This window comes from Mesorhizobium sp. INR15 (assembly GCF_015500075.1).
Taxonomy (GTDB): domain Bacteria; phylum Pseudomonadota; class Alphaproteobacteria; order Rhizobiales; family Rhizobiaceae; genus Mesorhizobium.
Genome location: NZ_CP045496.1, coordinates 3977960 through 4208645, shown reverse-complemented (window position 1 = coordinate 4208645; position 230686 = coordinate 3977960). Strand labels below are relative to the sequence as shown.

Sequence of the window (230686 nt, the reverse complement as noted above, 5' to 3'; positions counted from 1 at the left end):
ACCCACCCGCAAGAGCGTCGACGCGTTCCATGCCGGCGCCTTGCGCGCGGGCGGTCAGGACAATGGCTCTCCGGGCCTGCGCACGGACTATGGCGAAGACTACTACGCCGCTTTCGTCGTCGACCCAGATGGCTACAGGATAGAAGCCCACTGCAGCGCGGCGGAATAGGGCGAGAGCGCGCTGCGGATCGACCCTCATCGGCCTAGCAATACCTTCACCGCGCACGGTTTCCCTCGGATCGGCTTTGCTCTACGAATGAGCTGGTTCGGGAGTGCAGCGGTTCGGGCACCGCCCGGCAGGAGGGTCCGTGATGCCGAGCTTCGATAGCCTGTTCAACGCCTTCGTCACCATCCTCGTCACCATCGATCCGCCCGGCCTGGCGCCGCTGTTCCTCGCGGTGACACGCGGCATGAACCGCGAGGAGCGCCAGCAGGTTTCCGTCCGCGCCTCCATCATCGGCTTCCTGGTCATGGCGCTGTTTGCTGTTGCCGGTGCATCGATCCTGTCGGTGTTCGGCATCACACTGCCGGCCTTCCGCGTCGCCGGCGGCTTCCTGTTGTTCTTCATCGCCTTCGAGATGGTGTTCGAGCGCCGTCAGGACCGCAAGGAGAAGATCGGCGACGTCGCCATCACCAAGGACATGATCCACAACATCGCCGCCTTCCCGCTGGCGATCCCGCTGATCGCCGGGCCCGGCGCGATTTCGGCAACAGTGCTTCTATCTGGCTCGTTTCAGGGCTTTGCTGCCCAGGCGGCACTGGTCGGCATCATATTCGTCTGCCTGGCCATCACCTACCTGGTGTTCGTGCTGTCCGAGCGCATCGACCGTATCCTCGGCCAGACCGGCCGCTCGATCCTGACACGCCTGCTCGGCGTTATCCTGGCAGCGCTCGCCGTGCAGTTTGTCGCTGACGGCATCAAGGCGTTGATGGCGAGCTGATCCGGCTTTCAGAAACAACGACCGCACGTCTTACGCCGGAGGCTGCTTTTCCGGCTGCCAAGTTGCCTACTTCGCGGTCGTGTCGATGACTTCGAAATCGTGGGTAATCGTAGCTGTCTTGGCCAGCATCGCGGAGGCCGAACAGTATTTCTCGATCGACAGGTCGATCGCCCGTTTCACCTTGTCATGCGAGAGCGCCCTGCCCTTGACGACGAAATGCATATGGATGCGCGTGAACACTTTTGGCTCGGTTTCGGCCCGGTCGGCATCGAGTTCGACCACGCAGTCCTCGATCGCCTCGCGCCCTTTTTCTAGGATATGGACGACATCATAGGCCGAGCAGCCGCCGGTGCCGATCAACACCAGTTCCATCGGGCTCGGGCCAGGCGTCTTGCCTTCCGATCCGAAAGCGGTTCCCAGGACAACCTTGTGGCCGCTGCCGGATTCACCGACGAAGGTGCGTTCCTCGACCCATTTTACACGTGCCTTCACTGAACTCTTCCTTTCAGAACAATCTCTCTGTCGCCGCGAGCGATCAATTGAGAACGCAAAACCCCGAAAGTCCATGAGGGACTCCCGGGGCTTCAAGCGTGATTTCAATCAACGTGGCGTTCGTCGTTCAGAACTGCCTACGATCAAAATGGAATTTCGTCGTCCAGCTCGCGCGACGAACCGCCGCCACCGCCGCCCCTGGGGGCGCCACCGCCACGGTTGAAGCCCTCACTCGGGCTGGACTGGCCGAAATCCGAACCGCGGCTGCTGCCGCCACCGGAATAGCCGCCGACTTGGCCGCCCTCGCCCTGGCCGCGCGCGTCGAGCATCTGCAACTCGCCGCGGAATTTCTGCAGCACAACTTCCGTCGTGTACTTGTCGGCGCCGGTCTGGTCCTGCCACTTGCGCGTCTGCAATTGGCCCTCGACATAGACCTTCATGCCCTTCTTCAAATACTGCTCGGCAACCTTGGCGAGCTGGTCGTTGAAGATGACGACGTTATGCCACTCGGTCTTTTCCTTGCGCTCGCCGGAATTCTTGTCGCGCCAGCTTTCCGACGTGGCGATGCGGATGTTGACGACCGGCTCGCCCGAGTTCAGGCGGCGGATTTCCGGATCCGCACCGAGATTGCCCACCAGAATGACCTTGTTGACGCTACCCGCCATGATTTTTCTCCGCGCTCATCCGAAACTAATTTTTTGTTGGCGCACCTTACAGGCTGCGGACCATCCCCGCCTGCTGTGGCTGCCTTTTCCCACAAGGTTTTTGTTCTCTTTTCGTTCTAGGTTTATTAGCACCCGCTGTCAAGGAATGTCAGCAATCGTCGGGAGATGCTGGTCCGATTCATATGGGCGCCAAAACACCGCTTGCCAAATCAATAAGTATCGACTTATGCTTTTGCCATGATCGAAGCCGAGATTTTCCGCGCCCTTGCCGACCCGACACGCCGCGCCGTCTTTGAACGGCTGGCCGCCGGCGAGATGACCGTGTCGGAATTGCGCAGCGGCATGACGGTGTCGCAGCCGGCCGTGTCGCAACACCTCGCGGTGTTGCGCGGCGCCGGCCTCGTCGTCGAGCGGCGCGCCGGCCGCAACGCCTATTATCGTGCCGACCCGCAAGGGCTCAGCCCCCTGCTCGGCTGGATCGAGCGCTACCGGACCTTCTGGCCCGAACGGATCGAGAAGCTGAAGACTGTTTTGAAGGACATGGACCAATGACGGAACAAGCTCATTCGACTTCTCGGGCGAAGGCGGCACCCGACGCGATCGAGTTCACCTGTGATTTGCCGGAGCCACCGGAAAAAGTTTGGCGGGCGTTGACGGTGCCGGAACTGTTAGCCGCCTGGATGATGCCGAACGACATCAAACCCGAAATCGGCAACCGCTTCGCCTTCGCCAAGGCTGATGCCCCGATTGAATGCCAGGTTCTGGATGCCGAGCCGGGACGGCTGCTGCGCTACTCCTGGCGAGAGAAAGGCTCCGGGCGGGAGAAAGACACCGACACGGCATTTGACAGCATCGTCACCTTCACGCTCGATCGCACCACATCCGGCGGCACCCATCTGCGCATCATCCACGGTGGCTTTGCGCTGGTTGCCCATTCGTCGATCACCGTGGCTGGAGCCGATTGCCGGCTTTCGCTGCGCGCCGCCAGCAGCACGACGCCGGCCCTTGCCGCGAACAGCCCTTACCTCATGTCGCTTGCGGCGTGACTTCGAAAATATTTCAAACACTTATCAAAACAGCCTGACAAAGGAGACCAAGCGATGGCTGGCATTGCCAATCTGGTGCCGATGGTGATCGAGCAGTCGAGCCGCGGCGAGCGCGCCTTCGACATATTTTCCCGATTGCTGCGCGAGCGCATCATCTTCGTCAACGGCGAGATCAACGACGACACCTCGGCGCTGGTCTGCGCGCAACTCCTGTCGCTGGAATCGGACAATCCCGAAAAGGAGATATCGCTCTACATCAACTCGCCCGGCGGCGTGGTGACCAGCGGCTTCGCCATCTACGACACCATGCAATATGTCAGTTGCCCTGTTTCCACCGTGTGCATGGGCTTTGCCGCTTCGATGGGGTCGTTCCTGCTCATGGCGGGCGCGCCCGGGCGCCGGATCTCCCTGCCGAACGCCACCATCCTGCTGCATCAGCCACTGGGCGGATTCCAGGGCCAGGCCTCCGACATCCTGCGCCACGCCGAGCGCATCGGGCGGACAAAACGGCATATGACGGAACTCTACGCCCAGCATTGCGGCCGCAGCTACGAAGAAGTCGAACGCACGCTCGACCGCGACCATTTCATGACTGCCCGCGAGGCCCAGGCCTGGGGCATCGTCGACCACGTCTTCGACACGCGCAAGCAGGCGGCATGACGGAACGTGGCATGACCGGAAGGTGACCGGCGCCGCGGCGATGACCAAGAGTTCAACGGCTGAAGTCTGGCATCGCCGGCGCCTGGGCACTATAGTTGACGCATGATCGACAGCATTTCCACTCGAATTTTCCGCTCCTGTGCCGGCGCTTTCATAGGTTTGATCACGTTGACTGGCGCTGCGATTGCCACCGATAACGCGGCGTCGAACAATGCCTTGCCGGGCGTGACTGGCGACTACCGCATCGCCAAACCAGCTCCAGTGCCCGAGCCGGATGACGCCGCGCCGGGCACTGGTGGAACTCAGTTCAAGGTCGGCGATACCGACGTCAGGATTTCCGGCAGCATAACCATCGATGTCGGTGCCGGCGGCGCCAAAGCTTCGCAGCGATAGCAGACCAAAGGGTCAGCCGGCCCTTGCAGCACGATCCTAGCCGTCCTGAACAACCCGACATACCGCACAAATGAACAGCCCCGCCGCTGCTTCCGCAAACGGACGGGGCTTTATGGATATCAAATCCACTTTCGTCGGGAATGTTTTACCGACTTTTGATTTCGGATGCTACGCGGCTTCAGCCGACGATCCGACAAACAGTCTCTGATTTTCGTGGGGATCGGCAGGTCACGGTTTGTCGGGTGGCGAAAACGCTAAACCCTGGCACTTATGCCTGCCGCGGCTCCAGTGATACCTGGAACCCTGGGGGACTATCCGGTGGCGTCATGGCTCCGCTCCTCTGTCCGTTGCGACTTTTGTCGTCCGAAGCGCTAATCGCAAAAGCCCGCGGCGTCTCGCAGGCCGCCTCTGGGCGGCGAGGCCATCGAAAGACGGCCGGCTCCGTTGACTTCTGAAGTCTGCTCCCGCGACGCCCAGACGTCAACCTTTCAATAGCCGGTTACAAAAAACGTGATCGGCAACCGGCCTCAAGCGCCCACTCGATACACAGGTTTTGTCAGGAGCGTGTTCAGCCTTTGTTCTTTCCGCTTGCTCGCCCGCGCGAAAGGCGGTTAAACGGTTTTTGTCGAGAGTTGTGGCTTCTCTCGACGTGGCGGCAAAAAGACCTACATAGGGGATGGCCGGGAAGAACCCGCCTATCCCATGAATTCCAGACCTGAGGCGGCGACCGGCGATGGCCGACCATAAATTTCTTTCCATTCGCGGGGCGCGCGAACACAATTTGAAGAATGTCGATCTCGACCTGCCGCGTGACAGCCTGATTGTCATGACCGGCCTGTCGGGTTCCGGCAAGTCATCACTCGCTTTCGACACCATCTATGCCGAAGGCCAGCGCCGCTACGTCGAAAGCCTGTCGGCTTACGCCCGGCAATTCCTCGAAATGATGCAGAAGCCGGATGTCGACCAGATCGACGGCCTGTCGCCTGCCATCTCCATCGAGCAGAAGACCACTTCGAAAAATCCGCGCTCGACGGTCGGCACCGTCACTGAAATCTATGACTATATGCGCCTGCTGTTCGCGCGCGTCGGCATTCCCTATTCGCCGGCCACCGGTCTGCCGATCGAGAGCCAGACGGTCAGCCAGATGGTCGACCGCGTGTTGGCGATCGAGGAAGGCACCCGCCTGTTCATCCTGGCGCCGATGGTGCGCGGCCGCAAAGGCGAGTACCGCAAGGAACTGCTGGAGCTGCAGAAGAAGGGCTTTCAGCGCGTCAAGGTCGATGGCGTCTTCTACGAGATCGCTGACGTTCCGGCGCTCGACAAGAAATACAAGCATGACCTCGACGTCGTCGTCGACCGCATCGTCGTGCGCGGTGATCTGGCGACGCGCCTGGCAGATTCCATCGAGACCGCGCTGAAGCTCGCCGATGGCCTTGCCGTCGCGGAATTCGCCGACAAGCCGCTCGACGCCAGCCAGACCGGCGAGGACTCGGTCAACAAGTCGAAGAACGAGACGCATGAGCGCATCCTGTTCTCGGAAAAGTTCGCCTGTCCGGTGTCCGGCTTCACCATCCCCGAAATCGAGCCGCGGCTGTTCTCCTTCAACAACCCGTTCGGCGCTTGCCCGACCTGCGACGGTCTCGGCAGCCAACGCGCCATCGACGCCAGCCTGATCGTGCCCGACGAGAATGTCTCGCTGCGCGACGGGGCCGTCAGCCCGTGGGCGAAATCGACCTCGCCTTATTATTCGCAGACGCTTGATGCGCTCGGCAAGGCCTACGGTTTCAAGCTCGGCGACAAGTTCAAGGACCTGACCACCGAGGCGCAGGAGGCGATCCTGCGCGGCACCGGCGAGCGCGAAGTCACCTTCCAGTATGATGACGGCCTGCGCTCCTACAAGACCACCAAGACCTTCGAAGGCGTCATTCCAAACCTTGAGCGCCGCTGGAAGGAAACCGAATCCGCCTGGATGCGCGAAGAGATCGAGCGCTTTATGTCGGCCACGCCCTGCCCGGTCTGCAAAGGCTACCGGCTGAAACCCGAGTCGCTGGCGGTGAAGATCGCCGGCAAACACATTGGCGAAGTAACCGAACTGTCGATCCGCAAGGCCGACCAGTGGTTTACCGACCTGCCGGCATCGCTCAACGACAAGCAGAACGAGATCGCGGTGCGCGTGCTCAAGGAGATCCGCGAGCGGCTGCGCTTTCTCAACGACGTCGGGCTCGACTACCTGACGCTGTCGCGCAATTCCGGCACGCTGTCGGGCGGCGAGAGCCAGCGCATTCGCCTGGCCTCGCAGATCGGCTCCGGCCTGACCGGCGTGCTCTATGTGCTCGACGAGCCATCGATCGGCCTGCATCAGCGCGACAATGCGCGCCTGCTCGACACGCTGAAGCACCTGCGCGACATCGGCAACACGGTCATCGTCGTCGAGCACGACGAAGATGCGATCCTTCATGCAGACTATGTGGTCGACATGGGTCCGGCCGCCGGCATCCATGGCGGCGAGATCATCGCGCAAGGCACGCCACAGCAGGTGATGGCCAATCCCAATTCGATCACCGGCAAATATCTGTCGGGCGCACTGGAGGTGGCAACGCCAGGTGCGCGGCGCGAGGCCAAGAAGAACCGGCGCCTGAAGGTGGTCGGTGCGCGCGGCAACAACCTGAAGAACGTTACCGCTGAAATTCCGCTCGGCACCTTCACCGCCGTGACCGGCGTCTCCGGTGGTGGCAAGTCGACCTTCCTGATCGAGACCTTGTTCAAGGCGGCGTCGCGCCGCATCATGGGCTCGCGCGAGCATCCGGCCGAACACGACCGCATCGAAGGCCTCGAGTTCCTCGACAAGGTCATCGACATCGACCAATCGCCGATCGGCCGGACACCGCGTTCCAACCCGGCGACCTATACCGGCGCCTTTACGCCGATCCGCGACTGGTTCGCGGGTCTTCCGGAGGCCAAGGCGCGCGGCTACCAGCCCGGCCGCTTCTCGTTCAACGTCAAGGGCGGCCGCTGCGAAGCCTGCCAAGGCGATGGCGTCATCAAGATCGAGATGCACTTCCTGCCCGACGTCTACGTCACCTGTGACGTCTGCCATGGCAAGCGTTACAACCGCGAAACGCTCGACGTGATGTTCAAGGGCAAGTCGATCGCCGACGTGCTCGACATGACGGTCGAGGAAGGCGTCGACTTCTTTGCCGCCGTACCTGGCGTGCGCGACAAGCTGGAGACGCTGAAGCAGGTCGGCCTCGGCTATATCCACATCGGCCAGCAGGCAACGACACTGTCCGGCGGTGAAGCGCAGCGCATCAAGCTGGCCAAGGAACTGTCGCGCAAGGCGACCGGCAAGACGCTCTACATTCTGGACGAGCCAACCACCGGCCTGCATTTCCATGATGTCGCGAAACTCCTGGAAGTGCTGCACGAGTTGGTCGATCAGGGCAACACGGTGGTGGTCATCGAGCACAATCTTGAAGTGATCAAGACCGCCGACTGGGTGCTCGACCTCGGCCCCGAGGGCGGCGACGGTGGCGGCGAACTGGTGGCATCCGGCACGCCGGAAGCCATCGTGCGCGAAAAGCGCAGCTACACCGGCCAGTTCCTCAAGGAGCTTCTGGAGCGGCGCCCCGGAGGCAAGCGCGAAGCGGCGGAGTGAGCGAGCAGTCATGCAGCGTCCGGAGGATCAAATGAGGATCAGAAAGGCGCTTGCCACCGATCTACCAATCGTTGTCTCACTGACCACGGCTGCTTACGCGCCATACACAGCGCTGTTCGGCGCACCGCCCATGCCGGTTACCGAGGATTACGCGCCGCGCATAACCGAAGGAGAGGTCTGGCTTCTGGAGAGCGGCGACGAGCTTGCAGGACTGATCACGCTCGAACGCCATCCCGACCACGCAATGATCTTCTCGGTCGCCGTCGCGCCTGGCTTTCAGGGCAAGGGCTTCGGCACCGCGCTGCTCAATCACGCCGATGAACAGGCCCGTCTCTGGGGTCTGCCTGAAGTGCGGCTCTATACCAACGCCAAGATGGAGCGAAACATCGCGCTTTATCTCGCTTACGGCTATCGCGAAACGGGTCGCCGGGCCAATCCCTATCGGCCAGGGTGGATACTCGTCGACATGGCCAAACCAATCGGCAAGGCCACAGAGGCCTGATCTTTCAGAACTCGGGAGGACGACAATGAGCAAATCAGGAACAATCCGCTCCGGCATGGGCGGCTGGACCTTCGAGCCCTGGGACACGTCCTTCTATCCGGACAAGCTATCGAAGGCGAAGCAGCTGCAATATGCCTCCCGCCAAGTACCAAGCATCGAGGTCAACGGCACCTACTATTCCAGCTTCAAGGAGCCGACCTTCGTCAAGTGGGCCAACGAAGCGCCTGACGGTTTTGTCTATGCCTTGAAGGGCAATCGCTTTGTCACCAATCGCCGCGTGCTTGGCGAGGCGGGCGAGTCGATGATGCGCTTCCTCGGTTCGGGCGTTGCGGCCTTGGGCGAGAAACTCGGTCCGATCCTGTGGCAGTTCGCGCCGACCAAAAAATTCGACCCGGATGATTTCGAGGCCTTCCTTAAATTGTTGCCGGAAAAACAGGATGGTGTTGCCTTGCGCCACGCGGTCGAAGTCCGCAATGACAGCTTCATCGTGCCGGAATTCGCCACTCTGGTGCGCAAATACAAGACGGCAATCGTCTACGCTGACCATGCCAAATACCCTGATATCGCCGACGTTACCGGTGATTTCGTCTATGCGCGCCTGCAGACCGGCAGTGACGACAATACCGACTGCTACACACCGAAGGGGCTCGACGAGTGGGCCGCGCGGGTCAAGACATGGGCAGAGGGCAAGCAACCGGCTGATCTACGGCGCGCCGATCCCGCGACCGATGCGCCGTTGCAGCCGCGCGACGTGTTCGTCTACTTCATCACCGAGGGTAAGGTGCGTGCGCCATTCGGCGCGATGGCACTGATGGAGCGGGTGACGGCCTGACCAACGTCTGGTGGCCCAGTCTACGCTCAGAGCGCGTCTCATATGCGTTCCAAGCGTAGCAAGGCTTTGAAACGTGGCATATTCAGCGCCATCGTAACCTTATCGACACTTCCTTGCTGCATGAATCCAGTCACGCCAAGTGGCAGAGCTGGAACCGCCACCGGCTGGGAACGAGGGGCATGTCGCTCGACTACACTTCACTTCTGCTGGCGGTCGGTTTTTCCGCCGCCTGCCTGAGCCTGACGCTGTTTGGCATGTGGCTGACCGCTCGCTCGGAGCGCTTCCTGCTGACCTGGGCGATCAGCCTGCTTTTGGTGGTCGGCGACATTTTTGTCTATGACGCCTATATCGAGATGCCTGGGCGCCTGCTTGGCGTTGCGACCCTGGCTTTCCTCTTGCTCGGCTTTTCAGCCATGCTGGGCGCCGCTTATCAATTCAGGACGGGCGGATCGCCGATGCGGCGGATGCTGATTGGCAGCGGTATTTCCCTGGGGGCCGCGCTGCCGCCGATGGCGCTCGGCTATGATGGCCTCGGCTTTCTGTTCGAAAACATGTTCGCGGCCTTGCTCCTCTTCGCCACGGCCTACGAATACTGGAAGGGCCGCGACGAGGCCCCTGCCCTGACGATTGGCATCACGGCGCTCTATTCCGCCACCGCCGCATCCTTCGCACTCTGCGCCTTGGTTCTTGCCTGGGACGGAAAACTGATCCTTGGCCACGCGCCGAGCAACTGGGCCGAGGAACTGAGCCTCATCGTCGTCATCGCCAGCATGACCGGTATCGGCGCATTGTCGCTGGCGCTCAATCAGGGGCGGCTGGCCAGGCATCATCGTCACAACGCTCTGACCGACCCGCTGACCGGCCTGCTCAATCGCCGGGCCCTGTTCGACTTGCATGGCAACGCCCCGGTCGGCGCCTTCACCGCGGTGGTGGTTTTCGATCTCGATAGTTTCAAGGCCATCAACGACAGTTTTGGGCACGCCGCCGGCGATGCGGTGCTGAAGGTCTTCGCCAGGAAGCTCTCCGACAATCTTCGTCCGGCCGATGTCGCCGCACGCATGGGTGGCGAGGAATTCGCCCTGGTGCTGAAACGGACACTGCCTGAAACGGTGGAGGAAACCGCCGAGCATATAAGGGCTGCATTCGCCGCGCACCGGATCGAAACCGAGACAGGTTCCGTGACCTGCACGGTCAGTGCTGGATTTGCTTTCGGCAGCAAGGAAGGCACCAGCTTCGACAAGGTGTTGAGCGCTGCCGACAAGGCTCTCTATGCCGCGAAGCGCAGCGGCCGCAACCGCGTCACCGCCTCGCCGTTCCGGCGCGTGGGCTAGTCGCCTATATGGCGCGGCGGGCTTGACCCGCCGGACTTTGCTGTGGAGCGATTATGAGGAAAAGCAGCCTTACGCTGCCATGACCACCTCATTGTAGGCATCGAGATCGACATAGAAAACTTTGGTGATCTCCTCGATCAGGTCCTCGCGATCGTAGCCCTGTGATCTCAGGATATTGATCGCCGTCATGATGTCGACGCGCTCGGTAAGGCGTCGCTTCTGATAGTCCTCGACGAAACGTTGCATGGCTGTCCCTTAGCCTGTGTGCTCAAACGCGTTGAACGACAAACAGATCACAGGAGGGAAGCTAGGTAGCCTTGCTTGCGTGGAACTTGCCAGCGTGCGCCCGCACTTTGCCTCGATCCGCAATAAATCAGACTGATACGCGAAGCGGCCGACTCACAGGGCCAAGCCAAGACTAGCACGCACTGGTCGACATGCCAGGGTCGTGATCCGATGGGCCGGAGAAATGTCGAGGCCCGTCATGGGCTTGCGGCCGCGTCAGGACCTCTAGACGGTCAGAAACTTGCGGACGTCCGCCCTGTCGAGATCTTCGGCCGGGCCAGTGTGCACTATCTGGCCACGATCCATGATGTTGACCTCGTCGGCGAGCTCGCGGCAGAAGTCGAGATATTGTTCGACCAGCAGCACCGCGATGCCGGCCTGGTCGCGCAGATAGCGGATGGCGCGCCCGATATCCTTGATGATCGACGGCTGGATGCCTTCGGTCGGCTCATCCAGCACCAGCAATTTCGGCCGCATCACCAGCGCCCGGCCTATGGCAAGCTGCTGCTGCTGGCCGCCGGAAAGATCACCGCCACGGCGGCCGAGCATTTGCTTCAGCACCGGGAACAGTTCGAAGACATGGGCAGGCACATTGCGGTCAGCGCGTTTTAACGGCGCGAAACCCGACTCCAGATTTTCCCGCACAGTCAGCAGTGGAAAAATCTCCCTGCCTTGCGGCACGAATGCGATGCCCGACCGGGCGCGGTCATACGCCGCGCTCCGGTCGAGCGCCTTCCCCTCGAAGGCAACGCTTCCGCTCGTCAGCCGATGGTGGCCGACGATCGATCTCATCAAACTTGTCTTGCCGACGCCGTTGCGGCCAAGCACGCAGGTGATCTTGCCCGCGCCCGCCTTCAGCGACACGCCGCGCAGCGCCTGGGCGGCGCCATAGTGGAGCGTGGCATCAGAGACTTCGAGCATCTCAGCGCCTGATCCAGCGCTTGAGGAACGAAAGGTCGAAACGATGAAACGGAACCCGCCAGACCATGCTCATCTCCCCAGGTAGACTTCGACGACACGGTCGTCGGCCGAAACGAAATCAAGCGTGCCTTCGGAGAGCACCGAGCCCTCATGCAGGCAGGTGACCTTGACACCAAGTTCGCGCACGAAATGCATGTCATGCTCGACGACAATGACCGAATGGTCCCGTGCGATATCCCTCAGCAGACGCGCGGTTTCCTCGGTCTCGGCGTCGGTCATGCCGGCCACCGGCTCGTCGACCAGAAGCAGTTTCGGGTCCTGCGCCAGAAGCATGCCGATCTCCAGCCACTGCTTTTGTCCGTGACTGAGATTGGCGGCGAGATCTTCACGTTTGTCGCCGAGACGGATGATGCCGAGGATGTCATCGATCTGCCGTGCCTCTTTGGCCGAGCCGCGATGGAACAGCGCGGGGAAGATCGAGCGTGGGCCTTTCAGCGCCAGCATCAGGTTTTCCTCGATCGTGTGGCTTTCGAAGACGGTCGGCTTCTGGAACTTGCGGCCGATGCCCATCATGGCGATCTCGGCTTCGTCATGCTTGGTCAGGTCGACCTGGCCGTCGAAGAACACCTCGCCCTCGTCCGGCCGCGTCTTGCCGGTGACGATGTCCATCATAGTCGTCTTGCCAGCGCCGTTAGGGCCGATGATGGCGCGCATCTCGCCCTTGTCGAGCACCAGCGACAGGTTGTTGATGGCGCGAAAACCGTCGAAGGAGACCGAGACGCCGTCGAGATAGAGGATGGTGTTGGACTTGCTCATCGCCCTACTCCGCCGGCTGTGGTTCGGGCGAGGACCATTCGCCGGGCGTTCTTGCCGCGGCACGCACAGCCTTTGGCGGCGTGATGTCGATGCCCGTGCCGGTGCCGGCTTCGGCCGCGACGGAGACCGCCCGCATTGCCTTGGCGTTGCCGCGCCAGCTGTCCCACATGCCGATGATGCCTTTGGGCAAAAGCAACGTCACGGCAACGAACAGCCCGCCAAGCGCGAACAGCCAGAATTCCGGCAGCACGCCGGTGAACCAGGACTTGCCGGCATTGACCAGCAGCGCACCAATGATCGGCCCGACGATGGTGCCACGCCCGCCAACAGCCGCCCAGACCACGACTTCGATCGAATTGGAGGGCTCGAACTCACCTGGATTGATGATGCCGACTTGCGGCACGTAGAGCGCGCCGGCAATGCCGGCCATGACAGCGGAGACCGTCAAGGCAAACAGTTTGACGTTCTCCGCCCGCCAGCCGAGGAAGCGCGTTCGGCTCTCGGCATCACGCACCGCCATCAGCAGCTTGCCGTATTTCGAGCCGACGATTGCCCAGGTGACGGAGACGGCAAGCGCCAGCATCACCGCGCTGGCGGCGAACAGCGCCGAACGCGTCGCGTCTGCCTGCACGTTGAAGCCGAGGATGTCCTTGAAATCGGTCAGGCCATTGTTACCGCCAAAGCCCATGTCGTTGCGAAAGAAGGCGAGTAGCAGCGCATAGGTCATCGCCTGGGTGATGATCGAGAGATAGACGCCGGTGACACGGCTGCGGAAAGCGAACCAGCCGAAGACGAAGGCGAGCAGGCCGGGCACCGCAATCACCATGATCGCCGCGAACCAGAAATGGTCGAAGCCGGTCCAGAACCAGGGCAATTCCTTGTAGTTCAGGAACACCATGAAATCAGGCAGAACCGGATTGCCATAGACGCCGCGCGAGCCGATCTGGCGCATCAGGTACATGCCCATCGCATAGCCGCCGAGCGCGAAGAAAGCGCCATGGCCGAGCGAGAGGATGCCGCAGTAACCCCAGACAAGGTCGAGCGCCAGCGCGAGCAGCGCATAGCAGAGATATTTGCCGGTCAGCGCGACGATGTAGGACGGCACATAGAAGGTATTGGTCGGCGACACCGCCAGATTGAGCAGCGGCACGACGATGGCAACCGCGAGCAGGATGAGAACCGTGATGGCGATGCGGCGGTCCGCACCAGCGGCAAAGAAGCGTCCTGACATCACGCTTCCACCGCCCTGCCCTTGAGCGCGAACAGGCCGCGCGGGCGCTTTTGGATGAACAGGATGATCAGCACCAGCACGACGATCTTGCCGAGCACGGCACCCGCATAGGGTTCGAGGAATTTGTTGAGAATGCCGAGCGAGAAGGCGCCGACCAGCGTGCCCCAGAGATTGCCGACACCACCGAAAACCACGACCATGAAACTGTCGATAATGTAGCCACGGCCGAGATTGGGAGAGACATTGTCGATCTGGCTCAGCGCCACGCCCGCGATGCCGGCTATGCCGGACCCCAGCGCGAAGGTCAGCGCATCAACCCATGGCGTCTTGATGCCCATGGAGGCGGCCATGCGCCGGTTGGCGGTGACGGCGCGCATCTGCAGCCCCCATGGGGTCCGCTTCATCACATAGAGCAGGACCGCGAAGACGCTGAGCGCGAAAACCAGGATCCAGAGGCGGTTCCAGGTAATGGCAAGCTGCCCGACGTCAAAGGAACCTGACATCCAGGAAGGATTGCCGACTTCCTGGTTGGTCGGCCCGAAGATCGAGCGCACCGCCTGCTGCAGGATCAGCGATACGCCCCATGTGGCGAGCAGCGTCTCCAGCGGGCGGCCATAGAGAAAACGGATGACGCCGCGCTCAATGGCCAGGCCGACGAGCGCGGCAACCAAGAAAGCCAGCGGCAGGGCGATGACCAGCGACCAGTCAAACAGGCCAGGAAAGGACGTGCGGATGACCTGCTGGACGACGAAGGTGGTGTAGGCGCCCAGCATCACCATCTCGCCATGCGCCATGTTGATGACGCCCATGACGCCGAAGGTGATGGCCAACCCGATCGCAGCCAGCAGCAGCACCGAGCCCAGCGAGATGCCATACCAGATGTTCTGACCGGCATCCCAGAAAGCCAGCGTCGAATTGATGTTGGCGATCGCTGCCGTCGCCGCATCCTTGACCGCACCCGAGGCACTGGCCTCGACGGAGGTCAGCAACGAGACAGCATCGCGGTCGCCGCGTGCGGCGATGAGTTCGATCGCGGCAAGCTTGTCGGCCTCCGGCCTGTCCGAGACCAGGATTGAGGCCGCGCGCGCCTGCTCAAGCAGTGCCTTGACGCTTGCAACCGTCTCACTGGCAATCGCGCTGTCCAGCGGCTCGATGTTCACGGCATCCGGCGTCTTGAACATGGTGCTGGCTGCGGCAATGCGCACGGCCGGATCCTTGGCACCCAGCGTCAGCGTGCCCAGCGCGTCGCGGATGGCGCGGCGCAGCGTGTTGTTGACCTTGATCTTGGTGATGTCGCCCTTGGCGGCGTCACCGGAGGCTTCACCGCTCAGCGGATCGAAGAGCGCAACGGTCTCGCCGGTTTCCTTGCCGACAAACACAAGTGAATCGGCCGTGCGGACATAGAGATTGCCGTCGGCAAGTGCCGCGAGCGGCCGCTCCACAGCCGGATCGCCTGTCGCCGACAATTCATGAACGACAGCACCCGTCTCCGAAAAACCCTTGGCCGTGGCGAACTTGGCGATGATGGCGCGCAGATCCGCTTCCGCCGCACCTGACGACGACAACGTCGCCAGCAGGAACAACAGCGCCAGGCCAATCGCACGAAACACGTTCATCGGTTTTTGGTAACCCTGAAGGTTGAACTGGGCGTCCGGACAGTGGAGGAAACCGTCCGGACGCACGCGGTCTTGGGCATGGGCCTGACGGTCCAGCCCTGGGAGGATCAATTGGTTCCCTTGCCGCCGCATTTGCCGGTGGCAACGTTGAAGTTGCCGCAAGACAAGGGCGCGCGCCAATCGGAGATCAGGTCCTTGGAGTCTGGCAGGTAGTCGGACCACTCGTCGCCCATCACCAGGCCGGGTGTCCGCGACACCGTCTCGAACTGGCCGTCAGCCTGGATTTCGCCAATCAGCACCGGCTTGGTGATGTGATGGTTCGGCATCATGGTCGAGTAGCCGCCGGTCAGGTTCGGCACGGAAACGCCGACCATCGCATCGATGACCTTGTCGGGATCGGTGGTGCCGGCCTTCTCGACCGCCTTCACCCACATGTTGAAGCCGATGTAGTGGGCTTCCATCGGGTCATTGGTGGTGCGCTTGTCGTTCTTGATGAATTTGTGCCAATCGGCGATGAACTTCTTGTTCTCGGGCGTATCGACGCTCTCGAAATAGTTCCAGGCGGCGAGATGGCCGACCAGCGGCGCCGTATCGAGACCGGCAAGCTCTTCCTCGCCAACCGAGAAGGCCATGACCGGGATGTCCTCGGCCTTGACGCCCTGGTTGCCAAGCTCCTTGTAGAACGGCACGTTGGCGTCACCGTTGACCGTCGAGACGACAGCGGTCTTCTTGCCGGCCGAGCCGAATTTCTTGATCGCCGAAACCTCGGTCTGCCAGTCGGAGAATCCGAACGGCGTGTAGTTGGTCATGATGTCTTCGGCCGCGACGCCCTTGGCCTTCAGATAGGCTTCGAGGATCTTGTTGGTGGTGCGCGGATAGACATAGTCGGTGCCTTCAAGCACCCAGCGCTTCACCGAGCCGCCATCGGCGCTCATCAGATAGTCGACAGCCGGAATGGCCTGCTGGTTTGGCGCCGCACCCGTGTAGAACACGTTGCGCTCGCTTTCCTCGCCCTCGTACTGGACGGGGTAGAACAGGATGTTGTCGAGCTCGGAGAAGACCGGCAACACCGACTTACGCGACACCGAGGTCCAGCAGCCGAACACCGCCGCGACCTTGTCCTTCGAGATCAGCTCACGCGCCTTTTCGGCGAACAGCGGCCAGTTGGATGCCGGATCGACAACCACCGCCTCAAGCTTCTTGCCGAGCAGGCCGCCCTTCGCATTCTGCTCGTCGATGAGCATCAGCATCGCGTCCTTCAAGGTCGTCTCCGAGATCGCCATGGTCCCCGAAAGCGAATGGAGAATACCGACCTTGATCGTATCGTCCGCCGCCCTTGCTGGAACGGACATCATCAGGCCGGCGGCGACGGCGCTGACCGAAAACATCTTTGTTATTGTCGAGAAACTGCCCCTCATATTGCACACTCCAAGCTGGTTGATTGCACCGCAGCCATACAATGCAACCCCCGTGCCAACTGCGATGACTCCATCGCAAAACCGGTAAAAGTGCAGTTTTATCATAGGCTTGTTATATTAGATGCATTTCAGATAAGAGAGCCGGTTAAAAATTCATTGAGGGAATTTTGCGCAGCGCACAAAATGTTTTGCCTAATTTTAGCCCAATTTAGTCATTTGCCTATTTTTTGACCCAGACCGAAGCCTCGCGGACAAGGAATGTTGCGGCGCGATGCAAAAATGGGGCAAGCTCTCTGCGATGAGCGACAGCCCAAAATCCCGCATTTCATGCATTCTTGGCATCCTGCTTCTGTTCGCCGCGACCGGAAGCGCGTGTGCCGATTTCAGTGACGGCAAATTGCCCGACGGCACCTATCACTGCGAGGTCTACCTGCTTGGACTGTTCCTCAACCTCGGCGACATCACCATCAAGGGAAATGTCTATACCGGCCCGGTGACCTTCGGCGCCGCCCAGCAGGGCTACAACTATCAGATGGATGCGAATGGCGTTGTCACCTGGCTAGGGCCGCTTGGCGGCTACACGGCCGGCGGCAATTCGCTGTCATTGACGCAGGCGACGCTGGACGGCGAAACGACCCCGTCCTTCGACATCATCATGAAGCAGCCCGACGGCGCCTTTACCGCCTCGACCTGTACAAAGGCCAAGTAGGCCATCCGCCAAGTGTGAGCCTGCGCCATCAGCGTGGCCCTGAAGGCCCTCGCCGCATGTCATCGGGATGTTGCCAAAGCAGACTAGGGCAGCGGTGCGCCGTCACCATCCACCCTGAGAGGCAGACAAAAATGGCCAACACCCCGTCTTCATCCTCCCCTGTCATTCGCGACGTCATCGCCGAGCGCGTATCGCGCCGGACTCTCCTGAAGGGCAGCCTTGCTTCTGGCGCCCTGATCGCCGGCGGCAGCTTCGTTGGTTCGCTGTTCGCTGGCGAGACCCATGTCGCGGCCGCTCTTTCGACGCTCGGCTTTCCCGAATTGAAGCGCGTCTACGACAAGACGCACGCCGCCGCCGAGGGCTATGAAACGACTGTTGTGGCGCGCTGGGGCGACCCGCTCGTTGCCGGCCTGCCGGATTTCAATGGCAACGCCGTCACTGCCGACGAGCAGGAAAAGCGTTTTGGCTACAACTGCGACTACATCGCCTTTCTGCCGCTGCCGAAAGGCACCGTGAATTCCGACCACGGCCTGCTCTGCGTCAACAACGAGTATATTTCGCCCAACGTCATGTTCCCCGGCATGACCGAGGACGGCGCAGGCAAGGTGATGAGTAAGGAACAGGTGGATCTCGGCATGGCCGCCATGGGCCATTCGATCGTCGAAGTGCTTTTGACGGACGGCAAGTGGTCGATGGTCGAGGACAGCCCGCTCAACCGCCGCATCACCGCCAACACCGAGATGACCGTATCCGGTCCTGTCGCGGGTCACGCCCTGATGAAAACCTCGGCTGACGCAACCGGCACGAAAGTGCTCGGCACAAGTTACAATTGCAGCGGAGGCTTTACGCCCTGGGGCACTGTGCTGACCTGCGAGGAAGGCGTGTCCGATCTTTTCGGCGGCGACCCGAAGAAAGCACCAACCGCCGATCTCCTCGGCCGCTATGGCTTCGATGGCGGCGACATCTATGGCCGTGGCCGCTTCCACGACCGCTTCAATCTCGACAAGGAACCGAACGAGGCCAACCGGTTCGACTGGGTGGTCGAGATCGACCCCTATGACCCCAGTTCCAAGCCGGTGAAGCGCACCGCGCTCGGCCGCATGTCGCACGAGGCATCCACGGTGGTCCTCAACAAGGATGGCCGGGTCGTCGTCTACATGGGCGACGACGACTATTTCGAATACATGTACCGTTTCGTCTCGGCCAAGGCCTACGATCCGGCCAATCCGGCTTCGGCCAAGGATCTGCTGGACGATGGCGTGTTGTCCGTTGCCCGCTATGACGCCAACGGTTCCATGACATGGCTGCCGCTGGTTCACGGCCAGGGCAAACTCACCGCCGAGAACGGCTTTGCCGACCAGGCGGAAGTGCTGCTGAAGACGCGTTTCGCGGCCGACGCGCTCGGTGCAACGCCGATGGATCGTCCCGAGGACATCGAGACCAATCCGGTGACCGGCCGCGTCTACGCGGTGATGACCAAGAACAAGAAGCGTGACCAGTCGAAGGTCAACCCGGCCAACACACGTCCCGAAAACCTCTGGGGCCATATTGTCGAGCTGATCCCGCCCGGCGGCCGTGGTGCCGATGCCGACCACACCGCGGAGAAATACGCGTGGGACCTGTTCGTGCTCTGCGGCAACCCCAAGGACGCGGCCGTTGGCGCCACTTTCCATCCGGACACGTCGGAAAACGGCTGGTTTGTCTGCCCCGACAACATCACCTTCGATCCGGCTGGCCGGCTCTGGGTGGCGACCGACGGCGCCAACGACTTCGGCCTGCCGGACGGCGTCTATGGCGTCGACACGGAAGGCGCGGCGCGCGGCCTGCCGAAGCTTCTGTTCACCTGCCCGCATGGTGCCGAGGCAACCGGACCCTGCTTCACGCCCGATGGCACGACGCTGTTCCTCTCGGTCCAGCATCCAGCCGAGGACGCCGAGACACTCGACAAGGCGCAGACGCTGTGGCCCGACTTCAAGGACGGTCAACTGCCACGCCCTTCGGTTGTCGCCATCCGCCGCAAGGACGGTCTACCGGTCGGGGCATAGCTCCATGTTAAGAAAAGTGCGGAGCGCCTGAGCGCTCCGCACAGCAGTCCGGGAGGACGCTAGATGGTCTTCGCCGACATCTGTTCGGCGATGTAGTCGGCCTGTCGGATCGCCAGCGACACGATCGTCAGTGTCGGATTTTCAGCAGCACCCGTGGTGAACTGGCTGCCGTCAGACACGAACAGGTTCTTGATGTCATGCGCCTGGCCATGCTTGTTGACGACGCCATCGGATGCCTTCTCGCTCATCCGGTTGGTGCCGAGATTGTGCGTCGAGGGATAAGGCGGCGTCGGGAAGGTCCGGGTTGCGCCGACGGCGGCATAGAGTGCCTGGCCTTGCTTGTAGGCATGGTTGCGCATGGCGGTGTCGTTGGGATGATCGTCGAAATGCACATCAGCGATCGGCATGCCGTGGTCATCCTTCATGTCGGCATGCAGCGTGATGCGGTTTTCCTCGCGCGGCATGTCTTCACCCACAATCCACAAGCCTGCCATATGATCGTAATGGTCGAGGGCGGTGGTGAAGGACCGGCCCCAGCCGCCCGGATCAAGGAAGGCGGCCATGAATGGCAGGCCAAGCGACAGCGTCTCGAATTCATAGCCGCCAACGAAGCCGCGTGACGGGTCGTGCCGTGCCTCATCGCGGATGATGCCGGCCATGGTGGTGCCGCGATACATGTGCACCGGCTTGTCGAAGATCGCATAGACCGAGCCGGTGGTGTGGCGCATGTAGTTCTTGCCCACCTGCCCCGACGAATTCGCCAGACCATCCGGGAACTTGGATGAGGCTGAGTTCAGCAACAGCCGCGGGCTCTCGATCGAGTTGCCGGCAACGGCGACGATGCGGGCTTTCTGCTCCTGCAGTTTGCCGTCCTTGTCGGCATAAACGACGCCGGTCACCTTGCCTGAATCATCATGGTTGATCTTGATCACCATGGCGTTCGGGCGGACTTCGAGATGTCCGGTCGCCTCGCCCTTCGGGATTTCGGTGTAGAGCGTCGACCATTTGGCGCCCCATTTGCAGCCCTGGAAGCAGAACCCGGTCTGCTGGCAGGAGTTGCGGTCGTCGCGCGGTTCGGAATTGATCGCCATCCGGCCGGTATGGCATTCCTTGTAGCCGAGCTTGTCGGCACCGGCCTTCATCACCTTGAAATTATTGTTGCCGGGCAGACCGGGAATGTTGTTGGTGCGCGTCACCCCCATCTTGTCTTCGGCCTTGGCATAGTAAGGCTCAAGGTCGGCCAGAGTGATTGGCCAGTCGAGCAGGTTGGCGCCTTCAAGCTTGCCGTAGTTGGTCAGCGTCTTGAATTCGTGCTCCTGTATGCGCAGCGAGGCGCCCGCCCAGTGTGTGGTCGAACCGCCGACCGACTTGACGATCCAGGCCGGTAGATTGGGAAAGTCCTTGGCCACCCGCCAGTCGCCCGACGTGGTGCGCTTGTCCGTCCAGGCAAGCTGGGAGAACGAATCCCACTCGTCGTTGATGAAATCCTCGAATTCGTGACGTGCGCCGGCTTCCAGGATGACGACGTCGATGCCCTTCTGGGCGAGTTCATTGCCAAGCGTGCCGCCGCCGGCGCCCGAGCCGATGATGACGACCACGCCATCGTTTTTCAGATCAAATGGTGCTGCCATGGTTTCCTCCCATGATTTCCGTTGTGTGGGTTGTCGCGACGAAGCAGCTCAAAGCCATTCGATGTCGTCGAAACCGCGCGCGATGTAGCCGCCCTTGGAATAGGCTTCGCCCTCGTAGCCGAAGATCGGCCAGACCTCTTTCTGGTTGTAGAGGCCGACGACCAGTCCGCCCCGGATCGCCTGGAAGAAGGGCGCCTGCTCGATCTGCTTGAGCACCGCGACACGCTGGTCCTCCCAGCCGAGACCCCGATACCCCGTCTCGCCCGACTTCTTGTCGAGATCGGCGATGCCCTCTTCGATCATGGTCTTGTAGGCGGCGTCCTTGCCGGCCTTATCGTCATGGCCCTTGACCGCGATCGCATAATATTTGTCGGGGACCTGATCGTGCGGGTAGATGTCGCGCGCCATCTGGATCAGCGTCGCCATTGTTTCCGGTTTGAGTGCGGAGGCTTCGAGGCCCCAGGCGTGTTCCGGGCTGATGACCGCACTGCCGGAGATGACGAGCAATGCGCCGATGCCACCGCGTCTGAGAAGTTCGCGGCGCGAGAGCCCAGGCTTCCTGTCATGGATCGGCTTCCTGTCTTGGATCGGCTTCCTGTCATAGATCGTGACCATATATTCCTCCCTGCTTGCTATTTGCGCCCTGACGAACGCCCTTGCTGGCACCGCGCCTGGCGGCGCGGTTGCGATGCCTCCTATTGAAACCGTCCTCCCCGTTGCAGGACCTCGATCTTGTAGCCGTCGGGGTCCTCGATGAAGAAGAAGCGGGCGATCAACGTTCCGTCGCGGTTGAACTCGACAATCTTCCTGGGGTTGAGGCCAAGCGCGCCGAGGCGATCATGCTCACCGTCAAGATCGATGACCGACACCGCGAGGTGGCCATAGCCGTCACCGACCGCATAGGGCTCCTGCCGGTCCTTGTTGACGGTCAGTTCGAGTTCGAACCCGGTCTCGGCATTGCTGAGATAGATGAGCGTGAATGTGTCGAAGTCCAGCCTGTCGGCGATTTCGAGCCCGAATGCAGCTTGATAGAAACGGACGGATCGGGTCTCGTCGAGAACCCGGATCATCGAATGGATCGCCTTTGCCAAATCAGTCTCCGCCGTGCTGGACGGGAGTGATTATGGGCGGCTCGGGCAAAAGGTGGTGGCAGCCGGTTACCACGTGCGCGAAGACTGAAATTCCGCTGATCCGGATAGGGACGAAAGTCCGATTGCCGTTCCGGCCTTTTTACCGGAAAGTAATTTCTGGAAGTGGGTCTCGCGGCGTCCACGGGCCTGCCGCCCAAGACCAACAAGCATAGGAGGTTTGCCGGATGTGCAGGGTGTTTGCGGGCCAGGACCCCGAAGGCTATCGCCAGATCAACCGGTCGATCCGCATTGACGGACATTCGACCAGCATCCAGCTGGAAGCGACCTTCTGGGAATTGCTGGATGAAATCGCCGACAACCAGAACCTGACGACACCAAAATTCATCTCGAAGCTTTATGATGAAGCCATCGAGATCAACGGCGCGATCCCGAACTTCGCCTCCATGCTGCGCACAACTTGCGCGCTCTATCTGCGCGGCCATCGGCCGGGCATGGAAGAACCGGCCGTGCCAAAACAGCGGGCGGCGGCCTGAACCGGCATCCAAAGCGATTCCGGGAAAGTGTGAAACTGCTTTCCGTCCGGAATTGCGTCAAAAAAAGATGAGCCGCCCTAAGACTCCAGCACATCCTTGACGATCGTTGCCAGCTGCTTGAGCGAGAACGGTTTCGGCAGGAAGCCGAAATGCGCATCCGCCGGCAGGTTTCTGGCGAATGCGTCTTCGGCATAACCGGACACGAAGACGAACTTGATATCCGGCTGCCGTTTGCGCAATTCACCTAGCAGCGTCGGGCCGTCCATTTCGGGCATCACCACGTCGGAGACGACGATGTCCACCTTGCCGCCCAAAGCCTCGAACACTTCCAGCGCCTCGACGCCCGACGACGCTTCATGCACGGTATAGCCACGCGAGGTCAGCGCCCGCATGCCGCCCATGCGCACCGCATCCTCGTCCTCGACGAGCAGGACCGTCGCCGATCCCGACAGATCCTTGGCCACATCGGCGACCTTGGCCGGCACCGCGGGCATTTCGCCGGGTTCGCCGGCCTTTTTCGCTTCCGCGATGTGGCGAGGCAGGAAGATGCGGAAAACCGTGCCTTTGCCGACTTCGGAATCGCAGAAGATGAAGCCGCCGGTCTGCTTGATAATGCCGTAGACCATGGAAAGGCCAAGGCCGGTGCCCTTGCCGACTTCCTTGGTGGTGAAGAAGGGCTCGAAGATCTTCTTCAGCACCTCGGGCGTGATGCCGCTGCCCGTATCCTCGACTTCGACCACGACATAGTCGGCCGGGGTCAATTCGCGATAGGAGAAGGTCTTGCACTCTTCCGCCGTCACGTTGCGGGTGCGCACAGTGAGATCGCCCCCCGACGGCATCGCATCGCGTGCATTGACCGCCAGATTGACCACGACCTGTTCGAACTGGCCGATATCGACCTTGACCGGCCACAGGTCGCGGCCATGGTCGACTTTCAATTTGATATCGTTGCCGACAAGGCGAGCCAGCAGCATTCTGATATCGGCGAGCACATCGGTCAGGTTGAGCACTTCGGGCCGCAGCGTCTGCTTGCGCGAGAAGGCCAGCAACTGCCGCACCAGCGAAGCCGCCCGATTGGCGTTCTGCTTGATGTTCATGATGTCCGGGAAAGACGGATCCGACGGGCGGTGATTGGTCAACAGCAGGTCCGACGCCATGATGATGGCGGTCAGCACATTGTTAAAGTCATGCGCAATGCCGCCTGCAAGCTGGCCGACTGCCTGCATCTTCTGGCTCTGCGCCATCTGCCCCTCGAGAGCCTTCTGCTCGGTTGTCTCGACGGCATAGACAATGGCCGACTCTTCAGCGCCTTCGCCGCCGGTGCCATCGGCGACCGCATTGACGTAGAAGCGTATGTGCCGCTCGTCATTGCCGGGCAGCAGCGTGTCGATCGGCTCGATATCGGCCTGCCGTTGCCGTGCCTTTTCGAAAGCAGCGGCAAAGGCCGGCCGGTCGCGGTCGTGGATGACTGTGTCGAGCCGCACGCGGCGATCGACGGCATCCCTATCCACGACGGAAGAGAACAGCGACAGGAACGGCGCATTGGTGCGCAGAATGCGGCCTTCATGGTCAACGCCGGCAATCGCCATCGGCGTCGAATTGAAGAAGCGGGTGAAGCGCACTTCCGAAGCGCGCAGATCGGCGGAAGCGTCTTCGCCCTGGGTCCGGTTCAGCACGATCGTGCGCGTCGGGCCGTTGAGCCCTTCGCGGCTGGCCGAAACGCGGTGCATGAAGCGTACCGGCAGTGCCTCGCCGGTCATCTTTGTCAGGTCGAGATCGATGACCGCGTTGCGCGTCGTGCCGGGGTCGGCCTTGACAGAACGTACCAGCGCCATGCCGTCGCCGGCAACGATGTCCGGCAGCGCGACCGCACCGGGCGTGAAACTGGCAAGGTCGATGCCCAGCCATTCCGCGAGTGTCGCATTGATATAGGTGACGCGGCCTTCCTGGTCGGCGGAGAAGAACCCGGCCGGCGCGTGGTCGAGATGGTCGATGGCCTTTTGCAGATCAAGAAAGAACCGTTCCTGCTCGGCCCGCTCCTGCGAGATGTCGGCAAGCTGCCAGGCAAGCATGGGCAGTCGCTGCCCGGGAATATTGAAGGCGCGGGCGCGCGCCCGATACCAGCGGGCGCCTGGCTCGGCGCCGGGCCGTATCGATTGCGCGAGCCGGAACTCGCCGTCGCCCGGCTGGCCGTCGCGCAAACCCGACGCCAGCCGGTAAATGGTCACCGAAGCCTCGGGAACGTCGGAAAGCAGCCCCTCGACCGTTTTCAGATCAGTCGCCGTCGCGGCCCCCGTCATCTCGGCATAAGCCCGATTGGCGTAGATGACACGGCCCTTGGTGTCCGTGACGAGAAGCCCCTGCGACATCGAATCAACGAACGCCTTTGACAATTCGTCGCCGGTAGAGCGTGGCGCGACCTGCACGAAACCGATCGCCGTGGCAAACAGGAAGCCAACGCCGATCATGGCCAGGACGCCGAGCATTCCAAGCAGGAACGGATCGCCGAGGCGCTCACGAAACAGGCCGAAAACAATGGCCGCGCCTGTCAGGACGACGATGAAGATGATGAGCCGGGCAACCGCTCCAGGTCGCGTATTCTGGTCGACGATAGGTACTGGGTAGAAATCGCCGCGCGTTTCCTTGGCCATGTGCCCCCTGCTCGTGAATTCCGGTGTTCCGACACCTGCCCCGGACCGGTTGAATCACATTCTCCTAGTCCGGAAAAGGCCTAGGCGGCAAATGACCATTAAAAATGATGTTGTTTCAGTCAGGGGGTTTCAAGCTGTTCATGAAGCGTGATGGCAACTTGCGGTAGCCCGCCGCAACGGTCTAGTGTCGCCTCTCTTCAAAGGGCGCGTCAGGGGGCACAAATGCAATGGCTGGATAGCGTGGCGGGTCCCGGATATGCTGCGGCGCTGCTGTGGACGTTTGCAGCGCTTGTCCTGCTGGTCATCGTTCTCGTCATCATCAAGCTTGTCCGCAATCTGACATTTGGAACCTTTGTCGCCGGCGGCAGGAACCGCAAGACGCGGCTGGCAGTCATGGACGCGACCGCCGTCGACAGCCATCGCCGGCTGGTGCTGGTGCGCCGCGACGACATCGAGCACCTGATTTTGATTGGCGGACCGACCGACGTGGTCGTCGAACGCGACATCAGGCTTTCAGCGTCACGCCGCCCGGCCCTGACCGGCGACAGCGGCCTGCAACCAGTTCCCGCGCCAAAGCCGCGGCCGCCTCAGGCTCCGGCTGCCGCCCCGGCGAGACAAGCACCTGCTCCACAGCCTGTGAATGCGGCGCCGCCCCCTGCTCGCCCCCGTCAGGTGACATCCGCGCCCGCGCCGGCACCAAAACCGGCAACACAGAGCTACCAGTCAACGAACGTTACCCCATTGCCCGCCTATGGATCCGCGAACGCCAACGTCGTTCGCCATGCGCCTCCGCCGCCGGCAAGGCAGGATTCCATCGATGATACGCTGATGAAGGAGCTGGAAGTCTCCTTCGAACAGCCGCGCGCGGCAAGCCCCGTGAGCAAGCCTGCGCCAAAGGCACCGCCGTCACTGGACGACGAAATGACCAAGCTGCTGGGCGAACTCTCGAGCCAGAAGAGATAGCAGCGAGCGACGTATAGGCTCGAAGGGCCGGGACCTTCCCGCAAGAAAATATGGTGTTCCAAAAGAAAATGGCCGGAAAAACCGGCCATTTCAAAATCAACAAAGATGTTCGTTTGCGTCAGTCGTCGCGATAGACTTTTTCGCGGCGTTCGTGGCGCTCTTGCGCTTCGATCGACAAGGTCGCGATCGGACGTGCGTCAAGCCGCTTCAACGCGATCGGCTCACCGGTTTCCTCGCAATAGCCGTAAGTGCCTTCGTCGATGCGCTGCAGCGCCGAATCGATCTTGGAAATGAGCTTGCGCTGACGATCACGGGCGCGCAGTTCGATGGCGCGGTCGGTTTCAGACGATGCACGATCAGCCAGATCGGGATGGTTGGCGTTTTCCTGCTGCAGGATTTCGAGCGTTTCGCGCGCTTCGCGCAATATGTCATTCTTCCAGGTGACGAGCTTCAGGCGGAAGTATGATTTCTGCCGTTCATTCATAAACGGCTCGTCTTCGGAGGGTACGTAATCGGCGGTAACGATGTCGTTCATTCGACTCACCCAAACTGCCCCAAATTTTGGGCCTATATATTCGCCGCTCAACGCCTGCACAAGCGCAATCGGCCTTCGTCTCACGCAATTGTTAATGTCCGGAGGGTCAGCACAACGCGACGCCTTTTACCGCAACGGCTTGGTCCGCTTCGCACATGATTCGGTGGATTTGGCGGGCATGAGCCATTGTGCGCACGGGCTTTCTCGTGGCTAATCCCGAAATGGCGGCTTGGCTCCAATGGAGGTTCAGTGAGCAGACTTTATCTGTTGAGGCATGCCAAGGCCGGATGGGCACTGCCCGGTATCCGTGATTTTGATCGCCCGCTGGATGCCTCGGGCCGCACCGACGCCGAGATGATGGGCGCGGCCATGCGCGACAGGGGCTATGTTCCCGACCTCACTCTTTGCTCCAATGCAAAGCGCGCGAAGGAAACCCTTGAGGGTGTGGCGGGCCAGACGGACACTGGCCGTGTGCTGTTCTTCGACACGCTCTACAGCGAGGATGCCGCCGGCTATCTGGCCACTATCCGCAACAATGGCGGAACCGGATCATTGCTGGTCATCGGCCACAACCCGATGACGGAAGATCTGGCCATGGCGATTTCAGGCGATGGTGAACAGACAGCCAAGGCGATGCTGAACCACGGCTTCCCAACCTCCGGACTTGCAGTCGTCCGCTTCGACGACGATCTGGCACATGCGGCCCAGGGCGCGGGCTATCTCGAAGCTTTCCTGACCCCAGCCGATCTTTGACGCCATTTCAAACCCAGGCGCCAAACCCTATATCGGACGGACCGCAGCCCGAGAGAAGACATTTTGGCATTATCGCTGACCACTTTCACCGACGAGGCGAGGATTGCCCTCGACACGCTGTCGGGCCGCGCCAGCGGGCTTTTTTCCCCATCGCTGCGCCTTGGCGTGACCGGATTGTCGCGTGCGGGAAAGACCGTGTTCATCTCGGCCCTTGTGCACAATCTGATCCATGGCGGGCGCCTGCCGCTGTTCGAAGCGCAGAAATCGGGACGCATCGCCCGCGCCTTTCTTGAGGAACAGCCCGACGATGCGGTGCCGCGCTTCCAGTATGAGGATCACGTCGCGGCATTGGTCAATGACCGTATCTGGCCGGATTCGACCCGCGCCATCTCGGAGTTGCGGCTGACCATCGAATACGAGTCGGCTTCCGGCTGGAACCGCATGTTCTCATCAGGCAAATTGTCGCTCGATATTGTCGACTACCCCGGCGAGTGGCTCCTCGATCTGCCCCTGCTCGGCAAGTCCTTCGCCGATTTTTCACGCGAGGCCTTCGAGATGGCCACCTTGCCGGTGCGCCAAGACCTGTCGCAGGCCTGGCGGGACGTATCAGCTGATATCGATCCGAATGCGGATGCCGATGAGATGACGGCGCGCCGCCTTGCCGAGAGCTTCGCCGCCTATCTGAAGGCCTGCAAACTCGATGAAAAAGCGCTTTCGACCTTGCCGCCCGGCCGATTCCTGATGCCAGGTGACCTTGAAGGCTCGCCGGCGCTGACCTTCGCACCTTTGCCGAACCTGGGCGACAAACGGGCTCGTCCCGGCTCGCTGCACGCCATGATGGAGCGGCGCTACGAGGCTTACAAGACACATGTCATAAAACCATTCTTCCGCGAGCACATCACGCGCCTCGACCGCCAGATCGTGCTCATCGACGCCATGCAGGCCTTGAATGCTGGCCCAGCCGCCATGGCGGATCTCGAGCGCGCGGTCACCGAAATCCTTGCCTGCTTTCGCCCCGGCCGCGGCAGCTTCCTGACCGACCTGTTCTCAAGGCGCATCGACCGCATCCTGATCGCCGCCACCAAGGCCGATCATCTGCACCATGAAAGTCATGACCGGCTGCAAGCGATCGTGCGGCGGCTGGCCGACCGCGCCGTAGCCAGGGCGAACTTCACCGGCGCCGATGTCGATGTGGTCGCCATGGCGGCGGTGCGCGCGACCCGCGAAGGCACGGTCAAGCAAGGCCGCGAGACATTGCCCGTCATCATCGGCACGCCGCTTGCCGGTGAAAGGATCAATGGCGAAACATTCGATGGAAAGACCGAAACCGCTATATTTCCCGGGGATTTGCCGGAGAAAATTGACACCGTCTTCGATGTTTCCGAACCGGATCACCGGCAGGACGGCACCGATCCGGCGATCCGCTTCGTGCGCTTTCGTCCGCCAAAGCTGGAACGCACCGCCGAAGGCGTGACGCTGTCGTTGCCGCATATCAGGCTGGACCGCGCCTTGCAGTTTCTGATCGGAGATCATCTGGCATGACCGCGCCTCGCAAACCGGCGGCATTCCGCATCGAACCGGAAGCTACATCAAAGGCCGATGCGCCGCCGCGCCACACTCAAGCCGAAACGCTGCGAAAACCCCGCGCGGTCAAGACTGATGTCGCCATGGTCATAGCGTCGGAAGTCGACGTCTTCGATGAGCCGGATGTCGTGGCAGCACAGCCGCCGCCCGCCATTGCGCCCAGAAAACGGTCGCTGCTTGCCAGCATCTTTTTCGGCGCTTTTGGCGTTCTGGTTTCGCTCGCGGTCGGACTGTGGACCGACCAGCTGATTCGCGACCTCTTCGCACGCGCCGAATGGCTGGGTTGGCTGGCAGCCGGCATGGCCGCAATCGCTGTGCTGGCGCTCGTGGTGATCCTGATCCGTGAATTCCTGGCAATTGCTCGCCTCGCTGAAGTCGAGAAGCTGCAAAAGCGGGCGCTCGACGCCATGGCGCGTGACGATCCGAAGGCGGCACGCGCCGTGGTCGACGAGCTTTCGGCCTTTGTAACGGGCAAGCCGGAAACGGCGGCAGGCCGGCGCGCGCTGGCGGAGTTGCGCGGCGAAATCATCGATGGCGGCAATCTCGTCCGGCTGGCCGAGGCCGAAATCCTCGGCCCGCTCGATGCACGTGCGAAGATCATGATTCTCGAAGCCGCCAAGCGCGTATCGCTGGTCACTGCCGTCAGTCCACGCGCGCTCGTCGATGTCGCCTATGTCGTGTTCGAAGCCGGCAGGCTGATCCGCCGCCTGTCGGAACTCTATGGCGGCCGGCCTGGAACGCTGGGCTTCTTCCGCCTGGCACGCAGCGTCCTGGCCCATCTGGCGGTCACCGGCTCGATCGCCATCGGCGACAGTTTCGTCCAGCAGATTGTCGGCCATGGCCTGGCCGCGCGCCTCTCGGCAAAGCTTGGCGAAGGCGTTGTCAACGGCATGATGACGGCACGCATCGGCATCGCGGCGATGGAGACGGCAAGGCCCCTGCCCTTCAGCGCGGCAAGGCGACCGGGTCTGGGCGACTTCCTCTCCGCGCTGACATCCTTCGCGGCAAGGAAAGACAGCGAGACCGACGCGCCTGGCCAATAGGCGGCATTGTTCGACCACTCCAGATTGTTGCCGGATTGCTGTTTGGCGGCCCGGAAGTGACGAAGCATTAACCAATCTTGTTCATGGTCAGAAGGGTTCCAAACAGCCTCTTTGTTGCCGGGTGTCGTCGATGAAAAGCGTATTTCTGTCCAGCGTCCTGCCCATGGCTGTCGCGCTCACCGCCACAGCGGGCGTCGCCGGAAAGGCCTTCGCCGCCGAACCGGACAAGCAGTTCTTTCAGTCCGCCGAGGGCAAATGGGTTGGTCCCGGCGAAATCGTTGCCGGCAAGTACAAGGGCACGAAATTCAACTGCAGCTTTACCGGCACCACGCCTGACAGCAAGATCGGCATGTCGCTGGATGGCGGCTGCAGGGTCGGCGTGTTCACGCAGCAAATGTCGGCGAAGATCGAGCACAAGGGCCGCGAAGGCTACAGGGGCAGCTTCATGGGCGGTTCCGCTGGTGCCGGCCTCGACATCATCGGCGGCAACGTCGTCGATGCCCACAAAGTGGTCTTCACCATCAACCGCAATCAGTTGCGCGGCGTCATGCAGGCCCGCATCCCCGACGACAATTCGATGACCGTGACCATCGCGGTGCGCGTCCAGGACCAACTGGTGCCGGTGATCGGCATGAGCTTGAAGCGCGTGGATGCCGTCGAAGTCGGCTCCATCACGCCCAACTGAGCAGAACCATCCCGTCAAAAGCAAAGAGGCGGCGGCCCAACAGCCACCGCCCCTTCAAAACAGCCGAATCGGATGTTAGCCCTTGATCGCGGCAGTCAGTTCGTCATAGGCCTTGCAGGCGTCGGCGGGCGTCGTGGAGCCCTGATACTTGGCCGTCACCGCCTGCACCTTGGCCGTCAGGTCAGCTGCCTTGGACGGATCCTTGGTGATTGCTTGCTGAAGTGCCGCAGCCATGTCCTGCGCCTTCTTGGTCGCGATCTCGGTCGTGCACTCAGGCGCCTTCGAACAGGCCGAGCCGGCAAGCAGAGCCAGGCCGACGGCAGCGAACATAAACTTCTTCATGTCAGTCATCTCCTCAAAAGGGCGCGACTTGATCGTCGCTCGCCCTTCAATGGCCGAAGCCAAGCGTCCTTAGCCCTCGATTGTGGCAACAAGCAACGCGCTCCCGGCGTAAACTTGTGTAACGCGGCTGCAACATAGGCTGCATCATAGTTAGAGCCCAGGATTGGTACTGTTCGGGCCCGATCGAAACTCCTATCTTTGCCCCTTGTCGCATGGCTCCGAAAAACGGAATCGATTTTCGTCTGAGATCATGCGCAAAATCAGAAACAGCAGCGTCTTTTGGAGTGTCCGCAACGGGCCTCCGACACTGAAGCCCCGACCGCACGTGCTGCGGTCCTCAAAAGAGCGGAACGGCAGGCATGGCGGTAGAGGCATCGAGCAGCGATCTGGTCCAGGTAGTGGCGCTGCTTGCGGCCGGCGTTGTCGCCGTTCCCATCTTCAAACGCATGGGCCTCGGCTCGATTCTTGGTTATCTGGCCGCCGGCGTGGTGATTGGTCCGTTCAGCCTCGGCGTCTTTTCCGAATCGGAAGCCATCCTTCACGTCGCCGAGCTCGGCGTGGTGATGTTCCTCTTCATCATCGGACTGGAAATGCAGCCTTCACGGCTGTGGGGCCTGCGCCGTGAGATCTTTGGCCTTGGCGCACTGCAGGTCGGCGTCTGCGCTGTCTTGCTGACCGGCGTTGGCGTAGCGGGTGGTTTCCCGATCGCCCAATCCTTCGTTGCCGGCGCCGGTTTCGTGCTGACATCGACAGCGATCGTCATGCAGTTGCTTGAGGAGCGCGGGGAAATGGCCTCTCCAAAAGGCCAGCGCATAGTGTCCGTCCTGCTGCTCGAAGACCTCGCCATCGTGCCGCTGCTGGCGTTGATCGCGTTCCTGGCGCCTGGCGGCGCCGACACCAGCGTGTCGGAGCGCCTGACCGAGGTCGGCATCGGCCTGGCGGCAATTGTCGGCCTGGTGCTGGCCGGGCGCTACCTGCTCAATCCGTTCTTCCGCATCCTGGCGGATGCCCGCGCCCGCGAGGTGATGACCGCAGCGGCACTCCTCGTCGTTCTGGGTTCGGCGCTCGCCATGCAGCTCAGTGGCCTGTCGATGGCGATGGGCGCATTCCTGGCCGGCGTGCTTCTGTCGGAATCGACCTTCCGCCACCAGCTGGAAGCTGACATCGAGCCGTTTCGCGGCATCCTGCTTGGCCTGTTCTTCCTCGCGGTCGGCATGTCGCTCGACCTGCATGTCGTGGTCGAAAACTGGCGGCTGATCGCCATCTACGTCGTCGCCTACATGGTGATGAAAGCGCTTGGCATCTACATCGTCGCCCGCGTCCTGAGAACCGGACACCGTGAGGCGCTTGAGCGCGCCGTCTTCATGGCGCAAGGCGGGGAATTCGCCTTCGTGCTCTATTCCGCCGCCGCAGCGGTCGGCATCATCGACGGCAAGGCCAATGCGACCCTGACCGCTATTGTCATCATCTCCATGGTGCTGACACCGCTGGCGATCATTGCGTTACGCTATCTCACGCCGCGTGACGAGCAATCGCTCGAAGGCGTCGATGTCGCCGAGGGTCTGACCGGCAGCGTGCTGATCATCGGTTTTGGCCGCTTCGGCCAGATCGCCAGCCAGCCGCTGCTGTTGCGCGGCATTGACGTCTCGATCATCGACAATGAGGTCGAAATGATTCAGGCGGCGGCCGACTTCGGCTTCAAGGTCTATTATGGCGACGGCACGCGGTTGGACATCCTGCACGCGGCAGGCGCCGGCCGCGCCCGCGCCGTGCTGATCTGCGTCGACAAGCCCGATGTGGCCGTGCGCATCGCCCAGCTGATAAAAGCCGAATTCCCTCTGCTCACGGTGCTGGCACGGGCTTTCGATCGCGGCACAGCGTTGCAGCTCATTCGCGCCGGCGTCGACTTCCAGTTGCGGGAGACCTTCGAGTCCGCCCTTGTTTTTGGCGGCTCGGCTCTGGAATCACTCGGCGTCGATCCTGAAGACGTCGCCGAGGTCATCGAGGACGTCCGGCGCCGCGACACTGCCCGCTTCGAAACGCAGCTCGCCGAGGGTATCCGCTCCGGACAACGCTTCCTCAAGGGCAATATCGGCACGCCGATCCCGACCCCGCTCACCCAGCCGCGCCGCGCCGGCCAGGCGCTCAACGAAGAGACGGCCGGCGTGCTGCATAAATCCGAACCGGCAGACTAGAGCAATTCCAGGAAAAGTGCGCAGCGGTTTTCCGTCCGGAATTGCGTGAAAACAGGGAGTTAGAGCGGGCCAGCGATTCTATCAAACGCTGAACCGCTCTAGGCAGATAAAGGAATAGGAATGAAATTGGACAAGCGAGCCCTGTCGGTCACCAAGTTCTGGCGCGACGCCGGGGAGAATGCATGGTTTGAGAAGAACGATGCCTTCGACACCGACTTCCGCACCCGCTTTCTGGACCTGCACTTTGCCGCCGCCGGGCGGGAGTGCGACAGCTGGCTGGAACATGCGGAGGGGTCACTGGCCCTGATGATCCTGCTCGACCAGTTTCCGCGAAATTGCTTTCGCGGCACCGGCCACATGTATGCCACCGATCCACTGGCCAAGCATTTCGCCGAAAAGGCGGTCGCGGCCGGCCATGATCTGCAGCTCGACGAAAATATCCGGGTATTCCTCTATCTGCCGTTCGAGCATTCAGAACTTTTCGCCGACCAGATCACATCGGTCGATCTGGTGCAGGCGAGAACCGAAGCCTATCTCAAATATGCGATTGAGCACCGCGACATCATCCAGAATTTCGGCCGCTTTCCACACCGGAACCAGATGCTTGGCCGGATGACCACGCCGCAAGAACAGGCATTTCTGGACGGTGGCGGTTTCTCCGGCTGATTGCGCAGTCACCTCGCCAGGCGTCAGACCAGCCACCAGTCCCGGCCGGACGACAGCCGTTCAATGCCCGCGGTGTCGACGGCGGTCAGTCGCTCGGCCATGCTGCGGCCACCGACGACAAGGCTCGGCGCGATCTCGGCCAGCGGCGTCAGCACGAAGGCGCGTTCCAGCATGCGCGGATGCGGCACCTCCAGCCCGGTTTCCTGGATGACCTGATCGCCGAACACCAGGATGTCGATGTCGATCAGGCGCGGCCCCCAGCGCTCTTCGCGGACCCGCTTCAACTTGCGCTCGGCGTCGAGACAGAGGTCGAGCAGCGCCCGCGGCGCGAGCGCCGTGGAAATCTCGGCGGCGGCATTCAGAAAATCCGGCTGGTCAAGCTTGCCCCATGGCGGCGTACGATAGAGCGAAGAGACGGCGGTGACACGCGTGTCATCGTCGGCATCCAGCATGCGCAATGCCGCGCCCAACGACTTCGCCGGATGGCCGAGATTGCCGCCGAGGCTGAGGTAGACCGAGCTATTCTGGCCAGACAACGGTCACCTCGACATGATCGAGCACCCCGGGCACCGGTGCATTGGGCTTGCGCACCGTGATCTCGGCCTTCTTGATCTGCGGAAAACGCGCCGTCAGAGCCCGCGCCACTTCGAGCGCCAGGGCCTCGATCAGAAATCGCCGCTGCCCGGTGATGATCTTTTCAATCACGGTGAAGGCGATACCGTAATTGACGGTGTCCTCGATGGAATCCTCGACAAGCGCTCGCCCCGGATCGACTGTCAGCGCGGCATCGACATAGAAACGCTGGCCAAGCCTTTCCTCCTCGTCCAGCACGCCGTGCCGGGCAAAGAAGGCGCAGTTCTTCATACGGATTACATACATTGCTAGCTGCCTGCTCGCTCGGTTTCTCGCACCAGCATAGCATCCGCGAGCGCCAGTGCGTCCACGTTGAATGCGACATCGTGGACGCGAAACAGGTCGGCGCCCTTGAGCCTCAGAATAACGCTGGTCGCCGCGGTTCCGACAGCTCTGTCCGCCGCTTCCCGGCCGGTAACCGAACCAATGAAGCGTTTGCGCGATGTTCCGGCCATCAGCGGAAAGCCAAGCGCATGCAGTTCGGAAAACCGTGCCATCAAGTCGAGATTTTCTTCCGTCGTTTCCTTGGCAAAGCCGAAGCCGGCATCGAGCACGATCTGGCTGTCCGCCACGCCATTCTGCCGCGCGACTTCCAGTGACTTCTCAAGGAAAAGAAACTGGTCGGCGATCACGTCGGGCAGCTTTTCGCGATCCCGCCCGGTATGCATGATAACCAATCCGGCGCCGGTCTCGGCGGCCACGCGCGCGATGTCGGGCTCACGCTGCAAGCCCCATACATCATTGACAATATGGGCGCCGGCCGAAACAGCCAGCCTTGCGGTGCTTTCACGGTAGGTGTCGATCGAGATCAGGACATTGCCAGGACCAGCGAGCGCCTCGATGACAGGCAGGACGCGCGCCTGTTCCTCGCTCGCCGAAACCGGCAAGGCCCCTGGCCGCGTCGACTCGCCGCCGACATCGATGACAGCGGCGCCCTCTTCTACCATCCGGTGCGCCTGAACCAGCGCCCGCCCCAAGGCATCGAACTGCCCGCCGTCGGAAAAACTGTCCGGCGTTATATTGAGAATGCCGACGACAACCGCTTTTTTGCCGAGATCGAGGTGGCGTCCGTGCGCCAGCTGCCATCGCTTTGTCGTCATTGCCTATCAACCATGCGTGATCCGAATAAGATGAATTCCGTTGCGCCGGGAATGGCCGTAAAGCAAGGTGGCTGAAGAGGCAAAATGATGAAACGACCCCTGCTTTGTGCACTGATGCTTGGCTTGACCGCTCTTCCGGCGGGTGCGGCCAATCTCATCAAGACCTATAGCTACTTCGCCATCGGCGGCCGGACACTCGAAGATATCGAGACCCAGCTATCGAAACACGGACCCGAGGTGAAAAGCACGGGAACGCGGCACCCTGGCGCCACCCAGATGGCGTTCACCACCCGCATCTCCTATGCGCAAACCGCAAGAACCTGCCGGATTGCCGACGCGAAAGTGACGGTCAAGGTGAAGGTGATCCTTCCCGAGTGGCGCCGCCCTCGCAAGGCCGATGCCGATGTGAAGCTGTTCTGGGATACGCTGTCCGCCGACATCAAGCGCCACGAGGAGCGCCATGTCGAGATTGCCAAGAACCACGGCCGCGAACTCGAGGATGCGCTGAAAGCCAGTTACCCGCAAAGGACCTGCGATGCGGCCAAGGCCAAGGCCGCCGAAATCACCGCCACCGTTCTTGCCAGTCACGATCGGGCCCAGGTGCAGTTCGACCGTGTCGAGAGCGTCAATTTCGAAAGCCGTATCCTGCGGCTACTGCGCTATCGCATGGAGCGCATCGAGAACGGCCAGCTGCCGCCGGCCTGAATGCGCTCGAAAGCCAATTTCGGCGAAGCGTAGTGCCAGCTTGGGAAATCTTTCGAGTACCCGTCGAAATCGGCCTATACGGGGCGACATATGTCACGTCCGCCGATAGCGGGTTTCGAACGATCAAGGCGCGGCCGCGTGGATCAACATTCCCGAATGCTGAACAGCCCGGGCTGGCCGCATGAAAGCATATGGACAAAACATGGATCAGACGGTCGACAAGCAAACGATGGTGGCGTCAGGCACGCCGCTGACGGAAAGCGAAAAGAACGCCATCATTGGCGGCGTTCTCCTGTCGATGCTGCTGGCCGCGCTTGATCAGACCATCGTGGCGCCTGCCATGCCAACGATGGGCCGGCTGCTTGGCCATGCCGAGTATCTGCCATGGATCGTCACCGGCTACCTCCTGACCGCAACCGCCATGGCGCCGCTATATGGCAAGATCTCGGACGTCTACGGCCGCCGCCCCACCATCTATGCGGCCATCCTGATCTTTCTTGCCGGATCGCTGGTCAGCGCCCTGGCGCCCAACATGTTTGTGCTCGTGCTCGGCCGCGCGATCCAGGGCGCCGGCGGCGGTGGGCTGTTTGCACTTACACAGACCGTGATCGGCGATCTTGTGCCGCCGCGCGAACGGGCGCGCTATGCCGCCTGGATTTCCGGCACCTGGGCTGTCGCCAGCATCGCCGGGCCTCTGCTTGGCGGCACATTTGCCGAGCATCTGCATTGGTCGCTGATCTTCTGGATCAACATTCCGCTCGGCCTGCTGGCCATGGCGATCATCAACAATCCGCTGAAGAAATTGCCCATTGCCGCGAAAAATCACCGCATCGACGGACTGGGGGCGGTGTTGCTTGTCGTCGCAACGGCGATGCTGCTGCTGGCGCTGAACTGGGGCGGCAGCGAATATCCGTGGCTGTCGCGCGAAATTCTCGCATTGCTCGCCGCCTCGGCGGTCTTCTGGTCGGCCTTCGCCATACGGCTCCTGCGCGCGGCCGAACCGTTGATCTCGCTCGACGTCCTCAAGAACCCGATCGTGCTTGCCGGCACGCTTTCCATGTTCCTGCTGCAAGCCGCCAATATCGGCCTTGCGGTCTACCTGCCGGTTTACCTGCAGTCGATCATTGGGCTTTCGGTCAGCGAATCCGGCATTGCCATGCTCGGCCTGCTGCTCGGCACCGTTGCCGGCGCGACCTTCAGCGGGCGCACGATACCGCGTTTTGTGCACTACAAGCGGATTGCCATGGTCGGAGTGATCTTTTCCATCCTTTGCCTCGGCCTGCTCAGCCTCGTTGCCGGACATGCTTCGCTGCTGGTTGTCGAAATACTGACAGTCTGCATTGGCCTCGGCAGCGGAACCACGTTTCCGGTCGCCACCGTCTCGGTCCAGAACGCCGTCGACCGCATGCATCTGGGCGTCGCCACTGGCGTGCTGACCTTCCTGCGCTCATTGGGCAGCGCGCTCGGCGTTGCCATGCTTGGCGCCGTCGCGCTAGGCTATGGTCTGCCACTGGCCGGCGAAGGCGTGCAGGCCGCGGGCCAAGTGGTATCAGCCGTTCCTTTCGTGATGATCTTTCTCGTGGCGGCGGCTATCCTGCTCCTGGCGCTGATCACGCTTGCGCTGATGCCGGAAAAGGCGCTTCGCGGCCACGGCGAGGACACGGCCGCCGCGCTTGTCGAATAGAGCTCAGCCGGCGACACCGAGCTTCTTCTGCAAGCTGGTCGACGAGGTCGTGTACTGGAAGACGATGCGTTCGCCTGGGCTGATGATGCGCTTCGCTGCCTGCGACATCAAAGCCACCTCGTGGAAGCCCGACAGAATCAGCTTGAGCTTGCCAGGATACCAGTTGATGTCGCCGACGGCGAAAATGCCGGGGATCGATGTCTGGAATTTCTCGGTATCGACCGGAATGAGGTTTTCATGAAGGTTGAGCCCCCATTCGGCGATCGGCCCCAGCTTCATGGTCAGGCCGAAAAACGGCAGCATGCGCGTGCAGGGCACCTCGATGTCGCCGTCCGGTCCCTTGATGACAGCCGATGCCAGCTGGCCGTCCGCGCCGGTCAGGCCGGTGACTTGCCCGACCTGGAATTCCAGCTGTTTCATCTCCTGCATGGCATACATCTTGTTGACACTGTCAGGCGCGGCGCGGAACTCGGGCCGCCGATGCACCAGCGTCACGCTCTTGGCGATCGGCTGCAGGTTCAGCGTCCAGTCGAGTGCTGAATCGCCGCCGCCGACAATGACAAGATCATGACCGCGGAAATCCTCCATGCGCCGGACGGAGTAGAAAACGCTTTTGCCTTCATAGGGCTCGATGCCTGGAATCGGTGGCCGCTTCGGCTGAAAAGAGCCACCGCCGGCGGCGATCACCACCACCTTGGCTTCAAAAACCTCATTCTCGTCCGTGGTAACGCGAAAGCTGCCATCCCCGAGCTTTTCAAGGCCGGCAACCATGCGGTTGAAGGTGAACTCCGGCTTGAACGGTGCAATCTGCTCAAGCAACTTGTCGACAAGGCCTTGCGCCGAAATCGAGGGCCAGCCGGGAATGTCGTAGATCGGCTTTTCCGGATAGAGCTCCGCGCATTGGCCGCCAGGCCGATCGAGGATGTCGAGCAGGTGGCACTTCATGTCGAAGAGACCGAGCTCGAACACGGCAAACAGGCCGACCGGCCCTGCCCCGACAATCAGCGCGTCTGTCTTGATGACGTCGGTCATGCGATGTGCCTCGCTGCACATGGCGCCGAAAACCGGGATCGATCTTCGCCAGGATCATACGCCAAGTTAAGTTCCGCAGCGCCCTTGCCTGTTCGAGACGGAACCCGGCGCAGCGGAAAACCAGATGACAGTGCATGACCATTGCTCCGCTGCCAAGCCGCAGCGGGAAAAATCAGCTGGCAAAGGCTGGAAGCTTATCCCTGGCGTTCAGGCACCCGCACGATCAGGCCGTCAAGCGCATCGCGCACCTTGATCTGGCAGGACAGGCGCGAGTTCGGCTGAACGTCATAGGCGAAGTCCAGCATATCCTCTTCCATCGCCTCCGGCTCGCCGACTTCAGCCGTCCATGCCTCGTCGACATAGACGTGGCAGGTGGCGCAGGCGCAGGCGCCGCCGCATTCCGCCTCGATCCCCGGCACGGAGTTACGGATCGCGTTCTCCATGACCGTCGAGCCGTTCTCGGCATCCATGTCGAAATGTGTGCCGTCATGGGCGATAATGGTCAGCTTGGTCATATGTCACCTGAAGGGAGTTTCCGCCGAGATAATCACTCCGCCGGACAAGTCAACTGCCGCGCGAAAGCGCCGCCCCATGACGTTTTTCCGCAAAACGTTCCTAGCGGTTGATGGCGGCGATGAAATCACGCACTTCGTTGATCAGCGTGCCAAGCCGTTTGAGGGTGTGGGTGTCATCCGGCTTGTGCTCGATGTCGGTGGCGCAATCGGCCACCGCGAAGGCGCCGACACCCCGCGCCGAGCCCTTCAGCCCGTGCGCCAGAAGCAGCCTCTCCTTGATGTCGGCATCCGCAATCCGGTCCCGCACCGACAGCGCCTGCTGGACAAAAAGCGCCAGCACCTCGCGTTCGAGATCCCGGTCCCCCATTGTCTGGCGTGCCAGATGCACCAGATCGACCGGCCGCGAACGCCTCGTTCCCGACACGTCGCCCCCGGGCATCGAGAAGGCAATGCCGCTTTCGCCACGCATGAATCCATAACTCCGCTGTTCGATAGCCTGAAAACCTAGGCTATTCCCGTACATAACGAGTTAATGAATGGCGGGGAAAAATGTTGCGAAAGCGGCGTCGGACTCACGGTTTTGTTAACCTTATATTTAAAGTTTTACGTATCTCGCGGAATGCAGGTTTTCTTTACCCCTGTGTGTCATTACGATACGAGGGTCCATTTTCAGCCTCCTGCGTGGGATAAGACAACGAGAATCATAAGTCCCTCGGCAGCTAGTACAGGGTAGCGAAGGCATGGCGAAGAAACCAACGACGACGAGAACTCTTGACAGCGACGTGGCAAGGGAACTCGAAAAGGCGCTCGATCTCGACCTGAGCGATGCCGGAAACGGCGACCTCGATATCGCGGCCTCGATGGAAGATCTGGAAGCACAGATATCCCAGGCAGCTGATGAACTGGCGCGCGAAGGCCGCGGCCAGAAGCCGGCGCCGATCTTCAATCAAGGCCCCATCAATATCAATCCAAGCAATATCAACCAGAGCCAGCCTGCAAAACCCGCGGCGAAGGCAAAGCCCGCCGAATTGCGCCCTGTTGAAACGCGCAGCGCACAGCCTGCCGGATTCACGCCAGCAAATGATGAACGCCAGAAAGACTACAAGACGCTTCTGCACGGCCTCAACCGGCGCGCCTCGAACACGATCTATTGGGTCGTCGCCTTCGTTTCGCTCGCCTGGTTCGCTGGTGCGGGCGGCTTGGCCAACCTTCTTTTCGGACCAAGCATCTGGAGAATTCGCACCCTCGACCAGTTTCTTGCCCGTCCCGAACTGATCGGCCTGGCCATCGCGGCACTTGTGCCCATCATCCTGTTCTGGGCCTTCGCGGCGATGATCCGCCGCGCCCAGGAGATGCGCATTGCCGCGCAGTCGATGACCGAAGTGGCTTTCCGCCTGACCGAGCCGGAAAACCTCGCCCAGGACCGCGTGATGATGATCGGCCAGGCCGTTCGCCGCGAAGTGGCGGCCATGGGCGAAGGCATCGAGCGCACGCTTGCGCGCGCCGTCGAGCTGGAGACGCTGGTCCACAGCGAAGTGAACCAGATCGAGCGCTCCTATTCGGAAAATGAATCCCGCATCCGCTCGCTCGTTGATGGTCTCGGTAGCGAGCGCGAGGCGGTTGTGACCCACGCCGAGCGCGTCCGCGCCTCGATCACCGGCGCACATGAGACGCTGAAGGACGAGATCGGCGCTGCCAGCGACATCATTCGCGACAGCATCCTCAACGCATCGACCAAACTGTCGATGACGATCACCAATTCTGGCGACACATTGATCGACCGGATCAACGAAAGCTCGATGTCGATCTTCGATTCGGTCGAAGGCCGCCTGGATACGATCACCGACCGGTTGTCGACCTCGGGTGAAGCCTTCGCCAGCCTGCTGGACACCCGCATCGCCAAACTTACGGATACCACCGACGGCCTGACGCGGTCGCTGACCGACCTGCTCGACGACCGCACCACCGGCATGGTCTCCTTGCTCGGCGGCGCCGCGCGCACCCTCAATTCCGAGTTCGAGGCGAGCCTCAATGGCATCGAGCGGACGCTTGCCGAACGCGGCCAGGCGCTGATCAGCGAATTCCAGACCCGCGCCGAGGCGCTGGACACCGGCACGCAGAAGCTCAACGCGGCACTCGAAGCCCGCGCCCGCCAGATCAACGAGACGCTGGTCGAGCGCGCCCGCGAAATCGCCCACACCTTTGCCGAAAGCAAGGATACGCTGTCGGCGATGATCGATCAGGGCAAGACCCAGATCGGCGCCGACATGGCCGACATCGTCACCTCTACTTCGACCATGCTGGAAGCCCGCGCCAGCGACTTTGCCGGGCGCATGGAGGCTGCGCGTCACGTCGTGTCCCGCTCCTTCGACACGGACATCCAGCGCCTTGCCGACGCTCGCGTTGGCATCGAAGAGGCCGTGGAAAACCACAGCCGCAAGCTTTCCGAGAGCCGCGAGCGTATGGCTGCCGCGATGCAGACCGACCTGGCGAAATTCGCCGAAGGCCGCGCCGGCATCGATGCCGCCGTGACCAATCAGGTGCAGAAGCTGGCCGAAGGCCGCAGCCTGATCGCGCGCGCCCTTGAAGAGGATTTGCGCAAGGTCAACGAATCGCGCGCCGCCATCGACGCATCGCTCGGCGGTCATCTCGAAAGGCTGGAAGAAGGCCGCAACAGGCTTTCCCTGGCACTTAACGAAGACTCTGGAAAGCTCGTGCAAGCTCGTACAATCATTGATGAAATGGTTGCCGGGCATGTTGGAAAGCTCGCCGAGGGCCGCAACATCCTGTCGCGCGCCCTGGAAGCAGATCTCGGCAAGCTTGCCGACAGCCGCGCCGGCATTGACGGCCTCGTCGCCGGCCAGGTCGAGAAGATCGCCGAGGGCCGCGCCGTGCTGACCAAGGCCTTGGAAAACGACATTATCGGCATCAAGAGCCTGATCGAGACGCATTCCGCCAAACTGGCGGAAGACCGCACCCAGCTCTCCCAATCGCTCGACAGCGATCTGTCCGGAATCCGCGGCCTTCTCGAAGGCCATTCCGGACGACTGGCCGAGGATCGCGGCCTGCTTTCGCAGACGCTCGAAGCCGATCTCGCCAAACTCGCCGACAGCCGCTCCAGCATCGACGGGCTAGTTGCCGGTCAGGTCGAGAAGCTGGCCGAGGGCCGTGACATTCTCAAGCGTGCGCTGGAATCCGATCTCAACACGATCAAGGGCGTCATCGCCAGCCAGTCGGAAAAGCTGGCGGAAGACCGTGGCCAGCTTTCGCGCGTCCTCGAAACCGACCTGCAGAATGTGAACAGCGTCATCGCCGACCACATGAACAAGCTAGTTCAGGACCGTGCAAGCCTGTCGAAGGCGCTCGAGGATGACCTCGCCAAACTCGCTGACAGCCGCTCCAGCATCGATGGACTGGTTGCCGGTCAGGTCGAGAAGCTGGCCGAAGGCCGCGATATCCTCAAGCGTGCGCTGGAAGCCGATCTCGGTACGATCAGGGGCACCATCGCTGATCATTCGCAGAAGCTTACGGACGATCGTTCGCAGTTCGCACAAGCCCTGCAGGCGGATCTCGCCGGCATCAGCGACCATGTCCAAAGCCACACCGATAAGCTTGCCGAACACCGCTCTGCCCTCTCCGATGCGCTGGAAGCCGATCTTCGAGGAGTCAGCGGTCTTATGCAGAGCCACACCGATAAGCTTGCCCAGGATCGCTCGGCCCTTTCCGGCGCACTGGAAGCCGATCTCCGGGGCGTCAGCGGCCTTATGCAGAGCCACACCGACAAGCTCGCCCAGGATCGTTCGTCCTTGTCGCAGGCGTTGCAGGACGATCTCGCCAAGCTGGCCGAAAGCCGGTCGAGCATCGACGGTCTGGTCGCTGGTCAGGTCGAGAAGCTGGCCGAAGGCCGCGATATCCTGAAGCGTGCATTGGAAGCCGACCTCAACACGATCAGGGGCACCGTTGCCGACCAGTCGCAAAGGCTGGTCGACGACCGCGCACAGTTCGCGCGGGCTCTGGAGGCCGATCTGGAGAGCGTCAGCGGCCTGGTCAACAGCCATGCTGAACGGCTTGTCCAGGATCGTTCCAGCCTCTCCAAGTCGCTCGAGGACGATCTCGCCAAGCTGGCCGAAAGCCGGTCGAGCATCGACGGGCTGGTTGCCGGTCAGGTCGAGAAGCTGGCCGAAGGCCGCGACATCCTCAAGCGCGCGCTGGAAGCCGACCTGCAGAAGCTTTCGGCAAGCCGCACCGATGTCGACGACATCATCGCCGGCCATGTCGGCAAGCTGGCCGAAGGCCGCAACATGCTGACCCGTGCGCTGGAAGACGATCTGGTCAAGCTCGCCGACACGCGCAAGGACGTCGATCGTTCCCTGTCCGGCCACATCGACCAGATCGCAGCCAGGAGCACCGACATCTCGGCGGCAATCGCCGCCGATGTTGACAAGATCGAGCAGGCGTTCAGCCGCCAGACTGGCATCATCGAGGAACGCGCGGGAACCATGGAGCGCGCGCTCTCGACCGGCGTCGACAATGTTCGCAGCGTGCTTGAGAAGAGCGCGGTGTTCGTCGCCGGCGCCTTGCGCGAGAAGGTCATGGAAGTCACCAGCACGCTGCATGAGCAGGCCGGTGCGGCTTTCAGCGATGCCGACCGCAAGATCGCCGAACGCGCCGAACAGACGTCCGCCGCCCTGCTGGCGCGGGCTGAGGACATCGCCCGCACCTTCGAGGAGGCCGATCGTCGCCTCCACGCCCGTGCCGAAGATACCTCGAACGCCTTGCTGGCCCGCGCCGACGACACCTCCAGCACGCTGCTGGCCCGCGCTCATGAAACCGCAGATCAGCTGGCTGCCCGTGCTGGCGAGATCGCCGGCACCTTCGACATGGCGGACCAGAAGCTGGCCGCGCGTGCCCAGGCAACCACGGATCAACTGGCCGCCCGTGCTCAGGACACCGCCGATCATCTGGCCGCCCGCGCCAGCGAAATTGCCGGCGCCTTTGATGCCGCCGACCAGAAACTGGTTGCCCGCGCCGTCGAAACGGCACAGTCGCTGGCCGCACGCGCCGGCGACATCCTGCGCAACTTCGAAGGTGCCGACCAGCGGCTTGGCATGCGCATTGGCGAATCCGCCGAGGCGCTTGCCGCCCGTGCATCGGACCTTGGCCGCATCTTCGACGCCGCCGACCAGCAATTGGTCTCGCGCATCGCCGAAGGTTCGGAAGCGCTGTCGAGCCGTGCGTCCGAGATCGGCCGCATCTTCGACGACGCCGACCAGCGTCTTGTGTCGCGCATCTCCAACAGCACATCGACTATCGGCGAACATGCCGAGACGATCGTTGGCGCCTTCGCTGATACCGAGCAAAGGGTTGCCGAGCGCGCACGGCGGACCGGCCAGGAAATGGCCGTGCATGCCCGCGAAATCGAGCAGGCGCTTGCCGGTGCCGACGAGAGGCTCGCCTCGAGCGCCGCGGCAGCCGCCGCGCGTGTCGAAGAGCAGGTCGCGAGTGTCGAGCACCGCCTCGCCTACACGGCGGAGACGATGGGTCAGAGGCTCAACGAGCAGGTCTCCACCGCGGAGGCACAACTCGTCTCGCGCGCCAATGTGATCGCCGAAACCTTCACCGCCGTCGGCCAGCATATCGGCCAGAGCACCAACGATGCCGCCAAGACTATCGGCGCCAACACCCGCGAGCTCAACACGATGCTCGCGGCACGTTCGGCGGAGATGTCAAAAATCCTCGACGAAACCGCGCGGCCGCTGGTCGAGCGTTTCGCCCAGGGCGGCTCGGAACTGCAAAGGAGCATGGAAGAGGTCACCGAACGCGCCACGGAGAAGCTGCGCAGCGAGAACGCAGCGCTCGTCAATGCGCTCGCCAGCCGCACCGCCGAGACCTTGTCGGCAGTCGAAGGCGCCCGCTCGTCGCTGTCGGAAAGTGTCGCCGACCTTATCGGCCGCATGACCAAGTCCAGCTCGCAGCTCGGTCAGTTGATCGACCAGGCCGCGGTCAACCTCGGCCAGGTCGACGAGCGTCTGAGCGGCAGCACGCAAAGCTTCGCCGCCACCACGGAGAAGGCCGCGCAGACCTTCGCCAGCTCGGCGCGTCTGGTCGACTCGAACACGACAAGACTCACCGAACTGTCGTCGTCGACCTTGCGCGAAGTCGCATCGATCGCCACCAAGTTCGATGAGCACAGCCGTCTGCTGGCCAGCGCATCGGATCTGCTGAGCTCGGCCCAGAGCAACCTCGAACACACGCTCGAAAGGCAGTCGTCGCTCGAAGACCTCGCCGTCGGCCTGGTCAAGAAGTCGGAAGATCTCGAAAGGGTCATGCGCTCGTTCGAAAATCTCGTTGGCCAGACGCTGCAGAACGCCGAGGGCAAGACGCTGGAATCGGCGGACAAGATCCGCAACGCGATCACCGAAGTCGTCGATTCGGCCACCAAGCGCTTTGCCGATGCGACCGAAGAGATGCGGCGCACAGCCGGCTCGATCAAGAGCGAGCTCGACCTGACACGTGCCGAGCTCAAGAAGGGCGTCATCGAGATGCCGGAAGAGGCAAAGGAATCGACATCGGCCATCCGCCGCGCCGTTTCCGAGCAGATCAACGCGCTGAAGGAGCTTTCCGACATCGTTGCCAAGTCCGGCCGCGGCGGCGATACCTCCGAGCCTCGCAATCTGCGTCCGGCGCCGCAAGCGCCCGCCGCTCGCGCTGCCGAGCCGCCGCGTCGTGCGCCGGCCCCGCAGCAGGAGCTGCGTCCACCTCAGGCGCCGTTGGGCGGCACCGCATTGCGCGGCACGCTCGATCTCGAGCGTCCCACCGAGGCAGCGCCGCGCCAGCGGGATCAGAATGCCCGCACGCCGCAAGGCGGCTGGGTGCGCGATCTCCTGACTGGAGCGTCGCGTGAGGAGGATGCAGCCCGGCCTGCGGCGCCTGCGGAAGCACCACGTGCGGCCCCTGCCCAGCGCACGCCGCTTCACGTCGTGGAATCGTTGAACTCGCTGTCCGTCGATATCGCTCGCGCCATCGACCATGACGCTTCGATCGAGCTGTGGAACCGCTACCGGCGCGGTGAACGCGATGTGTTCACGCGGCGTCTGTACACGCTGAAAGGCCAGCAGACATTCGACGAGATCCGCCGCAAGTATCAGGCTGAGGCTGAGTTCCGTAGCGCCGTCGACCGCTACTGCGACGACTTCGAAAAGCTGCTCAAGGATGTCTCGCGCAACGACCGCGACAACATCATGGCGCAGACCTACCTGACGTCGGATACCGGCAAGGTCTACACCATGCTGGCCCATGCCAGCGGCCGTCTGCACTGACCGATCGAAAAGGAAAGCAGCAAAAAAGGCGGGAAATTTCCCGCCTTTTTCATTTCACTCGACCTTTGTAGCCTGACTGATCAGGGCGCTGAGGAAATCAGATCACCGAATCCGTCCAGCGCACGATCTGCTTTGCCACATCGCCGAAGGCAGCGTCGAGCCCGCCGATATAGGCCTTGTTACCGCTGCCTGAGACCGGTGCTGAGGCCGTGAAGCTCTTTGATGCGCGCACTTCGCCGTTGCGGTCGTTGAGAATACGTACGAACAGGTCAACCTCGGCATGGTCGCCGCCATCGACGCGTACCTCGAAGGACCGGATCTCGACGATGACCTGATAGTCGATCGCCAACCCCTCGCCCGGCTTGCCAACGCCGGCGAAGCTGCCCGAGCGCTGGAAGGTCTCGGCCAGCCGCGCCTGCACGATCAGCGGCAGGCGGTCGGCCCATTGCGCACCCTTGAGGTACTGGATCGAGCGATCCGCCGGCTTGATGACGATGTTCTGGCTGTCCAGCGCCTTGAGCGCGGACGGTTGCGCAATCAGGATCTGCCGGCGGCTGTGGCCATGCGCCTCAACCGACGGGGCCGTCAGCTCGAACGTGTCGAGCGGAGCGGGTCCGCCGCCCGGCAGTGCGGCGCAGCTGGCAAGGGCCAAGGCAAGGAATGCCACGCCCGACTTGAGCACGATCGACTTCACGAGCGATCCCTGTTGTCCCCGGATCGTAAGACAATCCGCATTTGCACTAAATGTTTGAGGCGAGTGGCGGCCGAAGTCAACGCCGCGCCCTGCCATCGAATTGCCGAACCTCGCCTTCGCCACCCGAAAGGATGCGCTGCGGGTTGCGGCTGAGATCGGTCACGGCCTCCTCGATGCGGCTGATCGAACGGCGGCTGTCCTGCACCAGCGCCTCAACGTTCGAAAGGCCCTGGCCAGAAAAGCGCGCCAGATTGTCGGTAATGACGCCCAGACGGGAATTCAGCGTGTCGGCAACCTGCTTGAACGACTTCAGCGTATCCCTGGCGTCGGCCATCACGCCATCGGCCTGGCCCGAGCCAAGCAGCGTGTCCACCTTGGCCAGGATGCCATCGACGCGCACGGAGGCGTCGTTGAGGCGCTTCGCCAACTGCTGCGCGTCCTTGATCGTCTGGTCTATGTCATCGGCCCGGCTGGCGAACTTGTCGGTCACCTTGGCGATGTCGGCGGCGGCCTTGTCTGCGTTTTCGCTGGCCCTCTGGATGCTGGCGAGCGCCGTGCGGACCTGCGCCGGATCGATGCCGTCGAGAACACCGTCGACCTTGGCCAGCGTACCTTGCGTCTGCTTGGCGAAATCGTTGACCGAGCCAACCGCCGTATCGACGTTCTTGATCACGCCGTCGAGCTGCTTGCTGGTTTCCTTGAGGTTTCCGGTCACCGTATCGACATTGGCGACGATGCTCTTGATCTGGTCCTTGTCGACCGCGTTGAGCAATCCTTCGGCAGCCTTGAGCGTGCCGTCGAGCTTGCCCGAAACACCCTTCAGTTCGTCCGAAAGCGAACTGACGCTGGCGAGGAACTTGTCGATGCCGTCCGAATTCTTGGCCAGGGCATCGGAAAACGTCTGAACGTTCTGGACGGTCTGCGTCAGCGGCCCGCGAACATCCTTGGTGAAGCCCTCAAGCTCCGACAGCACCTTGTCGGCGCGGGTAAAGATGTTCTGCGCCGTCTGCAGCAGGTTGGTCACCGCCGATGGATTGGCTACGATCTCGGCGACGCGGCCTTCCTTTTCGGCTTGATCGAGGAGTTTTACTTCCTTGGGATCGGCGCCCTTGAGCTCGATATTGGCTTGGCCGGTCAGGCCGGCAAGGCCGATATCGGCCTGTGTCGACTTGGTGATCGGCGTCATGCGGTCGATTTCGGTGTCGGCGATCGCGACTGTCGGATTGTCGACGTCGATATAGACGCGGCGCACGTCGCCAACCTTGACGCCATTGAACAGCACGAAACTGCCGCGTCCAAGACCCGAGGCCGAACCCGGAATGCGCACGCGCAGCAACGTGGTCTCGCCCTTGTCGCCGATCGCCGCCGTCCAATAGACGAACGCAAAGGCCGCCAGGATCGCAACCAGCGTGAAGATGCCGACAATGACGTAGTTGGCTCTGGTTTCCATTGCTTCACTTATGGCTATGCGCGCACGGCAAGATCAAGTTGCCGTGCCCGTTTTCCGCGGAAATAGGACTTTACCCACGGCTCTTCGCTCTTCAGCATGTCATCGATGGTGCCTTCGACCAGGACTTTCTTGTTGCCAAGCACGGCAACGCGATCGCAGGCGGTGAAAAGTGTGTCGAGATCGTGCGTGACCATGTAGACGGTCAGATCCATCGTGTCGCGCAACTTGACGACCAGTTCGTCGAATTCCGCCGCGCTGATCGGGTCGAGGCCGGATGTCGGCTCGTCGAGAAAGACAATATCCGGGTCGAGTGCCAGCGCGCGTGCCAGCGCGGCGCGCTTGATCATGCCGCCCGACAGTTCGGACGGGAATTTCCGTGCGGCGTCCGGCGGCAGCCCAACCAGCTCGATCTTGAGCATCGCCAGCTCATCCATCAGCTTGCGCGGCAGATCGAGATATTCGCGCATCGGCACCTGCACATTCTCCAGCACTGTCAGTGCCGAGAACAAGGCGCCATGCTGGAATAGCACGCCAAGCCGCATGTCGATGCGCAATCGATCCATGTCGCTTGCCTTGGCGACGTCGACGCCAAACAGCTTGATCGTGCCAGATTGCTTTTGGGTCAGGCCGAGAATGGTGCGCAGCAGAACTGACTTGCCGGCGCCCGAGGCGCCGACAAAACCCAAGATTTCTCCCCGCCTGATGTCGAGCGACAATTTATCCAGAATGAGCTTGTCGGCGAAGGATACGGTGATGTCGTGCGCGGACAGCACGATATCGCCCTCCTTGGCATTATCCACGATCGAAATCGCCCTTTTCCTGCCGAGCAGCGCCATGTCAGAACTCGATCGCTGCGTAGAAGATGGCAAAAAGCCCGTCGAGGATGATAACAACGAAAATCGACTTCACCACCGAGGCGGTTACATGTGTTCCCAGTGATTCCGCGCTTCCGCCCACCTTCATGCCTTCGACCGAGGCGATGGTGCCGATGATCATTGCCATGAACGGCGCCTTGATCAGCCCGGCGAAAATCGTGCTGAGGTCAATGGCGACACGCAGCCTGTCGATGAAGGCGGCGGGCGCGATACCGGAATAGAGCCATGCCGCGAGAATACCCCCACCCAGGGCCGCGAAATTGGCGATGATGGTGAGGCAAGGCAAAGCAATGACCAGCGCCACCAGGCGCGGAAAAACCAGAACGCCGATCGGGTTGAGCCCGATGACCTTCAGCGCGTCGACCTCCTCGCGCATTTTCATCGAGCCGATTTCAGCGGTGATGGCGCTGCCGGAGCGGCCGGCGATCATGATTGCCGTCATCAGCACGCCAAGTTCGCGCAGGATGAGCACGCCAACGAGATCGACGACGAAGATATCGGCACCGAAATAGCTGAGCTGGTAGGCGCCTTGCTGGGCGACGATGGCGCCAACGATGGCCGACATCAGCACGACCACCGGAATGGCGCCGACACCCATGCGGTCGATCTGGTTGAAGATCGCCGCCGGATTGACGCCATGACCACGGCCGAGCTTCATCTGAGCGCCGCGGATCGTGGCGCCGAGGATGTTCATCGAAGCGAGGAAATCGTCGCGCATCTCATAGACGCGCCGTCCAATGCTCTCCAGCGCCCGAATAACGATGTTAGGCGGCCTTACGTCACTCGACTCAGGCTCGCGCCGCACTGCCTCGCTGACCGCACCAAGCAGGATCGACGCGACTTCGCTTTGGCCCTGCATCGTGACCTCGACACCCTTCTTCTCGAAGGCACTGACCAGCCGGTCGACCAGCCAGGCACCGGCGGTGTCGATTTTCTCGATGTTGGAAAGATCGAGCGCCAAGGTCTTGAAACCGTTTCGTTTCTCGATCTTGCGCATCTCGGCGTCGATCAGCGCCACGGTGCGGGTCGTCCAGATTCCGGAGAAGGCGCAGCCAAGCACCTCGCCCTCCTCGCCAACGGCCACGCGCGGCTCGTGGTCAGCCTCCTTGGCGGCCGTGCCGCTTGCGTCGCGTTTGCCGATGGTCAACATGGCGTCCTGTTTAGCCCGACAGGTTTGACCTGTCGATTTGCCGACGACGCTTGTCGCATAGCCGGAGCAGAAAAATATGGCGCGTGTCATTTCGGTTGAGGCCGAGCGTTTTCCCATCGCCGGGACCTTCACCATTTCACGCGGTTCGAAGACCGAGGCCGAGGTGATCACCTGCATGATCAACGAAGGCAGCCACAGCGGGCGTGGCGAATGCGTGCCCTACAAGCGCTACGGCGAAACCATGGAAGGCGTGCACGCGGCAATCGAGGCCATGCGCAAGCACATTGCGGGCGGCATGGGCCGGACTGAACTGCTAGAAGCAATGCCCGCAGGCGCGGCGCGCAATGCCATCGACTGCGCCCTGTGGGATCTCGAAGCCAAGATCAGTGGCAAGCGTGTCGCAGGCGCAATTGGCGCTGCTTCGCCTTCAGCGCTTGAAACCGCCTACACGCTGTCGCTGGGAGAACCCGAGGCGATGGCGGCGCAGGCTCGCGCCAACGCCACCCGACCGTTGCTCAAGGTCAAGATCGGCGGCGCCAACGATATTGCCTGCATTCGTGCCGTTCGAGGAGCCGCGCCCGACAGCCGCCTCATCCTTGATGCGAATGAGGGATGGACGGACGAGAACATCGTAGCCAACCTTGCCTTCGCCGCCGAACAAGGCATCGCCTTGATCGAACAACCCCTGCCCGCCGGCCATGACGCGATCCTGCGCCATATCGCGCATCCTGTGCCGATCTGCGCCGACGAAAGCGTGCATGAAGCCGGGAATCTCGCCGCTCTTGTCGGCCTCTACGATGCGGTCAACATCAAGCTCGACAAATCAGGCGGGCTGACAGCGGCGTTGGTGCTGCGAGACCGGGCCCGTGAACTCGGCTTCGGCATCATGGTCGGCTGCATGGTTGGCACATCTCTGGCTATGGCACCGGCCGTGCTGCTGGCCCAGGGAGCCGACTTCGTCGACCTCGACGGCCCGCTGCTGCTGGCTCGCGACCGCATTCCAGGACTTGTCTACCAGGGTTCGCTGGTGTCACCGCCTGATGAGGCGCTGTGGGGCTGAGCGCGCCGCCATCCCGACCAGCGCAAGCCCAATCAGGGCGATCGGTATCATCGCAAAGAAGCCGTCCACACCAAAGCGGTCATAGAGCGGACCGGAAGCCAGTGTCGCGATCGCCATGAAGAAGCCGTTGGAGAAATAGGCGATACCTTGGGCGGCGCCGGTGCGCTCTTCCGAGACGGTTTCGCCGATCATCTTCTGCAGGCCAATGAGCACCAGCGCCACCGAGATCGCGTGCAGCGTCTGAACCCCGAAGAACCCGGCTACGCCAAGACCAAGCGGCCAGACAAGCGGAAAGGCGATCCAGCGGATGATCGCGCCAATGCCGGCCATCACCATGATGGAGACGACAGAGAACGATCCGAAGAAGCGCGTGAACATCATGAACATGCAGACTTCGGATACCACGCCCCATGCCCACAACAGGCCGACAACCGAATCGCTGATGCCGATCGACTTCCAGTAGATCGAGACAAAGCCGTAGAGAAAGGCGTGGCTGGCGGTGATGACGCCAACGCCGATGGAGAAATAGAGGAAATAGGCGTTGAAAAGTTTTGGCGCGGCCTGCTGCATGTCGGTCGCCGACAGCGGCGAAGCGCGGCGCGGACGGCCAAGGCGCGGCGCCAGCAAGCCGGCGACAAGGGCCGCTCCCAGCGCGACGAAAATGATCACCGGGACGGCTCCGGGGCCGGTTGCCGACAGGATGAAGCCGCCGGCGACATTGGCGAACAGATAGGAGATCGATCCCCATTTGCGCATGCCGGTGTAGTTCGAACCGAAGCGGCGCACGCCGGACAGTGCCAGCGAATCGGCGATCGGCGAATGCGGCGTCCAGACGATGGTCAGGGCCAGCGACACCGCCAGCACCGTGGCGTAGGTCGGCGTCAGGAAATAGCCGGCCGACAAGAACATCGCCGATGCCACAAGCGCGACATAGACATTGGCGCGATCGCTAGCCCTGTCGGCCAGCGCGGTCAGCAGCGGCGTCGTCACCACGCGCAGGAACATCGGCGCGGCGAGAATCACGGCGATCTGCTCGGCATGAAAGCCCTGCGCCTGCAGCCAGAGCGGGAAATACGGCAGATGCGTTCCCAGCGAGACGAAAAGTGTCGCGAAGATCAGGCTCATGCGCAGCTCGAAATGACGCGGCTTGACGAGCTGTTCGGGCGAGAGTGGCGGCAGCGACATGAATCGATCCAATAACGCTACGCACAACGGGCGGCGGCAGCGCATGCCGATCCCATAACATGCGGAAAATCGGCGCGAAACCGTTTGGACTAATCGATTAATGACTGCGCGAGCGGCATTACGCCGCTTCGACGGCCCGATCCGCGATGAGCATCGGGATAAAGGGCTCGTCCGGTGCTTCCGGCAAGACATGCGCCCAGGTCAGTATCTCCATCGAGCCGTCAAAATGCTCGACCACCGCCGTGCAGCTTTCAACCCAGTCGCCGGTGTTGATGTACTGCACATCGCCAAAGCTCTCGATGGCGGCGTGATGGATATGGCCGCAGATGACGCCATCGACATGCGAGCGGCGCGCTTCTTCCGCCAGCACGGTCTGGAACGAGCCAATGAAGTTCACCGCCTTCTTCACCTTGACCTTCGCCCAAGACGAAAATGACCAGTACGGCAGGCCAAGCAGCTGGCGAAGCCGTGTCACCACCCGGTTGACCAGCATGGCCGCGTCATAGGCGTGGTCGCCGAGATAGGCCAGCCAGCGCTGATTGTGGACGACCGTGTCGAACTGATCGCCATGGATGACGAGCAGGCGCCTGCCGTCGGCGGTCTCATGAATGGCGCGGTCGGCAACGACAATGCCGCCGAAATGCACGCCCTGGAACTGGCGCGCGAACTCGTCGTGGTTGCCCGCGATGTAGGTGATGTTGGCGCCCTTGCGCGCCTTGCGCAGCAGTTTCTGGACGACGTCATTGTGGCTTTGCGGCCAATGCCAGCTGCGCCGCAGGCGCCAGCCATCGACGATATCACCGACGAGATAGATGATATCGGCGTCGTGATATCTAAGGAAATCGATCAGGAATTCGGCCTTTGCCGCCTTCGAGCCCAAATGGACGTCGGAGATGAACATGCTGCGGAAAGTGCGGGGCTGGTCGTCAGACATTGACTTGTCACCGTTGCTTTCGCGCAGGCTATGCCCCGATTCATGCAACAACCGTATGACGGTTGCGATTGGTCCAGTCTAAGGACTAGGTTGCCGCCAATTCATCAGGAGAAAATCTCATGGATCTCGGCATTCGCGGAAAGAAAGCCATCGTCTGCGCTTCGAGCAAGGGCCTGGGGCGCGGCTGCGCCATGGCGCTGGCTGAGGCCGGCTGCGATATCGTCGTCAATGGGCGCAACGCCGAGCTGGTCGCGAAAACCGCCGCCGAATTGCGCGAACGCTATGGCGTGACGGTTACGGAAGTCGTCGGTGATGTCTCGAAGCCGGAAATTCAGAAGGCATTGCTCGCCGCCTGCCCGGAGCCGGATATTCTCGTCAACAACAATGGCGGTCCGCCGCTTCGCGATTTCCGCACGCTTGATCGCGAAAAGATCCTCGAAGGCGTCACCCAGAACATGGTCACGCCTGTCGAGCTGGTTCAGGCTGTCATCGACGGCATGGCGGCGCGCGGCTTCGGCCGGATCGTCAACATCACCTCGCTGTCGGTCTATGTGCCGATCCCCGGCCTCGACCTCTCGTCCGGCGCGCGCGCCGGCCTCACCTCGTTCCTCGCCGGTGTCGCCCGCACGGTGATCGACCGTAATGTCACCATCAACAACATGCTGCCTGGCAAACTCGACACTGACAGGTTGCGTGGCCCGCATGAGGCCGGCACCACCGAGGACCCTGCGGCAGCGGTGGCGCGCAAGGCGCGCATCAGCGCCGATGTGCCAGCCAAGCGGCTCGGCACGCCGGAGGAATTCGGCCAGATCTGCGCCTTCCTGTGCTCGGTCCACGCCGGCTATCTTACAGGTCAAAACATCCCGGTCGACGGCGGCCTCTACGTCAGTGCTTTCTGATCGGCCACCTGCGAACCGGCATGAATCGGCCGACATGAAACCCGCATAAGTATTTGATATATTTTGATTTTAGCCAGACCGCTTGCGTAAAGCGGGCCGCGCGGCATTTGGCGTCGTGAAAAAGCCCGGCCACATGCTAAAAGGAATCTCTCAGCAGGTTTCGAGGGAGCGGCCGCATGGAAGGCGAGAACAAGAAAACGGCACGTTCGGATCTCGACGAAGCCGCCCTCTACTTCCACAAACACCCAAGGCCCGGAAAGCTCGAGATACAGGCCACCAAGCCGCTCGGCAACCAGCGCGATCTGGCGCTTGCCTATTCGCCCGGCGTTGCCGCCCCTTGCCTCGAAATCCGCGACGATCCGGCGACCGCCGCCGACTATACGGCGCGTGCCAATCTGGTCGGCGTGGTTTCCAACGGTTCGGCGGTGCTCGGCCTCGGCAATATCGGCCCGCTGGCCTCCAAGCCGGTGATGGAAGGCAAGGCGGTTCTGTTCAAGAAATTCGCCGGCATCGATGTCTTCGACATCGAAATCGATGCGCCTGGCATCGAGCGCATGGTCGAGACAATCTCGGCGCTGGAGCCGACTTTCGGCGGCATCAATCTCGAAGACATCAAGGCGCCGGAATGCTTTGAGGTGGAAGCACAGCTGAAAGCGCGCATGAGCATCCCGGTCTTCCACGACGACCAGCATGGCACCGCCATCATCGTCGCCGCCGCCGTGCTCAACGGCCTGGAATTCGCCGGCAAGGCCATTTCGGACATCAAGATCGTCACTTCCGGCGCCGGGGCCGCGGCGCTGGCCTGTCTCAACCTGCTGGTTTCGCTTGGCGCGCGTGTCGAGAACATTTGGGTCACCGACCGTTTCGGCGTCGCCTACAAGGGCCGCATCGACGAGATGGACCGCTGGAAAGACCCGTATGTGAAGGACACGGACGCCCGTACCCTGGCCGACGTCATCCCTGGCGCGGATGTGTTCCTCGGCCTTTCGGCCGCAGGCGTGCTGAAGCCCGAACTGCTACAGCACATGGCGCCGAAGCCGCTGATCCTGGCGCTGGCCAACCCCAATCCCGAGATCATGCCGGAAGCCGCCCGCGAAGCGCGTCCCGATGCGATGATCTGCACCGGCCGTTCGGATTTCCCCAATCAGGTCAACAACGTCCTATGCTTCCCTTACATCTTCCGTGGCGCGCTTGACTGTGGTGCCAGTGCCATCAACGAGGAGATGAAGATGGCAGCGGTGCGGGCGATCGCCGCCCTCGCCCGCGAAGAACCGTCCGATGTCGCTGCCCGTGCCTATTCCGGCGAAACGCCGATGTTCGGCCCCGACTTCCTGATCCCGTCGCCCTTCGACCCCAGGCTGATCCTGCGCATAGCGCCTGCCGTCGCCAAGGCGGCCTGCGACACCGGTGTCGCCACAAGGCCGATCACCGACTTTGCCGCCTATATCGACAAGCTGAACCGTTTCGTCTTCCGTTCCGGGCTTGTGATGAAGCCGGTGTTCTCGTCCGCCAAGGCATCGAGTGCCAAGCGCGTCATCTATGCCGATGGCGAGGATGAGCGCGTTCTGCGCGCCGCCCAGGTGGTGCTGGAGGAAGGCATTGCCGAACCGATCCTCATCGGCCGTCCGCATGTCATCGAAGTCAGGCTGAAGCGCTACGGCCTGCGCATCAAGCCCGGAGTCGACTTTGGCCTGATCAATCCCGAGGACGATCCTCGCTACCGCCACTATGTCGACCTCTTGATCGAACTCGCCGGCCGGCGCGGCGTGACGACAGAAGCCGCGCGCACCATGGTGCGCACCGACAATACGGTGATCGCCGCACTTGCGTTGAAGCGTGGCGACGCCGATGCCATGGTCTGCGGCCTCGAGGGACGCTTCGAGCGGCACCTGCGCAATGTGACGCTCATCATCGGCCCACGTGCCGGCATCAAGGACTTTGACCTGTCGACGCTTTCGATGCTGATCTCGCAGCGCGGCATTATCTTCCTCACCGACACCCATGTCTCGGTCGACCCGACGGCCGAGGAGATCGCCGAGATGACGGTGCTGGCCGCCGAGGAAATCCAGCGTTTCGGCATAGTGCCCAAAGCCGCCCTGCTCTCGCATTCGGATTTCGGCTCACGCGATTCGCCAAGCGCGCTGAAGATGCGGCAGGCAGCGGCTATCCTGGCGCGCATCGCCCCCGAGCTTGAATGCGACGGCGAAATGCACGCCGATTCCGCGCTGTCGGAACATCTTCGCCAGCGCGTCTATCCGCATTCGAGGCTGAAGGGCGAAGCCAACCTTCTGGTTTTCCCCAATCTCGATTCCGCCAACATCACCCTGACCGCGCTCAGAACCATGATGGATGCACTGCATGTCGGGCCGATCCTGCTCGGCACCGACAAGCCTGCGCATATCCTGACGCCGTCGGTGACCTCGCGCGGCGTCGTCAACATGACAGCACTTGCCGTGGTCGAAGCCGCCCACAAGGCTCAGGCGGTCGTTAATCTGGGCTGAGAGCTGTTTTGACGATAAACTGCGGTTAACCACGGACACGGTAGTTTCGCGACAGACGATCAGGCGGAGTTTGAGGCGGATGACGGGCGGAGGGTGGAAGCTGACGCATGCCGCGGCACTGCTCGGCGCGCTTGTGCTGTCTTGCCTTGCCATAACCCAGCCGCAGGCGGCTTCCCGGGCATGCCGCCAATTGGAAGCCGATCTCGCTGACGCTTCACAAGGCGGCGGCAGTCCCACCATGGTGCGCAAGTACGACGGCGCTATTGCCCGCCAACGCGAGCAGATCTCGAAGGCCCGCAGCCGGTCGAGCAGCGCCGGGTGCGGCTTTTCGCTGTTCGGCCGCAACATTAGCGAATGCGCAACGATCAACAGAACGATCGACCGCATGAACGCCAACCTCGACGGTTTGCAAGCCAAGCGCGCGCAACTCGCCAGCGGCGGTTCGCGCCGCGATCGCGGGCGCATCCTGGCGGCGTTGGACGCCAATGGCTGCCGCGACAATCCGGTGGAGCCACGGCGTCAGCCGCTGCGCGAAGCAAATCGCGACAATGGCAACGGCAATCTGTTCGAGCAGCTTTTCGGCGGCGATATCCGTCAACTCGATGAACTCGGCGAGCCCGATGATTCCGGCGGCGAGCGCGGCATCCACGGCGTCATCAATCAGCCCGACGGCATGGACCTGCCGAGGCTCAGCGGTGAGTTCCACACCATGTGCGTGCGCACCTGCGACGGCTATTTCTTCCCGATGTCGAACGCCGCTTCGCTCGGCGACTTCGAACGTGACCAGAAGAATTGCGAATCGAGCTGTCCCGGCACCGAAATGCAGGTTTTCTACTCACGTGGCATGAGTGACGATTCGGCAACCATGACATCATCGGTCACCGGCCAGCCATACAGCGAGTTGCCGACGGCCTATCTTTACAAGCAACCGAACATGTCGCGGCCGCCGGCCTGCGGCTGCAACGCCGCCCAGAATTTCCAGATCATCGGCGGCAATCCGCCGTCCCCGGAACAATCGCAGCCCGACGCACAGCCAACCCCGTTCATTCCGGTGCCTGGTGCCAAGCCCGATCCCGCCGCCGACCCGGAAACCCTGGCCAATGCGGAAGGCGGCCTTGACCGTGAAGCCATCAAGCGCCTTGCCGCCAAACCGTTGACGTCGCCGGTGTCGGCGCTGCCGCCGGACCAGCGCAAGGTCAGGGTCGTCGGGCCATCGTTCCTTCCCGACCCAAAAGCGGCAATAGATCTGCAAGCTCCGGCCCCGAAGGCAGTCCAGTAAGGGCAAGCCTCAGCGGCATGAACAGCGCCTTACCCTTGCGGCCCGTTGCTTCCCTGACTTTGGCCGTCCAGTCCTTCCAGATCGTTCCGCTCCAGGGCTCTTCCGGCAAAAGGTCAAACGCCTGACGAAGGAAGTCGCGGTCGTCATCGGAAAACTCCGGCGTCTCCTGCGGGCCTTCGCGCAGAATTCGCCACCAGCCCGCCGCATCGGCCAGCGTATCGAGATTGCCGCGCACTGCCAGCCAGAAAGGCTCTGCCTGATCACCTGACATGCCAAGCACCATCAACCGGTCGCGCGCCTCGGCAAACGGCATGTGGTGCAACAGCGTCCGGTTGAGCACGAAAAGCTCGTCCGGATCGAACTTGGATGCGGATTTCGATGTTGCAGCCGGGTGGAAGCGCTCAGCGAGTTCAGCCATGGTCGGCATCGCCACGACATTCTCAGAGGTGCCCACCAGAACGGCCAGCGAAGCGACAGCCATCGGCTCGATGCCCGTTTCGCGCAGGCTCTCGATGGACAGCGCGCCGGTGCGCTTGGACAGGCCCTCGCCCGATGCCGTGGTCAACAGATTGTGGTGGCCGAACACGGGCGGCTCGACACCCAGCGCCTGGAACAGAGCTATCTGAACGCCGGTATTGGTGACGTGATCGTCGCCACGAATGACATGGCTGACGCCCATCTCGATGTCGTCGACCACCGAAGGCAGAGTGTAGAGATAGGTGCCGTCCTCGCGCACCATAACCGGGTCGGACAAGGACGCGAGGTCAACCGTCTCTTCGCCGCGTACCAGATCGTTCCAGTGCACCTCGGTGCGTTCCGGCTGCTGCGGGTCGCTGGTGAAGTTGGGCAGCAGAAAGCGCCAGTGAGGCCGCCGTCCATCGGACTGGTATTCCGCGATCTGTTGTGGCGAAAGCGCCAGCGCCTCGCGGCCATAGACAGGCGGCAGGCCGCGCGTGCGCCGCACCTTGCGCCTGAGGTCGAGCTCTTCCGGCGTTTCGTAACAGGCGTAGAGAACGCCCGCCGCCTTCAGCCGCTCCACCGCCGAGTCATAGACCTCGAAGCGCCGCGACTGGTACTCCGTGGCATCGGGAAAAATGCCCAGCCAATGCAGGTCGTAGAGAATGGCGTCGGAGAATTCCTGCTTCGAGCGCGCAATGTCGGTGTCGTCGAAGCGCTGGATGAAGCGGCCCTTGTTGTTCATGGCGAAAAGCCAGTTGAACAGGGCGGTTCGCGCATTGCCGATATGGATGCGGCCAGTTGGGGACGGGGCGAAACGGACGGTAACTGTCATAAGCGGGGCGTACCGGATGGTTTTGTGATTGACAAGACGCGCCCCCGCGCTGCGCGGCAGACATAGAACATGATGCGGCGAATGAAAAGACCGGGGCGGCATGCGCCTCGGTCGGCGCATAGGCGACGGCCAATCCGGCGGCGCTTGCCATGACCGAGCGCAGCCAGCCGGTGAGCCGACGGCGGTCGAAGGCGATCAATGACCGAAGTCGTCGGAACTGAGGCGGGTCCAGCGGTCACCCATCACCCCACCGATAAAGATGTTTCCTGAGCGGACCGCTTCCGTGACTTCGGCGTTTCGCGAGCGCACCATCGTTCCCCCCGCATAGCGGAAGAAAAGGTTCCTGTAGCTGAAGAGATGAGGCATGAATCTGCTCTGTGTCTGCCCGGCAATGCCCACGCAGCCCATATCCCACGCATCCGCGAAAAGGCTATCCAGTGTCTCGCGCCAGTGATATCCGGACGCCTGGATCTGCAACAGGTTCGCGATGTCGCCCGCTTGACCGTAGAAGGCATAACAACCGACCATCTTGCCCGTTTCGTCGTATGTCCCACCGAAATGAAGTGGCCCGTCGGCCCGCTTCTCGGCCGCCAGCGTGAGCAGCCGCGGCAACTCGCCATCCTTCCAACTCGGCCGAAGAGCGTAATCGGACAGGAGGGTCGGCAACCGCTCGGCAAATTGCACGGCATCGATCGGCTCACGATGGACCCGTTGCGACGGTGAATGCTGGACTGGGGGCTTGAACCTTCGTTTCGCAAGCGCATCGAATGCTCTCGCGCAGGGATCGAGTGCAAAGAGAGGCACGCCGGGCCATTTACGGCGCAGCGTGGCGGCGACCATGGCGGCCGGCCGGAAAATACAGGTCCATCCCAGACAATGCGCGGACATGAGCTGATACTTCATCGGACGCGCGAAGGCCAACGACGTGCGGTTGGCCGAATCGGTCAGCTGCAGATCGTATTCGCCTTGGTGCAAGGCACGCAGCAGTTGCGGTCCGGCCGAGCCGTCATCGGCGCCGGGGTCTGCCATGAGCGGGCCGATGATGGCCGCGTTCAGTGTCGCTCCGTTGAGTTCGTAACGGGCTTTCAGGACGCCGAGGAACCCGCCCAGGCGACCCTGCCGGTTGATCTGGACAAGAGCATTGCTCGCACCGGATTGGCCAGCAGGGTCAAGATAAATCTTTCTCATATACTCGGCCGTCTCCGCGATGGCGCGATTGAGGCGGTGACGCCGCTGCTGGCGAAACTTCGTCAGGAAGAGTGTGGCGACACGCTCGAGATCTTCTGCGGCGAGCGGCCGAACCGAGCCGTGCTGAGATTCCAGCACCGACGGCGCAGCCGCCTTTTCCAGACCGGCATTTGCGGAAACAAGATGCATCGTGAAAACCATCATTGGTTGCTTGCATAAATATAAATCAACCATCGGTAGAAACAACATATCTCGGTCGGTATGCTAAACGAGCGTTTTTCAGTATCTGGAACACGACTTCACAGGCGGATCTGCTCGCGCGGCACACGATGAGGGATCGGACCTTTGGATTCGCACGAGCGCCGATGCACCCGCAACAGGTTGCCTCCGCACAGCGATTGCGGGCTCTGCGCCATCCCGCCGCCCGGTTGGCAGCGCCTGATAGAGGTAGCCCGGCGAAGGCCGGGGGCTACCTCAGGTCAGTTGACAAGACCCTTGGTCAGTTCCAGCGCCTGGCGCTCGAACAGCCGGCGGTATATGCCGCCCTTCAGCCGGATCAGCTCGTCATGCGAGCCTTCCTCGACAATCTGGCCACGATCGAAGACCAGCAGCCTGTCGAGTGCCCTCACCGTCGAAAGCCGATGCGCGATGACCAGCGTCGTGCGGCCAACCATCAGCCGTTCCATCGCCTGCTGGATCAGCACCTCCGATTCCGAATCGAGGCTCGATGTCGCCTCGTCCAGAATAAGGATGCGCGCATCGGCCAGGAAAGCGCGTGCGATCGCCACGCGCTGACGCTCACCGCCAGACAGTTTCACGCCTCGCTCGCCGACCAGCGTGCCATAGCCCTTCGGCAGGTTGACGATGAAGTCATGCGCACTGGCCAGCCGCGCGGCGTGCTCGATCTCGGCTTGCGTCGCGTTCGGCCGCGCATAGGCGATGTTTTCCGCCAGCGAGCGGTGGAACAGGATCGGCTCCTGCTGAACGATGGCGATCTGCCCGCGCAGCGATGCCTGCGCCACTCCGGAAATGTCCTGACCATCGATCAGGATCTCGCCGGCATTCACATCATAGAGCCGCTGGATCAGCTTGACGAAGGTCGTCTTGCCGGACCCGGAATGGCCGACAAGCCCGACACGTTCACCTGGCGCGATACCAACCGAGAAGTCGCGGTAAAGCGGCGACCGGTGGCTACCGTAGTGAAAAGTGACATTGTCGAAGGTGATGCGGCCATCGCCGATCCGAATAGGCTTGGCGCCGGGCCGATCCTCGATGCCAAGCGGCTCGGACGTGAAGTCGACCAACTCCTCCATGTCATTGATCGAGCGCTGCAGGTTGCGGATGTGGGTGCCGATGTCACGCAGATAGCCTTGCAGGACAAAGAACGAGGTCAGCACGAAGGCGACATCGCCGGCGCTGGCCTGTCCCCATGACCACAGCATCAGCGCCAAGCCGATCACAGCGGCTCTCAGGACCAGCAAAAGCGTGCCCTGCGTGGTGCCGTTGATGGTACCACGCACCCAGGTGCGCCCGGTGCGGGCACGCCATTTGGCGACGACCTTGGCAAGCCGCCGTTCCTCACGCTCCTCGGCACCGAAACCCTTGACCACCGCATTGCAACTGACGGCATCGGCCAATGAGCCGCCAAGGCGTGTGTCCCATGTGTTGGCGAGCCTTGCGGCCGGCGCCACGTAGGCCAGCGACAGGATCGCCGTCACCGCGATGAACAGGACCGATCCGGTGGCGACGACGACACCCATCAACGGCCAGAACCAGCCAAGCAGCAGCGTCGAGCCAAGCAGCATGACAACGGATGGGATCAGCGCGATCAGAATCGTGTCGTTCAGCAGATCAAGCGCCCACATGCCGCGCGTCACCTTGCGGACCGTCGAGCCGGCAAAGCTGTTGGCGTGCCAATCCGTGGAAAAGCGCTGGACGCGATGGAAAGCATCGGCGGCGATATCCGCCATCATCTTGAGCGTCAGCTCGACTATGGCCATGAACGCAATATTGCGCAGCACCACGCCGCCGAGCGCCAGTGCCATCAGCAGCGAGAGCGCTGTCACCGCCGCATTCCATGCAACGTCATCGGCGCTGGCACTGCTGGCGACAGCGTCGACCAGCCGGCCGGAGTAGAGCGGCGTCAGCACATCGGCGGCTGTTGACAGCAAGAATGCAGCCATGATCAGCGAAAGCCGCCACGGCTGGCGCTTCCAGTGCATGAAGGTGAAGCCAAGAACGCTGCGAAAAGCGCCTGCGCGCATATCAATCTTGAAACGAGCCATGATGTCATTCGGGCGCAAACGTGCCCGATCCCGAAAAGTCGAAATTGAAGAAACCGCGTAAGGGCTAGTTCGCGCCCATGCATGCGGAGGTTTGGTATATCTGGCGACTCGCCCGAAAAGCGGGCGGTGACCGGCATCGACAAAAGCCTGCTCGTGGGCCGGCGTCGCGGCGAAGGCAAAAACCTCGCGGCGCGCCGGTGGAGACCTAGGCTTCGCGGCCTCGCATAGCGATGTCAAATACTGCCATTCGTTCCTCCCATTAGAGCGAAGTACGTCCATTCAGACGTACAAAGTGCGCTCTAACACTTTGAACCTGCGCATCATGCTTCCGAAATCGAGCCGATACGCGGGGAATCGCGGAGATGTTCTTATAGAGACGCCTCAACGTATCGCCAAGACAGGCGGCGCGTAAAAGCACATCTGGTCCAGCCGGTGAGACTGTTTTGCAACAATGGCTACCGGTGACGCGCTAAGGCACGACGAGATAGGCCTTCTGGTCGGCGATCGCGATCGTCACATCGGTGCCGGAATTGAACTCGACAAAATCGACTTCCATCCCATCGCTGAAGATAACGCCGCCCTTGCTCAGCCGCGACGACACGACCAGCGGACGGTCGCGGGTAATGACGCCATGCACCAGGGACACGCCTGTGGTGTTGCTGGGAAACGGCTCGCGTACGGAGAAGAACAGCTGCTCGCCTTCGCGGTCATAACCCTGCGGTGGCACCGTCGGTACGGTCGTATCGCCATAGGCGGCAGCCAGTCCGGCGGCGCCTGCCATCACCGAGCGCAGCCAGCCTGTGGAACCGGCACCGGTCGAAATGATGATGCCGCTCGATGACTGGCGTTCGGTCCTGCCGCCATAGCTCAACTCGTAGCGTGCCGACACATGGGTGCTGGCGCCGACGAAAAGGTCATTGAAAGCGATCAGCCGGCGTCCGTCATTGGAGCGCGCCTCGGCCATGACCACGGCCTGGCGTCGCGCCTTGCCGGAGAGCGTAAGACCGAGGACGAGTTCCGTGTCATCGGCGTTCCACGGCAGAAGAACACCGTCAAATAGCGCGGGGTTCGGATTGATGCCGACCAGCGGCTGGTGCGGCAGGTATTTCGCCGTGTTGGAAACCAGCCCGTCCGGGCCAAGCGCAATGACAACATCAGATCCGAATTCGAATTGCGGCACCAGTTCGCGGTCGAGCCGCAATTGCTTGAGGCCTGACGGAAGCGAACCCATCACCTTGTCGAGCGCGCGATGATAGACATCATGCGCGGCCTTGACCGGATCGAAATTCATGCCCGATTGCCTGAGATAGAAGCGGGCCTGACCTTGCGTGTTGAACCGCGTCGTCAGTTCCTCAAGCTCGGTCTTGCGGGTAACGACGACCACCCGGTCGATCGGCCTGTCGCTCTGTTCGCCGGCCACGGTTCAGATCACATCTAGGTCCCGGCTTTCGCCGGCGTGGAAAGCTGGCTCAGCGCGCTGGTCAGCATGTCAGGCGTGATCGACAGATTGCCGATCGCCCCGCCCTTTTCCGCCCAGGCCTTGAACGCCATCGCCGTCAGCACATTGGCAGGAGCCGACGAATAGACGGTGAGTTCAAGCTGCTGCGCCTTGGCAGCGGCTTCGGCAAGCGTCAGCTTGTTGCGCGCTTCGGTGTCGACCAGCAGCTTGTTGCGCTCGGCAAGTTCAATCTCGGTGGCCAGTTCGCTCTGCTTGATTTCGCGTTCTTTCTCGACGGCATGCGCCCGGCGCGCATAAATCGCCTCGTCGGCCTGGCGCTGCAGCGCCTCGCGATACTCGGTCTGCAGCGCCTTGCGGATTTCCGGTGTCGGCTGGACCGAGGTGATATGCACCTCCTCGATCGACAGCCCGGCCGTCGAGGCAATCGGATCGCGGCGCAGAAGTTCGGCCAAATTGCCGCCAAGCTTGGTCACCTCGGCAAGCGCCTGCTCCAGGGTCATGCTGGAGACCATCGCCCGTGCACGGCTCTGGATGGCGAGCACCAGGCGTTCGGCGATCTTCTCGCGGCCATCGCCGGCAATGTCGGAGCGGCTGAGCTTGGCGCTGAAATCAAAACCTTCGGCCGCCTTGACCGGATCGACAATGCGGTAGCTGACCGAACCCTGGATCGCCAGTTCCTGGAAATTCGCCGTCGTTTCGGTGAAGATGAACGGGTTGTCGAGCGACGTTACCGGCACCATCGCGATGGTGGTACCAAGCGTGCCATACCAGAAACTGATGCCGCGCCCCTGTCCGCGGATCTTGCCGTTCCTGAAGCGGACGATGTGGTATTCAGGCGTTCCCTTGAAATAGCTGAAAAACATCTATGCCCCTACTTCGCTAATTGGAACAGGTGGTTAGCCGCGATCCCTGAAACGATTGGTGATCGGATAGCGGCGGTCACGGCCGAAATTCTTCTTGGTGATCTTCACCCCTGGCGCCGCCTGCCGGCGCTTGTATTCGGCGATATATAAGAGGTGCTCGATACGCATGACCGTCGCCCGGTCATGGCCGCGCGCGACAATGTCGTCAACGCCCATCTCGTTCTCGACCAGGCATTCGAGAATGTCGTCCAGAACAGGATAAGGCGGCAGCGAGTCCTGATCCGTCTGGTTCTCGCGCAACTCCGCCGACGGCGCCTTGTCGATGATGTTGGCGGGGATGACTTCGCCGGAAGGGCCAAGCGCGCCCGGCGGCACATGGCTGTTGCGCCAGCGCGACAGCGCATAGACCTGCATCTTGTACAGGTCCTTGATCGGGTTGAAGCCACCGTTCATGTCGCCATAGAGCGTGGCATAGCCGACGGACATCTCAGACTTGTTGCCCGTGGTGACCACCATCGAACCGAACTTGTTGGAAATCGCCATAAGGATGGTGCCGCGCGCACGGCTCTGCAGGTTCTCCTCGGTGATCCCTTCCTTGGTGCCTTCGAAAAGCTGCGTCAGCGTGTGCAGGAAACCCTCGACCGGTTCGAAGATCGGCACGATGTCGTAGCGGCAGCCGAGTGCGCGAGCGCAATCCTCAGCGTCCTTCAGCGAATCCTTCGACGTGTAGCGATAGGGCATCATCACAGCGCGCAATCGCTCCTCGCCCAGCGCATCGACGGCAAGGGCCGCGCAGATCGCCGAATCGATGCCACCCGACAGGCCGAGCACGACATTCTTGAAGCCGTTCTTGTTGACGTAGTCGCGCAGCCCCAGCATGCAGGCGCGGTAGTCGGCTTCTTCCCTCTCGGGTATTTTCGACATCGGGCCTTCGGAACAGACCCAATGATCACCTGTTCGTTTCCAGGTGGTGACGTCGACCGCTTCCTCGAACTGGCTCATCTGGAAAGCCAGTGTCTTGTCGGCGCCAATAGCGAACGAGGCGCCGTCGAAAATCAATTCGTCCTGGCCGCCAAGCTGGTTGGCGTAGATCATCGGCAGCCCGCATTCGATGACCTGGCGGATGACCACCTGATGGCGAATATCGATCTTGGCGCGATAATAGGGCGAACCGTTCGGCACCAGCAGGATTTCCGCCCCGCTTTCCGCCAGGGTTTCGCAGATGGCGACGTCGCCCCAGATATCCTCGCAGATCGGGATGCCGAGACGCACGCCACGGAAATTCACGGGCCCCTGCATCTCGGGTCCAGCCTGGAAGACGCGCTTCTCATCGAATTCGCCATAGTTGGGCAGATCGAGCTTGTAGCGTTCGGCCAGGATCTTGCCGCCATCGGCAACGATGATCGAGTTGTGCGTGCCGCTCTTGCGCTTCAGCGGCGTGCCGATGATGACGCCCGGCCCGCCATCGGCGGTGTCCTTGGCAAAATCCTCCGCCGCCCGCTCGCAGGCGTTCAGGAAGGAAGGCTTCAAGACCAGGTCTTCCGGCGGATAGCCGGCCAAAAAGAGCTCGGTGAAAAGAACGATATCGGCGCCCTGGCGGGCGGCGTCCGCCCTCGCCTCGCGCGCCTTGGCAAGGTTGCCGGCAATATCGCCGACCGTTGGGTTGAGCTGGGCGACAGCGATGCGCAGGATGTCGGGAGCGGTCTTCTTGGTCATGCCTGCTGACTTAGCGCGGCGGAATTCGCCGGGCAATGGCGTTCGTTTGGACCAATTTCGGCGGTCAGTCCTCGCCCATATATTGGCGCAGCGTTTCCGGCGAATTGTTCTCGCCGATCGACATCGCCAGGATGCGTGAAATATGCCGGCGCGGCAGTCCGGTTTCCACGGCCCATGCGTTGATCTGCGCCTGGATCTTGTCGAGATCCTTCTTCGATGTCGGGCTTTCCGAGATATCGAGGCCAGCATCGCGAAGGGCCGCCGCCATGTCGCCAGAGATGACGAAGGCGTCCCAGTCCAGCCAGCGCAGGAAATACTGACCGGTGTTGCCGCCAAGCCGGCTGCCATGCTTGCTCAGATAAGCCATCAGCCCGACCTGGTTGTCAGCCGGCCAATCCGCGAGGAATTTGCCGAAACTGCCATGTTCCTTGGAGACACGCTCGACGAAGGCGGCGTTGTCGCGCACCGACTTGATCTTTTGCGGATTGCGCACGATGCGCTTGTCGGCTGTCAGGTCGTGCCAGAAATCGTCGGGTTGAAACAGCAGCCGCTTCGGCTCGAAGCCCAGGAACGCCGCCTCGAAGCCAGGCCATTTCTGCTTGATGACACGCCAGACGAAGCCGGCGGCGAAGACACGCTCGGCCATGGTCGACAGAATGCGGTCATCCGTAACGCCGGCCAGAGCCGCATTGTCAGGCACAGGCCCCAGCAGCGACGCCAGTTCCCCCTCGCCGCCTTTGCGTTTTGCCGCGCGAGCGCGAATCTTCTTGAAATCGGCCATCGGTCCCTCGGCAACTGGAATCAATCTAACACTTCCCGCACGGCCCGGCAGCCTCTACGTCTATCAGTGTTGAGGACGGAGACGACCATGAACAAGACGATCGATGATTTGGCAAACCGCTGGCTGAAGCGCCGGCCTGACGGTCTCAGTGTGCTTGAGAGCCGTGTTCTGCAAAGCACGCTCGAGCACACGACAATCTCCAGGGATACCAACAAGGCTGTCGCCTTCCACCAGACATTTGGCGACCGCCTGGCCGATACGATCGCGCGGATCGGCGGTTCGTGGTCCTTCATCCTGACCTTTCTCGCCTTCCTGGTCCTGTGGACCGCGGGCAATGTCTGGCTGTTGTCGCGCGATGCGTTCGACCCCTACCCGTTCATCTTTCTCAACCTCGTACTCTCGATGGTCGCCGCCTTGCAGGCGCCGGTGATCATGATGGCGCAGAACCGCCAGACCGAGCGCGACCGAATCGATGCCGCCCACGACTACGAGGTCAACCTGAAGGCCGAGATCGAGATCATGGCGCTGCATGAAAAGCTGGACGAACTCCGTCACAGCCAGATCATCGGCATGCGCGACGAGATCGTGCGCCTGGCCGAACAGGTGCAGCGGATCGACGATAGACTTTCCCAGCAGACGCCTTCATGACGGACCTCGTCCATCGTCTTGTCGAACATTACGGGCTGATCGCCGTTTTTCTCGGCTGCGTCGCCGAAGGCGAGAGTGCGGCCATCCTCGGCGGCTTTTTCTCGCATCAGCATATCTTCGTTCTGTGGCATGCGCTCGCCGCGGCCGCCATTGGCGCCTTTGTCGGCGACACGTTCTTCTTCATCCTCGGACGAAGTTTCGCCGACCACCGCTATGTCACAAGGCTGCGCAGGCGACCCGGCTTTCGCCGCGCCTATCGTCTGCTCAACACCCACCCCAACATTTTCGTGCTGTCGAACCGCTACATCTATGGCATGCGCCTCATCGGCGGCGTGGCGGCCGGGCTCTCGCGCATCACCATGCCGCGCTTCATCATCCTCAACGCCATCTCGTCGATGGTCTGGGCCGCCCTGTTCGTCACCATAGGTTATGTCTTTGGACTGGGCGCGGAGAGTATCATCGGCCAGACATTGGCGCGTCACGAGCGTCTGCTGATCGGTCTCAGCATCGGCCTGAGCGTAGCCGTTATCGCCTGGCTCATCGCCCGCCACATCGCCAAGAAGGAACGTGCCAGGGAAGGCTAGGCGTCAAGGGAAGGCTAGGCGTCAATCAGATCGGAAACCCCGTGATCCGCTCGATGATGGCGATGCCCCAGACACCGGCAACGATCAGCACGGAGATCAGCACTGCCAGCGAACCGCAGTCCTTGGCGAGCTGGATGTCGACATTGAATTCGCGGCTGAAAGCATCGCACGCCGCCTCGATGCCGGTGTTCAGCACTTCGACCATGATCAGCAGCAGCACCGCGCCGACCAGCAGCGCGTAGCCACGCCACGATACCGAAACGAACCAGCCAAGTGGCAAGGCAAGCACCAGCAGCATGAGTTCCTGCTGGAAGGCCTTCTCGCTGGCAGCCAGTTTGCGAAACGCCCGCACCGAATTGAAAAAAGCGTCGATCAGCCGCTGCATGCCCAAACCCTCTCCGAATCACCGGCACGGGATAATGCAATGGCTGGCCAGATCAATGGAGGAAGGCGACTTGTCCAAGGTTCATTCGGCGACAGGGATGGAAGGCGTCGATTTTTCGAACCGCGGCAGCCCGTCATCGATTGAATAGTAGTCGCCCTTGTCCGCGACAAAGATGTGGCACTCGCCCTGGAGTTCCGTCGGCCTGTCGAACAGGCCCGCCATGACCGAGACATAATCCTGGTCCCCCGGCTTCCAGAACAGCAGCGACCCGCATGTATTGCAGAACCCGCGCTTTGCAAAGGATGAGGCTGCGTACCAGGTGATGTTTTCGGCACCGTCGACCACGATGTTGGCATTGGGAACATTGGTCGCGGCGTAGAAATGCCCGCTCTGCTTGCGGCACTGTGAACAATGACAATACACAACGCCACGCAGTGCTCCGCGCGTCTTGAAGCTTACCGCTCCGCAAAGGCACGATCCCTCGTGATTGTCACTCATTCCATCCCCCATCCAGAAATATCCTGTGGCACCAAGACAGGCGGCAGGATTCCAGCTTTGTGCCGGCTATACGCAAGCAAATGCGACATACAACGGGCGTGCCCGGGGATTTATTGGTGCACGGGTTAAAGGCTTCTACAGCCACAGGTAGAGAAAAACACGCCGAGCCCGTGTAAATTAAGGAAACTTTAGCGCTGCCGCATTTATTGTCCCCGGCAAGTGAAAGTCGTGTGTGGGGACGCGGCTCTTCACATGATGTTGTGAAATGCCGGACAGCGTCTCCCCAAGACGGCGACAAATGGAAGCCCGTGAAATTCTGCGTCGGGATCCAAGGGGAGAGTGAGTCAGTCATGCAACCGGCAGCCGTCCCGACCGAACGAAACACCGACATCGCGGCCACGGTTGTCGCCACCATGCGTCAGCTGGGCGTGCTCGGAGTGCCGCGCAACTACGAGATCTTCTATGAAGCGCTGAGCGGCACCAATCGTGAGCTCAGCCTTGCCGTTGTCTCCTTGAGCAACCGCCCGACCCAGGATGAACTGGACGCTATCGGCCGCACCTTCTTTGCCCAAAACCACGGGCCCAGCATCGTCGAGCACGCCAGGGACGTCATCGCCAAGGAGCTTGAAGACGTCGCTTTGCTGCTGAGGAGCGAGCGCAGCCATATCGAAAAATACGGCAGGATTCTCGACGAGACGTCGAGCGGGCTTAGCGGCCGCAGCCTTCTGTCCCAGGATCTTCTGCAAAAGATCGCCAACGCCATGACCACCGCCACCAACTCGACACTCGACCACGGGAGGCAAGTGGCCTCGACGCTCAGCGACAAGACGGCCGAACTCGAAAGTGTCAAGTCGAAGCTCGAAGAGTACAAGAAGCTCGCCGATACCGATCCCCTAACCCATATCTGGAACCGCCGCGCCTTCGACAAGGAAATCACCAGGATCTACAACAGCAACAAGGGCATCCTGTTCAACGCGCTGATCCTTGCCGACATCGACCGTTTCAAGGACATCAACGACCGCTACGGCCATCCTGTCGGCGACAAGATTATCCAGATCATCGCCGACATTTTCCAGACCAGCATTCTTGGCGACATGTTTGTAGCCCGCACCGGTGGCGAGGAATTCGCGCTGATCATCGAGGGCGCCAGCGAGGACACCACTTACGAAATTGCCGAGCGCATCCGCGCGCTGATCGAACAGACGCCGTTCACCAGCAGCCAGACCGGCACCAACTACGGCACCGTCACCGTCTCCATGGGCATCTGCATGGCTTCCGAGGCCGAAGGTCCCGAAGACCTCTACACCAAGGCCGACCGGGCGCTCTATCGTTCGAAGGTCAGCGGTCGCAACCGCGTGACCAAACACTCCGCCATGGCCGGCCGCGCTGGCAAGAGCTGGCTGCTCTACAAGAAGGACTGACGGTTCCGGCTTGCCGGACCGCGTTGTTGGCCTCAAATGAAAAAGGCGCCGGATTTCTCCAGCGCCTTTTTTATCAACTGTTTCAGATCGTTATCAGCCGTTCGCAACCTGCTTGTGCTGCACCGGCTGGCTCTTCTTCAAAAGATCGGACACCAGGAAGGCCAGTTCGATCGCCTGATCGGCGTTGAGGCGCGGGTCGCAATGGGTGTGATAGCGATCCTGCAATTCCTCTGCCGTGATGGCGCGCGCGCCACCGGTGCATTCGGTGACGTTCTTGCCGGTCATCTCGACGTGGATGCCGCCCGGATGCGTGCCTTCGGCGCGATGCACCTCGAAGAAGGTCTGCACTTCCTTCAGGATGCGGTCGAAGGGCCGTGTCTTGTAGCCGGCGGCCTCAATGGTGTTGCCATGCATAGGGTCCGACGACCACACAACGCTGCGGCCTTCCTTCTGCACCGCGCGCACCAGCTTCGGCAGATGGTCGGCGACTTTGTCGGAGCCGAAGCGCGCGATCAGCGTCAACCGGCCCGGCTCGTTTTCCGGGTTGAGCAGGTCGATGAGTTGCAACAGGCCATCCGGCGTCAGCGACGGGCCGCATTTCAGGCCGAGCGGGTTCTTGATGCCACGGCAATATTCGACATGCGCATGATCGGGCTGGCGGGTGCGGTCACCGATCCAGATCATATGGCCTGATGTGGCGTACCAGTCACCCGAGGTCGAATCGACACGGGTCAGCGCCTCCTCGTAGCCGAGCAGCAGGGCTTCGTGGCTGGTGTAGAAATCGGTCTCACGCAGCGCGTAGTTGGTTTCCGAGGTGATGCCGACGGCCTTCATGAAGTCCATCGTCTCGGTGATGCGGTTGGCGAGCGCACCGTATTTTTCGCCCTGCGGGCTATCGGAGACAAAGCCGAGCATCCAGCGATGCACATTCTCCAGGCTGGCATAGCCGCCCTGCGCGAAGGCGCGCAAAAGATTGAGCGTCGCCGCCGACTGGCGGTACGCCATTTCCTGGCGGGCCGGATCGGGAATGCGCGACTTGGCGTCGAACTCGATGCCGTTGATGATGTCGCCGCGATAGCTCGGCAGCGTCACCTCACCCTTGGTCTCGTTGTCGGACGAGCGCGGCTTGGCGAACTGGCCGGCGACACGGCCAACCTTCACCACCGGCTGCGCGCCGGCGAAGGTCAGCACGACCGACATCTGCAGGAACACGCGGAAGAAGTCGCGGATGTTGTCCGCGCCATGCTCGGCGAAGCTCTCGGCGCAATCGCCGCCCTGGAGGAGGAATGCGTCACCGGCAGCGACAGCCGCAAGCTGCTTCTTCAGCTTGCGTGCCTCACCTGCGAAAACCAGCGGCGGAAAGGTGGCGAGTTGGGCTTCCGTGTTCTTCAGCGCGGCAAGATCCGGATAGGCAGGAACCTGCTTGATCGGCTTGGCTCTCCAGGAATTCGGCGACCATTTCGTCATCGTTGCACCCAAAACTCTTTCCGAGCAATTCCAGGAAAAGTGTAAAGCGGTTTTCCGTCCGGAATTGCGTCAAACAACCAAGCGGGCGCTATCGCCCGCAAATTCGACCCCTATATGGGGATCGCGGCTCCTTACACGAAGCCGATTTCCTATTCTAGACCGGATTTGGCTGCGTGGCGAATGAAGGCTGGCGCGTCATGGAGCGCTGTCGGCCAACGCCAAATAGAAGAAGCCCAAGCCCAGAACCAGGCAAAGCGGACTGTAAAGCAAGGTATCGTACCTGGCGAAACGCGTCGTCCTCACCTGTTTGAACAGGCCCACATATCTTGACCAGCTCAGCGCCCGCACGGTGAAGACAATCGCCCAGAGCGCAATACCAGCCGTCAGCCATGCCTGTGGCACGGGCAGCCGAACCACACCTGTCCTGGCAAGGACGAGCAGGAACAACAGCGTCATGATCAGCCCAACCGCGATCGCGCCAAAGGCAGCGTTCTCTATCACCGGGCTTCCGTCCTGCCGTTGAGGCAGCGCTACACCGGCAGCCATGCGCCCACCGAAACCCCAATAGATGTGAAAACCAGCAGCGAGCAGAAGGATCGCCGAGCAGATGGCGCTGACCGCTGCCGTCATGCCTGCGGTGAGGCTTCGTTCAAGCGCCGCAGCTGCCGGCCAAGGCCACCTGTGAGGTCGAGCGCCAGCATGCGAAGCAGCGCGATGGCGCTCCACAAGGGCCGGTCGGCGAACGGCTTGTTGCTGTTGTGCTCAAGGAAAGGATGGGTAAGCAGGGCGGCAAGATAGAAGAACGGAATGATGACCAGAAAAGCCCACCAGACGACAAGGAAAGATGCGGCGACGCCGGCGATCGGCGCGAAAAACAGACCGAGATAGTGTACCAGCCGCGTCGAAGGCCTCGAGTGGCCGGCGAGATAACCGAGCCAGTATTCATCAAAGGTTTGAGGGCTCATCTTTGCTCCCCTGCGGCTTCCGGCATTGCCGAACTTCAAGGCAGTTTGCGCCTGTCGACCCGAATACTTCAATGGTCCCAATCGTCGCACGTCTTTGCGATGAATACCGGCCGATCTTCGTGTGTCAGTTACTGCTTCGTTCCTACGCCGCCTTTTCCACCAGCCGCGCCAGTTGCGTCATGACCACCGCGGAGCCGGCCAGCCGCTTGTCAGGTGTTGGCCAGTCGCGCACGAAGACGACGCTGTGGTCCGGCCGGATCTTGGCCAGCGATCCCTGTTCGCCGATGAACTTGACCAGCCCGACCGGGTTGGAGAACTCACGCTTGCGGAAATGGATGACGACGCCCTTCGGGCCGGCGTCGAGCTTCTCGACATTGGCCCTGCGGCAGAGCGCCTTGATAAAGACGATCTTCAGCAGATGCTTCACCTCCTCCGGCAGAGGTCCGAAGCGGTCGATCAGCTCGGCGCCGAAGGCATCGATCTCCTCGGTGTTTTCGAGATCGCCAAGGCGGCGGTAGAGCGCCAGCCTCAGCTGCAGGTCTGGAACATAGCTTTCGGGGATCATCACCGCTGTGCCGACGGCGATCTGCGGCGACCAGCCGCCATCCTGCACCTCGCCGGAATCCTTCACCTCGGCGACCGCCTCTTCCAGCATCTGCTGGTAGAGCTCGAATCCGACCTCCTTGATGTGGCCGGACTGCTCTTCGCCGAGCAGATTGCCGGCGCCCCGGATATCGAGATCGTGGCTGGCGAGCTGGAAGCCGGCGCCCAGCGTGTCGAGCGATTGCAGCACTTTCAGCCGGCGTTCGGCGGTATCGGTCAGCTTGCGGTTGGCTGGCAGCGTGAACAGCGCATAGGCCCGCACTTTCGAACGGCCGACACGGCCACGCAGCTGGTAGAGCTGCGACAGGCCAAACATGTCGGCGCGATGGATGATCAGCGTGTTGGCGGTTGGAATGTCCAGGCCGGATTCAACGATGGTGGTCGACAAAAGCACGTCGTACTGGCCGTCATAGAAGGCGTTCATGATGTCGTCGAGCTCGCCCGGCGGCATCTGGCCGTGCGCCACCGCCACCTTCAGTTCCGGCACGGATTCCTTCAGGAAATCATTGATTTCAGCGAGATCACTGATGCGCGGCACGACATAGAAGGAATGGCCGCCGCGATAACGCTCGCGCAGCAGCGTCTCGCGAATGACCAGCGGATCGAACGGCGAGATGAAGGTGCGCACCGCCATGCGGTCGACCGGCGGTGTCGCGATCAGCGACAGCTCACGCACGCCGGTCAGCGCCAACTGCAAGGTGCGCGGGATCGGCGTCGCCGACAGTGTCAACACATGCACGTCGGTCTTCAGGTCCTTCAGGCGCTCCTTGTGCTTGACGCCAAAGTGCTGCTCCTCGTCGATGATCAGCAGGCCAAGGTTCTTGAATGAAATCGCGGAACCCAACAGTGCGTGGGTGCCGATGACGATGTCGACCTGCCCCTCGGCGATGCCTTTCTTGGTCTCGGCCAGTTCCTTGGCAGCAACCAGCCGCGACGCCTGGCCGACACGGATCGGCAGACCGGAAAAGCGTTGCGAGAAGGTCTTGAAATGCTGGCGCGACAAAAGCGTTGTCGGCACCACCACCGCGACCTGGAAACCTTCCATGGCCGCGATAAAGGCGGCGCGCAGCGCCACTTCCGTTTTGCCGAAGCCGACGTCGCCGCAAATCAGCCGGTCCATCGGCTTGCCGGCGGCGAGATCATCCCGCACTGAGTCGATCGCCGTCTGCTGGTCGTCGGTTTCCTCGTAGGGGAACCGCGCCGCGAATTCGCCATAGAGCCCTTCCGCCGGCACCAGTGGGGGGGCAGAGCGCATCTGCCGTTCGGCGGCGATGCGGATCAACTGCCCGGCCATGTCGAGCAGACGCTTCTTCAGCCGTGCCTTGCGCGACTGCCAGGCGCCGCCACCGAGCTTGTCCAGCGTCGCTTCGGCAGAGTCCGAGCCGTAGCGCGACAGAAGCTCGATGTTCTCGACCGGCAGGAACAGCCGGTCATCGCCGGCATAGTGGATTTCGAGACAATCATGCGGTGCGCCAACCGCCTCGATGGTGCGCAGGCCAATGAAGCGGCCAATGCCATGGTCGGCGTGGACGACAATGTCGCCGGCCGACAGCGCCGAGGCTTCGGCGATGAAGTCCGAGGCGCGCTTCTTGCGTTTCGAGCGCCGGATCAGCCGGTCGCCGAGAATATCCTGCTCGGCGACAACCACCAGTTTTTCGGTCTCGAAGCCAGACTCGAGTGGCAGCACGGCCAGTGCCGCCTGCCCCGGCTCAAGCTGTTCGGCCTCCGCGAGTGTCGCGACCTGCTTGAGATTGCCGAGATGATGCTCGGCCAGGATCTGGCCAAGCCGGTCGAGCGAACCCTCGGTCCAGCCGGCAATGACGACACGGCGGCGCGCGGCGCGCTCGTCGGCGATGTGTTTGACGACGATGTCGAAGACATTGATGTTGGGATCGGCACGTTCTTCCACGAAGCTGCGGCCATGGCGCGAACCGGCATGGTAGACTTTTTTCAGGCCGGCGTCGGGCGCATCGAAAGGCGTGAAGTCGATCGCTTCACGCGGCCCGAGCGATGCGATCAGGTTTTCAGGCGAGAGATAAAGCAGGTCAGGCGCCACCGGCTTGTAGGGCACCGCGTCCTTCAACGCGCTGTCAGCCTGTTTCTTGCGCGCCTCGTAGTGATCGAGGATCAGCGTATGTCGTTCGGCCAGCGCCTCATGCGCCAGATGGTCAAAGACGACAGGCGTATCCGGGAGGTAATCGAACACCGTCTCCAGCTTTTCGTAGAAGAACGGCAGCCAATGCTCCATGCCGGCAAAGCGGCGCCCTTCGCTCACGGCTGCGTAGAGGCCATCATCGCGCGACGGCGCACCAAACGCCTCGATATAGGAGCGGCGGAAGCGGCTGATCGTTTCCGGTGTCAGCGCCACTTCGCTCATCGCTTGCAGCGCCATCGATTTGCGCTGGCCGATGGTGCGCTGCGTTGCGGCATCGAAGACGCGGATCGATTCCAGCGTATCGCCGAAGAAGTCGAGCCTCAGCGCCTCGGTCCAGCCCGGCGCCAAAAGGTCGAGAATGCCGCCGCGCACCGCGAATTCGCCGACGCCCCGCACCGTCGGCACCCGCTCGAACCCGGATGTCTCCAGCCGCGACACCAGCTTGTTCATGTCGATCTGGTTGCCGGGCCTGGCATGGAAAGTCTGCGCCTCGACCAGATCCGCCGGCGGAATGCGTTGCAGCAGCGCATTCGCGGTGGTGAGGATCACGGCGCGATGCGGCTTTTTCGCCAGCGCGATCATCGCCGTCAGCGCATCCAGGCGCCGCGCGGCGGCATCCGAGCCGGGTGACACCCGGTCGTAAGGCAAGCAATCCCAAGCCGGCAGTTCGAGCACCGGCAGGCCGGGCGCGGCAAAAGACAGCGCCTCGATGATCGCAGGCAGGCGCTGGCCGTCGCGCGCCACGAACAGCACCGGCTTATCGGCGGCGATCTCGAGGGCTGCCTGGACAAGCGCGAATGCCTCATAGCCGTCGGCGACGCCATCGACGATCAACTGGCCGGCACGGCCCTTCGGCAAGCCGATTTTGGGAATAAGGCTCATGAATTCACGTCGTTCAAAATGTCATGGAGTGGCGGAAAGCCAGGATTTTTCGCAGGACGGGACAATCGATATCGGCCGGAACCTGGCGTTCGCCGGTGACCAGCGGCAGGAACTCGGTATCGGGAATGTCGAGGAGCTTCTCATATTGGTCGATCTCGTCGCTGGTCAAGACGCCGATCTCGCTATCGGCGAAGCTGCCCAGGATCAGGTCCATTTCGCGCATGCCGCGGTGCCAGGACCGGAACAACAGTTTGCGGCGGCGCGCATCGAGGCCCTCGCTTGCCAACCCGGCACTTGATCTCGTCGTTCCGGTCATGATGCCGCATCCTTGCTTGCTGCGGCGCATATAGCGTGGATAGAAGGGGCTGTCAGCCTTGCGCTGAAACCGTCTCGACATAAGCTGACATCATGCGTCCCTCCGTGCTCGATCCATTGTTCGTTCCCATAACCTCGCTCGCCGGCGTCGGGCCGAAGGTTGGCGCGCTGATCGAGAAGGTCGTGGCCGCAGATCTCGGTGACCGCGCGGCGCGTGCCGGCGACCTCCTGTTCGTGCTGCCGCACACCATCATCGACCGCCGCAACCGGCCGGGCATTGCCGGGTCTCCCGAGGGTGCGATCGTCACGCTCGACGTGCGCATTGACCGCCACCAGCCGCCGCCGCGCGGCAACAGATCGGTGCCCTACAGGGTCTATGCACATGATGACACCGGTGAGATTGCCCTGACCTTTTTCCATGCACACGCCGCCTATCTCGAAAAAGCGATGCCGGTGGGCGAGCATGTCGTGATCTCGGGCCGCATGGAATGGTTCAACGGCCGCCCGACCATGGTCCACCCCGACCATATCGCACTGGCCAGCGAAGCGGACAGCCTGCCGCTGGTCGAGCCGGTCTACCCGCTGACCGCCGGGCTGTCGGGCAAGGTGCTGCGCCGCGCGATCGGCCAGGCGCTGGAGCGGCTGCCCGTGCTGCCGGAATGGCAGGACGGTGAATTCCTGCGCCGCCGCACATTTCCGGCCTTCGCCGATGCGCTGGCCCGCATCCACAACCCGGCCGATCCGATCGATGTCTCAATCGACGGCGCGGTCTGGCGGCGGCTCGCTTATGACGAATTGCTGGCCGGCCAGGTATCGCTGGCGCTGGTCCGGGCAAAGGTGCGCCGCCTGTCGGGCCGGCCTCTGCTTGGTGACGGCCGCATCGTTGAAAAATTGCGCGAGGCCCTGCCCTATTCTCTGACTGGCAGCCAGGAGTTCGCACTGGCCGAAATCAATGCCGATCTTGGCGATCCAGAGCGCATGCTGCGGCTTCTGCAGGGCGATGTCGGCTCCGGCAAGACAGTGGTCGCGCTGCTTGCCATGGCGCGCGCCGTCGAGGCCGGCGGCCAGGCGGCGCTGATGGCGCCAACCGAAATCCTGGCGCGTCAGCATCTGGCGACGATCGCGCCGCTTGCCGCCAAGGCGGGGATGCGCGTCGCCATCCTCACGGGCCGTGAAAAGGGCCGTGAGCGGACCGAGACCCTGACCGGCCTGGCGGATGGCAGCATCGATATCGTCGTCGGCACCCACGCCCTGTTTCAGGAAGCGGTGATCTATCACGACCTGGTTTTCGCCGTCGTCGACGAACAGCACCGTTTCGGCGTCCACCAGCGTCTCGCCATCACCGCCAAGGGCGATGCGCCCGACATGCTGGTGATGACGGCAACGCCGATCCCACGCACGCTGGTGCTGACTGCGTTCGGCGACATGGATGTGTCGAAACTAATGGAAAAGCCGGTCGGGCGACAGCCGATCCGCACTGTCACGCTGCCGCTGGAACGGCTCGACGAACTGGTCGGCCGCATGCGCGATGCCGTGGCCGACGGCCAGAAAATCTACTGGATCTGCCCGCTGGTCGAGGAGTCCGAGGAAATCAAACTGATGTCGGCCGAGGACCGCTTTGCCTCGCTGCAGCCACTGTTCGGCGACCGGATCGGCCTTGTTCACGGCCGCATGAAGGGCGCCGAGAAGGACGAGGCGATGCGCGCCTTCAAGCAGGGCGAAACGCGCATCCTGATCGCCACCACGGTCATCGAGGTCGGTGTCGACGTGCCGGATGCGACGATCATGGTGATCGAGCATGCCGAGCGCTTCGGTCTGGCGCAGTTGCACCAGTTGCGCGGCCGGGTCGGGCGCGGCGACAAGTCTTCGTCTTGCGTTTTGCTCTACAAGGACCCGCTCGGAGAGACGGCCAAGCGCCGGCTGTCAGTGATGCGCGACACCGAGGATGGGTTCCTGATCGCCGAGGAGGACCTGAAACTGCGCGGCGAAGGCGAATTGCTCGGCACCCGCCAGTCCGGCACGCCCGGCTTCCAGGTCGCACGCATCGAGGCGCATGCCGATCTGCTGGAGGCCGCCCGTGACGACGCGCGGCTCATTCTGTCGCGCGACCCGGAACTGCAATCCGAGCGCGGCGAAGCCTTGCGCCTGCTGCTCTACTTGTTCGGCCGCGACGAAGCGGTGCGGCTCTTGCGCGCCGGCTGACGTCCATCGAGTGGCGGATTGGCAAGCGGCGGATTGGCGAGCGCTGCATGGATTGCCTCGCCGTTGACCGTCACCAGATCCGTCCGGATTTCAGGCACGACCAGCCCGGCTGAGACGATCAGCTTGGCGCCGTCCTCGATCGTCATGTCGAGCAGCACGATGTCGGATTTCAGCACGTACATCAGGAAGCCGGTTGTCGGATTAGGCGTGCACGGCATGAACACGGCCATCAGCGGATCGCCTTCCTGGTCAAGTTTCTGGTTGATCTCCGTTTCCTTCTCGCCGGCGACAAAGACCAGCGACCAGACGCCTTTTCGCGGATACTCGACCAACCCGACCTGGCTGAACATGTCGCCCTTGTTCGACAGCACGGTCTCGAAAATCTGTTTCAGCGACCCATAGATGCCGCGCACCAGCGGCATGCGGCCAAGCAGGCGTTCGCCAAAATTGACGATGGCCCGGCCGACGATGTTGGCGGCCAGGAAACCGATGAGGGTGATCAGGATCAAGGCGACGATCAGCCCGAACCCCGGAACCGGGAACGGCAGATAGGTGTCGGGGCTATAGCGCGCGGGGATATAGGGCTTTACCCACGAATCGACCCAGCCGATGAACGACCAGGCGATATAGGCAGTGATTGCCAGCGGCGCGCAGACGATGAAGCCTGTGAGGAAATAATTCCTCAGCCGGGTCATGCCGGAAGTCTTTGGAGCATCGGACATGGTTCACCGGAGGCGCGGGTTGCACCGCAACATTAGTGAACCGCGCCTCGGTTTGGAACTGCGAAGTTTTTAAAGGCGCCCTATTCCACCGTTACCGACTTCGCCAGGTTGCGCGGCTGGTCGACATCGGTGCCCATGAACACGGCGGCGAAATAGGCCAGCATCTGGATCGGCAGCGCGTAGATGATCGGCGAGATGATTTCCGGGACGTCGGGCAGGATGATCGTCTCCATCGTCTTGACCGTCGCCTGCGCCGCGCCCTTGGCATCGGTGATCAGGATGATCTTGCCGCCGCGCGCCGCCACTTCCTGCATGTTGGAGACGGTTTTCTCGAAGATGCGGTCATGCGGGGCAATGACGATCACCGGCATGTTCTCATCGATCAGCGCGATCGGGCCGTGCTTCAGCTCTCCGGCGGCATAGCCCTCGGCGTGGATGTAGGAAATTTCCTTGAGTTTCAGCGCGCCTTCCATGGCCAGCGGGAAGTTGGTGTCGCGGCCGAGATAGAGCACGTTCTTGTAGTACGACAGCTCGCGCGCGATCTTTTCGATCTGGCCCTCCAGCTTCAGCACCTGGTTGGCATAGCGCGGTGCTTCCGACAGCGCGCGCACCAGCGCCTTTTCCTCGTCCCGCGAGATCGTGCCGCGCGCCACACCGGCGCGCACCGCGAGCGAGGCCAGTACCGACAACTGGCATGTGAAAGCCTTTGTCGAGGCAACGCCAATCTCCGGTCCGGCGAGCGTCGGCAGCACGACGTCGGATTCGCGCGCCATGGTCGATTCGCGCACATTGACGACAGCGCCGATCTTCATGCCAGCCTTGCGGCAATAGCGCAGCGACGCCAGCGTGTCGGCGGTCTCTCCAGACTGTGAGATGAAGAAAGCAGCATCGTTCTTCGACAGCGGCATTTCCCGGTAGCGGAACTCGGAGGCGACATCGATGTCGACTGGCAGCCGGGCGTAGCGCTCGAACCAGTATTTGCTGATCAAGCCTGCAAGATACGCAGTACCGCAGGCGGAGAGCGCCAAGCGATCGATCTTGGCGAAATCGAAAGGCAGGTCGAGCGGCTTCGAGACGCCGGAAACGAAATCGACGTAATGCGCCAGCGTGTGCGAGATGACCTCCGGCTGTTCATGGATTTCCTTTTCCATGAAATGGCGGCGGTTGCCCTTGTCGACCATGAAGCTGGTCGAGAGCGACTGCTGACGCTTGCGGGCGACCTTCTTGCCGTCGATGTCGAAAATGGTGACACCTTGGCGGCGCACCACCGCCCAGTCGCCGTCCTCAAGATAAGTGATCGAATTGGTGAAGGGTGCCAGCGCGATCGCGTCCGAACCCAGGAACATCTCGCCATCGCCATGGCCGACAGCCAGCGGCGGGCCATTGCGGGCACCGACGATCAGGTCTTCATCGCCCTTGAACATGATGGCCAGCGCGAAAGCGCCTTCCAGCCGCTTCAGCGCCTGATGCGCGGCCTCGACCGGCTTCAGACCCCTGGCCAGTTCGCGCGCCACCAGATGGGCAACGACCTCGGTGTCGGTCTGCGATGAGAATTCATAACCGTCCCGCTTCAACTCATCGCGCAACTCGGCGAAGTTTTCGATGATGCCGTTATGGACGATGGCAACGCCATTGGAAAAATGCGGGTGCGCGTTGGCCTCGTTGGGCACGCCATGCGTGGCCCAGCGTGTGTGGCCAATGCCGATCGTGCCTTCGAGCGGCTCGTCCTTCAGCCGGCGTTCGAGGTTGATCAGCTTGCCTTCGGCACGGCGGCGGGCGAGCTCACCATGTTCGATCGTGGCGACACCGGCAGAATCATAGCCGCGATATTCGAGGCGTTTCAGCGCATCGACGATGAGCGGCGCCACCTGCGAGTTGCCTACAATTCCGACGATACCGCACATGGCGCTTGCCCCCGATTCCTGCAGAAAACCCAGCGCTATTTAGGGATGGCCGGTCCGCCGCGAAAGTCACATTGCATTTCGCCCCGTGTCAACCGGAACGCTAGTGCCCGAATGCACCATGACAGAGCGCCGTTGCAATCCGGTTACTGCGATCGTTAGGTTTTTCAGGCAGCCGGAGTTGCGGTGTTCATTTCTTCTTAGCCGCCGCGGCCGAGGCAAAGCGCTCGCGCAATTCCTTGCCTTTGCCTGGAATCGTCTTTTGACGGGCGCGACCGAAAGCCAGTGCGTCATCCGGCACGCTTTCGGTGATGACGCTGCCCGAGGCGATGTAGCCGCCTTTGCCTATGCTAACCGGCGCCACCAGCGAGGAGTTAGAGCCGATGAACGCCCCTTCGCCGATGTCGGTGAAGAATTTCGAATAGCCATCATAGTTGCAGGTGATGGTGCCGGCGCCGATGTTGGCGCCTGCGCCAATGCGGGCATCGCCGATATAGGTCAGGTGATTGACCTTGGCGCCCTCCTCGATAACAGCCTGCTTGACCTCGCAGAAATTGCCGACCTTGGCCTTGTTCTTCAAGTCAGCGCCTGGCCGCAGCCGTGCGAATGGCCCGACATCGCAATTGGAGGCGATGGTAGCGCCCTCGATGTGGCTGAAGGCATGGATCTTGGCGCCGGTGGCGATCTTCACACCCGGCCCGAACCAGACATTGGGTTCGACGATCGTATCGGCGCCGACCTCTGTATCATACGAGAAATACACGGTTTCCGGCGCGATCAGCGTTACGCCCGACAGCATCGCCTCCTGCCGGCGACGCGTCTGCCAGATGCTTTCCGCGTGCGCCAGTTCGGCGCGGTTGTTGATGCCGAGCGCGCTTTCGAAACTGGCTTCGGTGGCAACGACATCGAGACCTTGTCCACTGGCAATCTCGACGATGTCGGTCAGATAGTACTCGCCCTTGGCGTTCTTGTTGCCGACGGCATCGAGCAGTTTCAGCGCGTGAGCGCCGGCCACGGCCATCATGCCGGCATTGCAGAAGCCGATCTCCCTTTCCTCCGCGCTGCAATCCTTTTCCTCGCGGATGGCCATCAGCTTGCCGCCCTTTTCGATCAGCCTGCCATAGCCGGTTGGATTGGGCGGCCTGAAGCCGATGACGACAACCGCGGCCCCTTCGGCCAGCCTCAGCCGCGCCATGGTCAAGGCATCCGCGTCGATCAGCGGCGTGTCCCCGAACATCACCAGCACATCATCATAACCCTTTGATATTGCTTCGCGGGCCGCCAGTACGGCATGCGCCGTGCCGAGCCGCTGCTCCTGCACGAAAGTCTCTGCCTGCGGCGCGAATTTCGCCGCAGCCTTGCGCATCTCGTCCGCGCCATGCCCGATGACCAGCGCCTGGCCGCTGGCACCGGCGGCTTCGGCCGCCTTCACCACATGAGCGACCATGGGCAGCCCGGCAATCTGGTGCAGCACCTTGGGCATGGCGCTCTTCATGCGCGTGCCTTCGCCGGCGGCGAGGATGACGGACAGGCAGGTTCTCTGGCTCATGGAAGGACAACCATATGAAAAGCGTTGGGAATCAAGACATGCTAGCAGTGGCGCCATGCTGCACCAATGCGGTTAAATTCCGATGAGATCGGCGACACGGAAGAGCAACTGACTTTCAATCAGTATGCCAATGTCACCGTTGAGGGCGAATTTTGGCCAAACCGGCCAGCAAACCTACCCCAACCGCCCCAGCACCGGGAAATTCTCCAGCAGCCAGTAGGACACCGTCTGCACCCCACCGGTGAGGAAAAACACGCCGGCGACGACCAGCAGCGCGCCGATGGCCTTTTCGACGCGGCCGAGATGGACGCGGAATTTGCCGAGGAAGCGCATGAAGGCGCCCGAAAACAGCGCCGCGATCAGGAACGGGATGCCGAGGCCAAGCGAATAGGCGGCTAGCAGCAACGCGCCCTCGCCCACCGTTTCACGGCCGCCGGCCAGTGTCAGGATCGGCCCCAGCACCGGGCCGATGCACGGCGTCCAGCCAAAGGCAAACGCCAAACCCATGACATAGGCGGCGACGGCGCTTGCCGGCTTGCCTTGCGACTGGAAGCGCGCCTCGCGTGACAGAAGCGGAATGCGCAGAATGCCTAGGAAATTAAGCCCCATCAGGATGATCAGCACGCCAGCGCCCATCGCCAGCGGTTCCTGCCAGACGCGCAAGAGCCTGCCGATGGTCGACGCGCCGGCACCGAGCGCCACGAACACCGTGGAGAAGCCGAGCACGAAGGCAATGGAAGAAGAGAGCAGCGCTGTTCGCGCGCCGGCCTTGGCGGTCGGACCGGCATCGCCACGGAAATCATCGACCGAGACGCCGGCCATATAGCAGAGATAGGGCGGCACCAGCGGCAGCACACAAGGCGACAGGAACGAGACTGCTCCCGCCCCGACCGCGCTGACATAGCCGATGTCCAATGCCATTCCAAAACTCCAACCGTTTGCGCGCGATATAGCGACGCGTGGCCTTGTCCGCCAATCACCATTGTGTGGCAACCAGTCGCTGCCCAGGCACAATCTACTACGATCGTGCCAAGGCAATTGTTACCCGCGGCGACAAAGACACATCGACGAAAAGCCGGGAAGAAACCAAGGCTCCCCGCCGTTGATGCAGCGAGGCCGCGATTTACCGCGCGCTTCTTGATCACATCCGGGAGATTCTCATGAAATCGATCACGATCGGTATGGCCATGCTTTTGCTCGGCACCGCAGCGTCATACGCCGCCGAAGCCTGGAAGGAAGCCGAGGTTGGTGGCACCAAGATCTACACCGATACCAACGGCATGACCCTTTACACCTATGACAAGGACGAGAAGGGCAAGACCAACTGCTACGACAAATGCGCCACCAACTGGCCGCCGCTCAAGGCCGAAGCCGGCGCCAAGGCCGACGATGAATGGAGCGTTGTCGACCGCACCGACGGCACCAAGATGTGGGCCTATGACGGCAAGCCAGTCTACACCTTCATCAAGGACAAGAAGGCTGGTGACGTCTCCGGCGACGGCGTCGGCGAGGTCTGGCATATCGTCAAGGCCGACTGATTGTCCAATCCGAAGTCTCGCCGGTGGTGGGACTTCGACTGGCTGCCGGGTGTCCCTCCAATCTCGGCGGCCAGCTTCCCCATTGATTTTTTCCAACCGTCCTTCCTCGACTCAAGGATCAAGCCTGCACCGGGCCGTTCCCTGTCATTGGGCCGGCTATCTCCCCTGACTGAAAATCTGTGATTTTTGCCATACACTCTAAGAGTGTATTGCCGCCGACGGCCCGGCAATTTGGGCGCTTGCCCTTGACCGGATGCAAAAGCGCGGCCATGTGAGCGACAATCAGAAAAGATATTTCGTCGCGCGCAGCGGAATTCTTCTGCCGCATCACAGCTGATATGAGAACTCATGGACGTCGTCGTCGTCGAATCGCCGGCCAAGGCAAAGACAATCAACAAATATCTCGGCAAGAACTACAAAGTTCTGGCCTCGTTCGGCCATGTCAGGGATTTGCCGGCCAAGGATGGCTCTGTGCGTCCGGATGAGGACTTCGCCATGTCCTGGGCGGTCGACACCGCATCCGGCAAGCGCCTCGCCGACATCGCCAGGGCGGTCAAGGATGCCGACGGCCTGATCCTCGCCACCGATCCGGATCGCGAAGGTGAAGCAATCTCCTGGCATGTGCTGGAAGTGCTGAAGCAGAAGCGCGCCCTGAAGGACAAGCCGGTCAGCCGCGTCGTCTTCAACGCCATCACCAAGTCGTCGGTGCTGGAAGCGATGGCCAACCCGCGCCAGATCGATGCGCCGCTGGTCGATGCTTATCTCGCCCGCCGGGCGCTGGACTATCTCGTCGGCTTCACGCTGTCCCCTGTCCTGTGGCGCAAGCTGCCGGGCGCCCGCTCGGCCGGTCGTGTCCAGTCGGTTGCCTTGCGACTGGTGTGCGACCGCGAATCCGAAATCGAGCGCTTCATCCGCGAGGAATACTGGCAGATTTCAGCGCTGCTCGGCACGCCGCGCAAGGACAATTTCGAAGCGCGGCTGACCGCATTCGACCGCAAGAAGCTGCAAAAACTCGACATCGCCAACAAGGCGCAGGCCGACGACATCAAGGCGATGCTGGAAGGCGCGACCTTCAAGGCGGTCTCGGTCGAAGCCAAGCCGACCAAGCGCAACCCCGGCCCGCCCTTCACCACCTCAACTCTGCAGCAGGCCGCATCTTCGGGTCTCGGTTTCTCAGCCAGCCGCACCATGCAGGTAGCGCAGCGGCTCTACGAAGGCATGGAAATTGGCGGCGAGACCACCGGCCTCATTACCTATATGCGAACCGACGGCGTGCAGATGGCGCCAGAGGCCATCTCGGCCGCCCGCGACGCGATCGCCAAGGAATTCGGCCCCAAATACCTGCCGGAGAAGCCGCGCCAGTACACCGCCAAGGCCAAGAATGCCCAGGAAGCCCATGAGGCGATCCGCCCGACGGATTTCATGCGCAACCCGGCATCGGTCCGGCAGTATCTCGATTCCGACCAGATGCGGCTTTATGAGCTGATCTGGAAGCGCGCCATCGCCAGCCAGATGCAGTCGGCCGAAATAGAGCGCACGACCGCAGAGATCGAAGCGGTCAACGGCGCGCGCACGGCGGAACTTCGCGCCGTTGGCTCGGTCGTTCGCTTCGACGGCTTCATTGCCGCCTACACTGATCAGAAGGACGACGACGCGGAAGACGAGGAAAATCGTCGCCTGCCCGAAATCCGCGCCGGCGAGCAGTTGGCGCGCGAAACGATCAATGCCACCCAGCACACGACCGAGCCGCCGCCGCGCTATTCGGAAGCGTCGCTGATCAAGAAGCTGGAAGAGCTCGGCATCGGCCGTCCCTCGACCTACACCGCGATCCTCAAGACGCTCGAGGACCGCGACTACGTCACCATCGACAAGCGCCGGCTGGTGCCGCAGGCCAAGGGCCGGCTGCTGTCGGCTTTCCTCGAAAGCTTCTTCAAGCGCTATGTCGAGTATGATTTCACAGCTTCGCTTGAAGAGAAGCTCGACGAAATCTCGGACGGCAAGCTCGCCTGGAAAGACGTGCTGCGCGATTTCTGGAAGGACTTTTCCGGCGCGGTTACCGACATCAAGGAACTGCGCGTCACTGACGTGCTCGATGCGCTGAACGAGGAACTGGCGCCGCTGGTGTTCCCGGCGCGCGAAGACGGCTCCAACCCGCGCATCTGCCCGAAATGCGGCTCCGGCAACCTGTCGCTGAAGCTCGGCAAGTTCGGCGCCTTTGTCGGCTGCTCAAACTACCCTGAATGCTCCTTCACCCGGCAGCTTGGCGACGCAGCCAATCCCAATGGCGAGAATGGCGGCGGCGAGGACGGCACCAAGGTCATCGGCAAGGATCCTTACACGTCAGAGGAAATCACGCTGCGCAGCGGCCGCTTCGGCCCCTATCTGCAGCGTGGCGACGGCAAGGAAGCCAAGCGCTCCAGTCTTCCCAAGGGCTGGACGGCGGAAACGATCGACCATGAGAAGGCGCTGGCCCTGCTGTCATTGCCGCGTGATGTCGGCCAGCATCCGGAATCCGGCAAGATGATTTCCGCCGGGCTCGGCCGCTATGGTCCGTTCGTGCTTCATGACGGCACCTATGCCAATCTCGAGAGCATCGAGGACGTGTTCTCGATCGGCCTGAACCGCGCTGTCTCGGTGATCGCCGAGAAGCAGTTGAAGGGCAAGGGCGGCCGCAACGGCGGCGCGGCGGCAGCACTCAAGGAGCTTGGTGACCATCCGGACGGCGGCGGCAAGATCGTTGTCCGCGATGGCAAGTACGGGCCTTACGTGAATTTCGGCAAGGTCAACGCCACGCTGCCCAAGGGCAAGGATCCGCAATCGGTGACGGTCGAGGAAGCGCTGGCGCTGATCGCCGAGCGGGAGGCCAAGAGCGGCGGCGGCAAGAAGCCGTTCCGCAAGGCAGCGGCGGCCAAAGCCCCTGCCGCCAAGGCAACCACAACCAAGAAGGCGGCGGCCAAGAAGAAACCCGCAGCCAAGAAGAAGGCATAGGATGGCGCGCAGGATCACCGGTAGAAGCCACGGCGATCCGCGCACCGCCGACACGAGGGCCAAGGTCAAGGACGACTACAAGCCGTCGCGCGACGAAATCCTGCGTTACATCGCCGAAAATCCGGACCGCGCCGGCAAACGCGACATTGCCAAGGCATTCGCGCTGCGCGGTGAGGACCGCATCTGGCTGAAGGATATCTTGCGCGACCTGCAGGACGAAGGCGTCCTGACCAAGGACCGCAAGCAGCTGGCCCGCGTCGGCGCCCTGCCCCATGTCGCGGTGCTCGACATCTTTGGCCGCGATGGCGATGGCGTGCTCCTGGCGCACCCGGCTGAATCTGTCGGTACCGGCGAGCCACCGGTGGTTTCCATTCGCATCTCGCGCGGCGGCAGCGGCCCGGCGCCCGGTATCGGCGACCGTGTACTGGCCAAGACTTTCCCGACCAATGAAGCGACAGGCCCCGCCTACACCGGGCGGGTGATGAAGATCTTCGAGAAGCGCACCGACGCCGTGCTTGGCGTGTTTCGCATCCTGCAGGACGGCACTTTCCGCATCGAACCGGTGGAACGCCGCCAGCCCGAACTGATCGTCGACAAGGAATTCCAGAACGGCGCCAAGAATGGCGACCTGGTCGAAGTCGAACCTGCCCGTGCCGGCCGCTTTGGCCTGCCGCGTGCGAAAGTGCTGGCGGTGCTGGGATCGCTGACCAGCGAAAAGGCGGTCTCGATGATCGCCATTCACGCCCATGACATCCCGCACATCTTTCCAGCCGACGTCATTGCCGAATCCGAAGCGGTCAGGCCAGCGACGATGGATCACCGCGAGGACTGGCGCGACCTGCCGCTGGTCACCATCGATCCCGCCGATGCCAAGGACCATGACGACGCGGTGTTCGCCACGCCGGACCTCGACGAAAAGAACCTCGGCGGCGTTATCGCCACCGTGGCCATCGCCGATGTCGCCGCCTATGTCCGCTATGGCACCGCACTTGACCGCGAAGCGCTGAAGCGCGGCAATTCGGTCTATTTCCCGGATCGCGTCGTGCCGATGCTGCCCGAGCGCATTTCCAACGACCTCTGCTCGCTGCGCGAGGGACAGGACAGGCCCGCGCTAGCCGTGCGCATGATTTTCTCTGCCGATGGCCGCAAGCTCAGGCACACGTTCCACCGTATCATGATGAAGTCGGCGGCCAAGCTTGCCTATCCGCAGGCCCAGGCGGCCATTGACGGCATGCCGGACGACAAGACCGGCCCGCTCCTCGACACCGTTCTGAAGCCGCTCTGGGATGCCTATGCCATCCTGAAGCGTGGCCGCGACGGCCGCCAGCCGCTGGAGCTTGACCTGCCGGAGCGCAAGATCCTGCTCAAGCCCGACGGCACCGTCGACCGAGTCATCGTCCCCGAGCGGCTCGATGCTCACAAGCTTATCGAAGAATTCATGATCCAGGCCAATGTCGCCGCCGCTGAGACGCTGGAAGCGAAAAAGCAGGCGCTGGTCTACCGCGCCCATGACGCGCCTTCGCTGGCCAAGCAGGAATCGCTGCGTGAATTCCTGCAGACGCTTGGCTTGTCGCTGGCGCGCGGCGCGCAGATGCGGCCGGCCCAGTTCAACGGCATTCTGGAACGCGTGCGCGGCGCCGACAATGAAGGCCTGGTCAACGAAGTCGTGTTGCGTTCGCAGAGCCAGGCTGAATATTCGCCCAAGAATATCGGCCATTTCGGTCTCAACCTGAAGCGCTACGCGCATTTCACCTCGCCGATCCGCAGATATGCCGACCTGATCGTGCATCGTGGGCTTATTGCCGCACTTGGTTTCGGTCCAGGTGGCCTGACGCAGGATGAAGAAGCGCGGCTGGAAGATGTTTCCGTGCTGATCTCCGGTACGGAACGCCGCGCCATGGCGGCTGAGCGCGATACGGTCGACCGCCTGATCGCAGCCTATCTCGCCGAACGGGTCGACGACCGGTTCGACGCGCGTATTTCCGGCGTCACCAAGGCTGGACTATTTGTCCAATTGCCGCAGTTCGGCGCGGATGGTTTCATCCCGGTGTCAACTCTGGGCGGCGATTACTATATATACGACGAGACGGCCCGTTCCCTTTTCGGAGAACGCTCGGGCAAGGGCTACCAACTGGCGGATCGCGTCGAGGTTCGCCTCGTCGAAGTGTCGCCGATGGCTGGTGCCATGCGCTTCGAGATGTTGACCGACCCAAAGCCCCTGCCAGGCTCCAAACGGTCGTTTCACAAGGCTAAGGGCCGCGCCCGTGCGTCGCAAACGCGACCGGGCTCACGCGGCAGGAGACGATGATGCCAAAGGGTATGCAAGAACAGGTTTTCGGCGGCGAACTTCACTCGGGCCGGCCAGCGCGGCCGCTCTGGATGGCGATGAAGCGCGGCATGCTTGGCCGCTGCCCGCATTGCGGCGAAGGCAAGCTGTTTCGCGCCTTCGTCAAGACCGTCGACAAATGCGCGGTCTGCGGCGAGGAGATCCATCACCACCGCGCCGACGACCTGCCCGCCTATCTCGTGATCGTCATTGTTGGCCATATCGTGCTTGGCGCCTTCATGGGTGTCGAGGCGACCTCCACGCTTTCTACCTGGCAGCACATAGCCATCTGGGTGCCGCTGACAATCCTGCTGACCCTGGCACTGCTGCAACCGGTCAAGGGCGCCGTCATCGGACTGCAATGGGCCTTCTATATGCACGGGTTTGGCGGTGAAGAGGACGTGGTTGAGCCTCATCCAGGGGCATAGTTCGCGGTGACTACACCTGCTGGCGCAACATACCGACCGCGAAAGGCCACTTTCACTTGCCAGAAGTTTCCGCTAGGTCCTGCACATGGACAGTATGACCAAGGCGGACGTCGACAAGATTGATCGGAGCGCGCCCATGCACAGCGGCGCACCGATTCGCCCGCGCGACGCGGCGACCCTGATCTTGCTCGACCGCAAGGGCGATGATGTCCTGGTGCTGATGGGCCGCCGCCACGCCGGTCATGCCTTCATGCCGGGCAAGTTCGTTTTTCCCGGCGGCCGCACCGATCCAGCCGACAGCAGAATTTCCACCGCCTCCGCGCTGCATCCGCACGAGGAAGCGAAGCTCGCCGCCGGTCCTGGCCGCATCAGCGCTACCCGGGCCCGCGCCATCGCCCTGTCGGCGGTCCGCGAGACCTACGAGGAAGCTGGCCTGCTGATCGGCCAGAAAGGCGTCTTCGCCACATCAAGGCAGGACTGGCAGGGTTTCGTCGAACATGGCGTCCTGCCGTCACTCGACGTGTTGCGCTTCATCGCGCGCGCTATCACGCCTCCCAACCGGGTGCGCCGCTTCGACACCCGCTTCTTCAGCGCCTGGCGCGAAAATGTCGCCGTCGAGTTGCCCGGCGGCGGCCCGACCAATGAGCTTGAAGAGCTGGTTTGGCTACCGCTGGCCAAGGCCAGGGAAGCAGACATTCCCGATATCACCCGGATGATCCTGGACGAGCTGCAAAACCGCCTCGCCCATGATCCGCTGCTGCGACCGGGCGGCCTGGTGCCCTTCTATCGGCTTGTCCGCAACCGCTTCACCCGCGAACTTCTGTAGAGTATTCAGCATCCATGACGGTCGATACCCAACCACAGGGCAACGAGCGCGTACACTGGCTGCCAATGGTGGCGGCGATCTCGTCGATTAGCGTCGTCGGCATCGCCATCGGCCTCGGCATGCCGCTGCTCAGCGTCATCCTGGAAACACGCGGCCACTCGGCATCGATGATCGGCCTCAACACGGCGGTCGCCGGCCTGGCCTCGATCGCCGGCGCCCCGCTGGCCACACCGCTCGCCATGCGCTTCGGCGTCGCCTGGACCATGGTCGCCATGATTGCCACCGGCGCGCTGGCCTTCGTCGGTTTCCACTTCGCGCCGGATTTCTGGATGTGGTTCCCGCTGCGCATCGTGCTGCATATCGCGCTGACGGTGCTGTTCATCCTGTCGGAGTTCTGGATCAGCACGTCGGCGCCGCCGCACCGGCGCGGCCTTGTGCTGGGCATCTACGCCACCGTTCTGTCGCTCGGCTTTGCCGCCGGACCGTGGCTGTTCGCCCATCTCGGCAGCTCCGGCTTCAGGCCCTTCGGCGTCATCATCGTCCTGGTGACGCTGGCCGCGATACCGGTGCTGGCCGCACGCAACGAGAGCCCGACGATCGTCTCCGACGGCGAAACCAGCAATTTCCTGCGCTACATCTGGCTGGTGCCGACGGCCACCGCCGCCGTTCTGGTGTTCGGCGCCGTTGAAACCGGCGGTTTTGCGCTGTTCCCGGTCTATGGCAACCGCATCGGTTACTCCGAGGCCGATGCTGCCTTGCTGCTGACCATGATCGGCCTCGGCAACGTGCTGTTGCAGATTCCCATCGGCATGATCAGCGACCGCATCAGCGACCGCCGCCACCTGCTTTTGGCCTGTGCGACTGTCGGGCTGGCCGGCACCATCTTCATGCCCTTTTTCGCGCAGAACTGGCACCTGATGGCCGCACTGCTGTTCGTCTGGGGCGGCGTGGTCGCGGCCATGTACACGATTGGCCTTGCCCATCTCGGCTCGCAGCTCTCCGGCCATGAACTGGCGTCCGCCAACGCCGCCTTCGTGCTCTGCTACGGTGTGGGCATGGTGCTCGGCCCACAGGCGATTGGCATCGGCATGGACGCTTTCGGGCCATCAGGCTTCGGCTGGGCGCTCGGCCTGTTCTTCGCCGCCTATATCGCCCTGGTCAGCGTCAGGCTTATCCGCAAGATCATCTAGCACGACGCCCTATTCTTCGTGTCGCCTTGGCAAGCTGCTGACAGAACCGTGTCAGGAGCTTCCGGCTATAAGGTGCCCTCAAAACACCAGAAGTTGAGGACACTCCGATGATCGACAGCGGCTTTGAAACCACGTCACTGCGAATGACACTGCTCCTGCTTGTCACTTTTCAGGCGCCAGCCGCCGATGTCGATCGCATCATGGGGGCAGTGGTCGCGATTACCCCGCTGCGCATGGGCAAATATGATCGCAACGCCTATCAGTCGGGGCACGGCATCGAGCGCTACAGGCCACTCGAGGGAGCAGCAGCAGGCCCGGAGACCGAGTTGCGCCGACGCCCTGGTACGGTGGAGATTTCGTTTGAACTGCCTGACGACCAGCCACTGGCCGCACGCGTCGTCGAGGCGATTTTCCAGGCGCACAGCTATCAGGAGCCGGTAATCCGCATTCAGCCGATTCTCGCCAGCCGTTCCAAGGGGCTCGATGACACCGCCAATCCGAATCGCTGGTGGAACACCACTGGCGACTGGAAGAAGATTGCTATCCCCGAGACCGCGAACGCATGATTTCCTGCCGTTGGCCAACTCTGGCGGGTCACATCAGGCCTGCCGGGCTTGACTTTCCGGGCACGTTCTTTATGTGTCGCGCCAAGTTTCACGCGTCCGGGTGTTTTCCCGTGCTCTAGCGGCCAAAACCCCACGAACATAACGGACTGAGATCATGGCCAAAGCCGCAAACATCAAGATCAAGCTTCTGTCGACCGCCGACACCGGTTTCTTCTACGTGACCAGCAAGAACAGCCGTACCAAGACGGACAAGCTGTCCTTCCGCAAATACGACCCGGTCGCCAAGAAGCACGTCGAATTCAAGGAAACCAAGATCAAGTAATCTGGTTTTCCCTAGGCAAACAAAAACGCCGCCCAGTGGGCGGCGTTTTTGTTTGTGGCTTCCAGAGTGGATGCCAGAGCTAAATGCCCTACCCGATGCGATCGCCGCTCTTCTCGTCGAACAGGTGCAGCGATGCCGGATCGGCCGAGAGCCGCACCGTGTCGCCAGGCTTTACGCCGGCACGACCCATGGCAAAGACGCAAAGCATCTGGCCGGCAAGCTTGACGTAAAATTGCGTAGACAGGCCTAGCGGCTCCACCACCACCACTTCGCCCTGCAGCACGCCGTCATCGGCAAGTCTGATATGCTCGGGCCGCAAGCCAACCGTGATGGCATCGCCATCCCCGGTAGGCAGGCCTTCCGGCAGCCGCAGCGTTTGGCCGTCGGCAAGGACTGCGTCCAGTTTGTCACCGCCGCGAACTGTCGCCGGCAGGAAATTCATGCCGGGCGAACCGATGAACCCGGCGACGAAGATGTTGGCCGGCCGGTCATAGAGGTCGAGCGGTGCCCCAACCTGCTGGATCAGCCCGTCATGCATGACAACGATGCGGTCGGCCATGGTCATGGCCTCGATCTGGTCGTGCGTGACATAGACTGATGTGGTCTTCAATTGCTGATGCAGCGCCTTGATCTCGGCGCGCATATGGACCCGCAGCTTGGCATCGAGGTTCGAAAGCGGCTCATCAAAGAGAAAGACTTTCGGGTCGCGCACGATGGCGCGGCCCATGGCGACACGCTGGCGCTGGCCGCCAGACAGCTGGCGCGGCAGGCGCTGTAGCAAGGTGTCGAGCCCGAGCCGTTTGGCGGCGCCGTCGACGCGGGCATCGATCGCCGGCTTCTCCGCCTTCTTCAGCATCAGGCTGAAGCCCATGTTCTTCGACACGTCCATATGCGGGTAAAGCGCGTAGGACTGAAACACCATGGCGATGTCGCGGTCCTTGGGAGCGACGTCGTTGACCAGCCGCTCGCCAATGCGGATCTCGCCGCCGGAGGCTTCCTCCAACCCGGCGATCATGCGCAGCAAGGTCGATTTCCCGCAGCCTGAAGGCCCGACCAGGACAACGAACTCGCCATCGGCGATTTCGAGATCGACGGCGTGCAGCACACGCACCGCGCCATAGTCTTTACGGACTTTTTCGAGCGTAACAGAAGCCATCGATCTACCCTTTGACGGCGCCGGCGGTCAGGCCGGTGACGAGATAGCGTTGCAGGAAGCCGAAGAAGACGCAGACCGGAATCAGCGCCAGGATCGACGCCGCCATCATCTGCCCCCAGTCGACGGCGAATTTGCCGATGAAGGTGAGCAGGCCGACAGCAAAGGTCTTCTGGTCGTCGCTGGAGATCAGCATCAGCGCGAACAGGAGCTCGCTCCAGGCGGCGGTGAAGACGAAGCCGAGCGTTGCGCCCATGCCCGGCAGCGTCAGCGGCACGATCACCTTGCGCATCGCCTGCGCTCGCGTGCAGCCGTCGATCATGGCTGCCTCTTCCAGATCCTTCGGGATGCCATCGAAGAAGGACTGCATCAGGAAGGTCGCGAAGGCGGTGTTGAAGGCGGTGTAGATGATGATCAGCCCGGTCAGGCTGTTGATCAGGCCGATTTGCCCCATGACGCGGTAGATCGGCGGGATAACCATCACCAGCGGAAAGGTCTGGGTCAAAAGCAGCATCAGTGCCAACGCCGCCTTGCCGCGGAAGGTGAAGCGCGACATGGCGTAGCCGGCCAGCGTGGCAATGACCGTCACCAGTGCCGCGGTCGACACCGACACGATGACGCTGTTGAGGAAATAGCGTGGGAAATCCGTAGCCTCGAGCACGGTGACGAAATTCTGGAACGTCGTTTGCGACGGCCAGAAGGTGATGCCTTCGGAATAGAGCAGCCGCTCCGGCGTGACCGAGATCTTCAGCGTCCAGTAGATCGGGAACAGGGCGAAGATCACATAGGCCGCGATTGCGGCGTAGAGGCCGATGCCGCTGACGAAGCGCGATGAGGTTGAGCGTCCCGCGATCATCAGACGTGCCTCACCAGCGTGCGGCGAATGCCGATCAGCGCGATCGCATAGGCGATGAGCAGGACCAGCAACAACACGGCCACAGCCGAGGCATAGCCCTTGTCCAGCGACTTGAAGGCGCTGACATAGATGTAGACCGGCATCGTGTTGGTCGAGCCAGCCGGCCCGCCCTCGGTCATGACGAAGATCAGGTCGGCGAAGGTCGCGACCCAGATCGTGCGCAGCATCACCGTGATGGCAATGGTCGGCGCCAGGAACGGCAGCGTCACCTTGGTGAAGCGCTGCCAGGGCGAGGCGCCGTCGATCGCCGCCGCCTCATGCAATTCCGACGGGATCGATTTCAACGCCGCCAGAAGCGTGATGGCGAAGAACGGAATGCCGAACCAGACATTGGCGACGATCGGCCCCCACATGGCGGTGGAAGGATCAGACAGCACATTGGTCGGTTCCGCCTTCAGCCCAAGCGCGAACAGCCAATGTGGCAGCGGCCCGATGATCGGATTGAACAGCCAGGCCCAGGTCAGGCCAGACAGGAAGGACGGTACGGCCCATGGCAGGAACACCAGCGCCTGCACGATCTTGCGGCCCCGGAACGGCTTGTCGAGCAACAGCGCCAGGCCAAGACCAAGGAAGAACTGGAAGAACAGGCTGGCCGCCGTCCACCACAGCGTGTTGACCAGCGCCTGCCCCAAGACCGTGTCCGACAGCATGGCATGATACTGCCCAAACCCGACATATTCCGACTTGAAGGCCGAGAACTTGCGGAAGGAATAGCTGATGCCGATGACCAGCGGCACCAGCAGCACCACGACCAGAAGGATGATCGCCGGGCTGAGGTAAAGCCAGGGCTCGATCGTGGCGTAGGAGAGCTTGCGGCGCGCGCTCCCCGTGGACCGCATGTCTGTGACGGCATAGGTCATTGGCTACTGGACCAGCTCCTTGGAACCTTCGGGATTGATGACGGGTCTCCGCCCTTCAAGGCAACGGAGATGCAGAGGGTGGATGAGGGCAGCATGATGCCTGAGACTGCTGCCCCCACCCTTCCCTGTCGGACCGCCGGCGATCTCTCGCTGACGGCCGAAAGCACTGTGCTATTTCTTGTTTTTTGCCAGCCAGTCCTGTTGTTCCTTGGTCAGGAAAGCAGCCCACTGATCGGCCGCTTCCTTGGCCGTCTTCTGGCCGAGCAGCACTTCCTGGAAGTTCTTGATCGCCACCTGGTCGACGAAGTTGCCGAGGTTTTCCAGATGCGTCGGCGGCGTCACCATTTCATATTTGGAGCTGTCGCTCAGTTCCGTGAACCAGCCTTTGAACTGGTCGGTCTTGAAATGGGCGTCCTGGTCCGCGCCTTTGTGGATCGGAACGACGCCGACTTCCTTGGCCCATTCCAGATTGTCCTTCGGCGACAAGAGGGTCGCCATCAGCTTCCAGGCATCGTCCTTGTGCTGCGAGTTGGCGAACATCGCCCAGCCGGCATAGCCGAGCGTCGGGTAGGATTTGCCGCTCGGCCCGACCGGCATCGGCGCCACGGCGAAGTCGTCAGCGCTCATCTTGTCGGCGATGCCAAGCAGCGCGTCCGGATCCTGGTTGAGCATGGCGCAGGTGCCCGAATAGAAGCCGGTGACGGTTTCATTGAAGCCCCAGCTCACCGCATCCTTCGGCGCCAGGCCATCCTTGTACATGTCGGCCAGCATCTGCAGGCCCTTGACCGAGTCTTCGTCGTTGATGGTCGAGGTGCCGTCTTCGTTGAAATAGCCACCCTTGCCGGCGGCGATGTTCATGAACATGTGCATGCCATTGAAGGCACCCGGGCCACCGCGCAGGCAGTAGCCGTATTTGCCCGGCAAGGCCGAGATCTTCTTGGAATCCGCAATGAAGTCGTCAAGCGTTGCCGGCGGGCCGTCGAGACCGGCTTCCTTGAACAGCTTCTTGTTCCAGAACAGCGCGTTCACATAGTAGCCGTAGGGGATCATGAACTGCGTGTTGTTGACAGTGGAGCCGAACTGCTTGGCGCGGTCGCCCAGCGTCTTGGCATCGTCCCACTTGGCCATGTAGGGGCCGAGATCCTCAAGCTGGGCATTGTTGGCATAGAGGCCCATCCAGCGTTCCGGCATCTCGACCACATCAGGCGTATCGCCGGCCTGCACCATGGTGAGGAATTTTTCGAAGGCTTGCCCCCAGGGCAGCGAGATCAGTTCCACCTTGACGCCGGGATTGGCGGCTTCGAACTCGGCGATCTGCTTCTTCAGGAATTCGGTGCGTGGCGGACTGGTGATGACTTCGACCATCTTGAGGGTCGAGTCAGCCAATGCGCCTCCGGCTGAAATCGCCAGCCCCGCAACGGTGGCAAGCATGACGGTCAGTTTTTTCATGTTCAAGACTCCCATTTTGAACCCGCTTGTTATTTTCTGGCTTTTTCGAGGGCTTGGGCGACATCCGCCCAAAGGTCCTCGACATTCTCCAATCCGACATTGAAGCGGATGGTTCGGGGGCTGACGCCGAAGCGCGCCATCGAATTCAGTCCCGGCGTCTGTTCCAGCGACGCCTTGGCCGGCACAACGAGGCTCTCATGCCCGCCCCAGCTGACGCCGATGCGGAAAAATTTCAGCGCATCGACGAAAACGGGGATGTCGATATCGTCCGTCACTTCGAAAGAGAACAGGCCGGCATAGCCTGCCAGCGTCGCCTTGCCCGGGTGGTTTGAATAGACGGGATGGTTGACGCGCTCGACATTGCCATGCGCCTTGAGCCGCTCGGCGATGGTAAGGCCGCTCTTCATATGGTGCGGCAGCCGCAACGGCAGCGTGCGCAGGCCGCGCAGCAAAAGCCACGCCTCGAACGGCGACAGCTTGCCGCCGAGATAGGAGTAGGTCTGCTCGTTGATTTGCTTGATATGGGCAGCTGAGCCTGCCACCACGCCGGCGACAGTATCGCTGTGGCCGCCAAGATATTTTGACGCCGAATGCAGCACCAGATCGACACCGTGCAGGATCGGCTTCTGGAACACCGGCGTCGCCCAGGAATTGTCGATGGTGGTGACGATGCCTTGCTCTTTCGCCAGCCGGGTCAGCGCCGAAAGATCCTGCAACTCGAACATCATCGATGTCGGGCTTTCCAGGTAAAGCAGCTTGGCGCCGGGCAGCGCCGCGGCAACCGCATCGGGATCTGACCCGTCGACATAGTCGACCTTGATGTTAAGCCGAGGCAACAACCGTTCGAAAAGCCGGTATGCGTCGCCATAACAGTTGCGCACCGCGACGATGCGCTCGCCGGCGCCGACGAAGGCGAGTACCGTAGCGCTGATCGCCGCCATGCCGCTGGAGAAACCACGTGCGGCTTGTGCCCCCTCGAGCGCCGCGACGCGCGCCTCGAACTCCATCACCGTCGGATTGTCACCGCGCGAATAGATCGGTTGCTTTCTTTTGCCGGCGAACGTGTCGGCCATCTCGGCGTAGTTGGCGAAGGTGAACAGCGAGGTCTGGTAGATCGGCGGCACCACCGCGCCACCCGGAAATGGCTCGTCATGTGCCAGCAGCGTTGCTGCTTCGGCGAGATAGTCCTGATCGAAACCGGCTGGATGCTCGTTCATTTTTGGCTCGAAAGTTTGAGTTTGGCCGCGCCGCGCTTCAAATCGTCCTCGACGGTCGCGATAAGCTTGAGCGCCTCACGGCGGGCGCCCTCGGGGTCGCGTGCGGCGATGCATTCGTAGATGGTGCGGTGATAGGGAAAGCTGGCATGGCCAAAGTCGCGCACGCCGAGCGGGTGTTCCCAGAAGCGATGGAACAGCTCGTGCATGGCGGCGATGATCTGCTCGAACAGCGGATTGCCGGAGACTCGGTAGATCGCCTGGTGGAACTCCCAGTCTTCTTCCGACGACATGCCCTCACGCGTGCGAAACGCCTGCTCCATGATGTCGAGCTTGCGGGCGATCTCGGCGATGTCGGCCTGGCTGGCGCGCTCGGCGCAAAGCGCTGCAGCCTCCGCCTCCAGCGCGCGGCGGATTTCCAGTGTCTGCATCAGGCTGGTGAAATCATTGCCGCCCGCCAGCGTCAGCGGCATGTGGAGCATATCGTGCGAGACGGCTGCCCGGAGATACGTCCCGCTGCCTTGCCGCCGTTCGACGAGGCCGAGCCCTTCCCAGCGTGTCAACGCCTCGCGCACCGTATTGCGGCTGACTTTCAGCCGTTCGGCGAGAATGCGTTCGGTCGGAAGCCTTTCGCCGGGCTGCAGGGCTTCGGCACGGACAAAGCCCACCAACGCCTTCAGCACGGCGTCGTCGCGCGCCGTCGTCTGAATGGGTGGCAGGCTGTTCTGGTCCACATCACCTCCAAGTGGTCCAATGGTCCAACCAATTTCTACACACAAGGCAAGGCATGTCAATTGCTGTCAGTTGATATCGGCGCGACCGCTGGACGTAGCGGGCCACGAAGCAATCGACGGTTACTCGGAATTGGCGTCAGGAGGCGCATGCCGTGGCCCGCAGGCATTGCTTTCGGCATGGAAAATTGAAGACTCTCCAGCTCTTGGCACGGAGTCCTGATGTCTGATCTGGAAGAAAAGGGGGCCGGTCGGCGGTTGGCAGCGGTACGAGGAGGCCACTATGTGCCAGCGCCGGCCGGCCGACCCCACGGACCCAGGAGATGCGGCGGACCTGAGCATCATGGGGTATTCTTAGGATCGCGCCGGCGTCTACCCTCGTGCCGGCTTCGTCTTGGTCTATGGCCAGCACATTTGCGCAAGAGCTTATGAAAATCAACCGTTTCTTAACCAAGCCTCGCGAATCGCTTGGATTAAGGTAAATGGGTAACCCTGTCGGGTTGACTGGATAATCCGCGCTGAGCCGTCACGCGGCCTTGGCGACGACGCGGTTGCGGCCACCGCTCTTGGCTTCATAAAGCGCGAGGTCGGCACGCTTCATCAAAGCCGCTACGCTGTCCACGCCCTTCAGCACCGACGACACGCCGACACTGACGGTCACCTCGATCGTCTTGCCGTCATGGCCAATGGCAAAGGGCAGCTGGGCGATTTCGGCGCGAATGCGCTCGGCGACCTTCTCGGCCACCATTCCATCCGTATCCGGCATCACCACGACGAACTCCTCGCCACCAAAACGGCAGGCAAGGTCGATGCCGCGCACATTCTTGCGCAGCCGCCGGGCGAACTCGCGCAGAACCTCGTCACCGCCATCATGGCCGTGCGCATCGTTGATCGACTTGAAGCGGTCGAGGTCGGTGATCATCACAGACAGGGGCCGCCGCCGCGCCACGGCGCGATCGAACAGCGTCTGCAGATGGCTATCCAGGTAACGGCGGTTGTGCAGGCCTGTCAGGCCATCCGTCACCGCCATTTCGATGGTCTGGGTAACGCTGGCGCGCAATTGGTCGTTGTAGCGCTTGCGGCGCACCTGGGTTCGCAGCCGCGCCGTCAGTTCCTGCTGGTCGATCGGCCGCATCAGGTAGTCGTTGATGCCGAGCTCAAGGCCGCGAATGATGCGTTCCTCCTCGCCCTCCTCCGCCAGAAGGATGATTGGCAGGAAGCGCGTGCGATCGAGCGAGCGCAGTTGCGAGCAGAGCCGCAGCGGGTCGAAATCGGCGAAGGCCGTCGAGATCATCACGCATTCGTAAGGCACTTCGGCGGCCTGGAAGAAGCCGGAATGCGGATCGCTGGGAACGTCGAGATCGGCGCTGCCACGCAGCATCTTCTGGACACGTTCGATGGACGATTTGCGCTCGTCGATCAAAAGCACCTTCGGCGTAGTGTCTTCCGAGGTGAAATTGCGGCTAAGCAACTCTTCGATGCCGATGTTGCGTGTGGTCGAAGCGCGCAACCGCAACTCGTCGGTCAGCGACTTGAGCCTGACCAGGCTTTTGACGCGCGTCATCAATTGCAGGTCATTGACCGGCTTGGTCAGGAAATCGTCAGCGCCGGCTTGCAAGCCGCGCACGCGGTCCGACACCTGGTCGAGCGCGGTGATCATCACCACGGGGATATGCGCCGTAGCCGGATCGCTCTTCAGCCTGCGGCAGACTTCGAACCCGTCCATATCGGGCATCATCACATCGAGCAACACGACGTCGACCTTGCCGTTCTCGCAGGTCTCGATCGCGTCCGGCCCGTTGGTGGCGGTCAGCACCTCGAAGTACTCGGCCAGCAGCCGAACCTCCAGCAGCCTCACATTGGCAGGGATGTCGTCGACGACGAGGATCCGCGCGGTCATTTCATAAGGCTCCGGCTTGGCTGAATGGGCGCATCATGCATCGCCCAGATAGGATTTGATGGTTTCGATGAAACGCGGCACCGAGATCGGCTTGGAAATATACGCCTCGCAGCCACCCTGGCGGATGCGTTCCTCATCGCCCTTCATGGCAAACGCGGTGACGGCAATGACCGGAATGACGTGCAGGTCGTCATCTTCCTTCAGCCACTTGGTCACTTCCAGCCCCGACACCTCGGGCAGTTGAATGTCCATCAAAATAAGATCCGGCCGGTGCTTGCGCGCCAGATCGAGCGCTTCAAGGCCGTTGCGTGTGCGCACCGTCTCGTAGCCGCTTGCTTCGATGAGGTCCCGAAAGAGCTTCATGTTGAGCTCATTGTCCTCGACGATCATGACCTTCTTAGGCATCAATATCCCGTCCCGGCCGTACTTCCGCTCGAAGGCAAACGTCATGCGCCCTTGTCGGAACGCACCAAACCCTGCTTCACTTTACGGCAATATGATTGACGAAACGGAAACCCGAGGCGGGAAAAGAGCTGTTTGGATTCCACCTCGGACACCGCAAAAATCAAAATAACCCAGCGCCCCTTGCGCGTCCAAAAGGACGCGCGGCGCTGGAATGGCTTGCCGCAAGCGCCGCTTGCGATTACTGCGGAAAGAGACTCATTCCACACACTGAAGGTAGTGATGGCAAACGCAGCGTCAATGCGCGAGGAAGCGGAAACCATTGCCGTCAAGGCATTGGGCTTCGTCGCATCCGACCCGGAACTGCTGCCGCGCTTCCTGGCCATTACCGGCATCGAGGCCCATTCGATCCGCCTTGCCGCCGGCGAGCCCGGTTTTCTCGCCGGCGTCCTGCAATTCATTCTCGCCCACGAACCGACCCTGATGCGTTTTGCCGAGGAAACCGGCACGCCGCCCGCAGCCGTCGGCAAAGCCTTGCGGGCCCTGCCGCTGGGCGACGACAACCATGAGCATTCGATATGAGCGATGATCCGGAAACCGCCCGCCAGATCGAGGAGCTGGCGGCGGACGACCGGCCGTTGCTGGTGCTTGATGTCGACGATGTCGTGCTCGAGTTCATTCGTCCCTTCCCGGACTTCCTGAAGGCGCGCGGCTTCGAGCTGACGATGGCGTCATTCCGGCTGACCGGCAACATTGCCGAGCAGGCAAGCGGCCGTCTGGTCGAGCAGGCGGAAGTGACCGCCTTGCTGGACGAGTTCTTCCAGAGACAGGCTGACTGGCAGAGCATCACCGACGGCGCGGCGGAAGCGCTGGCGGGTCTCGGCAACCAGGCCGAAATCATCATGCTGACGGCAATGCCGCACAAGCACCGCGAAGCCCGTCGCGCCCATCTCGACGCGCTAGGGCTGGATTACCCGCTTTTGACCACGGAGATGGCCAAGGGACCGGCGGTTGCCAAACTGCGCGGCAAGAATGGCCGGCCTGTCGCCTTCGTCGACGACCAGCCGCCCAATCTGATATCGGCGCGCGGCTCGGTCGCCGACGCGCACCTCTTCCATCTGATGGCGGACAATTCGCTGCGCGGCTTCCTGCCGCCCGTGCCTGACGACATCATCGTCGTGCAGGACTGGCATGAAGCAGCGCCGCTGATTTCCAAAGCACTCGGATTGTAGCGCTCCGGCAACGGACGGGATCGAACGCCGGATTAAGGCGTCGTCTGGTCGGGCTCTGCCCCTTCCCCGCTATCGTCTTCGTTGACGCTGTCGTCGACCGCAGGATCGGCTGGCTTCAGCATGACGCCGTTGACGGTCACCGAACCGTCGGACTTGGTGTAGACGACCCATTCCAACCGGCCATCCGGCAACGTCTTGGCGAATCCCTTGGCCATGAGCGCGACCGGCACGTACTGCCCGATTTCCGGCTCTGCCTTGGCCGCCTCCTGAAGACTCGAAACGATCTTGTCGAAACCGGCGACATCGACGGTGAGATTTGCATCGGGCTTCGCATTGGCCATCTCACCTGGAATTGTCATTTCGCCCTCGAGCGCGATCTCCATGTCGCCGTTCTTCACCGTGCTGTGGCCGATGACGACCTTCGGATTTTTGGCCATGAAGTCAGCTTTAAGCTTGTCGCCGAAATCAGCGGACAGAGGCGGATTCTGATTGAGATCAAAGGCTTCGATCGCCTTCTTCGCCATGGTATCGAGATCGATATTGGCGCCGCCGAAATTCAGGTCGATATCGGTGGGCAACAGCGCGACGCTCCAGCTTGGCAAAAGCTGATGCGGCACAGTCAATCCGGATGCCTTGATGCCGTAGGTGATCGTGCCGCTCTGGGCTACGCCGTCGCTGCCGAATGCCACGCCCAACTGCGCCGCGCCGAAATTGCCGACCGGGCTTTCCACTGTGAAATCCTTGAAACCATAGGTTCCATCGATCCGCTCCCAAACCGGCAATGCCGCAAGCATCAGCGATTTAAGCTGCGCCTGGTTGGCCTTCAGCGTTGCCTCGTCTTCATTGGCCACGGCGAATGCCAGAAGGTCGAGCAACGGCTTTGTCCGCACGCCCTTGCCCGCGGCCTCCACTGACAGTTCCGGCGACTTGACGGTGACCGGGAATTTCAATCCGCTTTCAGGATCATCGAAATTGATCGCCTCGACAAAATTCGCCACTTTCTGCGACGTCGTGAAATCGACGCCACCGGTCGCCGACTTGGTCGCGGCAACGGTCGCGGTGCCGGCGCCCGAAGTGACGTTCATATGCTGCTTGGCATCCTTCGACGCCATGGTCATGCCGGCCATCGAACTGGTGGCACTGGTGAAAGCCGCCAGATTGGGGTCGTAGACGCCGGCACCCTTGCCGTCCTTGATCGAAAACTGTGTGCTCTGCAGCCCCTCAGGTCCATTGAACTCGAACGACGCATCTTGCGAAAAATCCATCGACACGTCCCAGGACCCATCGCTGCGCGGCTTCACCAGCAAGGCGAGGGGCGCAAAGTCGAATTTCAGCAGCTTCTGCTCCGGCAGCGCCCCGGCCAGCGCCTTGAAATCAAAGGCAATCTTATAGGCATCGCCTTCGACCGAAACCTTCAACACGCCCTTGTCGAGCGCCTGCTTGCCGACGTAGCGGGAAAGGTCGTCCGACAGCTGCTTGGCACCCGGGGCATTGACGGTTTGCCCAAAAGCAGGCGCGCTCAGTGCGAGCAGGAAAACAAATGGCAGGGCACGGTTCACGCAAATTCTCCGTTTGACCTAAGGAAACGCTTCGTTCGTCTGGTATGAAATTACCGCTGCAACCGCAAGGTGAGATCAGCGCGGATTGAGCTCGGTCAAAGCGTCATACGCATCAGCGGCCGCCCCGCCTTGCGTTCCAGGAGCCGCTCGAACCCCGCCTTCTCGAACACCCGCGACGAGCCGACGAAGAGACCGATCGAGCGCGAATCCTTCGACAGGTCTATCGGGCAGGCCTCGACCAGACGCGCACCGTTCCGGCGGGCGAAATCAAGCCCGCCTTCGACCAGCCGATGGCTGATGCCCCGGCCCCGCGCCTTGCCGCGGATGAAGAAGCAGGAGATCGCCCAGACAGCCGGGTCCTTGGCGTCAGCCGACTCGACAGGCGCCGAGCCCCTGCCCTGATTGTTCCATTCGGGCACGTCGGCGCGCGGTCCGATCTGCATCCAGCCGACAGCCTTGCCGTCCTCGAATGCCAGCACGCCAGGCGGCGGACCGGCTTCGATACGCGCCTTGATATGGTCCTTGTTGCGTTCGCGGCTGCTCTCGCGCCGCAGGGCCGGCGCCAGACGAAAATGCGTGCACCAGCAGCCGTAGCAGGCGCCCTGCTTGCCGAACAGATCCTCGAAATCCGCCCAAAGTTCAGGCGCCAGCGGCGCGATGGTCGTGCTCATACGTTCTCCCCAGGCCAGCCTTGTCGCTGGCCCTGCACTGTCGTACCATTGCGATTGTTCTCTTTATGTTCGCAGCGATGGCGGCCCCTGTCAACAATCCCGATCACGGTTTTTGCCGCGACTGCCTGACTTTTCAGCGCAGCCTGACACGGCGCTGTGAACGCTGCGGCAGCCCCCGGCTGGCGCGTCACCCAGAGCTTTACCGCCTGCATCTGGCGCATATCGATTGCGATGCCTTCTACGCTGCGATCGAAAAACGCGACAATCCTGAGCTCAAGGACAAGCCGCTGATCATCGGCGGCGGCAAACGTGGCGTCGTCTTCACCGCCTGCTACATCGCCCGCATCCAGGGCGTCCGCTCGGCGATGCCGATGTTCAAGGCGCTCGAGGCTTGTCCCGAAGCGGTGGTGATCCCGCCCAACATGGAGAAATACGTGCGCGTCGGCCGCGAGGTGCGCGCCATGATGCAGGCGCTGACGCCGCTGGTCGAGCCGCTCTCGATCGACGAAGCCTTTCTCGATCTCTCCGGCACCGAACGGCTGCATGGCCTGCCGCCGGCGGTGGTGCTGGCGCGGTTCTCGCTTGCCGTCGAGAAGGAGATCGGCATCACCGTGTCCGCCGGCCTCTCCTACTGCAAGTTCCTCGCCAAGATCGCATCCGATTTCCGCAAGCCGCGCGGCTTCTCGGTCATCGGCGAGCAAGAAGCACTTGGTTTCCTGGCGGAACAGCCGGTGACGATGATCTGGGGCGTCGGCAAGGCCTTCAACGCCACGCTGGAGCGCGATGGCATCCGCACGATCGGCCAGTTGCAGCACATGGATCGCGGCGACCTGATGCGGCGCTACGGCGTCATGGGCGACCGGCTGTACCGCCTGTCACGCGGCGAGGACGACCGTCGTGTCGATCCTGATCAGGACGCGAAGAGCGTATCCGCCGAAACCACGTTCAACACCGACATCGCTTCCCTTGATGAGTTGGTATCGGTGCTGAGAGGCCTTTCGGAAAAGGTTTCGGCGCGGCTGAAAAAATCAGGCATCGCCGGACGCACGGTGGTCCTGAAACTGAAGAGCCAGGATTTCAAACTGCGCACCCGCAACCGCCAGCTCAGTGATCCGACGCGCCTGGCCGACCGGATTTTCCAGACCGGCGTCGAATTGCTCCGCAAGGAAATCGACGGCACCAAATACCGCTTGCTCGGCATCGGCGTCAGCGATCTCTCCGACGACGACAAGGCCGACCCGCCGGATCTCGTCGACGTCCAGTCGCGCAAGCGCGCCATGGCAGAAGGTGCCATCGACGCGTTGCGCGACAAGTTCGGACGCAAGGCTGTTGAGACAGGATACACTTTCGGCAAAGGCCGCGATGCGCATCCGCCGGAACCGCTTGAAGAGTGAGACGGCGGATCAGGTACGCTGCAGGTCAATCCGGCTCGTCACCACGCTCTTGCCCGTCTTCGGATCCTTGTCGGTCACCGTCAGCCGTATGCCGTTCTCGCCGCGCTTTTCGACCTTCATCAGCGCCTTTCGATCACCGTTGACCTCCTTGGCCCAGCGGATGCCGAGATTGATCGCGTTGCCGGAACGGCTGCCGGTGAGCTGCGCTGGTCCGGTTCGGGAACCGACATAGGTTCCGCTATATCTAGTACCGCTAGCAGTGAGGTCGGCACGAATGGCGCGCGTCACAACAAGAAGGCCACGGCAATTGCCGTTGAGCGACAATGAGGTCGACGTGGCATTGGATTTGAACGTGCAAGACACATTCACCGTTGGTGCATCGGTCGTGACCTTGACGATGCCCTTGCCGGCGAAATTGCCTTTGAACGACTGCAGAAACTTGGCCTCATCAGCGTGCGCGGCGCTGGCCGCGACCAAGAGGCAACCGGCGAGTGCAAATCGAGTGAATGATGCCATGACGCTCTCCTTGTCGGCCATCAGGGTCAACGCTACCTGCGGCCGCAAGTTCCGCCGGCGGATGTTCAACGGCTCTGCAGGCAAAATCCTTGGCCCAGCCGAATGCCTTGATTAACGGTTGCGATTGCAGGTTCTGCTTGCGACATAGCGGTATGACACCCCAGCCTTCGATCCCCAAAGCCGCGTTCTGGATGGCGCTTTCGATCACGTCGTTCCTGGCGATGTCGGTTGCCGGCCGCGCCACGACCAGCGTCCTCAACGTTTTCCAGGTGCTGGAACTGCGCTCCGTGATCGGCTTCTTCATCCTGCTGCCGCTGGTGATGATGAGCGGCGGTTTCGCGGCCATGCGCACCGAGCGCCCCCTCGCCCATATCGCGCGCAACGTCGTCCACTATACCGGCCAGGCGGCGTGGCTTTATGCGCTGACGCTAATCCCCCTCGCGGTCTTGATTTCGATCGAATTCACCACGCCAATCTGGACGGCGATCCTCGCCGTCACCTTTCTAGGCGAAAGGCTCACCCGCCCTAAGCTGGCCGCCGTCATACTCGGGCTGATCGGCGTGGTGATCATCGTGCGTCCCGGCGTCGGCTCGGTCGATCCCGGCCATGTTGTCGTTCTGGGAGCAGCAGTTTGCTTCGGCGTCTCGCTGGTCCTCGTCAAGTCGCTGACGCGGACCGACAGCGTCGTGCGCATCATCTTCTGGATGCTGGTTATCCAGTCGGTCGTCGGCCTGATCCCGGCGCTCTACGAATGGCGCAACCCGCCGCTTGAGCTTTGGCCATGGATACTGCTGATTGCCTTCAGCGGCATGTCCTCGCATTTCTGCATGGCCCGCGCACTGACCTATGCCGACGCCACGGTCATTTCACCGATGGACTTCCTGCGCGTGCCCTTGTCGGCGCTGGTCGGTTGGCTGCTGTATGGCGAACAGATCGACGCTTTCACCGCTGGCGGTGCGTTGCTCATCCTGATGGGCAACCTGCTCAATTTGCAGCGAAAATCGGCAAAGCCGGCCGAAGTGGCGGCGTCGTAGTTCCCACAGAGGTCCCTAGTTGCCGTCATCGGGTATGTTGAGAACGTGCCCGCAGGCCTTGCAATGAACGGCATCCGGCTCATGCCGCTGCAGCCCGCATTGCGGACAGGGAAAGAACACCTTGGCCGGCCGGAAGATTGCCTGCGCCAGCCTGACGAACAGCGATATGCCGATGATCATGGTGACGATGGCGGTGAGCTTGCCGGCCATGCCCGGCAGCACGATGTCGCCGAAGCCGGTCGTCGTTACCGTGGCGACGGTGAAATATAGCGCGTCGATATAGCTTTCGAGGCCGGCGCCGGTGCGAAAGAAAAACGTGTAGACAAAACCGGTGATGTCGAAGAGGAACGTCAAAAGATTGATCACGGCGTGGCTTGCTTCGCGCCATGGCCGCAGGCGCCGCATCTCGAAATGCCGCCAGATCGAACCGCTGCGCGACAGCGACCAGAGCCGCAGGATGCGCAGAAAAGCGAGATTGGCGAGTGCCGTCGGCAACAGCAGCGTCAGCAGGATGAAGACATCGACCCACGACGTCGGCTGTTTCATCAGGCGCAGCATGTCGTTGGAGGCGAGCAGCCGAGCCATCATGTCGGCTGCGACGAGCGCCGCGACGGTATAATCGAGCCACAGGAAAGAGGCGGATTGCTGCAGGATCGGCGTGGCGATGAAGAAGCCGATGATGGCGAGATCGATGACGACCGCCACCATCTGGAACCGGAAGGCAGCCGGCGTGCGCCCATGGTAGAGCTTGCGCAGCCTGTCGCGCAGCCGCGCTGTCGCTGAATCTTGCTGTGATCCGCCCTTGTCCGCCAGTTTCATGACGATTGCCTAGCGTCCGTAGCCCAAGCCGTCCAGTGGCCAGGGCTCTCCAGTGGCGGCTGAGTGGCGGAAGTCCTCAGCTCTGTATCACCGCGCCATCCGGCGGCCCGACGACGCGCCACGCTGTTGCGGTGTCATAGACGAACCGCTCTTCCGCGATCCGTTCCCCGCGCCAGCGCTGCAACGCTACTTCTTCCAGCCGCCGGACGGTGCCAGTCTTGTCGGTCATGTCGAATGTCCAGCGGATGGCGACATTGTCGCCATCGACCAGAAATGTCTGCACCGGATGCGTGTGCATCTTCTCGATCCGGTCGAGAGCGGCTTGTTCGTGTGCCTTCAGCGTTTCGATGCCGCGACGCGGAGTACCGAGGTTCTCCTGCATGGTGGCGTCATCATGGTAGAAGTCGGCGATCGCGTGGACATGACTGCCGTGGACGACCTCCTTGAGAAAGGCTTCAACGCGTTCGCGGCTGGGCATATGGCGTATTCCTTTTCGGCGACAGCGATGCCGCTGTCGCCCTTCCTTTGAGGTTGTGTCGAAAGGCTATCGAGGCTCTTCCGAACGGGCCCAATGCATGTGGTTCAAACCGGCCTCGCTTCAACCACTCCAGCGCCCCTGGCCCTATCGGCCACGACCTCAGGCCCAGCGCGATTCTGACCGGCAACCGATTTGACCAGCCTCGCGCTGGCTCAGTTGAGGTTCAGGTTGCCGCAGTGGGCGGTCCGAACCAGGTGGATAGCGTGTCAACAAGCCCCAGCTGGGTTTTGTCCCCCACCCAGGCCACATAGCCGTCGGGCCGGATCAGCACCGCGGCAGGAGGAGTGACCACCCCAATCGCCGGCAGTTCCCATGTGCCGTTGCATCTGGCATCGATCAATCGGACCCGATCCGTCCAGCCGGCAATGTCAAAGCCACCAGGCTCACCCAGGTTAAGCAGCACCGGCCTGGCCTCGTGCAGCAAGGTGAAGACCCGAAGCGTACCTTCGGCGGTGACCAGATCAAGATCCGGCATGCGGCGGCCCAGCAGAGGATGCCCCTCGCCGAAATCATAGTGCACGCCAAGCCCCGACATCTCCGCCGCGATTCGTTTGCGGGGTTCCTCCATCTCAAGCAGTTCGGACATGATGTCCTTCAGCACCTTGATGCGGTCGTCCGGGCGATGCAGCAGCGCCATTTGCGCCATCGTGTTGCGCAGCACACGCGCCGCGACCGGGTGCCGCTCGGCATGGTAGCTGTCGAGCAGGCTATCCCCTGACGTTCCATTGACCACCTGCGCCAGCTTCCAGCCGAGGTTCCCCGCATCCTGTACACCGATATTCAGGCCCTGCCCGCCAACCGGTGGATGCACATGCGCGGCATCGCCGGCCAGCAGCACTCGTCCCGCGCGGTAGAATGCGGCCTGCCGCGCCGTGTCGGTGAACCTCGAAATCCAGGTGGGATTATGGATGCCATAGTCACTGCCATAAACGCGGATGAGCGCTTCGCTAAGGTCGTGCAGCGTAGGTTCGCTAGCGGCTTCCGGGTGCTGCTCGGTGACCAGGATACGCACAGTCTTCCCGTCCTCCATTCTGCTGAGGCCATGGATGCCGAGGGCGTCGTTGCGGATGCCCCATTCCGGCTCCCCGGTAACCTCGACCTCGGCGATCAGACTGCTGGTTGTCGCGGCCCAGCCCGGGAATCCGATGCCGGCTGCCTTGCGCACGAAGCTGCGTCCTCCATCACATCCCACGAGATATGCCGCCCGCAGCATCTGACCATCAGAGAGTTCGACATCGACGCCAGCGTCATCCGGCGTGAAACCGGTCACTTCGCGGCCTCGATAGATCGGCACCGCCAATTCCTCCACCCAATCGGCGAGGATGCGCTCGACATGGTTCTGCCGCAGCGCCAGGCCGTAATTGTGCCTTGTGGGAAAATCGCTGATATCGAGCCGTATCCAGGCAAACCCGGCGACCTGGGCCGTCGTTCCCTGCGCGAGAAACCGATCCGCGATGCCGCGCTGGTTGAGCACCTCGATGGTGCGCGAATGCAGGCCGCCGGCGCGCGAACCCGCGAGGTCCTGACTGGCGCGCCGTTCGACGATGGCGACGTCGACACCCGCCAAGGCCAACTCGCCCGCCAGCATCAGCCCTGTCGGGCCTGCTCCAACGATTACCACTGAACGCATTTGGCCACTCCCTGTTGCCGGTAAGGCCGGGAGTTCTACGGCAGGGGCCGGGTCTTGAAGCAAGCCCCTTGTGCGCCATATGTATGAAATGGAGAGGGGCGGTTCTCTCTGTCAATGACGGTTGATGGCCGCCTCAAGGGCGAAACCCCAAGAACAGGCCGGCCTCACCTCCCTAGACGAGTTCCACCTCAACCACACCAGGCACCGCGCGCATCGCTGACGCAATCTGCGGCGAGATACGATAGCGGTGGGGCAATTCAATCTCGACCTCACCTTCGCCATCATCCTTGATCAGCACGAAGCTCACTTGCCCCTCGCCTTTCACCGCGAGTTGGCCGGCCAGCATGTTGATCGGGCTGGCGTTGCGCACGAATATGCGCAGCGCCTTCTGGACACGGCTCGCCTCATCTTCCAGCGACTGCACGGTGGAAATGCGCAGATTGACGCCTTCCGGCCTGTCCTCGGCCGCGACAGTGATCACCACCGACCGGCCGGGTTCAAGCAGATCGCGGTATTGCGCGAGCGCCTCGGAAAACAGCACGGCCTCGTATTGACCCGACGTATCGGAAAACTGCACGACGCCCATCTTGTTGCCGGTGCGCGTCTTGCGCTCCTGCTTGGTGGTGACGGTGCCGGCAAGCCGTCCAGCGGCGGCGCCGCGTTTGACCGCGGCCGAAAACTCGCCCCAGTTCTGCACCCGCATCTTCTGCAGTGCGGCCTTGTATTCGTCGAGCGGATGGGCAGAGAGATAGAACCCAACCACCTGGAACTCGCGGTGCAGCCGGTCCGCGGCAAGCCACGGCTCCGTCACCGGCAGGTTGAGCGCCTGCGACTGCGCGCCGAGCGAAGCGCCGAAAATGTCATGCTGGCCGGAAACAGCGTTTTGCTGCGCCAGCGATGCCAGCCCCATCATCCGCTCGACACCCGCCACCATCGTTGCCCGGTCGTGACCGAAGCAATCGAGCGCGCCGGCCATGATCAGGCTTTCAAAGACGCGCTTGCCGACAACCTTCGGGTCAACCCGTTCGCAGAAATCGGCAAGGTTCTTGAATGGCTTCTCGCCACGCTTGGCGACAATGTGCTCGACAGCCGCATCGCCGACGCCCTTGAGCGCGGCCAGCGAATAGAAGATGCGGTTCTCGCCTACTTCAAAGGGACGGAAGCTCGACATCACCGACGGCGCCACAACCTCGATGCCGAGGCGTATTGCATCCTGGCGGAAATCGGCGAGCTTGTCGGTGTTGCCCATGTCGAGCGTCATCGACGCCGCCAGGAACTCGACCGGATAGTGCGCCTTGAGATACGCGGTCTGGTAGGACACGACAGCATAGGCCGCGGCGTGTGATTTGTTGAAACCATAGTCGGCGAACTTTGCCAGCAGATCGAAAATGAAATCGGCTTGCGGCTTGCCGACGCCGCGCTCGACCGCACCCGTGACGAAGCGCTCGCGCTGCTTGTCCATCTCGGCGCGGATCTTCTTGCCCATGGCGCGGCGCAGCAGATCGGCTTCGCCGAGCGAGTAGCCCGACAGCTCCTGCGCGATCTGCATGACCTGTTCCTGGTAGACGATGACGCCTTGCGTCTCCTTCACCAGATGGTCGATCTTGGGATGGATCGACGCCATTTCCTCCTCGCCATGCTTTCTGGCGTTGTAAGTCGGGATGTTCTCCATCGGGCCCGGCCGGTAGAGCGCGACCAGCGCGATAATGTCCTCGATACAGTCGGGCCGCATGCCGATCAGCGCCTTGCGCATGCCGGCACTTTCCACCTGGAACACGCCGACCACTTCGCCGCGCGACAGCATGGCGTAGGTCTGGGGATCATCGAGCGGTATGTTGGCCAGATCGATCTCGATGCCACGGCGGCGGATCAGCTTGACCGCCGTCTCCAGCACGGTCAGCGTCTTCAGTCCGAGAAAGTCGAACTTCACGAGCCCGGCCTGCTCGACATATTTCATGTTGAACTGGGTGACCGGCATGTCCGAACGCGGATCGCGGTACATCGGCACCAACTCCGACAACGGCCGATCGCCGATGACGATGCCGGCGGCGTGCGTCGAGGCGTGGCGGTAAAGCCCTTCCAGCTTCTGCGCCATGTCGAGAAGCGTCTGGACGATCGGCTCCTTTTCAGCCTCCTCGGCAAAGCGCGGCTCGTTGGCGATGGCGTCGGCAAGCTTGACCGGATTGGCCGGATTTTGCGGCACCATCTTGGAAAGCTTGTCGACCTGACCGTAAGGCATCTGCAGGACACGGCCGACGTCACGCAGCACGGCGCGGGCCTGCAGCGTACCGAAGGTGATGATCTGTCCGACCTGGTCGCGGCCGTATTTCTGCTGGACGTAGCGGATGACCTCCTCGCGGCGGTCCTGGCAGAAATCGATGTCGAAGTCGGGCATCGACACGCGATCAGGGTTGAGGAAGCGCTCGAACAGCAGCGAGAAGCGCAGCGGGTCGATGTCCGTGATGGTCGTCGAATAGGCGACCAGCGAGCCAGCGCCCGAACCACGGCCCGGCCCGACTGGAATGCCTTGTGCCTTGGCCCATTTGATGAAGTCGGCAACGATCAGGAAATAGCCCGGAAACTTCATCTTGGTGATGATGCCGAGCTCGAAATTCAGCCGCTCGCGATATTGCTCGACCGTGTAGCCGGCGGTTGGCCCATGCGCCGCCAGCCGCGCATCCAGCCCTTCATGCGCCTGGCGGGCAAGCTCGTCGGCTTCCGCCTGCACGGCCGCTTCATTGTCGGCGACATCGCCGCCGGTAAAGCGCGGCAGGATCGGATTGCGGTTCTTTGGATAATACGAACAGCGCAGCGCGATCTCGACCGTGTTGTCGATCGCTTCCGGCAGGTCGGCGAACAGCCGCGCCATATCCGCCTGGCTGCGCAGGAAATTGTCCGGCGACAATCGGCGGCGATTGTCGGCGGCGACCACCGATCCTTCCGCGATGGCGATCAGCGCGTCATGCGCGTCATATTCGTCGCGCGATGAGAAGAAGGCCTCATTGGTGGCGACCAGCGGCAGTTCGTGGGCATAGGCGAGATCGATCGTCGCTTGTTCGATAGTCCGGTCGTAGCCGGAAACCCGGTCCAGTTCGACATAGAGCCGGTCACCGAACATTGCCTTGAGTGCAAGCAGCCGCGTTTCAGCGAGATCGCGGCGATCCTCCTTCAGGGCAAAGCCGATCGGACCGCGTGGCCCGCCACTGAGGCAGATCAAGCCGCCAGAACGGCCTTCCATCATCTCGGTGGTCAGGTGCACCGCCTCGCCGGGCGGCGTTTCGAGATAGACGCGGCTGACCAGCCTGACCAGATTGGCATAGCCGGCCTCGGTGGCGGCGATCACAACGACCGGCCGCATATCCGGGCCTTGCCGTCTGCGGTCGCGCTGGCCATCGCTGCTTTCGCCGGAAAAGGCGAGCGCGATCTGGCAGCCGATGATCGGCTGGATGCCGTCCTTGACGGCCTTTTGCGCGAATTCGAGCGCGCCAAACAGATTGTTGGTGTCGGTGACGGCAATGGCCGGAGCTTCGTCCTTGACCGCATGGGCCACCACCTTGCTGATCTGCAAGGCGCCTTCCAGTAGCGAATAGGCCGAATGCACGCGCAGATGCACGAAGGGCCGCGCCGGCACTTCCGGCCGCGCGGCCGCTATCGCGGCTTCGCGCAGCAAGGGGTCGCGTGGAAGTTTGTCATCCGCCATGGTTTTCGCGCTGTCTGAGGAGACTCAATCGCCAACAGATGTATTGTCCGGCACCGGCCAATACGAGTCCAGCGATTGCCTGTTCACAGCCAATGCACGTCGCCCCAAAATGCTCAGGATTTCGGGACAACGGCATGTATCGAACAAAGCCTCAAACCGGCGCTTGCGCGAACTCCATGATGACGGCATCGACGGCCAGGCTGTCGCCCGGCTTGGCGTTGAGTTTAGACACGGTGAGGTCGCGCTCGGCGCGCAGCACGTTTTCCATCTTCATCGCCTCGACCACGGCCAGGGTCTCACCAGCCTTGACCTCCTGCCCCTCGGCAACGGCGATCGAGACCACGAGGCCGGGCATAGGGCAGAGCAGCAGCTTCGACGTATCCGGCGCCACCTTCTCCGGCATCAGCCTTTCGAGTTCGGCGATGCGCGGCAGCATGGCGCGCGCCGTCACCGACATGCCTTTCCAGGCAATGCGAATACCGTTGGGAGTCGAGCGCAGTTGCGCAGTGACCTTGCGCCCGCCAACCGTGCCGCTCCAGATAAGGTCGCCCGGCCGCCAGTCCGACGAGACGGTCAGTGCTTTGCCGCCATCGATCGACAGGTCGATCTCCATCGGGACGGAAATCATGCCTTCGAGGATCGAAGCTGACAGGTAATCCTCGTCGATCTTGACCACCCAGTCGCGCTTCAAGGCACCCGAATGCGGGGCCAGGCGGCCACCCAGGCGATCAAGCCGGTCACGGCGCAGCAGTTCGACCGCGACGGCGATCGACGCCAGCACCGCTTTCTCTTCACTGTTTGGAATGATCGGCGAAAACCCGTCGGGATATTCCTCGGCGATGAAGCCGGTCGATATCCGCCCTTCCCGCCAGCGCGGATGCTGCATCAGCGCGGCAAGGAACGGAATGTTGTGCTCAATGCCGTCGACAACGAAACTGTCCAGCGCTTCCGACATCGCATCGATCGCCTCGATGCGAGTCGGCGCCCATGTGCAAAGCTTGGCCAGCATCGGGTCGTAGAACATCGAGATTTCGGACCCTTCCGTCACGCCGGTATCGTTGCGGATGATGATGTCGCCAACCTGCCCCTCTTCCGGCGGCCGGTAGCGCGTCAGCCGGCCGATCGATGGCAGGAAATTGCGGTATGGATCCTCGGCGTAGAGCCGGCTTTCCACCGCCCAGCCGTTCAGCTTGATGTCGCTCTGCTTGAGGTCAAGCTTTTCTCCGGCCGCGACGCGGATCATCTGCTCGACCAGATCGACGCCGGTGATCAACTCCGTCACAGGGTGCTCGACCTGCAATCGTGTATTCATTTCAAGGAAATAGAAGTTCTTGTCCTTATCGACGATGAACTCGACGGTGCCGGCGCTCTGGTAATCGACAGCCTTGGCCAGCGCCACCGACTGCTCGCCCATGGCCTTCCTGGTCTTGGCATCGAGAAACGGCGATGGCGCTTCCTCCGCGACCTTCTGGTTGCGGCGCTGGATCGAGCATTCGCGCTCGCCGAGATAGAGCGTGTTGCCATGCGCGTCGCCCAGAACCTGGATCTCGATGTGGCGCGGATCGACCACGAACTTCTCGATGAAGACGCGATCATCGCCAAACGAGCTTTTCGCCTCGGAGCGCGCGCGGTCAAAGCCGTCTCGCACTTCCGACTGCGACCAGGCGATGCGCATGCCCTTGCCGCCGCCGCCGGCCGAGGCCTTGATCATCACGGGATAGCCGATCTCGCCGGCGATCTTTTCGGCATGGTCGGCATTCTCGATAACGCCAAGCCAGCCGGGCACCGTGTTCACCTTGGCGGCATTGGCGAATTTCTTCGATTCGATCTTGTCGCCCATCGCCTTGATCGCCTTGGGCTTCGGGCCGATGAAGATGATGCCCTCTGCCTCCAGCGCCTCGCAGAAGGCGGCGCGCTCGGACAGGAAGCCGTAACCTGGGTGCACGGCCTGAGCGCCTGTCGCCTTGCAGGCGGCAATGATCTTCTCCGGCACAAGATAGCTCTGCGCGGCCGGCGCGGGTCCGATATGCACGGCTTCATCGGCCATCTCGACATGCACGGCATCACGATCGGCGTCGGAATAGACGGCGACCGTGGCGATGCCCATCTTGCGCGCCGTCTTGATGACGCGGCAGGCGATCTCGCCACGGTTGGCGATCAGGATTTTGGTGAACATGCTGAAGTCGGTCCCTTCGGTCGGCCATTTCTTTTATGGCCTGTGCCGGCGCGGTCAAGCTGGCGGATCAAATCGCCGGTTTTCAATCGATTTGGGATTGAAATTCTGCACATCGGTCCAAGCCTGGAACCAGCTTGCGGTTGATCGCGAATGTAAAACCTGAAAGCTTGGGACAAACATCGCATTGGAGGAATTGCCTGATGAAAACCCGCGCCGCGGTTGCCGTTGCTGCTGGAAAGCCGCTTGAGATCATGGAGGTCGATCTCGAGGGGCCTCGCGATGGCGAGGTGCTGGTCGAGATCAAGGCGACCGGCATCTGCCACACCGATGAATTCACGCTGTCGGGCGCTGATCCAGAAGGCCTGTTTCCGGCCATTCTCGGCCATGAAGGTGCCGGCGTTGTCGTCGATGTCGGCAAGGGCGTGACGTCGCTCAGGAAGGGCGACCATGTCATCCCGCTCTATACGCCCGAATGCCGCTCGTGCCCGTCCTGCCTGTCGCGCAAGACCAACCTGTGCACGGCGATCCGCGCGACGCAGGGGCAAGGCTTGATGCCCGATGGCTCGTCGCGCTTCTCGATCGGCAAGGACAAGATCTTCCACTACATGGGCTGCTCGACCTTTTCGAACTTCACCGTGCTGCCCGAGATCGCGCTGGCCAAGGTCAATCCCGACGCGCCCTTCGACAAGATCTGCTACATCGGCTGCGGCGTCACCACCGGCATCGGTGCGGTGATCAACACCGCCAAGGTCGAGATCGGCGCGACGGCCGTGGTGTTCGGGCTCGGCGGCATCGGCCTCAACGTCATCCAGGGCCTGCGCCTTGCCGGCGCCGACATGATCATCGGTGTCGACTTGAACAACGACAAGAAGGCCTGGGGCGAAAAATTCGGCATGACGCATTTCGTCAATCCGAAGGAGATCGACGGCGATGTCGTGCCTTACCTGGTCAACCTGACCAAACGCGGTGCCGACCAGATCGGCGGCGCCGACTACACGTTCGACTGCACCGGCAACACCAAGGTGATGCGCCAGGCGCTGGAAGCCTCGCATCGCGGCTGGGGCAAGTCAGTGGTCATCGGCGTTGCCGGGGCGGGCCAGGAAATCTCGACGCGGCCATTCCAGCTGGTCACCGGCCGCACCTGGATGGGCACCGCCTTTGGCGGCGCGCGCGGCCGCACCGACGTGCCCAAGATCGTCGACTGGTACATGGACGGCAAGATCGAGATCGACCCGATGATCACCCACACGCTGAAGCTCGAGGACATCAACAAGGGTTTTGACCTGATGCATGAGGGCAAGTCGATCCGGAGTGTCGTGGTCTACTGACGACAGCCATACGCCGCCAGCCAACCGGCCAGCGACCTCTGTGACTGAAACATGGGAGGAGAAGAACAATGGCGGAGAAACTGCATCCGAAAATCGACAATGGGCTGCCCAAGGAAAGCGCAAGCTTTGCCGGCGGCACCCTGGTCTGCGCCTGCACCAGCAAGCCGGTGAAGGTGAAGGTCAAGGGCCAGATCGCGCACAACCATGCCTGCGGCTGCACGAAATGCTGGAAGCCGGAAGGCGCGGTGTTCTCGGTCGTGGCTGTCGCAGGCACCGGCGATGTCACCGTCACCGAGAATGGCGACAAGCTGAAGGTGGTCGATCCCTCGGCGCTGATCCAGCGCCATGCCTGCACCGGCTGCGGCGTTCACATGCACGGTCCGGTCGAGCGCGACCATCCGTTCAAGGGCCTGTCCTTCATCCATCCCGAGCGCTTTGTCGAGGATGGCTGGTCGCCTCCGGGCTTCACCGCCTTTGTCTCGTCGATCATCGAATCTGGTGTCGATCCAAGCCGCATCGGCATCGAACCCTATGACTGCCTCAACCCCGGCCTGATGGACTATATCGCAACCTGGACCGCGAAAAAGTCAGGCGCGCTTCCGGCTTGAGCGGTCAAACAGATGATAGCCATGGGGCCGGCCGAAATCGCCCGGCCCCATATTTATTGGAACCAGAAATGCCTGCACCTTCTATCCTCGTCGATGCCGATGCCTGCCCCGTGAAAGCCGAGGTGGAAAAGGTCGCGGAACGCCATGGCGTCGTCGTCACCTATGTCTCCAATGGTGGCTTGCGCCCGTCGCGCGACCCGATGATCCGCAACGTCGTCGTGTCAAAAGGCGCCGACGCCGCCGATGACTGGATTGTCGAGAACGCCAAAGCCAACGATATCGTGGTGACCGCCGACATTCCGCTGGCCGCCCGCACCGTGGCGCTCGGCGCGCATGTGCTGGGGCCGACCGGGCGGCCGTTCACGCCGGAAACGATCGGCATGGCGGTGGCAATGCGCGATCTCAAACAGCATTTGCGCGAGACCGGCGAGAGCAAGGGCTACAATGCCAGCTTCGCACCGCAGGACCGTTCACGATTTCTCGGCGAACTCGACCGCATCTTGCGGCGGGCGCTCAAATCCGCCACACCGGACTAGAACCTGAGCGCCATCCAAGGTCGGAACGCCATGCTCACCGAAATCCCGCTGAAGAAACCCATGCAGCGCCACATGCTGTTCGCGGTGTCGGCCTGCTTCGGCGCCGTGGCCCTTGTCGTGGCGTTGCTGTTGCGAGCCCCGCTCGCCTATTCAATTGGCGCCAACGCCTTCTTCGCCGGATACGTCATTCTTGTCGTTTCCCAGATGCCAAAGTTCACCGGCAAGTATCTGAGCAAGAATGCGCGCGCCACCGACCAGCCGGTGCTGGTCATTTTCGCTGTCACGCTTGTTGTCGTCGGCGTCGCGGTTGTCTCGCTGTTCCTGCTGATCAATCAGAAGGACAGAGGCCACCCCATGGAACTCGGCTTCGCCCTGTTGTCGATCCCGCTCGGCTGGTTCACCATCCATGCGATGGCGGCACTCCACTACGCACATGTCTACTGGATGGACGGCGATACGGTCGACGCCGATACCAAGAAGAAAGTTCCGGTCGGCGGATTGCTGTTTCCTGGCGACAAACGACCGGAAGGCTGGGATTTCTTATATTTTTCAACGGTTATCGGCATGACAGCACAGACCGCCGACACCAACATCTCGACCACGCATATGCGCTGTGTCGTGCTTGTCCACTCGATCCTGTCGTTCTTCTTCAACACGGTCATTGTGGCGGCAGCCGTCAACCTCGCCGTCAGCCTGGGTGCCCCATAGAGCCTGCCTCCTGATATTTCCGTGATCGGATGAAACATCCGTTGGGAAAGCGACGTATCAGGAGGACAATGAGGAAACAGGCCACGCCGGAACCGCGTGGCCGGAAGGCGAGAAAATGGAAGCGGTTGCCAGAGACCAATCGACCATGGGAACCGGTGCTCCGGCATCCAACGGCAGGCCGTTGATCTATCGGCAGTCGCGCTGGACACGGCTGACGCACTGGCTTTGGGCCATATCGCTGTTCTTCATGCTGCTCAGCGGCCTGCAGATTTTCAATGCCCGCCCCCAACTCTACATCGGCAAGCAGTCCGGCTTCGGATACGACAACACCGTCTTTGCCATCGGCGCCGAGAATACCGCGAGCGGACCGCGCGGCTACACCGATATCCTGGGGCATCGCTTCGACACCACCGGCGTGCTCGGCTGGTCCGGCCCTGCTGGTCAGGAGACCTCTCGCGGCTTTCCATCCTGGGCGACGGTCCCGTCCTACTATGACCTTGGCACGGCCCGCGTCATACATTTCTTCTTCGCCTGGATCCTGGTCACCACGCTGATTGTCTGGCTGGTCGCCAGCCTGATCAACGGCCATCTGCGCCGTGATCTGGCGCCACGCCTCGACGATCTCAAGCGGCTGCCGCAGGACATCATCAACCACGCAAAATTCAAGTTCCACCACACCCGCGAGTACAACACGTTGCAGAAGATGGCCTATGGCGGTGTGCTGTTCGTGTTGCTGCCGCTGATGATCATCACCGGCTTGGCGATGTCGCCGAGCATGAATTCGGTGCTGCCGTTCCTCAATGATCTGCTCGGCGGCAGGCAAACGGCACGCACCATCCATTTCACCGTCATGGTGCTGCTCGTCGGCTTCTTCGTTGTCCATATGCTGATGATCCTCGCCGCCGGCCCGATCAACGAACTGCGCTCGATCATCACGGGCTGGTATCGCACCGATCCGCCAGACCACGACGGCGAAGCATCCGAGAGGAGTGTCTGAGATGGCCAAATTCGAGATCAGCCGCCGGAAATTCCTTACTGGTGCCAGCCTCGGCGCTTCAGGCCTCATGTTGTCGGGTTGCGACGCCTTCGACAGCCAGCTCAGCATCGGCAGCGGCCTGCGCGGCTTTCTCGAGAACGCCAATGGCCTGACCCACAAGGCACAACGCCTGTTCGGCGGCGGCAGCTCCCTGGCGCCGGAATTCACCGAGGCCGACATCCGCCAGCCAATGCGGCCGAACGGCGTCACGGCACCAGATGACGACGCCTACAAAGCCTTGCTCACTAACAATTTCGCCGATTGGCGGCTTGAGGTGACCGGCCTTGTCGAAAAACCGCTGTCGCTCTCCCGCGAGCAATTGATGAACATGCCGAGCCGTACCCAGATCACCCGTCACGACTGCGTCGAGGGCTGGAGCTGTATCGCCAAATGGACCGGCACGCCGCTGTCGCTCCTTCTCGATCAGGCCGTGGTCAAGCCGCAGGCGCGCTATGTCATGTTCCACTGCCTGGACACGATCGACCGCGGCCTCTCCGGCGACGTCAAATATTACGGCACAATCGACATCGTCGACGCGCGGCACCCGCAGACGATCCTTGCCTATGGTTTGAACGGCAAACCGCTGCCCGTCGAGAACGGCGCGCCTCTGCGTGTCCGGGTCGAGCGCCAGCTTGGCTACAAGATGCCGAAATATCTCTACAAGATTGAACTGGTCGATGGTTTCGCCGATGTCGGCGGAGGCCGTGGCGGCTACTGGGAAGACAACGGCTATGACTGGTACGGCGGTATATAATTAGCCGGCTTATTCGAGTGATCGGCCCGCCCCGCGCGGTGGGCCGATCACGAACGCCTTGCTATGATAGAGCCCCCCGGCCCCGCTCAATAGCCGGCGTAAATCCACTGGCAGTTGTTGTAGGAATCGCAGCTGTAGTACCAGTAGCCGTCGCTGCGCGCCGTTTCGCCATTTGACGTGGCCGCGCTGGCGATAGCGTCAGCCTTCTTGGCATCGGCGCCCATCTCCTTGGCCATTTTCGCCATCTTGCCTGCATCCATCAGCGTTGGCTTGCCGTCCTTCATCTTGGCGCCCTGCTCCGCCACCGGTCCGGCTTCGGCAAGCATCCTTGCCGCGACGAGCATGGCCTCGCCGTCCTTGTCCGCCTTGGCGATGTTGGCCAGTGCCACTGCGGTTTCCACTTTCGTGCGCGCATCGGCCTGTTTTTCCGGTGTCATGCCGCCTGCGAGGGCCAGCGTTGTCGAGCCAAGGCCAGCGGCAAATGCAAGAGCAAGCACATTACGAAGTATGGTCATGATGTTCTCCCTGAGTTTTGAACGTCCCGACCGCAAGGAAAGCAGTTTCATCACCTGAGAACCCTACCCAAACAGGTAGGCGCAGGGTCCTTTTCTCCTGACGAAAGGTCCCGGCCTCCGCCCACGCACCATTTGACATCGGGCCTTCAGTCAAGGACGATGGCCTGGGGTATTCAGATAGAGTTTCTATTCGGGCATGCCGCCGGCTGCACTTGTCGGGCACGGCACTGCCAGAGGCCGGGGGCGGGCTTGACCTTGGTGCAGAAGCGTGAAGCGCAGTTTCTCGACGCCCTCTATCTTGGGGTGCGCGACAGGGCTGGCTTCGACGCGTCGCTGGAACTCCTTGGTAACCTGTTTGATGTTGCCACGGCCGTATTGCTGGATTTCGACGCTGCACGGCCCGAGGTCTCGGCGCAGGCCTCGGTCGGCCTGTTCACGGGCGAGGTGCTGGATCGCTATCAACGCGATTTCGCGACACTGGATCCGGCGCCAAGAGCCTTCATGGCGGTGCCGGCCGGCACGGCCATGCCGACTTACCGGCTGCTTCGGGAAGAGACACGCAAGCCAGGGGTCTTCTTCAACGAGTTCTTCCGGCCATTGGGACTGGAAGAATGCCTCGGTGGAACGCTCGCATCGACAAAGGGCGGCTTCGCCATGGTTGGCTTACAGCGCCCACAGGATCGCAAAGCCTTCGACGACGACGATATCGCCAGGCTCGAAGCGCTCATGCCTCACCTGACGCGAGCGCTGCAGCTGCGGCGCGGCTTTCTTGAGCTAGAGGGCGCGGCTGGCGCCATGTCCGAAATCAGCAACCGGCTTGCCGCTGGCGTGGTGGCGCTCAACGAGTATGGACGCAGCCTGTTCGTCAACGCCGCGGCCCGCAGGATGGCCAGCGCCGCTGATGGGCTGTCGATCGGGCGCGGCGGTCGGCTTTTTGCCGCGAACCGTGCCGCCAACAACCGACTGGCCGAACTCGAGAACGACGTCCGCGCAGGTGGCGCCGGCGGGGTTGCGCGAGCGCCCCGGGCTGCCGGCAAGCCGTCCTACGGCATCATGGTCGCGCCATTCTTCCTCGATGATGGCGTGGACGGCTCAAGGTCCCGGCCGCGTGGCGTGATGTTCATCATTCACGATCCGCTGCTCAAGGCTCAGTCGGACGCGCAAACGATCGGTGCGCTTTTCTGCCTGCCGAAAGGCGCAGCACAGCTCGTCGCCGCCATTGCAGCGAATGAAGAGTTGCAGGCCTATGCCGATCGCACCGGCATATCAATGAACACGGTCCGCTATCATCTCAAGACGGCTTACAGCCGGACCGGCGTGCGCCGCCAATCGGACCTCGTCAGATTGGTCACGACTGCGCTGCGAGATCTCACTGATCACCGCGACATCGGCGCATAGCCGGCAATCGCCTGTTCAGGCCACCTTGTCGAGCAGCGGCTGCAGCGCCGGGTGGATTTCCGGCGATGCGTGCTTGATCAGGGTCAGCAGCGCGCGCTCGTTTTCGTAAAGCGGTCTGTCGACCCCAATATGCTCGACCAGCCACTTGGCTTCACCGGCATCGATCGTTTCGGCGCGGCGGGCAAGCGCCTCGGCCGCCATGTTCCTGGCTTCCCATTCTGCTTCGGTATCGGCAGGCGAACGATAGGCCTCGATAATGCCGGCAAGGCCGCCCGACACCATGCGGCCGAAGAAGCCGCCGATTTCCGGTTTGGCATGATCGAGAAAGGCGTCCTGCCGCAGCGCCACGTCTCGCGTCGGCGCCTCGTAGCCGGCCGAGCACATAACGAAATTGGCGATCGCCTTGACGAAGAGGTCGTTCCACGACGGATCATTGTTGGCCGTGGCCGTCCGTTCGTTGATCTTGAACAGGATCTCGGCCTCGGCGCGCGTGATGGCGATGTTGCCCTCGCCGCCATGTGCATAAAGGATACGGCGCAGAAGCTCGACTTCAGCTTTCGCCACCAGTCCGGGAACCAGGCTGCCACCGAGCATCAGAGGCCCCTTGCCGTCGATCACGGCGTGCGCGACCTGCTCAAGCGCATAAGTGCAGAGCTTGACCGGCGATGATTTCGCCTCTTCCAGCACATGCACCAGCAGTTCAAGCTCGGTCCGGCTGTCGACCATGCCGTCGCGCGAGATGGTGCGGATCAGCCAATCGGCATTGTCCTGCGAGATATAGCCGGCCGGCTTTTCCTGATGGACGATGTAGTCGGTGACGGCTTCGACGAAAAAAACTGGCCATTCCGGACACTTGTCCCTCGCCGTCGCGTCAAGCGCGAACAGTGCCTCGGCCTCGCCGCGTGTCACCACGCCGTCGCCGAACACGTCGTGGCGCAGCATTGTCACGTCATCCACGGTGATTCGGTTTTTGGAAGTCAGTCCGGCCACCGGCGCGGTCATGATCAATTCGCCCATTTTGTCCCCGTCCGCCGCCGGCCATTGCCGGTCCCCGAAGCCCAATCCAACGCAAATATATCAGGAGTGTCTTGAGAAACCGGCAAACGGCGTGGTTAGCGAAGACTTGTCAGAACCATGTCGTTGGCAGGTGACAAGCCGTCGCACACGGGCTATGGATGACGAGTCGAGGGCTTTTACGAGCCCTACCTGTTTGCGGGAGAGAACAGCGAAAGCTGTCGCCGAAGGGGAAATCGCCCGAAATCTCTCAGGCAAAAGAACCGTAGACGGGAAAGACACTCTGGAAAGTCGGGGCTTGCCCCCGCGCCGAAGGTGTAAGCGCCGCTGACAGAGTTCCGGCAGCGCGAGTCTCTCAGGCTTCAGACAGAGGGGCACGGACTGGTCGCCATTCGCGGCCGATTGCGTGCGACTCTGGAGATGACATGACGGGCGACGACACAACACACCTTCCCCTCGAAGATATGCATATCGCCGCTGGCGCGCGCTTTGGCGCCTTTGCCGGCTGGTCCATGCCGCTAACCTATCCGGCCGGCGTCATGAAGGAGCATCTTCACACACGCGAGCATGCCGGCTTGTTCGACATCTCGCATATGAAGCTGTTCGAAGTCAGCGGACCAGGTGCGGTTTCGCTGCTCAACCGCGCCTGCCCGCTGGACGCCGGCGCGCTTGAACTCTCGCAGTCCAAATTGACGTTCTTCCTCAATGAGGCCGGGGGGATAACGGACGATCTGATCGTCACCAGGCTTGGCGATACCCGCTTCATGGTGGTCGCCAATGCCGGCAACGCGGTGGCCGACGAAAAGCATCTGCGTGCCCTGGCCAACGATTTCGACGTCAAGGTCGACGCGCTCGACCGCGTCTTCCTGGCGATCCAAGGCCCCGAAGCCTGGGCCGTGCTGTCACGTGCCGGTATCGAAACCGGCTCGCTGTTGTTCATGCACGGCATCGAATTGGGGAAGAATGGGGAACCGCGCAAGAACTGGTTCATGAGCCGCTCAGGCTACACCGGCGAGGACGGCTTTGAGCTCGGCCTGCCCGAGGCGGACGCGCGCGACCTCGTCGCGAAACTGCTTGAGGACGAGCGCATGCTGTGGATCGGGCTCGCGGCCCGCGACAGTCTTCGCCTGGAGGCGGGTCTTTGCCTGCATGGGCAGGACATCACGCCAGAAACCGACCCGGCCAGCGCCGCCTTGATGTGGGCGGTCCCCAAGGACATCCGCGCCACCGGCGCCTTCATCGGTGCCGATGCGCTACGCGCCGTCCTGGAACGCGGGCCTGCGCAAAAGCGCGTCGGCCTGAAGCCGGAAGGCCGCCAGCCGGTGCGCGCCGGGGTTGCCTTGTTCGACGCCGACGGCAATCCCGCCGGCCATGTCACCTCGGGCGGCTTTGGCCCATCGGCCGGTCATCCGGTCGCCATGGGCTATGTCTCGACGCCGCTCGCAAAACCCGGAACCCGGGTCTTCGCCGACGTGCGCGGGACGAAAATCCCCGTCGATATCAGTTCCCTGCCCTTCACACCGCATCGCTACCGCAAAGGATGATTCCCATGGCAACGACCTATTTCACCGAAGATCATGAATGGCTGCGTGTCGAGGGCGGTATCGCCACCGTCGGCATCACCGACTATGCGCAGGAACAGCTCGGCGACCTCGTCTTCGTCGAACTGCCGGAAGCAGGCAAGAAGCTCGCCAAGGGCGACACCGCCGTTGTCGTCGAATCCGTCAAGGCGGCATCCGACGTCTACGCGCCTGTCGATGGCGAAATCACGGAATCGAACGGCACGCTGTCGTCGGATCCGTCGCTGGTGAATTCGGCGGCAACCAGTGCCGGCTGGCTGTGGAAGATGAAGCTCGCCAACGAAAGCCAGCTCGAAGGCCTCATGGATGAGGCCGCATACCAGGCCCATATCGGTTGATAGCAGGACGCAGTGACATGACCGCAGCACCCTACCCCTTCTCGGCCCGCCATATCGGCCCTGGCCTCAACGAAATCAGAGCCATGCTGACCACCATCGGCGTGCCCTCAGTCGAAACGCTGATCAGCCAGTCGGTGCCGAAGTCGATCAGGCTTGACCGGCCGCTGGCTTTGCCAGCGCCCGCGAGCGAGGCTGAGGCCTTGGACGAGCTTTCGGCGATCATGGCGAAGAACACGGTGCTGAAGAGCTTCATCGGCGCCGGCTATCACGGTGTCCAGGTGCCGCCGGTCATCCAGCGTAACCTGTTCGAGAACCCGGCCTGGTATACGGCCTACACACCCTATCAGGCCGAGATCAGCCAGGGCCGGCTCGAAATGCTGTTCAATTTCCAGACGCTGGTTGCCGAACTGACCGGCCTGCCGGTGGCATCGGCCTCGCTGCTCGATGAGGCGACAGCGGTCGCGGAGGCTGTCGGCATCGCACTGCGTCATCACCGCGACAAACGCACCAAAGTGGCCCTTGCCGGCACGCCGCATCCGCAAACGCTGGATGTCGTGCGCACCCGCGCCGAACCGCTCGACATCGAGATCGACGGTGACACGATCGACGACAACACCGCCGCCCTGCTCGTCTCCTGGCCCGACACGTTCGGTGTCTATGGCGACCACAAGGCAGCCATCGAAAAGGCGCGCGCTACGGGCGCCGTCGTCGTCTTCATTGCCGACCCGCTCGGCCTGACCCTCACCGATGCACCGGCAAAGCTCGGCGCCGACATCGCTGTCGGCCCGATGCAGCGCTTCGGCGTGCCGATGGGCTTTGGCGGCCCGCATGCCGCCTATTGCGCTGTCTCCGACAAACTGACGCGGCTGATGCCGGGCCGCCTCGTCGGCCAGTCGACCGACAGCAAGGGCCGTCCCGGCTATCGCCTGGCCCTGCAGACGCGCGAACAGCATATCCGCCGCGACAAGGCGACCTCGAACATCTGCACCGCGCAGGCGCTGCTCGCCAACATGGCGACCGCTTACGCCATCTGGCACGGTCCGGTCGGCCTGCAGGCGATCGCGGGGCGCATCCATGCACTGGCCAATCGCCTCGCCGCCGGCCTGAAGGCCGCGGGCGTTGCCGTAGTCGGCGCCAGCCGTTTCGATACGGTGACTGTGGAAACCAAGGGCAAGGCAGCGGAGATCGCCGCCGCCGCCGAGAAATCCGGCCGGCTGCTGCGCGTGATCGGCGCCGATCGCGTCAGCATTGCCTTCGACGAGATCTCCGACGAGACCGACCTTGAAGCAATCGCGGCATTGTTCGGCGCCAAGGCAGGCAGTGCCGACGCCAGCACCATACCCGGCAAGCCGCGCGGCAAGGAGTTTCTCACCCAGCCCGTGTTCCACGAAAACAAGTCGGAAACCGAGATGATGCGCTTCCTGCGCCGGCTGGCCGACAAGGATCTGGCGCTTGACCGCGCCATGATCCCATTGGGCTCCTGCACCATGAAGCTCAACGCCGCAGCCGAGATGATGCCGGTCAGTTGGCCGAGCATCGCCAATCTTCATCCTTTCGCGCCGGCTAGGCATTCGACCGGCTACCGCGCCATGATCGGCGAACTCGAGGGTTGGCTGTCTGAAATCACCGGCTTCGATGCCGTTACCTTGCAGCCCAATGCCGGCAGCCAGGGCGAGTATGCCGGGCTTTTGGCCATTCGCGGCTACCACCGCTCACGCGGCGACAGCCACCGCACCATTTGCCTGATCCCGTCCTCCGCACACGGCACCAACCCTGCCAGCGCGGCCATGGCCGGCATGAGCGTCGTCGTCGTGCGCTGCACCGAAGACGGCAATATCGACATGGAGGACATGAAGGCCAAGGCGGCCGAACATGCGCCCAATCTCGCGGCGCTGATGTTCACCTACCCTTCGACGCATGGCGTGTTCGAGGAAGGCGCGCGCGATCTTTGTGCGCTCATTCATGAACATGGCGGGCAGGTCTATTTCGACGGCGCCAACCTCAATGCAATGGTCGGGCTCGCCCGGCCCGGCGACATCGGCGCCGACGTCTGCCACATGAACCTGCACAAGACGTTCTGCATTCCGCATGGCGGTGGTGGTCCCGGCATCGGGCCGATCGGCGTCAAGGCGCACCTGAAGCCGTATCTGCCCGGCCACGTCACAGAAGGCTCGGCCCATGCCGTCTCGGCAGCCCCTTTCGGCAGTGCCTCGATCCTGCCGATCACATGGATGTACATCCGCATGATGGGTGCGTCGGGCCTCAAGCAGGCGACGGAAACGGCGATCCTTTCCGCCAACTATATCGCGACGCGGCTCGATGCGTTTTTCCCTGTGCTCTACAAGGGCAGCCAGGGACGCGTCGCGCATGAATGCATCCTCGATACGCGCGTGCTCAAGGACGCATCCGGCATCAGCGTCGATGACATCGCCAAGCGCTTGATCGACTATGGCTTCCATGCGCCGACCATGTCGTTTCCGGTGCCCGGCACGCTGATGGTGGAGCCGACGGAATCCGAGCCCAAACACGAAGTGGATCGCTTCTGCGAGGCGATGATCGCGATCGCTGGCGAAGCAGCGAAGGTCGCCAAGGGCGAATGGCCGCTGGCCGACAATCCGCTTGTCAATGCGCCGCACACCGCCGCTGAGGCGCTGGCCGCCGCTTGGACCCATCCCTATTCGCGGCTGGAAGCGGCCTATCCTGCCGGCGACGCCGACACCGCCGCGAAATACTGGCCGCCAGTGTCGCGTATCGACAATGTTGCCGGTGACCGCAACCTCGTCTGCTCCTGTCCGCCCCTGTCGGACTATCTCGGAGCCGCCGAATAGTTCTTGTTATGCGGAACGCAAGGCCGGTCCAACCGGGCCGGTCTTGTCTTCCTGTCTTCGGGCAACGACCTGATTTCGCCCGGCACGCTTTGCCGCGTAGAGCGCAGCGTCAGCCTCCGCCAATACATCTTCAAAACGGGCGCCGTCCACACGTCCAAAGCCGATGCCGCCGCTGACCGTGCTGCGTAAGGGACCGCGCGGCGTGGCCACGATCTCGGTGCCGAAAGCGACGCTGATCTTGCTGGCGATGTCGTAAGCCCTGTCTTCCGTTACCCGCGACATGACCAGTGCGAACTCCTCGCCGCCCAGCCGATAGGCATCGACACCGGTCCGGGCATATTTCCTGACCACGGCAGCGAATCGGCATAGAACCTGGTCGCCGACGGGATGGCCGTAAAGATCGTTCGTCTTCTTGAAATGATCGAGGTCGAACATGGAGACCGACATGAACGGACCAAAGCTCCGCTCCCCATAAAGCGACATCAACGCCCGGCGGTTCATCAGCCCCGTCAGCGGGTCGGTCATTGTCTCGGCCCGCAACTCGATCTGCGCCTGCAGATGATGCAGCGAGAGCGTTAAGGCGCCAAGCCCGGTCATGCAGGCGACCGCCACCACGGAATTCAATGCCTCGGCCCAGTTGTTCGGCGCAACGCCGAGCGTCCATTGCCCGTTGACCAGCAGAACGAGCCCGCACAGGCCAAACGACACCGCGCAGATGCCGCTCAGGAATGAGACCACAAGCAGGATGCGGCGGTCGTTGCTGCCCTTGATCCAGAACATCAACCCGATCGCCGAGAGCAGCACAGTGACAGCGGCATAGGTGATGATGAAGCCGATGCCGTCGAAGCCGAAGAGGGTTGCCGTCCCACAGACAGCCATTGCGGCGAGCGTCGGCAAGATGGCGCGCCTGTAATGATGCATGCCGAGATATTGCATGGCCGACAGGCAGAGGGTCAGGAACCCCAGGCTGAGAAGCATCAGCACGGACTGGCAGAGCCAGGGACTGGGAGCCTTGGCATAGCGCCAGAACAGAACCACATGCGCGACAAGCAAAAGAATGCCGCACCCTACCGTCAGCACAAAGCCGGCCCGTGGCGCCGTGAACCAGATCGCAAACATGGTTATGCTGAGACAGGTGCCTGACAGTGCAGCCGCGAGCAGAAGCGAACTGAAATCCAACATACGCGGCGCAACCTCTTGAGGCCGCCGTTACAGCTGCATTCCAGGCCAGCGGCAACCCTCAAGCGTGCTTTTCCGCCAATCTCGTAACGCTACCTTGGGACAGGGTTTACAAAGCGTCGATGCCTTCTCGAAATCGAAGAAGGCAGAGGCTGAAAGAGGCTCAACCCTTGTTCAGCAATGCCAGATTGGCATTGACCACCGCCGGGTCGGTCATGCCCGCTTTCGCTTCCAGCAGCAGCGCCTTGGCCTTCTTGCGATTGCCGCGCAGCAGCTGTGAATAGCCCATGTTGTTGATGATCTGCGGCTTGCGTCCGGCGACCTTCAAAAGCTGGCCATAGGCACGATCGGCGAAGTCGAAACGCCCAAGCTCGTCATACGATGCAGCGAGCCCCATCCATGCCTCGGCATTGTCGGCCTTCAGCTCCACCGCCTTGCGAAAATGCTTTTCGGCAAGGCCGTAGTTCGCCTCGCGAAATTGCGCCTTGCCCTGTGCCAGGTCGGAAGTGTCGATCGCCCTTGCCGCCGGCGGGATGGCCGTCGTCTTCGTCTTGTCGATCGCGCTTGTCGTACAGCCTGTTACTACAAGTAATACGGCCGTCGCGGCGGCCGCCGTAAAAGATATGTGACGCATGCCCCTGCCTCATCGCCCGATTTGCCGGGTCGTTCTTCAGGACTTACGCTACAGGACAGCGATTAAGCTTCGGTGCGCAAACGCACCTAAGATTTGGTTTCCGGAGCACAAGGCGTTAACCACCGCCGTTTTGCACACCACGTCATCAGGGCTCCAGGACCTTGAGCGCAGCGGGAACGGGATACCGGCTGCCATCATAGCGTAGCCGGTAGGTCCGTTTCACGGGCTTGCCTGGATGGGACTGGCACTCGCCATTCTTGTCGGGAAGCGGCTCGTCGGTGTCCGTCCGCTCGGCCACGGTGATGTCGTGATAGCCGTGATGTCTCGTCGGGCTCATCGTCAAGCTGGTCTGACTGGTGTGAAAAGATCCGGCACAATTGGTATCGCCTTCGCCGCCATTGCCGGCCACGACGAGGCCGTCGAGGACGGCACGCACGGCATCGCCGGCGATCACATAGAGCCGCAGGTCGGTTTCGCTGAACGGATTTGGCTGTGAATGGTTTGCCATTTCGATGCGCAGGCCAAAGGCGGTGACACCGGGGGCCAGCCCGTAGCGGCCGGTATCGAATTCGACCTTGCGGATGGCGATGGCATCATCGGTCATCAGCCCGGGCTGGAGCAGGCGCTGGCGCACGTCGAGGCTTTTACGGTCGACGACCAGCAACTCGATATCGCCGACATGTCCATCGCCGCTGGATTTGGCGCTGTCGGTCAGTGGCACTGCAACCAACAGCAGATCGTCATGCGCGGGCCAGATCTTGCAGAGCAGGCCGATTGGCGCATCGCTGTCCGAAAGCGTCAGGTCGATGCTGATACCGGGTTCGAGTGTGAATGATCCGCCGTCGGCGCTCTTGTGAGCCTTGGGATAGGCCTTCTGCACCAAAGCCGCGGCATCGCCGCAATCGCCAGACGTAGCCCGGGCGGGCGACAAGCTGACGCCGGTGAAGCCTAGCAAGAGGGTGAGCAACAGGATTCGCATGGGCTTCTCACCAATTTGTATTTTGCGGACTCCGCGTGTCCCGATACCGCTGTTTGCGTCGTCGCTTGTGCGGCAGAGTTGAACGCTTCCTCTAGTGCGCCGTCATTTTGACGATGATCGGGATGACAGCGATCATCAGCACAACCGGCAGGATGCAGACCACGACCGGCACCGACATCTTCGCCGGCAAGGCGTGCGCCTTCTCCTCCGCCAGCGACATGCGCTTGTGGCGCATCTCATCGGAAAAGACGCGCAGCGCCCCAGACAGGCTGGTGCCGAGCTCCTTCGATTGCTGCAGGAGCGTGGCGAAGGAACGAACCTCGTCAAGGCTGAGGCGATCGGCAAGCGCCTTCAGCGCATCGTCGAGGCTGCGGCCGGCCCTCAGCTCCAGTGACACCAACTGCAGATTCTGGCTGAGCGCCGGATAGGTCTTGGCGAGTTCCTTCGAAACGCGCTCGATGCCGGCCTCCATGCTCATGCCGGCGTCCGAGCAGACGATCATCAAGTCCATGAAATCGGGAAAACCGTTGCGGTACTCGCGCATCTTTTCCCGAACCTTCTGGCCCAGTACCAGGCCTGGCACGAAATAGCCGGCAGCGCCCGACAGGATGACGAATGCCCACCGGCTGGCCATCGTCGCGTCAGGACTGGCCAGCCACCGGTTGAGCACAAAGACGCCGACCGTCGTGCCGATCATCGCGGTGAAGCGAATGAGGAAGAACATGCCGACTGCGCGAGGCTCCATGTAGCCCGCCTGGATGAGCTTCAAACGCAGCCGGGCGACATTTTCCGGATCGCTCTTGGCGTAGAACTCCTGCGCCCTCTTCACCGCCGTCTCGCGCACGATGCCGGTATTCTTTTTCTGAGACGGCTCGGCCTTCGCGGCCACCGGCATATCATCCAGCTTGAGCCGGCGCTTGAGTTCGTTGCGCCCGCCTTTCGCCGCCACCAATGGCCATGCCACGGCTGCGGATCCCAGGGCCAGCAGCAGGACAGCGACCGGAACCAGTGACGTTGGTGCAAGCGAGGCGAGGAATTCGATAAGGCTTTGCATGTCAGAACTTGAAATTCGACATCTTGAACATCATCAGGTTGCCCAGCATCAGCCAGGTAACCGAGCCGCCGATCATGTACCACGTCTTCGGTACGCCCCAGACGTCGGCGTAGTATTGCGGCATCAGCGCCATGATGGCTGCGAACAGCAAAGCAGGCACCGCCGTCAGGATATACGCGGACAACCGGCCTTCCGTGGAAATGGCGCGCACCTTGCGGCGCAGCTTGCCGCGCTCTCGGATGGTCGTCGACAGGCCATCGAGAATTTCGCGCAGGTTGCCGCCGGAGCTGGTCTGGATTGACACGGCGGTGACGAACAGTGGCAGATCCTCGTGGCCAACACGATCGAACAGCGAATTCAACGCCGAAACAAGATCGGAGCCATAGGTCACCTCATCGGCGATGACACCGAATTCGGTGCCAATCGGGTCTGGCATCTCGCGCGACACCATGGCGATCGCCACCGGCACCGGATGACCAGCCTTCAGGCCACGCGTGATCAGTTCGAGCGCCTCCGGCAACTGCATGCCGAACCGCTTCAGCCGCCGGCCGCGTTTGAAGCGCATCGTCATCACCGGCAGGATCGGCGCAAGCATGACAAACAGCAGCAGCCCGAGCAACAGCGGCAAACCACGCGAGACGGCGGCCAGAGCGACGGCCATGGCCACGCCGGATGTAATCATCAGGAACTTCGACAGTGGCATGATCATGCCCGATTGCGTGCGCAAGGCGCGAAACCGGTCGAGTGAAAACAGCGGCGAACCAGCATCGAGGCCGCGCTCCTTGCGCAGCTGGATCAGCACCTGTTCCTGGCTGATCTTGCTTTCTTGCAGTTTCATGCGCCGGTTGATGGCGGTGCGCTTGTCGCTGCGGCCGGCGTAAAGCAGATAACAGGCCTCGGCGATCATGATGCCGGTAAGCGCTGCCGCGGCATAGACGACGTAGATCGCGCTGAGCCCGTTGAACACCCTGTTACTCCTGCGGCCGGCCGGGTTCGAAATATCTGCCGGGAAATTCAATACCCATGGCGCGCAGATCATCGAGAAAGCGCGGCCGAATGCCGGTCGCCTCGTAGTAACCAAGGATCGTGCCATCGGCTTCCATGCCGGTACGCACGAACCGGAAGATCTCCTGCATCTGGATGACATCGCCTTCCATGCCGGTGACCTCGGTCACGCTCGTCACCTTGCGCTTGCCGTCCGACAGACGTGTCAGCTGCACGATAAGTTCGATCGCGCTGGATATCTGGCTGCGGATGGATTGCACCGTCATCGGCATGCCGGTCATGCCCAGCATCTGCTCAAGGCGCGAAATGGCGTCGCGCGGGGTGTTGGCGTGAATGGTCGCCATCGAGCCTTCGTGGCCCGTGTTCATCGCCTGCAGCATGTCGAAGGCTTCCTCGCCGCGGCACTCGCCAAGGATGATGCGGTCGGGACGCATGCGAAGCGCGTTCTTGACCAGATCACGCTGTTTCAGCTCGCCATGGCCCTCGATGTTGGCCGGCCGCGTCTCCATGCGTGCCACATGTGGTTGCTGCAGCTGGAGTTCGGCCGCGTCCTCAATGGTGATCAGCCGTTCGTCTTCCGGAATGAAGGCTGACAGCGCATTGAGCATTGTCGTCTTGCCGGTGCCGGTACCGCCGGAAATGATCGTCGTCTTGCGGGCATGCACGGCAGCCGCAAGCACTTCGGCCATGTTCTGCGTGATAGCGCCGAATTCGACCAGCTTGTGCAGCCCAAGCTTGTTCTTGGAGAATTTGCGGATCGAGACCAGCGGCCCGTCGACAGCGACCGGACGGATGGCGGCGTTGAAGCGCGATCCATCCAGCATGCGCGCATCGACCATCGGCTGGGACTCGTCAACCCGCCGGCCGACCGCGGCAACGATCTTGTTGACGATGCGCAGCAGATGCGCCTCATCCTTGAACGGAATACTGACCGGCTGCAGTTTGCCCCTTTTTTCGACAAAGCAGTTCTCGTGGCCGTTGATCAGAATGTCGTTGATCTCGGGGTCCTTCAGCAGCGGCTCCAGTGGGCCAAGGCCAACCATCTCGTCGACAATGTCGTCGACCAGTGCGTCAAGCTCGGCGGCGTTGATCGCCATCCGCTCCTGCTTTGTCTTTTCCTGCACGAAATCATGCACTTGCCGGCGCATCTCATCCTTGGGCAGGCGCTCCAGCGCGACAAGGTTGATCTCTTCGAGCAGCAGGCGATGGATCCGCACGCGTGCATCCAGCACCTTGTTGGCGCTTTTTGCCGGCGAGGCCTCCGCCTTTGCCAGGACCTTGCGGGTCGTCGGAATGACTACGGCGTGATGCGCTACCGGTGTCGCTTCAGCGGAGCGCAGTGGCCGTGCATCACGGTTCTGCAGGGTGGAGAAACGGCTGGTCATCCTGCCTTCCTCTTCAGCAAGCCTTTGCCGATGCTGAACAGCGACCGCGATTTCAACTGGGTCGCGACCGCTTCTTCCGGAAGGATGATCTTCTTCAGATCGTTGATGACATTGGCGTTCGGGTCGATCTCGTGCAGGGGGACGCCACGGTCGACCGCCTCGCGCACCAGGCGGTAATTGTTGGCGATGCCGCCAACAAAATGCTCGCCCAGGATGTCCTGGACATCCGCCTGCTTGATGCCGTTGTCGAACATCTTCTGCTCGAAGCGGTTGACGATGACATTCGGCTTCACTTCCTTGCCGGCAGTCTCATAGACCGCCTGGATCAGCCGCTGCGTGTGCCGCAGGCATGGCACCGTCATTTCGGCGACGATGTAGAGCTTGTTGGAGCCCAGCAGTACCGTCTCCGTCCACGGAAACCAGGTGCGCGGCATGTCGATGACGACATTGTCGAAATAGGCCGAAACGAGATCCAGCATCCGCACCACGACGTCCGTCTTGAACGAGCGCATTTCCGAAGGATGCGTCGGCGCCGCCAGCACGCACAGTCCGCTCGCGTGCTTCGACAGCATCACATCGAGCAATTGCCGGTCGAGACGCTCGGGCTGGTTTTCGATTTCGGTGATATCGAAACGCGGTTCGAGGTCGAGATATTCAGCACAGGCGCCTTGCTGAAAATTGAGGTCGACCACGCATGTCGACGCTCCTCGCGTCACCGAGTGATGCAGTTGGAAAGCCGTCTGCAGCGCCAGTGTCGTGGTGCCGACGCCACCGGCGGCCGGCATGAACGTATAGATCTGCGATTCAGTATTCTCCTCGCGCCCCGGTCCCTGCAAGGCGCGCACGACGGAACGGACGAGGTCAGCGGTGGTGATCGGCTTGACCAGGAAATCCGCCACCTGAAGCTGAACCAGGATACGCACCGCGGCCGCGTTGAACTCCTGGGTGACCACGACCACCGGAACCCGGCCCTCCAGCCGGCGCATGATGCGCTGCAACGACTCGACTTCTTCGAGCCGTGCCGCGTCCATATCGACGATGATCGCGCCGAAATCGGTCTCCTGGATCTCGCCGCGCAACTCGGTGACGCTTTTTTCAACCGTCGAAAGCTGGATGATTTCGGAGGCGGAAAATGCCGTCCGCGTGTCCTGCAGGAAGGTCCTGTCGGTGGATACGAGCAGAATTTTCTTGGTTTTGATGCCGCTTGCCATTTTTTGTCAGCCCGTCAGGTCAATCGCCAGCCAAATCAATTGGTTGTAGCTGTCTGTGAAGACTTCGCGCCGGCGGCCTGGTCGGCTGCGGCGGTTGTGGAGCCAGCCCGTTGCGCTGGAACCAGCAGCTTTGTGTTTTGGACACCGTATTTCCACGGATCGACCATCTGCATCACGGTGTTGGCGGCTTGCGCGTCGCCAGCACCCGACGTCACGCCTTCGGTCCGCACGTAGTCATCGGTCGTGCAGCCGCTGGCGAGGCCAGCCAACAGCGCTGCGATGCTTGATCTCAGGATCATGCGCATGGCTTCAGTCCTTCGGCAGGTCGAGGAAATGCCCGACGGTGGTGATGGGTGTCGGCTGCGCGGCGCTGCCGTCGGCCATGGCCAGCGCGCGATTGCCATCGGACGCTTTCACTTCCTCGGTATTGTTGAGGAAATAGTCGACATTGCTGGCCGCCTGCGTGCCATCGGTCGGTTCGGCAAGCTTCTTGGATGGATCGACGGGCTTGACCAGATAGGGGGTGACGATGATCACCAGATCGGTCTCACGCCGCTGGTAGGACTTCGACGAAAATAGCGAGCCTAGCACCGGCAGCTTGCCCAGGCCGGGAAGCCGCGACGTGGTGATGTCGTTCTGCGACTGCAGGAGTCCGGCGATCATGAAGCTCTGGCCGTTCTTCAGATCGACCGACGTCTTGGCACGGCGCACAATGAAGCCCGGCACTGAAATGCTGCCGATATTGTAGGAGGCCGATGCATCGATCGACGAAACTTCAGGAGCGATATCCAGGCTGACCAGCCCGTCCTTGAGCACGGTCGGCTTGAAATCGAGGCTGACGCCGTATTTCTTGTAGCTGACCGAGATCTTGCCATTGTCCTCGGAAACCGGGATCGGGAATTCGCCGCCGGCAAGGAAACTCGCGGTCTCGCCCGAACGGGCAATCAGGTTTGGTTCGGCCAGCCGCCGGGCGAGTCCGTGATCTTCCAGCGCCTTGATGGCGATATCGATTGAGACACCATTCGACAACAGCCGGCCGATGATCTCGCCATTCCCTGCGGCTGGCACGTTGCCTGGATCCAGCGAAACGTCACGCCCGCCGAGACCGTAGGCGAAGTTTGCGCTGTATTTCGCACCGAGCGCCTGCCCAGCCTGACGGTTGATCTCGACGAAGCGCACGTTGAGCTGAACTTGCTGCGACGACGAAATATTGACCGAATTGATCACTTCCTCATTGCCGGAGAAGCGCGTTGCAATCTTGTTTGCCTTGTCCGCGGCGACCGCGTCATCCGCCTCGCCCGACAGCACCACGCGGCCATTGGCGGAACCAACCTTGATGTTGGCATCCGGCACGCTGGCGCGGATGGTGCTTGCCAGTTGGTCGGTGTCGAGCGTCACTTCGATGTCGACGGTGCCGACCAGCTGCTTCTTCTCGTCGAAGAGCGCGATGCCGGTGGTGCCAAGGTTGTTGCCCAGCACGTAGAAGGATTTGTCGGTCAGCGGGTTGACGTTGGCGATCTCCGGATCGCCTATGACGATCTGGTAGAAGGCGGCACTGGTCATGACCGTCTTCGGCTTGCCCTTGGCTACCTTGATCGATGCATTCTTGGTCGACGACACATAGACAATGTCGTTGTCGGCCCTGGCCGACGGCGAGAACGCCAGCATGCCGCTCATCGCCAGCGTGGCCGCCATCGCCAAGCCGCGCAAAGCCAGCAGCCTCTTTGCCATCCGAAATGTGTTGTGCATCACCATTGTCCCGTCCCGTCCGGTCCCCACCGGTCTTTATTTCTGATCTCGCGAAGGAACCTGGTATTCCTCGGCCTTCGTGCCGCGCGTTACGATGATCGTCTTGAACTTCGGCTTCTCCGGCTCCTTAGCCACCGCGTTGAACAGCGAACCCGCCGCTGCCTGGACACTCGAAGCCACCGAGCCACCGAACGAGGAAATGGTGGTAACGCCGTTCTTGCCGTCGCCGCCTTCGCTGGCCGACCGAAGCGACAGCGACAACGAGCCCACGGTGCGGGCAAGTGCGACCTTCTGCGCGCCATCGGTCGTCACCTCGATGGTCACTGAGTTGGCGATCTGCGGTGCGGTCTGGCGCTCGTCCGCGCCCTGCCCGACACTCAGCACCTTGGCGTCGGCAACGACGATCTCCGAGGTGACCGTCGAACCGGCGGCACCTTGCGCGTTCTTGGCCACTTCCTGGATTGCGCCGGCATCGCGTGTCAACACGACATCGACACGGTCGCCCGGTGTGACGAAACCACCGACACCGGCGATCTCATCGATGCGGATGGTGACCGCCCGCATTCCCGGCGACAGCATGTTGGACAGCGTCGCGCGGCCATTGGGACCGGACAGCTTGCTGAGCAGCACCGGTTCGTTGATCTCGATCGGCGACAGCACGACGCGGCCGCCCTCGGCCAGCAAGGCATCAACCGTGGTGAACGCGCCCTGTGGCACGGAATCCTGCGGCCAGGGGATCTGGCTGAGCGTGGCCCGGTCGAGCACCATGCCGTAGCGCAATGGCGCGTTCGCCACCACGATCGTCTTGAACTCGATCTTGGGCGTTTCAGGCACCGGGATCGATGCCGTCTTCTCATTGGCATCGGCCTTGGCCTGGCTCTTGACCCAGAAGTCCGCGGCAAAAAATCGAGATCGCGCCGAAAACGGCGGCGATTCCGATCATCGTTATGGCCTTGCCCCTCACGCCGAAACCCCTGATGCCCGCAGTTTCTTGTTTTGTTGGCCTCACGCTAGGCGGCATTGTTAAATAATCAGGAATGCCCGACGGCCGCCTTCGGCCTATTTCCGCCGGCTTGGTTATCGAATGGTTTTGGGATAAGAGAGGGCAAATCCCCGAACGGAACAGGAACCTCCGTCGCTTGCCGCTGAAAAGCGTGGCAGTATCGCGACGTGATTCGCAGCACCGGACCCTATGGCAGGCATGGACGACAACAACGATCTTTTCGGCAGCATGGACAAGCAGCCACAGCCGGTTCGGCCGTCGGCGCGCCCGGCTGATCCGTTGGTGCAGGCGGCCGTCAAGCGCCCGGCGCCAGCCAAGGATGGCAGCGAAGGCTACAGTGCCGCCGACATCGAGGTGCTGGAAGGGCTGGAGCCGGTGCGGCGGCGGCCGGGCATGTATATCGGCGGCACCGACGACAAGGCGATGCACCATCTGTTCGCCGAAGTCATCGACAACTCGATGGACGAGGCAGTCGCCGGCCATGCCACCTTCATCGATGTCGAGCTTTCCGCCGATGGCTATCTTGCCGTCACCGACAATGGCCGCGGCATTCCGGTCGACCCACATCCGAAATTCAAGAAGCCGGCGCTCGAAGTCATCATGACGACGCTGCATTCGGGCGGCAAGTTCGACTCGAAGGTCTACGAAACCTCCGGCGGTCTGCACGGTGTCGGCGTATCCGTGGTCAACGCATTGTCGGATCATCTCGAGGTCGAGGTCGCGCGTGGCCGCCAGCTCTACCGCCAGCGCTTTTCGCGCGGCGTTCCGGTGAGCGGCCTGGAGCAGCTCGGCGAAGTCCACAACCGGCGTGGCACCAAGATCCGCTTCCACCCCGACGAGCAGATTTTCGGCAAGGGCGCGGCGTTCGAGCCGGCGCGGCTCTACCGTATGACGCGGTCGAAAGCCTATCTGTTCGGCGGCGTCGAGATCCGCTGGACCTGTGATCCGTCGCTGATCAAGGAAAAGGATCAGACGCCGGCCAAGGCCGCGTTCCATTTCCCCGGCGGCCTCAAGGATTATCTCAAGGCATCGCTTGGCGACGACTTCCAGGTGACGCGCGAAATCTTCGCCGGCAAGAGCGAAAAGCAAGGCGGCCATGGCTCGCTCGAATGGGCGGTGACCTGGTTCGGCGGCGACGGCTTCATCAATTCCTACTGCAACACCATCCCGACTGGCGAAGGCGGCACGCACGAGGCCGGTTTCCGCAACGTCCTGACACGCGGCCTGCGCGCCTATGCCGACCTCGTCGGCAACAAGCGCGCTTCGATCGTAACCTCCGAGGACGTGATGATCTCGGCGGCGGGCATGTTGTCGGTATTCATCCGTGAACCGGAATTCGTCGGCCAGACCAAGGACCGTTTGGCGACCATCGAAGCCATCCGGATTGTCGAAACCGCCATCCGCGACCCGTTCGATCATTGGCTCGCCGACAATCCGCAGGAAGCATCGAAACTGCTCGAATGGGTGATCGCGCGCGCCGACGAACGGGTGCGCCGGCGCCAGGAAAAGGAAGTGTCGCGCAAGAGCGCGGTGCGCAAACTGCGGCTGCCCGGCAAGCTCGCCGACTGCACACAGAACGCCGCGGCCGGCGCCGAACTCTTCATCGTCGAAGGTGACTCCGCCGGCGGCTCGGCCAAGCAGGCGCGCGACCGGGCCAGTCAGGCCGTGCTGCCGCTGCGCGGCAAGATTCTCAACGTCGCGAGCGCGGGCAACGACAAGCTCGCCGCAAACCAGCAGATTTCCGACCTGATCCAGGCGCTTGGCTGCGGCACGCGGTCGAAATACCGCGACGAGGACTTACGCTACGACCGCGTCATCATCATGACCGACGCCGATGTCGACGGTGCCCATATCGCCTCGCTGCTGATCACCTTCTTCTATCAGGAGATGCCGGCGCTGATACGTGGCGGCCATCTCTACCTGGCGGTGCCGCCGCTCTACTCGCTCCGGCAAGGCGGCAAGATCGCCTATGCCCGGGACGACGCGCACAAGGACGAGCTTTTGCGCACCGAGTTCACCGGGCGCGGCAAGGTCGAGCTTGGCCGCTTCAAGGGCCTGGGCGAAATGATGGCTGCCCAGCTCAAGGAAACCACCATGGATCCGAGGAAGCGCACGCTGCTCAGGATCGACGTGATTGATGCCGAGGCGGCAACCAAGGATGCGGTCGACGCGCTGATGGGCACCAAGCCCGAAGCCCGCTTCCGCTTCATCCAGGAGCGCGCCGAATTCGCCGAAACGGAAGTGCTGGATATCTGAGCCGCGACCGGTCTAGCTTGCGCTTCTGACACGGAGACCAGCATGTGATCTCGCCGCAGCTGAAAGACTATGTCGATACAAGGCTTACCGGGCTGACGCAGCCGACGCGCTCGGACTGGATTTTTGCCCTGCGCACCGTTTCGGCCGGCTTGATCGCGCTGCTGGCCGCCTATGCCCTCAAGCTCGACCACCCGCAATGGGCGATGATGACGGTGTTCATCGTTGCCCAGCCGGTCGCCGGGATGGTGCTGGCCAAGGGTTTCTACCGGTTGCTCGGCACTTTGGCCGGCGGCCTGGCGGCGGTCGGCATCACCACCGTGTTCGGCGCCAGTCCCTGGGTGCTGGTGACAGCACTGGCCGTCTGGATCGGCCTTTGCACCTTTGTCTCGTCGCTGCTGCGCAACCCCGAAGCCTATGGCGCGGCGCTCGCCGGCTATACCGCGATGATCATCGCCCTGCCCGCCTTCGGTCAACCGCACCTCGTCGTCGATCTCGCTATCGCCCGCTGCGCCGAGATCGTGCTCGGCATCGTCTGTGCCGGCCTGACCAGCCGGCTGATCCTGCCCAAATTGGCCAGCAACGCCATCATATCGAGGCTGAAACGCTGCATTCTCGATCTCGCTGTCTATGCCGGCGGCGCGTTCTCAGGCGGCGATGTGGCAACCCTCGCCGGACTCCACCGCAAGCTGGTCGCCGACACCCAGACGCTCGGCGAAATGCGCGCCTACGCGCGGCTGGAAGCGCCGAGTTTTGCCACACGTGCGCATCCGGTCCGCCGCACCATCGGCCAGCTTCTGTCGGCGCTGTCGGCGGCACGTGCGCTGCATTCGCACGCGGCGCCGAAAAACGCGGCTCTCATTCCGGTGCGCGGCGAGTTGCAGGCCCTGGTCAGCGAGCTGGCGGCCAAACCGGGCGCGCTGGACGACACAACGCCGTGGGTGGCACGGCTTGATGCCATCGCCGGCAAGGCGCGGCAAATGCCTGATGCCTCGGTGGACCAGGGCGACGACAGGGTCGGCACCATCACGCGCCTCACAATCGCCGCCGACTTCGCCGAAGCCTTGAAGCAGGTGCTGCGTGGCCTTGATGCCTTGCGCGCACCCGTCGTCCGCCCGGCCCGTGACCGCAGGCAACCTGCCCTTTTGGTGCATCGCGACCATCAGGGAGCATGGCGCAACGCGGTGCGCGCCGCCCTTGCAACACTGCTGGTCGCGGCTTTCTGGCTGACGACGAAGTGGACCGAAACGGCGGGCACCGTCATTCTCGTTGCCGTCGTCTCCAGCCTGTTCGCGGCACGGCCCGACCCCGTGCAAGTTTCCTGGGGGTTCTTCAGGGGAACATTGCTCGCCCTGCCCTTCGCCTTTCTCGTCGGCCAGGTCGCGCTTCCGGCTTTGCCTGGATTCGCCTGGTTCACGGTCTTCGTCGTGCCGATCCTGGTGCCTACAGCGCTGGCAATGGCCAACCCACGCTATGTCGGCGTCGCCACCGCCTTCGCCATCAATTTCCTCGCCTTCCTCAACCCGCATCAGGCGATGGTCTACGACCCCGGCCTATTCTTCGCCGGGTCGGCATCGGTCCTGGTCGGCATCCTTCTGGCGATCGGCGTTTTCATCGTCGTGCTCCCCGCCGACCCCTGGCTGGCGGCCAACCGCATCGTGCGGGCGATGCGGGAGGACCTGGCGCGGCTTTGCCTGCATGAGCGCGTGCCAAGACGCTCGGCCTTCGAGAGCCTTGCCTATGACCGGATCAACCAGCTGATGCCGCTGGTGCAAAATGCCGGCAAGAGAGGCGATGCGGTTCTCGGCGGCAGCGTGGCCGCCGTCACCGTTGGCCTTGAAATCCTGCGCTTGCGGAGCGCCCAGCAGGCCACAGCAATCCCGCCAGAGACAGCGCTTTCAATTTCGACCTTTCTGCGGGGTTTGGCGCGAGAACTGCTCTTTCGAGCCCCTGGCGAACCGGACACGTCGACCATTGCCGTCGCCAGGCAATACGCGGCAGGCATCGCCCAGCGAAACGAAACCGGTGAAATGCTGCAGATTGCCGCCTCGCTGCGGATCATTGCAGCGGCCATGGAGGATTTCCCGGCATTTTACGCCAAGCAACGCGCCTGAGCGCCTTGGTTTAGGCAGCGGCGATCGCCAGCGCATGGCCACGGGCATTTTCCCGCAGCGCGTCGAGATGGATCGACTTGACCAGTGCGGCAAGATCGCCTTCGGCGGCCTGCCCGCCCAGCTCTTTGAGCATCAGCCAGCTGACTTCCTGCACGCCGGCGACGCGTTTGCCGTTGGCGACCTCGCGCCAGATCTTCAGCGAACGCAGGATGACGGCATGGGTGGCGGCGGCGAGGCCGGCGCTGCGAAAGAGCGCCTGCAAGGCCACATCATGGCCACCCGCCAGCAGTGCCCTCACCCTCGGCTCGGACTGCTGGCTGAGCGCGACCAGTGCCGATCCGAAGAAATCGACCTTGCCATGCGCGATGGTGCGAATGAGGAAGCTCGCCGTGAGATCGCCGCGCAGGCGCAGATGTTCGATCAGAGCGGAGTGTTCCTCCTGGCGCGTGCCCTCGATCAGCGTCACCGAAGCCTTGACACAGGCGTCGCGCATGACGCGATCGGCGCGCGCGGCGCCCATCAACGCCATGACCAGCGGCGAGCTCTTGAGCGTCTCCCCAAGCTTGACCAGCAGCATATGACGGCAATCGGCCGGCAGGCGCGGGTCGGCAATCAGCGCTTCGCGCACCAAGGGCAAATGACCATGGCGCTCCGCCATGCGGCGGAAGCTGAGCGAGGCGATATCGGCGCCGTCATTGGCCAACAGTACGGCGCAGGCTTCGGCTTCGCCGACCTCGGCGATGGCCGCCGACAATGCCATCGAGACGGACGGCCGGTCGGCGATTAGTTTTTGCGTCGCCTTCTGGCTCGAAGCCACCCGGTTGATCAGGTCAGCGTCAGTAAGCAGTGGCGAGCGCGCCAGCACCACGCCAGCCACTTCCGGCTGATCGGATGCGAGCACGCTGATGATCTGCAGCGGCGCATGAGGGCTCATGGACAGAGCCTCGGCCATTGCCAGCCGTACCTTCGAGGAGGCATCGTCCAGCAGCAGCGTCAACGCCGCCTCGGCCGCGCAGCGGTCCTCGAACGGCAGGTCGGAGTTGACGTATGCCCTGGCCAGCGCATTGGCCGCAGCGGCGCGCTCGGAAACCCTGGCCGTGTAAATCCATTTCAAGAAATGCGAAACAACCATGCCGCCTGCTTACGCCCCTTGCCAGAATGCTTCTGGCCCCAACGCTGACGGTAGGCAGAAATGGTTTACGAACGGTTCACCATGTTCATTAACTGGCTTGCGAGCGCCGTATGCAGCGCTTATCAACCCGTGAGCAGCACAGGAGATCGACATGGCCGGGCTTTATCTGGAAGAGTTCGTTGTCGGCCATGTCTTCCAGCACACGCTGCGCAAGACCGTCACCGAAAGCGACAACATGCTGTTTTCGGTGATGACGCTGAACCCGCAACCGCTTCATATCGACTTCGACTTCGCCTCCAAGAGCGAATGGGGCAGACCGCTGGTCAACTCGCTTTTCACACTTGGGCTGATGATCGGCATCTCGGTCAACGACATCACCGTCGGAACCACTGTCGCCAATCTCGGCATGAAGGAAACCGTGTTTCCGCATCCGGTGTTTCATGGCGACACCATCCGGGTCGAGACCACGGTTATCTCGGTGCGAGAATCGAAATCGAAGCCGGATCGCGGCATCGTCGAGTTCGAGCATCGGGCCTATAACCAAAACGGCGATCTCGTCGCCAAATGCATCAGGCAAGCGATGATGCTGAAGAAGGTGGCCTGACGCATGCGTTCGCTGCTGTTCGTCCCTGGCGATTCCGAAAAGAAGCTGGAGAAGGGCTTTGGCGCGGGCGCCGATGTGGTCATCGTCGATCTTGAGGATTCCGTGGCACCTCAGAACAAGGCTTTGGCGCGCGAAATCGCGGCGCATTTCATCGTCGGGCACCGGCAACAGACCAGCGCGGCGATCTACGTGCGCGTCAACGACCTGTCGACCGGGCTGACCGATGATGACCTGGCGGCGCTGGTGGCGGCCAGGCCCGACGGCATCATCTTACCGAAGTCGAACAGCGGCCAGGATGTGCAACACCTCTCGGCAAAACTCAGGGTTCGTGAGGCCGAAAACGGCCTGCCGGACGGTGGGATAAAGGTCCTGCCGATCATCACCGAGACGGCGGCGGGCGTGCTGGCGGCGGCGACCTATGCCGGCACTAACACACGGCTCGCCGGCCTCACCTGGGGCGCGGAAGACCTGTCGGCATCGATCGGCGCGCGTGCCGCCCGCGATGAACGCGGCCGCTACACTGATGTGTTCCGCTTCGCCCGCACCATGACGATCCTTGCCGCCGGCGCCGCGGAAGTCGCCGCGATCGACACCGTCTTTCCAAACTTTCGCGACATGGCTGCTTTCGAGGCGGAATGCACCGAGGCGGAGCGCGACGGGTTCACCGGCAAGATGGCGATCCATCCGGCGCAGGTACCGGTCATCAATGCAGCCTTCACGCCTTTCGCAGAGGCGGTGAAACACTCGGCGTCAATCGTCGCCGCGTTCGAGGCTGCAGGCAATCCCGGTGTCGTCGGCATCGACGGCAAGATGTATGACCGCCCGCACCTGCGGCTGGCCGAAAGGCTTCTGGCGCGAGCCAGGGCAGCCGGGATTTCGGCTTAGCCCATACGCCCGCCAGCGTGCGCCTCAGTCCCGCGCCAGCACGATGATCCGGTCTTCCGGCAGATAGGTCAACGCTTCCGACTTCAGCGGGTTGACGGTGACGCCGCCCAGCGCGCGCTGGTCAGCGTCACCTGCGCGAATACGCCGATAGCCTATGGCGATCTCGCCACGCAACCGCGCCGATTCCGCGATCGTCCAGAAGGTCAGCGGCTTGTCGATGGCGACATAGCCGGCGACCGGCCGCATGTAGATTTCCGAGCCCTTCTCGTCGAGCAACTCATCGAAGATCGCGGCGAGATACTGGTTCTCGGAGGCCTGCGCCAGCATCAAGCTGACCAGCCTGTTGCTGACGACGAAATCATCGGCCTTGGTCACCGCCGCGAGCTCCCGGTTGCGCACGTCGATCATCTCGCTGACAATGCTGATGTGCAGGCCGGCATCATCCGCGATCTTGCGCAGATGCAGCAACGTCACCAGCGTGCGCGTATCCGCTGGCTGCGCCGCCATGGTTTCACTGTAGCCGAGCACAAGCACGTGGTCGTAGGAAGGAACGTTCAAGCTTGCCAACGCGGTGCTGCTCGACGTGTCGGTGATACGGCAGGAGACCGACAGATTGTCGCCGGCCACGGGCAGCTCGGCAACTTCCCGCTCAAGGCCGGGCGTATCGGCGGCGATGGTCAGCGTGGAACCGGGCGCAACATAGCGTGACAATTCATAAGTGATGATCGGGCCGCGCCGGTTCCAGCCGAGGATCAGCGTACGCTCCGGCTTCGCCTCGATGGGCTGCTGGCTCACGATGGCCGCCGAATCAAACGCGACCTTGGCGCTCCCCAGCTTTATCGCGGCATCGTCCTCCGCGATAATGATGGCGCGGCTGCCCTTGCCGATAAGCTGATCCGACGGCGGGTTGAGGGAGACGCGTCCGTTGCTGTCGCAAAGCCCGATCAATGCACAGTGCTCATAGGCCATCACCGCCTCGCCGAAGGTCCTGCCGACAAGGTCAGATTGCTCGGTCGTGTAGATTTCGCAGCCGTCGAAATCGAGCAGTTCCGAATAGACACCGCTGAGGCCCGACTGGCGGCTCGAATGCACGACGATGCGCGAGATCAGCTGGTCCGCCAGGACGAGCTGTACCTCGGCGCCGCCGACAACGCGGGCGACATCGGCATTCTTGCCGTCACGAATCTCGGCGGCGATGTTGTAGGGGTCGGTGCGTCGGCTCGGATCGTTGACCAACGCCAATACTGACTTGATGACCTGTGAATCCGGATCGTCGCCGTCCGGCGACAGCACGATGATCGACCGCGAGGTCTGCGGATTGACGATGGCGAGATCGTAGAGATCGGTCGGATCGCCACTGCGGCAGATGATGCGCGTGTTGCCCAGTTTGCCAACCTTGGCCGCGATCTCGTCCTCCATCTCGACCTTGTCCATATTGGCCATGACGACGATGCGCGGGCGGCGGCGGCTGGCATTGGCAATGACGAGTTCGGAAATGACGTCGAAGATCGATGGCGACCAGTTGAGGATGATTGTGTGATCGGTCTCCAGCACCCGCGAACGGCCCTTGCGCAATTCATTGAGCTTGCCGTCGACGCCGGCGCTCAGGATGCCGATAAGGGTCGACAGGACAAAGATACCCGCAATCGTGACCACCAGCATGACAAGACGGAAAGCCCAGCCGGTGTCGCCGCCCATCGTGCCGGAATCGATGGAGCGCATCAGCGATTCCCAGAACGCTTCTAAAAAGCCAAGCGGTTCGCCACCTTGCGGCGCGATGCGGGTCACAGCGAGGAAAGTCGCGGCAGCGATGATGATGACCAGAGAAAGAGCCGCAAGCCAGCCAATTAGCGCGATCGGTCCCGCAGCCATGCTCTTGTCGAACGCATAGCGCAGCCGGGTTCCCAGCGAATCTCGTTTCTTCATGTAGCCGCTGCCCCGCAATGTCCCAAGGTCGACGCGTCACCCCAAACGCGTCACCGATGCCCGTGCTCTTAGCGCGTGTTTAAATAAAGGGGAATCGCTTTCGCATGTTGAGCCCGACTTTGACGACCGGGAGAAGGTTCATCCCTTCCACGGTCCCGAATAGTCAGCATAGAGCTTTGCCGTCTCGGGCCGTGGACGCTCCGGCGCCGGGCCTTGGTACGAGCCGATATGGATGAAACCGACGACGCGCTCCTGCGGCGCCAGCCCGAGCAGCGCCCTGCCCTCCGGCACATCGGAATACCAGTTGCTGATCAGGTTGGTGCCATAACCCAGCGCATTGGCCGCGATCATCAGGTTCATCGCCGCCATGCCGCCCGACAGGAACATTTCCCATTGCGGGATTTTCGGATTCTCTTTCGGTACCGACACCACGCCGATGACCAGCGGCGCGCGCGAAAACCGCGCCAGTTCCTGGTTGCGGCGGCCGTCGGGCAATGGCCCTTCCCGCTGTTCGGCCAGAGCCGCGAGTTGCTTGCCGATCTCGGCGCGCGCCTCGCCGCGATAGATGATGAAGCGCCAAGGCTCGAGCCGGCCGTGATCGGGCACGCGCGCGGCGGCGGCGATCATGGTCGCGATATCAGCGTCGCTGGGGGCCGGCTCCTTGAGATCGAGGATCGGTGCGGAGTTCCGGGTCAAAAGGAAGTCGATGATGGGCGAGGCCATGGGCGCAATTCTCCTGAATTTTGAGCTGAAGCGCGCCATCGGGAATTCGAGCGGCTCGGGCATTGGCGCGGGTGCGCCGGATGAAGAGTCGTCTAACAGAGGTCGATCAGACTCTTAAGCCTTGAAATTGCCACCGCCATGGGCTTCAACGCAAGGCATGTTTGAGGGGACACTGCGTCTTTTCCTGATCTGGCTCTGCGCCGCGCTGTTCGTGGCGCCGTCCTCCGTCGCTTTCGCGCAGAACGCGGACGGCGTTAGCGACCTGAAACTTCCCGGCATTTCAAGCTATGCGACGCCGAAAAGCGACACACCGCTGGCGCTTGGCGGTGGCGGCGCCATTACCCTCTCGGCCCAGCTGACCGATAAGGGCACCGACATTTCGCGCGGCATTGTCTGGCGCGTCTTCAAGCCCGAAGCGGTGAATGGCAAACTGCCGATGGTCGCCTCCGCGCATGGCGGCACCGCCGTGTTCCAGCTCGAGCCCGGCAGCTATCTGGTCCACGCCTCCTATGGCCGGGCCGGCGCCACCAAGCGCATCACGGTGGGCAAGGACGCCAAGCGCGAGAGCCTCGTGCTCGATGCCGGCGGCCTCAAGCTCGATGCCGTGTTGTCGGGCGGCGTGCGTATACCACCGAAGAAGCTGCGCTTTTCCATCTATGAAGGGCAACCCGAGGCAAATGGCGACCGTGCGCTGATCATCCCCGACGTGGCGCCGAACAGCGTCGTGCGTCTCAACGCCGGCGTCTACCATGTCGTTTCCACTTATGGCGCGGTCAACGCCGTCATCCGCTCCGATATCCGCGTCGAAGCGGGCAAACTCACCGAAGCGACAGTCGAGCATCACGCAGCTGAAATGACGATGAAGCTGGTGCGCGAGGCTGGTGGTGAGGCGATCGCCGACACATCCTGGTCGCTGCTCAATGAATCCGGCGACCCGATCAAGGAGACCGTCGGCGCCTTCGCCTCTATGGTGCTAGCCGAAGGCGATTACACCATCATCGCCAAGAACCGCGACCGCATCTACCAGAAAGATTTCACGGTCGTGGGTGGACAGAACCAGGAGATCGAGGTTTTGGCCACCGAGGCAGCGGCCATGGACCCTGAAGAAGGCGCCGATTAAGCGGCGAGCTTGTTGCGCGCGGGCAGGAACGGAAGCCGCCGGCGCGGCATGGCCGGCGCCAGGTCGAAGACACCGCGATGCAGCCGCTCAAGCAGCGCCTTGCGGTCGCGCAGCGGCTCCAGCTCTCCCCAGGTCAGCACATCACCGACACGCACATCGATCCCCTTGCCGGACAGGCGCGCGAACTCGTGGATCAGCAGTGAAATGCGCAGCGTCAACGACGCCTTGCCGACGAATTTGGCCACGCGGCCATCACGCTCGGCCATGTTCATCGGCCCGCTGACAAGGTGAAAAAGCCTGCCGTTCTGACCGGAGAAATGCATCGGCACGACCGAAGCCTTGGCGTCCTGGACAAGACGAGCCGGAAACATCTTCCATGGCAAGTCGCGCGCCCGGCCAAAGCCTTTCGGCGCGGTGGCGACACCGCCGGCTGGAAACACCACGATGGTGACGCCCTCCTTGAGCAGCCGCACCGCCTCATGGCGCACCGCCATGTTGTTCTTCAGCGCATCCTTGGTCTCGGAGAAGTCGATCGGCAGCGAATAGGGTTCCATCTCGCTGATCTTGAGCAGGTCCTTGTGGATCATCACCCGGAATGGACGCCCCAGTTGCTCGGCCAGCGACAGGACGGCGATGCCGTCGCCAATACCGAACGGATGGTTGGCGACCATGACCAGGGGCGTGTCCGGCAGCTTTTGCGGCGGCCATGGATCGGTGGTGCGCACACGAACGTCGATCAGATCGAGCATGCGGCTGAAAATCCGCTCGCCGGTCGGCACCACCTGGCGCCGCCAGAAATCATAGAGCGCGGCATAGCGGTCGCGGCCCGACAGGCCCTCGATGGAATGGATGACCCAGCGCGTCAGCGCGGGCTGGCGCGCATTGGCGTAGGAAAGCTCTGGAAACGGTTTTTCGCGCATTTTCAGCTTGAGCATGAGGTTCGTTACTAGGCCGGCGTGACAAGGATATGAAAATGGCGGTGGATTGCTCCACCGCCATTCGATTGGAAACGCTGTTGAATCAGGCCGCCGCTTTGCGCTTGCGGTCAGGCGTCACCGCCTCCTCGGTCAGCAGCCTCACCGCTTCGCCAAGCCCAAGCGATTCCTGATCGCGCGAGCCAAGACGGCGGATGTTGACGGTCTGCTCCTCCGCCTCGCGCTTGCCGCAGACGAGAATGACCGGCACCTTGGCCAGCGAATGTTCGCGGACCTTGTAGTTGATCTTCTCGTTACGCAGGTCCGCTTCGGCCAGCAGGCCGGCCGCCTTCAACCGCGCCACGACCTTCGTGGCGTAGTCGTCGGCATCGGAGGTGATCGTCGCCACCACAATCTGCAAGGGCGCGAACCAGAGCGGGAAATGGCCCGAATAGTTCTCGATCAGGATGCCAAGGAAGCGTTCCATTGAACCACAGATGGCGCGATGCACCATCACAGGCTGCTTCTTTTCGGAATCCGAGCCGATATAGAAAGCACCGAAACGCTCCGGCAGGTTGAAGTCCACTTGGGTGGTTCCGCATTGCCATTCGCGGCCGATGGCGTCCTTCAACACATATTCGAATTTCGGCCCGTAGAAGGCGCCCTCGCCCGGATTGATCGAGGTCTTGATACGATTGCCCGACTGTGTCCGGATCGTCTCCAGAACGTTGCCCATGATCGCTTCGGCGTGATCCCAGGCTTCGTCGGTGCCGACACGCTTTTCTGGTCGCGTCGACAGCTTCACGCTGATCTCGTCGAAACCGAAATCGGCATAGGTCGACAGGATCAGGTCGTTGATGCGCAGGCACTCCGACGCCAGTTGCTCCTCGGTGCAGAAAATATGCGCATCGTCCTGCGTGAAGCCGCGCACGCGCATCAGCCCGTGCAGGGCACCCGACGGCTCGTAGCGGTGCACATTGCCGAACTCCGCCAGCTTCACTGGCAGGTCGCGATAGGACTTCAACCCATGCTTGAAGATCTGCACATGACCAGGGCAGTTCATCGGCTTCAGCGCGAAGACGCGGTCGTCGTCGGTGTCGTCGCCGGCCACGGTCACCTTGAACATGGCATCGCGATACCAGCCCCAGTGGCCTGACGTCTCCCACAGGCTCTTGTCCAGAACCTGCGGTGCATTGACCTCTTGGTAGCCCTGCTCGTCGAGGCGCCGGCGCATGTAGTTGACCAGGTTCTGGAACATCTTCCAGCCCTTGGCGTGCCAGAAGACGACGCCGGGCCCCTCCTCCTGGAAATGGAACAGGTCCATCTCGCGGCCGAGCTTGCGGTGGTCGCGCTTCTCAGCCTCTTCCAGCATCGTCTGGTAGGCTTCAAGCTGTGCCTGATCGGCCCATGCGGTGCCATAGATGCGCGTCAGCATCGGGTTGTTGCTATCGCCGCGCCAATAGGCGCCGGCCACCTTCATCAGCTTGAAGGCGTTGCCGATCTGGCCGGTCGAAGCCATGTGCGGACCACGGCAAAGGTCGAACCAGCCGCCCTGTCCATAGATCTTGAGATCCTGGTCCTCGGGAATCGCATCGATCAATTCCAGCTTGTAGCGTTCGCCTTTGTCGGCAAACACTTTTTTCGCCTGCTCGCGCGACCAGACCTCTTTGGTGAACGGCTTGTTGCGCGCAATGATCTCGCGCATCTTTTTCTCGATCACCGGAAAATCGTCGGGCGTGAAGGGCTCGTTGCGGGCGAAATCGTAGTAGAATCCGTTCTCGATCACCGGTCCGATGGTCACCTGCGTCCCCGGCCACAGTTCCTGCACCGCTTCCGCCAGGACGTGCGCGGTGTCGTGGCGGATCAACTCCAGCGCGCGCGGATCGTCACGGGTGACGATCTCGACCTTGCCGGACTTGCCGAGTGGATCGCTGAGATCGCGCACCACGCCATCGATGGCATAGGCGACAGCCTTCTTGGCCAGCGACTTGGAGATCGATTCCGCGAGACCAGCACCAGTCATCGCCGCGTCGTATTCGCGCACGGAGCCATCGGGAAATGTCAGGGAAACGGAATTCAGCATGTCATTCTCCTATCCAGTCCCGCAAACGAGCGCGGGTGGTTAAATGCATGTCGCTCAAAACTGTTGAGCGGCTTTGCGCACAACATGCATGGGTGAAGCCGGATGCGTCCGGCGCGGCTGTCTTTTATGGGCAGTTTCCGCCGCCGTAAAGCCGGATCAGGCGTCAGGCTTTCATTTGATCAGCTGCGGCAGGTCCTTCAGGAACCCGGCACGCGTCTTCAAGCCCTTGGGCATATCGGTGCGCTTGGTGTCGACCGCCAGGCGGGCAAAGACGATCTGGCGGCCATCCTTTTGCGCCCAGCCGACAAACCAGCCAAGTGAACGCTTGTCCTCGATCTTTTCGGCATCGTTGCGCAGCCGAGTGGAGCCGGTCTTGCCTTGCACGGTCCAGCCGCCGGCCTGGAATGTCGGTATGATCGCCTTGGTCATGTCATAGGCCTTGGCCGACACCGGCAAGTCTCGGGCAAGCAGCCGGCGCAGGAAGTTGACCTGCTCGATCGGCGTTATCTTGAGCGAGGAGTTCACCCAGGACTGGGTCAGGCTGTCGTTCTTGCCGGGATTGCCGGAAACATCATTGTTGCCGTAGTCGAATTTCTTGACATAGCCAACGAAGCTGGTGCCGCCGAGCCGGCTCGTGATCTCCCTGGAGAACCACAGGATCGAGTCGCGCTCCCAGATCGTCGGGTCGACGGCTTTCTGGTCCCGCTTCACGGCGTTGAATTCGGGCTTGTAGTCCCAGGTTGGTGTGTGCTCGTCGCTCAGGATTCCAGCGTCATAGCCGATCAGCGACAGCGGCAGCTTGAATGTCGAAGCCGGGCTGAAGCGCTGGTCACAGACCCCGTCCTGATAGAGCGTCTTGCCGCTCGCGGCATCCTGAATCACCGTGCATTGGACGTCTTTCAACGGTGCGGATTGCGCGCGCAGCGGAAACCCCAGCAGCCAGGCCAGCAGAAACAAGACGGCGGCCATGATGAAGGGAAGACGGTCTAAATTGCGCATCGGGTACTCGCTCCAGAAGGGGTGTGGGGAGCGGCTTAGCGAGTTCTCTTGTCTCGATTTTGTCTCAAATGCGATAGATGTGGTTAACCTAAACAGATCGTAAAAGTCATTCGCATTGCCCGCTCCAGAGCCTCGGGCGCAAGCATCAGTTCTCCGGATCGGCAGGCTTTTTGCCGATCCGCCAGTAGCGCCAGGGCGTGAACCAGAGATAACGATCCGCCAGCGCCACCGGCACACGGTCGATGCCATGCGTGCCGAATGGCCCGCAGCGCAGCACGCGGAAAAGCCCCATCCAGCCGCCGGCCCACAGGCCGTGGCGGGCGACTGCCTCGTGGGCGTATTCCGAGCAAGTCGGTAGATGCCGGCAGGAATTGCCAACGAAGCCTGATAGCGTCAGTTGATAGAGCCGCACCAGCGACGTGCCGAGAATGCGGCCCGGCGTTTTGCGCCACGGGCCCGGCCAGTTGCGGCCACGCTGTGTTGGCCCGGCCCCATGCGCGTGTCGATGATCGTCGCGCACTGCCTTCTCCGCATCGCGTTTCCCTGACGCAACAGATGAAAGCTTCACAGGCAAAACACAATCCCTCACGGGTCTCGGTACCAGTCGTCGTGATTTCAGCGGTGAAACCGCGCGATACGGCTACTGGGCAAAGATGCCCAACGTGTGGGTGCGGTCCGCGCCTCTTCCCGGCTTCCCCTGTTTGGCAACCGCTCGCTCTGCCGCTGAAACGTCACGATGCGCATCACATCGCCGAAAATCTCAAGAAATTGGGCCATGGCCGTATCTCCTTCTGGCCCTGATTAGACAAAATCTGGCCTTCGCCTTCAAACGAGTATAATTTCCAGCTCGAATAACTTGAGATTATGCGAATGAAGCGTGGACGCTTGCCTCTGACGGCACTGAGAAGCTTCGAAGCGGCAGGCCGTCACCTGAGCTTCAGCCGGGCGGCCGAGGAGCTTTTCGTCTCGCAAGCTGCGATCAGCCGTCAGATCCGAGAGCTTGAATCCTTCCTGCGCCAGCCTCTGTTCGAGCGCCACCATCGGCGCGTTGAACTGACCGACACGGGCCGGCGTCTGCTGGACCAGCTCGTCAGGAGCTTTGACGCCATCGACACGTTGCTCGGCGAATTGGTGGCGACACCGGCCCAGTCCATGGTCAGTGTCAGCGTCGAGCCATCGCTTGCGGCATCCTGGCTGGTGCCGCGGCTAAACCGGTTCCGTGAACTGCGGCCGGACATCGACGTCTCGCTCGACGTCAACTCGCGTCTGATCGAATTCCGCAGCGACCAGGCCGAACTGGCTCTGCGCTTCAGCGCGCACGACACCTCCTGGCCGCGCAGCGAGGCGGAGCGGCTGGCATTGGTCATTGATTCACCTGTGCTGTCGCCCGCGCTTTTCAAATCCGGTCCGGCGCTGAAACGCCCCGTCGACCTGCGCCGCTACACCTTGCTGCACGAAGAAAACCGCCAGGGTTGGACGCGATGGTTCGAGGCGGCTGGCGTCACCGATGACGTGATGCCGGAGCGCGGGCCGTTGCTGGCCGACGCCTCATTGTCGAAACAGGCAGCCATGCTCGGACATGGCGTGGCGCTGGGCGACCTTCTGCTGGTGACCGAGGAACTGGCCGCCGGCACGCTGATCAAGCCGTTCGACGCCAACGTTATCTGCGGCGCTTACTGGCTGGTGGCGCGGAATTTGCGCGATCTCTCAGAGCCGGCCGCTGCGTTCGCCAACTGGATCCGCGGCGAATTCGCCGAGAGCAGGCGCGTGCTGCAGGCACAGAACTATCTGGCCTAAGTGTGAGCTCTCAGGGGGTTGTCCATTCGGACCTGACCGAGGAGACTGGAGTTACCAAGCTTCAGCACTCATCGGAGGGTCCGAATGAACATCCACAAGAATGCCCGTCTCACGCCGCTGCGTCGAGAGGAAATGGCGCTGTCGGTGATAGAAGGTCGTCTTTCCCAAGCCCATGCGGCGCGGACGTATGGTGTGTCGGCGAAGATCGCGGCGCGCTGGGTCGAGCGCTACAAGGCCGAGGGCCGGGCCGGCATGGTCGACCGCTCGTCGCGGCCTCATGTCATGCCGGGGATGACCGGACAGGCGGTGGCCGAGCGCATCATGGCATTGCGCCGCCGGCGGCTGACCGGCAAGCACATCGCCATGGAGGTTGGCGTCTCACCCGCCACCGTCAGCCGGGTGCTGAAGCGTGCCGGGCTGTCGCGGCTGAAGGACATTGAGCCGGCCGAACCGATCCGGCGCTACGAGCGCGAGCACCCCGGCGAGATGATCCACATCGACATCAAGAAGCTGGGCCGCTTCAGCCAGGTCGGGCACCGCATCACCGGCGATCCACAGAAGGGCAAGTCGCGCGGCGCCGGATGGGAATTCGTCCATGTCTGCATCGACGACGCCTCTCGCATCGCCTTCTCGCAGATCCTGCCCGACGAGAAGAAGGAAAGCGCCGTCGCCTTCCTCAAGGCGGCGTTGGCCTATTATGCAAGCCTCGGCGTCACCATTGCGCGCGTCATGACCGACAACGGCTCCTGCTATAGGTCGAAAGCCTTCGCCAAAGCCTGTCGCGATCTCGACCTTAAGCATGTCAGGACAAGGCCCTACACGCCCAAGACCAACGGCAAGGCCGAGCGCTTCATCCAGACCGCGCTAAGGGAATGGGCCTATGCCATCGCCTATCCGACCTCGCACCACCGCGCAGCCGAACTGCCGGTATGGCTCCACAGGTACAATTGGCATCGCCCGCACGGCAGCCTAAAGTCCAAAACACCGATCAGTCGCCTCGACAGAACCGAGGACAACCTATTGAGGCTCCACACCTAAGCCGCCTCTTCGGCGCGCTTCTTCTCGATCTGGCCGATGGCATCGACCACGGCGTCGAAGGTCAGCATGGTCGACGCATGCCGTGCCTTGTAGTCGCGCACCGGTTCCAGATACTTGAGGTCGGCGAAGCGGCCGTCCGGCGGCGTCCCATTTTCCTTCAGCATCTTCAGCATCGTCTCGCGCACTGTGCGCAATTCATCCGCCGTGGCGCCGACCACATGCTGCGCCATGATCGAGGAAGACGCCTGGCCGAGCGCGCAGGCCTTCACGTCATGGGCGAAGTCGGTGACCACGCCCTCCTCCATCTTGAGGTCGACGGTGACGGTCGAACCGCACAGCTTGGAATGCGCCTTGGCGCTCGCGTCCGGATGATCGAGCCGGCCGATGCGCGCGATGTTTCCGGCAAAACCGAGAATTTTCGCATTGTAGACATCGTCAATCATATTTTTCCAATCCGTCGCCGCCAAGCGAACAGCGATTGCCGCTGACGCGTCTTCCTTTCGCTCGTCATCAGCATATATAATGGGTGCAGTGCGGTATCGACAAGGCGACTGGAAGCCCATGTCTTTACCCAATCTGTTCACGCCACTTGCGGGGCTGGAAACCGGGCGGGTTCCGACACCGAAACGTCGTGGTCCGTTCAACTCGTTCCTCCGAGAGAGGAACTACGGGAGACGCCTTTTATGGATGCCGTTATCAAGAAGCTCATGCCCCAGTCCGCCTACATGGACAAGCCGGTCACCGACCGCCCAAGTGAGGCAGAAGTCGAAGCCGCCGTACGCACCCTTCTGCGCTGGACCGGCGACAATCCCGACCGTGAAGGTCTTGTCGATACGCCCAAGCGCGTCGCGAAAGCCTATCGCGAAATGTTCGGCGGCTACGACATGTGCCCGGCGGATGAGCTTGGCCGCACTTTTGAGGAAGTCGCCGGCTATGACGACCTCGTGATCGTCAAGGACATCACATTCCATTCGCATTGCGAACACCACATGGTGCCGATCATCGGCAAGGCGCATGTCGGGTATCTCCCGGATGGCAAGGTTGTCGGCCTGTCCAAGATCGCACGCGTCGTCGATATCTTCGCCCATCGCCTGCAGACCCAGGAAGCGCTGACCGCGCAGATCGCCAGCGTCATCCAGGACGTGCTCAACCCGCGTGGCGTGGCGGTGATGATCGAGGCGGAGCATATGTGCATGGCCATGCGCGGCATCCGCAAGCAGGGTTCCACCACCCTCACCTCGACCTTCACCGGCGTCTTCAAGGACACGCCCGAAGAGCAGGTGCGTTTCGTCACCATGGTGCGCGGCGGGGCCTGATCGGCCCTCGCCGGCCCGAAGCGTGTCCACCCAAAAGTGCGCAGCGGTTTTGGGACGAACAACATGCGTGAAACAAGGATATAAGCCGCATCGCGTGAAGTGCGATCTGGCTTGGACAAGGACCGGCGATGTCGGCACTGGAATTTCCAAAAGCTCCATCGGACAAGAAAGCACTTGAGGAAGGCACCATCCTCTCGCCGCGCTTCGATGCAGTAGGCCTGGTGACCGTTGTCGTCACCGATGCCGAGGACGGCATGCTGCTGATGGTAGCGCATATGAACGCCGAGGCTCTCGCCCTGACGCTCGAAACCGGGATTGCCCATTACTGGTCGCGGTCCCGCAACGCGCTTTGGAAAAAGGGCGAAACCTCCGGCAATTTCCAGCATGTCGTGGAGATGCGCACCGACTGCGATCAGGATGCATTGTGGCTGCGCGTCAAAGTGTTGGGCCACGACGCAACCTGTCACACCGGCCGGCGTTCATGCTTTTATCGGACGGTGGGGCTGACCGACGGCAAGGGGACGCTTGCCGACGACGGCAGCAAACCGCTGTTCGATGCGGAAAACACGTATCGGAAATCACGGGCTTGAACCTTCTGCCTTTCGCCAGCCACATAGATTCATCATTTCGATACGGCCCGCCTGTATATTGGCCGTGGGACAAGGGAGATCATGATGCTCGAGTGGGCGTCATTGCGTAACAGACCAGATGTCAGGGAGGCCAACGGCCTGTCCTCATCCGGCGGCGCGTCCGAAACGAAGCCCGCAAAGAAATCAGCCATTTCGCTCGCCTTAGGTGGCGGCTGTGCCCGAGGCTGGGCGCATATTGGCGTGCTGCGCGCGCTCGATGAGGCCGGCATCGAAGTCTCGATGATCGCCGGCACGTCGATCGGCGCGCTGGTCGGCGGCTGTTATCTCGCCGGCAAACTGGATGAGCTTGAAGACTTCGCCCGCAGCCTGACCAGGCGGCGCATCTTTGGCCTGCTTGATCTCAACCTGCGCGGCAGCGGCCTGTTCGGCGGCATGAAGCTCGATGCCCGGCTTCGCGAACACGTTGCCGGCATTCGCTTCGAGGATCTGCCCAAGCCGTTCGTCTGCGTCGCATCGGAAATCCGCACCGGCCATGAAGTCTGGCTGTCGAGCGGCTCGCTGATCACAGCGATGCGCGCTTCCTATGCTTTGCCCGGCGTCTTCGAGCCCGTGAACTGCAACGGCCGTGTGCTGGTCGACGGCGCATTGGTCAACCCTGTGCCGGTTTCAGTCTGCCGCGCCCATGAGCAGCCGCTGGTCGTGGCGGTCAACCTTCACTACGACCTGTTCGGCCGCGCCGCCGTGATCAAGCACAGCGCTGGCGAACTGGTCATCGAGCGAGACGCGCCGAGGCCCGGCCAGGCCGATCCCGAGCGCCAGTCGCGCGAAACGCGGCTCGGCATCACCGGCGTCATGGTCGAGGCCTTCAACATCATCCAGGACCGCATTTCACGCGCCCGGCTTGCCGGCGATCCGCCTGATATGTCGCTTCAGCCCAAGCTCAGCCATATCGGCCTGACCGAATTCCATCGCGCCGACGAAGCGATCAGCCTCGGCTATCAGGCGACGATGGCGCAGATTGGCGAACTGAACCGGTTGCAGGCGGTTCTGGCCTGAACGTCAGGCACGCGCCGCGTCGGTGATACGGAACTGCACCGTGCGGTTGCCGTTCCAGTAATTCCCCGACAGCGAACCGGCGACATGGATCGTCTTGCCTCGGTTCTTGAACAGAAACTCGCCAAGCGCAGTGTCGACGGCGCGAAAGGCGATGGCCTGGATGCGGCCACCGCTCTCCGACTGCAGGTCGACGCGGATGTGATTGGTGCCGACAGGCCGCGCGTCGGCCAGCCGGTGGCGCGGCAGCACGAAGACCGGCGCGACATGCCCGGCGCCGAACGGCCCGGCTTTTTCCAGAGCATCAAGCAGGTTGAGCGTCGCGCCTTCAGCGGCCAGCGCACCGTCGATCGCCAGGCTTTCCTCATCCTGCAGGCGGAACACATCGGCGGCGGCACGTTCCTCGAAGAACGCCCTGAGCTCGCCGAGCTTCGCGCGCTCAACCGTGATGCCGGCCGCCATGGCGTGGCCGCCACCCTTGACAATCAACCCCGCATCAGCGGCCTCACCAACCAGCCGGCCGAGGTCGAAGCCCGATACCGAGCGGCCGGAGCCGGTGCCAACGCCATTGGCGTTGAAGGCAATGGCGAAGGCCGGCCGGCGTGCATGATCCTTGAGCCGCGAGGCGAGCAGCCCGACAATGCCCGGATGCCAATTGTTGCTGGCGGTGACGATGATGGCCGGGCCGTTGCCGCCGGCCAACTCGGCGTCGGCTTCGGCACGTGCCTGCGCGAGCATTTCCTGCTCCATCGTCTGCCGTTCCTGATTGAGCTGATCCAGGGTCTCGGCGATGGTGCGGGCCTCGACCGGGTCATCGGTCGCCAGTAGCCGGCTTCCAAGGGCCGCGTCACCGATGCGCCCGCCGGCGTTGATGCGCGGACCAATCAGGTAGGCCAGATGGAAAGTGCTGATCGGTTCGCCGATGCGTGACACCCGGGCGAGTGCGGCCAGCCCCTCGTTCTTCTGCTGCCGTGCCATTTGCAGCCCCTTGACCACGAAGGCACGGTTCACGCCGATGAGCGGCACGACATCGCAGACAGTGGCAAGAGCCGCCAGATCAAGCAGGGAAAGCAAATCCGGCGGAGCCAGATCGGCTTGGCGGCCACGCAGCACCTTTGCAGTTTGCACCAGGGCCAGGAACACCACGCCGGCGGCACAAAGGTGACCCTGCCCGGAAAGGTCATCGTCGCGATTGGGATTGACGACCGCGTGGGCCGCCGGCAACGCCCCACCGACCTGGTGATGATCGAGCACCACGACGTCAGCGCCAACGGCCCTGGCGGCGTCGATGGAAGCGGCACTGTTGGTGCCGCAATCAACCGTGACGATCAGCGTCGCGCCTCGCGAAACCAGTTCGCGCATGGCATCCGGATTGGGACCATAGCCCTCGAAAATGCGGTCTGGAATATAGATTTCGGACGGCACCGAGAAATGCGTCAAGAACCGCTTGAGCAACGCCGATGAGGCTGCCCCGTCGACATCATAGTCGCCGAAAATCGCCACCTTCTCCCGTGCCAGCACAGCGTCGGCGATGCGGCTGGCAGCCTTGTTCATATCGGTTAGCGATGCCGGATCGGGCAGAAGGTCGCGGACAGTCGGATCAAGGAATCGTTCCGTCTGTTCGGCGGTGACGCCGCGCCCGGCAAGCACACGCGCAACGATGTCGGGCACCCCATGGCCTTGCGCGATGGCCAGCGCCATCATGTCTTGCCGCTCGGTCAGCCGGTGTTCCCACGAAACACCTGTTGCCGACTGCCGGACATCAAGGAAGAGACGTTTTTCGCCGGTCATACCGTTTGCCAACTCATCTGTGGCCGCAGGATAGGCCAAAGGCAGGCAAAGCCAAGCGGTTCGCGTTCGTGCGACGTGACAGGAGACTTCAAGAAAAACTACGCTTTCCGCTTTTCGGCATCGCGCCGACGCCATTCGTCGGCTGCGTCACCCATCGTCTTGTCCATGCCGTCCTTGAGCCAGGCCATGAACGACCGATCGAACCTGAACGCGCCGCCGCATTCCTTGATGAAAAAGCGCCGCACATTCTGGGTATTGCGATAGGATTTTGTGACGACGGTGGCACGCGAAATCGGATCCGCGTGCCAGTCGATCGATTTCATCTTCACATCCCTCACGGCCACATCATGCGATGCAGCCACAGGGCTAACAACTGCGACGCTGGTCCGCAAGCATCGCGCCGGCGCTTGAGGCTAGAACTTCTCCAGATCCTGATGCCGCGCCTTGATTTCGCGCACGGTCCGCGAAGACGAGCGCAGCACGATCGTATGCGTTGTGATGTAATTCCGGCCGAACTTGACGCCGGCGAGCATATTGCCGTCGGTGACGCCGGTCGCTGCAAACAGCACGTCGCCACGCGCCATGTCTTCCGTGCGATAGACGCGCTTGGGGTCCGATATGCCCATCTTTGCCGCGCGGGCGACCTTTTCGGGCGTGTCGAGGATCAGCCTGCCCTGCATCTGACCACCGGTGCAGCGCAAGGCTGCGGCAGCGAGCACGCCTTCGGGCGCGCCACCGGTGCCAAGATAGATATCGATGCCGGTCTCCTCCGGGTCGGTGGTGTGGATGACGCCGGCTACGTCGCCGTCGCCGATCAGCCGGATCGCGGCACCCGTGGCGCGCACGGCGTCGATCAGCTTGCCGTGACGTGGCCGGTCGAGGATGCAGGCGGTGATCTCGGAAACAGTCACACCCTTGGCCTTGGCCAGGCTGGCGATGTTCTCAGCCGGCGAAGCATCGATGTCGATGACGCCGTCGGCATAGCCCGGACCGATGGCGATCTTGTCCATGTAGACATCGGGCGCGAACAGCAGGCTGCCCTTTTCCGCGATCGCGATGACCGCAAGCGCGTTGGGCAGGTTCTTGGCGCAGATCGTCGTGCCTTCGAGCGGATCGAGCGCGATATCGACGGCGGGGCCTTTGCCGGTGCCGACCTCTTCGCCGATATAGAGCATCGGCGCCTCGTCGCGCTCGCCTTCGCCGATCACCACGGTGCCCTTGATGGAGAGCCGGTTGAGCTCCTGGCGCATGGCATCGACGGCGACCTGATCGGCGGCCATTTCGTCACCGCGTCCACGCAGCCTGGCAGCGGCGACGGCGGCCCGTTCGGTAACCCGCACCAGTTCCATGGTGAGTATCCGGTCAAGACCGGCAATGATGTTGTGGGCCACATTCATCTGGTGATTTCCTCGTTGGCATGCGGCCTCCCGCCGGAGGCGCGCCTCTTTTGTCAAACGAGCATGACAACGACAAGACCTCCTAGAGGTTTTATCGAAAAGTGAGCAATATCAATCGATTAAATCGCGGAGCTAAAACAGGTACGGCCCTGCTCTATCGAGCCGGGCCGTACTGAAAAGTGAAGATATCGCAGAGTGTTGCCTTCGGTCGGCTGGGTGCGGCCCGACGCGTTACCGCCCTAGGCCTAGAAAACCGCGAGATATTTAAGCAGCGAAATGATGCCGATGATGATGACAATGACCTGAACGATCTGCCGCATCTTGGCGTCGAGCGGCAGACGCTGCACCAGATAGAGAACGAGAATGATGACAAGGAATGTGATCAGGATGCCGACCAACATGGATGAAGCCATAGTGTCCTCCTAAAAATTATATGATGAAAACAGGAAGTGAGCCGGAAAAGCCGGCTCTACGGCCGCGTGGTCAATACCAGCGGCGCGATGTGTCGTTGTTCATCGACTGGCCAATGGCAAGGCCGGCCAGAAAACCGAGCAGACCGATGACGCCGACCACGGCTGTCGTCGTGCCGGGGTTTTCCCGCGCTACGTCCGAAACGGCCTGAGCCTGGTTGCGTAACTGCTGTGCGGTTCGCGACGCACGTGCTGCAGCGGTGTCATAGAGGTCCGAGGCCTGCTCGCTGGCGTCGTCAATCATCTCCGCACTGCGTGCCGAAATACTCTTGTTGATCTTGGTGATCTCCTTGCGCAAATCAGCGATCTGCTTTTCCAGAGTCTTCTGGATATCGCCGATGTCAGGGAGGTCGGATTTATTGGTATCAGCCATTGAGCGGTTCCTTTGGTTGCTGCCAAAGAGAACGGCGCCGGCGCGAATTCGTTCCGGCCGTTCGTGGCGGCTCACCATCCGATCAGCATCTGTCAAGCCGGACGGGAGCCTCGCCTTCGCGCCCGCCGGCGAAAGCTACCCTGCCCGCTCGATGCGGATGACCTGCGGCTTGTCGGTCAGGTGACCGTCCTTGGTGATGCCGTCGACGGCCTTGCGCACAGCCGCCTCGGTAGTCTCATGGGTGACGAGGATCACCGTCTTCTGCGCCTCTGTCTCGCCGCTGACCGCATGCTGGACGATCGATTCCAGCGAAATGTCGTTGTCGGCCATACGCTTGGCGATTGCCGCGAACACGCCGATGCGATCATGCACGGTCAGCCGGATGAAGTAGCCGCCGGCATGGCTGCGCATCTGCGCCTTCTTGTAGGGTCTCAGTTCCTTCGCTGGCAGGCCGAAGACCGGACCATGCTGGAAGCCAGGCCGGCTCTTGGCGATGTCGGCAATGTCGCCGATGACGGCCGAGGCGGTTGCGTTGCCGCCGGCGCCGGGGCCGGAGAGCAGCAGCTCTCCCAGAATATCGGTCTCGATCGCCACAGCGTTGATGACGCCATGAACCTGCGCGATGACCGAGGCTGTCGGCACCATCGTTGGATGCACGCGCTGCTCGATGCCGCTTTCAGTGCGCTGCGCGACACCCAGAAGCTTGATCCGGTAGCCAAGATCGGCGGCTGCACGGATGTCCGCCTGGGTGATGTTGGAAATGCCTTCCATATAGATGTCGTTGGCGGCGATCCTGGTGCCGAAGGCCAGGCTGGTCAGGATCGACAGCTTGTGCGCGGTGTCCTGACCCTCGATGTCGAAGGTCGGGTCGGCCTCGGCATAGCCCAGGCGCTGCGCGTCCTTCAGGCAGGCGTCGAAGGAAATGCCTTCGGCCTCCATGCGGGTCAGGATGTAGTTGCAGGTGCCGTTGAGAATGCCGAAGACGCGGGTGACCGAATTGCCGGCCATCGCCTCGCGCATCGTCTTGATGACAGGGATGCCGCCGGCGACCGCCGCTTCGTAGTTGAGCAGCACGCCCTTTTTCTCGGCGATCTCGGCCAGCGACACGCCATGCTTGGCCAGCAGCGCTTTGTTGGCGGTGACGACATGCCGCCCGGCTTCGAGAGCCGCCTTCACGGCGGAACGCGCCGCGCCCTCGTCGCCGCCGATCAGTTCGACGAAAACGTCGATATCGGCGCTCTGCGCCAGCTTGATCGGATCGTCGAACCACTTTGCCGCGCTGAGATCGATGCCGCGATCACGCTTCTGGTCGCGGGCCGAAACGGCGGTGACGACGACATCGCGACCGCATTGCCGGGTTAGTTCCGCCGCCTTGTCGCGCAACACGCGCGCCACCGAGGCACCGACTGTGCCGAGACCGGCAATTCCAACACGCAATGCTTCAGCCATGTCCGGCGACGCCCCTCAAAAAGTGAATCAAATGAAATGAAGTCGGCGCTTAACGATGGGCGGAGAGCGGCACGACGTTGTTGGGCTGCTTGGCGCTGGTCGCCAGGAAGCGCTTGATGTTGCGCGCCGCCTGCCGGATTCGATGCTCGTTCTCGACTAGGGCAACGCGCACGAACTCGTCGCCATGCTCACCAAAGCCGACACCAGGCGCCACCGCGACGTCGGCATGCTCGATGAGCAGCTTGGAGAATTCGAGCGAGCCGAGATGCCGGAACTGTTCCGGGATAGGCGCCCAGGCAAACATCGAGGCCGCCGGCGCAGGAATGGTCCAACCAGCGCGGCCAAAGGCATCGACCATCACGTCGCGGCGCTTGTGATAGATTTCGCGCACTTCGGCGATGTCGGCGCCATCGCCGTTCAGCGCGTGTGCCGCCGCCACCTGGATCGGCGTGAACGCACCATAGTCGAGATAGGATTTTACCCGGGTCAACGCCGAGATGAGGCGCTCGTTGCCGACGGCAAAGCCCATGCGCCAGCCGGGCATGGAGAAGGTCTTCGACATCGAGGTGAATTCGACACAAACATCGATCGCGCCCGGCACCTGCAGCACCGATGGCGGCGGATTGCCGTCGAAATAGATCTCGGAATAGGCAAGGTCGGACAGGATGATGATGTCGTTCTTCTTGGCGAAAGCGACCACGTCCTTGTAGAAATCGAGCGAGGCGACCAGCGCCGTCGGGTTCGACGGATAGTTGAGGATCAGCGCCAGTGGCTTCGGGATCGAGTGACGGACGCCGCGCTCGAGCGCCGGGATGAAACCGTCATCCGGTTCCACCTGAAGCGAGCGGATGACGCCGCCAGACATGATGAAACCGAACGCGTGGATCGGATAAGTCGGGTTCGGACAGAGGATCACGTCGCCAGGCGCGGTGATAGCTTGCGCCATATTGGCGAAGCCTTCCTTGGAGCCCAGCGTCGCCACGACCTGCGTATCGGGATTGAGCTTCACGCCGAAGCGGCGGGCATAGTAGGCGGCCTGCGCGCGGCGCAGCCCAGGAATGCCGCGCGACGAGGAATAGCGGTGCGTGCGTGGATCACGAACGACCTCACATAATTTGTCGACGATGGCCTTGGGGGTCGGCAAGTCCGGGTTGCCCATGCCGAGGTCGATAATGTCGGCGCCGCGCGAACGGGCGCTGGCCTTGAGCCGGTTGACCTGCTCGAAAACATAAGGCGGAAGCCGGCGGACCTTGTGAAATTCTTCCATGGCAGTTCCAGACATCGACGGGAGGCGTTGGGCGCGCGCTATATACTTATTTGCAGGTAGGGTCGAGGGCGGGGTCGCATTTGCCTTCAATCTGCTTCAGCGTGTCACCGCCATGTTTTTTCGCCAGCGAGGTCAACGCGGCCTGGTTCGCAGTCTTCGGGCTGCCGCCCTTTGATCCCTGCGACCGCTCGTCCGACTTCAGCTGCGCCAGCTTGGCGTTCCTCTCGGCGTCGGTGAATTGTGGCGCAGCGACCTGCGGCTTGATGTTCAGATTGGGAAAAGTGCCGGTGTCCTTCGGACCCGTGTCCGCGCCCGCCAGCGTCGAACCATTGGTATTGGTGCTAGAACAACCAGATATGGCCAGGAACATAATCGCCGCGCTGATGCGGCAAAAACGTCCAGCCCCGAAAAAAACAGTCTCGCCAATATTAATCGTCATATTGTTTCCTTGGCAGCCGAGGTAGAGCGGGATTGGACCCGGTCGGATGTCCCATGATAATATGTCAAGAAAACGCTTCGGGAGGAACCCCGCGAACCATGTCCAAAACACCCGATTCGGGCAAAACGGAAGATGACGAGCCTTCGACCGTCGAGCAATATCTGGTGAAGGACCCGGAGCGCTTCGCCCTGAACATGGCGCGCATGATCGAGCAGGCCGGCAAGGCGGCCTCCGCATGGGCCGAGCCGCGCGAAAAAGGCGAGGTGCGCGACAGCGTCGCCGAGCCGTTTGTCGACATGGTGAAGACCTTCTCGAAGCTCAGCGAATACTGGCTTTCCGACCCGCAACGCGCGCTGGAGGCGCAAACGCGGCTGTTCTCCGGCTATATGACAGTCTGGGCCAACGCCATCCAGCGCACCGGCAATGCTGCGGAGACCACCGAAGACGCGGTCAAGCCGGAACGCGGCGACAAGCGCTTCCTCGATCCCGAATGGGGCCGCAACGCTTTCTTCGATTTCCTGAAGCAGGCGTATCTCGTCACCTCGCGCTGGGCGTCCGATCTGGTCGAGCACGCCGAAGGTCTGGACGAGCACACCCGCCACAAGGCCGGCTTCTACGTCAAGCAGGTGTCCAACGCCATCTCGCCGTCGAATTTCATTCTCACCAATCCGGAACTGTTTCGCGAGACCGTCGCCTCCAACGGCGAGAACCTGGTGCGCGGCATGAAGATGCTGGCCGAGGATATCGCGGCCGGCAAAGGCGACCTGAAACTGCGGCAGGCGGACTATTCGCCGTTTGAGATCGGCAAGAACATCGCCACGACGCCAGGCAAGGTGGTCGGCCGCAGCGATGTCGCCGAGATCATCCAGTATGATGCCTCGACCGAGACGGTGCTGAAGCGGCCGCTGCTGATCTGCCCGCCATGGATCAACAAGTTCTACATCCTCGATCTCAACCCGCAGAAATCCTTCATCCGCTGGGCGATCGAGCAGGGTCACACGGTGTTCGTCATCTCCTGGATCAACCCGGACGAGCGCCACGGCGCCAAGGGCTGGGAAGCCTACATCAGGGAAGGCCTCCAATACGGCCTCGACACGATCGAGCAGGCCACCGGCGAGAAGGAAGTCAACGCGATCGGCTATTGCGTCGGCGGCACGCTGCTGGCCGCGGCGCTTGCACTGATGGCTCGGGAAGGCGACGGCCGCATCAAGTCGGCGACCTTCTTCACAACGCAGGTCGACTTCACCTATGCCGGCGACCTCAAGGTCTTCGTCGACGAGGAGCAGATCGCGGCGGTCGAGAAATCCATGAACGAAAAGGGCTATCTCGACGGCACCAAGATGGCGACCGCCTTCAACATGCTGCGGTCGGGCGACCTGATCTGGCCCTACGTCGTCAACAACTACATGCGCGGCAAGGATCCCCTGCCATTCGACCTTTTGTATTGGAACGCCGATTCGACCCGCATGGGCGCGGCCAACCATTCGTTCTACCTGCGCAACTGCTATCTCGAAAACAACCTCTCGCAAGGCACGATGGAACTGGCCGGCCGCACCGTTTCGCTCGGTGATGTCACCATTCCGATCTACAACCTCGCCTCCAAGGAAGATCACATCGCGCCGGCACTTTCGGTGTTTCTCGGCTCGAAATATTTCGGCGGCAAGGTCGATTACGTGATGGCGGGATCAGGCCATATCGCCGGCGTCGTCAACCCGCCCGCCTCGAACAAATATCAGTACTGGACCGGCGGCACGCCGGTGGGCGATTTTGACCAGTGGTTCGCCAAAGCCAAGGACCACGCCGGCTCCTGGTGGCCTCACTGGCAAAGCTGGATCGAGGCCAAGGACGGCACCCGCGTGCCTGCGCGCAAACCCGGCAAGCATATGAAAACCTTGGGCGATGCGCCCGGCAGCTATGTGAAAGTGCGTGTGTAACGGACTGTAATGTCTGGTGAGTTGACGGCCCGGCAAAAGCGGGCGAAATGGTGTCGTCAACCATCCAGAAGCTGCAAATCGACCACTGTTGCAAAAATACTTCCAGGCTTGCGGATTTGACACAGGTCTCGTTTCCGGATCGGAGACAAAGGTGACTTTGACGTAGACGTCCAACGTTACGCCAAGGACATACCGGCCGGACATCGAGGGGGAATTTGACTTTGAAATCTGCAGGATTGAGCCTTGCGAAGGGAGAGCGCCGCGCCATTGTCGCAGCACTCTGCTCGTTGCTCCTGGCCTCCTGCACATCGGCCGGCGACCCAACCATGTCGGTCGGCATGCCCGGCTACAATGCCTCCGCTTCCGACATAAGAGCCGCTTCCAGCGTCAAGCCTGTCGCCATGGTCGATTCGTCGTCGCATATGACGTCAGGCCCGCAGATGACCATGACCGCCGAGGGCGATGCGGCACTTCCCGACCAGGTCGCCTATGTGCCGATGGCCAAACCCGAAGCCGCCTTCCCGCTAACAACGCCGGAAGGTGCCACAACCATCGCCGGCAACACGCCTCAGTCGCTGACACAGCCGACGCAGACAGCCCAGCAAACCGACGCGGTGGCCGAAAAGATCGCTGCCGCGGACGCCGGAGTGACCGCGCCGAAGCCGGCAGCGCCCGCCCCCGCGATGGACAACCCGGTCTATGTGACCGCTGGCGAGATGCCGCAGGCCGACGCCCCGAAGAAAAAGGGCTTTCTCGCCTCGTTCTTCGGCGCCACCCCGGCTACTGCCAAGCCGGCGCCACTGATCAACACGCGCTCCGGCGAACAGCCTGTTGTCACGCAGGCCAAACCGCAGCCAGCAGCCAAGCCGATCATCACGCTTGCCTCGGCCGGTTCGGCGCAGAAGCCGGTGCAACTGGCTTCGATCGGCGGCGATGCCAACCATATTACCGGCAGTGACGCCTTGCCCGGCGTTCGCCAGACCGCCCTGTTCGAGATCAAGCGCAAGTCCGGCCTCGATGACGAGAGCGATGTCGACCTCAACGAGGACGAGGGTTCGGGCGGCTCCTATCAGGTCGCCTCCGCCGCCGGCATGGCGCGGCTGGCGCCGAATGGCCTCCTGAAGCAGAACGAAAGCGTCGACGTGGCCTGCCTGAAGCCGTCGCTTGTGCGCGTGCTGAAGACGATCGAGGGCCACTACGGCCGCAAGATGACAGTGACGTCAGGCTATCGCGACCCGGCCCGCAACCGCCGCGCCAACGGCGCCAAGAATTCGCTGCACATGTATTGTGCCGCTGCCGACATCCAGGTCCCCGGCGTCTCCAAGTGGGAGCTGGCAAGCTATATCAGGACGATGCCCGGCCGTGGCGGCGTCGGCACCTACTGCCACACCGAATCCGTCCATGTCGACGTCGGCCCCGAACGCGACTGGAACTGGCGCTGCCGCAGGCGCAGCGGCGGCGGTGATGGCGGCGGAGACGGCTAACGAGCAACCGGCGTGAGGCGGCCTGTTGGCAGCCGACATCGTTGCGGTCGACTATCTCAAACATCCGAGATTGGCTGAAGCCTCCCCGCTGGTCGTCCCAGAACGCAGCAGGAGCGAAGGTCCGTCGCGGAGGCCTTGGATCCCATGCCGTGATCCTGGCCGAAGCGCGCGGCGGAGCAGAATTCTGGACCGCTGCGACGCTCGGGAGTCGCGGTATGGATTCGAAGTCCGCGCCGGGTCGCCGCGCTCCTTGCTTCGCCCGGAATGACGAAATGATGCGGCACTCCGCGAATGTGCGGCAGCGGCGAAACCCCTTGTTTTCAAAGGCCGAAAAAAAGTTGTCCAGGGCGGCAACTAACGGGTTGCCGGTAGCGCTCAACGCCAGTATAAGCCGCTTCGTCTGAGCGCGCCCATCGTCTAGCGGTTAGGACACCGCCCTTTCACGGCGGTAACAGGGGTTCGATTCCCCTTGGGCGTACCAGAAAATTCCGACGGTTTCCTGCCGATCTAAAGCTGATGCATCCGATGCGCGGTTGCCAGAATCGAAAAGGAAACAACTGCGCCCGGGTATTCGACGGCTGCAGAACAAGCCGCATTTGAGGCTGCCGGCGCCGAGTTCATCCTGGAAAATGGCGGCGGCGCGGGCGTTAGGCTGAAGAAGGCGTGATCTGGTCAAGCGCTCGGGGGAGCCGTGTTGTCCATTCCTATGGCCCGCTGCCAGTGCGTCACCTCCGGCAACGGGCCATAAGGTTCGGCGGGTGGAGGACACCGACCAAGGCAGGGAGTGCCATCCGCTGCCGGCAGTGATTGTAGATAGCCTTGGCTCGATCAGCGACTTACGGATTCGTAAACTAATGCTGCCGCCCTTCGGAGAAGCCCACTTGCGCTCGGTGGAAGTTGCGCAAGTATTGGCGGTATGGCCGGAGGGACACAACGCCATCAGCTTGGAAATTTCGTTTCTTTTTTACTGTCGTTAGCGCGAGTGCCGCAGATGCCCAAACACTTCAGATCATCGAAAACCATCGCCTATGGCTTGTAGCCCGCGCTCCAGTGCACATTCCTTCCCAGGCGAAACCCGCTAAGTCTTTTGAATGTTTTGAGCTTCGAATGTTGTCTCTTGGGGTGGCGAGGCGAAGCCGCCCTTGATGCCCTTGCTCATCGTGGGCATAAGGGTTCCATCACGAAACTTCTCCCAGCTCTCTTTTGAATCGTGGATCGCAACGATCGTCCAGCCACTGGCGGACGGCCCCGCGGCGTGGAACGTCTGGCCCTTTGGCAGCGCCCCGCCTGCTGGATGCACAGCAGCGAGCGAAGCCTCATATTGCGACTTTGTCCCACCCGGAAAGTGGTGGACTATCCCGTAAGCCATCTTTTTCCTCCATCGTGACGTTTGAGCCTGGTCCCCTTTTTAGGCGTCTTTTGTTGCATTAGCGAATCCTCATATTCCATTAACGCCTTCAGGCGACATGTTGAGCGGCCCGGTTGTGAACAGATAGCTGGTTAAGCTGGGTTGCTGGATGGTGACTGCTAAAAGACATCCCGGCCGCCAATCTCAGTGACCAAGAACGTCAGCACACGCGTCTAACTTTACAAATCCGTAAGTCGCCGATCAAACCCAAGCCGGGTTACGAATGCAGCCGGCAGCGAGCGCCCTGCTGCCCGGCGGGACCCGCTTTCCCGCCATGGCCCGCTGCCGACCCCCAAGGCTTACCCCCGGCAGCGGGCCTAGCGTAGTTGATGCCATCTGGACTCTTTGCGCATGCAATCGCATTCCCCTGCAGAGGAGTAAGGACGCGGGCAAAGTCCAGCATACTTACCGGCAAAGGCTCTCAGGTCCGGGCGAGCTTGCCATGGGAGGCGGCGAACACCGATCTTGTGCCACTTCTGTTCAAGCTGAGACCAGCGTTGACGTTGATGGCCTATTCGGCTGCTGCCGCTTCTTGGAGAGCGGACGCATCTCAAACTGAAGTGGTGCAAATAAGGTATGTCGTCGCCACTTTAGTGCAACGTCACAAAAGACGGCCGTCATTTGCAGCTGTCTGACCGGTAGGATTTTCCGGCAATACTTTCTTCAAGCGGAAAGAACTGGTGCCGAGCTAGCAACCAAACCAGCCGACATCTCCATCTGCACCGCAAGGAAGAACCTACGAACCTCGTCACTGGCTGCTGCCCTGTCCCTGCCCGATCCGACAATGAGGTCGAGCAATTCCGACGCCTTGGACCTCCAGAACGAGGTCGCGGTGTCGCCGTGCAGAGTGTCGAGCGTCGCGGCAACCTCCCGGACCAAGAAGATCTGACGGTCAATCGGGAATGCACGCACTTTATCTGGGGACATATCTTGAACCATGAGACTGACGCAACGAATCAACCATTGCTGAACAATCACTGGCGTAGCCGCGAAGGTGGAAACGGAAGCTTAACGGCGCCAAGATCGGCGCCGCTCCATGGTCGGCGAATTTCCTGCATGATCCTGCACAGGCTGGTCTAGAACGATCCGCCTCTCAAGGCTGCAGCGTTCTCGCCTCGCCACCGCGCTTGCGCGAAACCATCATGTCCTTGGCCATCAGCCGCGAAACCCGGCAGAACGCCATGAAGGCGCGGCAGGCATCTTCTGTCTTGACCACATCGACGGTCGCGCCGAAGCAGGCGTTGAAGGCTTTCTGGTAGACCGGACCCTGCCGGCTCGCCGGCCAGTCCTGAAGAAAATCGAGCGCCTGTTCGACGCCGTAGATTTCTTCGACTGGCAGACCGGGGGCGGGCGCGATGCGCACCGGCACCTCGAATTGCAGTCTGTCCATTCCATATCTCCCGAACTGGCGTCACCGAAGCAACGCCGTTTGTCATGAAAAGTTGCTTTGACCCGCTTCTCGCGCGGAAATGTGTCGTCACTGCGTCACCCCTGCGGCCTGGCGGCCACAGCGCCGGCCAGTCACTGGTTGGCGGGGTCACTGGTTCGCCGGATCGGTCTCCGCCTCGTAGGCCATGCGGACGACCGTGATCAGAACGAACAGCGTCGGCATGGCGAAAATACCGCCAAGAATGAGGGCTACCGTTGCCGTCAAGCCGAGCGTCGCGGCGACCGCCCAATAGACGGTTCCGATGCAGATCAAAGCCTTGATGGAAAGGAACAGGGCGGCCGAGACGGCACATGACAGGGTTTTGAATGTCTTGATGCGTTGCATATTCAATATTCCGGAAAACGACGCGCTACGCGCCGGTGCGCGGCCAACAGCCGCCGCACGGGTCGCGGCGCGAACAAGGTATTGATGAGGGTGGAGTGCGGCCGGGAGCCGGCTGGATCAGGCCGTGGGTGGCGCGCGCGGCTGGTTGGCGCTCGCTTGCGGGGCGGACACTGTCTCAAAGGCGGCGCCGGAATCGGCGGGCAACGCCCGGCCAAGCAAAAGGAAAACGGCTTCTGGCGGCAACAAAGCGGGATTGCCGCTGGCGTACTTGACCAGCACCGGTCGACCGGCCCGAACTTCAAGCGCCTGCGCCTTGCCGGTGATCCGCAGCAGCGCCGCTGCTTCGCCGTGCCGCTCCAGGCTGATGCTGGCGCCGCCCGACGCGGCGCCTGAGACAGTTGGAACATCAGGCTGCCCCAGGCACAGCAGCGCCAGCAGCACCAAGCCCATCAGCGATGAGCATGCTGCCTTGATCGGCGTGTCGAACCACCTGGTGCGCTTGACCGTCATGAAAGGCGGCATCTCCAGAAAATCTCGATCGGCCCTACCCCATTGCGGCAGGAAAGGAAAGAAATCCGAGCTAAGCCGCCAAAACGCTGGCTGATATGGCGTCAATATCTCGACTGTTGCGGCCTCTCGGGCAGTTCTTCCTTGAACCTTTGGCCTTCAGATGCCAAATCTGGGAAGATTTTCACGCCGGCTCATTGTAAGAGCCCTACCCGGCAAGACGGACACGAATGGTCACCTATCTCGACGCCGCGACGGCACCGCTCAGAAACACCGGCCAGATCCGTCTTTATGGCGAAGACGGCTTTGCCGGCATGCGCAAGGCCTGCGACCTCACGGCGCGCTGCCTCGACGAACTGGTGCCGATGGTCGAGCCGGGCGTCACCACCGACACCATCGACCGCTTCGTCTTCGAATTCGGCATGGATCATGGTGCGCTGCCGGCGACACTCAACTATCGCGGCTACACCAAGTCGTCCTGCACCTCGATCAACCATGTCGTCTGCCATGGCATTCCCGACAACAAGCCATTGAAGGATGGCGACATCGTCAACATCGACGTCACCTACATCCTCGATGGCTGGCATGGCGACTCCTCGCGCATGTACCCGGTCGGCACGATCAAGCGCGCCGCCGAGCGCCTGCTCGAGGTCACTCATGAATGCCTGATGCGCGGCATCGAGGCGATCCGCCCGGGCGCCCGCACCGGCGCCATCGGCGCCGCCATACAGACTTTTGCCGAAGCCGAGCGCTGCTCGGTGGTGCGCGACTTCTGCGGCCATGGCGTAGGCCAGCTGTTCCACGACGCTCCCAACATCCTGCACTATGGCAGCGCCCAAGAGGGCGTCGAGATGCGGCCCGGCATGATCTTCACCGTCGAGCCGATGATCAATCTCGGCCGGCCGCATGTCAAAGTGCTGTCGGATGGGTGGACTGCGGTGACGCGCGACCGCTCGCTGTCAGCGCAGTATGAACACACGATCGGTGTGACCGAGACGGGCTGCGAGATCTTCACCCTGTCGCCGAATAAACTCGACCGCCCCGGACTGCCGGCCTAGGCGCCATTCTGGAGAACGCGCGAGTCAACCTTCCGTCCTGGATTGCGTAAAAACAATGGGATGGCAGACCGTGGCGATGTCCTACGGCTATCGCCTGGCAGCGCCCGACGCCGAAAGCGGCCCGAAAAATCCGACAACGCGATTAAGCGTTCCAGCCTCCGTGAATTCCACGAAGTCGATGCCTTCGGGCAGTGAAGATCCATCGGCGAGGATCATTTTCCAGGTGAACCGCGCGACCGAATGATGAGCGTCGACGGCGCTCGTGCGTTCGATATGCGAGCCGGGATAGTGCGCCAGCACCTGGCCGATATGCGCTATCAACTCGGACCTGCTGACAAGATGCGCGGTTGGATCGGTGTAAGTGGCGCGCTCGGCCCAGACCGGCTTCAGGATTCCATCCCGCCGGATTGGATCCGCCTCGCCCCAGGCCGCGCAATAGATATCGACCACATTGTCCCGGTTCATGGCGGCTTGCCTCTTCTGACCCTCTGCCCTCAAAGTCCGGGCAGGAGAAATAGAGACCGGATATGGGAACACGAGGCCACGCTGGCAAGCAGAGTTTGTTCCAGGAAAATCGGTCCAACCCCAAGGCGAGCCAAGAACCATCGCGGATATCCTAGGCGTTGAAAACCGGCATGCGGACATGGGCGGAGGGCCTGTAAGACACACGCTTTTCCAGTCCGTTGAGCCCTACCCCTCGCTCAAGCAGATGGTTCAGAGCAACTTCAGCGATCGTGGTCGCCAGCTGGACGCTCGGGCACGCATGCACGCCCGTTCCGAACTCCAGATATTTGCGGTTTTCGCGGAAAATATCGAAACGATCGGGATCGGGATTGAGCGCCGGATCGCGGCTGGCCGCCGCCAGCGTGACGATGATCATGTCGCCCGCCAACATCGGCTGCCCCGCGACAATGCCGCCCTTGTCCACGAAACGAAGGGTGCTGTGGGTTATCGGATCGTGGCGCAGCACCTCATGAACGGCTTGGCCGAGCAGTGTCCGGTCACCACGAACAGCTGCCAGGACATCAGGATGCCGCGCCAGTGCGACAAGGGTCGAGCCGATCAGCGCGGCGGTTCCGGCGAAACCTTGCGCCATCAACCCGATGCCATTGGCGATCACCATCTCCGCATCTGGCTTGCCGGAACGGGCCGCCTGGCGCGCAAGCGCCCCAAAGAGCGAGCCGTCATCATCGCTTGGCGCCTCGAACAGATCACGGAACAGGCGAAGAAGCATGGCGGAGCTTTCGGCGCCGGCTGACATGATATCGGAGCTTACTGGAGGAACACCCGTAACAGCCGATGCCGCCGCCGTGCCGTAGTCGCCCATCCAGCCTGCTACTTCGGCAAAGCTGACGGCCGGAATGCCCAGCAGGCTCATGATGACCTCCGCCGGCAGCGTGTAGATGAATCGCGTCAACCGCTCATCGTCCATCTCCGGCCCAATAGTCGCGGCCAGGTCCGTTGCCAGATTTTTGGTGAGGTCAGCGACCCGACGGTCGCTCAACCCTTCGAGGGCCGACGCCACCGTACTCTTCAAAGGACAATGGATTTCCCCGTCGTTCATCCGCACGAGACGGCTGAATATCTCGGCGACAGGCGTGCCGGCCATCGGCTCGGGCACCGGGTTGCCCGCCGGCCTCGTCAGGCAAAGCGGGCTGGTCAGCACAGCGTTCACCGCCGCCGCGCTGACCGCGATCCACGGCCCCGTGGGTCCTTCCCGATAGATCGGCGCGCCCGCCACCAGCCGCGAATAGAACGGATAGGGGTTGGGGTGCGCCGCTGCTGCCCGCACATGAGCCGGCTCCTGCGCAACCTCATTGGACAGAGCGGAGTTGCCGCTCGTGGGATGGGTCACCTCAGCTCCGGCCTTCCGTCTTTCACTCATCACGCCTGGTTCTCCTTCGCACTGGTGGTGGCGGGATCGCTTAGCTGGCCAGCCCCCGCTCGTCGAATGTGTAGTTTCTTTGGTGCCGATAGATTTTCTTGATGGGCTCGGTGTCCTCGTGTTCGCCGTCGGCGAATCACCCTTCCCGCTTCGGTCAGCGAAGCGGCGGCGCATACTGGAGGCCGCCATTGCTCCACAAAGTGTTGATGCCGCGGGCGATCTTCAGCGGGCTTCCGGAGCCGACATCGCGGTCGAAAACCTCACCATAATTGCCGACATGTTTGATGATGCGGGCGACCCAGTCACTTTCGAGACCAAGGTCCGCCCCCAGCTTGCTGTCGGCCTCCTGGCCAAGCACGCGCTTCACCTCGGAATTGCCGTTGACTTTCATGTCATCGACATTGGCCCGGGTGATGCCCAGTTCCTCGGCCGTGACCATCGCATAATGCGCCCAACTGACGATATCGAACCATTTATCATCGCCCTGGCGCACGGCGGACCCGAGTGGCTCCTTCGAGATGACCTCGGGGAGGACGATGTGGTCGGCCGGATCAGCGAGCGTCAGGCGGACGCTGTACAGGGCCGACTGGTCGAGCGTGACGACATCGCAACGGCCGGAATCATAGGCGGAGCGGATCTCCTCGAGCTTTTCGAAGACGACCGGATTGTACTCTATGTTGTTGGCCCTGAAGTAGTCGGCGACGTTCAGCTCGCTGGTTGTGCCGGTCTGGATGCAGACCGAGGCGCCGGCAAGCTGCCGAGCCGATTTCACCTCGGGCAACTTCCTGGAATTGATCATGAATCCCTGGCCGTCATAGTAGTTCACGGCGCGGAAATTCAAGCCGAGAGCCGTGTCACGGCTGAGCGACCAGGTCGTGTTGTATTGCAGGATGTCGACCTCGCCCGACTGAATGGCCGTAAACCGCTCCTTGGCCGACAGCGGAGAGAATTTGACCGCATTGGGATCGTCGAAGATCGCAGCGGCAACGGCACGGCAGAGATCGACGTCGAGACCGGACCATTCGCCCTTGTCATTGGGAGCTGAAAACCCGGCGACGCCTGTGCTCACACCACATTTGACGAAACCCGCAGCCTTGACGTTCTCAAGCGTGCCCGCTGCTGCCGGCATTGCAAGCGCAAGCAGCGGCATTGAAAATGCAAGCTTCAGTATCCTGTTCATTCCTATTCCCCCTTTTGATGTGTTGAGCCGAGATTCTTTGATCGGAGTATCGGCTACCGATCTCCGTGTTTCGTCTTGGTGAGGCTTGGGTGGCACATGCCGGCGCGGATAGCGCCGTATTGCCGCCATCACCGCGAAAAGAGAGCGTTCAGTTCCTGCTGGCCGATCTGGTCGGCAGCGAAATCAATCGTGCCCTGATCGCACAATTCGCGGACGCTGCGGCGAACGAGACCAAGCGCGGATCGCGCTATGCTGCCGCCGAGGCTGACCCGCTTGACACCGATATCGAGCAAGACCGGCACGCTCAGCGGAACGGTTCCCCAGCCAATGACTATGTTGACCGGACCATTGATTTCACGGACCAGCGTTTTGATTGTGTCGAGGTCGTTGGGTCCGCATGGGTAGACGCAATCCGCGCCCGCCTCGAGAAACAGGTTCGCCCGCGTGATGGCTTCCTTCAATGGATTGACCGTCGGCACGAGGAATGCGTCGATCTTTGCATTGATGACAAAGGCGCCGCCTGCTGCCGTCACGGCGGCTCTCGCTGCTCTTATCCGATCGACGGCAAGGGCCTGTTCGTAAAGGCCCTCCGTGCGCGGGTTGTTGTCTTCAATGTTGCCGCCTGCCAGCCCAACCTCGATCGCCAATCTGACGGTGTCGGCGACAGCTTCGGGCCCCTCGCCATAGCCGTCCTCCAGATCGCCATTGACAGGCAAGGTAACGGCGCTGACGATTTGCCGAAGACGCTCAAACATTTCCTGGCGGGTCAGCACGGAACGCGCATCGCGAATATCGAAATCGGGCTTGCCGAGCGAAAACGCGATGCCGGCGCTGGTCGTGCCGATTGCCGGCACGCCTCCATCCGCCAGGACGATCGCGCTTCCGGCATCCCACGCGTTGGGCATCACGAAGCCGCGTTCCATCGCGTGCAGCGCCTTGAACGCGTCAGCCTTTTCAACTTGCGTGGCCACGAGCGTATCTCCTGTGCAATTCACCAGCAGGGACAACGCCTATTTGGCTTGACGCCATTCGTCCAATTTCTAATATTTGTCGACCCCATAGACCAAATTTATAGCTGAGCGATGGACACCGAGGCGCTGAACACCTTCCTGATGGTCTATCGGCAGCGCGGTTTTTCGAACGCAGCTCGCGTCTTGAACAGGACACAGCCCGCCATTTCGCATCGCATAAACATGCTGGAACAGGAGCTCGGCATGCCGCTGTTCGAGCGGATGTCCAGCGGCATCGCACTAAGCCAGGCAGGCCGTGTCCTGTTGCCCTATGCCGAGCGCGCGCTTACGGCACTTCAAGATGCCGAGGCGGCCGTGCATGCGCTCAAGACGGAGAACGCCGGCCCGCTGTCACTGGCGGTCGTGGGCACGCTCGCCAGCACCAGGCTGACCGCCATCCTGAAGCGCTTCGCACTCAGCCATCCCTCGGTGGACTTGGCGCTGCAGACGGTACGAAGCACCGAAGTCAGCGATCTCGTGCGGCGTGGCGAAGTCACCATCGGCATCCGCTACGACCGGGATCGATCGCCCGACCTGCACTATGAGTGCCTGGGCGTTGAAAGGCTTCTTGTCGTCTGCTCGACGGACCACGCCATGGCCGGCCAATCGATCGCATCGCTCAATCAACTGGTCGACGAGAGATGGATAGCCTTCCCGGAAATTCCGGGGCAGCGCGAAATCTGGGCCTCCCATGTGTTCAGCATCTTTCGGACGCTCGGACTAGGCGACGTCAACTGGACCCCTGTCGACAGCTTGACCGCGCAGAAGCGTCTGGTCGAAGCCGGCTTTGGCCTTGCCTTGATGACCGAGAGCGGCGTTGCGGAAGAGCTTGCGTCCGGGACACTCGTGACGATCAGCGTGGGTGATCTCACGCCGACCATGCCAATTTTCATTGTTACGCGCCGAGACGGATTCTTGAGCGCGGCGGCCACGAGGCTGCACGAACTTCTGAGCACGGACTACCTGGGAAACAATTGAAACGCCGAGCAAAGCGGCGGACCGGCGCGCCCTATTTCCAGGGTCTGCGTGGCCGCCAGTCTTCGTCCTCGTTTCGGTCTCGTAGCCAGCGCATGATTTCGCGGCAACCGCGCGGGCGGCCATCGCTGACGCTGCCATCCTTGCAGGGATCATAGCGCTCGCGACTTTCCTGATAGTGCTCCCTGTTATCCAGCATGCGCAGGATCTCGTCGCAACCGTGCGGCCTGCCGTCGCTGAAACGGCCATCGGTGCAGGGGTCATAGGATTGGATGAAATGAACCAGCGGCTTTTTATAGGCGCGGCTGTTGATAGGCATGGCATCGGTCGTCGGGGCTGGGGCCGCCATGGCAGGACTGAAACTGAGAAGCAGCCCGGCAGACAACAGGATACGAACGAGGCTGGGCATCTTGGTTCTCCGGATGGGTGCCATTAATGGCAACACCAAAAAGCTTGCGCGTTTCCCATTGCCGCAACATTGCGCACTCCCTTCAGCCGAATGGGAGTGACTGCTTGACTGCTATTGATTGATCGGCACGGTTCAAAAGAACTCGACCGCGTTTACTTGCCGTCCTAGTATTTTCTTTGGGATCGGCAATCCGCGGCAGGCTGGATACGGGCGGCATATGGCAACTTCAAGCGATGACGATGAGCGGAGCTTCTTCGCTGAAAGGCCCATGCCGCCGCCCGCCAAAGCCAAGGTGATCGAGCAGAAACCCGACTATCTCGGCCATCGCGACCGACTGCGCGAGCGCTTTGCTGCCGCCGGCCCGGACGCCTTGCCCGACTACGAACTGCTGGAGCTTCTGCTGTTCCGGCTGATTCCCCGCGCCGACACCAAGCCGGTCGCCAAGGCACTGCTGGCGCGCTTCGGCTCTCTGGCCGAGGTACTCGGGGCACCGGTTGGCCTGTTGCAGGAGGTCAAAGGCATCGGCTCGGCGGTGGCGCTTGATCTCAAGGTCGTTGCGGCGACCGCACAGCGCATGCTGCGCGGCGAAATCCGCGGCCGCGAACTCCTCTCATCATGGACGCAGGTTCTGGATTATTGCCGCTCCGCCATGGCCTTCGAGGAACGCGAGCAGTTCCGCATCCTCTTCTTGGACAAGAAGAACGCCCTGATCGCCGACGAGGTTCAGCAGGTCGGCACCGTCGATCATACGCCGGTCTATCCGCGCGAAGTGGTCAAGCGCGCGCTCGAACTCTCCGCCACAGCGATCATCCTGGTGCACAACCATCCCTCCGGCGACCCGACACCGTCGCGCGCCGATATCGAGATGACCAAGGAAATCGTCGAAGCCGGCAAGCGGCTGGGTATCTCGGTGCACGACCACATCATCATCGGCCGCAAGGGCTATGCCAGCATGAAGGGCCTGCTGCTGATCTGAATTCCTGGCGTCTTCCTTCGCGTCGTTTGCTCCCTGCGATAAATGAGCCGACTGCCCGGTCGGATCAACAGAAAATCGATCGCTTAGGGCTCTGGCGTAGAAAAACAGGTAATAGCGAAGATGGGATTGTCACGGGAATCGCGACGATGGAAATCGGGATCGGCGCCGTTGACCTTGACCGCCTCGGCAGGCGCGTCCTCTTGGAACTGCGTCAACCCCTTCCTTTTTCGGCATGGCTATATTGGTGGTGGCTGTTGCGGATCCGCTTCGCGGGGTCACCAGTGACGTAACGGTGGCGAGCGAGCGCGAGCGCTGAGTTGCGTCGATGTTTGACATCCAATCGATGGCAGAGACCGGTTTTCCGCAGGCAACCTAGGGCATCCCCGCCAGCATGAGTTCGGACCAATGACTGCAAAACTCCGCTAAGGGGCAGCGGAGCGTTGGACGCCAGTTGCCAAGTGAGGTCGCGCGCGGAGCGCGTCAGCTGCCTGAAAGCAACGAGCGGCCAGCGATAATATCCGCGGCTTTCTCGGCAATCATTATGACCGGCGCATTGATGTTGCCGCCCACGAGGTCGGGCATGACCGATGCATCAACGACCCTCAGTCCACGCGTCCCGCGAACCCGAAGGCTTGTGTCCACCACCGCCAACGGATCTGCCTCCGTACCCATTTTGCAGGTGCCAAGTGGATGGTGGACAGTTATCGCGGTCGCATGAATATGCTCGTCGATCTCGCCATCCGAGAATCCGGCTGGCGCGATTTCGCGATCGACATATTTCCGCATCGGCTCCTGGCGACCAATATCCCTTGCCATCCGAAGGCCGGTGCGAAGCAGCTTGCGGTCGTTTTCACTGGTGAGAAAATTCTGCAGGATCCGAGGAGCCATTCTCGGGTCATCGGTCTTCAGGCTGATATGCCCCCGGCTTTCCGGCCGTACGACGATTGCCCTCAGCGCAAAGCCGTCTTCATAGCCCCTGTAGAGAGGTCCCAGATGCGGCGTGGCCGTCATCGGCGCGGCAATAGGCTTGAATTGCAGATCAGGAATCGGGACGTCTGGGGAACTCTTGAGAAACGCCATGCTGCCTGAAGGCAGGTCGGTGGCCACGCCCTTTCCGAAGAAATATGCACTTGCGAGGTCGCGGATGATGCGATCGGCGCGCATGCGCTTGTACAACGCGCCAGCCTCGCTGCGGCGGTAGTGGACAGCGGCCGAGATGTGGTCTTGGAGATTCTTGCCGACGCCGGCAAGCTCTACCCGGGTCGACACTCCCGCGGCCCTGAGTTCGCGTGGGTCGCCGATGCCGGACAGGTTGAGCAACTGGGGTGAGTTGACGACGCCACCACACAGGATGACCTCGCGTTCGGCATGGACGGTGTGGATCGATCCGTGCCGCAGATACCTGACACCGGTGGCGCGGTCATTCTCGAATTCGACCTGGGTGGCTAGGGCCTTGAGCTTCAAGGTCACGTTTCGCCGCCTCAATGCCGGCTTCAGATAGGCGGTGGCCGCACTGCAGCGGCGGCCATCCTTGATGGTGAATTGCCATTCACCAAAACCTTCCTGCTGGGCGCCGTTGTAGTCGGGCGTGTATGGATGCCCAGCGGCGAGGCCGGCGGCTGTGAATGCCTCGACCAACGGATCCTTGAACCGCGAGAACCTGGTGGCGAGAGGACCGCCGCCGCCTCGGAAGGCATCGGCTCCTCCTTCCCACGTCTCCTGCCGCCGGAAATATGGCAAGACCTCATCGTAAGACCACCCCTGGAGGCCACTGGCGGCCCAGCGATCGTAGTCGGCCCGATTTCCGCGCACATAGGCCATTGCGTTGATCGAGGAGGAGCCGCCAATGACCTTTCCACGCGCGAACTCCATCGGCCTGTTGCCGATCTCAGGCTGCGGCTCTGAAAAGTACATCCAATCGTCCATGCGCTTGAGCAAAAGGCGTGGCCAACCCAGCGGTATGTGGATCAGCGGGTTTGTGTCCCAACCGCCGGCCTCGAGCACAAGCACGCGCACGTTTGCGTCTTCAGAAAGCCTGTAGGCCAAGGCGCAACCGGCGGAGCCGGCGCCAACGATGATGTAGTCGTATGTCTCAGCGGCCATCAAAGCGAACTTTCGTATTCTGGGAAATGGATCCCAAACCTTGTCGACGAGCCTGGCGGATGCACACCCGGCTAGAAACGCACTCCAGGCATTTGCAACAAAACCAACCGCGCCAAAGCCAATGCGGCGAGTTGGGAAGACTTCGGATTGGCTTTCAACGGTTTGTTGTCCACCTCGACCCGTATCGTACCAAAGACGCCGGCGGCCGTGATCCTGTGCCTGTTTTCAGTCGCGGACGGATCCGCCACCAGCTCAACCCTGGCCGCGTCGAGGCCGGCACCACTACCCTTTGCCGTGATGACAGCAACATTGGCGTTGGCAGGAAACGCCATCCCTGCCTGCCTGGCTGTGCCGCTGAAGAACGACACCGGAGCCGTGAAGACCCCATCGAGCAACGCGTCGGCAGGTGTTCCTTGCCATGCAGCCGGCGGCTTGATGATTTCATGATGCAGCATGTCGACGCCGGCCAATGACACGGCAGCCAAAGCATCAATGCCTGCGACCGCGCCGGACGAAACGATGAGCCGGCTTCCATTCGCGATCGCCAGCCTGTGCATCCGGTCAGAAAATATGTCGTCCGCAAGCGCGCTGGCGGACGAAACTATGAATGTGGGGCAGTACATCAAGGCTGCCTCGCCCCACGCCGATACGGCTTCGCGGCTGGCTGCCTCGACGACCATGTCGGGCCGGATCTCGCGAAGCGCTTCAGGTTCGGTCACTAACCTTGCGCCTGGCACGCCCCCGACCAATTCGTGCCCGGGAGGCAGCCCTATCGCCGCAATCTGGACCTCAGGCGCGGTCCTGCTGAGAACATCCACAACGTGGCGATTGATTGCGCCGAAACCGATGAGGACGATCTTCACGATGTTGTGGCCTTTCCTGCTCCGGAGGGCTGGAGCACCGAGCTCTCGATGTCGGGAGCAGTCACCACTTCAGCGCTGATGAAGCCTGACACTCTTTTCGTAATCCGGCTTACAGGGTGATGTTCACGTTCTTTGTCTGCGTGAACGAATAAAGCTCAGAAAATGCCTCTTCGCGGCCGATACCAGACATCTTATACCCGCCAAATGGTGCTCCAAGTATATGTGGTCCGGCGTCGTTAACCCATACATATCCACTTTCCACTTGCCTGGAAGCATGGTGAGCATTCCTCAAATTGGTGGTGAAAATCGAGGCGGTCAGGCCGTAGTCCACGGCGTTCACATCACCAAACATCCGCTCCTCATCCGTCCATTTGAGGACAGAAATAACCGGGCCGAAGATCTCCTCCCGAGCGATGCGTTTCGACATGTCAACATCGACGAAGACGGTCGGGTCGATGTAGTTTCCACCTTGCAACTCCGCCTCCGTCGGCGTGGTGCCGCCGTAGACGAGATCAGCTTCGTTGCGACCAATTTCGATGTAGCTTTTGATCTTGCCGAGTTGCGCGGGGGAAATTATCGCGCCCATGGTCGTTGTCAGTTCGGTGGGAATCCCCGGCTTGAAGGACGTGATTTTCTCAAGCAGTCCGCTCAAGACCTCGTCGTGGATGCTTTCGTGAACGAAGAGCCGCGAGGTCGACCCGCAGGACTGTCCGCACCATGCGAAATTCATGCCGCTGATGGCGCCGGCGACGGTGCGGTCGATGTCAGCGTCGGGATAGGCAATCAGGGCGTTCTTGCCGCCCAGTTCGAGCGCGGTGTGCTTCAAACCTTCCGCTGCCGATATCGCAGCCGCCCTGCCGGCAGGCACGCTGCCGACCAGGCCTACGACCCGCGTCAGCGGATGAGAGACAAGCGCCCGGCCGCATTCGAGGCCGCCGGTTACAAGACTGAGAACGCCCGGCGGCAGAATGCCATCGACAAGTTCCATCATGCGGATGACCGACAGTGGCGCCTGCGGCGGCGGCTTGAGGATCACCGTGTTGCCTGTCACCAAGGGCGCGGCCAGTTTACCGGCTGCGAACATCAGCGGATGGTTATAGGCAAGTATGCGCACGCAGACCCCGTAAGGCTCCTGCACGGTGAGGTTCAGCTTGCCCTCCCCGACCGGCATGACCTCTCCCTTGGCCTCGATGGCCAGGCCGGCGAAGTAATCGACCAGCGCCGCGCCATCCAGGACGTCGCGTGTCATCGCCCGTACCGGATTTCCGCAATTGGCGGAATCCAGCAGCGCCAGTTCCTCGGCGTTCTCACGCAACACCGTCGCGATGCGCTTCAGCAGACCCGCGCGCTCCTGTGGTTTGACTTTGCGCCACGACAGAAAGGCTTTGTGCGCAGCCGTTACAGCCCTTTCGACGTCCTGCGCATTGGCTTCCGCGACGGTCCCCAGTTCGGTCCCCTTGCCGGGGTTATACGTGGCGGCCTCGCCACCGCTGGCCATCTGCCACCTGCCGTCGATATACAGTCCGCGCTGGCGTGGGAGCGCGGCTGAAACAGCCTCGTCCATGGAGGCAAACCGACTGAAGAAAGACATATTGGAATTCCTCATTTCTTGCTGACGCAAGCTGTTTCCAGAAACCCTGAGATGGGGCCCTGCGGCATCGAGTGTTTCAAGTCGTCAGCATCTCGCTGAAGAACAGCTCTTCGGGCTCGATCTTTCGAGAGATCAGGCCGTCCTGGAATGACCAGTTGATCATCGTTTCCAGCACGTGCCGGTTCGCTGCAAAGCCACCAGGCCAGTAGTCCTGGCCCATGATCGCCTTGGTGCGCTCCAGCTCCTGCCGCAACCATGGAAGCCCGATCTTCAGTGCTTGCTCATAGGCAAGGTCCGCGCTCGCGAGACGCTGAGCTTCCGCGAATGCCTGGTACACGTCCCGGACAAGTGTTGGGTCTGCTCGAGCGTCTTCGGTCCGAACGCCAACCAGATGCATGATCGGAAACACCTGGGTCTTCGCGAAGTAGTCCTTCTCGACCGCTTCCGAATTTTCGAACAGCCTCCTGGTTCTGGCGGTTGGCCCAATGGAGCTCTTGATTGGTTTGTATGCGAGGATGGCGTCGATCTCGCCGGCCAGCAGCAGATCGTCCAGGAGTGCTCCGCCCGCCGCGACCGCGATGGAGATATCCTTGTAGAGGACAGGAAGCGGGATAGTGTCGCGCTCCTTCTCGTTAACATCGCCAACCAGCCAATGCACCTGGTCGGCCTCGACGCCAAACTGGTCCCGCAAACCACCCCGCGCTGCCAGCGCGGCCGTCATGGAATATTCCCGAACACCTATCTTTCGCCCGACAAGATCGCGCGGATCGTTGATGAGATTGTCCTTGCGGACATAGAACGCCCCATGCCGGAAACTGCGCGAAGGAAAGACCGGGATACCCTGATAGGCACATTCGCCGTCGACCCGCATCCGCAGGAAATTGCTGAGCGAAAGCTCGCTGACCTCATATTCCGCCGATGTGAAGGCCTTGGAGAATATCTCCTCCAGCGGCCTGTCGACCATCTCGGCCTCGCGTGCTCCGACCGAGATTCTGCCGTCATAGAGCGCCTGGGTACGATCGTACCGCCACACCGCGACGTTCAATTTCGCTACACTTGTCATGTCTTCAGCAGCCCCAGGGCGACAATTTCTTGATTGCGGGAAGCTCAAATCCCCTTGAGGATCTGATCGATGTGCAGTTGGGCCACGTCCAGAAAGGGAAAGTCCGGGATCTTCTCGGCGTAGAAGGAAGACAGATCCGTTCCCGCCAGGACAATGGCCTGGGCGCCACGCTTGGTGATGAGATCATTGGCCAGATTTCTGAAATACTCGACTTCCGCCTCGGTCCCGCGTTTCCCATACAATGCGATGTCGTTGTAGGTGTCGTGGACGGCGCTGACTTCCTTCGGATCGAGCCTGACTACCATGCGTTCCGAAACAGATCCGAAGATGTCCGACGCGATCACGGCGCGGTTGCCAAAAATGGCGACGCGCTCCAGGCCAGCGGACTTCAGGCCACCAGCGATGGATTCGAGCACATTGATGATCGGGCCCTTCGATGCCTTCTTGATGTCGTCGATCGCAAGATGCGGCGCGACAGCTGTCACCGACACGGTATCCACGCCTGCGTCGAACAATTCATTGGCCAAGGAGCCCAGATAGGTCCCAAGGCCAACGCGATTTGCCGAGCCGACATAAGCCAGAACGGTGCTGACATCCGCGTGCCTGAGCGTGAGATCCAGTGGAAGTTTGGCATCCGTGTATCTCTTCAGAATCTGATCATAGTAGAAAATTCCTGCCCTTATGGCCAATCCCCCGATCAAGCCGATTTTGGCTGGGTTTATTGTTACGGGTGTATTTTCCATTAGGATTTACTCCAGAGTACAAAAGATGATTCAGTTATAGTTGATCACGAGATGCTTTATTTCCGTCATCTCTTCCATGGCGAATTTTGTACCTTCACGACCCAACCCCGACTCTTTCCAGCCGCCGAAAGGCATGTTGTCGATCCGATAGATTGGTACGTCGTTGATCATCAGCCCCCCTACATCCCAATCCTCCAAGGCCCTGAAGGCCTGGCGAATATCGCGGGTGAAAAGGCCGCCCTGCAATCCATAACGCGTCGCGTTTGCCCGCAGCACCGCGTCGTTGAAATCAGAGAACGAGTTTATCGTCATCACCGGCCCGAAGATTTCCTCGTCCTCGACTTTCATCCCGGTGCTGGTGTTCGCAAGCAGTGTCGGCTCGATAATGGAACCGGCCTTGCCACCGCCAACCACCAATTCCGCACCGCCTGCGACAGCCTCGTCGATCCAGGACTTGATCCTGTCGGCGGATTTCTGGTCGATAACCGGACCGACATCGGTGTCGGCCATCGCCGGATCGCCGACCTTGCAGCTCAGGATTTTCCGCTTGAGGCTTTCCTGAAACGCTGGGCGAATACGATGGTCGACGAGAATTCGCTGGACGCCAATGCAGTATTGACCGCCATACACCACACCGCCACGAACGCAGCGCGTCGTCGCCAGATCAATGTCGGCGTCCGCGCAAACAACGACAGCTGCGTTGCCTCCAAGCTCAAGCGCGACCTTCTTTCTTCCGGCGATCGACTTGATATGCCAACCGACGGCCGCCGATCCGGTGAAGGTTACCATATGGAATCGGTCATCCTTCACCATGCGCTCGGCGAGCGGCACGGGACAATGCACGACTGTCAGGACCCCGTCCGGCAGGCCCGCATCCTTGAAAATCTCGGCCAGCAGGACCGCCGTGAGCGGTGTTTGCGGCGCGGGCTTCAGAACCACTGAATTGCCTACCGCCAGCGCCGGCGCCACCTTGTGCAGGACGAGGTTCAAAGGGAAGTTGAATGGCGCAATCGCCAGGATTGGCCCGATAGGAAACCTGCGCGCCAGACCGACACGACGGCTTCCCGCAATCATCGTTTCCTGGTCGACGCTGGCAAGGTCCATCCGGGCGCCGCCGGCGCCGGTATTCTGGTATTCGAAGATGCCGCCGTCCATGTCGAGGGGAATTTCCACGCCGGCAAAACGCCGCGCCTCGGCCGCCGCGTTGGAGAGATTAAAGATCGATCTGGCCACCTCGCCACGCGCATCATAGAGCGGCTTTCCAGCCTCCTCGGAAATCAGCGCGGCGGCCTCGTCCCGGCGCTCTCGCAGTATTTCGGAGGCGCGCTGAAGGATGTCGGCTCTGACAAAGCGCGGCAAGCGCTTGAATTTTTCGAACGATGCAACGGCGCCAGCAATGGCGGCCTCGACCTCGGCCTCGCCAGCTATCGGCATTTCGCCAACGAGCCGTCCGTCGAACGGTGAGTGGATTCTATCCTTGGACAATACGCTTCCTCGCCAGAAATGCCGGTCGAACGACCTTGCTGGCAAGAAGTTGTCACATCTCTAGTGCTCTGAAAATATCAAAATATTGTACTCTATGTTCGATTAATTAGAGCGTCGTAGTTGGCACGCTTGGGTCTAGATCGGCGCCCCCTCGCCATCCAGGGACTCGCCGACCAGAAGCGAAGCCAGGTTTTTGAGAAAGGCCTCGGCGGCTATCGGCAGCAACCGATCGGCATGCACGCAGACCTCCACCGATGACGACCTCAATTCTTTCACGTCCAGCCGAAGCGCCTTGACCATTCCCGTTTCGACATCCCGCCTGGACGACAGAAACGGCAGCAAGGTTACCCCCGCGCCTGAACGGGCGTAGCCGCGAAGAGCCTCGATCGAATTGGTTTCAAGAACCACATTGAGATGCAATTTCTGCGTAACGCACCAGCCGTCAACCAGCTTCCTTATCCCGAAAGTGCTGTCGGGAAGCGCCAGCGGCAGTTCCGCCAGTTCAGCCATGGTGATTTCATCGCGAGCCGCAAGATGATGGCTTATGCCGACGATCGCATAGAGCGGATCCTGGACGCGATGGGCGACATGCACGCCCTCCCGCGCCGGCGAATGAAATGCGATGCCTATGTCGGCATTTCCTATCCTGATGTCTTCGATGACTGCATCCGTACCCATGGCCCGCAAGTCGAAGGTGACCCCGGGATGCTTGCCGCGGAAATTGGCGATAATGTCCGACAAGGGACCCGCCACGACGCCGTCTATCGAAGAAATTCGAACATGGCCGCGCTTCAGGTTGTTGAGATCATCAAGGTTCTGGCGAAGGCGGTTGCGCTCGGCTTCCACTCCTTTGGCATAGGACAGGAAAGCTTCGCCGGCCGCGGTCAATTCGATACCCTTGACACTGCGCTGGAAGAACTCGGCGCCGAACTCTTCCTCAAGCAACTTGACCTGACGGCTAATGGCCGAAGCCGCCACGTTCAATCGGTCTGACGCCGCACGAAACGAGCCCTGTTTCGCCACCTCTATGAAATATCGCGGGCCAGCATCCATTCTGCATCTCCGATGCGCTCTAATTATTAGAACTTAGTCGTCAAGATATTGATATTTTCAGCGCACGTCAAATGTGAGAGCGTCAACAAAAGCGCGGGTTGACGAGGGCATCGGCCTCAGAGCCAGCCCGCTCGATTTCAGTCGAGCCCAGCCACACACGCAAAGAAAATGGGTTCGGATACTGGGCATTGAAATGATGCCGGCCTTCGGGGAAGAGAGCCGGCAATACCGCAAAAGGGGAGAATAATGAAAAATTCACGGTTTCAACTCGTTACATCGACAGCCTTGTGCCTGTTGCTTGTTGTCGCGCAGAGCAGCGCAACCCGCGCGGACATTCGAATTGGATCCCTGTCCGCCTTGACTGGACCGGCTGCGGACCTGGTCAAACAGGTTTTCGCCGCCGAACAGGCCGCGATTGATGAAATCAACAGCGCCGGCGGCGTCCTGGGGCAACAGGTAACGCTGATCCCAGCCGACACGGCCTGCAATGCCCAGGTTGGCGTGGACGCGGCGAACAAGCTCGTCAATGTCGAGCAAGTGGCCGCGATCATCGGCGGCACCTGTTCGGGCGAAACGATACCGGCTGCCAGCAACGTGGCGGGACCGGCCGGGGTTCTGATGGTGTCGCCGGTATCGACGTCTCCCGAGATCACCAAACTCGATGACAAGGGTGTGCTGTTCCGGGTTGTGCCGTCGGACAATTTCCAGGGCATCTTCATGGCCCGGTTGTTGTTGTCCAAGGGGATCACCAAGGTCGCGCTTACCTATGTGAACAATGACTATGGCGTCGGCCTGGCGGAGGCTTTTCGGAAAGCCTACCTCGCGGGCGGGGGAAAGATCGCCGGCGACAGTGTTCACGAGGACAAGAAGGAATCCTACCGGGCCGAGCTGGCAACCCTGGCAAGCGGCGGCGCTCAGACGTTGGTCCTCTTCGCAATCGGCGATTCGAGCGGCCTCACCATCATGCGGCAGTCGCTCGAATCCGGGCTTTTCGAGAAGTTTGCCGTTGCCGATGGGATGAAGGTCTCCGCCCTTTTGGATGGCATCGGTGCTGAAAATCTGGAAGGACGAATTATCGGCAGTGTTCCCACGGGGGCCATCGGACCACAGAGCGATCGCTTCAAGGAGCTTTATGGCCACACCGACAAATTCACCTTCGGGTATACGTTCACCGCGCAGGGCTACGACGCCGCGATGATCACGGCGCTTGCCATCGAGAAAGCCGGATCCACCGATCGGCGGGCAATCGTCAACGCCGTTCGCGACGTCACCAATGCCCCGGGCGAAATCGTCGGTCCCGGCGACTGGGCCAAGGCCGTCGAATTGATCAAGGCCGGCAAGGATATCAACTATAGCGGCGCGGCCGGAGATCACGAATTCGACGAGAATGGCGATGTCGCGGGTGTCTTTTCCGAGTGGACCATCAAGGCTGGAGCCGTCGTCGTAAGTGCACCCGTGGCGTTGGAAAAATAGCGCCTGTGTAACTCAGGCGGGCTAAGGTGCCTGTGGCCTTCTCTGGCCACCCTCGGCTCGAACGGTCGCACAAGGCCGGCCTTCAGGTGCGCCACCTGGTGAACAACGTCTCCAAGGAACGATCATGAAAGAAGTTGTCATGCCTCAATCGAGGGCGGCACCGCCAGGCGCGGGGCTCTCGATACAGGGAATAAGCAAATCATTCGGTGGCTTGCGTGCGGTAGAGAATTGCAGCTTCGACATAGCAGGGGGTTCTATCACCGGGCTGATAGGGCCGAACGGTGCGGGCAAAACGACCCTGTTTTCCATTGTGACAGGATTTCTGTTCGCGGATTCTGGCAGAATTATCCTTGATGGCGCGGACGTCACGCGTCTTGCGCCTCACGAACTGTTCCATCGCGGGCTGGTGCGCACATTTCAGATACCGCACGAATTCAGCAAGCTGAGCGTGTTGGAAAACCTGATGGTGGTTCCGGCTCGCCAGCCCGGCGAAAACCCCATCACGGCCTGGTTCAATCCCCACGCCGTCCGCGAGCGTGAAGAGCAGGTGTTTGAGGAGGCCAGGAATACGCTTGCCTTTCTCGGCCTGGAAAAAGTCCGCGACCTGCCCGCCGGCAATCTCTCTGGGGGACAACGCAAACTGATCGAACTGGGCCGAGCGATGATGTCGGGAGCCGGGACGGTGCTGCTCGACGAACCCGGTGCCGGCGTCAATCCAACCCTGCTGACCGAACTGGGCCAGATGATCGTGCGGCTGAACCGGGAGCGCGGCACCACATTCTGCATCATCGAACACAACATGGATCTGATCACCAGCCTTTGCGACACCGTGATCGTCATGTCGTCGGGATCGGTGCTGACACAAGGCTGCATGTCGGACATCAAGAAGGACGACAGGGTGCTGGCGGCCTACCTTGGATCGTCTGACGCTGGGGCTTTGCAATGAGCCTTTTGTCCCTCGAGGGCGTCGTCGCCGGTTATGGGCCGGATGTGCCGATCCTGCACGGCGTCAACCTTCGCCTCGACGCCGGTGAAATCGTTGCCATTGTTGGACCCAACGGCGCCGGCAAGTCGACCGCGATGAAGGCGGCCGTCGGATTGCTGAACATTCATGACGGCCGGATCAGGATGGGCGACAAGGACGTAACCGGCAGCAGCCCGGAATCCATCGTCAGGAAAGGCCTCTCGTTTGTCCCGCAAACCGAGAATGTATTTCCCTCCCTCACGGTTCAGGAAAATCTGGAACTGGGCGGATATTTCTGCTCTCGCGGGCATGTCAGAGCCGGGCTCGAGCGCATCTACACACTGTTTCCACCACTGCGCGACAAGCGGCACCAGAAGTCGGGCTGCTTGTCCGGCGGGCAGCGCCAGATGGTGGCCATGGGGCGCGCGCTCATGCCCGATCCCAGCGTCATGCTTCTCGACGAACCGACCGCCGGACTAAGCCCCAAATACGCGGAGGAAATCTTCAGCCTGGTTCTGGGTATCAACGCCAACGGAACGTCGGTGCTGATGGTGGAGCAGAATGCCAAGCAGGCATTGATGATCTCCAATCGCGGCTACGTGCTTGTCGATGGCAGAAACCGGCATGAAGGCCCCGGAAACGATCTCGTGCGCGACAGGGAAGTCGCGGAAATGTTTCTGGGAGGCTAGCCGATGGATCAGATACTCATTTTCATCAACGCATATCTCGTTCCTGGCATCGTTTCCGGTTCGATATACGCTCTCGGCGCGATCGGATTAACGCTGCTTTTTGGCGTGTTGCGCTTCACCCACTTCGCTCACGGCGACGTCATGACGGCGGGAGCCTATTTCGCACTCACTTTCGTCGGCCTGCTGGGCCTGCATCCGGTTTTGGCCCTGCCGATAGCCATGCTCTGCACATCCGTCCTGTGCCTTGGCATCAACCATTTCTTCTACAGGCCGCTCATGAAGCGGCCTTCCCTGGTGCTGACCATCAGCTCGTTTGGTGTCGCGCTGATGATCAGAGCCTCTATCCAGCTGCTCTACGGGGTCGAGTCGCACTACTATGTCCGAGGTATCCAGCGCTCGACCGAATTCTTCGGCACGTTTCGAATTGTCGATAGGCATATCTGGATCGTCTGCTGTGCCGTTGTCCTGATGGCGGCACTGCACCTGCTCTTGACCTATACCCGTCTGGGCAAGGCAATGCGGGCCGTGAGCGACTCTCCCGATCTGGCGCGCCTGACCGGTATCTCCACGTCGGCAATCGTCAAGGCGACGTGGGTGATTGGCGGATCACTTGCCGCGGTCGCCGGCGTCTTTCTGGGCTGGGACGGCTTTATTCAGGCAAACATGGGCTGGGATCTGCTTCTGCCGATGTCGGCGGCCGCCATCCTCGGGGGGCTCGGGCGGCCATACGGGGCCATGGTTGGTGGCCTGGTGATCGCCTTGCCGAAGAGCTGAGCAGCTATCCGTGGTTTGGCGGCGATGCCCTTCTGTCACCCGGCTACAAGACCGGCGTGGCCTTCACCATCATGGTCGCAATGCTCATTTGGCGTCCGAACGGGTTGTTCGGTGGAAGGGTGCAGTAACATGGAAATCCTGATCGGTTACAGCAACTACGCCATTGCGCTCGCGACCATGATCGGAATCTATGCGATCATGGCGCTGGGCCTCAACATCCAGTGGGGCCTTACCGGCCTGTTCAACCTGGGCATCGCGGGGTTCTTCGCTGTCGGTGCCTATGCAAGCGCGATTTTGACGACGTCTGACACCACCAAGCACATTGGCGGGTTCGGTCTTCCGGTCGTCCTGGCCTGGCCGCTTGCAATGGTCGCGGCCGCCATCATTGCCTGGGCCGTGGCGCGTATTTGCATTCGCTTGCGGGCCGACTACCTGGCGATTGCAACCATTGGCATCGGCGAAATCCTCAGATTGATATTCAAGAACGAGCAATGGGCGACGGGTGGAACGCGCGGCATATCCAACATTTCCCGGCCGTTCGAGCAATTGCCGGGAATTTGGGCGCCGCTCGCGTTCCTAGGCTTGGTCCTGACCTTGGCAATGGTCGCCTACTGGCTGGCCGAAAGGGGGAGGACATCACCCTGGGGGCGCGTGGTGCAGGCCATTCGCGACAACGAGCCGGCTGCCCGCGCGGCCGGCAAGAACGTGGAAACCTTCCGGATCCAGGGCTTTGTCATCGGGTCGGCCTTGATGGGCTTGGCCGGGGCTCTTACGGCCCACTACTTCAAGTTCGTTGGGCCTGAGGCAACCGACCCATTGCAAATTACCTTCCTTGTCTGGGTCATGCTGATTGTTGGTGGGAATGGCAGCAACCGTGGCGCGATTCTGGGTGCCGCGGTCATCTGGACGATGTGGTCGGCGTCCGAACTCGTCACCTCCCGTCTTTCGGGTGACTGGGCTCACCGCGCGCCGTTCGCCAGGCTGTTCCTGGTTGGCCTGATCCTGCAGATCATGCTGCAGCACTTCCCCGCCGGGCTCATGCCGCCACGGCGACAAGTCGCGGCCTGGCGCCCCAGGAAGCCCGCCGCCATTGTGCCGCAACCACCACAGGTCCTGCCGCCTTTTTGACCGGTCGGCCCGCGAGAGGCCGCTAGGCCGCCGCAGAACCTTCGCGACCGCAACCCGCCGCATGACTTTCAACGGCTGGTGGCCATCGTTCCTTTGACAATCGTTCAGAAAAAATGGAGATCCAATGCCATTCGCCATGCTTGCGCCCCGGCCCGGAAATGCCGACGCCCTGATCAAGACCGGGATCGACTTACTGGCTCCGGCTCCGGGTGAGGTTCAAATCCGGCACGCCGCCATCGGCCTCAACTTTCTCGATGTCTATTACCGTTCGGGCGCCTATCCTTGGCCGGTTGAAAAAGACCTGATCGTTGGAAGCGAAGCCGCTGGCGTCGTCGAACGGTTAGGCTCCGATGTCGTGGATTTCACCGTTGGCGATCGTGTTGCCTACACCATGCCAACCGGCGCCTACGCGTCTCACCGCAATATTTCACAGAACGTCCTGGTGAAAGTGCCAGATGGGATCCGCGACGAAGATGCGGCCAGTTCGCTGCTGAAGGGCCTTACTGCCTACTACCTGCTTCACGAGAGCTTCAAGGTCGAGCCTGGCCACACGGTCCTGTTTCACGCTGCCGCCGGCGGCGTGGGTTCGATTGCCGGCCAATGGCTGTCTAGCCTCGGCGCGACCGCGATTGGCACAGCGCGCGGCGTGGCCAAATGCGAGGCCGCACGCGGCTCCGGCTTCCAGCATGTGATCGATTATGGGTCCGAGGATTTCGTCGATCGGGTCAAGCAGATCACGGGCGGGCTCGGCGTTGACGCGGTTTTCGATTCCGTAGGGGCCGATACCTATCCGGGGTCGCTAAAGTGCCTAAAGCCTTTTGGCAGGCTGATCTGCTTTGGGCAGTCGTCCGGCCCCATCAAGAATTTCGCGATCTCGGACCTTGCAGCGGGCTCGTTTTCCGTCACGCGCCCAGTTCTATTTCACTACACGCGCGATCGTGCGTGGCTGGAAAAAGCGGCGGACGCACTCTTTGGCATGATCTTGAAGGAAGAGATCGGCCGGTTCGCGGGCGAAACATTTCCTCTCGAGCGTGTCGGCGAAGCTCACCGGAAACTGGAGAGACGCGAGATCACCGGCAGTGTCGTCCTGATCCCTTGATGTCCGTTTCACTCGCCCGGTCTGGTTCCTGTTCGGGACCAGGGTGGGGATTTCAAGTGGCTGTTGTTTTGAGTGTCGCCCTGAGCGCCGCTCACCCGCCGTTGAACAATTCTCTTTTGCCCGCCCATTCGGGCGTCGTCATTGTCCGCCGGCAAAACGGCGATGCCCTGTTTGCGATCATCGCTGTTTCACGTCCGTACCACAAAGGGGAATGAGAATAATGCTTTTTGGAAAATCACTAGGCCTCGCACTGGCAGCTTCACTGACTGTTGCGACGGCCGCGAGAGCCGACGTGACAATTGCCCTGGTCGCACCCTTGACCGGTCCCATCGCGGCCTATGGCGACCTGGTCAGAAACGGTGCTCAGGCCGCGGTCGACAACATCAACAAGTCAGGCGGGATAGGCGGCGAAAAGGTCGTCCTCAAACTCGCAGACGACGCTGGCGATCCCAAACAAGGCGTTTCGGTTGCCAACCAGCTTGTCGGGGAAGGAGTCCGTTTTGTTGTCGGCCCGGTAACCTCCGGTGTTGCAATCCCGGTGTCCGACGTTTTTGCCGAGAACAACATCCTGATGGTGACCGCTACAGCCACGGCCCCAGATTTGACGTCGCGCGGCCTATCGAATGTCTTTCGCAGCTGCGGCCGCGATGATCAGCAGGCCGATGTGGCGGCGAGCTATGTGCTGCAGCACCTGAAGGACAAGCGTGTCGCGGTCATCCATGACAACGGTGTCTATGGCAAAGGACTTGCCGATGCATTCAAGAAGGTGATCAACGCCGGAGGCATCAACGAGGTCGTCTATGCTTCTGTCACGCCTGGCGAGAAGGATCTCTCTGCCCTGGTTGCCCGGCTCAAGTCCGAGAAAGCCGAAGTGATCTATTTCGGCGGATTCCACCCGGAGGGAGGACTTCTCGCACGTCAGCTCGCCGACATTCAGGTCAAGGCTCAGATCATTGGTGGCGAGGGCCTCTCCAACACGGAATATTGGGCGATCGCCAATGACGCCGCGGCCGGTACGATCTTCACCAATGCCAGCGATGCAACCAAGAATCCGGCTTCCGCCGACGCAGTGAAAATACTGAAGGAGAAGAACATTCCGCCTGAGGCATTCACCCTGAATGCATACGCTGCAGTCGAGGTGCTGAAGGCCGGCATCGACAGGGCCGGAACGTCCACCGATACGGCCGCCATCGCAACGGCGCTGAAGGACGGAAAGCCGATCAAGACGGCCATAGGCGAGCTGACTTATAGCCAGAACGGCGACCTCAGCTCGCCACGGTTCAGCCTGTTCACGTGGAAAGACGGCAAGATCGTCGACATGGAATAAATCCGGTCATGTCTAGCGAGCAGAAGGCCGGCTCAAGCCGGTCTTTTTGCCCGACTAAGCAACACCCAGGGCGCGACGCCGGAAGGCCTACCAACCGCCGCTGGCGAGCCATCGGTCGACCATCGCCAAACGGTCCGACCCCCAGAACGCTTCTCCCTCGACGACGAAGAACGGCGACCCGAATATCCCGCGCTCAATGGCTTCGTCGTTTCTGTTCCGAAGCGCATCCTTCCATCGCTGATCGGACGCCGCATCGAAGAGAAGCTGCTCGTCGAGCCCGAGTTCAGCGCCCAAGCGCGCAGCGACGAAAACGTCCGCGATATCGGCTCCCCGGTCGTACATCGCGGTCAGGAGGTGACGCGACAGCCCACCGGCGATCTCGGGCCGCGTGCTTTCCACGGCGTAGGTCATGCGAGCCGGAACGAGCGACACGATCGGAAATATATCAGGCAACGAGAAGCGCACCTGCTGCAGTCTCGCAAGGCGCTGCCAGTCATGCATTGCGTAGGCGCCGCGCAGCGGCTGGCCAGGTAGCGGCTCCATCCTCGTTACCTTGAACACGGCACCGAGCAGGAAGGGCCGCCAGACAATCGATCTTGCATGGCGCCCCGCAACCGCATCGATCTCAAGTGCTGAGAAGTAGGCATAAGGCGACGTGAATTCGAACCAGAATTCGATCGGACCGGATACAGATTTCATCGGTCCGTCCTAGCTAGCGCGCGATTGATTGAACGCTCCGCGCGCAACACCCAGAAAAAGAGGAACGGTCAACAGGTACCAAGACCACTGCAGGAATGGGAACTCTCCCAGGGCATAAGCTTGTTGACCGTTCCATCGGATCACCGCGAAGCCCATTCACAAGCCTGCATCGACCCGAAGTCTCTGTGGGTAGAGGCCATCCTGATAGCCAGCGCCGCGGCCGCCGCGCAAGCGAACTACGCTCAGCCGCAGATTAGCTGCGTTCATGCGTTGTCAGCGCGTGTGAAAGCTCCTCACTTACTCGCGAGAACATCTCGCTTGAGGCGCCCTGCCCCCCACGCCTTCTTGTCCACGACAAAGAGTGACTTCAATTCGGACCAAGAGGCATAGATGGAATATTTCGCCCAACAGGTTTTCAACGGGCTGACGCTGGGCGCGATCTACGCACTCATCGCCCTGGGCTACACGATGGTCTACGGCATCATCGGAATGATCAATTTCGCCCACGGCGACATCTTCATGCTCGGAGCTTTCGCCGCGTTGATCGTGTTCCTGGCCCTCGGCGCCCTGTTCCATTCGATCCCGGCGGTGTTGGCCCTGCTGATCATGGTCATCGTGGCGATGCTGCTGACCGGACTATGGAGTTGGGTCATCGAACGTGTCGCCTATCGGCCCCTGCGTGGATCGTTCCGGCTGGCGCCGCTGATAACGGCAATCGGCGTGTCGATTGCCCTGTCGAACTTCATTCAGGTGGTGCAGGATCCTCGCAACAAGCCGATCCCGCCCATGGTCTCGCAGACTTACGAAATCATGGGCGTGGTGATCGCGCTGAAGCAGATCGCTGTCATCTGCGTCACGGCAGTGCTGCTTGCTGTCTTCTGGTACCTTGTCAACCAGACGCCATTTGGCCGGGCTCAGCGCGCCTGCGAGCAGGATCCGAAGATGGCGGCCATTCTCGGTATTGACGTCGACCGCACCATTTCGCTGACCTTCATAATGGGCGCGGCCCTGGCCGCGGTGGCTGGCACGATGTTCATCATGTACTACGGCGTGATCTCGTTCTCGAGCGGCTTCATCCCGGGCGTCAAGGCTTTCACCGCTGCGGTTCTCGGCGGCATTGGCTCGATTCAGGGCGCCGTGCTCGGCGGGCTGATGGTTGGCCTCATCGAGGCGCTTTGGTCGGCATATTTCTCGGTCGACTACAAGGATGTCGCGGCTTTTTCAATCCTTGTCGTGGTCCTGATCTTCCTGCCCTCCGGCCTGCTGGGCAAAGCCGAGGTGGAGAAAGTCTGACAATCGATCCCAGTCCCAACTCAGAAGACAGAGGTCGTGCGCGAACCCTGTCTGTCCCGTCCAATTCCCGTGGCGAGGGTGAGTGCCGCGGGAGGGCCAGCATTCTCACCGTCCCATCAAGTGGAGCTCTGCAATGAGAAAACGACTAATCCCCTATCTTGCCATGGCGGCCTTTGCCGCTGCTGGGGCAAGCGCGAACGCTGAAATTCTCCTTGGCGTGGGCGCACCGATTACAGGACCAAACGCCGCCTTCGGCGCCCAAATCCTGCGCGGCGCCCAACAAGCGGCTGACGACCTGAACGCGGCGGGCGGCGTCAACGGGGAAAAATTCAAGATCGTCGTCGGCGATGACGTGTCGGACCCCAAGCAAGGCATCTCGGTGGCCAACAAATTCGTTGCCGACGGTGTTCAGTTCGTCGTGGGTCACTACAATTCAGGCGTTTCGATACCCGTCTCGGAAGTTCTGGCCGAAAATGGCGTGCTTGAGATAACGCCTGCCTCGACCAATCCCCGCTACAGCGAACGCGGCCTTTGGAACACCTTTCGCATGTGTGGACGCGACGACCAGCAAGGCGTCGTGGCGGGCGCCTATGTGACCAAGAACTTCAAGGACGCCAAGATCGCCATCGTCCACGACAAGACGCCATACGGCCAGGGCGTCGCCGACGAAACAAAGAAAGCCATGAATGCAGCTGGCGTGCACGAGGTGATGTACGAAGGGATCAATCCTGGAGACGTCGATTTTTCCGTCCTGATCGCGAAGATGAAGGACGCGGGAATCTCGGTTGTCTATTATGGCGGGCTTCACACCGAGGCTGGGCTCATCCTTCGCCAACTGGCCGATCAAGGCCTCAAGGCGACAATGATGTCGGATGACGGCACCGTCTCTTCCGAAATCTCAGCGATTGCTGGAAACGCCATCGACGGTTTCACGTTTACCTTCCCGCCGGATCCCCGGAATCGTGACGCCGCGAAAGAGGTCGTCGAGACTTTCCGGAAGGCCGGTTTCGAGCCTGAGGCCTATACGCTTTATGCCTACGCATCGGTCCAGGTGATTGCCGAAGCCGCCAAGGCCGCCAAGAGCCTTGATCCGGCTACGGTGGCAAAGGAGATCAAGGCTCACGGCGCTTTCCACACCGTCCTGGGAGATCGGACTTTCAATGAAAAGGGCGACACCACGAACCCAGACTATGTCGTCTATCGTTGGAAAAAGGGAGCCGACGGGAAATACAACTACGAGCAGCTTGAGCCCTCTGCCCCTTAACGCGCGAAGCGATTGCATGATGAGCGATGTTCCCAACAGGTGAACGGTTCTCACATGCCTGATGGTTGTCGGTTGGCTTAGGATCGGCCAGCCGACAATCAGGAGTTCATTCGTTGACTGAATTCATCCCGCGTCCCGACCAACCAGCATCGACAAGCCGAATGCCATCGCCGTTGGTTACGATGATCGTGGCTGGGGCCGTGTTGTCGCTATGCATGGGCCTGCGCCAAAGCCTGGGCCTTTTTCTTCAGCCGATGCGTGCCGAGCTTGGTGTGTCGGCAAGTGCTTTCGGTTTTGCCCTGGCGCTGCAGAATTTGACCTGGGGACTGGCGCAGCCGGTGATAGGGATGTTTGGAGACCGATACGGTCCACGCCCCGTGCTGGTCGTTTGTGGCTTCCTCTATTCCGCCGGCCTGTTGTTGATGGCCCTGGGCGGCCCCACGATTGGCCTCAATATCGGTGCCGGCGTGCTTTCGGGAGTAGGAATCGCTGGCTGTGGTTTCGGATTGGTCCTTGGGGCTGTTTCGCGAAGCGTCCCACCGGAAAAGCGTGTGCAGGCGGTGGGTGCCGTTTCCGCGGTTGGCTCTTTGGCAACACTGGTGATAGCGCCTGTATGCCAGGCTATCATTGAAAACGACGGTTGGCAGGCAGCGGCTCTCTCATTCGCAGCGGTTGCGGCCACGATTGGCGTGATCGCCCTTTTCATCGGTGGCAAACCGGCACCGGCCAAAGACCACAGCGCTGTGGCATCAAACACCAGACAGGCGGTTGGAGAGGCTATCCGACATCCCGGATTCGTGGCCATGACGCTGGCCTTTTTCGCGTGCGGATTTCAGCTTCAGTTCATCACCGTTCACTTACCGACCTATCTGGGGATTTGTGGCGTCTCAACCGAAATCGGCGCCATCGCGCTTGGCGTCATCGGAATTGCCAACGCAGTCGGATCCTACGTGACGGGGCGCCTCGGCACCCGATACCGGCCCAAGCAGCTCCTGGCGCTCATCTACCTGCTGCGCACGGTTGCCATCACGGCGTTCGTATGGTTCCCGGTATCTGCATTTTCAACCCTGGCATTTGCAGCCATCATGGGATTGCTCTGGCTAGGCGTTGTCCCTCTCGTATCAGGAACGGTGGCGAGAATATTTGGCCTCCAGCATTTCAACACTCTTTTCGGTATCGTGTTTCTCAGCCATCAAATCGGCGGCTTTGCCGGGGCTTGGCTTGGCGGGGTAAGCTACGACCTTACCGGGTCATATATGACCGCATGGGTATCGATGGCGCTGGTCGGACTAGGCGCGTTTGTGTTGCAGTGGTCCATGGACGATCGTGACCGTCCGGCACCCGGCATCAAGGACAGTCTCCTTGGCACGAGTTGAGATATTCCTGTCTCTGCCGGGCAAGCGTCGCAAGCGCGAGCGATGGATCAGCGTGCAAGGGCGACCTTAGCGCCTGGAGCACTTCGTGGCGCTTGAGACCGAGATCCTGGAGATGATGGTCGTCCATTTCGAGGAGCGTTCTCACGGCCAGCCGGTTTAGCAACGCCCGGCACAGACAACGCAACCGGTTGATCACCGCCGAACTGGCGCCACGGGTCGATTGGGCTGAATTCGTCCGCACAGGGCACTCCCGGGCACCATTTCTCGTTTGCCAACAAGGCGCTACCCAAGGCGATGGCGGCAAACGAGTCTTACTTGTGTGAATGTGAGAACCGCTCAATGTCCCACCATGTGTCTGGTACAAAGTGATAATTGAACCAGATACATTGGCTTGATTGTCATTTCGTGATCTTGTGGCCGAAGGTGGCGGCAGGGCTGCCTTATCGGATTCTGGGAAAGGTCACGCCAATGGGTTTCCGGCTTCCACCCATGAACACATTACGTCTGTTCGAGGCATCGGCCAGGCTTGGAAGCTTCAAACTTGCCGCTGAGGAAGTGCACGTTACCCCAAGCGCCGTCAGCCACGGCCTGCGCACACTTGAGCATTGGTTGGGAGCCGAGCTTTTTCAGAGAGACGCCCGCGGCTTGACGCTGACGCAGGCAGGCGAAGCATATGCGGCTGAAGTGCATCATGCCCTGACGATCCTGGCGGGCGCGACAGACATCTTTCCCGGACGCCGGAAGGCCACCGGCACGCTGGCGGTCAGCGTGGCTCCGACCTTCGCCAACCGTTTGCTGCTGCCCAGGCTGCCAAAGTTCGCCGAGCGCTACCCCGACATCAGCATCACGATCGATACGGCCCGCAGGCATGTCGATTTTCTTACCGAGGGTTTTGATCTCGCCATACGCATGGCCACCTCACCGCGTCCGACGGAATCCTGGACCGAACTGGTGGCCGAGTCGTTCGTACCCGTCTGCTCGCCGGACCTTCTTGAAAAGCATGCCCCAGGCGATGAGATCAAATTCCTCGACCAGGTGCCACTGATCCATGTCACGGCGGCATCGGAAGATTGGGCGACCTGGTTCCATGCGAAGGGCCTCGCGCCCATCAAGGGGCGCAGGACCGTCAACGTTGATACGATCCAGCTCGCGGCGGAGGCGGCGATTCAAGGCCTTGGCGTTGCCATTGGGCGCAAGCCTGTGATGGACAGCTACATAGCTGCCGGCGACCTTGTTGAAATCGCCGGACCAGCGGTTCCCGTGGCGACACGATACTGGCTCGTAGGCACCCACAAATCCTTCGACCGGCCAGAAATAAAATCTTTCAGGAATTGGATACTGCAGCAGCTCAAGCCGCAGACATCGCCGGCCGCATCGTCCGCGTCCCCGATCGATCGGCGTCCTCTCAACGGAGTGTCGCTGTCTTCCAAGCTGATCGTGCACGGTCAGGCGTAACAGCAGGCGTTGGGGAGTTCGACCCGCCCTCTGTCAAACAATGGCGCTTGACCGGCCGGGCACTTCTTCGCCAAGCGACTGAGACACGATCCGCAGAGCATGTTCAAGCACCGCCCTATCGGCGACGCCGCCCAGACAGATCCTCAAGCCACTGACACCCTCGCCGACCAGAAGTGCATCGGGAGGGGTTACCTGGACGCCAGCCCGAAGCGCACGGCCGGACGCACGCTCGGCCGCCAGGGGATCGAGGGGGAGCCAGATATGCAAAGTCTGTGCTGCGCCAGGCCGGGAGACCGTATCACCCAAGGCCCTCAAGGCCATCGTCGTGCGAAGCCGCATTTCCCCAAGAATGTTGTCAAGAATGGCATCAGCAATGCCATCTTCCACCCACTGGGCGAATACGAGGGCATTCTGCGATGGCGGAGCGTAGCCGGTCGCGACCACGCGGTTCAGCAGGCGTTCGCGCCACGAGACGTCGGGTGGCATGACAAAGGCCAGCCGAAGGCCGGGGGACATGCACTTCGAAAGTGATGCGATGTAGAATGTTCTCTCTGGCGCGAGGTCGGCAAGCGACGGGGGCATGCTATCGGGACCAGCGATAGCCCGATACGCATCGTCCTCGATTATCAACAGGTTGCGGCGCCGGGCGACTTCGGCGATTTCCAGGCGTCGACCGATCGACATGGTGATCGCGGTGGGATTCTGCAGAGTCGGTATCGTGTAAAGAACCTTGCTTCCCGTCGCAGCGGCGGCCTTGTCAAGCCAGTCCGGAACCAGACCGTCGGCGTCGAAGCCGACGCCTTCCAGCTTGAGGTTTTCGGTCTTTGCGATCAGCTTCAATCCATGGAACGTCGCCGCTTCGCACAATACTGTATCGCCTGATCGGCACATCGTTCCCAGAAGCAGCGAGAGCGCGTGCTGCCCGCCATTCGTCTGGATCAATCTACCCGGTGAGGGGTCACGGAGTTCGAGCCGGCGATGAAACCATCGGCTGGCTGCTTTGCGCGCACTCTCGAGGCCTTCCGCCACAGTGTAGCGGCTCGTCGCCGCAAAGTCCTGGTGCCGCCAAAGCCGTCCCAGCGCATCCGCCAAATGCCGCGGCGTCGACCCTACCGGAGGAAAATTGTGAGCCAGGTCGATTGGTTCGGCATGAGCGGAGATGAGCCCTTCCGCAGCGGCGGCGGTAACGAACGATCCCCGACCGACCTGCGAAGACAGGAGGCCTCGGCGCTCCGCTTCGCCGTAAGCCTTTGTCACGGTACCGATGCTCACAGAGAGCGTCTGTGCCAGGTCGCGATGCGGAGGCAAGCGTGTTCCCAGAGCCAGGCGGCTGCCATGGATATCCCGCTCTATTGCGTCTGCAATGCGCTCGTAGAGGGGTCCCAGTCCCTCTTCGATATCTGGTTTCCATGTCCCCATCGGATCATCCAAGTTGCGCGTTTGACCTGATCCCAGCATACGCGAATTCAGGTTAGTTCCGAACACCCGGTCTATTGCCAAGAGTAGGGCCGCCGATCAAGCCGCAGAAGGGGCAGGCCAGATCAACTCGACCAGAATCTCATCCCCGCCAATACACCTGAACCCTGCCGCGTAAGCCAGGCGAAGCATCGCCTTGTTGTCGATCATGACGTGACCGATCAGCTGTTTGAGCCCGCTCGCCCGCGACCATTCCATGACATGCGAAAGCAGCAAGGATCCAATCCCTCGGCTCTTGAGATCCGATCTGACGATCAGCCCGACCTCTGCAGTGCCGGCGCCAATGTATTCGACGTTGATGACACCGAGGATGTCTTCCGCCTTGCGGCAGGCTGCGAAGGCCAGGCTTCGGCCGGAGCGGTCGTGGCGTGGAAGCAAGCAATCGCTGGAAGTTCTAGGCCCGCCAAACCTCCACCTGACGTCGGACCAGTGCAACTGCCCAAAAAAGGCGTCGCACGCATGTTGCTCCGAACCCAGCAACTCACGAACGGCGACACGCTTGCCGCAGCGAGCGGTGAGCGAAACCGGATCAGTCTCCTGGATTTCCAATTGTGCAGCCATGCGGGCGTATCCACAGATGTCGAATGCCGACGGTTTGGAAGCAGCACCCGGTTCTTTTATTCCGCCCGATTGCTTTGCCGCGACAAGTGAAAGCTGCTCATGCGGATCGAGAGATTGTCCGTTGGCATCGTCTTGGGGCGCTGACAATTTGATCCTGGTTCGCGCGACCAAGGGTCGGCGCAACCGCCCTGCTGATGTCATCCCACCGTCACTCGCCAATCCCCAAAGAGGTCGATCCATGGCTCAGGCTCCGCGCATTGGCTTCGTCGGCCTCGGCTCCATGGGCTCGGCGATGGCGTTGAATCTGGTCAAGGCAAGGCCACTGACCGTCTGGAACAGGTCTGTCGAAAAAACCATGCCGCTACAGCAGGCCGGCGCCAGCGTTCCCGAAAACCTGGACGAACTGTTCGCCTCGACCGAGGTCGTCATCCTGATGCTGGCCGATGATCAGGCAATCGATTCAGTGCTTGATCGATCCGGTCCAAAATTCACGACACGCGTTGCGAACCACGTGATCGTCCACATGGGAACAACCTCTCCGCGCTACTCGCTCGAGCTGGACAAGGAAATCACAGCGGCGGGCGGCTCCTATGTGGAAGCCCCCGTGTCGGGTTCGCGCAAGCCGGCCGAGGCCGGCCAACTAATTGCAATGGTCGCCGGCCAACCCTCGGCGATATCGGGGCTTGAACCCATCCTGGCATCCATGTGCAAGACATCCATAGTCTGCGGCGCGGTGCCGAAGGCGCTGCTGATGAAGCTGGCGGTAAACACCTTCCTGCTGGCGACTGTCACCGGCCTGTCCGAGGCGATACACTTCGCCAAGCAAAGTGAACTGGACCTGGATCAACTCGTCGAGATCCTCGCGGCCGGACAGATGGCGAGCGACATTTCCCGCCTCAAGGCGCCCAAGCTGGTCAAGCGAGATTTCTCTCCGCATGCCGCGATCGCTGATGTGCTGAAGAACGGCAATCTCATTTCCGAGGCCGCGCGGCAGGGTGGAATTGCCTTGCCATTGCTCGACATTTGCCGTGACCTCTACGAGGAGACCCTGGCTCTCGGGCATGGCAAGCTGGACATGATCGCTGTCGTCCAGGCCATCGAGGCGCGCACGGCCGCTGAACAAAGCCTAGCCTAGTTGCTTGCCCGCACGAGAGCGTTCGGATCGGAGTCAGAACAATCGAACCGCTGCACAGAGGGGGACTGTCATCCATGATGTTCATGGTTATCGAGAATTTTTGCAATGGCGACGCCTTGCCCGTCTACAGGCGCTTTCGCGACAAGGGCAGGCAATGCCCGGATGGACTGGTTTTCATCGACAGCTGGGTAAGCTCGGATCTCACCCAGTGCTTCCAGTTGATGGAATGCGACGACGTCAGCCTGTTCCAGCGTTGGGTGGCGGTCTGGGCGGACCTTGTCCAATTCAAGGTAATCCCTGTCAACCGCGGGAAGGATGTTGCCAAGGCGCTGCTCGAGACCGGCGACCAACAGGCCTAGTCGGCGCGGCATTGCAGCGGCACGGCCTGCCGTGCCGCTGCAGATGAGTTGCGCTCTCGCTAGAACATGGCCTGCACGCCGATGACCCCAGGATCCACGCCGAATTTCGTCAGCCACGAATACACGGGCGGCAGGCGGTCGGCGATCGATTCCACCGCCACGTCGATGAAACATGGTTCCTGTGATGCGAATGCCTGTTCCAGTGCGTGTTCGAGCTCCTCGGTCGTGTCGACGCGGAAATTGCGAATTCCATAGACCGCGGCAAGCTTGCTCATGTCGTGGCGGCCAAAATCGACCCCAAACGTCCCATCATTGCCGTCGCCCTTATGCATCACGCGCTGCAGCGCCTTGATCCACCCGAAGCATCCGTTGTTGAAATGAATCAGGACCGCGGGTATTTCCAGGCGCGCCAGGGTCTCCAACTCGCCCGCCGACATGCCAAGGGATCCATCGCCGAACAGCGCCACCGGCCGGTATTCGGGTGCCGCGAAATAGGCGCCGACCACCGCGGGAATGGCGTAGCCAAGTCCTCCGAAAAACCGAGGTATCACCAGCTTGGATCCCCGATGGTTCAGCTTCAGAAAACGCGTCGCGTAGGGCGTTGGCGTTCCGGCATCCGATATGACGTGGCATTTGGCCGGCAGGTGGAGGTTGAGCGCGTCGATGACACGTTCGGGCCTGATCGGAATTTCGCGGCTGCGCAACTCGCTCTGCATCGTCGTCCAGAATTCGGCCCGCCGGCTGTTGATGCTCTCGATCCAGTCGCCTGTGGGCAAGCTTTCACTTCTGGTTCTGGCGAGGAAACTCTCGATCGTCGCGCGGGCATCCCCCATCAGTGGAAAGTCGACATCCGCGGTGTTGGCGATGATGTCGGGATCGACGTCGATCTGGATGATCTTGCCGCCATTGTCGGCTGGAGGCCATTTCCAGTTCATCGTTGCGACAGACCCCATCCGGCAGCCGACATACATCACAAGGTCGGCCCTCCCCAACGCCCACACCGCGTGCGGATGGAATCCGTTGTCGCCGATAATGCCGATCGCCAATCTGTGATCGTCGCTGATCACGCCCTGGCCGGTGATCGTCGTGGCAATCGGAATGCCCAGATGCTCCGCCAGCCGGACAAGGCTTTCTCCAGCAGCCGATCGGTTTGCGCCGCCGCCGGCAACGATCAATGGGCGCTTCGACGCAAGCAACGCATCGATGGCACAGCCCATGGCTTCATCTTCGGGCAGGATCCGAAAGGCCGGCGCCACCCGGCACTGCGGCTCGGCCCGCAACTGCTGTGGCGCCACGTCCAGCTCCTCGTAGAGAAGGTTTTCAGGCAAGGCGAGCACCACTGCGCCGGGCCGCCCTCCCGTGGCCATGCGAAAGGCGCGCCTGATCGTCTCCGGCAGCTTCTCGACGCGATGCAACGTTTCCGTATGTTTGGAGATCGGACGGAACATCGCCTCGATCGGCAGCTCCGTCAGCGTTCCACGTCCGACCCCCATTTGAGGAATGTCGTTGACGAGCAGGATGACAGGGACGGACGATTTGTTGGCTTCGGCCACACCGGGCAGGCCGTACATCGCGCCTGCCCCGCTTGGCACCTCGGCAACACCCGGCTTGCCCGAAAGCCGCGCGTAGCAATCCGCCATGAACACCGCCGATCGTTCGTCGCGGCATGCGACGTGCAACGGCGCGCCATCCATCCGCTTGAGCGCGTGGTAGAGGGCGACATTGGTATCGCCAGGGACACCGAAGATTACCTCGACGCCATAGTCGCGCAACATGGTCAGCAAGGCGTCCGCGCCATTCATTGTTTTGTCCTTCCGCCGGTCTTGTTGGGTATCGGGCGCTACCGCCCTAACTGGTCATTTCGCGGTTAAGGTGAAGCCGCGCGGTGTCTCGCGGTATGGCGTCTGAAATCCAACCTCACCGCGAGATGAACGGATGTGTTGACCCTGTCGGGCTTACGAAGACGCATTGATGATCGCCGCGCTGATTTTCTCCGCGATCATGATCGTCGGGATGTTCGTGTTGGCGCGCGGCACACGTGGCATGATCGACGCGTCCGCTACCCTGAGGTTGTGGATGCCAAGTACTCTTCCCTCGTGATCCGTCACGGCGTCGATGTCGGATGGCTTTCCCATCCGGCAGGTCCCGGCCGCGTGCCACACACCGTGCACTTTCTGGCGAACGAATTCCTCCAACACCTCGTCGTCACGGTTGATCTGGTCAACCGTGGCGCCCTCCGTGACGACATGCCTGATAAGCGCCTTTCGCAGCGCTGCTGGACCATCGAGAAGCTGCGCAAGGATGCCTGTCAGAACGAGATTCTTGGTCGACACCTTGCCGAGGTCGCGGATCCTCTCGCTATAGCTCGATGGAAAGAAGTCCGTTACCTGAGCCCGCAAAGTCGGGTTGTTGAACAGGGCGATCATCTTGCGCATGGCCGCTGTCAACCGAAGCAGATCCCGGCGGTCGCGCAGAAGGTTGAACTCCACCCGCGGCTCGGCATGCGGTGAGCCGGATTTCAATGAGACCCGGCCGGTGGAAAACGGATGATTGACCCAGGTGGTAAGCGATCCGAGCTGCTTGCCGACCGGATGCCAACCCGACTTGCTGAGCGCGACCATGTACATGTCTTGCGGCCCGCACTCCGGTAAATTCGAGGAGTAGCGCAGCCCAATATGGGTATGCCGGCGCAGACGATCGCCCAGGCGGGAATCCTTTCGCAGGAAGGCCGAGATCGAGATCGTCGGGTGATCCTGGAGGTTGTGGCCAACCCCCGGCCGATCCGCGACAATGTCGATTCCCAGCTGCCGCAGATCATCCGCTGGGCCAATGCCAGACCTCAACAACATCGCCGGGCTGTGGATCGCGCCGGCTGTCAGGATGACCTCCGCACCGGTCACCGTCTCGACGCTCGAGCCATGCTCGATACTGACGCCAACCGCCTTTGTTCCGTCGAACAGCAATCCCGTTACGAGGCAGTCGGAACGGATGTGCAGGTTTTCACGCCGCCGTACCGAGTTGTCGAGATATCCAATGGCCGTGGAGACACGTCTGTCGTAGAGATTCGAGATGGCGACAGGGAAGTAACCATCGCCGAAATTAGCATTCTGGTCTTCGATATCCTTGTAGCCTGCCTCGGCAAGGGCGGCGGCTACCGCTCGCGAGAACAGCGGCCATTCCGACGGCATGATGCGGCGTATCGGAATGGGACCCTGTTTTCCGTGGAGCGGCCCATCGAAATCAACGTCTCTCTCAAGCCTGCGGAAATACCGGAGAACGTCTGACCAATGCCAGCCGCTGGCGCCGAGATCGTGCCATTCGTTGTAGTCGTCGGGAGTGCCCCGGTTGGCCTGCATGTCGTTCAGGCTTGACCCGCCTCCCATCAGCCGCGCCTGCTCATAGCGGCGCAACGGCGGCTTTACCGACGAGTTGTGGGGAACGGGCTGCAGATAGACCCTAAGATCGGCCCAGAGGTTTCTTTCGTTGAAGTAGGCAATGCGCGGATAGCTGTCGAGGATCGCGGGCTCGACCCTGTCGGGCGGCGTGTCCCGGCCGGCTTCGATGAGCAGCACGCGGTTGCCGGACCTGGCTGAAAGCCTGTTCGCCAGGACACAGCCGGCGGATCCTCCGCCCACGATGATGTGGCTGTATTGTTGTCCTGTCATCTCTCAACCCTCGCCCAGATAGGCTGAGACAACCTGCTCGTGCTTCAGAAGCTCGGCACCCGAGCCGGTCATGGAAATGACGCCGCTGGCGAGCACATAAGCCTGATCGGCAATTTCCAGCGCCGCGTAGGCGTTCTGCTCGACAAGCAGGATCGTGACGCCTTGCCTATTGATCTCCTTGATGATTTCGAACACCTGATCGACGAGCATCGGCGCAAGTCCCATGCTTGGCTCGTCGAGAAGGATCAAGGCGGGCCTTGCCACCAGCGCCCGGGCCATGGCCAGCATCTGCTGCTCGCCGCCGGAAAGCGTTCCAGCGGTCTGCGTCAAGCGCTCGCGCAGTCTCGGAAACAGTTCCAGTACCCGTTCCCGGTCCTGGTGGATTTCACGACGGTCGTTTCGGACGAAGGATCCAAGGGAGATGTTTTCCGAAACCGTCAGCTTGCCGAAAACGCGGCGCCCCTCGGGCACCTGGCTGATGCCCAGACGAACGACATTGTGGGGTGCCAATCCGGAGATCGGTTGACCCTTGAAGCGGACGGCGCCCCGGCCGATGGGCAGAACTCCGCAGATGGCATTGAGCGTTGTCGATTTTCCAGCGCCGTTGGCGCCGATCAGGGTAACGATTTGCCCGGCCTCCACGCGAAGCGAGACGCCCTGTATGGCGCGCACATTTCCGTAGTGGACATCGATCTCGACGACTTCCAACAAGGGCATGATCCGGCTCACTGCATTTTTGTTTTTGCGGATTGCATCTCAGGCGGCGCCCGACGATGGCCGAGATATGCAGCGATCACCTCGGGATCGCGCTGCACTTCGATTGGCGAGCCTTCCGCGATCACCATGCCATGGTGCATGACGGTGACCCGATCGGAGAGAGTCATGACCAACCGTATCTGGTGTTCGATCATCACGATCGTCATTGACAGGTCTTCGCGGAGCTTGCCGATGAACCGGGTCATCTCGTTGACTTCCGTGGGATTCATCCCGGCCGTCGGCTCGTCGAGCATCAGCAGGCTCGGGTTGGAAGAAAGCGCCCGGGCAATCTCGAGCCGGCGTTGCTGACCATAGGCCAATGCTGTTGCCGGGAGATCCTCGACGCCGTGGAGCCCGACATAGTCAAGCCACCTTCTGGCCTCGGCCCGAGCCTCCTCTTCCTCGTGTTTCGCGCCGGGGAGGCACAGCACCGACGACCACCAGGGCGTCGTCAGGTGCCTGTGGCGCCCGACAAGAACGTTATCCAGCACCGTCATGCTGCCGAACAGCCGGATGTTCTGGTATGTCCTTGCTATGCCGGCGGCCGCCACCTGATCGGGCCGGGCACCATCGATCCTCTGCCCGGCGAAGCTGACCGTGCCGGTGCTGGCCGGGACATACTGGACGATGCAGTTGAAGGCCGTGGTCTTGCCGGCGCCGTTTGGCCCTATCAGGCTGTGGATGGCGCCGGGCAGCACCTCGAGATTGAGATCCGCGACCGCGCGCAGACCACCATAGCTCTTGCCGAGGTTGCGGACTTGCAGCAGGGCCGAGGTCATCGCGATCCCCCCGACGTCGCCCTTGAAGGCTGGATTGTCGACCACAGCCCCTTGGGTCGCATGATCATTATGGCGATGAGGGCGGCGCCGTAGAAAAGGAACCGGTACTCGCCGAACTCACGCAGCAGTTCGGGCAAGCCGACCAGAAGGATGGCGCCGACGATGACGCCCTGGATGCTGCCGATCCCACCGATGACGATCAACGCCAGGACGTTGATTGAAAGCAGCAGGTTGAAGCTGTTGGGATAGACAGACGTGAGCATGGTCGCGAAGATGGCTCCGGCGAGCCCGGCAAAAGCCGCCCCCAGGCCGTAGGCAAGCAACTTCGCCTTGACGAGGTTGACGCCAAGCGCCTGCGCCACCTCCTCGTCGTCTCTCAACGCCATCCAGGCGCGACCTAGGCGTGACCCCTGCAGTCGCCAGGCCACGAATGCCGCGAACATCGAACAGACAAGCGTCAGATAGAACAGGCTGACCGGACTGCTAAGCTCCATGGAGCCAAGGAATGGCTTGGGCACCTGCAGCACGCCCTGGGCACCGTTCAACACCGGCGCGGCGAAATCCGACAGGACGATGACCCTGACGATCTCCCCAAGGCCAAGGGTGGCCACCGCGAGGTAATCGCCCCGCACGCCAAGGACCGGAAGGCCGAACAGAACGCCGACGATCACCGACAGGATGACCGCAATGGGTGCCGCCAGCCAGAAACTCAAGGCGGGGATGGAGGTATAGGCTGAGAGGGCAACCGGGCTGTCCGCCGTAAGCAACGCGGTCGTATAGGCTCCTACCGCAAAGAAGGCGACGAAACCGAGGTCGAGCAGCCCCGCGAGACCAACCTCGATGTTCAACCCCATCCCCATCAAGGTGTAGAGCGCGACCATGAGAAGCACCTGGCCAATGTAGGGGCCCGCGAGCGCTGGCAGCAATGACAGGCCCAGGAGAAGAAGGCCAAGCTGAACAGCCGATCGGTTGTCGGCCAGCATCGCATGCAGCCTCGGTTGCCGTGCACCGAACGCCCGCTTGGCCAATGGCCAGGACGAACTGACCGAGGCGGCGAGCGCGCCGATCAACAGGGCTCCCTGCCACCTTAGACCCGCCCAATTGAACAGCAGCTCTCCGATGGCCTTGGTCACGGAAAAGCGCTGCAGCACTGTCTGCAGAAGTTGCTGCAAAGCGCCTGCCACGATGACCGCAATCACAACGGTGAGGGTCACCTTGCGCTGCCCTTCGCCCAACCGGCGCCAAAGGGAGCCGACCGCTCCAAGGAGAGCGCCGGCGATGATGAGCGTTGCCATGGCTTGGCCAGTTTCGAGCCCGAGAGACAGCATCCGGCGAAGATCAGGGGAAAGCGAGACAAGCACGGTTCGCAGGAAGGCGACCTGAAAGAGCGCCAGGCCAACGGCAAGCACGGCGCCGTACACCGAGCCCGCGACCACGCCGCGAGCCACGTCCGCCAGAATGGCGCGGGGCACAGCCACGGCATGCGACTTTGCGCCCGCTGCCAGTCCAAGCATCAACAGAAAACATTGGCCAAGCGTAAGCACGTCGACAATGATCACGCGGCCGTGCATCAGCACCAGAATACCCACGAAGGCCGCGTAAAGGCCGGCCAGGCCGCTGGCCAGTCCACAGAGGACGGGCCGTGCCAGGGATTGAACGTTTGCGGATATCGTATTGGCCTGGTCCGCGACCTGTCGCGGCTTGGGCATTTCCCACATGTGTAGCATGGTTTGGTCCTCAGGCGCGACGCGCGGGTGCTTCGCCGAACAGGCCCTGCGGCCTGCAGATCAGAACGGTTATGAGCAGCGCGAATGCGAACAGATCGCGCAACTGATAGGGGGCAGGAATTCCCAGGCCATCGAGAATGAGGGTTGGGCCTACCCCTTCGGCGAGACCGAGGATGATGCCTCCGGCCATTGCTCCTGGAATGCTGCCAATGCCGCCGAGAACGGCTGCTCCAAAGGCCTTGATGCCAGGCAGGAACCCCATCATGAAATAGACCTGCTTGTAGATCAGGGCGTAGAGCACGCCGCCAGCTCCGGCGGTCAGTCCGCCGAGCAGGAAGGTGAATACGATCACCTTGTTGATATCGATGCCCATCAGGACGGCCGCGCGTGGATCCTCCGCGGTGGCGCGCATGGCCGTGCCCATCCGGGTTCCGTGAACCACGAGATAGAGAGCCACCATCACCAGCGCCGCCGCACAGAGGACCATGACCTCGACATAGGGGATCGAAAATGTTCCCAAGGCCATGGACCCTTGCAGCCAGGCCGGGTCGGGATAGGCCTTGACGCCGGAGCCGAACATGCCGCGACATGTCTGCTGAAGCAGAAACGACATGCCAATGCTGGTGATCAGCGGGGCAAAGCCTCCGTTGGCGCGCACCGGCCGATAGGCAAAGCGCTCCACCAGCAGGGCAATCAATGCCGAAACCACCGCCCCCACGATCACAACGATGGCCACCGCGACAACCGGGCTGGTCTCGAAAAGCTCGGTGTGTTCCAGACCCCGGGCAACGAAGTAGGCTATGAACACGCCGACGGTCATGGTGTCGCCATGGGCGAAATTGATAAGCCTCAACACGCCATAGACCATGCTGTATCCGAGCGCGATCAAAGCGTAGACGCCGCCAAGCGTGAGGCCGAATGCAACGAGATCGAACCACTGCTCGGGCGAATATCTGTCGGCTCGGACAGTCCCGATGACCCCGGCGCAGACGATCAACGCCACGCTCAGCAAAAGGCCACGACGCACGAACCACGCGAAATCCTTGCGCGCCGTTGAGCCCCTCTTTCGGGTGACGGAGGATGTTGAAGCCAATGTCATGGTGACCGTTCCAGCAAGAGTAAGGCTGGCGCGAGCGGTTGACGCCGCGCCAGCCCAGGAGTTGGCGACTACGGGTAGATTTTCTTCGGATTGTCGCCGATCTTGAACGTGGTAGGATCCGTGTTCACGTATTCGTACACGCCCAGATGAAACTGCGCGCATTCGCCATCGGCATCGCATTTCATGCGGCCCGAAATGCCGTCGGTATCCGTTGCGAAGATCGCGTCGCGCAGCGCCTGCTTGCCGATATACGTCGTGCCCTCGTCGTCGGTCTTTGCGACCTTTTCAATGGCCTTGAAGGCGATTGCCGCCGCGTCGTAGGCCATTGCGTGCCAGCCGGAGATCGGCGGCTCGCCGTAGGCGGTCTTGTACTTCTCGACAAAGTCGGGATAGCCCTTGCCCATCGCCTCTGGCGAGATATCGGGATAGGTGATCTTCATCCCGAGCACAGCGTCGCCGGCAGCGGTGATGATATCTCCGGTCATGAGCGAGCCGCCCCCGATCAGCTGGGTCTTTTCCAGACCGGTCGTTGTCTTCGCCTGGCGTGCGATCTGCCCTGCGGCGGCGACGAAGATAGGCATGTAGATGACATCCGGCTTTTCCGCCGCGATGCGTGTCAACAGCGGATGCATGTCGACGTCGGTCGGCTGGATGGCCTCTTGCGACAGCACGGTTCCACCAAGAGCAGTGAACGTCTTGACGAACTCCGCGACGAGCTGCGACGCATAGGGGCTGCCGTCGTGAATTGTCACGACCTTCTTCGCCTTCATCACGCTGAAGATGTAGTTGCCGTCGCCCTTGCCCTGGTCCGCATCGCTGAATGCGGTCCGAGCAAACCCGTGGAAGCCAGCGCTGCGGCCAGCGGCCGTCAGCGACGGAGCCGTGCTGGAGGTGCCGATATCCACGATCCCCGCTTTCCACAATATTGGAGCGGCGGGTGTTGCCTCGCTGGAGCAGGAAGGACCAATCACCACCACCGTGTTGGGATTTGATGCAAGCTTGGTGGCGGCGAGCTGTCCGCCTTCGGCGCTGCACTGGCTGTCCTGTGCGTCGAGCACGATCGGGTGACCAACGAGGGTCTTTTTCCAATCCTCGATCGCCAGTTCAACACCGCGCTTTTGATCCACACCGAGCCCGGCATCCGGTCCCGATAGCACCCAGTACCCGCCAATCTCGAGAGGCGCGCCTTTTGGAAGAACCAGGACCCCGAGCGGGTCGGTTACGGGTGGGACGGTTTCAGCAAAACCCGGTCCCGTCAGAACGAAAGCCCCAATCGCCATCAAGGCACCCGCGGCAGTCAATCTATGTTTCATTGCGTTCTCCTCTTATCTTGCTGTTATTATTTGTTTTATTCTCAGCCCAATTCGCGCGGGGCCGACGTCGCGCACGGGCAACAACCGACTGACAATGCCGCCGGCTCAGTCGCCCGGCATTCGGGAAGGGACTATGCGGAGATCAGCCAGTCGTTTGCGCAAACCTCGACAAGGGTAACCCTGTCAGGCATCTCCAGAAGGAACTCCGGGTCCCTCTCCAAATGACGAGTGCGCGTGAGATCGTCACCGGACCACACGCGAATGGAGTCGAGCGTCGGCCAGAACGACGTCACTGTGAACTCGCCCGCCTCCTCCGTGATCTTACGAAACATCTGAACGCCGAGATTGCCTTCCATGCGCTCGATCTTCAGCACGCCGAACTCATACAGATACCGCGTGTAGGCCTCGAAATCGGCGGGCCGCGTACGGCCGCGCCAGATGCGGGCAAAGATGGGCTTGGCCTCTCCCGCCGACGCGTAGAGCTCGACTTTGCCGGCGGCGGATTTCTTCGTCAGGTCCACTTGCAATCAAACCTCCTGGAACAGCGTCCCGCTCGAGAGGCGGGATCTGAGATGTTTCAAACTTCTCGTTGAAACGTTTGTATGATACAAATGTTTGATTTACTGTCAAGCACGGATCAAACACGATGCGGTCGACAACCATGATCGATTCGCGATCAACAGACGGATCGACCAGCGAAAGGCCTCTCGAAATGCCTCGAAAGTCAGGCGCCAAGGACCACATCATCCCTACTTCCGCTACAGATGAGGAAACTGATACGCGAGAGAGAATTCTTCATGCGGCGCGTCGACTTTTCGCCGAAAAGGGGTTCGATGGCGCAACGCTGCGGGAGATCACCGAAGCGGCGCGCGCCAATCTCGCGGCGGTGAACTACTACTTCCGGTCGAAGGATGAGCTGATCCGAAGCACGCTTGAATCCGCGCTTAAACCGATCATCGCCGCGCGCCTTGCGGCGCTCCTGGCCTGCGAGCGCGCCCACCCAGACAAGCTGCCGCCTCTGGAAAGCCTCGCTGACGCCCTCGTGCGGCCGATGGCTGAGCTCAGTTCAGGCGAAAACCGGGATCGCCTGCTGCTCTTGCTGCAGGTCAGGACGATCGCCCAGGCCGCCACCAACAGCGTCGTTGTGGACTATTTCCGCCCGTTGCACGAACGCTTCATAGATCTGCTGCAGAAGGTCTTGCCGCACCTGTCTCGCGCCGAGCTTGCACTGCGCTACGATTGTGCACGTGGCGCGACGCTGCAGATTCTCGTCGACCTGGCGCCGGCCGCACAGCTCGTCGTATCGCCGCAGGAGCGCGCCACGACCATAGACCGGCACGAGTGGCTGATTGCGGCGCTGGTGCAATTCGTGAGCGCGGGTATGCGGGCTCCCACCACGTCGGCGCCGAAGCCTGGCAAGCGGAAAAAGGCCTCCGTCGCCTGACGCCCAAAGACCCCAGCCAAATCGAAGAAGCCTCTCTAGACGGAGGCTTGTTCATACGAGTGATTCATACTATCGTTTCAATCATTCGTTTCATATTTGGACTGGCACCCATGAATTACCCCGAGATCAAGCTGCTTGTCGGATCAAGTCAGATCGGCCACGACGAGCGCGCCGGCAGGGCAATCCTGAACCCGGCGACCGAGGAGCAGATCGGTGTCTTGCCGATCGCCGAGGAGGCAGACCTCGAACACGCGATCGCTGCTGCAAAGTCGGCCTTTCCGGCATGGCGCGACACGACGCCATGGCAACGCGGGGCGGTGCTTCATCAAGCGGCGAGACAGGTCCGTCTGCGGACCGACGAGATCGCGCACGCCCTTGTCATGGAAAATGGCAAGCCTCTCGCGGAAGCCAGGGGGGAAGTCTCGGTCGCGGCTGACACGCTCGAATGGTTTGCTGAAGAAGCACGCCGGATCTACGGGCGCGCCTTCGCTGGCCGCGCTTCGGAAAGCCGGTTCGTCACCAGCCGTGAGCCTCTGGGCGTCGTCGCGCTTTTCGCGCCATGGAATTTCCCGGTGGTCACGCTCGTTCGAAAATTGGCGCCGGCCCTGGCCGCGGGCTGCGCTGTCATCGCCAAGCCGGCCGAGGAAACGCCCGCTGCCCCTTCCCTGCTGGCTGGCTGCATTTTGGCCGCGGGCCTGCCTCCGGGGGTTTTGAACCTGGTTCTCGGCGACCCTGCGCGGATTTCGAAACACCTCATTCAGTCGCCGGATGTCGCCAAGATCTCCTTCACGGGTTCGACCGCGGTTGGGCGCACCCTGGCCAGCCTTGCCGGAGAAAATCTGAAACGGATGACGATGGAACTGGGTGGGCATGGCGCAGCCATTATCTGCGGGGATGTCGACCCCATTCGAGCGGCGGACATGGCGGCAGCCGCGAAGTTCCGCAATGCCGGCCAGGTCTGCAACGCGGCTAGCCGATTCATCGTCGATCGGCGCATATTCGAACCGTTCGCGGAGCGGTTTGCCGCGCGGGCCTCGGCGCTCAGACTTGCCGATGGGTTCGACCCGGCTGTCGAGATGGGACCGCTGACCAATCATCGAAGGGTCGAGGCAATGGAAATGCTGACCCAGGACGCCATCGCGGGAGGCGGAACTCTGTTGGCTGGAGGGCGGCGTCTTGACCGGCCAGGCTTCTTCTTTGCCCCAACCGTCATCACCGAAGTTCCTCACACGGCACGCGTCATGATCGAGGAACCGTTTGGCCCCATCGCGCCGATTGTCGCTTTTGACCAGGTCGACCAAGCCCTGGATTTGGCCAACTCGTCCGCATACGGCTTGGCGGCTTACGCGATGACCAATGACCTGGCGACCGCGCGAAAACTCACACGCGGCATGCAAGCTGGCGTCATAGGCCTGAATTCATTTTCCGTCGCTTTCCCGGAGGCGCCCTTCGGTGGCGTCAAGAACAGCGGCTGGGGCGTGGAGGGCGGCAGCGAAGGCATCGATGCCTATCTCACGACGAAATTCGTACACGAAGCATGACGCGAATTTACCTGAAGCGACGCCCCCAACCCTGGGCCGGCGACCTGATCGGCATCCTGACACTGGAGGCCTCGATCCCTTATGTCGTGGGGAATGTGAGCAATGCGGGGACTTACGACTTCCCCGTGCGGTACAAGACAATCGGCGGCGCGAGCATCGACCGGCTGTTGAACCAGTCGGATCAAGGCCTGCTGCAACCGGTTCTCGCAGCGGCGAAAGAACTCGAGCAAGAGGGCGTCCGCGCCATCACGGGAGCATGCGGCTTCATGGCCTTGTTCCAGCGCGAGGTTTCAAATGCGCTGAGCATTCCCGTGTTCCTGTCCAGCCTGCTGCAAGTGCCGCTTCTCCATGCCACAACAGGTCGTCCGGTTGGGATCATAACCGCGAACAGCAAGCGCCTGCACCGGGCTCATCTCGAAGCCTGCGGAATTGCATCCGACTTGCCTGTCGTCATACGAGGAATGCAGGACGAGCCGGAATTTCGCAGCGCGATACTGGAGGAGTCCGGGTCGCTCGATTCCGCCGTGATCGAGGCCGAGACTGTCTCGGTCGCCAAGAGGCTGATTGCCGATCATCCGGCCATAGGTGCGATACTGCTGGAATGCAGTGACCTGCCGCCCTACTCGAAAGCGATCCAGGCCGCCACCGACCGTCCGGTCTTCGACTACAATACGATGATTGGCTGGATGGTGAATGGCGTTCGCAGCCGGGGCTATTCCTAAGGATCTCATCCTTTCTGGAAGCCGATCTCCTTGCCGAGCACTCCACCAAGTCGCGTCGAGAACAGCCGGTGCCTCACGCGAAATCGGATCATCAGCACATGAAAGACTTTCAGTTGTCTGCGGTATGAGATGCCGTCACCTTCTCAGCACCCCATCTTCTGCCTGCCCCTGACGCAGGCGGACCGAGCAGCTGATTTGCAGCGATCGTAGCACCGCGCATGCCGCACCGAGATTTGAACCAGGATGACGATCTGGCCGACTTCAGCCATCGCGAGATCAGCGCTCTTGGCCAGCCAAAAACCGTGTATGTCAGCGGCAGTGGACCCGCTGTCGTCATCATGGCGGAGATGCCTGGAATAAGCCCTCACGTCGCCCGTTTCGCCCGATGGGTGCGAGATGCGGGGTTCACGGTCTACATGCCTTCCTTGTTCGGCCGTGATGGCGCGGTGCCGAGTGCCGACGAGGGCGCGGCGGTCTTTCGACGAACATGCACAAGCATGGAATTCAGAGCCCTCGGAGGCGGTGCCGCCAGCCCGGTGACCAGTTGGCTGCGAGCCTTGGCAAGGATTGCGCTGGACGAGTGCGGCGGCAGCGGCGTCGGCGCTATTGGAATGTGCTTCACCGGCAATTTTGCCCTGAGCATGATGCTCGATCAGGCAACGATCGCACCGGTTCTTTGCCAGCCCTCGCTGCCGCTCGACAATCCGGCGGGAATTGAAATTTCCGCCGAGGAGATTTCAACGATCCGTCAGCGTCTGGACAGAGAGAATCTGGATGTTCTGGCCTATCGTTTCGAGGGCGATCATTTTTGCAAGGCCGAGCGGTTTGCCGCGTACCGCAAGGCGCTGGGCGAGCATTTCATCGAACGCGTCCTGCCAGACAGCGCGGCAGGGCAGGATGTGCCGCCGTTTTTTGAGAAGCACGTGCGTTCGCCTCACAGCGTCGTGACCGTGCACCTGATCGATGAGCAGGGACAACCGACCCTGGCCGCCCGCGATGAGATCATCGCGTTTCTCAAGGGCAAGCTGAAGACGAAATAGCCGCACGAACGCAACATGCAGCCGGATGAGAAGACGAAGTGCAGGAATATGGTTTCGTCACGCTGGATGTGTTCACCGATCGCCGTTTTGGCGGCAATCAGCTCGCGGTCTTTCCCGCGGCATCAGGGCTTTCTACCGAACAGATGCAGCAGCTGGCCGCTGAATTCAATCTGAGCGAGACGACACCGCACCATCGGTCAGGCGCGCTGTGCCGATGTCGAGCGCCATGGCGAGCATTCCCCACACCACGAGGGTCAGAGGAAATCGCGATGCGTCAGCCGCGTCCTCCGTCATATGATCAGCCATGGACGCCGGGTCATGCAGCATCTCCGTCAAGCAATCCCTGACCGCCATCCACGGGCGGCTCAAGCGAGTTTCCCTCACCCGGGGATAATCGCGCTCATTCCCCTATTGCCATGTGTTCTCGGAAACCACGTGTTCTGGGAAGTTCCTCGGCGCGAACCGCCAAGTGAGCGGTCCTCAACGAAAGGCGAAGAGAACTTGCTTGAAAAGCAAGCCACCGGACCTGGATATTCGATCCGGGATGTGGCGCACAGGCTTCAGGCAACGGCGCACGGCCAAGGCGATCATGAAGCAACAACAGAACGCCTGATCAATCGGAGGAGCGCCATGCCGTCTGAGCCCACGATGAGATTGCGGCCGGCCACGCGGGAAGATGCGGCGGCGATCAAGGATGTGGTCCGCATGGCTTACACAAAATGGATCCCGCTTATTGGACGAGAACCCCGTCCCATGGTGGTCGATTATGAGAAGGCCGTCCAGGAAAACGACTTCGACGTCGCGCATTCCGGTTCGAGACTGGTAGGGTTGATCGAGACGATCCTGCATGACGATCATCTTTGGATTGAAAATGTCGCCGTGAGGCCGGAAGACCAGGGCCGTGGCATTGGCCAGGAACTTTTACGTCATGCCGAAAACAGGGCTTTGTCGGCCGGGCGCCAGGAAATCCGCATGCTTACCAATGCCGCCTTCGACACGAACTTGCGCCTGTATGAAAAGGTCGGGTACGTCACCGACAGGCGTGAGCCCTCCATGGGTGGAATCACCGTCTACATGAGCAAGCAAATCGGCTAGCCCGCCAGGGCCGCGTCTTCGTTGTAGCGCCTGCTTACAAGGGCCGGCGAGGCGGCACTTGGGTTGCTTTTCCGTGCCTGAAGGAATCTATCCCCGGCAGCTGGGCGATCCGCTCGACAAACGTTTGCGAGGACAGGTTTCCGGCGACGCGATAGAGGATGCGTATATCGGAAAATCCGGAAGACCTGGCGCGAAGGGAGATAGCCTCGAGCACAAACCCCATTCGTTCCAATTGCCCAAGGATCCTGGGCAAGTGGTTGAGTGGATCGCGCGAGCGGAACTTGGTGAACTGCATGTCGTTGCCGGCTGCTGGGCGGACTTTGGGCTTCCTAGCCCGCTCAGTCTGACGGAACAGCAAGGGAGCCCTCGCCGAGGATGACTGTCAGGCCCCCGACCTCCATGTTCGACGGTTGGCCGGCACGCATTTCGGCAGATGCTTCGATGACGCTCGGCCGCCCCATCTTAACCCCTTGGTCGATGGTGATGGCCAGTTTCCCATCCCCAGAGGCCACATGCCCAGAGGCCACACGCTTTGCCAGCGAACCAACCAGGGCAGCAGCGGCCGCGCCGGTGGCCGGATCCTCATCAACCCCGAGAGCTGGAGCGAACATCCGCGCATAAAGGCGTTCGGCGGCGGGTTTGCCTGAGAACAAAAGAATGTTTGGCGACCAGAGGTCCTTTCGTTTCGCGTTCCAGGCATTTCGGTCAAGGACAGCACGGTCAACGGCTTCTCGCCCGCCAAGCTGCACGATGCAGATGGGCACGCCCGCGCTTGCAAACCATGCGGCGTCGATATCCGCTTCATCCAGTGTGAGCAGATCCGCCATGAGTGCATTCGCGGGCGTGGTGTCGGGAGATTCGATTGGACGATCGATCCTGAACCGGGCCGCTATGCGATCCCCGCGCAGCTCTACATCAACCTCGACGTCGCCGATTGCTTCTTCAAGCACGAACCTGCCCTCGCCCAATCCGCGCTGACAAAGTACGGCCGCGGTGCCTACGGTGGGATGCCCCGCAAATGGCAACTCAGCCTGTGGCGTGAATATCCTGACGTTCGCGGCGTTCCTCTTGTCTCTCGCAGGCAACACAAAGGTCGTCTCGGAGAGGTTCATCTGCTTTGCAATTGATTGCATTGCCTGATCCGACAGCCCTCTCGCGTCGGTGAAAACGGCAAGTTGATTTCCGCCGAAGTGCGTCTCCGCGAAGACATTCGCGATTACAAAATGGAAGGATTGCATGCCGCCCTCCCCGTCAGTTGGCGATCAGGTCCATTTCGACAGTGGCCCCTAGCGGCAACGCCGCGACCCCGATGCATGTCCTGGCCGGAAATGGCGCGCTGAAGTGGCGCGCGTAGATCTCATTGACCGCGCCGAAGTCGGAAATGTCGGTGAGATAAACGCCAACGCGCACGACGTCGGCCAGTGTTCTTCCTCCAGCCTCCAGAGCCACCTTGAGATTTGCAAAAATCTGCTCAGCCTGCGCTTTGACGTCCCCTGAAATCAATTTTCCCGTCCGGGGGTCCTGAGCGACCTGGCCGCTGAGGTAGATGGCGCTGGTGGCTTTCATGCCGGGTGAAAAAGGCCCGGCCACAGGGGGGAGCTTGTCAGATGTAATAGCTTGGCGCGTCATGGTTGTTCTCCAGGTTAAAGGGAAAGAATTGTAGCGCCGGTCGTCTTTCGATTCTCGAGATCGCGATGGGCTGCTTGCGCCTGCGCCAGTTCATAGCGCTGGCCGACGGAGACACGCAGCTTGCCGCTGTCGACCATTGCGAAAAGATCGGCGGCGGCGGTCTCGAGATCAGCGCGCGTCGCGGTGTAATTGAAGACCACTGCCCTGGTCAGGAAGAGCGATCCTCTCTGCGCCAGCTGCGAAACTTCAACGGCAGGCACCGGCCCTGACGAGGCCCCGCTCACCACCATCAGGCCATGCGGTTGCAGGCAGTCGAGCGATCCAAGAAACGTGTCTTTTCCCACGGAATCAAAGACGACAGGCAGTTTCTTTCCATCGGTGATCTCTCGCACCCGGGTGACGAAGTTCTCCCGCGTGTAAATGACGGGGTGGTCGCAACCATGCTCCCTGGCAATCGCCGCCTTGTCCTCGCTCGAAACGGTTCCAATGACGGTTGCGCCAAGCGCCTTGGCCCATTGCGTCATGACCAGCCCAAGGCCACCGGCGGCGGCATGGATCAGGATCGTATCCCCCGGCTTCACCTTGTACACCTGCCGCAGGAGCACCTGGGCGGTCAGGCCCTTGAGCGTGATCGCCGCGGCAAGCTCGTCAGGCAGGTCCTTTGGCAGACGGATCAGCCGGTCGGCCTTTATGATACGGGCCTCGCTGTAACTTCCGAGCGCGCCTGCGTAGCTGACCCGATCACCTACGCTCAGGGATCCGACGTCCGGCCCGATCGCTTCGATCACACCAGCTGCTTCCATGCCTGGAATGAGAGGCAGGGGCGCCGAATAGAGGCCGCTGCGATAGTAGACGTCGATATAATTGACCCCGATCGCAGTGTGGCGCAGCCTCACCTCACCGGGCCCAGGTGAGCCGATATCGACCTCCTGCAGCTTCAAGACTTCAGCGCCGCCTACGGCATCAATCTGAATGGCTCGAACCATTGGATCGCCTCCTGACCTGAGCTTCGTGGCAGCGGAACCAAGCCCGCCAAGCGCACACAGAGCGTTCATTTCGACACAGCAGCACCGCCCCGGCGTCAGCCCGCCAGCAAGCTCACCACTGCCTGAGGCGCGGTACTATCACCAGCATTGCCAGCAAGGAAAAGAATGTTAAGAATGCTCAGGATTACGAAACGTGATGGTACTTATGATCAACGTGCTCGACCTTGCGCTGGTTCGTACATTCGTGGCGGTGGCTGAACATGCCGGGATGACGGCTGCCGGAAACGCATTGCATTTGACCCAAAGTGCCGTCAGCCAACAGATCAAGCGCCTGGAAGAGTCCCTGGGAACGCCGCTTTTCATCCGCGACCGCCGGGGCTTGCGGCTAACCCGAACCGGCGAGCGTTTCCGCAGCCGAGCCATCCCCCTGCTCGCCCTGAATGACGAGACTATTTCCGAAATGTCAGCGACAGGCCCATCCGGCCGCGTCCGTGTGGGCGTCCCGCTCGACCTTGTCGGGAATGCGTTTTCGGCGATTCTGAAGACCTATGTGGAAGCGCACCCCCAGGTCGAGGTATCGCTGCTGTCCGGCTCATCAACAGACCTGAAGAAGCTTGCTCTTGGCGGCGGGATCGACCTGGCTATCGTCGAGGAACCGTCTTCCTTGTCAGGCAGCAATTGCCTGGGCGTCGAAAGGCTGGTTTGGGCCGGCGCGAAGCAAGGGCGGGCCTATCGCAAGAAGCCGCTTCCCGTCTCGATGGTGTCGGAGACCTGTGCATTCCGTCCAGTGGTCATCGAAGCGCTCGACAAGGCGCGACGAGATTGGCGCACGGTATTCGAGAACGTCAGCATGGAAGCAACCGCGGCGACAACCCGCGCCGACCTGGCGGTATCGGTATGGCTTGAGATATATGCTCCCGCTGACCTCGAGATTCTGGGACCCGAATGCGGGGTGCCCCGACTGCCGTCATTCGCAATAAATCTCTACGGACCGGCACAGAACGCCAGCCCGGCAGTGCGCTCTTTCGAATCCCATCTGCGCGATGGCTTCATGAGGGAACGGCGCAAACTGTAAGTTGGCACCCTATACGCATTTGCTAGACGCTCGATCTGTTTCCGAGATGGCTCGCGGCCCCCTCGCTCGAAATCATTCAGACTGGCGTGATATTGATCAAGGCGCTCTGATCCGTCCACGGTTGAAGGGCAATGGCCATTCAGCGGCCAAGGCCACGGATCACGGCGGATCGGTGTTGCAGCTGCCTGCAAGCTGGCCGACAGCCTCGCCGAAACCTGCAAGGTCGAAATCCGCCTCGCCGCGCCCCGACAACAGCCCGAACCGCCAGGAGAGCAACAGCCGGTTCGCGGGAACAAGGCGGCTGATGCCATCGGCGCCATCGCGGACCAGCGACCTGCCGCGCGGACCGACCGACCAGCTTTCGTCGAATTTTTCATGCCGGTCGAGTGTCACCGTCATGGTGATCTTGCGGCTGGAGGAGACGGCATCGTTCAGCTGAAGCCATTCGGTCCAGCGAGGTTCGCTGTTCGGCCGGCAGGCAATGGTCAGCACCGGGCTGTAGCTGAGCGCTCCGCCGCCCGTGATCAGCTTGTTGGTGGCGTAGAGCGATGCCGTGACAAGACCGTCCTCGCTTGTCTGGAACCGCCAATTGTCCAGAACCTCACCGGCCTGGGCGACGCCGCAGACCGAGACAAGAACCAACGCCAGTGCCGCGGCCTGTCCCATTTCAACGAAGAGCTTCAACGACCCCTCCAACAGCCCAAGCGGCTGAGACAGAGCGCAGATAATAGTCAAAGCTTCGTGGCGCCACCTTGGCCAATCGCGAACAAATTCGCTGTTGCAGTTTGGCAACGAAAAAGGCCGCCTCAAGGGCGGCCTTTCCGATTGAATTGAACGCTTGTTTTATTCGGCGTCCTTGGCGGCTTTCTTCTTCGGAGCGGCCTTTTTCTTGGGCTCTTCCGCGTCGTCGGCCTTCTTCTCGTCGGACTTCTTGGCAGCGGCCTTCTTCGCTGGCTTGGCCTTGGTGGCGGTCTCGTCCTCCTCGTCGTCGGCCATGAGCTCTTCCTTGCTCACCTTGACGTCGGTGACGGAGATCTGGCCGAGCAGATGGTCGACAACCTTCTCCTCGAACATCGGCGCGCGCAGCGTGTTCAGCGCTTCGGGATTGCTGCGATAGAACTCGAACACTTCCTGCTGCTGGTTGGCCGGGTAGCGGCGAACCTGCTCGAACAGACCGCGCTGCAGCTCCTCATCCGACACGGTGACGCCGGCCTTCTCGCCGATTTCAGCCAGGACCAGGCCAAGGCGCACGCGGCGCTCGGCGAGACGCAGGTATTCGGCGCGTGCTTCTTCTTCCGTCGTCTCTTCGTCGGCGAAGGTGCGGCCGGCGGCTTCCAGGTCGCGATTGACCTGCGACCAGATGTTGTTGAACTCGGCATCGACAAGCTTCGACGGGGCTTCGAACGAATAGGCGCCATCGAGTTGGTCGAGCAGCTGGCGCTTCACCTTCTGGCGCGTCATGGC

General features: G+C 61.7%; 211 protein-coding genes, 1 tRNA gene, 1 pseudogene and 1 riboswitch (2 of these 214 cut by a window edge). Of the genes and pseudogenes, 90 read left to right on the top strand and 123 right to left on the bottom strand.

The window, feature by feature from the left end:
- Positions 1 to 169, top strand: partial view of a VOC family protein gene (locus GA829_RS20420; protein ID WP_195174485.1) — the 3' portion only. The gene continues 209 nt to the left of window position 1, outside the view; the window shows 169 of its 378 coding nt (coding positions 210–378); the start codon falls outside the window, past its left edge; the stop codon is at positions 167 to 169.
- A 142-nt stretch (positions 170 to 311) separates the two neighbouring features.
- On the top strand, positions 312 to 941 hold the full coding sequence (locus tag GA829_RS20415; RefSeq protein ID WP_140569344.1) for a MarC family protein: 630 nt from the start codon (positions 312 to 314) through the stop codon (positions 939 to 941).
- Positions 942 to 1007: 66 nt separating this feature from the next.
- Here GA829_RS20415 and GA829_RS20410 read toward each other — a convergent pair whose 3' ends face one another.
- Positions 1008 to 1433, bottom strand: a complete 426-nt coding sequence (locus GA829_RS20410; protein ID WP_195174484.1) for an OsmC family protein — start codon at positions 1431 to 1433, stop codon at positions 1008 to 1010.
- Positions 1434 to 1576: 143 nt separating this feature from the next.
- Positions 1577 to 2098: a single-stranded DNA-binding protein gene (locus GA829_RS20405; RefSeq protein ID WP_195174483.1), complete on the bottom strand. Its 522-nt coding sequence runs from the start codon at positions 2096 to 2098 to the stop codon at positions 1577 to 1579.
- 237 nt (positions 2099 to 2335) lie between these two features.
- On the opposite strand from GA829_RS20405, the gene GA829_RS20400 reads away from it, so the two are divergent.
- The 8 genes from GA829_RS20400 to GA829_RS20365 all read left to right on the top strand — a co-directional run bounded on the left by GA829_RS20400 (position 2336) and on the right by GA829_RS20365 (position 10517).
- Positions 2336 to 2650, top strand: a complete 315-nt coding sequence (locus tag GA829_RS20400) for an ArsR/SmtB family transcription factor (protein WP_195174482.1) — start codon at positions 2336 to 2338, stop codon at positions 2648 to 2650.
- On the top strand, positions 2647 to 3144 hold the full coding sequence (locus GA829_RS20395) for an SRPBCC family protein (RefSeq protein WP_195174481.1): 498 nt from the start codon (positions 2647 to 2649) through the stop codon (positions 3142 to 3144). The genes GA829_RS20400 and GA829_RS20395 overlap by 4 nt, the downstream gene beginning before the upstream one ends.
- A 54-nt stretch (positions 3145 to 3198) precedes the next feature.
- Positions 3199 to 3804, top strand: coding sequence for an ATP-dependent Clp protease proteolytic subunit (locus GA829_RS20390; RefSeq protein WP_195174480.1), 606 nt, complete (start codon positions 3199 to 3201; stop codon positions 3802 to 3804).
- 168 nt (positions 3805 to 3972) lie between these two features.
- Positions 3973 to 4197, top strand: coding sequence for a hypothetical protein (locus tag GA829_RS20385; RefSeq protein WP_195179900.1), 225 nt, complete (start codon positions 3973 to 3975; stop codon positions 4195 to 4197).
- A gap of 733 nt (positions 4198 to 4930) precedes the next feature.
- Positions 4931 to 7852, top strand: coding sequence for an excinuclease ABC subunit UvrA (uvrA, locus tag GA829_RS20380; RefSeq protein WP_195174479.1), 2922 nt, complete (start codon positions 4931 to 4933; stop codon positions 7850 to 7852).
- Positions 7853 to 7883: 31 nt separating this feature from the next.
- The gene (locus GA829_RS20375) at positions 7884 to 8354 is read left to right on the top strand and encodes a GNAT family N-acetyltransferase (protein WP_195174478.1); all 471 of its coding nucleotides are present in this window, start codon (positions 7884 to 7886) and stop codon (positions 8352 to 8354) included.
- 25 nt (positions 8355 to 8379) lie between these two features.
- The gene (locus GA829_RS20370) at positions 8380 to 9186 is read left to right on the top strand and encodes a DUF72 domain-containing protein (RefSeq protein WP_195174477.1); all 807 of its coding nucleotides are present in this window, start codon (positions 8380 to 8382) and stop codon (positions 9184 to 9186) included.
- Between the two features lie 179 nt (positions 9187 to 9365).
- Positions 9366 to 10517 carry a GGDEF domain-containing protein gene (locus tag GA829_RS20365; protein ID WP_195174476.1) on the top strand — a complete coding sequence of 384 codons (1152 nt, stop codon included), beginning with the start codon at positions 9366 to 9368 and terminating at the stop codon, positions 10515 to 10517.
- Positions 10518 to 10586: 69 nt separating this feature from the next.
- Here the strand turns inward: GA829_RS20365 and GA829_RS20360 are convergent, their stop codons facing one another.
- The 6 genes from GA829_RS20360 to urtA all read right to left on the bottom strand — a co-directional run bounded on the left by GA829_RS20360 (position 10587) and on the right by urtA (position 16804).
- Positions 10587 to 10763, bottom strand: coding sequence for a hypothetical protein (locus tag GA829_RS20360; protein WP_195174475.1), 177 nt, complete (start codon positions 10761 to 10763; stop codon positions 10587 to 10589).
- A gap of 264 nt (positions 10764 to 11027) precedes the next feature.
- Positions 11028 to 11723 carry an urea ABC transporter ATP-binding subunit UrtE gene (gene urtE, locus GA829_RS20355; protein ID WP_143975559.1) on the bottom strand — a complete coding sequence of 232 codons (696 nt, stop codon included), beginning with the start codon at positions 11721 to 11723 and terminating at the stop codon, positions 11028 to 11030.
- A gap of 69 nt (positions 11724 to 11792) precedes the next feature.
- Positions 11793 to 12539, bottom strand: coding sequence for an urea ABC transporter ATP-binding protein UrtD (gene urtD / locus GA829_RS20350; protein ID WP_195174474.1), 747 nt, complete (start codon positions 12537 to 12539; stop codon positions 11793 to 11795).
- 4 nt (positions 12540 to 12543) lie between these two features.
- A complete protein-coding gene (urtC, locus tag GA829_RS20345) occupies positions 12544 to 13770 on the bottom strand; it encodes an urea ABC transporter permease subunit UrtC (protein ID WP_258051795.1) in 1227 nt (408 codons plus the stop codon).
- Positions 13770 to 15386, bottom strand: a complete 1617-nt coding sequence (urtB, locus tag GA829_RS20340) for an urea ABC transporter permease subunit UrtB (RefSeq protein WP_195174472.1) — start codon at positions 15384 to 15386, stop codon at positions 13770 to 13772. The genes urtC and urtB overlap by 1 nt, the downstream gene beginning before the upstream one ends.
- A gap of 107 nt (positions 15387 to 15493) precedes the next feature.
- Positions 15494 to 16804 carry an urea ABC transporter substrate-binding protein gene (gene urtA / locus GA829_RS20335; protein ID WP_195174471.1) on the bottom strand — a complete coding sequence of 437 codons (1311 nt, stop codon included), beginning with the start codon at positions 16802 to 16804 and terminating at the stop codon, positions 15494 to 15496.
- 298 nt (positions 16805 to 17102) lie between these two features.
- Here urtA and GA829_RS20330 point away from each other — a divergent pair, with 298 nt between their 5' ends.
- Positions 17103 to 17513, top strand: coding sequence for a hypothetical protein (locus tag GA829_RS20330; RefSeq protein ID WP_195174470.1), 411 nt, complete (start codon positions 17103 to 17105; stop codon positions 17511 to 17513).
- Positions 17514 to 17644: 131 nt separating this feature from the next.
- Complete coding sequence (locus GA829_RS20325; RefSeq protein WP_195174469.1) at positions 17645 to 19558, top strand: PhoX family protein; 1914 nt, start codon at positions 17645 to 17647, stop codon at positions 19556 to 19558.
- A gap of 59 nt (positions 19559 to 19617) precedes the next feature.
- On the opposite strand, the gene GA829_RS20320 is transcribed toward GA829_RS20325, so the two are convergent.
- The 3 genes from GA829_RS20320 to GA829_RS20310 all read right to left on the bottom strand — a co-directional run bounded on the left by GA829_RS20320 (position 19618) and on the right by GA829_RS20310 (position 22280).
- A complete protein-coding gene (locus GA829_RS20320) occupies positions 19618 to 21189 on the bottom strand; it encodes a GMC family oxidoreductase (protein ID WP_195174468.1) in 1572 nt (523 codons plus the stop codon).
- 48 nt (positions 21190 to 21237) lie between these two features.
- Complete coding sequence (locus tag GA829_RS20315; RefSeq protein WP_195174467.1) at positions 21238 to 21804, bottom strand: gluconate 2-dehydrogenase subunit 3 family protein; 567 nt, start codon at positions 21802 to 21804, stop codon at positions 21238 to 21240.
- 80 nt (positions 21805 to 21884) lie between these two features.
- Positions 21885 to 22280, bottom strand: coding sequence for a VOC family protein (locus GA829_RS20310; protein WP_195174466.1), 396 nt, complete (start codon positions 22278 to 22280; stop codon positions 21885 to 21887).
- A gap of 224 nt (positions 22281 to 22504) precedes the next feature.
- Between GA829_RS20310 and GA829_RS20305 the strand changes: the two genes are divergently transcribed.
- Positions 22505 to 22813 (top strand): ribbon-helix-helix domain-containing protein, encoded by a 309-nt coding sequence (locus GA829_RS20305; protein WP_195174465.1) that lies wholly within the window; start codon positions 22505 to 22507, stop codon positions 22811 to 22813.
- 77 nt (positions 22814 to 22890) lie between these two features.
- On the opposite strand, the gene cckA is transcribed toward GA829_RS20305, so the two are convergent.
- Entirely contained in the window at positions 22891 to 25464 is a 2574-nt protein-coding gene (gene cckA / locus GA829_RS20300; RefSeq protein WP_195174464.1) for a cell cycle histidine kinase CckA, read from the bottom strand.
- Positions 25465 to 25686: 222 nt separating this feature from the next.
- On the opposite strand from cckA, the gene GA829_RS20295 reads away from it, so the two are divergent.
- A complete protein-coding gene (locus GA829_RS20295; RefSeq protein WP_195174463.1) occupies positions 25687 to 26427 on the top strand; it encodes a flagellar biosynthetic protein FliO in 741 nt (246 codons plus the stop codon).
- Between the two features lie 118 nt (positions 26428 to 26545).
- Here GA829_RS20295 and dksA read toward each other — a convergent pair whose 3' ends face one another.
- Positions 26546 to 26962 (bottom strand): RNA polymerase-binding protein DksA, encoded by a 417-nt coding sequence (gene dksA, locus GA829_RS20290; protein ID WP_006202025.1) that lies wholly within the window; start codon positions 26960 to 26962, stop codon positions 26546 to 26548.
- Positions 26963 to 27211: 249 nt separating this feature from the next.
- Here dksA and GA829_RS20285 point away from each other — a divergent pair, with 249 nt between their 5' ends.
- The 4 genes from GA829_RS20285 to GA829_RS20270 all read left to right on the top strand — a co-directional run bounded on the left by GA829_RS20285 (position 27212) and on the right by GA829_RS20270 (position 31027).
- Positions 27212 to 27715: a SixA phosphatase family protein gene (locus GA829_RS20285; RefSeq protein ID WP_195174462.1), complete on the top strand. Its 504-nt coding sequence runs from the start codon at positions 27212 to 27214 to the stop codon at positions 27713 to 27715.
- Between the two features lie 63 nt (positions 27716 to 27778).
- Positions 27779 to 29257, top strand: coding sequence for a YcjX family GTP-binding protein (locus GA829_RS20280; RefSeq protein ID WP_195174461.1), 1479 nt, complete (start codon positions 27779 to 27781; stop codon positions 29255 to 29257).
- A complete protein-coding gene (locus GA829_RS20275) occupies positions 29254 to 30342 on the top strand; it encodes a YcjF family protein (RefSeq protein WP_195174460.1) in 1089 nt (362 codons plus the stop codon). Before GA829_RS20280 ends, GA829_RS20275 begins: the two co-directional genes overlap by 4 nt.
- A gap of 130 nt (positions 30343 to 30472) precedes the next feature.
- Positions 30473 to 31027: a hypothetical protein gene (locus GA829_RS20270; RefSeq protein ID WP_195174459.1), complete on the top strand. Its 555-nt coding sequence runs from the start codon at positions 30473 to 30475 to the stop codon at positions 31025 to 31027.
- Between the two features lie 75 nt (positions 31028 to 31102).
- Here GA829_RS20270 and GA829_RS20265 read toward each other — a convergent pair whose 3' ends face one another.
- Positions 31103 to 31369: a hypothetical protein gene (locus GA829_RS20265; protein WP_195174458.1), complete on the bottom strand. Its 267-nt coding sequence runs from the start codon at positions 31367 to 31369 to the stop codon at positions 31103 to 31105.
- Positions 31370 to 31728: 359 nt separating this feature from the next.
- Between GA829_RS20265 and GA829_RS20260 the strand changes: the two genes are divergently transcribed.
- Together GA829_RS20260 and GA829_RS20255 are read left to right on the top strand one after the other, a co-directional pair.
- Complete coding sequence (locus tag GA829_RS20260; RefSeq protein WP_195174457.1) at positions 31729 to 33564, top strand: monovalent cation:proton antiporter-2 (CPA2) family protein; 1836 nt, start codon at positions 31729 to 31731, stop codon at positions 33562 to 33564.
- A gap of 120 nt (positions 33565 to 33684) precedes the next feature.
- Positions 33685 to 34230: a DUF924 family protein gene (locus tag GA829_RS20255; protein WP_195174456.1), complete on the top strand. Its 546-nt coding sequence runs from the start codon at positions 33685 to 33687 to the stop codon at positions 34228 to 34230.
- Between the two features lie 23 nt (positions 34231 to 34253).
- Here GA829_RS20255 and folK read toward each other — a convergent pair whose 3' ends face one another.
- The 3 genes from folK to folP are packed head-to-tail and all read right to left on the bottom strand — an operon-like array spanning position 34254 to position 35963.
- Positions 34254 to 34766 carry a 2-amino-4-hydroxy-6-hydroxymethyldihydropteridine diphosphokinase gene (gene folK / locus GA829_RS20250; protein WP_195174455.1) on the bottom strand — a complete coding sequence of 171 codons (513 nt, stop codon included), beginning with the start codon at positions 34764 to 34766 and terminating at the stop codon, positions 34254 to 34256.
- Complete coding sequence (gene folB, locus GA829_RS20245; RefSeq protein WP_195174454.1) at positions 34750 to 35109, bottom strand: dihydroneopterin aldolase; 360 nt, start codon at positions 35107 to 35109, stop codon at positions 34750 to 34752. Before folB ends, folK begins: the two co-directional genes overlap by 17 nt.
- A 2-nt stretch (positions 35110 to 35111) precedes the next feature.
- Positions 35112 to 35963 (bottom strand): dihydropteroate synthase, encoded by an 852-nt coding sequence (folP, locus tag GA829_RS20240; RefSeq protein ID WP_195174453.1) that lies wholly within the window; start codon positions 35961 to 35963, stop codon positions 35112 to 35114.
- Positions 35964 to 36047: 84 nt separating this feature from the next.
- On the opposite strand from folP, the gene GA829_RS20235 reads away from it, so the two are divergent.
- Complete coding sequence (locus tag GA829_RS20235; protein WP_195174452.1) at positions 36048 to 36668, top strand: DUF922 domain-containing Zn-dependent protease; 621 nt, start codon at positions 36048 to 36050, stop codon at positions 36666 to 36668.
- A gap of 202 nt (positions 36669 to 36870) precedes the next feature.
- Positions 36871 to 38352: an MDR family MFS transporter gene (locus GA829_RS20230; protein ID WP_195174451.1), complete on the top strand. Its 1482-nt coding sequence runs from the start codon at positions 36871 to 36873 to the stop codon at positions 38350 to 38352.
- Positions 38353 to 38355: 3 nt separating this feature from the next.
- On the opposite strand, the gene GA829_RS20225 is transcribed toward GA829_RS20230, so the two are convergent.
- The 3 genes from GA829_RS20225 to GA829_RS20215 all read right to left on the bottom strand — a co-directional run bounded on the left by GA829_RS20225 (position 38356) and on the right by GA829_RS20215 (position 40368).
- Positions 38356 to 39384, bottom strand: coding sequence for an NAD(P)/FAD-dependent oxidoreductase (locus GA829_RS20225; protein WP_195174450.1), 1029 nt, complete (start codon positions 39382 to 39384; stop codon positions 38356 to 38358).
- A gap of 194 nt (positions 39385 to 39578) precedes the next feature.
- Positions 39579 to 39899, bottom strand: a complete 321-nt coding sequence (locus GA829_RS20220; protein ID WP_195174449.1) for a 2Fe-2S iron-sulfur cluster-binding protein — start codon at positions 39897 to 39899, stop codon at positions 39579 to 39581.
- A 100-nt stretch (positions 39900 to 39999) separates the two neighbouring features.
- Positions 40000 to 40368, bottom strand: coding sequence for an Hpt domain-containing protein (locus GA829_RS20215; RefSeq protein ID WP_195174448.1), 369 nt, complete (start codon positions 40366 to 40368; stop codon positions 40000 to 40002).
- Positions 40369 to 40639: 271 nt separating this feature from the next.
- Here GA829_RS20215 and GA829_RS20210 point away from each other — a divergent pair, with 271 nt between their 5' ends.
- Positions 40640 to 47218, top strand: a complete 6579-nt coding sequence (locus GA829_RS20210; protein ID WP_195174447.1) for an apolipoprotein A-IV repeat region-like domain-containing protein — start codon at positions 40640 to 40642, stop codon at positions 47216 to 47218.
- Positions 47219 to 47315: 97 nt separating this feature from the next.
- Here the strand turns inward: GA829_RS20210 and GA829_RS20205 are convergent, their stop codons facing one another.
- The 4 genes from GA829_RS20205 to GA829_RS20190 all read right to left on the bottom strand — a co-directional run bounded on the left by GA829_RS20205 (position 47316) and on the right by GA829_RS20190 (position 51387).
- Positions 47316 to 47912 (bottom strand): ABC-type transport auxiliary lipoprotein family protein, encoded by a 597-nt coding sequence (locus GA829_RS20205; RefSeq protein ID WP_195174446.1) that lies wholly within the window; start codon positions 47910 to 47912, stop codon positions 47316 to 47318.
- 76 nt (positions 47913 to 47988) lie between these two features.
- Complete coding sequence (locus GA829_RS20200) at positions 47989 to 49362, bottom strand: MlaD family protein (protein ID WP_195174445.1); 1374 nt, start codon at positions 49360 to 49362, stop codon at positions 47989 to 47991.
- A 14-nt stretch (positions 49363 to 49376) separates the two neighbouring features.
- Entirely contained in the window at positions 49377 to 50198 is an 822-nt protein-coding gene (locus GA829_RS20195; protein ID WP_195174444.1) for an ABC transporter ATP-binding protein, read from the bottom strand.
- Position 50199: 1 nt separating this feature from the next.
- A complete protein-coding gene (locus GA829_RS20190; protein ID WP_195174443.1) occupies positions 50200 to 51387 on the bottom strand; it encodes an MlaE family ABC transporter permease in 1188 nt (395 codons plus the stop codon).
- 76 nt (positions 51388 to 51463) lie between these two features.
- Here GA829_RS20190 and dgcA point away from each other — a divergent pair, with 76 nt between their 5' ends.
- On the top strand, positions 51464 to 52447 hold the full coding sequence (dgcA, locus tag GA829_RS20185) for an N-acetyl-D-Glu racemase DgcA (protein WP_195174442.1): 984 nt from the start codon (positions 51464 to 51466) through the stop codon (positions 52445 to 52447).
- Here dgcA and GA829_RS20180 read toward each other — a convergent pair.
- Together GA829_RS20180 and GA829_RS20175 are read right to left on the bottom strand one after the other, a co-directional pair.
- Positions 52418 to 53632 carry an MFS transporter gene (locus GA829_RS20180; protein WP_195174441.1) on the bottom strand — a complete coding sequence of 405 codons (1215 nt, stop codon included), beginning with the start codon at positions 53630 to 53632 and terminating at the stop codon, positions 52418 to 52420. The genes dgcA and GA829_RS20180 overlap by 30 nt on opposite strands.
- A gap of 118 nt (positions 53633 to 53750) precedes the next feature.
- On the bottom strand, positions 53751 to 54533 hold the full coding sequence (locus GA829_RS20175; RefSeq protein WP_195179742.1) for a UDP-2,3-diacylglucosamine diphosphatase: 783 nt from the start codon (positions 54531 to 54533) through the stop codon (positions 53751 to 53753).
- A 152-nt stretch (positions 54534 to 54685) separates the two neighbouring features.
- Here GA829_RS20175 and GA829_RS20170 point away from each other — a divergent pair, with 152 nt between their 5' ends.
- From GA829_RS20170 to GA829_RS20160, 3 genes are all read left to right on the top strand, one after another.
- On the top strand, positions 54686 to 55465 hold the full coding sequence (locus GA829_RS20170; RefSeq protein ID WP_195174440.1) for an SDR family oxidoreductase: 780 nt from the start codon (positions 54686 to 54688) through the stop codon (positions 55463 to 55465).
- A 176-nt stretch (positions 55466 to 55641) separates the two neighbouring features.
- Positions 55642 to 57966: an NADP-dependent malic enzyme gene (locus tag GA829_RS20165; protein ID WP_195174439.1), complete on the top strand. Its 2325-nt coding sequence runs from the start codon at positions 55642 to 55644 to the stop codon at positions 57964 to 57966.
- A gap of 79 nt (positions 57967 to 58045) precedes the next feature.
- Positions 58046 to 59245 carry a DUF2865 domain-containing protein gene (locus GA829_RS20160; RefSeq protein WP_195174438.1) on the top strand — a complete coding sequence of 400 codons (1200 nt, stop codon included), beginning with the start codon at positions 58046 to 58048 and terminating at the stop codon, positions 59243 to 59245.
- Here GA829_RS20160 and gltX read toward each other — a convergent pair.
- From gltX to GA829_RS20125, 7 genes are all read right to left on the bottom strand, one after another.
- Positions 59163 to 60536, bottom strand: a complete 1374-nt coding sequence (gene gltX, locus GA829_RS20155; protein WP_195174437.1) for a glutamate--tRNA ligase — start codon at positions 60534 to 60536, stop codon at positions 59163 to 59165. The two genes, GA829_RS20160 and gltX, sit on opposite strands and share 83 nt — an antisense overlap.
- A gap of 195 nt (positions 60537 to 60731) precedes the next feature.
- Positions 60732 to 61928, bottom strand: coding sequence for a hypothetical protein (locus GA829_RS20150; protein ID WP_258051793.1), 1197 nt, complete (start codon positions 61926 to 61928; stop codon positions 60732 to 60734).
- Positions 61929 to 62203: 275 nt separating this feature from the next.
- Complete coding sequence (locus tag GA829_RS20145; RefSeq protein ID WP_195174436.1) at positions 62204 to 64009, bottom strand: ABC transporter ATP-binding protein; 1806 nt, start codon at positions 64007 to 64009, stop codon at positions 62204 to 62206.
- Between the two features lie 469 nt (positions 64010 to 64478).
- On the bottom strand, positions 64479 to 65429 hold the full coding sequence (locus tag GA829_RS20140) for a diacylglycerol kinase catalytic domain-containing protein (RefSeq protein WP_210337681.1): 951 nt from the start codon (positions 65427 to 65429) through the stop codon (positions 64479 to 64481).
- Between the two features lie 14 nt (positions 65430 to 65443).
- The gene (locus GA829_RS20135; RefSeq protein WP_195174435.1) at positions 65444 to 66331 is read right to left on the bottom strand and encodes an SPFH domain-containing protein; all 888 of its coding nucleotides are present in this window, start codon (positions 66329 to 66331) and stop codon (positions 65444 to 65446) included.
- Positions 66332 to 66364: 33 nt separating this feature from the next.
- The gene (locus tag GA829_RS20130; protein ID WP_195174434.1) at positions 66365 to 68047 is read right to left on the bottom strand and encodes an NAD+ synthase; all 1683 of its coding nucleotides are present in this window, start codon (positions 68045 to 68047) and stop codon (positions 66365 to 66367) included.
- A gap of 64 nt (positions 68048 to 68111) precedes the next feature.
- Positions 68112 to 68828 (bottom strand): DNA-3-methyladenine glycosylase I, encoded by a 717-nt coding sequence (locus GA829_RS20125; RefSeq protein WP_195174433.1) that lies wholly within the window; start codon positions 68826 to 68828, stop codon positions 68112 to 68114.
- A gap of 87 nt (positions 68829 to 68915) precedes the next feature.
- On the opposite strand from GA829_RS20125, the gene GA829_RS20120 reads away from it, so the two are divergent.
- On the top strand, positions 68916 to 69476 hold the full coding sequence (locus GA829_RS20120) for a DUF1003 domain-containing protein (protein WP_195174432.1): 561 nt from the start codon (positions 68916 to 68918) through the stop codon (positions 69474 to 69476).
- Complete coding sequence (locus tag GA829_RS20115; RefSeq protein WP_195174431.1) at positions 69473 to 70060, top strand: DedA family protein; 588 nt, start codon at positions 69473 to 69475, stop codon at positions 70058 to 70060. Before GA829_RS20120 ends, GA829_RS20115 begins: the two co-directional genes overlap by 4 nt.
- A 25-nt stretch (positions 70061 to 70085) precedes the next feature.
- On the opposite strand, the gene GA829_RS20110 is transcribed toward GA829_RS20115, so the two are convergent.
- Complete coding sequence (locus GA829_RS20110) at positions 70086 to 70445, bottom strand: diacylglycerol kinase (protein WP_195174430.1); 360 nt, start codon at positions 70443 to 70445, stop codon at positions 70086 to 70088.
- An 81-nt stretch (positions 70446 to 70526) separates the two neighbouring features.
- Positions 70527 to 70943 carry a GFA family protein gene (locus GA829_RS20105; RefSeq protein WP_195174429.1) on the bottom strand — a complete coding sequence of 139 codons (417 nt, stop codon included), beginning with the start codon at positions 70941 to 70943 and terminating at the stop codon, positions 70527 to 70529.
- A 350-nt stretch (positions 70944 to 71293) separates the two neighbouring features.
- On the opposite strand from GA829_RS20105, the gene GA829_RS20100 reads away from it, so the two are divergent.
- A complete protein-coding gene (locus tag GA829_RS20100) occupies positions 71294 to 72364 on the top strand; it encodes a GGDEF domain-containing protein (RefSeq protein ID WP_195174428.1) in 1071 nt (356 codons plus the stop codon).
- Between the two features lie 93 nt (positions 72365 to 72457).
- On the opposite strand, the gene GA829_RS20095 is transcribed toward GA829_RS20100, so the two are convergent.
- The 5 genes from GA829_RS20095 to GA829_RS20075 form a co-directional block, all read right to left on the bottom strand.
- On the bottom strand, positions 72458 to 73831 hold the full coding sequence (locus GA829_RS20095) for a class II 3-deoxy-7-phosphoheptulonate synthase (protein ID WP_195174427.1): 1374 nt from the start codon (positions 73829 to 73831) through the stop codon (positions 72458 to 72460).
- A gap of 195 nt (positions 73832 to 74026) precedes the next feature.
- The gene (locus GA829_RS20090; RefSeq protein ID WP_195174426.1) at positions 74027 to 74461 is read right to left on the bottom strand and encodes a DUF3995 domain-containing protein; all 435 of its coding nucleotides are present in this window, start codon (positions 74459 to 74461) and stop codon (positions 74027 to 74029) included.
- Positions 74458 to 74796: an Mpo1-like protein gene (locus tag GA829_RS20085; protein WP_195174425.1), complete on the bottom strand. Its 339-nt coding sequence runs from the start codon at positions 74794 to 74796 to the stop codon at positions 74458 to 74460. Before GA829_RS20085 ends, GA829_RS20090 begins: the two co-directional genes overlap by 4 nt.
- A 142-nt stretch (positions 74797 to 74938) precedes the next feature.
- The gene (gene mfd, locus GA829_RS20080) at positions 74939 to 78436 is read right to left on the bottom strand and encodes a transcription-repair coupling factor (protein ID WP_195174424.1); all 3498 of its coding nucleotides are present in this window, start codon (positions 78434 to 78436) and stop codon (positions 74939 to 74941) included.
- 13 nt (positions 78437 to 78449) lie between these two features.
- Complete coding sequence (locus GA829_RS20075) at positions 78450 to 78752, bottom strand: FAD assembly factor SdhE (RefSeq protein ID WP_195179739.1); 303 nt, start codon at positions 78750 to 78752, stop codon at positions 78450 to 78452.
- Between the two features lie 92 nt (positions 78753 to 78844).
- Here GA829_RS20075 and recG point away from each other — a divergent pair, with 92 nt between their 5' ends.
- Entirely contained in the window at positions 78845 to 80953 is a 2109-nt protein-coding gene (recG, locus tag GA829_RS20070) for an ATP-dependent DNA helicase RecG (RefSeq protein WP_195174423.1), read from the top strand.
- On the opposite strand, the gene GA829_RS20065 is transcribed toward recG, so the two are convergent.
- The 4 genes from GA829_RS20065 to GA829_RS20050 all read right to left on the bottom strand — a co-directional run bounded on the left by GA829_RS20065 (position 80905) and on the right by GA829_RS20050 (position 86046).
- Entirely contained in the window at positions 80905 to 81675 is a 771-nt protein-coding gene (locus tag GA829_RS20065; protein ID WP_195174422.1) for a DUF502 domain-containing protein, read from the bottom strand. The genes recG and GA829_RS20065 overlap by 49 nt on opposite strands.
- A gap of 80 nt (positions 81676 to 81755) precedes the next feature.
- Positions 81756 to 83579, bottom strand: a complete 1824-nt coding sequence (glmS, locus tag GA829_RS20060) for a glutamine--fructose-6-phosphate transaminase (isomerizing) (protein WP_195174421.1) — start codon at positions 83577 to 83579, stop codon at positions 81756 to 81758.
- Between the two features lie 187 nt (positions 83580 to 83766).
- A complete protein-coding gene (gene glmU / locus GA829_RS20055) occupies positions 83767 to 85125 on the bottom strand; it encodes a bifunctional UDP-N-acetylglucosamine diphosphorylase/glucosamine-1-phosphate N-acetyltransferase GlmU (RefSeq protein WP_195174420.1) in 1359 nt (452 codons plus the stop codon).
- A gap of 174 nt (positions 85126 to 85299) precedes the next feature.
- Positions 85300 to 86046, bottom strand: coding sequence for a cytochrome c biogenesis CcdA family protein (locus tag GA829_RS20050; protein ID WP_195174419.1), 747 nt, complete (start codon positions 86044 to 86046; stop codon positions 85300 to 85302).
- 239 nt (positions 86047 to 86285) lie between these two features.
- Between GA829_RS20050 and GA829_RS20045 the strand changes: the two genes are divergently transcribed.
- The 8 genes from GA829_RS20045 to rpmG all read left to right on the top strand — a co-directional run bounded on the left by GA829_RS20045 (position 86286) and on the right by rpmG (position 95309).
- Positions 86286 to 86663 (top strand): COG4315 family predicted lipoprotein, encoded by a 378-nt coding sequence (locus GA829_RS20045; protein ID WP_195174418.1) that lies wholly within the window; start codon positions 86286 to 86288, stop codon positions 86661 to 86663.
- 348 nt (positions 86664 to 87011) lie between these two features.
- Positions 87012 to 89651, top strand: coding sequence for a type I DNA topoisomerase (topA, locus tag GA829_RS20040; protein ID WP_195174417.1), 2640 nt, complete (start codon positions 87012 to 87014; stop codon positions 89649 to 89651).
- Position 89652: 1 nt separating this feature from the next.
- Complete coding sequence (rnr, locus tag GA829_RS20035; RefSeq protein ID WP_195174416.1) at positions 89653 to 91959, top strand: ribonuclease R; 2307 nt, start codon at positions 89653 to 89655, stop codon at positions 91957 to 91959.
- A complete protein-coding gene (locus tag GA829_RS20030; protein ID WP_195174415.1) occupies positions 91959 to 92405 on the top strand; it encodes a DUF983 domain-containing protein in 447 nt (148 codons plus the stop codon). Before rnr ends, GA829_RS20030 begins: the two co-directional genes overlap by 1 nt.
- A gap of 85 nt (positions 92406 to 92490) precedes the next feature.
- Positions 92491 to 93231: an NUDIX hydrolase gene (locus tag GA829_RS20025; protein ID WP_195174414.1), complete on the top strand. Its 741-nt coding sequence runs from the start codon at positions 92491 to 92493 to the stop codon at positions 93229 to 93231.
- A gap of 14 nt (positions 93232 to 93245) precedes the next feature.
- Positions 93246 to 94421, top strand: a complete 1176-nt coding sequence (locus GA829_RS20020; protein WP_195174413.1) for an MFS transporter — start codon at positions 93246 to 93248, stop codon at positions 94419 to 94421.
- Between the two features lie 107 nt (positions 94422 to 94528).
- Entirely contained in the window at positions 94529 to 94987 is a 459-nt protein-coding gene (locus tag GA829_RS20015) for a YqfO family protein (protein WP_195174412.1), read from the top strand.
- 154 nt (positions 94988 to 95141) lie between these two features.
- On the top strand, positions 95142 to 95309 hold the full coding sequence (gene rpmG, locus GA829_RS20010; protein WP_006201775.1) for a 50S ribosomal protein L33: 168 nt from the start codon (positions 95142 to 95144) through the stop codon (positions 95307 to 95309).
- Between the two features lie 88 nt (positions 95310 to 95397).
- Here the strand turns inward: rpmG and GA829_RS20005 are convergent, their stop codons facing one another.
- The 8 genes from GA829_RS20005 to GA829_RS19970 form a co-directional block, all read right to left on the bottom strand.
- Complete coding sequence (locus tag GA829_RS20005) at positions 95398 to 96465, bottom strand: ABC transporter ATP-binding protein (protein ID WP_195174411.1); 1068 nt, start codon at positions 96463 to 96465, stop codon at positions 95398 to 95400.
- A gap of 4 nt (positions 96466 to 96469) precedes the next feature.
- Positions 96470 to 97318, bottom strand: a complete 849-nt coding sequence (locus GA829_RS20000) for a carbohydrate ABC transporter permease (RefSeq protein ID WP_195174410.1) — start codon at positions 97316 to 97318, stop codon at positions 96470 to 96472.
- Positions 97318 to 98238, bottom strand: coding sequence for a carbohydrate ABC transporter permease (locus GA829_RS19995; protein WP_195174409.1), 921 nt, complete (start codon positions 98236 to 98238; stop codon positions 97318 to 97320). Before GA829_RS19995 ends, GA829_RS20000 begins: the two co-directional genes overlap by 1 nt.
- Before the next feature lie 171 nt (positions 98239 to 98409).
- Positions 98410 to 99687 (bottom strand): ABC transporter substrate-binding protein, encoded by a 1278-nt coding sequence (locus GA829_RS19990; protein WP_195174408.1) that lies wholly within the window; start codon positions 99685 to 99687, stop codon positions 98410 to 98412.
- Positions 99688 to 99716: 29 nt separating this feature from the next.
- Positions 99717 to 100904: a PLP-dependent transferase gene (locus GA829_RS19985; RefSeq protein ID WP_195174407.1), complete on the bottom strand. Its 1188-nt coding sequence runs from the start codon at positions 100902 to 100904 to the stop codon at positions 99717 to 99719.
- A complete protein-coding gene (locus tag GA829_RS19980; protein WP_195174406.1) occupies positions 100901 to 101635 on the bottom strand; it encodes a FadR/GntR family transcriptional regulator in 735 nt (244 codons plus the stop codon). Before GA829_RS19980 ends, GA829_RS19985 begins: the two co-directional genes overlap by 4 nt.
- Before the next feature lie 523 nt (positions 101636 to 102158).
- On the bottom strand, positions 102159 to 103532 hold the full coding sequence (locus tag GA829_RS19975; RefSeq protein ID WP_195174405.1) for a PleD family two-component system response regulator: 1374 nt from the start codon (positions 103530 to 103532) through the stop codon (positions 102159 to 102161).
- 33 nt (positions 103533 to 103565) lie between these two features.
- Positions 103566 to 103937, bottom strand: a complete 372-nt coding sequence (locus GA829_RS19970; RefSeq protein WP_010909712.1) for a response regulator — start codon at positions 103935 to 103937, stop codon at positions 103566 to 103568.
- A gap of 279 nt (positions 103938 to 104216) precedes the next feature.
- On the opposite strand from GA829_RS19970, the gene GA829_RS19965 reads away from it, so the two are divergent.
- Complete coding sequence (locus GA829_RS19965) at positions 104217 to 104516, top strand: DUF3572 domain-containing protein (RefSeq protein ID WP_195174404.1); 300 nt, start codon at positions 104217 to 104219, stop codon at positions 104514 to 104516.
- A complete protein-coding gene (locus GA829_RS19960) occupies positions 104513 to 105166 on the top strand; it encodes a hypothetical protein (protein ID WP_195174403.1) in 654 nt (217 codons plus the stop codon). The genes GA829_RS19965 and GA829_RS19960 overlap by 4 nt, the downstream gene beginning before the upstream one ends.
- Before the next feature lie 32 nt (positions 105167 to 105198).
- Here GA829_RS19960 and GA829_RS19955 read toward each other — a convergent pair whose 3' ends face one another.
- Positions 105199 to 106725 (bottom strand): hypothetical protein, encoded by a 1527-nt coding sequence (locus GA829_RS19955; RefSeq protein ID WP_195174402.1) that lies wholly within the window; start codon positions 106723 to 106725, stop codon positions 105199 to 105201.
- Positions 106726 to 106820: 95 nt separating this feature from the next.
- Complete coding sequence (locus GA829_RS19950) at positions 106821 to 107396, bottom strand: GNAT family N-acetyltransferase (RefSeq protein WP_195174401.1); 576 nt, start codon at positions 107394 to 107396, stop codon at positions 106821 to 106823.
- A gap of 65 nt (positions 107397 to 107461) precedes the next feature.
- Here GA829_RS19950 and GA829_RS19945 point away from each other — a divergent pair, with 65 nt between their 5' ends.
- Positions 107462 to 108790, top strand: coding sequence for a DNA polymerase IV (locus tag GA829_RS19945; RefSeq protein ID WP_195174400.1), 1329 nt, complete (start codon positions 107462 to 107464; stop codon positions 108788 to 108790).
- A gap of 9 nt (positions 108791 to 108799) precedes the next feature.
- On the opposite strand, the gene GA829_RS19940 is transcribed toward GA829_RS19945, so the two are convergent.
- Positions 108800 to 109306, bottom strand: a complete 507-nt coding sequence (locus tag GA829_RS19940) for a hypothetical protein (RefSeq protein WP_195174399.1) — start codon at positions 109304 to 109306, stop codon at positions 108800 to 108802.
- A 152-nt stretch (positions 109307 to 109458) separates the two neighbouring features.
- On the opposite strand from GA829_RS19940, the gene GA829_RS19935 reads away from it, so the two are divergent.
- Positions 109459 to 110340, top strand: coding sequence for a DMT family transporter (locus tag GA829_RS19935; RefSeq protein WP_195174398.1), 882 nt, complete (start codon positions 109459 to 109461; stop codon positions 110338 to 110340).
- Positions 110341 to 110355: 15 nt separating this feature from the next.
- Here the strand turns inward: GA829_RS19935 and GA829_RS19930 are convergent, their stop codons facing one another.
- From GA829_RS19930 to GA829_RS19910, 5 genes are all read right to left on the bottom strand, one after another.
- The gene (locus tag GA829_RS19930) at positions 110356 to 111159 is read right to left on the bottom strand and encodes an ion channel (protein ID WP_195174397.1); all 804 of its coding nucleotides are present in this window, start codon (positions 111157 to 111159) and stop codon (positions 110356 to 110358) included.
- Between the two features lie 76 nt (positions 111160 to 111235).
- Positions 111236 to 111637, bottom strand: a complete 402-nt coding sequence (locus GA829_RS19925) for a nuclear transport factor 2 family protein (protein ID WP_195174396.1) — start codon at positions 111635 to 111637, stop codon at positions 111236 to 111238.
- A 223-nt stretch (positions 111638 to 111860) separates the two neighbouring features.
- On the bottom strand, positions 111861 to 113327 hold the full coding sequence (locus GA829_RS19920; RefSeq protein ID WP_195174395.1) for an FAD-dependent monooxygenase: 1467 nt from the start codon (positions 113325 to 113327) through the stop codon (positions 111861 to 111863).
- A 172-nt stretch (positions 113328 to 113499) separates the two neighbouring features.
- On the bottom strand, positions 113500 to 117027 hold the full coding sequence (gene dnaE / locus GA829_RS19915) for a DNA polymerase III subunit alpha (protein WP_195174394.1): 3528 nt from the start codon (positions 117025 to 117027) through the stop codon (positions 113500 to 113502).
- Positions 117028 to 117178: 151 nt separating this feature from the next.
- Complete coding sequence (locus tag GA829_RS19910) at positions 117179 to 119203, bottom strand: acetyl-CoA carboxylase biotin carboxylase subunit (protein ID WP_195174393.1); 2025 nt, start codon at positions 119201 to 119203, stop codon at positions 117179 to 117181.
- A 200-nt stretch (positions 119204 to 119403) separates the two neighbouring features.
- Here GA829_RS19910 and GA829_RS19905 point away from each other — a divergent pair, with 200 nt between their 5' ends.
- The 6 genes from GA829_RS19905 to GA829_RS19880 all read left to right on the top strand — a co-directional run bounded on the left by GA829_RS19905 (position 119404) and on the right by GA829_RS19880 (position 124173).
- Entirely contained in the window at positions 119404 to 120531 is a 1128-nt protein-coding gene (locus GA829_RS19905) for an S-(hydroxymethyl)glutathione dehydrogenase/class III alcohol dehydrogenase (protein WP_195174392.1), read from the top strand.
- A gap of 68 nt (positions 120532 to 120599) precedes the next feature.
- Complete coding sequence (gene gfa / locus GA829_RS19900; RefSeq protein WP_195174391.1) at positions 120600 to 121139, top strand: S-(hydroxymethyl)glutathione synthase; 540 nt, start codon at positions 120600 to 120602, stop codon at positions 121137 to 121139.
- Positions 121140 to 121207: 68 nt separating this feature from the next.
- Positions 121208 to 121675, top strand: a complete 468-nt coding sequence (locus GA829_RS19895) for a YaiI/YqxD family protein (protein WP_195174390.1) — start codon at positions 121208 to 121210, stop codon at positions 121673 to 121675.
- A gap of 30 nt (positions 121676 to 121705) precedes the next feature.
- A complete protein-coding gene (locus tag GA829_RS19890) occupies positions 121706 to 122383 on the top strand; it encodes a DUF1345 domain-containing protein (RefSeq protein ID WP_195174389.1) in 678 nt (225 codons plus the stop codon).
- Positions 122384 to 122528: 145 nt separating this feature from the next.
- Complete coding sequence (locus tag GA829_RS19885; RefSeq protein ID WP_258052349.1) at positions 122529 to 123380, top strand: cytochrome b/b6 domain-containing protein; 852 nt, start codon at positions 122529 to 122531, stop codon at positions 123378 to 123380.
- A gap of 1 nt (position 123381) precedes the next feature.
- Positions 123382 to 124173: a molybdopterin-binding protein gene (locus GA829_RS19880; protein ID WP_195174387.1), complete on the top strand. Its 792-nt coding sequence runs from the start codon at positions 123382 to 123384 to the stop codon at positions 124171 to 124173.
- An 86-nt stretch (positions 124174 to 124259) separates the two neighbouring features.
- On the opposite strand, the gene GA829_RS19875 is transcribed toward GA829_RS19880, so the two are convergent.
- On the bottom strand, positions 124260 to 124688 hold the full coding sequence (locus GA829_RS19875; protein ID WP_195174386.1) for a hypothetical protein: 429 nt from the start codon (positions 124686 to 124688) through the stop codon (positions 124260 to 124262).
- A gap of 249 nt (positions 124689 to 124937) precedes the next feature.
- On the opposite strand from GA829_RS19875, the gene GA829_RS19870 reads away from it, so the two are divergent.
- Positions 124938 to 126086, top strand: coding sequence for a helix-turn-helix transcriptional regulator (locus GA829_RS19870; protein WP_195174385.1), 1149 nt, complete (start codon positions 124938 to 124940; stop codon positions 126084 to 126086).
- Between the two features lie 15 nt (positions 126087 to 126101).
- Here GA829_RS19870 and GA829_RS19865 read toward each other — a convergent pair whose 3' ends face one another.
- Complete coding sequence (locus GA829_RS19865; RefSeq protein ID WP_195174384.1) at positions 126102 to 127103, bottom strand: hypothetical protein; 1002 nt, start codon at positions 127101 to 127103, stop codon at positions 126102 to 126104.
- Positions 127104 to 127289: 186 nt separating this feature from the next.
- Positions 127290 to 127376, top strand: a riboswitch (glycine riboswitch).
- A gap of 149 nt (positions 127377 to 127525) precedes the next feature.
- On the opposite strand from GA829_RS19865, the gene gcvT reads away from it, so the two are divergent.
- Genes gcvT through gcvP form a run of 3 tightly spaced genes read left to right on the top strand, consistent with a single transcriptional unit; the run spans position 127526 to position 131846 of the window.
- Positions 127526 to 128644, top strand: coding sequence for a glycine cleavage system aminomethyltransferase GcvT (gcvT, locus tag GA829_RS19860; RefSeq protein ID WP_195174383.1), 1119 nt, complete (start codon positions 127526 to 127528; stop codon positions 128642 to 128644).
- Positions 128645 to 128649: 5 nt separating this feature from the next.
- Positions 128650 to 129018 (top strand): glycine cleavage system protein GcvH, encoded by a 369-nt coding sequence (gene gcvH, locus GA829_RS19855; RefSeq protein ID WP_195174382.1) that lies wholly within the window; start codon positions 128650 to 128652, stop codon positions 129016 to 129018.
- A 17-nt stretch (positions 129019 to 129035) separates the two neighbouring features.
- The gene (gene gcvP, locus GA829_RS19850; protein ID WP_195174381.1) at positions 129036 to 131846 is read left to right on the top strand and encodes an aminomethyl-transferring glycine dehydrogenase; all 2811 of its coding nucleotides are present in this window, start codon (positions 129036 to 129038) and stop codon (positions 131844 to 131846) included.
- A 6-nt stretch (positions 131847 to 131852) separates the two neighbouring features.
- Here the strand turns inward: gcvP and GA829_RS19845 are convergent, their stop codons facing one another.
- The 10 genes from GA829_RS19845 to cpaB form a co-directional block, all read right to left on the bottom strand.
- Positions 131853 to 133028 carry a GGDEF domain-containing protein gene (locus GA829_RS19845; protein ID WP_195174380.1) on the bottom strand — a complete coding sequence of 392 codons (1176 nt, stop codon included), beginning with the start codon at positions 133026 to 133028 and terminating at the stop codon, positions 131853 to 131855.
- A gap of 160 nt (positions 133029 to 133188) precedes the next feature.
- Positions 133189 to 133659 (bottom strand): hypothetical protein, encoded by a 471-nt coding sequence (locus tag GA829_RS19840; protein ID WP_195174379.1) that lies wholly within the window; start codon positions 133657 to 133659, stop codon positions 133189 to 133191.
- Positions 133660 to 133804: 145 nt separating this feature from the next.
- Positions 133805 to 134638, bottom strand: coding sequence for a PA3715 family protein (locus tag GA829_RS19835; RefSeq protein ID WP_195174378.1), 834 nt, complete (start codon positions 134636 to 134638; stop codon positions 133805 to 133807).
- 91 nt (positions 134639 to 134729) lie between these two features.
- Positions 134730 to 135692 (bottom strand): type II secretion system F family protein, encoded by a 963-nt coding sequence (locus GA829_RS19830; protein ID WP_195174377.1) that lies wholly within the window; start codon positions 135690 to 135692, stop codon positions 134730 to 134732.
- A 1-nt stretch (position 135693) separates the two neighbouring features.
- On the bottom strand, positions 135694 to 136659 hold the full coding sequence (locus GA829_RS19825) for a type II secretion system F family protein (protein WP_195174376.1): 966 nt from the start codon (positions 136657 to 136659) through the stop codon (positions 135694 to 135696).
- Positions 136660 to 136663: 4 nt separating this feature from the next.
- Positions 136664 to 138082 carry a CpaF family protein gene (locus GA829_RS19820; RefSeq protein WP_195174375.1) on the bottom strand — a complete coding sequence of 473 codons (1419 nt, stop codon included), beginning with the start codon at positions 138080 to 138082 and terminating at the stop codon, positions 136664 to 136666.
- A complete protein-coding gene (locus GA829_RS19815; protein WP_195174374.1) occupies positions 138079 to 139293 on the bottom strand; it encodes an AAA family ATPase in 1215 nt (404 codons plus the stop codon). Before GA829_RS19815 ends, GA829_RS19820 begins: the two co-directional genes overlap by 4 nt.
- Before the next feature lie 35 nt (positions 139294 to 139328).
- Positions 139329 to 139598: a hypothetical protein gene (locus GA829_RS19810; RefSeq protein WP_195174373.1), complete on the bottom strand. Its 270-nt coding sequence runs from the start codon at positions 139596 to 139598 to the stop codon at positions 139329 to 139331.
- A gap of 4 nt (positions 139599 to 139602) precedes the next feature.
- A complete protein-coding gene (locus GA829_RS19805; protein ID WP_374940428.1) occupies positions 139603 to 141024 on the bottom strand; it encodes a type II and III secretion system protein family protein in 1422 nt (473 codons plus the stop codon).
- 54 nt (positions 141025 to 141078) lie between these two features.
- Positions 141079 to 141882, bottom strand: coding sequence for a Flp pilus assembly protein CpaB (gene cpaB / locus GA829_RS19800; protein ID WP_258052347.1), 804 nt, complete (start codon positions 141880 to 141882; stop codon positions 141079 to 141081).
- A 361-nt stretch (positions 141883 to 142243) separates the two neighbouring features.
- On the opposite strand from cpaB, the gene parE reads away from it, so the two are divergent.
- Both parE and GA829_RS19790 read left to right on the top strand, forming a co-directional pair.
- Positions 142244 to 144301, top strand: coding sequence for a DNA topoisomerase IV subunit B (gene parE, locus GA829_RS19795; protein WP_195174371.1), 2058 nt, complete (start codon positions 142244 to 142246; stop codon positions 144299 to 144301).
- 44 nt (positions 144302 to 144345) lie between these two features.
- The gene (locus GA829_RS19790) at positions 144346 to 146412 is read left to right on the top strand and encodes an FUSC family protein (RefSeq protein WP_195174370.1); all 2067 of its coding nucleotides are present in this window, start codon (positions 144346 to 144348) and stop codon (positions 146410 to 146412) included.
- A gap of 10 nt (positions 146413 to 146422) precedes the next feature.
- Here the strand turns inward: GA829_RS19790 and GA829_RS19785 are convergent, their stop codons facing one another.
- Positions 146423 to 147544 carry a DUF2336 domain-containing protein gene (locus tag GA829_RS19785; RefSeq protein ID WP_195174369.1) on the bottom strand — a complete coding sequence of 374 codons (1122 nt, stop codon included), beginning with the start codon at positions 147542 to 147544 and terminating at the stop codon, positions 146423 to 146425.
- A gap of 151 nt (positions 147545 to 147695) precedes the next feature.
- Between GA829_RS19785 and GA829_RS19780 the strand changes: the two genes are divergently transcribed.
- Positions 147696 to 148148: a MaoC family dehydratase gene (locus tag GA829_RS19780; RefSeq protein WP_195174368.1), complete on the top strand. Its 453-nt coding sequence runs from the start codon at positions 147696 to 147698 to the stop codon at positions 148146 to 148148.
- A gap of 3 nt (positions 148149 to 148151) precedes the next feature.
- Positions 148152 to 149033: an HpcH/HpaI aldolase/citrate lyase family protein gene (locus GA829_RS19775; RefSeq protein ID WP_195174367.1), complete on the top strand. Its 882-nt coding sequence runs from the start codon at positions 148152 to 148154 to the stop codon at positions 149031 to 149033.
- A 24-nt stretch (positions 149034 to 149057) separates the two neighbouring features.
- Here the strand turns inward: GA829_RS19775 and GA829_RS19770 are convergent, their stop codons facing one another.
- Both GA829_RS19770 and GA829_RS19765 read right to left on the bottom strand, forming a co-directional pair.
- Positions 149058 to 150959, bottom strand: coding sequence for a CASTOR/POLLUX-related putative ion channel (locus GA829_RS19770; RefSeq protein ID WP_195174366.1), 1902 nt, complete (start codon positions 150957 to 150959; stop codon positions 149058 to 149060).
- A 138-nt stretch (positions 150960 to 151097) separates the two neighbouring features.
- Positions 151098 to 151682: a nitroreductase family protein gene (locus tag GA829_RS19765; protein ID WP_195174365.1), complete on the bottom strand. Its 585-nt coding sequence runs from the start codon at positions 151680 to 151682 to the stop codon at positions 151098 to 151100.
- Positions 151683 to 151839: 157 nt separating this feature from the next.
- Between GA829_RS19765 and GA829_RS19760 the strand changes: the two genes are divergently transcribed.
- Positions 151840 to 152802: a hypothetical protein gene (locus tag GA829_RS19760; RefSeq protein WP_195174364.1), complete on the top strand. Its 963-nt coding sequence runs from the start codon at positions 151840 to 151842 to the stop codon at positions 152800 to 152802.
- On the opposite strand, the gene GA829_RS19755 is transcribed toward GA829_RS19760, so the two are convergent.
- From GA829_RS19755 to yidD, 4 genes are all read right to left on the bottom strand, one after another.
- A complete protein-coding gene (locus GA829_RS19755) occupies positions 152799 to 153737 on the bottom strand; it encodes a lysophospholipid acyltransferase family protein (RefSeq protein WP_195174363.1) in 939 nt (312 codons plus the stop codon). The genes GA829_RS19760 and GA829_RS19755 overlap by 4 nt on opposite strands.
- An 85-nt stretch (positions 153738 to 153822) precedes the next feature.
- Positions 153823 to 155799, bottom strand: coding sequence for a threonine--tRNA ligase (gene thrS / locus GA829_RS19750; protein ID WP_195174362.1), 1977 nt, complete (start codon positions 155797 to 155799; stop codon positions 153823 to 153825).
- Between the two features lie 171 nt (positions 155800 to 155970).
- On the bottom strand, positions 155971 to 156798 hold the full coding sequence (gene blaOXA / locus GA829_RS19745) for a class D beta-lactamase (RefSeq protein ID WP_195174361.1): 828 nt from the start codon (positions 156796 to 156798) through the stop codon (positions 155971 to 155973).
- Between the two features lie 145 nt (positions 156799 to 156943).
- A complete protein-coding gene (yidD, locus tag GA829_RS19740; RefSeq protein ID WP_195174360.1) occupies positions 156944 to 157318 on the bottom strand; it encodes a membrane protein insertion efficiency factor YidD in 375 nt (124 codons plus the stop codon).
- 350 nt (positions 157319 to 157668) lie between these two features.
- Between yidD and GA829_RS19735 the strand changes: the two genes are divergently transcribed.
- Both GA829_RS19735 and GA829_RS19730 read left to right on the top strand, forming a co-directional pair.
- A complete protein-coding gene (locus GA829_RS19735; RefSeq protein WP_195174359.1) occupies positions 157669 to 158595 on the top strand; it encodes a LysR substrate-binding domain-containing protein in 927 nt (308 codons plus the stop codon).
- Positions 158596 to 158679: 84 nt separating this feature from the next.
- Entirely contained in the window at positions 158680 to 159633 is a 954-nt protein-coding gene (locus GA829_RS19730; RefSeq protein ID WP_195174358.1) for an IS481 family transposase, read from the top strand.
- Here the strand turns inward: GA829_RS19730 and GA829_RS19725 are convergent.
- Positions 159630 to 160076: an iron-sulfur cluster assembly scaffold protein gene (locus GA829_RS19725; RefSeq protein ID WP_195174357.1), complete on the bottom strand. Its 447-nt coding sequence runs from the start codon at positions 160074 to 160076 to the stop codon at positions 159630 to 159632. The genes GA829_RS19730 and GA829_RS19725 overlap by 4 nt on opposite strands.
- Positions 160077 to 160316: 240 nt before the next feature.
- Between GA829_RS19725 and folE the strand changes: the two genes are divergently transcribed.
- From folE to GA829_RS19710, 3 genes are all read left to right on the top strand, one after another.
- The gene (gene folE, locus GA829_RS19720) at positions 160317 to 160949 is read left to right on the top strand and encodes a GTP cyclohydrolase I FolE (protein ID WP_195174356.1); all 633 of its coding nucleotides are present in this window, start codon (positions 160317 to 160319) and stop codon (positions 160947 to 160949) included.
- Between the two features lie 128 nt (positions 160950 to 161077).
- On the top strand, positions 161078 to 161539 hold the full coding sequence (gene hisI, locus GA829_RS19715) for a phosphoribosyl-AMP cyclohydrolase (RefSeq protein ID WP_195174355.1): 462 nt from the start codon (positions 161078 to 161080) through the stop codon (positions 161537 to 161539).
- Between the two features lie 84 nt (positions 161540 to 161623).
- Positions 161624 to 162595: a patatin family protein gene (locus GA829_RS19710; protein WP_195179738.1), complete on the top strand. Its 972-nt coding sequence runs from the start codon at positions 161624 to 161626 to the stop codon at positions 162593 to 162595.
- Positions 162596 to 162598: 3 nt separating this feature from the next.
- On the opposite strand, the gene recJ is transcribed toward GA829_RS19710, so the two are convergent.
- From recJ to GA829_RS19670, 8 genes are all read right to left on the bottom strand, one after another.
- On the bottom strand, positions 162599 to 164383 hold the full coding sequence (gene recJ / locus GA829_RS19705) for a single-stranded-DNA-specific exonuclease RecJ (protein ID WP_195174354.1): 1785 nt from the start codon (positions 164381 to 164383) through the stop codon (positions 162599 to 162601).
- Between the two features lie 98 nt (positions 164384 to 164481).
- Positions 164482 to 164706 (bottom strand): DUF6434 domain-containing protein, encoded by a 225-nt coding sequence (locus GA829_RS19700; protein ID WP_195174353.1) that lies wholly within the window; start codon positions 164704 to 164706, stop codon positions 164482 to 164484.
- 90 nt (positions 164707 to 164796) lie between these two features.
- Entirely contained in the window at positions 164797 to 165780 is a 984-nt protein-coding gene (gene glpX, locus GA829_RS19695) for a class II fructose-bisphosphatase (RefSeq protein ID WP_195174352.1), read from the bottom strand.
- Between the two features lie 245 nt (positions 165781 to 166025).
- Positions 166026 to 166193 (bottom strand): Thivi_2564 family membrane protein, encoded by a 168-nt coding sequence (locus GA829_RS19690; RefSeq protein WP_195174351.1) that lies wholly within the window; start codon positions 166191 to 166193, stop codon positions 166026 to 166028.
- Positions 166194 to 166263: 70 nt separating this feature from the next.
- Positions 166264 to 166623, bottom strand: coding sequence for a hypothetical protein (locus GA829_RS19685; protein WP_195174350.1), 360 nt, complete (start codon positions 166621 to 166623; stop codon positions 166264 to 166266).
- A 135-nt stretch (positions 166624 to 166758) separates the two neighbouring features.
- Positions 166759 to 168072: a homoserine dehydrogenase gene (locus GA829_RS19680; RefSeq protein WP_195174349.1), complete on the bottom strand. Its 1314-nt coding sequence runs from the start codon at positions 168070 to 168072 to the stop codon at positions 166759 to 166761.
- A 49-nt stretch (positions 168073 to 168121) separates the two neighbouring features.
- Positions 168122 to 169339: an LL-diaminopimelate aminotransferase gene (locus GA829_RS19675; protein ID WP_195174348.1), complete on the bottom strand. Its 1218-nt coding sequence runs from the start codon at positions 169337 to 169339 to the stop codon at positions 168122 to 168124.
- A gap of 46 nt (positions 169340 to 169385) precedes the next feature.
- Positions 169386 to 169778, bottom strand: coding sequence for a hypothetical protein (locus tag GA829_RS19670; protein ID WP_195174347.1), 393 nt, complete (start codon positions 169776 to 169778; stop codon positions 169386 to 169388).
- A gap of 98 nt (positions 169779 to 169876) precedes the next feature.
- Between GA829_RS19670 and phaC the strand changes: the two genes are divergently transcribed.
- From phaC to GA829_RS19655, 3 genes are all read left to right on the top strand, one after another.
- Entirely contained in the window at positions 169877 to 171712 is a 1836-nt protein-coding gene (gene phaC / locus GA829_RS19665) for a class I poly(R)-hydroxyalkanoic acid synthase (protein WP_195174346.1), read from the top strand.
- Positions 171713 to 171927: 215 nt separating this feature from the next.
- Positions 171928 to 173196, top strand: coding sequence for a YcbK family protein (locus GA829_RS19660; protein WP_195174345.1), 1269 nt, complete (start codon positions 171928 to 171930; stop codon positions 173194 to 173196).
- Between the two features lie 406 nt (positions 173197 to 173602).
- Positions 173603 to 173677: transfer RNA gene (locus GA829_RS19655), tRNA-Glu, on the top strand.
- Positions 173678 to 174274: 597 nt separating this feature from the next.
- On the opposite strand, the gene GA829_RS19650 is transcribed toward GA829_RS19655, so the two are convergent.
- The 5 genes from GA829_RS19650 to GA829_RS19630 form a co-directional block, all read right to left on the bottom strand.
- On the bottom strand, positions 174275 to 174565 hold the full coding sequence (locus tag GA829_RS19650) for a hypothetical protein (RefSeq protein WP_195174344.1): 291 nt from the start codon (positions 174563 to 174565) through the stop codon (positions 174275 to 174277).
- Between the two features lie 702 nt (positions 174566 to 175267).
- Positions 175268 to 175582: a DUF6074 family protein gene (locus GA829_RS19645; protein ID WP_258051792.1), complete on the bottom strand. Its 315-nt coding sequence runs from the start codon at positions 175580 to 175582 to the stop codon at positions 175268 to 175270.
- Between the two features lie 115 nt (positions 175583 to 175697).
- Positions 175698 to 175994, bottom strand: coding sequence for a DUF982 domain-containing protein (locus GA829_RS19640; protein WP_195174343.1), 297 nt, complete (start codon positions 175992 to 175994; stop codon positions 175698 to 175700).
- Positions 175995 to 176141: 147 nt separating this feature from the next.
- A complete protein-coding gene (locus GA829_RS19635) occupies positions 176142 to 176378 on the bottom strand; it encodes a hypothetical protein (protein ID WP_195174342.1) in 237 nt (78 codons plus the stop codon).
- Between the two features lie 117 nt (positions 176379 to 176495).
- On the bottom strand, positions 176496 to 176888 hold the full coding sequence (locus GA829_RS19630) for a hypothetical protein (protein ID WP_258051791.1): 393 nt from the start codon (positions 176886 to 176888) through the stop codon (positions 176496 to 176498).
- 227 nt (positions 176889 to 177115) lie between these two features.
- Between GA829_RS19630 and map the strand changes: the two genes are divergently transcribed.
- The gene (gene map, locus GA829_RS19625; protein WP_195174341.1) at positions 177116 to 177943 is read left to right on the top strand and encodes a type I methionyl aminopeptidase; all 828 of its coding nucleotides are present in this window, start codon (positions 177116 to 177118) and stop codon (positions 177941 to 177943) included.
- Positions 177944 to 178030: 87 nt separating this feature from the next.
- Here the strand turns inward: map and GA829_RS19620 are convergent, their stop codons facing one another.
- From GA829_RS19620 to GA829_RS19605, 4 genes are all read right to left on the bottom strand, one after another.
- Positions 178031 to 178408, bottom strand: coding sequence for a nuclear transport factor 2 family protein (locus GA829_RS19620; RefSeq protein WP_195174340.1), 378 nt, complete (start codon positions 178406 to 178408; stop codon positions 178031 to 178033).
- 151 nt (positions 178409 to 178559) lie between these two features.
- On the bottom strand, positions 178560 to 179828 hold the full coding sequence (locus GA829_RS19615) for a cytochrome P450 (protein WP_195174339.1): 1269 nt from the start codon (positions 179826 to 179828) through the stop codon (positions 178560 to 178562).
- A 154-nt stretch (positions 179829 to 179982) separates the two neighbouring features.
- Positions 179983 to 181008, bottom strand: coding sequence for an amino acid ABC transporter substrate-binding protein (locus tag GA829_RS19610; RefSeq protein ID WP_195174338.1), 1026 nt, complete (start codon positions 181006 to 181008; stop codon positions 179983 to 179985).
- A gap of 128 nt (positions 181009 to 181136) precedes the next feature.
- Positions 181137 to 181979 carry an isocitrate lyase/PEP mutase family protein gene (locus tag GA829_RS19605; protein ID WP_210337680.1) on the bottom strand — a complete coding sequence of 281 codons (843 nt, stop codon included), beginning with the start codon at positions 181977 to 181979 and terminating at the stop codon, positions 181137 to 181139.
- A gap of 111 nt (positions 181980 to 182090) precedes the next feature.
- Between GA829_RS19605 and GA829_RS19600 the strand changes: the two genes are divergently transcribed.
- Complete coding sequence (locus GA829_RS19600; RefSeq protein ID WP_195174337.1) at positions 182091 to 182996, top strand: LysR family transcriptional regulator; 906 nt, start codon at positions 182091 to 182093, stop codon at positions 182994 to 182996.
- Between the two features lie 31 nt (positions 182997 to 183027).
- Here the strand turns inward: GA829_RS19600 and GA829_RS19595 are convergent, their stop codons facing one another.
- Positions 183028 to 183402, bottom strand: coding sequence for a hypothetical protein (locus GA829_RS19595; RefSeq protein ID WP_195174336.1), 375 nt, complete (start codon positions 183400 to 183402; stop codon positions 183028 to 183030).
- A 217-nt stretch (positions 183403 to 183619) separates the two neighbouring features.
- Between GA829_RS19595 and radC the strand changes: the two genes are divergently transcribed.
- On the top strand, positions 183620 to 184378 hold the full coding sequence (gene radC / locus GA829_RS19590; RefSeq protein WP_195174335.1) for a RadC family protein: 759 nt from the start codon (positions 183620 to 183622) through the stop codon (positions 184376 to 184378).
- A gap of 480 nt (positions 184379 to 184858) precedes the next feature.
- On the opposite strand, the gene GA829_RS19585 is transcribed toward radC, so the two are convergent.
- The 7 genes from GA829_RS19585 to GA829_RS19555 form a co-directional block, all read right to left on the bottom strand.
- The gene (locus GA829_RS19585) at positions 184859 to 186481 is read right to left on the bottom strand and encodes a GMC family oxidoreductase (protein ID WP_258051790.1); all 1623 of its coding nucleotides are present in this window, start codon (positions 186479 to 186481) and stop codon (positions 184859 to 184861) included.
- A 71-nt stretch (positions 186482 to 186552) separates the two neighbouring features.
- Positions 186553 to 187344 carry an aspartate dehydrogenase gene (locus tag GA829_RS19580; RefSeq protein WP_195174333.1) on the bottom strand — a complete coding sequence of 264 codons (792 nt, stop codon included), beginning with the start codon at positions 187342 to 187344 and terminating at the stop codon, positions 186553 to 186555.
- 109 nt (positions 187345 to 187453) lie between these two features.
- A complete protein-coding gene (locus GA829_RS19575) occupies positions 187454 to 188935 on the bottom strand; it encodes an aldehyde dehydrogenase family protein (protein WP_258051789.1) in 1482 nt (493 codons plus the stop codon).
- A gap of 76 nt (positions 188936 to 189011) precedes the next feature.
- Positions 189012 to 189998: a substrate-binding domain-containing protein gene (locus GA829_RS19570; RefSeq protein ID WP_195174332.1), complete on the bottom strand. Its 987-nt coding sequence runs from the start codon at positions 189996 to 189998 to the stop codon at positions 189012 to 189014.
- Positions 189999 to 190042: 44 nt separating this feature from the next.
- The gene (locus tag GA829_RS19565; RefSeq protein WP_195174331.1) at positions 190043 to 190741 is read right to left on the bottom strand and encodes an aspartate/glutamate racemase family protein; all 699 of its coding nucleotides are present in this window, start codon (positions 190739 to 190741) and stop codon (positions 190043 to 190045) included.
- Between the two features lie 30 nt (positions 190742 to 190771).
- The gene (locus GA829_RS19560; protein WP_195179733.1) at positions 190772 to 192175 is read right to left on the bottom strand and encodes an aldehyde dehydrogenase family protein; all 1404 of its coding nucleotides are present in this window, start codon (positions 192173 to 192175) and stop codon (positions 190772 to 190774) included.
- Positions 192176 to 192361: 186 nt separating this feature from the next.
- Positions 192362 to 193279 carry a LysR family transcriptional regulator gene (locus GA829_RS19555; RefSeq protein WP_195174330.1) on the bottom strand — a complete coding sequence of 306 codons (918 nt, stop codon included), beginning with the start codon at positions 193277 to 193279 and terminating at the stop codon, positions 192362 to 192364.
- A 357-nt stretch (positions 193280 to 193636) separates the two neighbouring features.
- Here GA829_RS19555 and GA829_RS19550 point away from each other — a divergent pair, with 357 nt between their 5' ends.
- The 8 genes from GA829_RS19550 to GA829_RS19515 all read left to right on the top strand — a co-directional run bounded on the left by GA829_RS19550 (position 193637) and on the right by GA829_RS19515 (position 200733).
- Positions 193637 to 194752: an ABC transporter substrate-binding protein gene (locus tag GA829_RS19550; protein ID WP_195174329.1), complete on the top strand. Its 1116-nt coding sequence runs from the start codon at positions 193637 to 193639 to the stop codon at positions 194750 to 194752.
- 124 nt (positions 194753 to 194876) lie between these two features.
- On the top strand, positions 194877 to 195698 hold the full coding sequence (locus GA829_RS19545; protein WP_258051788.1) for an ABC transporter ATP-binding protein: 822 nt from the start codon (positions 194877 to 194879) through the stop codon (positions 195696 to 195698).
- A complete protein-coding gene (locus tag GA829_RS19540; RefSeq protein WP_195174328.1) occupies positions 195695 to 196405 on the top strand; it encodes an ABC transporter ATP-binding protein in 711 nt (236 codons plus the stop codon). Before GA829_RS19545 ends, GA829_RS19540 begins: the two co-directional genes overlap by 4 nt.
- A gap of 3 nt (positions 196406 to 196408) precedes the next feature.
- Positions 196409 to 197179 (top strand): branched-chain amino acid ABC transporter permease, encoded by a 771-nt coding sequence (locus tag GA829_RS19535; protein ID WP_210337678.1) that lies wholly within the window; start codon positions 196409 to 196411, stop codon positions 197177 to 197179.
- Between the two features lie 129 nt (positions 197180 to 197308).
- Positions 197309 to 198307 carry a branched-chain amino acid ABC transporter permease gene (locus GA829_RS19530; RefSeq protein ID WP_195174327.1) on the top strand — a complete coding sequence of 333 codons (999 nt, stop codon included), beginning with the start codon at positions 197309 to 197311 and terminating at the stop codon, positions 198305 to 198307.
- Between the two features lie 124 nt (positions 198308 to 198431).
- Complete coding sequence (locus GA829_RS19525) at positions 198432 to 199406, top strand: quinone oxidoreductase family protein (protein WP_195174326.1); 975 nt, start codon at positions 198432 to 198434, stop codon at positions 199404 to 199406.
- A 56-nt stretch (positions 199407 to 199462) separates the two neighbouring features.
- A complete protein-coding gene (locus GA829_RS19520; RefSeq protein ID WP_195174325.1) occupies positions 199463 to 199621 on the top strand; it encodes a hypothetical protein in 159 nt (52 codons plus the stop codon).
- A 5-nt stretch (positions 199622 to 199626) separates the two neighbouring features.
- Positions 199627 to 200733 carry a branched-chain amino acid ABC transporter substrate-binding protein gene (locus tag GA829_RS19515; RefSeq protein WP_195174324.1) on the top strand — a complete coding sequence of 369 codons (1107 nt, stop codon included), beginning with the start codon at positions 199627 to 199629 and terminating at the stop codon, positions 200731 to 200733.
- Between the two features lie 87 nt (positions 200734 to 200820).
- On the opposite strand, the gene GA829_RS19510 is transcribed toward GA829_RS19515, so the two are convergent.
- On the bottom strand, positions 200821 to 201432 hold the full coding sequence (locus tag GA829_RS19510) for a 2-hydroxychromene-2-carboxylate isomerase (RefSeq protein ID WP_195174323.1): 612 nt from the start codon (positions 201430 to 201432) through the stop codon (positions 200821 to 200823).
- 390 nt (positions 201433 to 201822) lie between these two features.
- Here GA829_RS19510 and GA829_RS19505 point away from each other — a divergent pair, with 390 nt between their 5' ends.
- The 3 genes from GA829_RS19505 to GA829_RS19495 all read left to right on the top strand — a co-directional run bounded on the left by GA829_RS19505 (position 201823) and on the right by GA829_RS19495 (position 205365).
- Entirely contained in the window at positions 201823 to 202725 is a 903-nt protein-coding gene (locus GA829_RS19505) for a branched-chain amino acid ABC transporter permease (protein ID WP_195174322.1), read from the top strand.
- A 133-nt stretch (positions 202726 to 202858) separates the two neighbouring features.
- A complete protein-coding gene (locus GA829_RS19500) occupies positions 202859 to 203989 on the top strand; it encodes a branched-chain amino acid ABC transporter substrate-binding protein (RefSeq protein WP_195174321.1) in 1131 nt (376 codons plus the stop codon).
- Positions 203990 to 204102: 113 nt separating this feature from the next.
- Positions 204103 to 205365, top strand: coding sequence for an MFS transporter (locus tag GA829_RS19495; protein WP_195174320.1), 1263 nt, complete (start codon positions 204103 to 204105; stop codon positions 205363 to 205365).
- On the opposite strand, the gene GA829_RS37570 is transcribed toward GA829_RS19495, so the two are convergent.
- Positions 205337 to 205510, bottom strand: coding sequence for a DUF1127 domain-containing protein (locus tag GA829_RS37570; RefSeq protein WP_374940427.1), 174 nt, complete (start codon positions 205508 to 205510; stop codon positions 205337 to 205339). The genes GA829_RS19495 and GA829_RS37570 overlap by 29 nt on opposite strands.
- 344 nt (positions 205511 to 205854) lie before the next feature.
- Here GA829_RS37570 and GA829_RS19490 point away from each other — a divergent pair, with 344 nt between their 5' ends.
- Positions 205855 to 206820, top strand: coding sequence for a LysR substrate-binding domain-containing protein (locus GA829_RS19490; protein ID WP_210337676.1), 966 nt, complete (start codon positions 205855 to 205857; stop codon positions 206818 to 206820).
- A 33-nt stretch (positions 206821 to 206853) separates the two neighbouring features.
- Here GA829_RS19490 and GA829_RS19485 read toward each other — a convergent pair whose 3' ends face one another.
- Both GA829_RS19485 and GA829_RS19480 read right to left on the bottom strand, forming a co-directional pair.
- The gene (locus GA829_RS19485) at positions 206854 to 208239 is read right to left on the bottom strand and encodes an aminotransferase-like domain-containing protein (protein WP_195174318.1); all 1386 of its coding nucleotides are present in this window, start codon (positions 208237 to 208239) and stop codon (positions 206854 to 206856) included.
- Positions 208240 to 208335: 96 nt separating this feature from the next.
- The gene (locus tag GA829_RS19480; protein WP_195174317.1) at positions 208336 to 209097 is read right to left on the bottom strand and encodes a GNAT family N-acetyltransferase; all 762 of its coding nucleotides are present in this window, start codon (positions 209095 to 209097) and stop codon (positions 208336 to 208338) included.
- Between GA829_RS19480 and GA829_RS19475 the strand changes: the two genes are divergently transcribed.
- Together GA829_RS19475 and GA829_RS19470 are read left to right on the top strand one after the other, a co-directional pair.
- On the top strand, positions 209096 to 209992 hold the full coding sequence (locus GA829_RS19475; protein ID WP_195174316.1) for an NAD(P)-dependent oxidoreductase: 897 nt from the start codon (positions 209096 to 209098) through the stop codon (positions 209990 to 209992). The genes GA829_RS19480 and GA829_RS19475 overlap by 2 nt on opposite strands.
- Before the next feature lie 74 nt (positions 209993 to 210066).
- The gene (locus GA829_RS19470) at positions 210067 to 210351 is read left to right on the top strand and encodes a DUF3303 domain-containing protein (protein ID WP_195174315.1); all 285 of its coding nucleotides are present in this window, start codon (positions 210067 to 210069) and stop codon (positions 210349 to 210351) included.
- Positions 210352 to 210410: 59 nt separating this feature from the next.
- Here the strand turns inward: GA829_RS19470 and GA829_RS19465 are convergent, their stop codons facing one another.
- From GA829_RS19465 to GA829_RS19430, 8 genes are all read right to left on the bottom strand, one after another.
- Positions 210411 to 212153, bottom strand: a complete 1743-nt coding sequence (locus GA829_RS19465; protein ID WP_195174314.1) for a thiamine pyrophosphate-binding protein — start codon at positions 212151 to 212153, stop codon at positions 210411 to 210413.
- 153 nt (positions 212154 to 212306) lie between these two features.
- Positions 212307 to 214016, bottom strand: coding sequence for a GMC family oxidoreductase (locus GA829_RS19460; protein ID WP_195174313.1), 1710 nt, complete (start codon positions 214014 to 214016; stop codon positions 212307 to 212309).
- A gap of 3 nt (positions 214017 to 214019) precedes the next feature.
- Positions 214020 to 214733 carry an ABC transporter ATP-binding protein gene (locus GA829_RS19455; protein ID WP_195174312.1) on the bottom strand — a complete coding sequence of 238 codons (714 nt, stop codon included), beginning with the start codon at positions 214731 to 214733 and terminating at the stop codon, positions 214020 to 214022.
- Positions 214734 to 214741: 8 nt separating this feature from the next.
- Entirely contained in the window at positions 214742 to 215551 is an 810-nt protein-coding gene (locus GA829_RS19450; protein WP_195174311.1) for an ABC transporter ATP-binding protein, read from the bottom strand.
- Entirely contained in the window at positions 215548 to 217278 is a 1731-nt protein-coding gene (locus GA829_RS19445; RefSeq protein WP_195174310.1) for a branched-chain amino acid ABC transporter permease, read from the bottom strand. Before GA829_RS19445 ends, GA829_RS19450 begins: the two co-directional genes overlap by 4 nt.
- Positions 217279 to 217288: 10 nt before the next feature.
- Positions 217289 to 218377, bottom strand: coding sequence for a branched-chain amino acid ABC transporter permease (locus GA829_RS19440; protein WP_195174309.1), 1089 nt, complete (start codon positions 218375 to 218377; stop codon positions 217289 to 217291).
- Between the two features lie 68 nt (positions 218378 to 218445).
- The gene (locus tag GA829_RS19435) at positions 218446 to 219690 is read right to left on the bottom strand and encodes a branched-chain amino acid ABC transporter substrate-binding protein (protein ID WP_195174308.1); all 1245 of its coding nucleotides are present in this window, start codon (positions 219688 to 219690) and stop codon (positions 218446 to 218448) included.
- 131 nt (positions 219691 to 219821) lie between these two features.
- Complete coding sequence (locus GA829_RS19430) at positions 219822 to 220211, bottom strand: antibiotic biosynthesis monooxygenase family protein (protein WP_195174307.1); 390 nt, start codon at positions 220209 to 220211, stop codon at positions 219822 to 219824.
- Positions 220212 to 220351: 140 nt separating this feature from the next.
- Here GA829_RS19430 and GA829_RS19425 point away from each other — a divergent pair, with 140 nt between their 5' ends.
- The 5 genes and pseudogenes from GA829_RS19425 to GA829_RS36730 form a co-directional block, all read left to right on the top strand.
- On the top strand, positions 220352 to 221134 hold the full coding sequence (locus tag GA829_RS19425) for a TetR/AcrR family transcriptional regulator (RefSeq protein WP_258051787.1): 783 nt from the start codon (positions 220352 to 220354) through the stop codon (positions 221132 to 221134).
- 110 nt (positions 221135 to 221244) lie between these two features.
- The gene (locus GA829_RS19420) at positions 221245 to 222675 is read left to right on the top strand and encodes an NAD-dependent succinate-semialdehyde dehydrogenase (RefSeq protein ID WP_195174306.1); all 1431 of its coding nucleotides are present in this window, start codon (positions 221245 to 221247) and stop codon (positions 222673 to 222675) included.
- Complete coding sequence (locus tag GA829_RS19415) at positions 222672 to 223397, top strand: aspartate/glutamate racemase family protein (protein WP_195174305.1); 726 nt, start codon at positions 222672 to 222674, stop codon at positions 223395 to 223397. The genes GA829_RS19420 and GA829_RS19415 overlap by 4 nt, the downstream gene beginning before the upstream one ends.
- Before the next feature lie 218 nt (positions 223398 to 223615).
- The gene (locus GA829_RS19410) at positions 223616 to 224437 is read left to right on the top strand and encodes a dienelactone hydrolase family protein (protein ID WP_195174304.1); all 822 of its coding nucleotides are present in this window, start codon (positions 223616 to 223618) and stop codon (positions 224435 to 224437) included.
- A 38-nt stretch (positions 224438 to 224475) separates the two neighbouring features.
- A pseudogene (locus tag GA829_RS36730) lies at positions 224476 to 224622 on the top strand (PhzF family phenazine biosynthesis protein); the annotation flags it as partial.
- Here GA829_RS36730 and GA829_RS36725 read toward each other — a convergent pair.
- A complete protein-coding gene (locus GA829_RS36725) occupies positions 224603 to 224806 on the bottom strand; it encodes a hypothetical protein (protein ID WP_258052378.1) in 204 nt (67 codons plus the stop codon). The pseudogene GA829_RS36730 and the gene GA829_RS36725 overlap by 20 nt on opposite strands.
- A 132-nt stretch (positions 224807 to 224938) precedes the next feature.
- Between GA829_RS36725 and GA829_RS19400 the strand changes: the two genes are divergently transcribed.
- Positions 224939 to 225532, top strand: coding sequence for a GNAT family N-acetyltransferase (locus GA829_RS19400; protein ID WP_258051786.1), 594 nt, complete (start codon positions 224939 to 224941; stop codon positions 225530 to 225532).
- Positions 225533 to 225870: 338 nt separating this feature from the next.
- On the opposite strand, the gene GA829_RS19395 is transcribed toward GA829_RS19400, so the two are convergent.
- Genes GA829_RS19395 through GA829_RS19385 form a run of 3 tightly spaced genes read right to left on the bottom strand, consistent with a single transcriptional unit; the run spans position 225871 to position 228147 of the window.
- Positions 225871 to 226770 (bottom strand): PhzF family phenazine biosynthesis protein, encoded by a 900-nt coding sequence (locus tag GA829_RS19395; protein ID WP_195174302.1) that lies wholly within the window; start codon positions 226768 to 226770, stop codon positions 225871 to 225873.
- A gap of 13 nt (positions 226771 to 226783) precedes the next feature.
- Complete coding sequence (locus GA829_RS19390) at positions 226784 to 227161, bottom strand: RidA family protein (protein ID WP_195174301.1); 378 nt, start codon at positions 227159 to 227161, stop codon at positions 226784 to 226786.
- A gap of 14 nt (positions 227162 to 227175) precedes the next feature.
- Entirely contained in the window at positions 227176 to 228147 is a 972-nt protein-coding gene (locus tag GA829_RS19385; RefSeq protein WP_195174300.1) for a quinone oxidoreductase family protein, read from the bottom strand.
- A gap of 205 nt (positions 228148 to 228352) precedes the next feature.
- On the opposite strand from GA829_RS19385, the gene GA829_RS19380 reads away from it, so the two are divergent.
- Positions 228353 to 229222, top strand: coding sequence for a LysR family transcriptional regulator (locus tag GA829_RS19380; protein WP_195174299.1), 870 nt, complete (start codon positions 228353 to 228355; stop codon positions 229220 to 229222).
- A 159-nt stretch (positions 229223 to 229381) separates the two neighbouring features.
- Here GA829_RS19380 and GA829_RS19375 read toward each other — a convergent pair whose 3' ends face one another.
- Entirely contained in the window at positions 229382 to 229906 is a 525-nt protein-coding gene (locus GA829_RS19375; protein WP_195174298.1) for a hypothetical protein, read from the bottom strand.
- A gap of 159 nt (positions 229907 to 230065) precedes the next feature.
- Positions 230066 to 230686, bottom strand: partial view of a trigger factor gene (gene tig / locus GA829_RS19370; RefSeq protein ID WP_195174297.1) — the final stretch only. Its footprint extends 855 nt past the window's final position; 621 of the gene's 1476 nt are visible here — the last part of the coding sequence; its start codon lies off the right edge, out of view; its stop codon occupies positions 230066 to 230068.

Excerpts from the sequence above, each read along its gene's own strand:
- GA829_RS20415 (WP_140569344.1), top strand. The coding sequence starts at position 312 with ATGCCGAGCTTCGATAGCCTGTTCAACGCCTTCGTCACCATCCTCGTC.
- GA829_RS20405 (WP_195174483.1), bottom strand. The coding sequence starts at position 2,098 with ATGGCGGGTAGCGTCAACAAGGTCATTCTGGTGGGCAATCTCGGTGCG.
- GA829_RS20400 (WP_195174482.1), top strand. The coding sequence starts at position 2,336 with ATGATCGAAGCCGAGATTTTCCGCGCCCTTGCCGACCCGACACGCCGC.
- GA829_RS20395 (WP_195174481.1), top strand. The coding sequence starts at position 2,647 with ATGACGGAACAAGCTCATTCGACTTCTCGGGCGAAGGCGGCACCCGAC.
- GA829_RS20390 (WP_195174480.1), top strand. The coding sequence starts at position 3,199 with ATGGCTGGCATTGCCAATCTGGTGCCGATGGTGATCGAGCAGTCGAGC.
- uvrA (WP_195174479.1), top strand. The coding sequence starts at position 4,931 with ATGGCCGACCATAAATTTCTTTCCATTCGCGGGGCGCGCGAACACAAT.
- GA829_RS20375 (WP_195174478.1), top strand. The coding sequence starts at position 7,884 with ATGAGGATCAGAAAGGCGCTTGCCACCGATCTACCAATCGTTGTCTCA.
- GA829_RS20370 (WP_195174477.1), top strand. The coding sequence starts at position 8,380 with ATGAGCAAATCAGGAACAATCCGCTCCGGCATGGGCGGCTGGACCTTC.
- GA829_RS20365 (WP_195174476.1), top strand. The coding sequence starts at position 9,366 with ATGTCGCTCGACTACACTTCACTTCTGCTGGCGGTCGGTTTTTCCGCC.
- GA829_RS20360 (WP_195174475.1), bottom strand. The coding sequence starts at position 10,763 with ATGCAACGTTTCGTCGAGGACTATCAGAAGCGACGCCTTACCGAGCGC.
- urtE (WP_143975559.1), bottom strand. The coding sequence starts at position 11,723 with ATGCTCGAAGTCTCTGATGCCACGCTCCACTATGGCGCCGCCCAGGCG.
- urtD (WP_195174474.1), bottom strand. The coding sequence starts at position 12,539 with ATGAGCAAGTCCAACACCATCCTCTATCTCGACGGCGTCTCGGTCTCC.
- urtC (WP_258051795.1), bottom strand. The coding sequence starts at position 13,770 with ATGTCAGGACGCTTCTTTGCCGCTGGTGCGGACCGCCGCATCGCCATC.
- urtB (WP_195174472.1), bottom strand. The coding sequence starts at position 15,386 with ATGAACGTGTTTCGTGCGATTGGCCTGGCGCTGTTGTTCCTGCTGGCG.
- urtA (WP_195174471.1), bottom strand. The coding sequence starts at position 16,804 with ATGAGGGGCAGTTTCTCGACAATAACAAAGATGTTTTCGGTCAGCGCC.
- GA829_RS20330 (WP_195174470.1), top strand. The coding sequence starts at position 17,103 with ATGAGCGACAGCCCAAAATCCCGCATTTCATGCATTCTTGGCATCCTG.
- GA829_RS20325 (WP_195174469.1), top strand. The coding sequence starts at position 17,645 with ATGGCCAACACCCCGTCTTCATCCTCCCCTGTCATTCGCGACGTCATC.
- GA829_RS20320 (WP_195174468.1), bottom strand. The coding sequence starts at position 21,189 with ATGGCAGCACCATTTGATCTGAAAAACGATGGCGTGGTCGTCATCATC.
- GA829_RS20315 (WP_195174467.1), bottom strand. The coding sequence starts at position 21,804 with ATGGTCACGATCTATGACAGGAAGCCGATCCAAGACAGGAAGCCGATC.
- GA829_RS20305 (WP_195174465.1), top strand. The coding sequence starts at position 22,505 with ATGTGCAGGGTGTTTGCGGGCCAGGACCCCGAAGGCTATCGCCAGATC.
- cckA (WP_195174464.1), bottom strand. The coding sequence starts at position 25,464 with ATGGCCAAGGAAACGCGCGGCGATTTCTACCCAGTACCTATCGTCGAC.
- GA829_RS20295 (WP_195174463.1), top strand. The coding sequence starts at position 25,687 with ATGCAATGGCTGGATAGCGTGGCGGGTCCCGGATATGCTGCGGCGCTG.
- dksA (WP_006202025.1), bottom strand. The coding sequence starts at position 26,962 with ATGAACGACATCGTTACCGCCGATTACGTACCCTCCGAAGACGAGCCG.
- GA829_RS20275 (WP_195174460.1), top strand. The coding sequence starts at position 29,254 with ATGACCGCGCCTCGCAAACCGGCGGCATTCCGCATCGAACCGGAAGCT.
- GA829_RS20270 (WP_195174459.1), top strand. The coding sequence starts at position 30,473 with ATGAAAAGCGTATTTCTGTCCAGCGTCCTGCCCATGGCTGTCGCGCTC.
- GA829_RS20265 (WP_195174458.1), bottom strand. The coding sequence starts at position 31,369 with ATGAAGAAGTTTATGTTCGCTGCCGTCGGCCTGGCTCTGCTTGCCGGC.
- GA829_RS20260 (WP_195174457.1), top strand. The coding sequence starts at position 31,729 with ATGGCGGTAGAGGCATCGAGCAGCGATCTGGTCCAGGTAGTGGCGCTG.
- GA829_RS20255 (WP_195174456.1), top strand. The coding sequence starts at position 33,685 with ATGAAATTGGACAAGCGAGCCCTGTCGGTCACCAAGTTCTGGCGCGAC.
- folB (WP_195174454.1), bottom strand. The coding sequence starts at position 35,109 with ATGTATGTAATCCGTATGAAGAACTGCGCCTTCTTTGCCCGGCACGGC.
- folP (WP_195174453.1), bottom strand. The coding sequence starts at position 35,963 with ATGACGACAAAGCGATGGCAGCTGGCGCACGGACGCCACCTCGATCTC.
- GA829_RS20235 (WP_195174452.1), top strand. The coding sequence starts at position 36,048 with ATGATGAAACGACCCCTGCTTTGTGCACTGATGCTTGGCTTGACCGCT.
- GA829_RS20230 (WP_195174451.1), top strand. The coding sequence starts at position 36,871 with ATGGATCAGACGGTCGACAAGCAAACGATGGTGGCGTCAGGCACGCCG.
- GA829_RS20225 (WP_195174450.1), bottom strand. The coding sequence starts at position 39,384 with ATGACCGACGTCATCAAGACAGACGCGCTGATTGTCGGGGCAGGGCCG.
- GA829_RS20220 (WP_195174449.1), bottom strand. The coding sequence starts at position 39,899 with ATGACCAAGCTGACCATTATCGCCCATGACGGCACACATTTCGACATG.
- GA829_RS20215 (WP_195174448.1), bottom strand. The coding sequence starts at position 40,368 with ATGCGTGGCGAAAGCGGCATTGCCTTCTCGATGCCCGGGGGCGACGTG.
- GA829_RS20210 (WP_195174447.1), top strand. The coding sequence starts at position 40,640 with ATGGCGAAGAAACCAACGACGACGAGAACTCTTGACAGCGACGTGGCA.
- GA829_RS20200 (WP_195174445.1), bottom strand. The coding sequence starts at position 49,362 with ATGGAAACCAGAGCCAACTACGTCATTGTCGGCATCTTCACGCTGGTT.
- GA829_RS20195 (WP_195174444.1), bottom strand. The coding sequence starts at position 50,198 with ATGGCGCTGCTCGGCAGGAAAAGGGCGATTTCGATCGTGGATAATGCC.
- GA829_RS20190 (WP_195174443.1), bottom strand. The coding sequence starts at position 51,387 with ATGTTGACCATCGGCAAACGCGACGCAAGCGGCACGGCCGCCAAGGAG.
- dgcA (WP_195174442.1), top strand. The coding sequence starts at position 51,464 with ATGGCGCGTGTCATTTCGGTTGAGGCCGAGCGTTTTCCCATCGCCGGG.
- GA829_RS20180 (WP_195174441.1), bottom strand. The coding sequence starts at position 53,632 with ATGTCGCTGCCGCCACTCTCGCCCGAACAGCTCGTCAAGCCGCGTCAT.
- GA829_RS20175 (WP_195179742.1), bottom strand. The coding sequence starts at position 54,533 with ATGTTCATCTCCGACGTCCATTTGGGCTCGAAGGCGGCAAAGGCCGAA.
- GA829_RS20170 (WP_195174440.1), top strand. The coding sequence starts at position 54,686 with ATGGATCTCGGCATTCGCGGAAAGAAAGCCATCGTCTGCGCTTCGAGC.
- GA829_RS20165 (WP_195174439.1), top strand. The coding sequence starts at position 55,642 with ATGGAAGGCGAGAACAAGAAAACGGCACGTTCGGATCTCGACGAAGCC.
- GA829_RS20160 (WP_195174438.1), top strand. The coding sequence starts at position 58,046 with ATGACGGGCGGAGGGTGGAAGCTGACGCATGCCGCGGCACTGCTCGGC.
- gltX (WP_195174437.1), bottom strand. The coding sequence starts at position 60,536 with ATGACAGTTACCGTCCGTTTCGCCCCGTCCCCAACTGGCCGCATCCAT.
- GA829_RS20150 (WP_258051793.1), bottom strand. The coding sequence starts at position 61,928 with ATGATGGTTTTCACGATGCATCTTGTTTCCGCAAATGCCGGTCTGGAA.
- GA829_RS20145 (WP_195174436.1), bottom strand. The coding sequence starts at position 64,009 with ATGGCTCGTTTCAAGATTGATATGCGCGCAGGCGCTTTTCGCAGCGTT.
- GA829_RS20135 (WP_195174435.1), bottom strand. The coding sequence starts at position 66,331 with ATGTTTTTCAGCTATTTCAAGGGAACGCCTGAATACCACATCGTCCGC.
- GA829_RS20130 (WP_195174434.1), bottom strand. The coding sequence starts at position 68,047 with ATGACCAAGAAGACCGCTCCCGACATCCTGCGCATCGCTGTCGCCCAG.
- GA829_RS20125 (WP_195174433.1), bottom strand. The coding sequence starts at position 68,828 with ATGGCCGATTTCAAGAAGATTCGCGCTCGCGCGGCAAAACGCAAAGGC.
- GA829_RS20120 (WP_195174432.1), top strand. The coding sequence starts at position 68,916 with ATGAACAAGACGATCGATGATTTGGCAAACCGCTGGCTGAAGCGCCGG.
- GA829_RS20115 (WP_195174431.1), top strand. The coding sequence starts at position 69,473 with ATGACGGACCTCGTCCATCGTCTTGTCGAACATTACGGGCTGATCGCC.
- GA829_RS20110 (WP_195174430.1), bottom strand. The coding sequence starts at position 70,445 with ATGCAGCGGCTGATCGACGCTTTTTTCAATTCGGTGCGGGCGTTTCGC.
- GA829_RS20105 (WP_195174429.1), bottom strand. The coding sequence starts at position 70,943 with ATGAGTGACAATCACGAGGGATCGTGCCTTTGCGGAGCGGTAAGCTTC.
- GA829_RS20100 (WP_195174428.1), top strand. The coding sequence starts at position 71,294 with ATGCAACCGGCAGCCGTCCCGACCGAACGAAACACCGACATCGCGGCC.
- GA829_RS20095 (WP_195174427.1), bottom strand. The coding sequence starts at position 73,831 with ATGACGAAATGGTCGCCGAATTCCTGGAGAGCCAAGCCGATCAAGCAG.
- GA829_RS20090 (WP_195174426.1), bottom strand. The coding sequence starts at position 74,461 with ATGACGGCAGCGGTCAGCGCCATCTGCTCGGCGATCCTTCTGCTCGCT.
- GA829_RS20085 (WP_195174425.1), bottom strand. The coding sequence starts at position 74,796 with ATGAGCCCTCAAACCTTTGATGAATACTGGCTCGGTTATCTCGCCGGC.
- mfd (WP_195174424.1), bottom strand. The coding sequence starts at position 78,436 with ATGAGCCTTATTCCCAAAATCGGCTTGCCGAAGGGCCGTGCCGGCCAG.
- GA829_RS20075 (WP_195179739.1), bottom strand. The coding sequence starts at position 78,752 with ATGACCGGAACGACGAGATCAAGTGCCGGGTTGGCAAGCGAGGGCCTC.
- recG (WP_195174423.1), top strand. The coding sequence starts at position 78,845 with ATGCGTCCCTCCGTGCTCGATCCATTGTTCGTTCCCATAACCTCGCTC.
- GA829_RS20065 (WP_195174422.1), bottom strand. The coding sequence starts at position 81,675 with ATGTCCGATGCTCCAAAGACTTCCGGCATGACCCGGCTGAGGAATTAT.
- glmS (WP_195174421.1), bottom strand. The coding sequence starts at position 83,579 with ATGTGCGGTATCGTCGGAATTGTAGGCAACTCGCAGGTGGCGCCGCTC.
- glmU (WP_195174420.1), bottom strand. The coding sequence starts at position 85,125 with ATGAGCCAGAGAACCTGCCTGTCCGTCATCCTCGCCGCCGGCGAAGGC.
- GA829_RS20050 (WP_195174419.1), bottom strand. The coding sequence starts at position 86,046 with ATGGCATTGGACATCGGCTATGTCAGCGCGGTCGGGGCGGGAGCAGTC.
- GA829_RS20045 (WP_195174418.1), top strand. The coding sequence starts at position 86,286 with ATGAAATCGATCACGATCGGTATGGCCATGCTTTTGCTCGGCACCGCA.
- topA (WP_195174417.1), top strand. The coding sequence starts at position 87,012 with ATGGACGTCGTCGTCGTCGAATCGCCGGCCAAGGCAAAGACAATCAAC.
- rnr (WP_195174416.1), top strand. The coding sequence starts at position 89,653 with ATGGCGCGCAGGATCACCGGTAGAAGCCACGGCGATCCGCGCACCGCC.
- GA829_RS20030 (WP_195174415.1), top strand. The coding sequence starts at position 91,959 with ATGCCAAAGGGTATGCAAGAACAGGTTTTCGGCGGCGAACTTCACTCG.
- GA829_RS20025 (WP_195174414.1), top strand. The coding sequence starts at position 92,491 with ATGGACAGTATGACCAAGGCGGACGTCGACAAGATTGATCGGAGCGCG.
- GA829_RS20020 (WP_195174413.1), top strand. The coding sequence starts at position 93,246 with ATGACGGTCGATACCCAACCACAGGGCAACGAGCGCGTACACTGGCTG.
- GA829_RS20015 (WP_195174412.1), top strand. The coding sequence starts at position 94,529 with ATGATCGACAGCGGCTTTGAAACCACGTCACTGCGAATGACACTGCTC.
- rpmG (WP_006201775.1), top strand. The coding sequence starts at position 95,142 with ATGGCCAAAGCCGCAAACATCAAGATCAAGCTTCTGTCGACCGCCGAC.
- GA829_RS20005 (WP_195174411.1), bottom strand. The coding sequence starts at position 96,465 with ATGGCTTCTGTTACGCTCGAAAAAGTCCGTAAAGACTATGGCGCGGTG.
- GA829_RS20000 (WP_195174410.1), bottom strand. The coding sequence starts at position 97,318 with ATGATCGCGGGACGCTCAACCTCATCGCGCTTCGTCAGCGGCATCGGC.
- GA829_RS19995 (WP_195174409.1), bottom strand. The coding sequence starts at position 98,238 with ATGACCTATGCCGTCACAGACATGCGGTCCACGGGGAGCGCGCGCCGC.
- GA829_RS19990 (WP_195174408.1), bottom strand. The coding sequence starts at position 99,687 with ATGAAAAAACTGACCGTCATGCTTGCCACCGTTGCGGGGCTGGCGATT.
- GA829_RS19985 (WP_195174407.1), bottom strand. The coding sequence starts at position 100,904 with ATGAACGAGCATCCAGCCGGTTTCGATCAGGACTATCTCGCCGAAGCA.
- GA829_RS19975 (WP_195174405.1), bottom strand. The coding sequence starts at position 103,532 with ATGACCGCGCGGATCCTCGTCGTCGACGACATCCCTGCCAATGTGAGG.
- GA829_RS19970 (WP_010909712.1), bottom strand. The coding sequence starts at position 103,937 with ATGCCTAAGAAGGTCATGATCGTCGAGGACAATGAGCTCAACATGAAG.
- GA829_RS19965 (WP_195174404.1), top strand. The coding sequence starts at position 104,217 with ATGGCAAACGCAGCGTCAATGCGCGAGGAAGCGGAAACCATTGCCGTC.
- GA829_RS19960 (WP_195174403.1), top strand. The coding sequence starts at position 104,513 with ATGAGCGATGATCCGGAAACCGCCCGCCAGATCGAGGAGCTGGCGGCG.
- GA829_RS19950 (WP_195174401.1), bottom strand. The coding sequence starts at position 107,396 with ATGAGCACGACCATCGCGCCGCTGGCGCCTGAACTTTGGGCGGATTTC.
- GA829_RS19945 (WP_195174400.1), top strand. The coding sequence starts at position 107,462 with ATGTTCGCAGCGATGGCGGCCCCTGTCAACAATCCCGATCACGGTTTT.
- GA829_RS19940 (WP_195174399.1), bottom strand. The coding sequence starts at position 109,306 with ATGGCATCATTCACTCGATTTGCACTCGCCGGTTGCCTCTTGGTCGCG.
- GA829_RS19935 (WP_195174398.1), top strand. The coding sequence starts at position 109,459 with ATGACACCCCAGCCTTCGATCCCCAAAGCCGCGTTCTGGATGGCGCTT.
- GA829_RS19930 (WP_195174397.1), bottom strand. The coding sequence starts at position 111,159 with ATGAAACTGGCGGACAAGGGCGGATCACAGCAAGATTCAGCGACAGCG.
- GA829_RS19925 (WP_195174396.1), bottom strand. The coding sequence starts at position 111,637 with ATGCCCAGCCGCGAACGCGTTGAAGCCTTTCTCAAGGAGGTCGTCCAC.
- GA829_RS19920 (WP_195174395.1), bottom strand. The coding sequence starts at position 113,327 with ATGCGTTCAGTGGTAATCGTTGGAGCAGGCCCGACAGGGCTGATGCTG.
- dnaE (WP_195174394.1), bottom strand. The coding sequence starts at position 117,027 with ATGGCGGATGACAAACTTCCACGCGACCCCTTGCTGCGCGAAGCCGCG.
- GA829_RS19910 (WP_195174393.1), bottom strand. The coding sequence starts at position 119,203 with ATGTTCACCAAAATCCTGATCGCCAACCGTGGCGAGATCGCCTGCCGC.
- GA829_RS19905 (WP_195174392.1), top strand. The coding sequence starts at position 119,404 with ATGAAAACCCGCGCCGCGGTTGCCGTTGCTGCTGGAAAGCCGCTTGAG.
- gfa (WP_195174391.1), top strand. The coding sequence starts at position 120,600 with ATGGCGGAGAAACTGCATCCGAAAATCGACAATGGGCTGCCCAAGGAA.
- GA829_RS19895 (WP_195174390.1), top strand. The coding sequence starts at position 121,208 with ATGCCTGCACCTTCTATCCTCGTCGATGCCGATGCCTGCCCCGTGAAA.
- GA829_RS19890 (WP_195174389.1), top strand. The coding sequence starts at position 121,706 with ATGCTCACCGAAATCCCGCTGAAGAAACCCATGCAGCGCCACATGCTG.
- GA829_RS19885 (WP_258052349.1), top strand. The coding sequence starts at position 122,529 with ATGGGAACCGGTGCTCCGGCATCCAACGGCAGGCCGTTGATCTATCGG.
- GA829_RS19880 (WP_195174387.1), top strand. The coding sequence starts at position 123,382 with ATGGCCAAATTCGAGATCAGCCGCCGGAAATTCCTTACTGGTGCCAGC.
- GA829_RS19875 (WP_195174386.1), bottom strand. The coding sequence starts at position 124,688 with ATGACCATACTTCGTAATGTGCTTGCTCTTGCATTTGCCGCTGGCCTT.
- GA829_RS19865 (WP_195174384.1), bottom strand. The coding sequence starts at position 127,103 with ATGGGCGAATTGATCATGACCGCGCCGGTGGCCGGACTGACTTCCAAA.
- gcvT (WP_195174383.1), top strand. The coding sequence starts at position 127,526 with ATGACGGGCGACGACACAACACACCTTCCCCTCGAAGATATGCATATC.
- gcvH (WP_195174382.1), top strand. The coding sequence starts at position 128,650 with ATGGCAACGACCTATTTCACCGAAGATCATGAATGGCTGCGTGTCGAG.
- gcvP (WP_195174381.1), top strand. The coding sequence starts at position 129,036 with ATGACCGCAGCACCCTACCCCTTCTCGGCCCGCCATATCGGCCCTGGC.
- GA829_RS19845 (WP_195174380.1), bottom strand. The coding sequence starts at position 133,028 with ATGTTGGATTTCAGTTCGCTTCTGCTCGCGGCTGCACTGTCAGGCACC.
- GA829_RS19840 (WP_195174379.1), bottom strand. The coding sequence starts at position 133,659 with ATGCGTCACATATCTTTTACGGCGGCCGCCGCGACGGCCGTATTACTT.
- GA829_RS19835 (WP_195174378.1), bottom strand. The coding sequence starts at position 134,638 with ATGCGAATCCTGTTGCTCACCCTCTTGCTAGGCTTCACCGGCGTCAGC.
- GA829_RS19830 (WP_195174377.1), bottom strand. The coding sequence starts at position 135,692 with ATGCAAAGCCTTATCGAATTCCTCGCCTCGCTTGCACCAACGTCACTG.
- GA829_RS19820 (WP_195174375.1), bottom strand. The coding sequence starts at position 138,082 with ATGACCAGCCGTTTCTCCACCCTGCAGAACCGTGATGCACGGCCACTG.
- GA829_RS19815 (WP_195174374.1), bottom strand. The coding sequence starts at position 139,293 with ATGGCAAGCGGCATCAAAACCAAGAAAATTCTGCTCGTATCCACCGAC.
- GA829_RS19810 (WP_195174373.1), bottom strand. The coding sequence starts at position 139,598 with ATGCGCATGATCCTGAGATCAAGCATCGCAGCGCTGTTGGCTGGCCTC.
- GA829_RS19805 (WP_374940428.1), bottom strand. The coding sequence starts at position 141,024 with ATGGCAAAGAGGCTGCTGGCTTTGCGCGGCTTGGCGATGGCGGCCACG.
- parE (WP_195174371.1), top strand. The coding sequence starts at position 142,244 with ATGGACGACAACAACGATCTTTTCGGCAGCATGGACAAGCAGCCACAG.
- GA829_RS19785 (WP_195174369.1), bottom strand. The coding sequence starts at position 147,544 with ATGGTTGTTTCGCATTTCTTGAAATGGATTTACACGGCCAGGGTTTCC.
- GA829_RS19780 (WP_195174368.1), top strand. The coding sequence starts at position 147,696 with ATGGCCGGGCTTTATCTGGAAGAGTTCGTTGTCGGCCATGTCTTCCAG.
- GA829_RS19775 (WP_195174367.1), top strand. The coding sequence starts at position 148,152 with ATGCGTTCGCTGCTGTTCGTCCCTGGCGATTCCGAAAAGAAGCTGGAG.
- GA829_RS19770 (WP_195174366.1), bottom strand. The coding sequence starts at position 150,959 with ATGAAGAAACGAGATTCGCTGGGAACCCGGCTGCGCTATGCGTTCGAC.
- GA829_RS19765 (WP_195174365.1), bottom strand. The coding sequence starts at position 151,682 with ATGGCCTCGCCCATCATCGACTTCCTTTTGACCCGGAACTCCGCACCG.
- GA829_RS19760 (WP_195174364.1), top strand. The coding sequence starts at position 151,840 with ATGTTTGAGGGGACACTGCGTCTTTTCCTGATCTGGCTCTGCGCCGCG.
- GA829_RS19755 (WP_195174363.1), bottom strand. The coding sequence starts at position 153,737 with ATGCTCAAGCTGAAAATGCGCGAAAAACCGTTTCCAGAGCTTTCCTAC.
- thrS (WP_195174362.1), bottom strand. The coding sequence starts at position 155,799 with ATGCTGAATTCCGTTTCCCTGACATTTCCCGATGGCTCCGTGCGCGAA.
- blaOXA (WP_195174361.1), bottom strand. The coding sequence starts at position 156,798 with ATGCGCAATTTAGACCGTCTTCCCTTCATCATGGCCGCCGTCTTGTTT.
- GA829_RS19735 (WP_195174359.1), top strand. The coding sequence starts at position 157,669 with ATGAAGCGTGGACGCTTGCCTCTGACGGCACTGAGAAGCTTCGAAGCG.
- GA829_RS19730 (WP_195174358.1), top strand. The coding sequence starts at position 158,680 with ATGAACATCCACAAGAATGCCCGTCTCACGCCGCTGCGTCGAGAGGAA.
- GA829_RS19725 (WP_195174357.1), bottom strand. The coding sequence starts at position 160,076 with ATGATTGACGATGTCTACAATGCGAAAATTCTCGGTTTTGCCGGAAAC.
- folE (WP_195174356.1), top strand. The coding sequence starts at position 160,317 with ATGGATGCCGTTATCAAGAAGCTCATGCCCCAGTCCGCCTACATGGAC.
- hisI (WP_195174355.1), top strand. The coding sequence starts at position 161,078 with ATGTCGGCACTGGAATTTCCAAAAGCTCCATCGGACAAGAAAGCACTT.
- GA829_RS19710 (WP_195179738.1), top strand. The coding sequence starts at position 161,624 with ATGCTCGAGTGGGCGTCATTGCGTAACAGACCAGATGTCAGGGAGGCC.
- recJ (WP_195174354.1), bottom strand. The coding sequence starts at position 164,383 with ATGACCGGCGAAAAACGTCTCTTCCTTGATGTCCGGCAGTCGGCAACA.
- GA829_RS19700 (WP_195174353.1), bottom strand. The coding sequence starts at position 164,706 with ATGAAATCGATCGACTGGCACGCGGATCCGATTTCGCGTGCCACCGTC.
- glpX (WP_195174352.1), bottom strand. The coding sequence starts at position 165,780 with ATGAATGTGGCCCACAACATCATTGCCGGTCTTGACCGGATACTCACC.
- GA829_RS19690 (WP_195174351.1), bottom strand. The coding sequence starts at position 166,193 with ATGGCTTCATCCATGTTGGTCGGCATCCTGATCACATTCCTTGTCATC.
- GA829_RS19685 (WP_195174350.1), bottom strand. The coding sequence starts at position 166,623 with ATGGCTGATACCAATAAATCCGACCTCCCTGACATCGGCGATATCCAG.
- GA829_RS19680 (WP_195174349.1), bottom strand. The coding sequence starts at position 168,072 with ATGGCTGAAGCATTGCGTGTTGGAATTGCCGGTCTCGGCACAGTCGGT.
- GA829_RS19675 (WP_195174348.1), bottom strand. The coding sequence starts at position 169,339 with ATGGAAGAATTTCACAAGGTCCGCCGGCTTCCGCCTTATGTTTTCGAG.
- GA829_RS19670 (WP_195174347.1), bottom strand. The coding sequence starts at position 169,778 with ATGACGATTAATATTGGCGAGACTGTTTTTTTCGGGGCTGGACGTTTT.
- phaC (WP_195174346.1), top strand. The coding sequence starts at position 169,877 with ATGTCCAAAACACCCGATTCGGGCAAAACGGAAGATGACGAGCCTTCG.
- GA829_RS19650 (WP_195174344.1), bottom strand. The coding sequence starts at position 174,565 with ATGGCTTACGGGATAGTCCACCACTTTCCGGGTGGGACAAAGTCGCAA.
- GA829_RS19640 (WP_195174343.1), bottom strand. The coding sequence starts at position 175,994 with ATGGACAGACTGCAATTCGAGGTGCCGGTGCGCATCGCGCCCGCCCCC.
- GA829_RS19635 (WP_195174342.1), bottom strand. The coding sequence starts at position 176,378 with ATGCAACGCATCAAGACATTCAAAACCCTGTCATGTGCCGTCTCGGCC.
- GA829_RS19630 (WP_258051791.1), bottom strand. The coding sequence starts at position 176,888 with ATGACGGTCAAGCGCACCAGGTGGTTCGACACGCCGATCAAGGCAGCA.
- map (WP_195174341.1), top strand. The coding sequence starts at position 177,116 with ATGGTCACCTATCTCGACGCCGCGACGGCACCGCTCAGAAACACCGGC.
- GA829_RS19620 (WP_195174340.1), bottom strand. The coding sequence starts at position 178,408 with ATGAACCGGGACAATGTGGTCGATATCTATTGCGCGGCCTGGGGCGAG.
- GA829_RS19615 (WP_195174339.1), bottom strand. The coding sequence starts at position 179,828 with ATGAGTGAAAGACGGAAGGCCGGAGCTGAGGTGACCCATCCCACGAGC.
- GA829_RS19610 (WP_195174338.1), bottom strand. The coding sequence starts at position 181,008 with ATGAACAGGATACTGAAGCTTGCATTTTCAATGCCGCTGCTTGCGCTT.
- GA829_RS19600 (WP_195174337.1), top strand. The coding sequence starts at position 182,091 with ATGGACACCGAGGCGCTGAACACCTTCCTGATGGTCTATCGGCAGCGC.
- GA829_RS19595 (WP_195174336.1), bottom strand. The coding sequence starts at position 183,402 with ATGCCCAGCCTCGTTCGTATCCTGTTGTCTGCCGGGCTGCTTCTCAGT.
- radC (WP_195174335.1), top strand. The coding sequence starts at position 183,620 with ATGGCAACTTCAAGCGATGACGATGAGCGGAGCTTCTTCGCTGAAAGG.
- GA829_RS19585 (WP_258051790.1), bottom strand. The coding sequence starts at position 186,481 with ATGGCCGCTGAGACATACGACTACATCATCGTTGGCGCCGGCTCCGCC.
- GA829_RS19575 (WP_258051789.1), bottom strand. The coding sequence starts at position 188,935 with ATGTCTTTCTTCAGTCGGTTTGCCTCCATGGACGAGGCTGTTTCAGCC.
- GA829_RS19570 (WP_195174332.1), bottom strand. The coding sequence starts at position 189,998 with ATGACAAGTGTAGCGAAATTGAACGTCGCGGTGTGGCGGTACGATCGT.
- GA829_RS19565 (WP_195174331.1), bottom strand. The coding sequence starts at position 190,741 with ATGGAAAATACACCCGTAACAATAAACCCAGCCAAAATCGGCTTGATC.
- GA829_RS19560 (WP_195179733.1), bottom strand. The coding sequence starts at position 192,175 with ATGCCGATAGCTGGCGAGGCCGAGGTCGAGGCCGCCATTGCTGGCGCC.
- GA829_RS19555 (WP_195174330.1), bottom strand. The coding sequence starts at position 193,279 with ATGGATGCTGGCCCGCGATATTTCATAGAGGTGGCGAAACAGGGCTCG.
- GA829_RS19545 (WP_258051788.1), top strand. The coding sequence starts at position 194,877 with ATGAAAGAAGTTGTCATGCCTCAATCGAGGGCGGCACCGCCAGGCGCG.
- GA829_RS19540 (WP_195174328.1), top strand. The coding sequence starts at position 195,695 with ATGAGCCTTTTGTCCCTCGAGGGCGTCGTCGCCGGTTATGGGCCGGAT.
- GA829_RS19535 (WP_210337678.1), top strand. The coding sequence starts at position 196,409 with ATGGATCAGATACTCATTTTCATCAACGCATATCTCGTTCCTGGCATC.
- GA829_RS19530 (WP_195174327.1), top strand. The coding sequence starts at position 197,309 with ATGGAAATCCTGATCGGTTACAGCAACTACGCCATTGCGCTCGCGACC.
- GA829_RS19525 (WP_195174326.1), top strand. The coding sequence starts at position 198,432 with ATGCCATTCGCCATGCTTGCGCCCCGGCCCGGAAATGCCGACGCCCTG.
- GA829_RS19515 (WP_195174324.1), top strand. The coding sequence starts at position 199,627 with ATGCTTTTTGGAAAATCACTAGGCCTCGCACTGGCAGCTTCACTGACT.
- GA829_RS19510 (WP_195174323.1), bottom strand. The coding sequence starts at position 201,432 with ATGAAATCTGTATCCGGTCCGATCGAATTCTGGTTCGAATTCACGTCG.
- GA829_RS19505 (WP_195174322.1), top strand. The coding sequence starts at position 201,823 with ATGGAATATTTCGCCCAACAGGTTTTCAACGGGCTGACGCTGGGCGCG.
- GA829_RS19500 (WP_195174321.1), top strand. The coding sequence starts at position 202,859 with ATGAGAAAACGACTAATCCCCTATCTTGCCATGGCGGCCTTTGCCGCT.
- GA829_RS19490 (WP_210337676.1), top strand. The coding sequence starts at position 205,855 with ATGAACACATTACGTCTGTTCGAGGCATCGGCCAGGCTTGGAAGCTTC.
- GA829_RS19485 (WP_195174318.1), bottom strand. The coding sequence starts at position 208,239 with ATGGGGACATGGAAACCAGATATCGAAGAGGGACTGGGACCCCTCTAC.
- GA829_RS19475 (WP_195174316.1), top strand. The coding sequence starts at position 209,096 with ATGGCTCAGGCTCCGCGCATTGGCTTCGTCGGCCTCGGCTCCATGGGC.
- GA829_RS19480 (WP_195174317.1), bottom strand. The coding sequence starts at position 209,097 with ATGGATCGACCTCTTTGGGGATTGGCGAGTGACGGTGGGATGACATCA.
- GA829_RS19470 (WP_195174315.1), top strand. The coding sequence starts at position 210,067 with ATGATGTTCATGGTTATCGAGAATTTTTGCAATGGCGACGCCTTGCCC.
- GA829_RS19465 (WP_195174314.1), bottom strand. The coding sequence starts at position 212,153 with ATGAATGGCGCGGACGCCTTGCTGACCATGTTGCGCGACTATGGCGTC.
- GA829_RS19460 (WP_195174313.1), bottom strand. The coding sequence starts at position 214,016 with ATGACAGGACAACAATACAGCCACATCATCGTGGGCGGAGGATCCGCC.
- GA829_RS19455 (WP_195174312.1), bottom strand. The coding sequence starts at position 214,733 with ATGCCCTTGTTGGAAGTCGTCGAGATCGATGTCCACTACGGAAATGTG.
- GA829_RS19450 (WP_195174311.1), bottom strand. The coding sequence starts at position 215,551 with ATGACCTCGGCCCTGCTGCAAGTCCGCAACCTCGGCAAGAGCTATGGT.
- GA829_RS19445 (WP_195174310.1), bottom strand. The coding sequence starts at position 217,278 with ATGCTACACATGTGGGAAATGCCCAAGCCGCGACAGGTCGCGGACCAG.
- GA829_RS19440 (WP_195174309.1), bottom strand. The coding sequence starts at position 218,377 with ATGACATTGGCTTCAACATCCTCCGTCACCCGAAAGAGGGGCTCAACG.
- GA829_RS19435 (WP_195174308.1), bottom strand. The coding sequence starts at position 219,690 with ATGAAACATAGATTGACTGCCGCGGGTGCCTTGATGGCGATTGGGGCT.
- GA829_RS19425 (WP_258051787.1), top strand. The coding sequence starts at position 220,352 with ATGATCGATTCGCGATCAACAGACGGATCGACCAGCGAAAGGCCTCTC.
- GA829_RS19420 (WP_195174306.1), top strand. The coding sequence starts at position 221,245 with ATGAATTACCCCGAGATCAAGCTGCTTGTCGGATCAAGTCAGATCGGC.
- GA829_RS19415 (WP_195174305.1), top strand. The coding sequence starts at position 222,672 with ATGACGCGAATTTACCTGAAGCGACGCCCCCAACCCTGGGCCGGCGAC.
- GA829_RS19410 (WP_195174304.1), top strand. The coding sequence starts at position 223,616 with ATGCCGCACCGAGATTTGAACCAGGATGACGATCTGGCCGACTTCAGC.
- GA829_RS19395 (WP_195174302.1), bottom strand. The coding sequence starts at position 226,770 with ATGCAATCCTTCCATTTTGTAATCGCGAATGTCTTCGCGGAGACGCAC.
- GA829_RS19390 (WP_195174301.1), bottom strand. The coding sequence starts at position 227,161 with ATGACGCGCCAAGCTATTACATCTGACAAGCTCCCCCCTGTGGCCGGG.
- GA829_RS19385 (WP_195174300.1), bottom strand. The coding sequence starts at position 228,147 with ATGGTTCGAGCCATTCAGATTGATGCCGTAGGCGGCGCTGAAGTCTTG.
- GA829_RS19380 (WP_195174299.1), top strand. The coding sequence starts at position 228,353 with ATGATCAACGTGCTCGACCTTGCGCTGGTTCGTACATTCGTGGCGGTG.